The following is a 199,473-nucleotide window of genomic DNA, read 5'->3' on the forward strand; positions in this document are numbered from 1 at the left end:
AGGACCAACTGCTGGATGAGGCAATGAACGTCGCGGCCGGTATCGCAGCGAAGTCGCTGCCGGTAGCCATGATGGTCAAGGAAAGCGTGAACCGCGCCTTTGAAGTCAGCCTGGCCGAAGGGATTCGTTTCGAACGCCGGGTGTTCCATGCGGCGTTTGCCAGCGAGGACCAGAAGGAAGGCATGGCGGCGTTCATCGAGAAGCGCGAGCCGGTGTTCAAGCATCGCTGATTCAGGTCAGGCGCTGGCGCGTCTCAGGGGTGTCTTCTGGCGCCAGCGTGTATAAAATGCGCCGGTCGCCGCGGTTCACCCCCGGCCTGTCATTATCGATCACCCTATTTTCAGCGTTTATCGTCATGGGCCCGGCGTGCAAGACACGTCGGATCCGAGCGATTCATCGCCATCGGAACAAGAGAGCAATCATGGGCGCACAGTGGAAGGTCAAACACAAAGAAGCGGCAGCCAACGCCAAGGGGCGTATTTTCGGCAAGCTGTCCAAGGAAATCATGATTGCCGCGCGCTCCGGCCCTGACCCCGACATGAACGCGCGCCTGCGACTGGTGGTCGAGCAGGCCAAAAAAGCCTCCATGCCCCGCGAGACCCTGGAACGCGCCATCAAGAAAGGCGCCGGTTTGCTCGGCGAGCACGTGCACTTCGAAAAATTGACCTACGAAGGCTTCGCCCCGCACAAAGTCCCGGTCATCGTCGAGTGCCTGACTGACAACATCAACCGTACCGTGTCCGAGATCCGCGTGCTGTTCCGCAAGGGCCAGCTGGGTGCCGAGGGTTCGATCACCTGGGATTTTGACCACCTGGGCATGATTGACGCCGTCGCGGCCAAAGACGATGCAGACGCCGACGAAGCCGCCATCGAAGCCGGTGCTCAAGACGTTGAACAGGGCGACGAAGGCGTTGCAACGTTTTACACCGACACCACCGACCTCGACGCCGTGTGCAAGGCGCTGCCTGAGTTCGGCTTCACCGTCGAGTCCGCCAAGATCGGCTACCGCCCGAAAAACCCGGTTGAAGGCCTGAGCGAAGAGCAGATGGCCGAGGTCGAAGCGTTCCTCGAAGCGATCGACAGCCACGATGACGTGCAGAACGTGTACGTGGGTTTGGCAGGCTAACGCTGGCTGGGCCAACTGACTGAAGCCGGTCCCACTGAATGATCGAGTGCACATAGTGGGACCGGCTTTAGCCGGGAAGGCGTCGGTGGGCATACCGCTAAATCGACGGTGTCCATGCTGGCCTCTTCCCGGCTGAAGCCGGTCCTACTGAATCATCACGAGCACATCGTAGGACCGGCTTTAGCCGGGAAGGCGTCGGATGGCACACTGCAAAGTCAAGGGTGCCCACGCTGGCGTGTTCCCGGCTAAAGCCGGTCCTACAGTTGTGCGGCGTCCTCTGGATTGAGTCCCGCTGACACGCCGCAGGCTTAGTGGGACCGGCTTTAGCCGGGAAGGGGCCAGACGGCTCACCGCAGAACGCCAGCGTTCAACACTGCTGCGCAACCTCGGCAAACCCAGGCCGCTGCATCACATCCGGCTGCACGCAACGCCGTTCCAGCTCTCGCAGCTGGGCAGTCTGCGCATCGCTCTCTGCGCAACCGTCCAGCAACTCCCCCAGCAATACCCCGAACGCCCGGACTTCAATGCGTTCCAGCCTCTGTCCCGTTTCTTCATCCGGATAGAATGCCGCTGCGCCGAAATCCCCCAGCAGGCTGTCACCACCCTCGTTCCAGAGGATATTGTGGCCGTAGAGGTCCCCGTGGTTAATCCCATGGGCGTGCAAATGTGCGCATGCCGCGGCGATCCCGGCAGCCATGCACTTCACGGTCGAAACGCTCAGCCGGGTGCCGCCATGGGTGTCACGGGTGCAGGATTCCAGGGTCGGAGGACGCGCAAGGGTCACGAATGACGGCGAAATCAGCTCCATCACCAGACCGCGAGCGTCCTGCGGGTGATCCTGAATCTGCCCGAGCACGGGAATCAGGTGAGCATGCCGCCCGGCTGCAATGCAGGCCTGCATCTCGTTCAACGGCGAGCCGTCGCTGGTGACATCGCCTTTGTACAGCTTCACGGCAACGTCCAGCGCCGACGCGTCGGCATCCGCGCGCCACTGCGCCTGTTGAATCACTCCGGAGGCGCCTTCGCCCAGCACCTGTTGCAGCGCCAGTTGCGGCCACGGAATCTGCCGAATCGGCTCTTCAGTGTGGATGTCGTTCAGCGGGTTGCCGGCAAACGCCAGCCAGGCCAGCGCGGGCATTTCCAGCAGCCAGCGCGGCAGTTCATGGAAATCGTTGACCGCGATCCGTACCAGTTCCAGGCGCTGACAGCGGGCCAGTGATTCCGGCAATTGCCGCAGCCGGTTACCCGCGAGCATCAGCTTCTGCAGCTGCGCACAGTCGCCGATGGCTTCAGGCAGAGTCTCGATGCGGTTGTCGGTCAGCACCAGCGAGCGCAGCGAGGGCGGCAACGCGACGGCCGGTACATCAGCGATATCGCAAGCCTTGAAACCGACGAAGAACAGCTGCTCGCACTCGCCCAGGCATTCCGGCAGGCGGGTAAACGGGTTGTTGGAGCAGAACAGGATTTTCAGGCGCTTGAGCCGGTGCAGGTCGGCGGGCAATTCGGTCAGCCGGTTGCCGCTGAGGTCCAGCACTTCCAGTGAATCGGCGAGGCTGAAAATCTCCTCAGGGAATTCGCCGAGGTCGGCGCTGAGATTGAGCCGCGTGATGCCTGCCAGTTTGCCGGCACGCAGGTCTGCAAGGGTGTGCATGGGGGGAAGGGCGCCTGTGGTCAATGGGCGCCCATGATACCCAGTCGTCGCGCCCTGTGCTCGCTTGGCCGCAAGCACCATGGGCAGAGGCTCAGCTCAGGCAGCGATCCAGCAATTGGTGCATGCGATCGAGGGACGGCACCGATTCGGCGTACAGAATGCGGTAGACCATGGGCGCGACAACGGCATCCACCAGTTCATCAGCCGAAGGACTCTGTTCGCCGCGGTCCCGGGCGCGGTCGATGATGATCTGCAGCTGATCGCGAACCATGTTCAGGCACTTGCCCGAGCACAGGGTCGCGCTGCTGGAGACCACGTCGCGCATCATCTCGCGGCCGGGCGCCGAGTTGGTCTCTTCGAGGTAGACCTCGACCCAGGTGCGCAGGTCATCGCGCAGGTTGCCGCAATCCACCGGCTCGTCGGGGCGCAGACGCTCGACAGCGGCATCGGCCAGCAGTGAGGTCAAGTCGCCCCAGCGCCGGTAGATGGTGGACGGCGTGACACCGGCACGGGCTGCAATCATGGGCACGCTGAGGGCTGAACGCTCCTGCTCCTGGAGCAGATCGCGAACGGCTGCGTGAATCGATGTCTGCACCCGGGCACTGCGGCCGCCGGTGCGAATGCCTTCTTTGATAGCCATGCTGCGGACCCTAACACAAAGTATTTGCTTTAAGCAGACGCTGCTCGCACACTCCTAACGCTAATTAATAGCTTTTGTGGCGTGCTTTTTCGGGAGAGTGTACTCGTGTCTGATTCTTTGCAGAACCCGCAAGTCGATGGTCGGGGGCGGAGCCACTTGGGTTTTCTGGCTTTCGTGCTGCTGTGTTTCTTCGCCGCGTCCAGCGCGCCCACGCCGCTTTACCACCTCTATCAACAGGCGTGGGGCTTCTCATCGGTATTGTTGACGGTGATTTTTGCCGTTTACGCCATGAGCCTGCTGGCGACGCTGCTGGTGTTCGGCTCGCTGTCGGATTACCTCGGCCGACGCCCGGTGATATTCATCGGGCTGCTGCTGGAGATCGTCGCGATGCTGCTGTTCATCGCCGCCACGGACGTCAGTTGGCTGATCGTTGCGCGGGTGCTGCAGGGCGTGGCGACCGGCATTGCCACCAGCGCGTTGGGCGCCGCGATGCTCGACAGCGATGCGCAGCAGGGGCCGTTGCTCAACAGCATCACACCGATGTTCGGCATGGCACTGGGGGCGCTCGGCACCAGTGCGCTGGTGCAGTACGCGCCGCTGCCCATGGGCCTGGCCTATGGCTTGCTCCTCGCGGCGTTCGCGGGTCAGGCGGTGTATCTGTTGCGGGTCGCTGAAACGGTGACCCCGCAGGCGGGCGTGCTGAAAACCCTGCGGCCGCGGCTCGCCGTACCTGTACAGGCCAGGGGGACATTGCTGCTGGTGCTGCCGGCGGACATCGCCGCCTGGGCGCTGGGAGGTTTCTTCCTGTCCCTCGCACCGTCGCTGCTGACTGCTGCGACCGGCTCGACCTCGGTGCTCAACGGCGGTTTTGCCGTGGCAGCGCTGACCATCAGTGGTGCGATTTCGATTCATAACCTGCGCTTGCGCGCGCCCCGGCTGGCCTTGTTGGTGGGCTGCAGTTTTCTGGCAATCGGGGTTTCAGTGATTCTGGCGGCGGTGAATCTGGGCTGGTTGTGGCTGTTCTTCACCGGCGCGGTGGTGGCGGGGATCGGCTTCGGTGCGAGTTTTCTCGGCGCCCTGCGGCTGTTGCTGCCCCTGGCCCACGCCCACGAGCGGGGCGCATTGATGGCGGCCTTTCTGGCCTTGAGTTATCTGGCGTTCTGCATTCCGGCGCTGCTGGCCGGCGTGTCGATCAAAACGGCGGGCTTGGTGACCACCACCAATGTCTACGGCGGGGTCGTAGTCTTGCTGGCGGTGTCGGCGCTGGCCGGTCTGCTGATTCAGCAGGCCGGCCAGGCCAGGGCCGCCTGAGCCGCGTTACCGGTTATGACGCAAAATCGAAAAATTCAGCGCCGAAGCGACGGTCAGCCAGACCAGGTACGGGAACAGGATCAGCCCGGTGATGAGGTCCAGCTGGATCCCCAGCACGACCATGGCGGCTACCACCAGCCACAGCAGCGAAATGATGATCAGGCCCGCCATGATGCGGTGGGCGCCGAAGAACACCGGCGTCCACAGGGTATTCAAGGCAATCTGAGCGGCCCATAACGCCAGCACGGTTTCGCTGCCGGGGATCAGGGTCAGGCGATAACCGGCCCAGGCCAGCAGCAGATAAATCGTCGTCCAGGCCACCGGAAACAGCCAGTTGGGCGGGGTGAAGCGTGGCTTTTGCAGAGATTCATACCAGCTGCCCGGTTTGAAAATGATGCCGGTGCTGGCCGCCGCGGCGCAAGCGATGAGGAAGATGTAAAACGTCATGGGGGGTCCTTTGCTGAAAGCATTCGAAGTGCGGGCCGTGGGGCCGTCTCGGCATTGGATGCTTATGCGCCGGAAAAATCCGGCGCGCGTGCAGATCAGCCGTGACCCAATTGGCTGAGGCGTTCTTGCACGGCGTCGTCGAAGATCATGTACAGCGTTTCTACATCGGCCGGGCGAAGACGTCGGCTGGTCTCCAGGCTGAGGATGAAACTGATTTCCATGGAGGCCTCGCGTTCGAGGTCTTCCTTGGTGGTGGCGGCATTCAACGCGCGCACCAGATCGTCAATCGCACCCTGGATGGGTTTGGGAAGCCGAAGTGCAGCGATTCGCTCTTGGGGCATTGCTCAGTCCTGGGGTGGCGGGTTGTGCGGCGAACCGAAAGGCATAAAGCCCTGGCGCCTGGGATCGGGGCGTATTGTGGCCGAGTTACGGCGCAGATCCCACCAGCGGAAACAAAATAGTGAAAGGCAGCCCTTGCCGTAATCGCTTTTAACGGACTGCCCCATGTTTGTATCGCTCAAGTTACAAAAGCCCGCGCCGACACCCTGTTCAGGAAGTCTATTACTCACTTGAACAGGGAAGTGCCATGTCAGCGATTGCTTCGGTCACCTCATCCGCCCAGTTGATGCCAGTGGTCAAACCGGCGGCCACCGTCGCGCTGAATGACAACGCCGCTGCTGCCACCACCAGCGCCACGCCGTCGTCCGTCGTCATGCTCGGCCAGGACGACAAGGTCAGCGGCCCGTTGGTCTACAACGTCCGTGGCCTGATGCCTGATGCCAACGTACCGCCCGCCTGGGAGTACACCCGGCAGGACAAGGTCTCGCTGGCGATGATGGGCAATTTCAGCACCTCCGCCACAGCCGGTCGCTTCCAGGGCCTGGGCGCGACGCTGCTCAGTCAATTGGCGCAGACCGGCCAGAACATTTCCCAATCGGTGCTGCGCTCGACGACCGGCAAAGCATTGGAGCCTGCAGAGCTCGCTGCCGCCCAGGACCGCCTGCACAGTCATCCGGCGAACAGCATCAGCCTGACGCTGAAAACCGCCAGCGGTAAAACCATCGAGCTGAGCCTTTCCAGTCAGGACGACGGTCTGGCGGTGCAGGCCCAGGTGAGCGGGGGCGACCTCAGCGACGACGAGCTCAACGCGCTGAATGCCATGGCGGACGGTTTTCAGTCGGCCATCGACGGCCTGACGGCCAAGCCGCCGACCCTGAAACTCGACGCCTTGACCCATTTCGATTCGAAGGCCTTTGCCTCCGTTGATATGAAAACCAGTTTGAAACTCGAAGACGGCAGCGCCCAGACCCTTGAACTGCACGCCGATGCCGACCAGCGTTCGGTGCGCATGAGTGGCGCGCTGGGGAATCTTGAGCTGTCGGTGGACCTGAAAAACGCGGCCATTCGGGGTGACAGTGCTCAGCAGGCGAAAGCGCTGGACGGCTATGTCAGCCAGATCGAGTCGGCGCGCAAACGCGGTGACGGCGACGCGCAGCTGCTGTCGATGTTCGAGGACGCGTTCAAAACGCTGCACTCCAATTACCCTGACACCCGCGCCTCCACGGCGGCGAAGACGGTGAGCTCGATCGAACTGACGGACACCGATCACGGCCTGTTGACCGGCCTCGGCGACTTCAGCGCCTCGGTCAGCGAGAAGAGCGTCGAAGGCAACCCGGCACGCCCCGGCGAACTGGACACCTTCGCCTACACCCTGTCGCAAACCACCCAATCCAAGGGACGCGACCAGTTGAACCGGACCATCGTTCAGGACCAGCAATCTCAGCTCACCGCCAGTTATCACAAGCCCCTGCCAGGCGGGCAGAAGCTGGCGTTGAGCACCGATCCCGCGAGCCAGAACTACCTGTATTACCAGGTCAGCGATCAGGCCAGCAGCAAAGCCAGCATTGGCTATAAAAAAGGCGAACTGGTCGATGCGACGCTGAGCCAGTCCGCCAGCCAGTCGACGCGCATTGCCAAATACGTAATGGGCCGCCTGGAAAAAGACACTCACATGCCGGTCTCCACCTCCAGGACCCAAAGTTTCCTCAGCGTACTGCAGCAGGCATTGCAACAGGACAAAGAGGCGAAGCAGGGCCGTGGCACGTCGACCCTGAAAGACACCCTGGCCGGGATTCATGCCAAGGTCCTGTTGCAGAGTGATCCGTCGAAGCTGAATGGCTGATAGCGGTACACCCTCGGTTTCGCAGCGCGCCATCCGGCGCTTTCCCGGCTAAAGCCAGTCCTACAGTCGAGTTCGCACCCGATCTCACTGGCTGGATGAGCTGCCTTCGTAGGACCGGCTTCAGCCGGGAAGGGGCCAGCATGATCACACTCCGATTTTGGCCGTGCTCCGGCAACCAGGCGCTCAAAGACCTGGGCCTGGCAAAATTCGAGCACCCGGCTATAAACAAAGCGTGCCAAGCATGTTGCTGTCCCCAGAGGCTAGAAGCCCGGAGTGTTATCGATGATTGACCGTGAGCTACCGTATCCCCGTAAACCCCCGCTGAGTAATCCCGAAAAACTGGCGCGTCTGGCCGGCATTGGCCTGATCGTGCTGATCGCCGCCGGCGCGTTTGCCTACGTCAATGGCAGCCTCGACCCACAGCGACTGACACCGGCGCGGGTGGTTGACGTCTTCGAACGCAACAACGGTGTGCATCCCGGTTACCGTCGCAACCACCCGAAAGGCATCTGCGTCGCCGGCGTGTTCGAGAGCAACGGCGCCGCTGCCAGCCTCTCCAAAGCCGAAGTCTTCGCCAGCGGGCGCACCCCGGTGATCGGCCGCCTGGCCGTGCCCACGGGCAATCCGTATTCCCCCGACAGCGCCGCGCCATTGCGCAGTTTCGCCGTGCAGTTCACCCAGCCCAACGGCCAGCAATGGCGCACGGGCATGAACAGCATGCCGGTGTTCCCGGTCGGCACGCCTGAGGCCTTCATCGATCTGCAGATCGCCACCGGACCTGACCCCAAGACCGGCAAGCCCGACCCGGCGAAACCCCCGGCGTTCTTCGCCGCGCACCCGGAAGCCCAGCCGTTTCTGGCGTGGGTCAAGACCGCCAAGCCGTCGGCCAGTTTCGTCACCGAGACCTACAACAGCGTCAACGCCTTCGTGCTGGTGAACGCTGATGGCAAGCGTCAGCCGGTGCGCTGGAGTCTAGTGCCGGAGGCGACCGATGCGGCACCGGCGCCGGATGCCAAGGAGTACCTGAACAAGGATCTCAACGACAGACTGGCCAGCGGCCCACAACGCTGGAAGCTGATTCTGACCCTGGCCAACCCCCAGGACCCGACCAACGACGCATCCAAAGCCTGGTCCGGCGAGCACAAGACCGTGGACGCCGGGACCTTGGTGGTCGATGCCGACAGCTCGCAGTTGAACGGCGACTGCCGCGACATCAATTACGACCCGCTGATTTTGCCCAGTGGCATCGAAGGCTCGGATGACCCGTTGCTCGCCGCGCGATCGGCGGCCTACGCCGCGTCCTACATGCGCCGCACCAGTGAAGTCGATCAGTTGAAAGCCGAACCCGCCCTGGAGAAACAGCCATGAGCACGCCCGTCAAGCATTTCGCCCCACTGGCGCGCCTGCTGCACTGGGTGATGGCGCTGATGGTCATCGCCATGCTGTTCATCGGCGCCGGCATGGTCGCGTCGGTGTCCGAGCGTCATGAATGGCTGCTGAACCTGCACAAGCCTTTGGGCATTGCGATTCTGCTGCTGGTCATCGTCAGGATCATTGTGCGTGTGACCACGGTGACGCCGCCGTTACCGGCTGACTTGCCGGCCGTGCAGGCGCTGGCGGCGAAGCTGTCGCATTACCTGCTGTATGCGCTGATGCTGGCGATGCCGCTGATTGGCTGGGCGATGATTTCCGCCGCCGGGGATCCGGTCATGCTCGGCAGTTCAGTACGGCTGCCGTCCATCGTTGCCGCCAACCCTGACACCTTCGCGGTGCTGCGCAAGGCCCACGCCTACCTGGCGTACCTGTTCTTCCTGACGATTCTCGCGCATCTGGCTGCCGCACTGTTTCACGGCTGGGTGCGGAGGGATGAAGTGCTGGACAGCATGCTGCGGGGGAAATCGCGGGATTGATGCTTGTCGTCACCGCGATTGACGCCATCGCCAGCAGGCGCGAACCCGCTGGCGATGGCGTTTCTGGACCGTAATAAAAGTCAGCTCACGCCTTAGCGCAGCACTGACACCATCTGCGCCAGCGTGGTCAGCACATCGCGGGCGAGCTGTTTCGAGCGCTGGCCCGACCAGCCGGTGATGACATCCGGTGCGTCATCGTTGTCTTTGAACGGCATTTCCAGCGTCAGCGACAGGCACTTGTAACGCTCACCGACGCTGTTGCACGCCAGGTTCATGTTGGCCTGGCCCGGCGCCGATTTCGGATAGCCGTATTTGCTCTGGAAGTCCCGGGTCAAGCCGCCCAACCGCGCGCGGAAAGCCGCTTCCAATCGGGCTTGCTGGTCGGTGTACCCCGGATTGCCTTCGCAGGCGGCGGTGAAGACATAGGGGATTTCTTCATCGCCGTGGACGTCGAGGAACATGTCCACGCCGTATTTTTCCATCTGGGTTTTGACGAAGAACACTTCCGGGCTGAGCTCGGGGGTCGTGTCCTGCCAGGCGCGGTTGAGGTCCTTGCCTTGAGCGTTGGTGCGCAGATGGCCGTGGAACGAGCCGTCCGGGTTCATGTGCGGCACCAGGTACAGGTTCGCCGACGCCAGCAACGCCTGCAGTTCAGGGTCGTTTTCCTGCAGCCGCTCGATGATGCCTTCCATGAACCACTCGGCCATGTGCTCGCCGGGGTGCTGTTGGGCGATGATCCAGATGTTGCGCTTGCCCGCCGCGCCGTCGCCCTTGCGCAGCAGCGGGATGTCCCGGCCTTCGACACTCTTGCCGGTGGCCAGCAGCTCGGTGCCGGCCTTGTTCAGCGCTTCATTCACCAGCCAGTCGTGGCGCTCGCGGCTGTAGGGTTCGAAGTAGGCAAACCACACCTGGGATTCGCTGGGCGTCAGCTCGAAGTTCAGCGCACGGCCGTCGAACTGGCTCGGCACGCGGAACCAGGTTTTCTGATCGTAGGAGGCGACCGCGTTGTAGCCGGTCCAGGCGCCGTTGTAGCTCGACTCGCCAGCATTGGTCAGGCTGAAACCGTGGGGCTCGCCGATCTGCAGGCCGTCGACCTTGAAATGGAACCACTGGAAGTGCGCGCTCTTGGTGTCAGGGCGAATCGCCAGTTGCATCGCTTTCGGGTTGCTGGCGTCGAGCACGACGATGTTGCCGCTGTCGAAATCGGCGGAGATATTAAGGGCGGTTTGAGTCACGGGAGCGTCCTGATTGCATAATCTGCCATTACGAGGCCATCGGGAGGTAATGCAGGCCGCGCCTGATTCCCTCACTGGGCTGTTATGACAATTACTTTACACGCAACCAGCGGGGGCACGGCGACAGAATCGTTCGCCAAAGGGTCGGAGCCTGACTCAGCTGTACGCCTCGGCAGTCACCAGCAGACCGCACAGCAGCACCGTCATCAGCAACCAGCCGACATAGGCGCGGGGTTTGCGCCGATGCCAGCCACTGGCGCCCAGAATCGCAGCGGGTGCATGAAGCGTGCGCCAGAACTGCTCACTGTTTTGAAAGGCCGCCAGGTGTCGGGGATCGGCGTCGAGCCAGTGACGGAACTCGATGCGCTGACTGGCGGTGGCCTGGGGGCTTTGCAGGTGCACGTACCAGCGCAGGGCCTGAAGCAAAATGGCTCGGGCCGGGTCATGTTCGGCGGATTCGCTGACACAACGTTCGAGCGCTGCGGTCATGCAGCGTTCGACGGCGGTGGCGTCGATATCAAGCAGTTGGGCGATGTCGGTGTAGGAAAAGTCGTCGAGGCGGCTCAGCAGAAACACCTGCTGAACCCTGCGCGGCAACCGCTGAAGACGGCGTCGGTACAGGTCGGTTTCAGCGCTCGCGCCCAGGGCAGGCGGCACGGTGGAGGCGGTCATCAACGAATCGAACGGCTGAGTCATGGCGTATTGCTCACTGTTTGAATAGCGGCGGTCGCGGAAAACAACGGGAGTGCGTTCGGATCTTTAACGGGTGTTTTTTACTGAATGTGTCAGTTTTTGACAGCGGCAACGGTGCATTGCTCGCTCCATTTGCTATGATGCGCGCCATCGAAAAGACAGATCACTGTCGAACCCTCTTCATTAGCCTGAAGACGCAACACCCGACCGAACCCAGACCCGAAAAGGGCATAAAAAAAAGACCCGGCTATAAGCCGGGTCAAAAACCGTGATTAGCCTGATGAGGAGATAATCCGGAAGCCGACCTAAGGCTTCTGGGTTACCAGCCAGTCTCACGACTGGTTGCGCTCAATAATAATCATTCCCATTTGAGAGTCAATGCTTTTTTCGCGCCCGTGTGAAAAGAGTTTTCCCATGGGCGCGTTCTGCCTTCAACTCTCCGCCAGCCTGCAGCTCAGCAAATCGGCAGCCTAGTCGATCGGCAATTCTGTCGTACGCTTCACCACACTCATCGCGATGTTCGAATGCGCTTCCTGCACATGGGGGCTTTGCAGCAGGTGGTCGCGCAGAAAACGCTCGTAGCTGGCGATGTCCTGCACCACCACCTTGAGCAGGAAATCCATGTCGCCGGCCATGGTGTAGCACTCCAGCACCTCTCGAAACCCGGTGATCGCCTCCTCGAACTCCGTCAGGTATTTGCGCCCGTGCCCGGACAGCTTGACGTCGACGAACACGGTCATGGTCAGCCCGAGTTTGGCCGGGTTGAGCAGGGCGACTTTACGCTCGATGATGCCTTCTTCTTCCAGACGATTGATGCGCCGCCAGCAGGGTGATTGCGAGAGTTCGACGCGCTCGGCGATCTCGGCGGCGGACAGATTGGCGTCGTGCTGCAACAGACGGAGGATCTTGCGATCGATGGGGCTGAGCTTGACCTGCATGAATTGACCCTTTTTTATTCTTGAACGGGAACGGGCATGCACGATATGAGCAGATTCGCGTCGATTTAGGAAGAAAAAGCCTCTGTCGCGCAGGCAGTATTTTGTCTGTGACCGTCGGGCTGAACCGTCCTGACGGCGAGGCGCTGGCAAGGCTGCACACGCCACTGGCGCCGCATTCAAAACGCACTAATAAAAACAAAGGAGTGCCTGAATGTCCCTGGCTGATATTCGTCTGGACGATAAGTACCGACTCGCAACCGGCAATCTGTACCTGACCGGAACCCAGGCGCTGACCCGCCTGCCGATGCTGCAGAAGCAGCGCGATGAAGCCCGCGGGCTCAACACCGCCGGGTTTATCTCGGGCTATCGCGGCTCGCCGTTGGGCAACCTCGACAAGAGCCTCTGGGACGCCAAGGATTATCTCCAGCAGAACGCCATTCATTTCCAGCCGGGCGTCAACGAAGAGCTCGCCGCGACGGCGGTCTGGGGCAGTCAGCAAGTCAATCTGTTCCCCCACGGCAAGTACGATGGCGTCTTCGCCCTCTGGTACGGCAAGGGCCCGGGCGTTGACCGCTGCGGCGACGTGTTCAAGCACGGCAACTCGGCCGGCGTCGCCGAAAAGGGTGGCGTCCTGATCCTCGCTGGCGACGACCATGGCTGCAAATCGTCGACCATCGCGCACCAGAGCGAACACGCGTTCATCGCCTCGATGATCCCGGTGCTCAACCCCAGCAACGTCCAGGAAATCCTCGACTACGGCATCATCGGCTGGGAGCTGTCGCGCTACAGCGGTTGCTGGGTGGCGATGAAAACCATCGCCGAAAACGTCGATTCGTCGGCCGTGGTCGAAGTCGATCCGCTGCGCATCCAGACCCAGATTCCCGAAGACTTCCAGATTCCCGAAGGCGGCCTGCACATTCGCTGGCCCGACCCGCCGCTGGCTCAAGAGGCGCGGCTCAATACCTACAAAATCTACGCCGCCCGTGCGTTCGCCCGTGCCAACCACCTCAACAAAGTGGTCATTGATTCGCCGCAGCCGCGGCTGGGCATCATCACCACCGGCAAGTCGTACCTCGACGTGCGTCAGGCCCTGGAAGAGCTGGGCATCGACGAAGACCTCTGCGCCTCGGTGGGGATTCGCGTGCTCAAGGTCGGCATGAGCTGGCCGCTGGAGCCGGTGTCAGTGCACGGCTTTGCGGAAGGGCTGGACGAAATCCTGGTGGTCGAGGAAAAACGCAGCGTGATCGAGGATCAGCTCACCGGTCAGCTGTACAACTGGCCGGTGGATCAGCGCCCTCGTGTGGTCGGTGAGTTCGATGAAGAAGGCCGCTCGCTGTTGCCCAACCTGGCTGAACTGACACCGGCAATGATCGCCCGCGTCATCGCCAAACGCCTTGCGCCGATCTACAGCAGCCCGAAAATCGAGGCACGCCTGCAGTTTCTGGCCGACAAGGAAAAAGCCCTCGCCGCGCCGCTGTTCAACACCCAGCGCACCCCGCATTTCTGCTCCGGCTGCCCCCACAACACCTCGACCCGCGTACCCGAGGGCAGTCGCGCCCTGGCCGGTATCGGCTGCCATTACATGACCATCTGGATGGACCGGGAAACCGAGACGTTCACCCAGATGGGCGGTGAGGGCGTGACCTGGATCGGCCAGGCGCCTTTCACTGAAACGCCCCACGTGTTCCAGAACCTTGGCGACGGCACGTACTTCCACTCCGGGCACCTGGCGCTGCGGGCGGCCGTCGCGTCGAAGGTCAATATCACCTACAAGATTCTCTATAACGACGCCGTCGCCATGACCGGTGGCCAGCCCATCGATGGCGTGTTGCGGGTGGATCAGCTCAGCCGGCAGGTGTTCAACGAAGGCGTTCAGCGCATTGCGCTGGTCTCGGATGAGCCGGAGAAATACCCGAGCCGCGAGCAGTTTGCACCGATCACCACCTTCCACCACCGCAGCGACCTGGACGCCGTGCAGCGCGAACTGCGTGAGTTCAAGGGCGTGTCGGTGATCATCTACGACCAGACCTGCGCCACGGAAAAACGCCGTCGCCGCAAACGCGGCACGATGGTCGATCTGGACAAGCGCGCCATCATCAACCCGGCCGTGTGCGAAGGCTGTGGCGATTGCGGCGTCAAATCGGGTTGCCTGTCGGTGCTGCCGAAGGAAACACCGGAAGGGCGCAAGCGCGAAATCGATCAGAGCGCGTGCAACAAGGATTTCAGCTGCGTCGAGGGCTTTTGCCCCAGCTTCGTGACGGTGCACGGCGGCAAACTGCGCAAGCCACAGTTGCCCAAGCAGGCCCAGGCCTTCGCGGAGCTGCCGCAGCCGACGCTGCCGAGCCTCGATCAGCCATACAACATTCTGCTGCCGGGTGTGGGCGGAACGGGCGTGACCACTGTCGGCGCGATGCTGGGTTACGCGGCCAATCTGGAAGGCAAGGGGTGCAGCGTGCTCGACCAGGCCGGTCTGGCACAGAAGTTTGGCCCGGTGGTCAGCCACATTCGTATCGCCGCGCGCCAGGAAGATCTGTTCGCCGTGCGCATCGCGGCCGGTGAGGCGCATCTGCTGCTGGGCTGTGACCTGTTGGTGGCGTCGGGCCCTGATGCCATCGCCAAGCTCAACAGCGCGAAAAGCCATGCGGTAATCAATAGCCAGCAGACGCCAACGGCTGAATTCACCCGCAATCCCGACGCCGAGTTCCCGGCCGAAGCGATGATGCAGACCATCCGCGAAGCCGTCGGCGCTGATAAAACGCATTTCGTGCAAGCGACGGATCTGGCGACCAAACTGATGGGTGACAGCATCGCCAGCAACCTCTTCATGCTGGGCTATGCCTTCCAGCTGGGACTGATTCCGCTGACCTCTGCAGCCATCGAAAAAGCCATCGAGCTCAACGGCGTGGCGGTCAATCTGAACCAGCAAGCGTTCCTGTGGGGGCGTCGTGCCGCGTTTGACCTACCGGCGGTGCAAGCGGCCGCCAATCCGCAGACCCAGCCAACGCCGGACCCTGAGCACCTGACCCTGGAGGAGCGTGTCACGCGCAATGTTCACGGTTTGATCGCCTATCAGAATGGTGCGCTCAGCGAGCGGTACCTGACGCTGGTGAACCGTGTGCGGGAGGCCGAAGCGCGGCTGTTTCCGGGCCAGCCGCCTGCGTTGACCGAGGCGGTGGCGTTTAACTACTTCAAGCTGCTGGCCTACAAGGACGAGTACGAAGTGGCGCGGCTGTACAGTAACGGCGATTTCACCCGTCAGCTGCAAGCGCAGTTCGAAGGCGATTACCGCATTGAGTTTCATCTGGCGCCGTCTTGGTTGGCTAAGCGTGACCCGAACAACGGCGTGCCGCGCAAACGCAGTTTCGGGCCGTGGATGCTGAAGGCGTTCGACGTGCTGGCTCGCTTCAAATTCCTGCGCGGCACGGTGCTCGATCCGTTCGGCCGCAGCATCGAGCGTCGACAGGAGCGCGAGTTGATTGATGCGTATGTGGGCGACATCGAGCTGATCCTTGGCCACCTGAGTGCCGGCAATCGGCACACCGCGCTGAATCTGGCGCGCCTGCCGGAGCGGATTCGCGGTTATGGTCACGTCAAGGAAAGCGCGATGAAAGCGGCGGCACTGCAGGCGGCACGGATGCGCCAGAGCCTGGTCAGTGGTGAGGTGGAAGTGCTGAAGTTGTATGAAGTAGCGGCGTAAAGGCAGGGAGGAGGCCGGTCAGGCCTCCTTCTATCGCACTGGATGCATCGCTTAGTAGGACCGGCTTTAGCCGGGAAGAGGCCAGTTTGTCCACCCTCAATGGCGCGGCGTGACTGCTGGCGCTTTCCCGGCTGCACGCGGTCCTACATAACTGCAGCCGGCCAGCAGCCGATCATTCGGCCTGTACCACAGCTTCCAGTTCCACCAGCACTGCCCCTTCCTTGACCATCTCACCTTCGCTGCAATACAGCGCTGTCACGGTGCCGGCGGTGTTCGCGCGGATGCTGTGTTCCATTTTCATCGCTTCCAGGACCACAAGCGGAGTGCCGACCTGCACCTGTTCGCCCACGCCGACCAACACCCGAACGATGCTGCCGTTCATGGGGGCGGTGAGGCCGCCGTGGTGGCCGTGGTTTGAATCCACGTCGGCAATCGGGTCAACCGCGCGGATCCCATGCACATCGCCCTGCCATTGCAGGTAAAGCGTGTCAGCCCGGCGGATCGCAAGGGTCTGCCGGCGCACGCCATCCCGCTCGATCAGCAGGTGCTCGCCGTTCAGCCGAACGCCCTGCCGGGAGTCACTTCGCAACACCATGCTTCGAGACGCTGCGCCACACGCCAGGTGCAACGTCACTTCGCTTGGGCCGCCCAGGCGCAGCCCGGTGCGGGCCGACCAGGGCGAATGGGCGTCGTCGGCTCTGACCGTCACTGGCGCGGCGCTCAGGTATGCCTGTGCCGCCAGCTGCCAGAATTCCTCTGTCAAACCCTCGGCCGCTGGCAGCAGCTCGTCTTGATAGCGAGGGATAAAACCGGTGTCCAGCTCCGCGTCGGTGAAGGCCGGGTGCGCGACGATGCGGCGCAAAAAACCGAGGTTGGTGCGCAAACCGCCGATGGCGAATTCGTCGAGCATCGCCAGCAATCGCAAGCGCGCTTCTTCGCGGGTCTGGCCCCAGGCAATCAGTTTGCCGAGCATCGGGTCGTAGAACGGCGAGACCTCGTCGCCTTCCGCGACGCCGCTGTCGACGCGACGCCCCGGCCCCGCAGATGATTCGCGATACAGCGTCAGCGTCCCGGTGGCGGGCAAAAAGTCGTTGGCCGGATCTTCCGCATACAGCCGCACTTCAATCGCGTGGCCGTTCAGCGGCACTTCGGCCTGGGTGATCGGCAGCGGCTCGCCCCGGGCCACGCGAATCTGCCAGGCCACCAGGTCCAGCCCGGTAATTGCCTCGGTCACCGGGTGCTCGACCTGCAGGCGCGTGTTCATTTCCATGAAGAAGAAATCGCCCCGGGCGTCCAGCAGAAACTCCACCGTGCCGGCGCCGACGTAGCCGATCGCCTGTGCCGCGCGCACCGCCGCTTCGCCCATGGCCTGACGCATGTGCGGTGTCAGGCCCGGCGCCGGGGCTTCTTCGACGACTTTCTGGTGACGGCGCTGAATCGAGCAGTCGCGCTCGTTGAGGTACAGGCAGTGGCCGTGCTGGTCGGCAAACACCTGAATCTCCACATGGCGCGGCTTGAGCACGTACTTTTCGACGAGCATGCGCGAGTCGCCGAACGACGACTGCGCCTCACGTTGCGCGGACGCCAGCGCTTCGGCCAGATCCTCGTCGCGCTCGACCACCTTCATGCCCTTGCCGCCACCGCCGGCGGTGGCCTTGAGCAGCACCGGGTAGCCGATGCGGGCGGACGCTTCGCGGAAGGTCGCGGCGTCTTGGGCCTCGCCGTGGTAGCCGGGTACCAGTGGCACGCCAGCGGTGTCCATCAGCGACTTGGCCGCTGATTTGCTGCCCATGGCGTCAATGGCCGAGGCGGGCGGGCCAAGGAAAATCAGGCCGGCCTGTTCCACCGCGCGGGCAAAACCTGCGTTTTCCGAGAGAAACCCATAACCGGGGTGAATGGCCTGGGCGCCACTGACTTGGGCGGCTGCAATCAGCCTGTCGATGTGCAGGTAGCTTTCGCTGGGCTTGCTGCCCCCGAGGTTCACCGCGATGTCCGCCTCGCGGACATGCCGCGCGTGGCTGTCGGTGGCGCTGTGCACGGCGACGGTGGTCAGGCCCATGGCCTTGGCCGTGCGCATGACCCGGCAGGCGATTTCGCCACGGTTGGCGATCAGCACCGAATTCAGTGGTTGCATGTGCGGGACGCTCATCAGTGCGACTCTCCTTGTGGGGGCCGCGGGCCTTGCAGCGGTTGGGATAGCGTGCGGGGCTCGCCGCGCCAGGCCGGTTCGCGCTTCTGCAGAAACGCGCGCAGACCTTCCTGGCCTTCGGCGCTGACGCGGATGCGCGCGATGGCGTTCTCGCAATAGCGGCGCAGGGCAGGGGTCAGCTCACCGTCGGCGACTTCGCGCAGCAGGTCTTTGCTGACGCGCATGGCCTGGGGGCTGTTGAGCAGCAGGTTGGCGATCCAGTGTTCCAGGTGCTGTTCCAGCTCGGCAGCGGGGTAACACTCGGCCAACAGGCCGATCTGCCGCGCCCGGGTGCCGTCGAAACGTTCGGCGGTCAGCGCGTAGCGTCGCGCGTGACGTTCGCCAATCGCCTGCACCACGAACGGGCTGATCACCGCCGGGGCCAGGCCGATCTTCACTTCCGAGAGGCAGAACTGCGCGTCATCGGCGCCGATGGCCATGTCGCAGCAGCTGATCAGGCCCAGTGCGCCGCCATAGGCCGCGCCTTGCACCACGGCGAGGGTCGGCGCCTTGAACTTGGCGAGGTTGTACATCAACTCACCCAGCTCGCGGGCATCGCCCAGGTTGGTGTTGTAGTCGAGATTGGCCGACTCCTGCATCCAGGCCAGATCGGCACCGGCGCTGAAGTGCCGGCCGCGTCCGCGCACCAGCAGAAACCGCAGGCTGTCGTCCCGCTGCAACTGGTCAAGGGCGATGATCAGCTCGCGAATCATCTGCGCGTTGAAGGCGTTGTTTTTCTCCGGCCGGTTGAGCCAGAGCGTGGCGAACCCGCGTGGGTCGAGGGCGATGTCGAGGGTGGCGAAATCATTCATGGGGCGATTCTCTCGGGTCACATCCGGAACACGCCGAAGCGGGTCGGTTCGATGGCGGCGTTGAGCGAGGCGCTGATGGCCAGGCCGAGAATGTCGCGGGTCTGGGCGGGGTCAATGACACCGTCGTCCCACAGCCGGGCGCTGGAATACCAGGGATGGCCCTGATGCTCGTACTGATCGAGGATCGGCTGGCGCAACGCCGCTTCCTCCTCGGCGCTGAACGTCTGGCCGCTGCGTTCGGCCTGTTCACGCTTGACCTGCACCAGCACGCCTGCGGCCTGTTCGCCGCCCATGACGCCGATCCGCGCGTTGGGCCACATCCACAGAAAGCGCGGGTCATAAGCGCGGCCGCACATGCCGTAGTTGCCCGCGCCAAAACTGCCGCCGATGATCACCGTAAACTTCGGCACGTTCGCGCACGCCACGGCAGTCACCAACTTGGCGCCGTGCTTGGCGATGCCCCCGGCTTCGTACTTCTGGCCGACCATGAAGCCGGTGATGTTCTGCAGAAACAACAGCGGAATGCCGCGCTGGCAGGCCAGTTCGATGAAGTGCGCGCCTTTCTGCGCGGCTTCAGCGAAGAGAATGCCGTTGTTGGCGAGGATGGCGATCGGGTAGCCGTGCAGATGGGCGAAGCCGCACACCAGCGTGGTGCCGAACAGCGCCTTGAATTCATCGAACACCGAACCGTCCACCAGCCGCGCGATGACTTCGCGCACGTCGAACGGCTGCTTGGCGTCTGCCGGGATCACGCCGTACAGCTCGTCATCCCCATATAACGGCGCCTGAGGCGGGCGGGTCTGCAACTGGCCGAGCTTGCGCCAGTTCAGGTTGGCCACACAGCGCCGTGCCAGCGCCAAGGCGTGGTCATCGCTGTCGGCGTAATGATCGGCCACCCCGGAGACCTTGCAGTGCACGTCGGCCCCGCCGAGGTCTTCGGCGCTGACCACTTCGCCTGTGGCGGCTTTCACCAGCGGCGGCCCGGCGAGAAAGATGGTCGCTTGTTCGCGGACCATGATGGTTTCGTCGGCCATGGCCGGCACATAGGCGCCGCCCGCAGTGCAGGAACCCATGACCACGGCGATCTGGGCGATGCCCTCAGCACTCAGGTTGGCCTGATTGAAGAAGATCCTGCCGAAGTGTTCACGGTCGGGGAACACTTCGTCCTGACGGGGCAGGTTGGCGCCGCCGGAGTCCACCAGGTAAATGCACGGCAAGCGATTCTGTTGGGCGATGGTCTGGGCGCGCAGGTGTTTTTTCACGGTCAGCGGGTAATAGGTGCCGCCTTTCACCGTGGCGTCGTTGGCGATGATCATGCATTCGACGCCTTCGACCCGGCCAATGCCGGCGATCAGCCCCGCAGCCGGGACGTCTTCGCCGTACACGTCATGGGCGGCGAGCTGGCTGAGTTCGAGGAAGGGCGAGCCGAGATCCAGCAGGCGGTTGATCCGCTCCCGGGGCAGCAGTTTGCCCCGGGAGGTGTGGCGTTCCTGCGCCTTGGCACCGCCGCCGCGCTGTACGTGGTCGAGCAGGCCGTGCAGGGCGTCAAGTTGCTTGCGCATGGCCTCGCTGTTGGTGGCGAATTCCGGCGAGCGCGGGTTGATCTGGGTGTGCAGAGTGGTCATGGGGCCTCCGGCGCTGTCAGCGGGTTTCGTTGAACAGCTCACGCCCGATCAGCATGCGGCGGATTTCGCTGGTCCCGGCGCCGATCTCGTAGAGCTTGGCGTCGCGCAGCAGTCGTCCGGCGGGGAATTCGTTGATGTAGCCGTTGCCGCCGAGAATCTGGATGGTGTCCAGGGCAAATTGCGTGGCGCGCTCGGCGGCGTAGAGGATCACCCCGGCGGCGTCCTTGCGCGTGGTCTCGCCGCGCTCGCAGGCCTGGGCCACCGCATACAGGTAGGCGCGGCTGGCGTTGAGCTGGGTGTACATGTCGGCAACCTTGCCCTGGATCAGCTGGAACTCGCCGATGCTCTGGCCGAATTGTTTGCGGTCGTGAATGTACGGCAGCACCACGTCCATGCACGCCTGCATGATCCCGACCGGCCCGCCCGAGAGGACGACGCGTTCGTAATCCAGGCCGCTCATCAGCACCTTCACGCCGCCGTTGAGCGCGCCGAGCAGGTTTTCTTCCGGCACTTCGACGTCATCGAAGAACAGCTCGCAGGTGTTGGAGCCGCGCATGCCGAGCTTGTCGAACTTGTTGCCTCGGGAGAAGCCGTGCCAGTCGCGTTCGACGATGAACGCGCTGATGCCGTGGGCGCCTTTTTCCAGGTCGGTCTTGGCGTAGATCACGTAAGTGTTGGCGTCAGGGCCGTTGGTGATCCAGGTCTTGCTGCCGTTGAGCACGAAGCGGTCGCCCCGACGGTCGGCTCGCAGCTTCATCGAGACCACGTCGGAGCCGGCGTTGGGTTCGCTCATCGCCAGGGCGCCCACGTGCTCGCCGCTGATCAGCTTGGGCAGGTAGCGGGCTTTCTGTTCGGGGGTGCCGTTGCGGTTGATCTGGTTGACGCAGAGATTGGAATGGGCGCCGTAGGACAGTGCCGCTGAGGCAGAACCCCGGCTGATTTCTTCCATGGCGATGACATGGGCCAGGTAGCCCAGGCCTGCGCCGCCGTACTGCTCATCGACGGTGATGCCCAGCAGGCCCATGTCGCCGAACTTGCGCCACATGTCGGCGGGAAAGAGGTTGTCTTTGTCGATCTGTGCGGCACGCGGGGCAAGCTCGGCGGCCACGAAGGCGCGCACCTGGTCGCGCAGCATGTCGAGGGTTTCGCCGAGGCCGAAATTGAGCGTGGGGTAATTCATGGACTGCATCCCGTGTTGTTATTGGAGGGCTGACAGGGGGAAAAGAAACTGCGTCACCTTTACGTTAACGTAAGCCTGCAGTCGTGGTGATGTCAACGACGATGAAGTGCTATCGCTGGTGATAATCGGGAGGGGAGGTTTACGAATGACGAATAGCACGAAGGGGAGCCTGGGCTCCCCTTCAAGTTCGATTGCATGCTCGTTTTTATTAGTAAGTGGCCTGTTGTTGTTTTTGGCAGCCAGCTTCTTTTGCTTTTCTGAGCGACCCCCAAGCGGGGCCAAGAGCAAACGTATTTTTTTGAGCGCTGATCCGCTTCGATCTTTCGATCCGACTCGTCTGGTAGCTGCCTGAACGCAGTTTTATTGTTCTCAGTCCGGTCGTGAGGCCAGAGCCTCAAGTAGAGCGATCCACTCCAAAAAAATCAGTTAGCTGCGTCTCTGTCCGTGTTGTTCTTGTTATGTCAGAGCCGATACGTCTTGTTTTTATTGGGTCATTGCATTTGTTATTTTTGTTGTACGTAAGACATAGCAGAAGCCATGCCAACTTTTCAGAGTTCCCGGTTTGCGGGGCTTTGCGGATTTCACCGGCCTGGATTCACTGCTGAATCTGTCGCCAGGTGTTTCCGTGTTACCCGTTTCCCTGAACACGATGGCGGGCAGGGTAACACTGTGTGACAAGTTGTCGCACATCAGGCCGGCAGACGTGCCTTCGCCACCCGTGACCCATTTGCCCGACCGAGGGTGTCGCTGATGCGCTGACCGGCTGCAATCAGCTTGTCCAGATCGATACCCGTCTCAATGCCGAGGCCGTTCAGCAGGTAAACCACGTCCTCGCTGGCCACGTTGCCGGTCGCGCCTTTGGCGTAGGGGCACCCGCCGAGGCCGGCCACCGAGCTGTCGAACACGTGAATGCCTTCCAGCAGGCTGGCGTAGAGATTGGCCAGCGCCTGGCCGTAGGTGTCGTGGAAATGCCCGGCCAGCTTGCCCCGGGGGATCTGCCCGGCGACCACGTCGAACAGCGTGCGGGTGGCGCCCGGCGTGCCGGTGCCAATGGTGTCGCCCAGGGAGACCTCGTAGCAGCCCATGGAGAACAGCTCGTTGGCGACTGACGCCACTTGCTTCGGTGAAATGTCACCTTCATAGGGGCAACCCAGCACGCACGACACGTAGCCGCGAACGCTGATGCCGTGCAGGCGCGCGGCTTCCATGATCGGCACAAACCGGTCCAGGCTCTCGCTGATCGAGCAGTTGATGTTGCGCTGGGAGAACGATTCCGAGGCGGCGGCGAATACCGCGACCTCTTTCACGCCCGCCGCCAGCGCGTCTTCGAATCCGCGCAAGTTGGGTGCCAGCGCGGCGTAGGTCACGCCTTCCTTCGGCTGGATGCCGGCGAACAGTTCAGCGGAGCCGGCCATCTGCGGCACCCATTTCGGCGACACGAAACTGCCCGCTTCGATATAGCTGACGCCCGCATCGGCGAGGTCGTGCACCAGTTGCAGCTTGTCGCTGACGCTGACCGGGCGGGATTCGTTCTGCAGGCCATCCCGAGGGCCGACTTCAACCAGACGCACACGTTGAGGGAGAGACATAGCGGCATCGTTCCTGAAAGATTTGGCTTTAGGTTTTTGTTCTATGGGACTGAATCAGCTGGATATTTCCAGTGCGGCCTTGCAGCGTTCTTCTGCTGTGTCGAGTTCTAGTTGCATTTGTTGAATGTCCAGAAGCTGCTGATCCAGCTGCGCGCGACGCTCGGCGATTTTTTCCAGCATGGTGCTCAATTGTTTGTGGTTGCCGCCGTCGGGGTCGTACAGACCGATGAGGTCGCGGCATTCGGCGAGGGAGAAGCCGATGCGCTTGCCGCGCAGAATGAGTTTGAGGGTGACCTTGTCACGGGCCGAATACACCCGCTCCATCCCCCGGCGTTCGGGGCTGAGCATGCCTTGTTCTTCGTAGAAGCGGATGGTGCGGGTGGTGATGTCCAGCTCGCGGGCGAGGTCGGAAATGCTGTAGGTGGTGGCGGTCATGGCAGTGCTCGATACGGAAGGCCTGGGCGTAACGTAAGTGGGGCTTTACGTTAACGTCAAGGGCGTTATCAAACACTGGACAGCTTTTGCCAATCGTAGGACGGCGTTTTGAATGTAGGACCGGCTTCAGCCGGGAAAGGGCCAGCAGCGACACCGCAAAATGGATGGTGTCCGCAAGGGCCTCTTCCCGGCTAAAGCCGGTCCTACGTTGACCGCAGGCGCCGCTGAACCTTCACTTCACTGCTTCAAGGGTCTTGCCCAACTTGCGCTCCTGCGCAGTCACCAATTGGCAGAGTTCGATGATCTGCTCACGCATCCAGCGGTTGGCGGGGTCCTGATCGGTGCTTTCGTGCCAGTACAGGTGGGTTTCCACGGTCGGCACGTCGTTGACCGGCAGGTGCACGAAATGCAGGTCATTGCGCCGGGCGAAGCGCTCGGGAACGGTCATCACCATGTCGGTTTGCTGCAACACCTGCGAGGCCATCAGGTAATGCTGCGAACGCAACGCCACCTTACGCTGGATACCCATTTTTCCGAGCGCCAGATCCACATAACCCAAGCCACTGCGCCGGCTGGAAATATGAATGTGCGCGACGCTGAGATAGTCATCCAGGCTGATGGCCTCCTTGTTTGCCAGGGGGTGGCCACGGCGCATGGCGCACACGTAGCGGTCTTCCATCAACTTGACGTGGCGCACCTGGGGGTCGGTATTCAACGGCGCGTCGACGGCGAAATCCAGTCGGCCCGCCGCGAGTTCCTTGGTCGTCTCCCGGCGCTTGGACAGAAAGCTTTCGATGGTTACGGCGGGCGCCAAGCGCCGCAGCCGTTGGAACAGTGCCGGCAGAATCACCGCTTCGGTGAGGTCGGTCATGCTGATGCGGTAATTCTTGTTGGCCTGCAGCGGATTGAAAATCCGGCTCTCCTGCACCGACACCCGCAGCAGCGACAGGGCGTTGCGCACCGGGCCGATGATGTTCTGCGCCATCGGGGTGGGCACCATGCCCTGGGCGGTGCGCACGAACAGTGGATCGTTGAAGGTTTCGCGAAGGCGCGACAGGGCGTTGGACACCGCAGGCTGGGTGATGCCGACGATCTGACCGGCGCGGGTCAGATTGGCTTCGGTGTAGATGGCGTCAAACACAATAAAGAGATTGAGATCGACCTTGCTCAGGTTCATTGCTGTGCGCCTCGTGCAGTTCTTGTTGTTTGGAATGCGCCGAATCATATATCGGTTATGAATGTTTATACACGCCGAGAATAGGTTAGATAAATGGGGGGCGCTGATCTAGCATCGGCTCACGACCTGACAACACCTCATAGAAGGCAGCCGCCCCATGGATTTCGCTTACTCCCCCAAGGTTCAGGCACTGCGCGAGCGCGTGACGGCCTTCATGGACACTCACGTGTACCCGGCCGAGCCCGTGTTCGAGCGCCAAGTGGCCGAAGGCGACCGCTGGCAGCCGACGGCGATCATGGAGGCGCTCAAGGCGAAGGCAAAGGCCGAGGGGCTGTGGAACCTGTTCCTGCCGGAATCCGAACGCGGGGCAGGGCTGTCGAATCTCGAGTACGCGCCGCTGGCGGAGATCATGGGCCGCTCGCTGCTCGGCCCGGAGCCGTTCAACTGTTCGGCGCCGGACACCGGCAACATGGAAGTGCTGGTGCGCTACGCCAGTGAGGCGCAGAAGGAACGCTGGCTGGAACCTTTGCTGCGCGGCGAGATTCGCTCCGCGTTTGCGATGACCGAACCCGACGTGGCGTCCTCGGATGCCACCAACATGGCCGCGACCGCAGTGCGTGATGGCGACGAGTGGGTGATCAACGGCCGCAAATGGTGGACCTCCGGCGCATGCGACCCGCGCTGCAAGATCATGGTGTTCATGGGCCTGAGCAACCCGGACGGCCCGCGTCATCAGCAGCATTCGATGATCCTGGTGCCAACTGACACGCCAGGGGTAAAAATCCTGCGGCCGCTGCCGGTGTTCGGCTACGACGATGCGCCCCACGGTCACGCCGAAGTGCTGTTCGAAAACGTGCGCGTGCCGTACGAAAACGTCCTGCTGGGTGAAGGACGTGGTTTCGAGATCGCCCAGGGTCGCCTTGGCCCAGGCAGGATTCACCACTGCATGCGTTCGGTCGGCATGGCGGAGCGCGCGCTGGAACTGATGTGCAAACGCTCGGTGCAGCGCACTGCGTTTGGCCGGCCGCTGGCGCGACTGGGTGGCAATATCGACAAGATCGCCGACTCGCGCATGGAAATCGACATGGCCCGGCTGCTGACCCTGAAAGCGGCCTACATGATGGACACCGTAGGCAACAAGGTGGCGAAGAGCGAGATCGCGCAGATCAAAGTGGTCGCGCCGAACGTCGCTCTGCGGGTGATCGACCGGGCGATCCAGATGCATGGCGGTGCGGGGGTGTCCGGCGATTTCCCGCTGGCCTACATGTACGCCATGCAGCGCACCCTGCGCCTGGCCGACGGCCCGGACGAAGTCCACCGCGCGGCGATCGGCAAATTCGAGATTGGCAAGTACGTGCCCAAGGAGATGATGCGCAGCGAACATCGGTGACCGACCACGACGTCGCCAGTAAGCCGTACAGTGCTGGCGGGCTTGAACCGCATCACTCCACCCACACCTCCACCCGGCGGTTCTTGATCCGGCCTTCATCGCCGTCATTGGTCGCCACCGGCATTTCGTCGCCGAAGCCGCGCACTTCACGCAGCACGACCTGATGTTTCAGCAACTCCCGGCGCACTGCCATCGCGCGCAGTCTGGACAGCAACTGCGCCCGCGCCGGGTCGCTCTTGGCATCGCCAAATCCCACCAGCGTGACCTTCTGATCCAGCTTGTCATGGGCCTTCAGGTAGTCGACCACGCGCTTGAGGTCGAGCATGGCCTTGGTGTCGAGTGTCGCGCTGCCCTGGGCGAAACGGAAATTCACCGACAGCCGCTCGGCCTCCCGCGCCAGATTTTGGTACGCCAGCGGCATCTGCGTCGTCGCCCGCACTTTTACCGCCTGCACCGTCTGCGACACAAACCCGTTTTGCGCCACGATGGACTGTCCCTGCGGACTCTGGGCGAACCGCACCAGCGCCTTGGCCCAGCGCTGCTTCGCCTCAGGCGGCAGGTAGAAATACAGGCGGCGTGACAGCGGATAGTCTTCGGTGGCGATCAGGCTGACCGTGGGCAGCATCGGTTTGGACTCGCCGTCGATGATCGCCACGGCCTTGGCCTGCCGGACGTTGGGCAGGCCGATGAAACCGATGCCCTGGCGGTCCTGGCTGACCTGATCGGACAATTCCTCGCTGGACTCGAACCGCCGGGCCTCCTTCGACAACGTCTTGCCGGACTTGTCCAGCACCAGCTCGTTGAAGGTGTCGAAGGTGCCCGACTGCTGATCCCGCGCATATAAATGAATGGCCCCGGCAGTGCCGCCCAATTGCTCCCAGTCGCGGACCTCCCCGGCAAAGATTTTCGCCAGTTGCACTGTGCTCAGCTTTCGCAGCGGGTTGCCGGGATGGAGAATCACCGCAACGCCGTCGATGGCGATGACCTGCTCGGCCTGATGGCTGCGCAAGTCGCCCAAGGCTGACAGCTCCATGGCTTCGCTGTTTTTGATGGGGCGGGAGGAGGCTGCTACATCTGCCAAGCCGTCCTTCAGGGCCACGAAACCTGTGCTCGATCCGTGTGCCGCAATGTCGATGCTGACATTCTGGCCGGACGGCAACTGGGCGGTGATACGCCGCTCGTTGGGGTGCGCGCCCGCTTGTTCCTGAATGGACTGTGCGCCTTGCTGCGCCAGCAGGCCTTTGACCAGCGCCGGCCCCAGTTGCGCGCCAATCGTGTTCGAGCCCTGAATGCGCAAGGCCGGCGAGCCGTCACTGGGCGCGAGCAGGGCAGCGGCGTGGGTATCTACCGAAAAAGCGAAGAGTGAAGCGAGGAAAATGAAAACACCGGTGCGCAGCATGTGCGGCATCTTTATAGGAGTGGAGGTGGCCGGAGAATAAGACAGGCCAATGACGCGCAGATGACAGCCCGCGGCTTATAGCGCCTCGGACGATGAAGCCGCGGGCAGGGCGCCGCGCGGCTCACCTGTGATGGTTCGGTTATTCCAGCTCAAGCCAGATCGGCGCGTGGTCGGAAGGCTTGTCCATCGACCGCAAATGGTAGTCCACGCCCGCCGCCTTGATGCGCGGTTGCAGGCCATGGGACGTGAGGATCAGGTCGATGCGCAGGCCACGCTTGGGCTCGTCTTCAAAGCCGCGGCTGCGATAGTCGAACCAGCTGAACTGATCGACCACTTCCGGGTACAAGTGACGGAAGCTGTCCACCAGGCCCCAGTTCTTCAGCTTGCCGAGCCACTCGCGCTCTTCCGGAAGGAAGCTGCACTTGCCGGTTTTCAACCAGCGCTTGGCGTTGTCGGCGCCAATGCCGATGTCGCTGTCCTCCGGGGAGATGTTGACGTCGCCCATCACCACCAGCGGCTGGTCGTTGCTGAATTTCGTTTCCAGCAGGTTCTGCAGATCTGCATAGAAGCGCAGCTTGGCCGGGAACTTGGTCGGGTGATCACGGCTTTCGCCTTGTGGGAAATAGCCGTTCATGACCGTCACCGGATTGCCGTTGCGATCAGCGAATGTACCCCAGATAAAACGGCGCTGGGCCTCTTCGTCGTCATTGTCGAAGCCCTTGTGGATCGACAGCGCCGGCTGACGCGAGAGCAGGGCGACGCCGTAGTGACCTTTCTGACCGTGGAAGTGCACGTGGTAACCCAGCGCTTCGATATCGGCCTGGGGAAACTGCTCGTCGGAGACCTTGGTTTCCTGCAGGCCAATGACGTCGGGCTGATGTTTCTCGATCAACGCCGCCAGTTGATGCGGTCGGGCGCGAAGGCCGTTGATATTAAAAGACACAATTTTCATGGGCGGCGGTCCTAGCAAAAACAAACGGCGATGCTAGCCGACCTGCCCGGCCACGGCCAGCGTCAGAGGCGCTCTGTGCGATGGCGGTTGCGCTGTGCGCATTTCTGATCGGCGGCCACGTCGCGGGAACTGCGCTGGCGGGCGGCGACTCGAAGCCTTGAAGTCAAGCACCCGAGCGGCCGCCCCGGGGCTCATCAAAAGGACGCACACCATGCCTGAACTGCCTAGCGAAACGGCGGAGATCCGTCAGCTCGACAGCGGCTACTCCCGCGAAACCCGCGCGCTGCTGTACCTCGCCTACCGCCAGGAGCCGAGTTTTGCCTACCTCTTCGAATCCGGCCGCTCCGGCTACGACCATCGGGTCAAGGCGACCATTCGGGCGCTGGTCAAACAGCACTATCTGCAGGACCTGCCGGCGTTGGGGCTATTCGTGGCGGACCGCCTGGTCGGCGTTGCCCTGATTGCGCCTCCGCAGCGGCGGCTGGGCATCACCGAAAGCTGGGCCTGGCGCATTCGCATGTTGATGACCACCGGCCTGCGCTGCACCCAGCGCTATCTGGAGTACTACCACGCCGTGCTGGCCTGCGTGCCTTCGGAAGCGGTGCATGTCCTGCCGTTGTTCGGCGTGCATCCCGACTTTCAGGGCCGGCACTATGGCGAGCGGTTGCTGCTGGCGTTGCATGACTGGTGTGCCCAGGACAGAAATTCCCAGGGCATCGTTCTCGACACCGGCAATGGCGATTATCTGGAGTTCTATAACCGACAGGGTTATGAGGAAATTGGTGAGGTGGCAGTAGGACCTGTCCGCGAACACATCTTTTTCCACCCAAATCCGCAGGTTTCATTGGGTTCTGTGGCCTGAGCCGCGCACGCTTCTCCATTTCCGCGGGTTCCAGCAGCCCGCGTCGCTCGTGTAGCATTCGCGCCTATGAAGTTTCCCCATCGATACACCAGTGGCTTTCTCCTGATGTTGTCCAGTTGCGCGGCGTTTGCCGATGCGCAGCTGGAAGTCCGGGTCAAGCCGTCCAATGCCGCGCTCAAGTCCAACATCGAAGGGTATGTGGGCAGCCTCGGCGAGCGCGACGAGCCAGCGCTCGAACGCTTCAGCGTCGGGGCCGTCGAGCAGGCGCAAAAGGCCGCTCAGGCCCTTGGCTATTATCAGGCGCAGATTGACAGCGAAGTCCGCCACGTCGACAACAACCTGCAACTGCTGTTGAAGGTTCAGGCCGGCGAGCCTGTGCACCTGCGCAACGTATCCATCCGCGTGACCGGGCAGGCGACCCAGCTTAAAAGCTTCCGGGTGCCGAAGGGTGGCGCCCTGAAGCCCGGCGCGGTGCTCAACCATGGTGTCTACGAGGACGCCAAGCACCTGATTGAAACCCAGGCGGCGCGCTACGGCTTCTTCAAGGGCCGGTTCGTGACCCAGCGCCTTTCCGTCGACCCGCGCGCCGGTGTCGCCGACATCGAACTGGTCTACGACAGCGGGCCGCGTTTCTCCCTTGGCAAAGTGACCTTCAGCGGCGACGCGCCATTCGATGAAGACTTGCTGCGGCGCATGGTGCCGTTCAAACAAGACACGCCCTACGACTCCGAACTGATCGCCGAACTCAATCAGGCCATGCAGTCGAGCGGCTATTTCGAAGGCGTTCGGGTCAACGCATCGCCCACCGATGCCCAGGCCCAGGTCATTCCGGTCGACGTGCAGTTGCAGACCCGCAAGCCGCGGACCATGGGGCTCGGGGTCGGCTATTCGACCGACGTCGGCCCACGGGTAAAGGCCAACTGGACGCGCCACTGGGTCAATCCCCAGGGCCACAGTTATGGCGCCGAGGCGGAAATCTCCGCCCCTCGGCAGAACGTCGGCCTGTTCTACGACATCCCGCTGGACCCGCCCCTGACCGACAAATTGCGATTTGCCGGTGGCTATCAATATGAAGAAATCGCCGACACCGACAGCCTCAGCAAACTGCTGACCGTTGGGCCCGAATGGCACAGCAAACTGCCCAGCGGCTGGGAGCGCGTGATATCGCTGAAGTGGCAGCGCGAAGAATACCGGCTGGGCAACGACGAAGGCCTCAGCACCTTGCTCATGCCCGGCGTCAGCTATTCGTACCTGCGCAGCGACAACCGCATCGACCCGCACAACGGCTACCGGCTGCGGTTCGACACCCAGGTCGCCAAGGAAGGGCTGGGTTCTGACGCCAACCTGCTGCACGGCACGGTGATGCTCAAAGGGCTGACCACCGTGGCGCAGAACCACCGCTTCCTCGGGCGTGTGCAGGTTGGGGGCAGCGCCAGCAACGGCTACAAGTCGATCCCGCCATCCCTGCGCTTTTTTGCCGGTGGCGACCAGAGCGTGCGCGGCTATGACTACCAATCGCTGTCCCCGGAGAACTCCGACGGTGACAAGATCGGCGGCCGTTACATGATCGCCGGAAGCGCCGAGTACCAATACTCGATCGCCGAAAAATGGCGGGTGGCGGCGTTCGTCGATCAGGGCAACTCGTTCAATTCACTGGACCTGCCGAGCCTGAAAACCGGCGTCGGCATTGGCGTGCGCTGGGTGTCGCCGGTGGGGCCGCTGCGCCTCGACCTCGCCCACGCGCTGGATGAAGACGGCGGTATTCGTCTGCACTTCTCGATGGGACCTGAACTGTGACGAAGCTGGCTTTGTTGAAACGCACCGCGGCAATCACGGCGATTACGCTGCTGTCGCTGATCATTTTGATGGTGCTGACGGCCACCATCCTCCTCGGTACGCAAAGCGGCAGCCGTTGGGCCCTCGGGTGGGTGCCGGGCCTGACGGTCGAAGGGTTTTCCGGTCGTCTGGGCGGCGCGTGGCAGGCGGATCACCTGGTCTGGCAGCAAGGCCAGAGCAAAGTCGAAGTCGACGCACCGGTTTTCGACTGGTCACCCGCGTGCCTCGCGCGCATGACGCTGTGCATCGACAACCTGCAAACGGGCGACATCAGGCTGCAGTTTCCGCCCTCCAGCGACGAGGCAGCCAGCGGCCCGATCACGCTGCCGGACCTCAAGCTGCCGCTGGCCCTGCAACTGGGGCGCGTGCAGATCGGCAGTCTTCATCTGGACGGCACCGAACAGGTTCGCGACGTGCAGCTGGCGGCGCACTGGACCGCTGAAGGGTTGAAGATCGATTGGCTGCACGCCGGGCGTGATGACATCGCCCTTGACCTGTCAGGCCTGCTCAAACCCGAGGGTAACTGGCCGTTGACCGCCGAAGGACAGCTGAAGCTACCCGACGTCAGTGGTCAGCCGTTGTCACTGGCGCTGAACATTCAAGGGGACCTGCTCAAGACTTTGACCCTCAACGCGCAGAGCAAGGGCTACATCGACGCCACGCTCGTCGGGCAGTTGCAACCGCTGGTGGAGAACCTGCCGGCGGACATCGCCATCACCAGCGACAACTTCAAGCCCAGCGCTGATCTGCCGGACACGTTGCAGCTCGATCATCTGATGCTCAACGCCAAGGGCGATCTTGCTCAAGGCTACGCCATCACCGGCAACGCCAGCCTTCCGGCGGAAAAAGGCCCGGTGGCGCTGGCATTACAAGGCCGGGTCGACGCCAAGGGCGCGGACATTACGGCGCTTGATCTGACCGCCAGTGACAACCAGCGCCTCAAGGCGAGCGGCAAGCTGGACTGGCAGCAGGGCCTGCGCGCCGACGCGAAGATCGACTGGCTGGATTTCCCCTGGCATCGCCTGTACCCGTTGATCGACGAGCCCCAGGTCAGCGTGCATACGTTCACCGGGGAAGTGTCCTACACCGACGGCAAATACCTCGGCCATTTCGCCGGCGACTTCAAGGGCCCGGCGGGTCCATTCACGTTGCAGAGCCCCTTCAGCGGCGATTTGCAGGAGATCTTCCTGCCTCAACTTGAGCTGGCAGCCGGGCAGGGCAAGGCCAGCGGTCACCTGAATCTGCAATTTGCCGACGGCATCGCCTGGGACACGGCACTGGACCTCAGCGCCATCGATCCCGCTTACTGGGTCGCGGAATTGCCGGGCTCCCTGGCGGGTCCGCTGCGCAGCAAGGGTTCAATGCGCAACGAGCAACTCACCCTGAACGCCGATCTGGACCTGAAGGGGCGCCTGCGCGGTCAGCCCGCGGTGCTGCAGGCCAAGGCCGATGGCGCCGACAACAAATGGAACCTCAACGCCCTGGACATCCGCCTGGGCGACAACCGGATTCAAGGCACGGGCAGCCTTCAGCAGAAAATCGCCGGCCAGCTGGACATCAACCTGGCGCGACTGGGCCAGCTATGGCCTGGCCTGCAAGGCCAGATGAAAGGGCGCCTCGACGTCGCCGGCACTGTACAGGCGCCCCAAGGGCAGCTGGCCTTGCAAGGCACGCAACTGGCGTTCCAAGCGAACACGCTGCAAAGCTTGACCCTGGTGTCCAGGCTCGACAGCGCCCAGCGCGCCACCCTTGACCTGAAGACCTCCGGCATTCAGGCCGGCGACACGGCGCTCGGCGCGCTGACGGTTAATGGCCAGGGCGACATCAAGCGTCAGCAAGTCAAACTCGATCTCAAAGGGCCGCTGCTAAAACTGGCCCTGGCGCTGGATGGCAATCTGGACAAAGGTAATTGGCGCGGGCGTCTGGCCAGCGGCGACATCCAGAGCGGCGGGCAGGACTGGAAGCTGCAACAGCCGGCCAAGCTGGAGCGCCTGGCCGACGGCAAGGTCAACTTTGGTGCTCATTGCTGGGTGTCGGGGCCTGCGAGCCTGTGCGGCGAAGATCAGCGCCTGATGCCCGAACCGCGCCTGCGCTACCACCTCAAGCGCTTCCCGCTGGAAAGTCTGGCGCAGTGGCTGCCCAAGGATTTCGCCTGGAAGGGCGCGTTGAATGCCGACATCCAGCTGGACGTTCCCGCTGCCGGCCCCAATGGCCAGGTGGTCATCGACGCCAGTGGCGGGACGCTGCGGGTCAAGGACAAGAACCAGTGGCTGGATTTCCCCTACGACACGCTGAAGCTGACCAGCAGCCTGACCCCGAAGAAAGTCGACACCAGCCTCAATTTTCGTGGCGGCAAGCTCGGTGAACTGCTGGCGCGACTGAGCATCGATCCGATCGCGAGGAACAAGCCCGTGACCGGCGACTTCACCCTCAGCGGCCTGGACGTGTCGGTCGCAAGGCCGTTTGTGCCCATGGTGGAAAAGCTCAACGGCAAGCTCAACGGCAGCGGGCGGATCTCGGGCGGCCTGCTGGCGCCTCAGGTCAACGGCAACGTGACGCTCAACGACGCCGAAGTCTCCGGTCCCGAATTGCCGGTGAGTCTTGAAAAGCTCAATGTGCGGGCCCTGATTGCCGGCGAGCGCGTTGATCTGACCGGCAACTGGCGCAGCGGCACGACGGGTCAAGGCAGCATTGGCGGGCATGTGGCCTGGGCCAATGCGCTGGATGTCGACGTTGACCTGAAGGGCACGCACCTGCCGATCACCGTTGAACCGTACGCCAAGCTGGAAGCGGCGCCGGACCTGAAGATTACACTGCAGGGCGACAGGCTCGCGGTATCCGGCAAGGTGCTGATCCCGAAAGGCGAGATCACGGTGCGCCAGCTGCCGCCTTCAACGGTGAAAGTCTCTGATGACACCGTGATCGTGGGCCAGCAGACCGAACAGGGCAAAACCCCCTTGGCCATCGCCATGGATGTGAACGTCGAAGTGGGCCAGGAGACCTTGAGTTTCAGCGGCTTCGGTTTGACTGCGAATCTGGTCGGCCACGTGCACATCGGCGACAACATGGACACCCGCGGCGAGCTGAACCTCAACGACGGCCGCTACCGCGCTTACGGCCAGCGCCTGACCATTCGCAAGGCGCGCCTGCTGTTCGCAGGACCGGTTGACCAGCCGTATCTGGACATTGAAGCCATCCGCCAGACCGACGACGTGATTGCCGGCATTCGCCTGAGCGGCAGCGCCGAGCAGCCGACCACCACGGTGTTCTCCGAACCGGCCATGAGTCAGGAGCAGGCGCTCTCGTATCTGGTGCTGGGCCGTCCGCTGAGCACCAATGGCGAAGACAGCAACATGGTCGCCCAGGCGGCGCTGGCATTGGGTCTGGCCGGCGGTTCGTCGACGGCGGGCAAGCTGGCGTCCGGGCTGGGGATTCAGGATTTTGATCTGGACACCTCGGGCAGCGGCGACAAGACGGCGGTGGTCGCCAGCGGCAAGATCACCGACAAGCTCAGCCTGCGTTACGGCGTAGGGGTGTTCGAGCCGGCCAACACCCTGACCTTGCGCTACCTGCTGAGCAAGAAGGTGTACCTGGAGGTCGCAGGCGGTGTGGCGAGTTCGCTGGACATCTTCTACAAGCGGGACTTCTGACAACCCGTCGAAATGGGGCGGGGCAGGGCCTGCTGGCGGCGGAGTGTCGCCGCTAACAGGCCGGGGTTCATCGAAGACGCAGCGATGATTGGAGAGCGTTACCCGCTTACCCGCTTACCCGTTGACCAGCTTCATCGCCGCATCGGGATAACGGCCGCCTGCGACAGCGTTAACCGGGAACAGGTCTTTCAGCGCCTGCAACTCTGCTGCGCTGAGGGTCACGTCCAGCGCAGCGACGTTCTCTTCCAGGTATTTGCGCTGCTTGGTGCCCGGAATCGGAATCACGTCATTGCCCTGGGCGAGGACCCAGGCCAGCGCCAGTTGGCCAGCGGTGATGCCTTTTTCTGCCGCCAGTTGCTCGACCTTCTTCACCAGCAGCAGGTTTTTGGCGAAGTTCTCGCCCTGGAACCTCGGACTGCTGCGGCGATAGTCATCGGCGGCGAAGTCGTCCGGGCTCTTCAGTGCGCCGGTCAGAAAACCGCGCCCCAACGGGCTGTACGGCACAAACGCAATGCCTAGCCGGCGGCACGTGTCGAGCGCGCCGTTTTCTTCCGGCTCGCGGCTCCACAGTGAATATTCGGTCTGCAGGGCGGCAATGGGATGAACCTTGTGCGCGCGTTCGAGGGTGCTTGCCGACGCCTCGCTCAAGCCGAGAAAGCGCACCTTGCCTGCCTTGACCAGCTCGGCCATGGCGCCAACGGACTCTTCGATCGCCACGCCGGGATCAATGCGGTGCTGGTAATACAGATCCAGGGTGTCGATTTTCAGACGCTGCAACGTGCCATCGATCGCGGCGCGGATGTATTCGGGGCTGCCATTGACCCCGCGCGCGCCGGCGTCGCCTGGCGTACGCACGATGCCGAACTTGCTGGCGATGAACGCCTGATCCCGCTTGCCAGCCAGCGCCTTGCCCAGCAGTTCCTCATTGGTGTGGGGGCCGTACATATCGGCGGTGTCCAGCAGGGTGACGCCCATCTCCAGCGCCCGGTGCAGGGTGGCGATGGCTTCGTCGGCGTTGCCGCCCGTCGTATAGAAGTCGGTCATGCCCATGCAGCCCAGGCCCAGGGCCGAGACATGCGGGCCGTTTTTGCCAAGTTGACGCGTTTGCATGATGGGTGCCTTGTCGATCAAGAGGACCACCATTCTTGCGCCTCGACAGCGTCGGGATAAACCGGCTAAAAGTGCTTTCACTATTGGTGATTTCTAAACAATCTCTCAGCGGAACCGTGACAAGCCATGGATAAATTCAACGCGATGCGGGCCTTCACGCGCATTGTCGAGCTGGGCGGTTTCGCCAGGGCCGCCGACAGCCTGCACATGCCCCGGGCGTCGGTGACCATTCTGATCAAGCAGCTGGAGGCACAGTTGGGCGTGCAGTTGTTGATGCGCACCACGCGGCAGGTGACGCCGACGCCGGACGGTCAGGCCTATTACCACCGCTGCGTCAGCGTGCTGAACGAGCTTGAAGCGGCCGAATCGTTGTTCTCTTCGGTGGCCCGGGACCCGGAAGGCGTGCTGCGAGTCGACATGCCGTCGGGCATCGGCCGATTGATCATCATGCCGCTGCTGCCGGAGTTCACCGAGCGTTATCCCCGGTTGGCAATGGAAGTGGGCATGAACGATCGTCCCGTGGACCTTATCCGGGAGGGCTACGACTGCGTGATTCGCGGCGGACAGCCCCTCGATCACTCCCTGGCGGCCCGACCGCTCGCTCACATGCGCCAGGTGGTGTGTGCCAGTCCCGGGTATCTGCAGCGCAGGGGCACGCCGCTCTCCCTTGCCGATCTGCAGCACCACCAGATCATCGAATACTTCTCTTCCACCACCCACAAACGCTATGGGCTTGAGTTCGTCATTGATGGCCGAGTTCACGCGCCCGACCTGCCCAAGGCTCTGGCGACCAACAGCGCCGATGGCTACCTCGCGGCGTGCAGCGCAGGGTACGGACTGGTGCAGACGCCGTACTACCACGTCGCCGAATCGTTGCGCCGCGGCGAGCTGATCGAGGTGCTGGGCGACATCGAACAACCGCTGCTGCCCCTGACCGCGCTGTACCCGGCACACCGGCAGACGTCGCGGCGGGTGAGGGTATTCGTCGACTGGGTGGTGGACGTCTGCGCCCGCCCGGGGCTGATGGACAAACCGGTAATGCACCCCGTTTCCTGACAACAAAATCGTTTCGGGCGGTAGGTTGCCACGCTTTTTCATGGTTAACTTCCGCCCTTGAATGCCACTCAAACAAGGACTCAGCTCATGCCACAAGTGACTCGTAGAGGCTCTCCGGTACAGATCAGCGGCGAACTGCCGACCGTCGGCAGCAAGGCGCCGGCCTTCAAACTGGTGGCGGCCGATCTGTCCGACGCAACCCTGGAAACCTTCGCCGGCAAGCGCAAGGTGCTGAACATCTTCCCGAGCGTCGACACCCCGACCTGCGCCACCTCCATCCGCAAATTCAATGCTCAGGCCAACGAGCTGAACAACGCCGTTGTGCTGTGCATCTCCGCCGACCTGCCGTTCGCCCAGGCGCGCTTCTGCGGCGCCGAAGGTCTGGAAAACGTGAAGAACCTGTCGACCATGCGCGGCGCGCAGTTCATGCAGGACTATGGCGTTGCCATCGCCGACGGGCCGATGGTGGGTCTGACCACCCGTGCTGTCGTGGTGCTGGACGAAAACGACACGGTGCTGCACAGCGAACTGGTACCGGAGATCGGCCAGGAGCCGAACTACGACGCGGCGCTGGCCGTATTGAAGTAAGCTGGCAAGCGGCGTATTGCCATCAGTCGACAGCATTACCCGGCAACATCCAGGCGGCCTGACACCCTCAGGCCGTTTTTTATGGGTACGTCAGCACCTTATTCCAAGTAAGCACTAGGTAAATTGCCGGTAAAGCCCCTTTGCCTTGCCGGACTCTATGCTTATTGTTCAGCCTCCCGAAGACGCTCACGCGCACACTGGTTGATTTATCCATGCAATTGTCTGGCCCCCGTAATTCCCGTCGCTGGCTGATAAGCCTGTTGGTTCTGTTGATCGTCGCTGGCCTGTGCTGGCGCTTCTGGCCGGGATCCGCGTCGCAACCAAACGCCACGGCGCAGAAAGGCGATCAGGCCCAGGCCAGCGCAAACCGCAGCGGCGGCAACGGCAAGGCGGTGGCCAAGCGTCCCGGGTTCGGTGGCTCCACCGCCCCGGTACCGGTGCGGGTCGCAGTCGCGAACACCGGCGATTTCCCCATCTACTACAAAGCCCTTGGCACCGTGACCGCGCTGAACACGATCAACGTGCGCAGCCGCGTGGCAGGCGAATTGATGAAGATCAATTTCCAGGAAGGCCAACAGGTCAAGGCCGGCGATTTGCTGGCGGTGATCGACCCGCGCAGCTACCAGATCGCGCTGCAACAGGCGGAAGGCACGCTGATGCAGAACCAGGCGCTGCTCAAGAATGCTCAACTCGACGTACAGCGTTATCGGGGCCTGTACAAAGAAGACAGCATCGCCAAGCAAACCCTGGACACCGCCGAATCCCTGGTCGGCCAGTACCAGGGGACGATCAAGACCAATCAGGCAGCCGTGGGCGACGCGAAGCTCAACCTGGAGTTCTCGCAGATCCGGGCGCCGATCTCGGGCCGCATCGGCCTGCGCCAGCTGGACGTCGGCAATCTGGTTGCCGCCAACGACACCACCGCCCTGGCGGTGATCACCCAGACCAAACCGATCACTGTCAACTTCACGCTTCCGGAAAAAGACCTCGCCGAGGTGCTGAGCCGTTACCGCAGCGGCGGCAAGTTGCCGGTCGAGGCGTGGGACCGTGGCGACCTGAAGCTCCAGGCCACCGGCGTGCTCGCCAGCATCGATAACCAGATCGACACCACCACCGGCACGTTGAAGTTCAAGGCGCGGTTTGATAACGACGACGAAGCGCTGTTCCCCAATCAGTTCGTGAACGCACGCCTGCTGGCCAATACCCTGAAAAACGTGGTGCTGGTGCCGTCGGCCGCGGTGCAGTTCGGCGTCAACGGCACCTTCGTGTACGTGATGGACGGCGACAAGACCGTGCGCATTCGCGCCCTCAAGACCGGGCCAAGCGACGAGAACTCCACGGTGATTACCGAAGGTCTGACGGCCGGCGACCGTGTGGTGCTCGAAGGCACCGACCGCCTGAAAGACGGCAGTGCGGTGGACGTGGTCAACGACAGCAAGGACGTGCCGGCCTCGCCGGGTCAGCAGTTGCAGGGCAAGCCCTCGAAGGAGCCCGGTGAGTCAGCGGGCACCGAGACCGCGAAGAAAGGCAACGTATGAACCTGTCACGCCTGTTCATCCTCAGGCCGGTCGCCACCACGCTGAGCATGCTCGCCATCGTGCTGGCCGGTCTGATCGCGTACACGCTGCTGCCGGTGTCGGCGCTGCCGCAGGTGGATTACCCGACCATTCGGGTGATGACGCTGTACCCGGGCGCGAGTCCGCAAGTGATGACCAGTGCCGTGACCGCGCCCCTTGAGCGCCAGTTCGGGCAGATGCCGGGCCTGACCCAGATGGCCTCGACCAGTTCCGGCGGGGCCTCGGTCATCACCCTGCGTTTCAGCCTCGACATCAACATGGACGTCGCCGAGCAGGAGGTGCAGGCGGCCATCAACGGCGCGACCAACCTGCTGCCGAGCGACCTGCCGGCGCCCCCGACGTATAACAAGGTCAACCCGGCCGACACGCCGGTGCTGACCCTGGCCATTACGTCGAAAACCATGCTGCTGCCCAAACTCAATGATCTGGTCGACACGCGCATGGCGCAGAAGATTGCGCAGATCAGCGGGGTGGGCATGGTCACCATCGCCGGCGGCCAGCGTCAGGCGGTGCGGATCAAGGTCAACGCCGACGCACTGGCGGCCAACGGCCTGAACCTCGCGGACGTCCGCACGCTGGTCAGCGCCTCCAACGTCAACACGCCCAAGGGTAATTTCGACGGCCCGACCCGGGTGTCGATGCTCGACGCCAATGACCAGCTGAAGTCCCCCGAGGAGTACGCCAACCTGATTCTGGCTTACAACAACGGCGGCCCGCTGCGGCTCAAGGATGTCGCCGAGATCGTCGACGGCGCCGAAAACGATCGCCTTGCCGCGTGGGCCAATGAGAACCAGGCCGTGCTGCTGAACATCCAGCGTCAGCCAGGCGCCAACGTGATCGACGTGGTCGACCGGATCAAGGCGCTGCTGCCCAGCATCACCGAGAACCTGCCCGCCGGGCTTGACGTCACCGTGCTCACCGACCGCACCCAGACCATCCGCGCGTCGGTCAGCGACGTGCAGCACGAGCTGATGATTTCCATCGTGCTGGTGGTGCTGGTGACCTTCCTGTTTCTGCGGCGCTTCAGCGCGACGATCATTCCCTCGGTGGCCGTGCCGCTGTCGCTGATCGGCACCTTTGGTGTGATGTACCTGGCCGGCTTTTCGGTCAATAACCTGACCTTGATGGCGATGACCATTGCCACCGGTTTCGTGGTCGATGACGCCATCGTCATGCTGGAGAATATTTCCCGGCACCTGGAGGAGGGCGAGACGCCGTTGCAGGCGGCGCTCAAGGGCGCCCGGCAGATTGGTTTCACGCTGATCTCGCTGACCATCTCACTGATTGCCGTGCTTATTCCGCTGCTGTTCATGGCCGACGTGGTCGGGCGGTTGTTCCGCGAGTTCGCCATTACCCTGGCCGTGGCGATCCTGATTTCCCTCGTGGTGTCCCTCACCCTGACGCCAATGATGTGCGCGCGCTTGCTCAAGCGTGAGCCGAAAGAAGAAGAGCAGGGCCGGTTCTACCGGGCCAGCGGCGCGTGGATCGACTGGCTGGTGGCCGCCTACGGGCGCAAGTTGCAGTGGGTGCTCAAGCATCAGCCGCTGACACTGCTGGTCGCCATCGCCACCCTTGGAATCACGGTATTGCTGTATCTGGCCGTGCCCAAGGGCTTCTTTCCGGTGCAGGACACCGGTGTGATTCAGGGCATTTCCGAAGCGCCCCAGTCGGTGTCGTTCGCTTCCATGAGCCAGCGCCAGCAGGCCCTGGCGAAAATCATCCTGAAGGACCCTTCGGTCGCCAGTCTGTCTTCGTACATCGGCGTCGACGGCGACAATGCGACCCTCAACAGCGGTCGCATGCTGATCAACCTCAAACCCCACAGCGAGCGGGATGTGACGGCGTCCGAAGTGATCCAGCGCCTGCAGCCCGAAGTCGATCAGCTGTCAGACATCCGCCTGTTCATGCAGCCGGTGCAGGACCTCACCATCGAGGACCGGGTCAGCCGCACCCAGTACCAGTTCAGCATGTCCTCGCCGGACGCCGACCTGCTCAATCTGTGGAGCGGCAAACTGGTGGAGGCGCTGGCTCAGCGGCCGGAGTTGACCGATGTCGCCAGCGACTTGCAGGACAAGGGTCTGCAGGTGTTTCTCAACATCGACCGCGATGCCGCCAGTCGGCTGGGCGTGACCGTCGCCAACATCACCGACGCGCTCTATGACGCCTTCGGCCAGCGGCAGATTTCCACCATCTACACCCAGGCCAGCCAGTACCGGGTGGTGTTGCAGGCCGACTCGCGCAGTGAGCTGGGGCCCGAGGCGCTGGAACAGATTCACGTCAAGACCACCGACGGCGGGCAGGTCAAGCTGTCGAGCCTGGCCCGGGTCGAACAACGTCAGGCGCAGTTGGCGATTGCCCACATCGGCCAGTTTCCGGCGGTGATGATGTCGTTCAACCTGGCGCCGGGCGTCGCGCTGGGCAAGGCCGTGGAAGTCATCGAGCAGGTGCAGAAAGACATCGGCATGCCGATCGGCGTGCAGACGGAATTCCAGGGCGCAGCCGAAGCCTTCCAGGCCTCGCTGTCCAGCACGCTGCTGCTGGTGCTGGCGGCGGTGATCACCATGTACATCGTGCTGGGCGTGCTCTATGAGAGCTACATCCACCCGATCACCATTCTGTCGACCCTGCCGTCGGCGGCCATCGGTGCGCTGCTGGCGCTGATCCTCAGCGGCAATGACCTGGGCATGATCGCCATCATCGGCATCATCCTGCTGATCGGCATCGTCAAGAAGAACGCGATCATGATGATCGACTTCGCCCTCGACGCCGAACGCAACCGCGGCATCGACCCGGAGACCGCGATCTACGAAGCGGCCCTGCTGCGTTTCCGCCCGATTCTGATGACTACCCTGGCGGCACTGTTCGGCGCGATCCCGCTGATGTTCGCCTCGGGCTCCGGGGCCGAGCTGCGCCAGCCCCTGGGTCTGGTGATGGTCGGCGGCTTGCTGGTTAGCCAGGTCCTGACGCTGTTCACCACGCCGGTCATCTATTTGTACTTTGATCGGTTGGGGCGCCGGTTTGCGCGGCAGCCCAAGACCGAGGCGGCGCTATGACCGGCAGCCACAAGCTTCAAGCGGCAAGCTACAAGAGTGGAGTTCGCCGCAGATTCACTTGCAGCTTGAAGCTCGCCGCTTGGAGCTCCCGCCCATGAATCTGTCCGGGCCCTTCATCAAACGCCCCGTAGCGACCATGCTCTTGAGCCTGGCAATCATGCTGCTGGGCGGGATGAGCTTCGGTCTGCTGCCGGTGTCGCCGCTGCCGAACATGGATTTTCCGGTGATCGTGGTCAGCGCTTCGTTGCCCGGCGCCAGCCCGGAAATCATGGCGTCGAGCGTGGCGACGCCGCTGGAGCGCTCCCTCGGGGTGATCGCCGGGGTCAATACCATGAGCAGCCGATCGAGTCAGGGCTCGACGCGGATCATTCTGCAGTTCGACATGGACCGCGACATCAACGGTGCTGCCCGGGAAGTGCAGGCGGCCATCAATGCGTCGCGCAGCCTGCTGCCCAGCGGGATGCGCAGCATGCCGACCTACAAGAAGGTCAACCCGTCCCAGGCGCCGATCATGGTGCTGTCGCTGACCTCCGACGTGCTGGAGAAGGGCGAGCTGTACGACATGGCGTCGACGATCCTTTCCCAGAGCCTGTCCCAGGTGAACGGCGTCGGCGAAGTGCAGATCGGCGGCAGCTCGCTGCCCGCCGTGCGCGTGGAGCTGGAGCCCAAGCTGCTGTCCCAGTACGGCGTGTCGCTGGACGAAGTGCGCACGACCATTTCCAATTCCAATGTGCGCCGCCCGAAAGGCTCGGTGGAGAACAGCGAGCACAACTGGCAGGTGCAGGCCAACGACCAGCTGGAGAAGGCCAAGGATTACGAATCGCTGATCATCCATTACGCCAACGGCGCGGCGTTGCGGCTCAAAGATGTGGCCAAGGTCAAGGATTCGGTGGAAGACCGCTACAACAGCGGCTTCTTCAATGACAAGGCCGCCGTGCTGCTGGTGATCAACCGCCAGGCCGGCGCCAACATCATCGAAACCGTAGCGGCGATCAAGGCGCAGTTGCCAGCGTTGCAGGCCGTGCTGCCCGCCAGCGTCAAGCTCGACCTGGCCATGGACCGCTCGCCGGTGATCAAGGCCACCCTGCACGAAGCCGAAATGACCCTGCTGATCGCCGTGGTGCTGGTGATTCTGGTGGTGTTCCTGTTTCTCGGGAATTTCCGTGCCTCGCTGATCCCGACCCTGGCCGTGCCGGTGTCGCTGGTGGGCACCTTCGCGATCATGTACCTGTACGGGTTCTCGCTGAACAACCTGTCGCTGATGGCGCTGATTCTCGCCACCGGCCTGGTGGTCGACGATGCCATCGTGGTGCTGGAGAACATTTCCCGGCACATCGACGACGGCGTGCCGCCCATGGAGGCGGCTTATCTCGGCGCAAAGGAAGTCGGCTTTACGCTGCTGTCGATGAACGTGTCGCTGGTCGCGGTGTTCATCTCGATCCTGTTCATGGGCGGGCTGGTGGAGAGTCTGTTCCGCGAGTTTTCCATCACCTTGTCGGTGTCCATCGTCGTTTCCCTGGTGGTTTCGCTGACCCTGACGCCGATGCTGTGCGCGCGCTGGCTCAAGCCCCATGTGCCGGGCTCGGAAAACCGCCTGCAGCGCTGGAGTCAGCGGGTCAATGACCGCATGGTTGCCGGTTATGACCGCAGCCTGCGCTGGGTGCTCCGCCATCGGCGCCTGACCCTGCTGACGCTCCTGCTGACCATCGTCGGCAACATCGCCCTGTACGTCGTGGTGCCCAAGACCTTCCTGCCGCAGCAGGACACCGGCCAATTGATGGGGTTTGTACGGGGCGATGACGGCCTGTCGTTTTCCGTGATGCAGCCGAAGATGGACACGTTTCGCTCGGCAATCCTCAAGGACCCGGCCGTGGAGAGTGTCGCGGGCTTCATTGGCGGCAACGGCGGCACCGGCAACGCGTTCATCATCGTGCGCCTGAAGCCGATCAAGGAACGCAACATCGGCGCCATGGAAGTGGTCGAGCGGCTGCGCAAGGAAATGCCGCTGGTGCCGGGCGGGCGCCTGTTCCTCCAGCCGGATCAGGACCTGCAACTGGGCGGCGGCCGCGAGCAGACCACCTCGCAATACCAGTACATCCTGCAAAGTGGCGACCTGGAAACCCTGCGCCTGTGGTATCCGAAGGTCGTCGCGGCACTGAAGTCGCTCAAGGAGCTGACTGCCATCGACGCTAACGATGGCGGCGGCACCCAGCAGGTGACGCTGATCGTCGACCGCGATGCGGCCAAGCGCCTGGGCATCGACATGAACATGGTCACCACCGTGTTGAACAACGCCTACAGCCAGCGTCAGGTGTCGACCATCTATGACCCGCTGAACCAGTATCAGGTGGTCATGGAGGTCAACCCGAAATACGCCCTCGACCCGACCACCCTGGAGCAGGTCCAGGTGATCACTGCCGACGGCGCGCGGGTGCCGCTGTCGACCATTGCCCGTTACGAGCGCAGCCTGGAAGACGACCGGGTCAGCCACGACGGTCAGTTCGCCTCGGAAAACATCTCCTTCGACCTGTCCGACGGCGTCACCCTCGACCAGGCCAACGCCGCCATTGAACGCGCCGTCGCGGCGGTGGGCCTGCCCGAGGACGTGATCGCCAAGATGGCCGGGACCTCCGACGCTTTCGCCGCCACCCAGAAGAGCCAGCCGTGGATGATCCTTGGCGCGCTGGTGGCGGTGTACCTGGTGCTGGGCATTCTCTACGAAAGCTACATCCACCCACTGACCATTCTGTCGACGCTGCCCTCGGCGGGGGTCGGCGCGCTGTTGAGCATCTACCTCACCGGTGGCCAGTTCAGCCTGATCTCGCTGTTGGGGCTGTTCCTGCTGATCGGCGTGGTGAAAAAGAACGCGATTCTGATGATCGACCTCGCCCTGCAGCTTGAGCGCCAGGGCGGCATGACCCCGGTGGAATCCATTCGCAACGCCTGTCTGCAGCGCCTGCGACCGATCCTGATGACCACGCTGGCGGCGATTCTCGGCGCCGTGCCGTTGCTGCTGAGCAGCGCCGAAGGGGCGGAAATGCGTCGGCCACTGGGCCTGACCATCATCGGCGGCCTGATCCTCAGCCAGATCCTCACGCTGTACACCACGCCCGTGGTTTACCTTTATCTCGACCGTCTGCGCCATCGTTTCAACCAATGGCGCGGTGTGCAGACGGATGCTGCCCTGGACACTCCGCTATGAACGACTCGATGAAAGCGCCTGGCCCACAGCGGACGTTGCCGTTTCACAGGACCTTCGGCGTTGCCTTGTGTGCGCTGCTGCTCAGTGCCTGCGCCGTCGGCCCGGATTACAAGACACCGGAGATGCCGACGCCAGCGCACTTCAAGCAGGCCGAAGGCTGGACCCAGGCCAACCCGAGCGATGCGATGGCACGCGGCGCGTGGTGGGAAATCTACGGCGACGCCCAGCTCAACGCGCTGGTGGAAACACTCAATACGTCCAACCAGACCGTGGCGCAGTACGAGGCGCAGTACCGGCAGGCCGCCGCCCTGGTGCGCAGTGCGCGGGGCGCGTTTTTCCCGACGCTGGACCTGACCACCAGCAAGAACCGCTCGAGCCAGGGCACCGGCAGCAGCAGTTCCAGCCTGAGCAGTTCCAGCAGCGGCATTCGCGACACCTACAACGCGCAACTGGGCGTGAGCTGGGAGGCCGACGTGTGGGGCAAGTTGCGCCGCGGGCTGGAAGCCGACAAGGCCAGCGCCCAGGCCAGCCTCGCCGATCTGGCGTCGATGCGCCTGAGCCTGCAATCGCAGCTGGTGCAGAACTACCTGCAACTGCGGGTGATCGATGAGCAGAAGCGTTTGCTCGAAGCGACCGTCGACGCCTACCAGCGCTCGCTGACCATGACCCAGAACCAATACCGCGCCGGGATTTCCGGCCGCGATGCCACCGCCCAGGCGCAGACGCAACTCAAGAGCACCCAGGCCGACCTGATCGACCTGCAATGGCAGCGCGCCCAGTTCGAAAACGCGATTGCCGTGCTGATGGGGCAGGCGCCGGCGGACTTCAGCCTCGCGGCGACCACCTCGATTCCGGCGGTGCCGCAGATTCCGGCGCAGCTGCCGTCGCAATTGCTCGAACGCCGCCCGGACATCGCCGCAGCCGAGCGATCGGTGATGACCGCCAACGCCAATATCGGCGTGGCCAAGGCCGCGTATTACCCGGACCTGACCCTGAGCATGAGCGGCGGCTACAGCAGCAGCACCGTCAGCAACTGGATTTCCCTGCCCAACCGCTTCTGGTCGGTCGGCCCGCAATTGGCGATGACCCTCTTCGACGGTGGCCAGCGTGCGGCCGAAGTGGACCGCACCGAAGCGGTCTACGACCAGACCGTCGCCCAGTACCGCCAGACCGTGCTCGACGGCTTCAAGGAAGTCGAGGACTACATGGCCCAGTTGCGCGTTTATGAGCAGGAATCCGGGGTGCGCGACGAGGCGCTGCAATCGGCGCGCGACTCCCTGCGCCTGACCAACAACCAGTACAAGGCCGGGCTGATCGGCTACCTGGACGTGGTCAACGTGCAGACCACCGCGCTGAGCAACGAACGCAGTGTGCTGAATGTGCTGGAAAGCCGGTTGGTTGCCAGCGCCCAATTGATCGCGGCATTGGGCGGCGGTTGGGACGCTGCCACCGGGCTGAAAGCGGGCGCCGAAGTCTCCGACCGCTGATGTGAATTAAATAGCGATGTGCCACCTTCGCAACGGAGTGACGGGACTTTCACAGGAATTTCGGTACAATCGCCGCCGAATTGATCAGGGCTGAAAGGCCGCACTCCGTTGAGCCAAGAGCCAGCCATGTTGATCGGCCATTACACCAATTCGCTGGTTCTGATTTCAGTCCTCGTAGCGATTCTCGCGTCTTACACGACCCTTGATCTGGCCGGGCGCATTGCGTCGGCCCGCGGTCGGGCGAGGATGCTGTGGGTGTGCGGCGGCGCGCTCTCCATGGGCATCGGCATCTGGTCGATGCACTTCATCGGCATGCTTGCGTTCACGCTGCCCATCGAGCTGGCGTACGACATACCGCTGACACTGCTCTCGTTGCTGATGACCATTTTCTCCTCGGGTTTTGCCTTGTGGCTGGTCAGTCACGACCGCGTCCCGTTGTCGAATATGCTGTTCGGCGCACTGGTCATGGGCCTGGGCAGCTGCGCCATGCATTACACCGGCATGGCGGCGATGCGCATGCAGCCGGGCATCGACTACGACCCCACCTTGTTCGGGTTGTCGTTGGTCATTGCCGTCACTGCGTCCGCCGTCGCGCTGAGCATCGCCGTGCGGCTGCGCAAGGAAACCCCTTACGTTCGCCTGGCACGCGGGGGCGCGGCGGTGGTCATGGGGTTTGCGATCCTGGGCATGCACTACACCGCCATGACCGCCGCCAACTTTCCACAGGGCAGTTTCTGCGGCGCGCTTTCCAATGGCCTGCGCACCGACGGTCTGGACAAGGTGGTCCTGGTCACCAGTCTGGCGGTGCTGGGCATCACCTTGCTGACGTCGGTGCTGGACGCGCGCATGGCGGCGCGTACCGCCCAACTGTCACTGTCGTTGAAAGAGGCCAACCGCGAGCTCACGCAACTGGCCCTGCACGACAACCTGACCGGGCTCCCCAACCGCATGTTGCTGGCCGATCGTATCGATCAGGCCATGCGCAAGGTCGATGCCCAGGGCGGCATGTTCGCCCTGATGTTTCTGGATCTGGATGGCTTCAAACCGGTGAACGATGCGTTCGGCCATCACGTCGGCGACCAGCTCTTGCGGGCCGTGGCCTTCCGATTGCGCGAGAACTTCCATCGCCATGACACCCTGGCGCGCATCGGCGGCGATGAATTCGTGTTGCTGGTCGAACTCGACGATGGCGAAGAGGCGGTCAGCGTGGCGTCGCGTCAGGTCTCGCTGGTGAACCAGCCGTTCAGCGTGCAGGAACACGATCTGCAGGTGACAGTGAGCATCGGCATCAGCCTGTACCCGGGGAACGGCCGAACCCAGCAGGAATTGCTGATGAACGCCGACGCCGCGATGTATCACGCCAAGAACGCCGGCAAGAACGGCTACAGCTTCTTCGACGCGTCGATGAACACCAATGCGCGCAACAAGCTGCAGTTGCAGCAGGACCTGCGTCTTGCGCTGCGTGACGGGCAATTCTGCCTGCATTATCAGCCCAAGTTCAGCACAAGCTCCCACCGGCCGGTCGGTGCCGAAGCACTGCTGCGCTGGAACCATCCGCAGCTCGGGCTGCTGATGCCGGATACCTTCATGGGGCTGGCGGAAAAAACCGGCTTGATCATTCCGGTCGGCGAATGGGTAATGAGCGAGGCCTGCCGGCAGATGAAGTGCTGGTACGACGCCGGCAACACTGACTGGCGCGTTGCCGTGAACCTGTCGGCATTGCAATTCAGCCATGTCGGGCTGATCGAAGCTGTCGCGGATGCGTTGACGACCCACGGGCTGCCGGCCAACTGCCTGACCCTGGAAATCACCGAAACCACCGCCATGAGCGATGCCGACGCGAGCATGACCGTGCTGCGCAAGCTCTCGGACATGGACGTGGACCTGTCCATCGACGACTTCGGCACCGGCTACTCCAGCCTGATGTACCTCAAACGCCTGCCGGCCAACGAATTGAAAATCGACCGCGGTTTCGTGCGCGACCTGGAGCCCGACAGCGACGATGCGGCCATCGTGTCGGCGATCGTTGCGCTGGGTCAGGCGCTGAACCTGCGCATCGTTGCCGAAGGGGTCGAGACCGCCAGCCAACAGAGTTTCCTGACGCGGCTGGGCTGCGACGCGTTGCAGGGCAACCTGCTGGGTTCTCCATTGCCGGCCGAGGGTTTCATGGCTGACATTGAAGCTGCCCGGCGTCGTGTCCGCGAAATCACCGATTGAGTGTTAACACCCACCCCACCTCCACGCATTGATCGACTGGGAACGTTTATGGATAAAAATCTCCTCATCACCGGCGGCTCCCGGGGTATCGGGGCCGCCACGGCGGTGCTGGCCGCAGCGCAGGGATATCGCGTGTGCATCAACTATCTGTCCGATCACGCTTCGGCCGAGCGGTTGTGCGGGCAGATTCGCGAGGCGGGCGGGCATGCCATTGCGGTACAGGCGGACGTCAGCAACGAGGATGAGATCATTCGTCTTTTTGCCCGGGTCGATGCCGACATGGGCCGAATCACTGCGCTGGTCAACAACGCCGGCACGGTGGGCGAGGCTTCGCGGCTGGACACGATGTCCGAGTTTCGTCTGCTGAAGATCATGATGAGCAACGTAGTCGGGCCCATGCTCTGCAGCAAGCACGCGCTGCTGCGCATGTTGCCCCGTCATGGCGGGCGCGGCGGCAGCATCGTCAATGTCTCGTCCGTGGCGGCACGGCTCGGATCACCCGGTGAATACGTCGACTACGCGGCGTCCAAGGGCGCCCTAGACACCTTCACCGTCGGGCTGGCCAAGGAAGTGGCGGGCGAGGGGGTGCGGGTCAACGCCGTGCGCCCCGGTTACATCTTCACCGAATTCCACGCCCTGAGCGGCGACCCTCACCGCGTCAGCAAGCTGGAACCGACCATCCCCATGGGCCGTGGCGGACTGGCCGATGAAGTGGCGGAAGCGATTCTGTGGCTGCTGTCGGACAAGGCGTCCTATTCGACGGGGTCGTTCATTGATCTGGGCGGCGGTCGGTAGTCACCGCTGAATGTGCCGCCGTCTTCCCGGCTGAAGCCGGTCCTACATCCGCGTTCACAGTCAATTCCGCTGACTGCACGGGGTCCCTTGTAGGACCGGCTGAAGCCGGTCCTACATCCGCGTTCACATTCAATTCCGCTGACTGCACGCGGTCCCTTGTAGGACCGGCTTTAGCCGGGAAGGGGCCAGTCGTGGCACTTAAGATATGCAGCGCTGCCCCTTCGCCCGGCACTTTTTAACCCATCATCGAGCGAATGATCTTCCCCAGTGTCTCCATCGCCCGCTCGGGCGATTCACCCCACGGGCTGCCGTAGTTCAGGCGGATGAAGGGCTGGAAGCGCCGCGTTGGCGAAAACATCGGGCCGGGGGCGATGCTGATGCCCTGAGCGAGGGCGGCCTGGAACACTTTCAGCGAATCGATCTGTTCCGGCAGCTCCACCCACAGGAAATACCCGCCGGTGGGCTGGCTGACGCGGGTCTGCGCGGGGAAATACCGGGCGATGGCGCCGAGCATGGCACGCTGCTGATCTTCCAGGCTGTGGCGCAACTTGCGCAGGTGCCGGTCGTAGCCACCGTGTTGCAGGTAATCGGCGATGGCGGCCTGGGCCGGCATCGAGGCGCACAGCGAGGTCATGATCTTCAGCCGCTCGACCTTCTGCGCATAACGCCCGGCAGCGACCCAGCCCACCCGATACCCGGGCGCCAGGCTCTTGGCGAACGAGCCGCAATGCAGGACCAGGCCTTCGGTGTCGAACGCCTTCGCCGGTTTCGGCGCGTGCTGGCCGTAATACAGCTCGGCGTACACGTCATCCTCGATCAGCGGCACCTCATGCTTGCGCAGCAGCTGCACCAGCTCCCGTTTGCGCGCCTCAGGCACCGTCGCGCCGGTGGGGTTCTGGAAGCTGGTCATGCTCCAGCAGGCCTTGATCGGGTAACGCTCGAGCGCCTGCTCAAGCACCGCCAGGTCAATGCCCTGTTGCGGGTGCACCGGGATTTCCACCGCCTTGAGCTTCAGCCGTTCGAGCACCTGCAGGCAGGCGTAGAACGCCGGTGCCTCGATGGCCACCAGATCACCGGGCTCGGTCACCGCTTGCAGGCACAGGTTCAGGGCTTCAAGGGCGCCGTTGGTGATCAGCAGCTCGTCCATGGGCAGCATCTGCCCGGCGACCATGTAACGCAGGGCGATCTGCCGGCGCAGGGCTGGATTGCCGGGCGAGAGGTCGCTGACGACCATGCGCGGGTCCATGTCGCGGGTGGCACTGGCGAGGGAGCGGGCCAGGCGCTGCAACGGGAACAGCGCGGCGCTGGGGAAGGCGGAGCCGAATGGCACGGTGTTCGGGTCCTTGATCGATTCCAGCACCGAGAACACCAGTTCGCTGACGTCGACTTCGGTGGATTCGCTCAGCTGTGGCGCGGGGCGCGCATCCTGCTCGATGGCGTTGTCACTCAGGCCTTGCAGGCGAATGCTGTCGTTGACGAAGTAGCCGGAGCGCGGCCGCGCCCGGATCAGGCCTCGACGTTCCAGCAAGTAGTAGGCCTGGAAGACCGTCGACGGACTGATGCCGTGGGTCTGGCTGGCGTAGCGCACCGACGGCACACGCTGCCCCGCAGCAAGCACCCCGGTGCGGATCAGCTCGGCAATGTCATCGGCAAACTTTTCATAACGCTTCATGGCGGGGCTCGTGCTGAGGGGCGTCTGGGACGCAGCCGCCAGTGGGTGGCCGGCGGGAAGGGCGGGTGACCCGGTGCAGGCGGAATATGCGCGTCGTCTGCGAATTAGTACAGATGCAGATATGCACCCGAGAACCGGATCAGCGGTGAGGGTCGTCGGGCTCCTCCCGCACTCTCGGCCCCTGCTGCGGTCCATACGGCACTGACGCTGAATGAGGGGAATGCACTGATGAATGCCTGGTGGGAAGAAGTGGTGGAAACACTGCAGGCCGAGTTCTCTGACATCACCGATGCCGGGCAGATCACCCGCGTGACCATACGCCTGGTGATTGCGGCGCTGCTGGGCGGGATTCTGGGCTTCGAGCGGGAACACAAAGGCAAGGCGGCCGGGGTTCGAACTCACATGCTGGTGTGCATGGGCGCTGCGCTGTTTGTGCTGGTGCCGCGTATGGCCGGTGCCGACGACGCTGCACTCAGCCGGGTGGTGCAGGGCATTGTGGCAGGTATCGGCTTTCTCGGCGCCGGGACCATCCTCAAGGGCGATGCGCTCAACGCGACGCAAGTGAAGGGCCTGACTACCGCGGCGGGGTTATGGATGACCGCGGCTATTGGTATCGCGGCGGGAATGGGCAGGGAGATGACGGCGGTGCTGAGTACGGTGCTTGCGTTGGGGATTTTCAGTCTGATGCCGCGAATTGTGAGGCGATTTGAATCCCCGGAGGAACGCGCCAGGGACCCGGCCCGCAGCACAGGTGGCGAAGCGCAGGAGCCGTGAGCCTGGGGTCATTCGGCAACATCGGTGGTGTGGCTGCTGACGCGTTCCCGGCTGAAGCCGGTGCTACGGAAAACATGCGCAGCCGGTCCTGCGGAAAACACGCGCAGGTAGGAGCGGCTTCAGCCGGGAAGAGGCCAGTCCGCGCACCCTCAAAATCGCAGCTGGCCCGCTAGAAGCTTCCCGGCTAAAGCCGGTCCCACAAAACGTGTTGCGTCAGCAGGGACCGGCTTCCCCGGGGAGGGCCTTCAATCATTCGGGAAACTTCTCATCCAGAATCGCCGGCGGCTCGCTGCTCGGCGGGTCACCGGCCGGCGGTTCGATCACCGGGGGCATGAGCGGGGAAGGCGGCTCCTCCGGCTTGGGCACCGGCAGTTCGGGGTCATCGATGTTCGGATCGGGCGTTTCTGCGGGAACGGGAATGCTCATGGTGTTACCTTCCTTTGGTTATCGAGGCAAGCGTGTCGAGCGGCTGTTCATCAACGCCGCAGCACTCCCAGGTTACGACCGCTCCCCATTGCCAATGATTCACTGCAACCGTTGCGCTGCTGCCTTCCCGGTGCTGAGCGAAACCAGTCCGCGTGCCGTGCGCTGAGTTGATCAACCGTCACGCAAGCTCTTTGAACTTTTGCCCGAGGCTGGCGTTCGGAACCTATGCTGCCACGTCCGGATGCGTTGATCCCGTGGCTCTCTCTTATGTTATGGACAAAGACGCTGAAGCAATGGGCGCCCCACAGCGGGCGTCCCTGGGCGTGAGGAGTGATGCTCGATGAATGATACTGCTGATCAGCCGTACGGCCCGGATTCCCTGGCCAACGATGTTCTCCACTCTATCCACCCTATCCCCCTGACCCAAGCCTTGCAGCTTCCGCGGATCGTGATCGAGGACACCCAACCGGTGATCGATAACGGTCAGCTGGCTGCCAAGGCCGTTGTCGGTCAGCCGGTCACGGTCACCAGCAAAATCTACGCGGACGGCCACGACAAGATGGCCGTACGTATCGTCTACCGGGCCGCTGACGATGAACAATGGCAGTCCGTGCCCATGCGCGAGCTGGGCAACGACAGCTGGATTGGCGAATTCACCCCGCCGACCTTCACCCGCTATATCTACCGCCTCGAAGCCTGGATCGATCAGTTCGGCAGCTACCGCTACGAGCTGGAAAAGAAGTACGCCGCCGGCGTGACGATCGACCTGGAGCTGGAAGAAGGGCGCCTGCACCTAGTGCACGCCGCCGAGCGCAGCACCCTGGAATTGCGCGGTCAGCTCGACAGCCTGATCAAGCGCCTGGGCGAGGCCAACGAAAACGAGGCCAAAGTCGCGCTGCTGCTGAACAGCGAAACTGCCGCCGTCATGGCCAAGGCGGACAACCACGCGTTCCTCAGTCGGAGCCTGGAATTCCCGCTGGACGTCGAGCGTGAGCTGGCCCAGTTCGCCAGCTGGTACGAGCTGTTCCCGCGTTCGATCACCGATGACAAAAAGCGCCACGGCACCTTCAAGGACGTTCACACGCGCCTGCCGATGATCCGCGACATGGGCTTCGACGTGCTGTACTTCCCGCCGATCCACCCGATTGGCCGTGCGCACCGCAAAGGCCCGAACAACTCCCTCACCGCAGGCCCGGATGATGTGGGCAGCCCTTACGCCATCGGCAGCGCTGAAGGCGGCCATGACGCCATTCACCCGCAACTGGGCACCCGTGAAGACTTCCGCGAGCTGGTCGCCGCCGCAGCTGAGCATGGCCTGGAAATCGCCCTCGATTTCGCCATCCAGTGCTCCCAGGATCACCTGTGGCTCAAGGAGCACCCGGGCTGGTTCTCGTGGCGTCCGGACGGCACCATCCGCTATGCGGAAAACCCGCCGAAGAAATACCAGGACATCGTCAACGTCGATTTCTACGCGCCGGACGCCATTCCAGGCCTGTGGACCGAGTTGCGTGACGTGATCCTCGGCTGGGTGAAAGAGGGCGTGAAGATCTTCCGCGTCGACAACCCGCACACCAAACCGCTGCCGTTCTGGCAGTGGATGATTGCCGACGTGCGCAGCCAGCACCCGGAAGTCATGTTCCTCGCCGAAGCCTTCACCAAGCCGGCGATGATGGCGCGCCTGGGCAAGGTCGGTTATTCCCAGAGCTACACCTATTTCACCTGGCGCAATAACAAGGCCGAACTGAGCGAGTATTTCACCCAGCTCAACGAGTCGCCGTGGCGTGAATGCTACCGGCCGAACTTCTTCGTCAACACGCCGGACATCAATCCGCCGTTCCTTCACGATTCGGGGCGCCCCGGCTTCCTGATCCGCGCGGCGCTGGCGACCATGGGTTCGGGCCTGTGGGGCATGTATTCGGGCTTCGAGCTGTGTGAGTCGGCGCCGGTACCGGGCAAAGAGGAATACCTGGATTCCGAGAAGTACGAGATCCGTCCCCGGGACTTCACCGCGCCTGGCAACATCATTGCCGAGATCGCCCAGCTCAACCGCATCCGTCGCCAGAACCCGGCGCTGCAGACGCACTTGGGCCTGAAGATCTACACCGCGTACAACGACAACATCCTGTACTTCGGCAAGCGCACGGCGGATGGCAGCAACTTCATTCTGGTGGCCGTGAACCTTGACCCGCGCAACGCGCAGGAAGCGCATTTCGAACTGCCGCTGTGGGAAATGGGCCTGTCGGATGACGCCGCGACGTTGGGGGAAGATTTGATGACCGGGCATTCCTGGACCTGGTACGGCAAGACCCAGTTCATGCGTCTGGACCCGTCTTACCAGCCGTTCGGCATCTGGCGCATCAAAGCCACAAACCAATAATTCAAAGGATGTGGTCATGGCAAAGAAACCCCGCAACGCTGCCTTTATCGAAGACCCGCTCTGGTACAAGGATGCGGTGATTTACCAGGTCCACGTTAAGTCGTTTTTCGATTCCAACGACGATGGCATCGGTGACTTCCCGGGGCTGATTGCCAAGCTCGATTACATTGCCGAGCTGGGCGTCAACACCATCTGGCTGCTGCCGTTCTACCCGTCGCCCCGCCGCGACGATGGCTATGACATCTCCGAATACCGGGGTGTGCACAGCGACTACGGCACCATGGCCGATGCCAAGAAATTCATCGCCGAGGCGCACAACCGCGGCCTGCGGGTGATCACCGAACTGGTCATCAACCACACCTCGGACCAGCACCCGTGGTTCCAGCGCGCGCGGCATGCCAAGAAAGGCTCCAAGGCCCGGGATTTCTACGTCTGGTCCGATGACCCGCAGAAATACGACGGCACCCGGATCATCTTTCTCGATACCGAGAAGTCCAACTGGACCTGGGACCCGGTCGCCGAGCAGTACTTCTGGCACCGTTTCTATTCCCACCAGCCGGACTTGAACTTCGACAATCCGCAGGTGATGAAGGCGGTCATCGAGGTCATGCGCTACTGGCTGGACATGGGCATCGACGGCCTGCGTCTGGACGCAATTCCGTACCTGATCGAGCGCGACGGCACCAACAACGAGAACCTGCCGGAGACCCACCAGGTCCTCAAGCAGATTCGCGCTGAAATCGATGCCAATTACCCCGACCGCATGCTGCTGGCCGAAGCCAACCAGTGGCCCGAAGACACCCAGCTGTACTTCGGTGATCGCAAGGGCAAGGACGGCGACGAATGCCACATGGCGTTTCACTTTCCGCTGATGCCGCGCATGTACATGGCGGTGGCCCAGGAAGACCGTTTTCCGATTACCGACATCCTGCGCCAGACCCCGGAAATCCCGGAAAACTGCCAGTGGGCGATCTTCCTGCGTAACCACGATGAACTGACGCTGGAGATGGTCACCGACCGCGAGCGTGATTACCTGTGGAATTACTACGCTTCGGACCGTCGCGCGCGGATCAACCTGGGCATCCGTCGTCGCCTGGCGCCGTTGCTGGAACGTGACCGCCGCCGCGTTGAACTGCTCAACAGCATGCTGCTGTCCATGCCCGGCACGCCGACCCTGTATTACGGCGACGAAATCGGCATGGGCGACAACATTTACCTCGGCGACCGCGACGGTGTGCGCACGCCGATGCAGTGGTCGATCGACCGCAACGGCGGCTTTTCCCGCGCCAACCCGGCGAGCCTGGTGCTGCCGCCGATCATGGACCCGCTGTACGGTTATCAGTCGGTCAACGTCGAGGCGCAGGACCATGACCCGCACTCGTTGCTGAACTGGACCCGCCGCATGCTTGCCGTGCGTCGGCAGCAGAAAGCCTTCGGCCGCGGCACCCTGAAAATGCTTTCGCCGAGCAACCGCCGCATCCTGGCCTACACCCGCGAGTACACCGGGCCGGACGGCAAGACTGAAATCATCCTGTGTGTCGCCAACGTCTCGGCCGCCTCCCAGGCCGCCGAGCTTGAACTGGCCCCGTACGCCGGGACCGTTCCGGTCGAGATGCTTGGCGGCAGCGCCTTTCCACCTATTGGCCAGCTCAATTACCTGCTGACGTTGCCTCCCTATGGCTTCTACTGGTTCTTGCTGGCCGCGGAGAATCAAATGCCCAGTTGGCACGTTGAACCGGCCCAGAGCATGCCGGACTTCCCGACCCTGGTGCTCAAGCAGCGCCTGGAAGAACTGCTCGAAGAACCCCTGCGCCAGACCATGGAACAGCAGTCACTGTCGGTCTATCTGCCGAAACGCCGCTGGTTCGCTGGCAAAGGTACGGCCATCGACAACATCCACATCGCCTACGCCGTGCGCTTCGGCACCACGGTGCGTCCGGTGTTGCTGAGCGAAATCGAAGTCACTTCCGGCGGCGAAACGGTGCGCTACCAGTTGCCGTTCGGCCTGTTGCCGGAAGACGACATCAGCAGCGCCTTGCCGCAACAGCTGGCCCTGTCCCGCGTACGTCGCGGCCGTCAGGTCGGTTTGATTACCGATGCCTTCACCCTTGAGCCGTTCATTCGCAGCGTCATCCGCGGCATGCAGGAAAACACCGTGCTGGCGACGCCGGATGGCGAGCTGCAATTCCAGAGCACCTCGCAACTGGCACCGCTGGGCCTGAATGAAGACGCAGAAGTGCGTTACCTCTCGGCCGAGCAGTCCAACAGCTCGGTGGTGGTCGGCAAGAAGCTGGTGCTGAAAATGATTCGCCGTGTCGCGGCCGGTACTCACCCGGAACTGGAAATGGGCGCCTACCTCACCGAAGCGGGTTACCCGCACATCTCGCCGCTGTTGGGCGCAGTCGTGCGCGTCGACGGGCAGGGCGAGAAGAACCTGCTGATGATCGCCCAAGGTTACCTGAGCAATCAGGGCGATGCGTGGGAATGGACGCAGAACAACCTCGAACGCGCCGTGCGTGATCACATGGCCCATGGTCAATCGGCGCTGGAGCAGCAAGCCAACGCGCTGATCGAGCTGAAAGACTTCGCCGGCCTGCTGGGTCAGCGTCTGGGCGAGATGCACGTGATCCTCGGCGCGCCGACGGACAACCCGGACTTCAAGACCGAAGTGACCAGCGTCAAGGACAGCGAGGCCTCGGCGAAGAGCGTTTCGGCGCAGATCGAGCGTGCCTTGCAGCTGCTCGAACAGCACCGTGACTCTCTGGAAGCCCAGGATCAGCAGCTCATCACCGAACTGCTGGGCAAGCGCAAAGCGCTGCTGGCTCAGGTCAAAACCCTGGCGAAGCAGTCGGTCGGCGGGTTGAGAATGCGTGTCCATGGCGACCTGCACCTCGGCCAGATGCTGGTGGTGAAGGGCGATGCTTACCTGATCGACTTCGAAGGCGAGCCGGCGCGTCCCCTGCAGGAGCGTCGGGCCAAGTACAGCCCGTTCAAAGATGTCAGCGGCGTGCTGCGTTCGTTCGACTACGCTGCGGCGATGGCGATGCGCAACGCGCAGAGTGCCGACACCTCGGTGCAGGCCGACACCGCCCGCCAGCAAGTGGCCGAGACGTATTTGCTGCAGGCGCGGGAGGCCTTCCTGGAGGGCTACCGCAAGGCCACCGTCGAGGTGGGTCACGACTGGAAAGATGCCAAAGGTGAGGCGGCCGCGCTGGCGCTGTTCACCCTGGAAAAAGCCGCTTATGAAGTGGCCTACGAGGCCGAGAATCGGCCGACTTGGTTGTCGGTTCCGCTTCAAGGCTTGCGCGGGCTTCTAGACCTGTCTGATGGAGAATGAAAATGAGTGCCTCTGACCAATTCGGTAATGGCAACCACGCAGCATTGCCAAGCGCCGTTGACATGGACGCGTTGATCCGTGCGGAGCACCGCGACCCGTTCTCGATGCTGGGCCCCCACAGCGATGGCGCTGAAGGCCAGGTGATCCGCGCCTATCTGCCCAATGCGCTGGCGGTGCGCGTGCTCGCTCGCGATGGCGAACGTGATCTTGGCGAACTGAGCATGACCGACAAGCCGGGCTTCTTTGCCGGGCACTTTGCGGTGCGTGAACCCTATCTGCTGAAAATTTCCTGGGCCACCGGTGAGCAAATCACCGAAGACCCGTATAGCTTCGGCGAGCAGCTGGGCGAGATGGATTTGTACCTGTTCGCCGAGGGTAACCACCGTGACCTGAGCAGCGCGCTGGGCGCACAGGTGAAGAACGTCGACGGTGTCGATGGCGTGCGTTTCTCGGTGTGGGCACCGAACGCCCGCCGCGTCTCGGTGGTGGGTGACTTCAATAGCTGGGATGGCCGTCGTCATCCGATGCGCCTGCGTCACCCGACCGGGGTGTGGGAAATCTTCATCCCGCGCATTGGCCCGGGCGAGGCCTATAAGTACGAGATCCTCGGCCAGCACGGCGTCTTGCCGCTGAAAGCCGACCCGATGGCCCTGGCGACCCAGCTGCCGCCGGCCACGGCGTCGAAAGTCGCTGCGCCGCTCGCCTTCGAATGGCAGGACAGCGACTGGATGCAGTCGCGGGGCGAGAAGCATGACATCCACCAGCCACTGTCGATCTACGAGCTGCACGCAGGGTCGTGGAAGTGGCACCACGGTGGCGATGATGAGCCCGATCGCCCTTACAACTGGCGCGAGCTGGCCGAGCATCTGATTCCTTACATCAAGGAAACGGGCTTCACACACATCGAACTGATGCCGATCATGGAACACCCCTTCGGCGGGTCGTGGGGTTATCAAGTGTTGTCGCAATTCGCCCCAAGTGCGCGTTACGGCAAACCTGAGGATTTCGCCGCATTCGTTGACGCGTGCCACCGCAACGACATCGGCGTGATTCTTGACTGGGTGCCTGCGCACTTCCCGACCGATGCACACGGTCTGGCCCAATTCGACGGCACTGCGCTGTACGAATACGCCAACCCCCATGAGGGCTTCCATCAGGACTGGAACACGCTGATCTACAACCTAGGTCGCACCGAAGTCCACGGTTTCATGATCGCGTCCGGGCTGCACTGGCTGAAGAACTTCCACGTCGATGCGTTGCGCGTGGATGCGGTGGCGTCGATGCTGTATCGCGACTATTCCCGCAACGCCGGGGAGTGGGTGCCGAACCGTTACGGGGGCCGCGAGAACCTGGAGGCCATCGACTTCCTGCGTCACCTCAATGACGTGGTCGCGATCGAAGCGCCCGGGGCGCTGGTCATCGCCGAGGAATCCACCTCGTGGCCTGGCGTTTCCCAGCCGACCCAACAGGGCGGGCTGGGCTTCTCCTACAAGTGGAACATGGGCTGGATGCACGACACGCTCAAGTACGTCGAGCAGGACCCGATCAATCGCCAGCATCACCATGATCGTCTCAGTTTCGGTCTGGTGTATGCCTGGTCCGAGCGTTTCGTGCTGCCGATTTCCCACGACGAAGTGGTCCACGGCAAGCATTCGCTGATCGACAAGATGCCCGGCGACCGCTGGCAGAAATTCGCCAACCTGCGCGCGTACCTGTCGTTCATGTGGACCCACCCGGGCAAGAAGCTGCTGTTCATGGGCTGCGAGTTCGGCCAGTGGCGTGAGTGGAACCACGACACCGAGCTGGACTGGCATTTTCTGCAGTACGCCGAGCACAAGGGTGTGCACACGCTGGTCAGCGACCTCAACCGTTTGTATCGGACCGAAAAGGCACTGTACGAGCAAGACTGCCAGCCCCAGGGTTTCCAGTGGGTCATCGGTGACGATGCCGGCAACAGCGTCTATGCCTACCTGCGCTGGAGCAAGGAGGGCGAGCCGTTGCTGGTGGTGGCCAACCTGACGCCTGTGCCGCGTGAGGCCTATCGCGTCGGTGTTCCGTTCAGCGGCAAGTGGGCCGAGCTGTTCAACAGCGACGCGGGGATCTATGCCGGTTCCAACTTCGGCAACGGCGGCGGCGTGCGCACCGACGAGATCAATAGTCACGGCCAGGCGTTCTCGCTGTCCCTGAACCTGCCGCCGTTGGGTGTGGTGATCCTCAAGCCGACCGTGGAGCAGCTGCACCACGAGGTCTGACACCTCCTGCTCTGGCGTTGTGCGCGTGGAGCAGCTGTGCACTCGCCGAGTAGTCTCTCAGCGGAAAAGCTGTGGGAGCGAGCTTGCTCGCGAATAGCTTTCCATCAGTCGACATCATCGCCTGATGAAGCATTCGCCAGCGGACCCGCTCCCACAGTTGTATCAGTCACTTCGACAAGCGTTGTGGGACCTTTCCCGGACGAATGTCATCCCTCCCCAGTGAACCTGACCTCTTTTCAACGGTCTGTTGACCACTGCGCGCGCAGTACGCCCGGGTCACGGCCTTCGGCGTCCGGCTGAATTTCGCCCGCGCCAGATGCCTTTTCCAGCCGTTGCAGCGCGTTGTTCGTCGCTGTCCGATCAGGCGTGATTCCCTTGCATGCGGCCCGCCCATCGGCCTTCTTTTCAATTTGTCGAAGATTATCCATGCCTATTTCTGCCTCCGATGCCTCCCTTCGCTTTACCCCCGTGTCGGGCGTTCGACGCCGTTTGCTCAACGCCGGCCTGCTGACTACCGTCTTAACCGCGAGCTGTGCCAGCCCCTTCGCACTGGCCGAAACCACGAGCAAGGATCGCTGGGTCAGCGATACCCTCAGCACCTACGTGCGCAGCGGCCCCACCGATGGCTACCGCATCGTCGGCACGCTGAAATCCGGCCAGAAGGTCGAGCTGATCAACACCCAGGGCGATTACAGCCAAGTGCGTGGCAGCGCCGGCGACAACGTGTGGATTCCCACCGCTGACCTGCAGGAAGTACCCGGTCAGGCCGAGCGCTTGCCGCAATTGACCCAGAAGGCCGCTGACCTCAGCGCGCAACTCAAGACCATCGACGATGACTGGAAGACCAAGGTTCAGGGCATGCAGGAAACCCTGGAATCGCGCAAGAAGCTGGTCGACGAGCTCGAAGCCCGGACCAAGGACCTGAACGCGCAGTTGGCCAGCGCCCAGTCGGATTTGCGCACCACCCAGGCAAAGCTGGGTGACGAGAACAATCAGGTGCTGATGCGCTACATGGTGTACGGCGGCAGCATTGCCGGCGCCGGCTTGCTGCTGGGCCTGATCCTGCCGTCCCTGACCAAGGGCCGCAAGCGCAACGATCGCTGGTTCTGAGTCCGCTTCGTCCTACCTTCTGCACGCGCACTGAACCCGGCATTCCCCATGCCGGGTCTTATCCCGGGTGTTGAGCCAAAACCTGGCCCGCGTCCTTGGCAATAACTGGCAACTTTTCCCCCATGCGCTAGTTTAGTGCGGGGCACCCTCTGCCCACCGCTGTCTCCCACCACAAGAAAAAAGAGAAACTGCCCATGAAGTACCAACCCTTCGCCCAGTCGCTCATTGCGACGGTGCTTGCCCTTGGTCTGTCCTGCGCCCACGCCGCTTCCGTGGCCCCGGCCGCTGCTGAAAACGGCATGGTCGTCACCGCTCAGCATCTGGCCACCCATGTGGGTGTCGACGTGCTCAAATCCGGCGGCAACGCGGTGGATGCAGCCGTTGCCGTGGGTTACGCCCTGGCGGTGGTCTATCCGGCTGCTGGCAACCTGGGCGGAGGCGGTTTCATGACCATCCAGCTGGCAGACGGGCGCAAGACCTTCCTCGACTTCCGCGAAAAAGCGCCCCTGGCGGCCACCGCCAACATGTACCTGGACAAGGACGGCAACGTCGTGCCGGACCTGAGTGCCAAGGGGCACCTGGCCGTCGGTGTGCCCGGCACGGTGTCCGGGATGGAAATGGCGCTCAGCAAATACGGCACCCAAAAACGCGCCGAAGTCATTGCGCCGGCGATCAAACTCGCTGAAAGCGGTTTCGTCCTGGAGCAAGGCGATGTCGACCTGCTCGGCACCGCCACCGACGAGTTCAAGGCAGATGCGAAGGACCTGGGCACGATCTTTCTGAACAAGGGCCAGCCGCTGCAAGTGGGTGACACCTTGGTGCAGAAAGACCTGGCCAAAACCCTCAAGGAAATCTCCGCCAAAGGCCGCGACGGCTTCTACAAAGGCTGGGTGGCCAAGGCGATCGTCGATTCGAGCCAGGCAGGGAAGGGCATCATCACCCAGGCGGATCTCGACAAATACGCAACCCGAGAGCTGGCGCCGATCGAGTGCGATTACCGCGGCTACCACGTGGTCTCGGCGCCGCCGCCGAGCTCCGGCGGGGTAGTGATTTGCGAGATCATGAACATCCTCGAAGGCTACCCGATGCAGGAATTGGGCTATCACTCCGCCCAGGGGCTGCATTACCAGATCGAGGCCATGCGTCACGCCTACGTCGACCGCAACAGCTACCTGGGCGATCCGGATTTCGTCAAAAACCCGATCAGCCATCTGCTCGACCGCGACTACGCGGCCAAGCTGCGCGCCGCCATCGAACCGCAGAAAGCCGGGATCTCCCAGAACATCAAACCCGGCGTCGCGCCCCACGAGGGCAACAACACCACGCACTATTCCATCGTCAACAAATGGGGCAACGCCGTATCCGTCACTTACACCCTCAACGACTGGTTCGGCGCAGGCGTGATGGCGAGCAGCACCGGCGTGATCCTCAACGACGAGATGGACGACTTCACCTCCAAGGTCGGCGTGCCGAACATGTACGGCCTGATTCAGGGCGAAGCCAACGCCATCGCACCGGGCAAGTCGCCGTTGTCATCGATGAGTCCGACCATCGTCACCAAGGACGGCAAGACGGTAATGGTGGTCGGAACGCCGGGCGGTAGCCGCATCATCACCGCGACCTTGCTGACCATGCTCAACGTCATCGACTACGGCATGAATATTCAGGAAGCGGTCGATGCGCCACGCTTCCACCAGCAGTGGATGCCGGAAACCACTAACCTGGAAGCCTTCGCCGTCAGCCCTGACACCCGGAAGATCCTGGAAAGCTGGGGTCACACGTTTGCCGGTCCCCAGGACGCCAACCACCTGGCCGCGATCCTCGTTGGCGCACCTTCGCTGGGCGGCAAGCCGGTGGGCAATAACCGGTTTTACGGGGCCAACGATCCGCGTCGTAGCACGGGGTTGTCCTTGGGCTATTGAGTCACCTAGGAGCTGACTTCATCGGACGGGGCAGGGTGCTCCTGTCCGGTGACGGGAGAGTTTAGCGCTTCCCAAGCCAGACCCTGCGCGTGATTCAGGTTGCGCACAGGGCGCTCCGAAGTGTTATGTTATAACCCGGTTTTCAGGTCGATCACGGGCCTGTCGGTTATCGCGCTTTGAGAGTCCACCGCGTATGCAAACCCTGTCTGTCCCTCTGCAATCTCCCGCCACGTCCATCGCCCATCCTGGCCGCCTGCAATCGATCGATGCCCTGCGTGGGCTGATCATCATCTTCATGCTGCTGGATCACGTGCGCGAGACCTTCTTTCTGCACCATCAGGTCAGCGACCCGATGGACATCGCTCACACCAGCGTTGACCTGTTTATCAGCCGCACCCTCGCGCATTTCTGCGCGCCGCTGTTCGTGTTTCTGACGGGGCTTTCCGCCTGGCTGTACGGCGAACGGCATGCGGGCAAGGGCGCGGTGGCGGGCTTTCTGTTCAAGCGCGGGCTGGTGCTGATCGCGCTGGAACTGACGCTGGTGAATTTCGCCTGGACGTTCCAGTTTCCGCCGACGGTGATCTATTTACAGGTCATCTGGGCGATTGGCCTGAGCATGATCGCGCTGTCAGCGATGGTCGCATTGCCGCGCGGCGTATTGGCGGCGCTGGGGCTGGCAATCATCGCCGGGCACAACCTGCTGGACAACGTGCATTTTGCCACGGGCTCGGCTTTGCACATCCCGTGGGCGATTCTCCATGACCGCGGCTGGATCGAGGTCGGCGACAGTTTGCGCCTGCGCACCTCGTACCCGCTGCTGCCGTGGATCGGCGTGATCGCCGTGGGTTACGCCGCCGGGCCGTGGTTTGGGCGAGGCGCGAATGGAGAAAAGCGCGAGATCAACCTGATTGCCTGGGGTTTTGGCGCGTTGACGCTGTTTCTCGCGTTGCGCGGCATCAATGGCTATGGCGAGAAGCCGTGGGTGGAGGGTGACACCACCGCGCAGACGCTGATGAGCGTCCTCAACGTCACTAAGTACCCGCCGTCGTTGCTGTTTATCAGTCTGACCCTGGGGGTTGGCTTGCTGGTGCTGGCCTGGCTTGAGCGTCAACAGGGGCGGGCATGGCTGCGACCGCCGGTGACCTTTGGCGCGGCGCCGATGTTTTTCTACCTGCTCCACTTGTACGTGCTGAAGCTGCTGTATGTCGGCGCGGTGGCGATCTGGGGCACCACCCAAGGCCAGTACTTCGGTTTCACCTCGGTACTGGGCCTGTGGGGTTGCGCTGCGGTGCTGACCGTTGTGCTGTTGCCGGCGGTGAGCTGGTTTGCCGCGCTCAAGGCGCGACGTCGGGACATCGCCTGGCTGAAGTATTTCTGAGCAAGGCCATGTAGGACCGGCTTTAGCCGGGAAGGTGTCAGATGTCGCGCAGGCTGCGTTCCATACGCGCCAGGCCTTCTTTCAGCATCGGCCGTGGGCAGCCGAAGTTCAGGCGCACGAACTGGCCGCAGTCATCGCCGAATTCCAGCCCGTCGCTGAGCGCGACTTTGGCGTGTTCGAGGAAGAACTGCTGTGGATTTTTTAGTCCCAGGCCCGAGCAATCCAGCCACGCCAGATACGTGCTCTGGGGCAAATGCATCGTGATCCCCGGAAAACGGGTGTTGATCGCCTCGGCGAGGTAATCACGGTTGTCCTGCAGATACGCCACTACCTGTGCCAGCCACGGGCCGCCCTCGCGATAGGCCACTTCAGTCGCCTCCAGGCCCAGGGCGTTCACGCTGTCGACCAGACCCAGCCGCCCGGCATTGAAACGCTGGCGAAGTTCGGCGTTCTGCACCACGGCGAACGCGGTTTTCAGACCGGCAATGTTCCACGCTTTGCTCGCCGACATCAGCGTCACGCTGCGTGCTGCGATCTCCGGGCTCAGGGAAGCGATCGGCGTGTGCTGACGGCCGTCGAACAGCAGGTCGGCGTGGATTTCATCGGAAATGATCAGCGCATCCCGTCGTACGCAGGCTTCGCCGATGGCGAGCAGTTCGTCGCGTTCGAAGACCTTGCCCAGCGGGTTGTGCGGATTGCTCAGCAGCAGTGCGCCATAGTCAGGCAGGGCGCGTTCCAGCGTCGCAATGTCGGTGGGGTATTCGCCCTGGGCGTTGGCATGGAAGGGCAGATCGATGCGCGGCAGCTTCCAGTTGGCCGGCGCGTGCAGAAGCGGCGAGTAGTTGGGCGTCTGCACCAGCACCGCGCTGGACGGCGAGACCAGTGCGTGGAGCGCCATGTTCACGCCGGGCTCGACCCCGGGCAGAAACACTAGGTCCTGCGCCTCGATCTGCCAGCCGTAACGCTCGGCGAGATGCTTGACCAGGGTTTCACGCAGCGCCTGCTGGGGCACGGAATAGCCCAGCAGCGGATGCTCCAGACGGTTCTTCAGCGCCTGCACAATGGGCGCGGCCACCGGGAAATCCATGTCCGCCACCCACATTGGCAGCACGTCCTCGGGGTACTGGCTCCACTTTTTGCTGCCGGTGTTCAAGCGCTGAAAAACGTTATTCAGATCCATGTGCTGGCCTGTCCTGCTCGAAAAAAAGAGGGGATTGTGCCAGAGATTGGCGGGCGGGTTTGCTGTCGATTTACGGATTGTAGGATTAGTCCGTAAATGCCGCTGGAACCGTCTCCTTCGTGTCTCGCCCTCTGGAGTCACACTTTGAAATGCCTCATCTTCGCCGGCCTCAGCCCTCTCTCATGGACGAGTTGATCAGATCTTTACGCGCTGCTCAGGGGGGATTTTTCCTGCCAGGGACGCTCATTCATGCTCACCGTGTTGCCGCCTTTCTTCGACCACAGTCGCCATAAGCTTGTTGTTCATCGTCTGCCCATTGAACTCGATGTTCTGGCCTTCGAGGGCGAGGAACAGCTGAGTCAGCCGTTTCGTTACCGGGTGGAATTCACTTCCGCTGAGCCGGACATCGGCGCTGAGCGGATGCTGGGGCAGGATGCGCAGTTCAGTCTGCATGCTGCGGCGCATACGTTGCCGGTGGCGATTCGTGGTTTGCCGGTGCCTCCGGTTAAACCGTTGCGAACTTTGCATGGGGTTGTGACGGGGTTTAAACGGCTCTCTGGTTCGGCCGATGAAGCGCGTTATGAAGTGACGCTTGAACCGCGCCTGGCGTTGCTGGCCCGTGGGCGGCAGTTTCGGATTTATCAGCATCAGTCGGTGCCGCAGATTGTCGAGAGCGTTCTGCGTACTCGGCATGACTTTGAGGGGCAGGACTTTTTGTTCTCGCTGGTAAGGGAGTATCCGAAGCGCGAGCAGGTGATGCAGTACGGCGAGAGCGATCTGGCATTTATTTCCCGGCTGTTGGCCGAGGTGGGGATCTGGTTCCGCTTCACTAACGATGAGCGATTGGGGGTTGCTGTCGTTGAGTTTCATGATGACCAGCGGCATTACATTCGGCCGCGTGTGAGCTTGCCGTTTCGGCCGCGGTCGGGGTTGGGCAGCAGTGGTCAGGACGGGGTTTGGGGGCTGAAAGTCAGTCATGAGGTGGTGGAGAAGAACGTACACTTTCGGGCTTATTACAATCGGGATGCGCACGCATGGCTCGATGGGCATGTTGATCAGACGCGTGGGGGTTCCACCACTTACGGCGAGGCGTATCACTATGCCGAGCCGTACAAGGTGCTCGGCGACAAGCTGGATCAGGATGAAGATTTAGAGGGTGAAAGCGGGTTTTTCTACGCCCGGTTGCGGCATGAGCGGTATCTGAATAATCAGACTCGCTTAAGTGGCGTGAGCAGCAGCGCTACGTTGGGATTGGCGGAGGTGCTGGCGATTTCCGGTGGTGCGCCGCAGGCATTTGAGCCGGGTGCGGTCATCACAGGATTGAAACTGCGCGCTGCGCGGGATCGCAGTTTTGAACTGAGTTTTGAGGCGATTCCGTATTCCGAAAGCGTGTGTTTTCGGCCGCCGTTGCTGGCGAAACCTGAGATAGCCGGGACTGTTCAGGCCCGTGTGACCAGCTCGCTGGCCAACGATCCCTATAGCCACATTGATAGCGAAGGCCGCTACAAGGTCAGTTTTCTGTTCGACCGCGACAGCTGGAAATTGGGTGAAGAAAGTCTGTGGCTCAGATTGGCCCGACCCTATGCGGGCGATACCCACGGCCTGCACCTGCCGCTGATCTGTGGCACCGAAGTAGCCATCGCGTTTGAGCAAGGCGACCCGGACCGGCCCTACATCGCCCATGCCCTTCACGACAGCCGACACCCCGACCATGTGACGCTGCTGCGCAGCGATTACAAACGCAACGTCCTGCGCACGCCTGCCAACAACAAGCTGCGCATGGAAGATGATCGCGGCAAGGAACACATCAACCTCAGCACCGAGCACAGCGGCAAGAGCCAGCTAAACCTTGGGCATCTGGTCGACAACGAGAAGGATAAGCGCGGCGAAGGGTTTGAGTTGCGCACGGATGGGTGGGGTGCGATTCGGGCGGGGCGCGGGCTGTTTATCAGTGCGGATGAACAGACCCAGGCGCACGGTCAGCAGCTCGACATGGACGCGGCGATCGACCAGCTTGAAACCGCGCTTTCCTTGGCCCGCACCATGGCCCAGGCCGCGCGAAGTGCGGGTGCTATCGCCGCAGACACCCGGAGCCACTCGCAACTAAACGACGCGCTGACTCACCTCAGCGAGCCCGGGCTTCTGCTGCACGCACCGGCCGGCATCGGCATGGTCAGCCCCGAAGCGATCTGCGTTTCCTCCGGTCGCGAAAGCGTCGCCATCACCTCATCACGCTCAACCGACCTCAGCGCCGGACGCAACATCACCGGCACCGCCGAAGGTGCGATCAGCCTGTGTGCCGTCACCAAGGGTCTGAAAGTAAAAGCGGTTCAGGGCGACGTCAAGCTTCACGCCCAAAGTGCCGCACTGCACGCGCTCGCCCAAGACGACATCAAGATTGAAAGCCTGGCCGGCCGGATCGAAATCAGCGCGCCGGAGGAGCTCCTCCTGAATTGCGGTGGCGCATTCATTCGTATCAAGGATGGCGAAATCGAGCTGGGCGCGCCAGGGAATATCTATCACCGGGCCGCTTACGTGCTGAAGGCCGCTGCCACCACGCTTACGACTCCGGTGACGCCAATACCTTATGGCTACGGGGCGGGGTACACCCTGGTCGATGCGCAAAAGGCCGCTGCGCGCTTCGTCCGGTACCGGATCACCACGCAGGACGGCGAAGTATTCAACGGCGTGACCGACAAGGACGGCAAGACCATGCCCGTCCACACAATGCTGCCCGGACACGTGGCGATCGACTTTCCGCAGCCCGAAGAATGGCTGACGCCGCGTCCCGCACCTGAACTTGAAGAAGAAGAAGAGGAAGAAGAAATCACCGAAGGCATCACCCTGCGCATCGGGCTGTTCTTTGATGGGACGGGAAATAACCAGAGCAATGCGGCGGCGACCGCACAGTGCCGACAATCGGATTTGGACAGTTTCAGTCGTGAAGAGCTTGAAAGCATTGCGGCGACGTGCAAGCAGTACGGGTTTGGAGAGTTTGACGGTAGTGCGTTTAACAGCGCGCCTAATAACAGTTACGGGAATGCACCGAGCAATGTGGCGTATTTGTATGACTTGTATCCGGATAACACCGCAACACCAGTCGGTAAGGATTCAGAGATTGGTTATATCAGGGCGTACATCGAAGGCATCGGCACCCGTAGCGGCGGCGAGGATGACGTGCTGATCGGGCAAGCTCTCGGGCAAGGTGAAACGGGCGTGGTGGCGCGGGTCAAAGAGGCGCCTACGTTGATCGAAAGACAGTTAGAGCAGTTCCTCCAAATCAATCCCGGCACAGCTATTCGCACCGTTGAATTCGACGTCTTCGGTTTCAGCCGCGGAGCCGCGGCTGCACGGCATTGCGCTAACGAAGTCCTTAAGCCTCATCGTGGGGTATTCAGCGAGCTGCTTGTCGGGGGGCGCGCTGGTCTATTAAGAAGTTTCGACTCGGCCGCTGATGTATGCATCAATTTGGTCGGCCTGTTCGATTCCGTTGCAGCCATCTCAGACCCACTACATGGCGACTTCAGCCCAGGCAATGACATTAATCGTGGCGTCAATCTCTACCTGCCACCTGACTGCGCTCGGCAGGTTATCCACCTTCAAGCGCTCGACGAATATCGCGCCGACTTTTCTCTCAATAATGTTCACCACACGCACCTTCAGATAGGTCTGCCGGGCGCTCACTCCGATGTCGGCGGGGGCTATCTCCCACGAGCACGAGAAAAGTTGTGGATGACGCAGCCCTGCAAGGCCAGCGTTCCGACCGGTCAAAAGGTTGAATTCCATGCCGCGTGGACCCGTGCAGAGGCGGACGCCAACGTATTGCGCGAATCAGGCGTGGCTCGCGATGGCTACGTTGCCGTGAAGGCCTGGCCTGCAGCAACTAACCCTCGCGGCAAAGCTGCGTCGGCCATGGAGCACTACTGGATAACCGTGCTGCTCGAACGCCCCGTGCATGGCGAACTGAGCCTGATTGCATTGCGTGTCATGCGTGAGCTGGGGATACGTCACGGCGTTCCATTCAAGGGTCTGGAGGAGCGGCCTGAACTCGCAATGCCGGATGAGCTCATGCCTATCGCGAATCGAATCTTGCAGCAGATAATGACGGACCGGCTCGTACGCCTTGAGCCGGCTCAAGAGGCGTTGCTGCGAGCGCGTTACATCCACATGTCCGCGCACTGGACGCCACGAGGCCCCTTTTTGCTTAGCAAGCCGGCACCGTTGAATCGTAGGAATGTGCATCTCAACCGCCCGCAAACAGGCTATCCAGAGTGAAGCGCCTGATCTTCGCTGTAGGGCTGCTTATTAGTCTGGGTGCCTGCGCTGGCGCGCCAAGATTCCCGCCTGCTCCGAAGTTGCCGTATCCGGCCTGGTACATAGGTTTCGCTGCACCCAAGCACATGGAAGTCTGGGTCGAAACCGTAGATGTGCTGGACAAGCGTGGACTCGCGTTTTTCCGGGTACACGGTGGCGTCGCAAGTTATACCGGGAACGTCGAGGGCTGGCACCGAGGGGGCTCGGGAGGGAAACCTATAAATAACGTCGATCTGCCCGACCAGATCTTCCTGCGCTGGCAGTCACTGGTGGAGTCACAGGCTTACAAGGTCAGAATAAAAATACCGCAGTGGGTGCGAAACGAGATGATTCGTCCAGAACGAGCGTTTTGCTTGGTCCCAAATGATTGGAAGGATGACTACCGGAATGTGATTTCCTTAGGCATGGCCCCCGGAGGGGTCGTGAAAGTCTGGGTCGGTGGTCCATGCGTGGGTTTCAAAGAAGTCGGCCGCTACCAAGCTAAAGTCGAACCGCTCGGCCCCTATCGTGGCGCAAGCAAGGGCAAGTACATCCCACTCGAACCGGAGAACAAAGCCTACGTCGACCAGCACGGAATTCCCTATGGCAGTTGGTAACGCTGCTGCGGCCTCGCACCCATCGCGCCACCGCACAGATGAACGTCTCAGAACCCACTGCGGCGGGTATTCCGATGTCGGCGGGGGCTATCTCTCACGAGCACGAGAAAAGTTGTGGATGACGCAGCCCTGCAAGGCCAGCGTTCCGACCGGTCAAAGGGTTGAATCCCACGCTGCATGGGCCCGTGCAGAGGCGGACGCCAAGGTACTGCGCGAATCAGGCGTGGCGCGAGATGGATACGTTGCCGTGAAAGCCTGGCCTGCAGCAACTAACCCTCGCGGCAAAGCCGCGTCGGTCATGGAGGACTACTGGATAACCGTGCTGCTCGAACGCCCTGTGCATGGCGAACTGAGCCTGATTGCATTGCGCGTAATGCGTGAACTATCGGTGCGTCACGGCGTTCCATTCAAGGGGCTGGAGGGGCGGCCTGAGCTCGCGATGCCGGACGAGCTCATGCCTATCGCCAAGCGAATCTTGCAGCAGGTAATGACGGATAGGCTCGTAAGACTTGAACCTGCGCAAGAGTCATTGCTGCGAGTTCGTTACATCCACCTGTCCGCGCACTGGACCCCTGAGGGTCCCTTTCTATTCAGCAAGCCGGCGCCGCTGAATCGCAGGAACGTGCACCTCAATAGTCCGCAAGAAGGTTATCCGGAATGAGGTGCCTGGGTTTTGCAGTCGGATTCCTACTCAGCTTGAGTGCCTGTGCCACGGGTGGCTCAGTACCCCCACCTGTCAAGCTGCCATATCCGGCGTGGTATATCGGCTTCGCCGCGCCCAAACACATGGAAGTGTGGGTTGAAAGCGTCGATGTGCTCGATCAGCGGGGATACGTTTTTTTAACGTACACGCCGGAGTCGCCGGTTACACGCGAAAGCCCGAGGGCTGGCACAAGGGCACATCTGGCGGAAAACCCATCAACAACGTTGACTTACCAGACCAACTTCTTCTGCGCTGGCAGTCACTAGTGGAGCCTCAGGCTTACAAAATCAGCATCCGGATACCGCAGTGGGTACGCGATGAGATGGTGACGCCACAGCGCGTGTATTGCCGCAGTTCAAAAGAATGGATGAACGACTACCGTTTCGCGATTACGTTGGGAATGGCTCCGGGAGGTATCGTCAAAGTGTGGGTCGGTGGGCCATGCCTGAGCTTCAAAGAAGTTGGCCGCTACCAAGCCAAAGTCGAGCCCCTCGGACCCTACCGTGGCGAAAGCAAGGGCAAGTACATCCCACTCGAACCGGAGAACAAAGCCTACGTCGACCAGCACGGAATTCCCTATGGCAGTTGGTAACTCGGCCATGAGTGCTCACAAGGGGCATCACGGCACGCGACGGCTAGCGCACTTGCTGCTTTGTTCAAGGCTTACATTTGCAGACTGGGTTTCCCGAATGAGGCGTCTGGTCTTTGCGGTCGGATTGCTGATCAGCCTGAGTGCCTGCGCAACGGGTAGCTCAGTACCCCCACCTGTCAAGCTGCCATATCCAGCATGGTATGTCGGTCTGGCGGCTCCCCAACATATGGAGGTGTGGGTGGAGACGGTTGATGTGATCGATCAGCGGGGTCTGGTTTTTTTTCGTGTGCATGGTGGGGTCGCGAGTTACACCGGTCAGCCGGAGGGCTGGGGAAATGGCGCGGGCAAGTCGAACCCCATCAACAACGGCGATCTTCCTGAGCGAATCTTTCTGCGTTGGCAATCCCTGGTCGAGCCGCAAGCCTACAAGATCAGTATTCAGATACCGCAGTGGGTGCGCGATCAGATGATCAAGCCAGAGCAAGCCTTTTGCTTATGGGCAGGCAAATGGGAGGAGGACTATCGCGACGCGATCACCCTTGGAATGGCGCCGGGGGGAATTGTTAAAGTCTGGGTGGGTGGATCTTGCTTGGGATACAAAGAAGTCGGCCGTTACCAGGCCGAAGTCGAGCCGCTCGGCCCGTACCGTGGCGCAAGCAAGGGCAAGTACATCTATCTCGAACCTGAGAACAAAGCCTACGTCGACCAGCACGGCATTCCGTATGGCAGTTGGTAATTTCAACTGCCAAAGTTCGATGTCCGCCGATTTCCAGTTGAGTCGTGCGGGCCGTCAAATGGCACAACAATTCTGTTGCCTGATACAGCGCCTTCGCCAGCAAACAAGCTCCTACACCCGAATGCACTTCCAAAGAGTGAGCAGTTCCCAGCCGCTTACAAGCAATCACCGTAAACAGATAGTGACTGAATTAAACTAACCGAGAGACTTCACAACTATGAAAGACATCATCCGCCTAGGCGACCTCACCACCCACGGCGGCGTCGTGCTTGAAGCCTTCCCGCAGACTAACCTCAACGGCAAGCCCATCGCCGGGGTAGGGCACAACGTCAGCTGCCCGTTATGCAAAGGTATTTTCCCCATCGCCGAAGGCAGCAGCACGTACGCCGTGGATGGAGTCCCGGTTGCACTGGACGGAATGAAGACAGCGTGTGGCGCGGCCCTGATCGCCAGTGGACCGAAAGCCGCCGTCATCAGCTGATGATCCACCTGCGCGACCCGCTCCATGTCCCCACGAAAAATCTTCATGGTCATCGACGGTGCAATGCCGTCGATCCAACTCCTGACAACTCTCCATTCAGATCGCTTAGGGTCGCGAAATTCAATTCGTTCGGCTGTCGTTTAAATAACAGACCACCTGTCGGGACACGCCCACCGTTATTAAACTTTAAGCGCCACACCATTGGTCGGGCCTATTTTCGCTTTCCTGAATTACACCACCCCCGATCTCTCTTTATATCTGTGCGTTCTGCTTAGTTGACCGATCGCCGTACTAAAAAAGCTGAACTTGTCGTTAAACATCCTGATATCAAAATAGCCTGAGAAGGGAGTAACACTATGTTCCTGCACAATAAACGTCTCCAATACACGGTTCGCGTCGCCGAGCCTAATCCGGGTCTGGCCAATCTGCTTCTGGAGCAGTTCGGTGGCGCCCAGGGCGAGCTGGCCGCGGCCACTCGTTACTTCACTCAAGCGTTGGCCGAAGAAGATCCAGGTCGCAAGGACCTGTTGCTGGACATCGCCACCGAGGAATTGAGCCACCTTGAGATCATTGGCTCGATCATCGTGATGCTCAACAAAGGCGCCAAAGGCAAACTGGCCGAAGGCGTGCAAGCCGAAGGCGAGCTGTACCGTGACATCAACGGTGCCGGCAATGATTCGCACATCACCAGCCTGCTGTACGGCGGTGGCGCTCCGCTGGTCAACTCCGCGGGCGTGCCATGGAGGGGAGCCGAGAGAATTCGGAAAAAATCGTACGCTAAGGCTTTCCGAGCTGTCGTAACGGCCTGAATTTCCCTTCCTCCAGCTTGCGGCTCTGCCGCCAGACGTAATCGCCGGTCAGGTTAATGTGCTCCCAGCCCAGCGGCGACAGATATTGATACATATCGGTATTCACCGGCTTTCCGGCGTCAGTCAGCCCTTGGGTTGCCCGCTCCAGGTAGACGGTGTTCCACAGCACGATAGCGGCGGTCACCAAGTTCAGTCCGCTGGCCCTATAGCGCTGCTGTTCGAAGCTGCGATCCCTGATTTCACCAAGGCGGTTGAAGAACACCGCCCTGGCCAGGGCATTGCGCGCCTCGCCCTTGTTCAATCCAGCGTGCACGCGACGACGCAACTCGACACTTTGCAGCCAGTCGAGGATAAACAGCGTGCGCTCGATCCGGCCCAGCTCCCGCAGGGCCACGGCCAGGCCGTTCTGACGTGGATAGCTGCCCAGCTTGCGCAGCATCAACGAGGCAGTGACGGTGCCCTGTTTGATCGACGCGGCCAGACGCAGAATCTCGTCCCAGTGAGCGCGGACGTGCTTAATGTTCAGCGTGCCGCCGATCATTGGGCGCAGCGTCGGGTAGTCCTGTACGCTCTGCGGGACATACAGTTTGGTTTCGCCCAGGTCGCGGATGCGCGGGGCAAAACGAAAGCCCAGCAGATGCATCAGGGCGAAGACATGATCGGTGAAGCCAGCCGTGTCGGTGTAGTGCTCCTCGATCCGCAGATCCGACTCGTGATACAGCAGACCATCGAGCACATAGGTCGAATCCCGCACTCCGACATTCACCACTCGGGTACTGAACGGCGCGTACTGATCGGAGATATGGGTATAGAACAGCCGCCCTGGTTCGTTGCCGTATTTCGGGTTGACGTGCCCGGTGCTTTCGCCTCGACCGCCTGCACGGAAGCGCTGGCCATCGGAGGATGAGGTGGTGCCGTCTCCCCAGTTGGCCGCAAAGGTGTGGTTGAACTGATTGTTGACCAATTCAGCCAGAGCCGCCGAGTAGGTTTCGTCACGGATGTGCCAGGCTTGCAGCCAAGACAGCTTGGCGTAGGTCATACCCGGACTCGACTCGGCCATTTTCGTCAGCCCAATGTTGATGGCGTCACCAAGGATTGCTGACAGTAACAGCGTTCGATCCTTGGCCTGAGCACCATCCTTCAGGTGGGTAAAGTGACGGGTGAATCCTGTCCACTCATCCACGTCCATCAGCAGCTCGGTAATCTTGATGCGCGGTAGTAGCTGACTGGTCTTGTCGATCAGCGCCTGGGCGGTGACCGGTACTGCCGCATCCAGCGGCGTGATCTTCAGTCCGGACTCTGTGAGGATCGCGTCGGGGAGTTCATTGTCCTTGGCCAGCTTGGCGACGGTCGCCAGTTGCTGCTCTAGCAGCTGCAAGCGCTCCTCTAGGTACTGGTCGCTGTTGGGATTGGTCGCCAATGGCAGCGCCTGTTCCTTCTTGAGCGCGGCAAACTTCGCGGGCGGCAGCAGGTAATCTTCAAAGTCACGAAACTGCCGTGAGCCCTTGACCCAAATGTCGCCGGAACGCAGCGCGTTTTTCAGTTCAGACAAGGCGCAGATTTCGTAAAAACGCCGGTCAATGCCTTCCGGCGTGATCACCAGCGGTTTCCAGCGCGGCTTGATGAACGCAGTTGGTGCGTCCGATGGCACCTTGCGCAGGTTGTCTGCGTTCATCTCGCGCAGCTGCTGGATGGCATCCAGCACACGTTGAGCTGCCGGTGCGGCCCGGAGTTGAAGCACCTCCAGAAAGGCTGGAGTGTAGCGGCGCAGAGTATTGAAGTTTTCGCTGACCAGGTGCAAATGGTCGAAGGTTTCGGGACGGGCCAGTAGCTCGGCGTCGGTCACACTCTGGGCGAATTCGTCCCAGGGGATGACCGCCTCGATGGCGGCGAACGGATCGCCACCGGTAGTTTTGGCCTCCAGCAAGGCCTGACCTATCTTCGAGTACAAGCGAACCTTGTCGTTGATCGCCTTGCCCTGTTTCTGAAATTGCTGCTGATGCTTGTTCTTGGCGCTGCTGAACAGCTTGACTAGGATGCGGTCGTGTAGATCCACCAGTTCATCGGTCACTGTCGCGGTGCTTTCCAGCACCACGGCAACCAAGGTGGCGTAGCGCCGTTCGTTCTCGAACTTGCCAAGATCCTGCGGCGTCATCTGCCCACCTTCGCGGGCAAGCTTGAGCAAGCGGTTCTGGTGGATATGCCGGTCGAGCCCTTCGGGCAGGGCCACCAGTTGAAAAATCTTCAGCCGCTCGATGTGCTCCATCATGTGCCGCGAATTCGGTTTCAACGGTGACTGCCGTAGCCAGGTCAACCAGGTACTATTGCTGCCTGTCTTGATGGTCAGCAGTTCGTCGAGTTTGTTGCGATGCTGCTGGCTTAGCGGCTCGATCAAAGCACGGTAGATCCTCCGGTTCGCTCGCGCCACTGCTTCGGAGCAGGCCCGGTCGATCACCGTCAGGGTCGGCAAAATCCGCCGTTGCTGACGCAGACTCTCCAGAGCCTGCCCAGCCAGTAACAAACCTTTGTCGGTCTGCTGGGCCAGGTTGGTCAGCTCACGTACCAGGGCGCGAAAGTCTGACAGCCCGAACGGCAACAAGCCCAGGTAGGTTCGCAACTCCTGGGCATGTTCACGGCGGGTGACATCGCGCTCACCGTACTTCGCCCAGCTTTCGGGCGCAGCCTGAACCTGTCGTGCCACCCACTCAATGACCGGATCTGGCAGCACGCTGTCGCTGGACAGCGCGTAACCGGGGTAGCGCAGCAGGCAGAGTTGCACGGCAAAGCCGAGACGATTGGCATCACCCCGTCGCTGACGGATCAGCGACAGGTCGGACTCGTTGAAGGTGTAATAGCGGATCAGATCGTCCTGGCTTTCCGGCAGCGCAAGCAAAGTCTCGCGCTCAGAAGCCGAGAGTATCGAGCGACGGGGCATGTATCAGTCATCCGTGCGTAGGTACTGGTAAAGGGTTTCCCTACTTATACCGAACTCACGGGCTAGCTGGGCCTTTGGTTCACCGACAGCGGCCCGTTGCCGGACTGCGACAGTCTGTTCGTCGGACAGGGCTTTTTTACGAGCCCGGTAACCGCCGCGTTGCTTGGCCTGGGCGATTCGCTCGCGAATGAGCGCTCGCTCGAACTCGGCGAAGGCTCCCATGACCGACAGCATCAGGTTGGCCATCGGCGAATCACCTCCCGTGAATACCAGCCCTTCCTTATAAAACTCGATACGCACGCCGAGCTTGGTCATTTTTTTGCACCAGGCGGCGCAGGTCATCCAGGTTGCGGGCCAAGTGATCCATGCTGTGTACCACGACCGTATCACCTTCACGGACGAAGCCAAGCATGGCCTCCGGTTACGGACGCTGGGTATCCTTGGCAGAGGCCTTGTCGGTGAACAGTTTGTTCACCTCGTTTTGTTTCAGCTGACATTTCGGGTTCTGTTCGTAGCTGTTGACCCGGACATAGCCGATACGTTGCCCCTGCAAGGGGCCTCCCTAGGCTATGTAGATGAACTTACAGCAGCACCTACCACGCTGCTGACCAATCCGCGCATTGGCGAACGACTAGAAGAGTTCGAACCAAGGGATGTACGCCGAATTCAGATCGGCCAATACGAGATGCGTTACGAGATAGTGGATTCCACTATCTACCTGCTGCGCCTGTGGCACACCCGCGAAGACCGATAGGTTTTGGCTGGGCCAGGAACGGAACACATCAAACTGGCGAGCCTATGACTGATCGGAAAACCTTAGCGTACGATTTTTTCCGAATTCTGTAGGCTCCCCTCGTTAGTTTTCTAAGAGGTTGTCATGGGCACGACCAAACCGTTTGAGGTCCGCGATAGCTGGGTCCTAGTCGACACCATGGTGGACACCTATTGTGAAATCGCGGAGGAGGCGTTTGGCTCCTTATTGTTCGAGCAGGCCAATCCGGTCCCGAGGCATGAATGGCCCGTCGACTCGACAGCCTACGCCGAGCAGAAAACTAGAAAAAATGTAGCAGCCATAAAAACCGTCGTCTTCTGCGCGATGGCCTTGGAAGCTGCGGCGTTTGAATTCGCCACCCTCCAGCTGGGAGAGCCCCTAGCCAAAAATTATCTAGATAAGCTGGATGTGGTGGGTAAATGGCTAGTCGTCCCACGCTTGGTTTGTGGTCGATCGCTGAATGAGGACGGCCCTGCTATCAATGGCCTGAAGAGCCTGGTCAAAGAACGTAACGCTCTGGTGCATCACAAATCCAAAGAATGGAACGGCAAGCACGTACACCTGGACGAAGTGGATGCCCAAAGAAAACAGCTCGAACAACTCCAAGCTTCTAATGCATTCAAAACGCTGGTCCTGCTTTCGTTGGAGCTGAATGCGGTGCTGCAAGCCGTGGGTCCGCTGCCACCTTTTGAGGATAGTTGGATACACGCTACCCCATGCAATCCGCTCGTAGCGCAAGTGATCCACCGCTGCCGCGAGGTTCATCGCAATAACTGGCAAGGGGTATGACGTGACTGGAATTGTTACCCAGCAAGAACGCAGGCTAACCGCTGCGGAATTCCAGCACTTGGCCACCGTGCCGGCGGCCGTCGAGTGGTTCGCCAATATCGACAACCTGCGCACCCGGCGTGCGTACCAGGGCGATCTTGAGGACTTCTGCCGTTTCGTGGGCTTGGCGACTGCAGACGAATTTCGCTCGGTAACCCGGGCGCACGTACTGGCCTGGCGCGCAGATCTGGAGCGCCGGGGCCTAGCCGGCGCAACCATCCGCCGCAAACTGGCGGCGCTGGCCAGCCTCTATGACCACCTGCTCAACAGTAATGCGGTCACCGGCGGCAATCCGGTGCATGGCGTCAAACGATCCCGTATCGAAACCAATGAAGGAAAAACGCCGGCGCTCGGTGATCACCAGGCCAAGGCCCTGCTCGATGCGCCAGATCCGGACACGCTCAAAGGTAAGCGCGATCGGGCGCTTCTGGCGGTGCTGCTGTACCACGGGCTGCGCCGCGAAGAGGCCGCGCAGCTGATGCTCGCCGACCTGCAGGAGCGTCGAGGCATCAAGCACATGCGCATCCACGGCAAGGGCGGCAAACTGCGCTTTCTGCCGTTGCATCCGGTGGCCACTGAACGCATCTACATCTACCTGGAAGCGTCCGACCATGATCACCAGGACGGCAAGGCTCCCCTCTTCCACCCGCTGCGCGGCCGCACAACGGGCGCAGGGATCAGCGCCGATGGCATCTACGCAGTGGTAGGGCATTACGCCAAGGCTGCGGGGATAGAGGTTGCGGGGCTGGGGGTGCACGGGTTGCGCGCTACAGCGGCAACGAATGCCCTGGAGCACGAAGCGGATATCGCGAAGGTGCAGGCCTGGCTGGGCCACCCCAATATCAGCACGACGCGGATCTACGATCGCCGGCAGAACCGGCCTGAGGACTCACCCACGTTCAGGGTGAAGTATTGAGGTGTGTGTGCAGCGCGGAAAAAGTGAAAGGTTTAGGTAACGTTACCATTAATAGGCAGGCAGCAAAGCAAAGCGGGCGCCGGCTGAAATCAACCCGGGACCCTGCTCACGCCGTCAGGATCTGGCCGGTTTTGTGGTCCAGTACACGATAGGGCGCATCGTCCTTTCCCTCTGTAAACAGCTTGAGGTCTGCCAGAGCCGCGGACCTCGTCTTGTAAGTGTACTCTGGTCCCATAGCACCCATTCCAGACCACTTTCCATCCGAATAATTTCGGGTCTGAAATTCATAACGGGCGTTGGCCGGGCCCTTTTTTGAGCCAGTCTGAACAGACGCTAAACGCCGTTCGAGCTCTCGGACACGCGCTCGAGCTTTTTCCCCCAGCTCGAATTCTACCCGGGCTTTCATCTGCGCATCTTCCAGCTCGTTCATCAGCTGGAGCACCTGTGCGCGCAAGGTCATGTTCTCGTCCAGAGCCTCAACGGTATTTTTAGTAACGTTACTATTAATGCGCTGACGGTACTGACGTTGAATGGTCGCCCGGGACAGCGCCTTACCGGTCGATGGCCGGCCAGGCTTACGTTTTTCCTGGCCAGCTTGAGTCGATTCTACTGGGGATGCCTCGGGGATATCAGCCATGACTTGGGTTCTTCATCAATTAAGGTAACGTTACTATAAAAAATTTCCGTAACGTTACCATTTCTCATACCGATGCGTTTCTTATGACGGGAAGCCTGGAGGTAGTGGACAGGGGTTCGCCCTGCAAGGCAGCAGCCAGCAAACCCTGGGACACATTTAGAAGACTGAGAGGTTGCTTTTAATCCTCATTTCCTTATTCACCGCGACGGCGGAGATACTCAGCGAAAAGAGGAACCGAGAAATCCAGGTAGCCATGATCTGTGCTGTAGATCATTCCCTTTGCGATGATGTTGGCCCGAGCTGGCCCCAGTGAGGACTGATCGCGCCCCATCCCCTTAGCAATACCTGCCATGGGATAAGGACCATCACCAAGAACGGCCATCGCATTCACAAACTGGATCTCGGCCTTGGTAAGCCGGTCGTACCGAACCTTGAAAAATCCTTCATCAAGACGGGCAAGGGTTTCAGGGTAAGCGCGATCTACATCAGCGAGTGTGATTCCAGGACCAGGTGCTACATCCCATGAGGTAGAACCCCATTCTTGCAAAAAGAATGGATAACCTTTCGTTCGTGCAAAAATTGAATCGAGAGCAGCATCCTCTATCTGTTCCCCCTCCTCTTCAATAGGTTTGCGTACTGCCAGTTTCGCGGATTTTTCATCGAGCGGGCCGACAGCTGGATAATGGAACAGTCGCTCTGCGTACGACTTAGCCTCACCAGCCAACTTAGCAACCTGCGGAAGCCCAGCCCCAACCAAAACCACAGGCAAACCGCGTTGAGCCATCCGATGCATCGACACTATCAGCGCAGATAGATCATCTTCAGAGAGGTATTGAACCTCATCGATGAGAAGAACCCATCCCTTACCAGCAGCTTTGACGCCTTCACCAATTACATTGAATAGGTCTGGTAGGTCGTGCTGAAGGTCGCCGCTATCAGCCAGCCCGGGCTCTGCAGCTTCAACACCAACCTCAACTCCGCCTATGTCGATTTTGAACATCGAGGCAAAATTGCGCAGGGCTCCCATACCTTGACTTGCAATCTGCTTTGCTGCTTCGAAACCGGATAGGGAACGCATCACCCGTCGAAGCTCAGGATAAAGGAGAGTAGAGAGCGTGTTTTTCTCGGGCGCCTCAAGCTGGGATACGAGCATTCCATGCTCCCTCGCAATATTCCCGATTTCGTTGAGCAGAACCGTCTTGCCAACTCCACGTAGGCCCAAGAGCATCAACGACCGAGCCGGCTTTCCTCTCACTGCACGGCCACAAGAAATACGAGCCATATCCAAAATAGGGTCCCGGCCAGCTAGCTCGGGTGGAGGAAAACCTGCGCCAGGGGCAAAGGGATTACTGTACGGATTCATGACAACCTCATCTATAAATAACAAGACCTAACTAAATATAGCATAAATCGCTATCTTTAAATAGATTTCACTATAGCTTTGGACGAAGCCTATAACGCATCTAGAGAGGCTCAGCGATTCGCCGCTTGGTCGACAGCCAAGTAAGGCCTGCCCTGACCGCCCTACTGGTTTAGCTCGCGGGTCAGCTGTTCTTCAACTGCCCAGGCATACGCCGAATCGACCGACTCCAGCAGCTCGCGCAAATCCTCGTCGGTAATGACGCCCTGGGCGCACGCCTGTTTTGCCTGTTCGGTCAACGCCGTGGTATGCGCCTCTGGATCCCGCAAAAGGGCCTTACGGTCCTCGACTGATGTGTGCCAGGCCGTGATGAACCCGGCCCATTGATCCTGTTTATCTTCGGTGGCCATGGTGCGCTCCGCTTGAACACGTTAGGACTTCGATTTTCCTTGTTTTGAATAACCAAGCCGGTACAAAAGCTCGCTCCAACTTTCACCCGGGTGAGCCTGCTTTGCTAGCTCAGCTCGTTCCGAGGGTGGAATCGCTTTAAGCTTGGGGTGCCGCTCTTCAAATGCAGCCCATCTTTGATGTGCTCCTATAGTCGGTCGATCTACGCTTGCTATGGGCCAAAGGGGGTCGATTGAGGCCATCCAAGCCTCATCCGCAGCAGGCACGGCTTCACCGGTCACTGCCCCCAGCATTTGCAACAACGAAGTGAGTCGACGCTCCTGCTCGATCCTCTTCACTTCCTGTTGATATGCTTCAGCTTCAGCGTTGAACTCACGGTATGGATCATCTGGATCGTCCAAAGATCTCCCTCCCCTGGCTTACCAATATCAGCCGATAACCTAACGTCATAAGTCAAATTACTAATTAGCAAATATTAATTAGTAATTACCAACCTCCAGCATGGCTACTCACTTCGCTTTAAATCCCTGGGCTTCTAAAGCGCTTCTGATGAGGGCGCTAACCGTTCTGTTAGGCATGCCTCCACGCTTGTTTGCGAGCACAACGTCCTCAATCTGTTCAATCATGCTGGGAGGCAAACTAACCGAAATGGGAACGGCTTTCCTTTTGTCTGGAGCCCGCACTTGAGGCTGAGAGCCGTAAGGTTTATCGGCCAGCTCACTCGCCAAACGCTCCGATTCTTCCTGGCTAACATTCGCTTTCTTAGTAGCCGTTTCGCTCGATTTCTTAACGGCCATGGAACACCTCGCTCAGAAGCTCTTTGATTTCGTTAGCGGCTTCACGGTTTTTCCCTTCCAACACCGACGTCCCAAATGGAATCGAATCCTTATAGGCTTTTCGGTAAAACCCAACTGAGTTCAGGGGTTGAATTTCAGGAAACTCAGACAGAAATTCCAGAAACTCCTTCCGTTCCGTTTTCCGAACTGACGGGTTGGGCGACGCCATGGATTGGTAGGCGAACGTCTTAAGGCTTGGGTTCAGATCTCGGCACCGCAGCACCTGTTCCTGCAGTTCACCAAGCGTGTCCAGGTCCAGCTGGCTGCACTGGTTAGGAGCAATGATGACGTCCGCGACAACGGCGCCCGTAATGAGCTCACGCGAGTTTCTTCCAGCTACGTCCACAATGACGTAATCGAACTTTTCACTCAGCGTTCTCAAAGTGACCGTGATGTTATCTCGCTTTTCCAGCAGGGTAATTTTAGGCGTGATGTTTGACGCCTCGCGTTCGGCGTACCACTTCGACGCGCTTCGTTGTGGATCTGCATCGACCAGGCACACGTCTTTACCTTCCATTGCCAATCCGACTGACAAATTGACCGCGGTTGTGGTCTTGCCAACGCCGCCCTTGTTTCCACCAACGATCACGATATCGCCCATACAAACCTCGAAATACGAATTCACAATTGTGAATTACTAACTATTAATTAATATTAGCAAATGCCCGGCTTTTGTCCAACATCGACATCAAAGCTTCCGCGACGCAGGCAGGGGCAATCTCACCGGCATATTGCTTGAGCCAGTAACGGTATTTTGGGTTGGTGAGTTCGCGCAGCAGTAGAGGGCGCGCTGTGATACATTTCGCATCGGGCATGATTTTTCCACCAGGTTAATTGTGTTCACGCTGGGGGTGGTTGCAGCCATTCCCCGGCACATTTCTCGATCTTTCTCATCCCATGAAGGCAATGACCTTCACTATTTCCTGTGGCACCCGGCCAGTCAAAATTAGGAAATTTCGCCAGATCTCATACGGTATGTCCTGGCTACCCTCCTTGAATTTTCGAATTCTCCGATCAGACGCAATCTTGAGTAAGCTGGCCAATTTCTTGTCCGTGTCGTAGGCCTCGAAGTGCGACTGAAAATGGCGAAAATATGCCCGCACGACCTCAGGATGCGGGGGTTCCCACCCCTCGTGCTTGCGCAGTAGATGTGCCCGCGAATACAACGACTCGTCTATCTCGTCCTGGCTGGGCAGCTGCGGAGCTTTCAGATTAGCCTCAAGCTGCTTCACGGCCTCTTGAGTGGCCATCTCGAAGATCAACCGTTGTTGCCTTGGTATATCCGGCAAGTCAATTTTCATGTCCTCCTCCATCAATTCTAAATTACCAATTACCAATTACCAATTAGCACGGCTCCTTTTTCGCCTCATCACAGAATGGGGCCGTGAGGCCCCTCCCCTTACCGTGGCGACAGCTCGATCCGCTGAACGTCTGAAACACGGATGTTGACCAAACTCAGCGTCCCTGTTGCTAACCTTTTCCAGTAACCAGATTGATGTACATGCACCAAGGAGTAGAAAAGGAAGTCAGGGAGAAGGATGTCTATACGGTTCACCAGTATGCCAATGTGTTCAGGATTGAACTCTCGTACTGGCGCTCCACATCGATCCGCTGAAGCCCGGCGGGTTATCCAAAAATGAGATTCTGGAAAATCCGTCCGAATGGTCGCTACATCTGAAAGTCTCATCTCGTTCCTCGCGGTGGCAACGGCTAGCCTCCTCAGGTTCGAGTGGCTCTCTGCGTGCCACCAACAAGCACATAATAGGCCCATATGGGCCTACATGCAAGCGAAGAATAAGCCCAAATGGGCTTATTTAATGGCAATTGGCAAATATGAATTATTAATTAGTAAATCCCATGGCTTGAACAAGCGCAGGGAAGGGGCGGATCCGTTTCGACCTGCTTAATGGTCGTTATGATTGGACACGGACATACGATCAGCAGGGTACTGACGCATGAACTCCATGCTTTCGCCAGGTGCGGCTTTCAGCCAGTCGCGATACGCACCTTTGGGCAAGATCACCACCATTCTTTTCTCGTGGTCGACCTGGTGATAGTCGCGCATGAAAGTATGGTCATCCGCATTGATGGTCAGCATGGTGTAGCTGAATACGATTTCCCCATCTGCGTTTTTCCAGCGCTCCCATAGCCCCGCGATCCCCATAATCTCCCCATCAGTGCGCTCAATCCGAGTGGGCACAGCCTTGCGACTACGCCAGTCGGCGTTCATAGACGGCTGCAGCAGGAATAATGCAGTGTTGACCATGACGCCAGGCGTTACGGAAAGATGGTTTGTTGGCCACCGTCTCCGATCGGGCGTTGTAGGTTCGTCGGGCAATCTTGTCGTCCTTACTCCATCCTGGGATCAAGCCAAAGGAGCCGGATTCGACCTCGAAACCACTCGTCATACCTTTTGGCTCCTCATCGTCAGGGGCGGCGCGCAGGAAGGGACCAAAATAGCCGGGCCACAAATTGAGCTTGAGTTGCTCGTAAGGCTCAACGCCAAAGGCTTCAGCGAGCGCTGCAGGGGAGGGGGCTTCGTAATGGCTGCACATTGATCAACCCTCAAAGGTTGGCAGGCTTCAAGATCCAGAAATGCCCGAGTTGATCGGGTGAAGTTTCGACTGACCCTTACCAGGATCGTTGCAGGGCCAGGCCAGACGGCTATTGATCAATTGGCCTTTGCAATCCACAACTGATCGAGGCGAGTGGTGAAACTCTGGCTCATCAGTTCTCGTCGCATCGCCCAGTCTGGATCCGCCGGCACACTTGCAGCGCGCAGCGTGCCACGGCCCCAACGCTCGTTGATTTCATCGAGCACCCCCATGATGCGATCGGCCGTCACCGGCTGGACCTGGGCAAACAAATCGTCAGTGAATTCACCGGGCTGACGCAGATCCATCAGCAGCACCTCGGCCTTGCTGTAGCGATAACCTGGACGAAACAAACGATCTACCGCCTGAATCGCGGCCTTGGTCATCAACCGCACGTCGTTGGTAGGGTAGGGCAGTTCCACCAGGGCGCCATTGGCGTACTTGGCTTCATCGGGATTGAACATGCCGGTGCGGATGCTGACGCGGACCTTCTTGCACAGCGAGTGCTGGGCGCGCAGCTTCTCCGCTGCGCGCTGCATGTAGGTGGCCACTGCCTCGCGAATGGGCTCAATCTCACTCAACCGCTTGCCGAACATCCGACTGCAGCAGATTTCCTGCTTTGGCGGTTCAGCGTCAGACAGCTCCAGGCACGACACGCCGGCCAGCTCACGGGCGGTCTTCTCGATCACCACGCTGAACTTACGGCCGAGCAGGGTTGGGTCCGCCTGGGCCAGGTCCATGGCTTTCTTGATGCCCATGGCCTCCAGATGCGCTTTCATGCGCTTACCGACTCCCCAGACATCCCCCACATCGCAGCGCTTTAGCACCCAGTCGCGTTTGGCCGGGTCGCAGATATCTACGACGCCACCGGTTTGGTTTTGCAGCTTCTTGGCGGTGTGGTTGGCCAGCTTTGCCAGGGTTTTGGTATGCGCGATGCCCACTCCCACTGGAATACCAGTGTGCATCAGCACCTTGCTGCGGATCTGCCGCCCGAACTGGGTCAGGTCGCCCGGAATGCCCGTCAGGTCGGCAAATTTTTCGTCGATGCTGTAGGTCTCGGATTCCGGCACCATCGACTCGATGACGCTCATCACGCGCTCGGAGATATCGCCGTACAACGCGTAGTTGCTGCTGAACGCGACGATGCCGTGCCGGCGCAGCAGATCCTTGATTTGAAAATAGGGCGCGCCCATCTTTACAAAGGGTTTGGCGTCGTAGCTGCGGGCAATCACGCAGCCATCGTTGTTGCTCAGGACGACAATAGGGACCTTGGCCAGGTCCGGACGAAACACACGCTCGCAGCTCGCATAAAAGCTGTTGCAGTCGATCAGCGCGAAGACCGGCTCAAGTTTTTTCATGATCGCGAACGCTGTAGCGAACCACACCCCATATGGCCAGCTCATCACATTCCATGACATGGCGAGCCGGGTACCGGGAATTTTCCGACAGCAGCATTACATGGTCGTCGCGCATATAGAGCCGTTTGCACACGGGCTCATCGTTCAAGGCTGCAATGACGATATCGCCATGCTCGGCATTTCGGCTGCGATCGACGATTACCAGATCGCCAGTGAAGATCCCGGCGCCTTCCATGCTGTCTCCTTCGATCTTCACCAGGTAAACGTGAGGCGCCCGAATCTCGAACAGCTCATCGAGCGACAGATGCTTCTCGATGTGATCGGCAGCCGGGGAGGGGAAACCGGCAGGCACCTGGAAAGAGTAGAGCGGCATCTGCTAGCTCCTTCCTGCAGCTGTCCCAAAATCGAAAATGCCATGCCATGACCCTGTGCGAGGTGGAAAAAAAAACCGCACAGAGCGGGCTGAAACAGAGTTTGCGTCAGTCGTCTTTAACAACCGTCCAGAACACCTGGACACTGCCATCATCCCGGTGGGCCACCGTCACGTTATCGGCATCATCCAGCTCTTCGAGGATCTGCGACCAATCGTCCGCGCGATCTTCAGGCAAACGTTCCAAAATCGCGTATTTGCGCTTCTGCGACATCGGGTTGTTGATTGCCTTCTGCAGCCTGATCGTCAGCAGCTCGTAGGATGTCGGGGGTCGCGGTGCGGAAGCCTTTGCCATGAAACGAAACTCATTTAACTGTATGTACGTACAGTATCGCAATGGTTCGAACAGCTGCAAGTACCATCCGACAGCCGCAGCATCGACCGGCGCGGCACTACGCAACCGGCAGATTGCTCGAAGTACGATTTGCGCATCCTCCGGCAGAGATCCTGACCGTTCAGCGTTAACCAGGGAATTTCGGATTACCGACTCCACCAAAGGCAGTATTCCATTCCCTAAATCGAGGCCATCATGAGCGCCGCTGACGATCTGATCATCTGGACACATCGCTGGAAGCTGGACGCGCATACCATTCAATGCCGTTGCTGCCACGGCCGGCAGCCTGAACAGCTCAAGGTAGAAGACTTTCCGCACCTCCCGGGTTGCGGCTATGAATCGACGGCTTCTACCCCTTGGGCCAGCCTGGATACCATCTGCAGTCGCCTGCAAAAGTCCTGAGCCGTCGTCGGAGGCCCAACGTAGTGGCAGGCCGGTCCGAGATTTCAAAAAGCATGCCTTCACCGAAGGCACATTTCGGGGTTTGAGGTTAATGCATCTATCTTAAGCCAGCGCGCACACGCGCCCGGTTGAGCACTCGGCCGGTTTGCCGGTCGGGGGCGATTTATCCGGGTCTTAGCGCCCGCAGGGTGGCCGCAGGCCAGGGCAGGGCAGCTTCATCGCCCTGGGCCGCTTAGACGGGCTTTCTTTGAATCTTGAGACAGCGTTACCGCGCCGTGCCGAAGGCACGAAGTGCGCGGTGCATTACTGCTGTTCGAGGTGTTTCACCTCGGAAAGCTCTTTTTTATCCCGAAGGGGTTAACTGGAGGGGGAATAAAATTTCATCTAATCCACATCATCCACAGGCGGTGCCTGCTACTGCGAGGCCACCTCTCTAAAAGGGCCGCCTGGGGCGCAAATCGACGCTCTGCGCAGCGCTTTTCCCGTCCACTGAGCACAGCTCGATCACTGCCATGCTCTGACCCGAATTACAAGCGAGCGCAAGCCTCCGCGTGAGCAGATACGAAAAAAGGGGGCAGGTGTCTACAGTCCTCCCGCTCGGTTAACGAGTGGACGTGGCTCTGCCAATCAGATCACCAGCGAATCAGCTGCCGGCGGGTTTCCGGGTGAGCATGGCGCCAATGGCTTTCAGCGCTTGGTGACCGGTCATACGTTCGGGAAGAATGTCGGGCTCAAGCTGTTTTGCAGTAGTTGCCATCTGTTGAGGCAAGGCCAGCTGCCCTTGCGCTGGATCACGTGCGTCGCGGGCTTCCTTGGCCTGCCAGCGCTTGCGAGAGATTGTGCGGCGCTGCAGATCCAGGGAATGACGTTCGATTTCAGCCATGCGGCGCTGGCCAATCTCACGCAACTGCACATCGCGGCGCTTCTTGGCGGCGTTCTGCACGCGCTCATACACATAACGCAGGCCCAGATCGGCCCAGAACTGCTTGGTGAAGCGGATCAGCACGCGGGTACGCACCAGGTGCAGGCCGTACTCATCCTTTTCGTCCAGGCGTATGCGCTCGATTCGACGATAGACATAGCCGGCGGCTTCCAGCGTCTTGAAAAGACGGCACAGCGCCGGCGCTGAGATAGTCCCGGCGTCCTCGGCGATGTTGCGCTGGGTGTTAAGAACGTAGCGGCCGTTTTCGGGATCGATATAGCCCAGCACACTGTTGGCCAAGTCCAAACGTACCAGCAACTGCTCGGCGACACGCTCGATCGCCTGGAAGACTTCGACGCGGGTACGCCGATCGCCATGCACCGAGTCCAAGCCACGCAGGTACTGTCCACGGTACGCCACTATGTTGCTCAAGCGTTCATGGGCGGAACGAATCAGAGGATTGCGCAGCTGCTTCTCGCTGAGGTGACGAACAGTGGCATAGCGTGCCGGCATTTGCCGGGCGGATCTGCGCAGGGCGGAATGAGGGTCAGCGGGGTTGAGTTTGACGACTGTGAGGTTGCGTTTCATGCAGCACCGCCATAAACCAGGTGGTCAAGGGACGGGCAGGAAACGCAGGGGGAGGGGGGCAATTCAGGGGTACTGCGCTCGGTGCTTTTTGGATCCATGGCACCGTCATTGTTCAGAATCATGTCCGTATATCCGCATGTCAGCGGTGAACCGATCTTGGATTCAATCTGAGGTTGCAGGAAGCCCCAGTGAAGGCCATAATCGGTTCACGTTATGTGTGTTGAACAGGTGTTCCCATCTCTAAGGGCCTGTTCAAGATTTTCCAAAAAGCCCCGGCGCCAACCGGGGCTTTTTGGTTTCCGCTTTTTGTTCATCTCACCGAAATTTCTACCCTTCCTGCAAACTGTTCAGTACTGCCGATTTGCCGTTCATGACTGGCAGACAGCCAAGTTGCGGGCACACTATCACCGCGAACACCTCTCCGCAACGAAAAGCATAGCCCTTTAACCTGTTTATTTTTGAAGGAGAGATGCTCGACAGTCTTGCTGAATGGTGCGCCGCGTAAGGGCTGCAAGAAAAAACAGCGAATAACTTATGTAAGTTACATCAGTTACCTAATAGAAAGCCAAAGCTCTGACGGTGCACTGTTACATCGAATTAAGTGACAAAAGCTAAGCCTGCCGCGGTATGAACAGACAGCAAACCTGTAACGCGCAATGATCCCGTGAACAGCCAGGGGCATGAGGAGGAGCGTCGAAGGTTGGCGCCTTCTTACGCTCGTAGTGTCGAGCTCATACCCTGAACAGAAGGCGTTTCAGCCCGAAGCCCACATGCCACAGCTCTTTGTGACCATGTGCGTGCACAAGAACTTGGCTCGACACCGGGCAGGTTCTAGCGATATGCCCTAATGGTGGGGATTCAGAGTATTCGCCATCTGCGCTACCTTGGCGGTTTGGCAGTGGTGAGGGCCTAGGTTTTGGTTCGACCCAGGCTTAAAGAGTCCAGGGCCCAAACTCCAAAGCATCTATAAGTGACCTTACTCTTCTCTGTCATCTTCCTTAGTGACATCGAGCGGCTCGGCTTTGGAAGCGGTCTCGAGTAATGCCAGCAGGTCGGCCTTATCGAGTTGTTGCAACGCAATGACGCCAGCTCGAATTACATCCGAGCGAGAAGCTCGAAAAGATCGGGGCAGCAGCGAAATTTTGTCGATCTGTCTGTTCAACTCCTTAGACAGGGAGAAGGTGGTGCGCACGAAAGTCGGTGCCTTTTTACGTTTGCGCTTGGGCTTGTGTGTCGCGCTAACGGGTGCGGCAGCTATGAAGGCCAATGCTGCTTCATCATTCTCCTCGCGGGTTCGCGTCACCTGCTCAGGCTTACGAATCAAATCCTTCAAGCCCATGTTCTGTCCCCCCACAACTCATCAGCCAGCAACTCAATTTCTTCCTTTGCGCGAGGATCTGTATTGCTTTCCAACACGGAGCAACCGTCCTCATCTGCATCGTCATATACGTTCCGAGCCGTAGTGATTGCAGTGAGGGGCTCGATACCAAAGGACTTACACGCTTCTTTGGCATCTAGAATTCGTTGAATCTGACTAGGGAGCGCAGGGCATTGAGTGATAACGGCTCGAACGGTGAGCGAAGGATTTACCGCCGTCGCCAAGCGCGCTAGGTTGTCGACCTTCGGCAGCGTTTTCAAGTCACGCCTTTTGGGCCTAAAGGGGATAAGCATATGAGTTGCGACAGTCATCGCTGAACGTAAGGCTTCAGAGTCAGATCCGCCGGCATCGACCACGATCTGCCGATATCGGTTACGCAAATCTGACAACGTTTGCCGGATATTCCCGTGGGCTTGCACAACAGGAATGCTTGGCAAATCACCTTGAGCGGACCGCTCTGCGGCCCAATCCGCTGTAGTGCCCTGCGGGTCAGCGTCGAGCAGCAGAACGTCCCCGCCGCGTGCTTGCAGCCAGACTGCCAAATTTTGAGCGAGGCAGCTTTTACCGCTTCCTCCCTTCTCCCCACCTAACAGTAAAATCATAGGATAAAATTCCTGCCCATTTGAATAATGATGTAACTTACATAACTTATTTATGCGACGCTACCAATTGATCAGCTTTATTGGTTCGTCCCATTCGCAGCTGATGCCACGCCCTTGCTTTAATGACTGAGTAGGCATGGCCAAGCGTGGTTTTAGGATGCGAATTGGCCGCTAAACCAGCCACCAGCTAAAACGGTAGGGGTCCATGAATGGGATGTCATCGTCTGGAAAATCCTCAGGACTCGACTGCGGCATTGGCTGCGGAGCTGGTCGGGACTCGCGCTGTGGCTGCGATCGAGGCGCCGAGTTCTGATAATGGGGTCAACTGCCCATCAAATGACTTGTCCGTGGTCTGCTGCTGAACGTTCTGCACGCCGGCGAGCACGGTCGTTTCACCGCTAACCACGCTGGCATAGAACTGGTACTGGTTCGCTGTCGACTGCGGGTACTGCAGCGTGACGCCGTTGCTGACAAAGGTGTTAGTCGCACCACGCATCGAGGCGTCCATCGAAAACTGCACGATGACTGATCCATTGGGCTGGATCGAAGGACGCATGTTCAAGAACGTGCCCGTGGTCAGCTGACCAGGCTCAACACCCGGGACAACCGTCGTACTGTTGTTGTTACCGTTAGATGAGGCTGATGTGGAACGGGCTGGATAAATGAAGTTTTCCGTGTTTGCCACCGAGAGGGGCCTGTTGTTCATCATCGAGTACGTCTCATCCTTGCGGATGTTGACCTTGCCTACGGTGGCCAACGCCTGCAGGAAAGTGGACGTCGTTGAATTGTCCCCGTTACGAATGACACCGAACTGCCCAAACCCTGTAGACCCTCCGGGTAGCCCCGCCGGTGAGAAGAAGTTCACATTCCATTTCGAAGCCGCGTTGTTAATCAGCCACGACCAGTTCACGGCGGCGTCGTTATCGGACGTCGAGGTCAAGTCAACGATTTGCATGCGCATGCGCACCTGGCGTCCGACCGACTTGTTCTCGGCGCTCATCAGCTCCTCGACCTGTTCCTGGACTTCACGGGTGTCTGTGACGGTCACGACGCCTGAGTCGGAGATAGACATCTTGCCGATGCCATTGGGGGTCAACGCGCCGGCAATAGCGATCTTGAGGTTTTTAACCACATCGACATTTGCCGTCATTTTGGCCGACACATCCGACGATGACGAAAGCTGACCTGCCTGACTCGTTCCGCCGCTGCCGCTGCTTCCACTGTTGTCATTGGCACCGGTGGAGGCGGTTTTGGCGATCGTGCTGCTGACATCGTTGATGTCCGTGATCGTTGCGATCTGGTAAGTCCGGGTCACCAGTCGCGAGATCTGGATGATCCCGTCCTTGAAGTCCCAGCCGACACCGTACTCAGCTGTTCTCTGATCGAGGAGTTCGCTCAGGGTGGACCCTGCCGAGCTGGCTTGATCGAGAAAGAATGAACGCGGTGCTGGGTTGCCTTGCGCTACGGCCATATAGCCGTTACCGCTCATTCCCGGCATGGATGCGAGGCTTGGTACCGACTGCCCAAGCGAACCGCTCAGGGGAACACTCATGGCCATCGGCGAAGGGGCCTGCAGTGCCGGTGCACCGCCCGAGGCGCCCATGCGTTGGGCTGTGAAGACTTGTATTGGCACCAGGGCATCGGGGCTGACACGCACCGAAAGGTTAGTGATCTTGCTGATCCGATCGGCAAAGACGTTGAGTGTCGGTTTGTCTGGGAAGGAAAAGCGGATCGGCTGACTGAACACAGCCGGCAGCTCAGCATCGCGTGAGACTTTTACCGTTTTACCGCCCAGCCAAACGCCATCGAACTCGCGCACCGCAGCGCCGCGCAGCTGATCTTCCTGGCGCAGCCGGGTCAGGCTGTCTTGCACCTTCTGGTTGCCTTCCGCCGAGGCGCCGCGAATACCGTCACGCTCGGTCAGCGCGCCGCACCCGGACAGTGCCAATGCAACAGCCACGGCAAGGCTTCGTTTCATGTACGAAGTCATAGGGAATAACTCCAGGATTTATTGAGCGCGGCGACCGGACTCGGTGACGCGAAGGACTCGGTTACCGGCATAGAGCATGCCGGTCAGATTTACATCAGCAGCGGAAAGGGACTGGAATAGGCGTTTAACGGCAGTACGAAAGTCGCCTTCGAATGTCGCGGTGACATTGATCGGCACGTCTACTGATGCCTCCCAAACCAACTGCCAGCCAGCCCTAGCAGCCCACTTCCCCAGCGCACGGCGCAACGTGACGTCGGAGGTCGTCATCGTCCACTGCTCAGCTACGGGCTTTGGCGGTGTGGCTTTGGCGAGCACAACTGGTGGTACCGGCGCAGAAGCAATGCTTTTAACCGCCAAAGTGGTGGAGACCGGCTTTGCAAGAGGCACGGCGGAGGTGCTGCCCGCCTTGCTCAAAGATGACGGCTTCAGTGCGTCAGCAACAACCTGAGCAGCCGGGCTCGGGCCATTGTGGGCTTGAACTACTTCCACAATTTTGGGTGCTGGAGCCGGTGCCGGCATGACCACTACAGGTGCAGCAGGCTTGACGGCCGCTGCAGCTGTAACAGTGGATACTGCAACAGCAGGGGGAGCGCTTGCTGCAGGTGCTGCGGTTTGATGCAAGCGCAGCTGAGCCTGACTTAACGTCGACGCGCTTACAGCGATCTGCTCGTCAATCAACTGATCTGCTGAGACGGTGCTGGAGGGTGGAGCCGTTGTGCAACCTGTTATCAATGAAATGGCTGCAGCTAGCAGCAGGGGTTTTCTCATAGGTGCCTCTCAGCCGCGCCGGTTTAGAAACGCATAGGCGAGTGAAGGGGGTTAATAGGAGTTGAAACGTATAGCGCGGGGCATTGCATTACATCGGGATGCTGAATCGCTTCTTCAGTAGAAGATCAAATCCAGAGCTCGTACAACGGCCTTCGGACCAAAAGGGGTGTTGAGCAGGATGAGAGGGATGCGGGTGCGAGAGAAATACGATGTAACAATCGAGGGGGGGACTGTAGCAGGTGTTTAGATCAGCAATTTTGGATGCTGGTCTCGGCTTGTTCTTGAGCGCCGGGTTGGTTTTTGACAGCTGCAGCGGCAAGTGTCTGCATCCAGTTTGCAAGAGCCAGCTCACTGTAGTGATCAACCAAATGCTGAGCGAATTGCGTCGTAGTGATCTGAACGCGCGTATTGTTACTCAGCTCAATCGCGTGCCCCATCAACTTAGTGAAGCGCTCCTCTCCAACGTAGACAACCTTTTTAGCCTTCAGCTCTAAGCCTAAGGGATTCATGTTTGCTGCCAAATTACACCTCCAAACAGATTTGAGTGACTAATTGATTCTTTCATCAAGAACTGGATGCTCTAGGACAGAGACAACTAGCTGATTAACGTTTTCGAAGCTGTTTTTGCCGATATGGTTTTGTAGCACCTCGAACAAAGCAGACTGTCGCGCAAGCTTGCACTTGAGGGACGTCACATATTCAAGGTCTGAAAGCAAAGCGGGCGATACATTCCTGTACTCGATCTGAGTGACATTTTTATTAGGCCGCAGCATCAACCCTTGTCGCCAGGCTTCAATCAATGAGCCTGAAATAGTGCAGATTTCACCACCGAACCTGACGAACTCTTTAACCCCTGGTATATCCGCCACGGTAGACGGATGCACTACTTCAGGATCCAGGCGCACGAACAGGTAGCCGGGGAACAGGATGGTTTGGGTGGTGCGGACACCTTCACAATCAGACCGGCGGGTGACCTTCGTCTTAGTAGGCGCAAAGTACTCGACCTCCATGATCGCCATTCTGGCTGTAACTACCTGTAAAGCATGGAGATTATGGGTGATGAGATACCACTTCATCATAGTCTTGCTCCTTCCATTGGGCACGCGCCGCCACTAATTCGCCGTGGCGCCTTAACTGAAATCGTATGCGGAACCGAACGGATCCAAACGAGGGGTACTGATTATATGTACAGGTGACAATAAATCAATGGCTTTGTGCCACTGGTGCATTTTATGACATAAACACTTTCCACACAATGCAGTTTTGCACAATGTGCATTTATGACGTTTTATTTTCGTCCAAAGCACTGAAAATGAAGGTTTTTCTAAGGCAATGAATGTCGAGCTCAATCCGCAAGCTGATCGGCTCACGCATCCGAACGTTCAGAAAACAGAAGAATGTGACCCAGGCAGCCCTAGCTGAGGCTATCGGCTGCGAGGTGACTACGCTGGGACGGTACGAGAGAGGCGAGTACGCACCGGACGGTGAGCAAATTGTAAAAATGGCCGTGTTTTTCTCAATCACGCCAATGGATCTTTTACCAGGGAAAGTAGATATGGAACGTCAGTTGATCATCGACCTAAGGTCAGACCTCGTTGATGCAATTTTTGCTATAGACGACCCCCGAGAGCTAGAAAAGCTCTGCAAGATGGCCCGAGAGGCCGTTTTTCGCCCTCAAAAAAGCCGATAGCACAAGCAGTTTAGGCTCTAATCTGTTAGAAACACCCCCCTTGACCGACCTAGACCAAGGCTGCTGCTTCATGGACAAAAAAGAGATAGAAAAGCTCATTCGTAATCTTGGTTACCATTACCCTGCAATGGTAACTAACCAAATCATCAGTGAGTCGCAGCCAGTACATCACTATGACGACGAAGATACGGCTGAGATCCTATTGGATAACGGAATAGAACTCGTGTTCTGGAGCGAGACGATGCGATTCGAAAGTATCGTGTTGTCGATGCAAAGCACCCGGGCGAGAAGTAGTGGACTAAAAGACGTTCTGCCTGACCCTTTAAACTTAGTGCATAGCCGCGAAGACGCTCTGAAACATCTGGGCACTCCGATACTCTCTAAGTCACCTCTTGAGCTGGTCGCTTTGGAAATGTTTGCGTGGGACCTATACCAACTCAAGGATAGTTTGCACCCAGAGGCAACGCTTGAGATTCAATATGACAAGGCCATGACTGCACAAACAATTATTATTTCCCTGATGGACAAAAACTCTTAATAGGCGTCTATTGCTGTCTAGGTATTAATTTAAAAACCGTAGTCCTTTAAATCTAAACCTGATTTACCAGGCCGCTCCAACTAAGTACAACTCCTGTTTGTTCGGCTGCGCAAAAGAATAAAGTGATCACCATTGGTTGATAGCGGAGCGCCGTGAAAAATGAACGAAACAATCGATGGATCTGGCACCCCTAACGACAGGGATAAGCTAGAACAGCTCATTGAACAGGCTAAGGCTTGGAGTGATGGTGATCATCTGAGTCACCTGATCGAACAAGCGAAAGCTTGGAGCAACAGAGACCATGTGAGCCAGCTGGCTGAGCAGGCCAGGGCCTGGAGCAACAAAGACCATGTGCACCAGTTGGCTGAGCAGGCCAGGGCCTGGAGCAACAAAGACCATGTGCACCAGTTGGCTGAGCAGGCCAGGGCCTGGAGTAACAAGGACCATGTGAGCCAACTGGCTGAGCAGGCCAGGGCCTGGAGTAACAAGGACCAAGTGAGCCAACTGGCTGAGCAGGCCAGGACTTGGCGCACGGATATGTTGGGACTGCTAGAGGGCCAAGCCACAGCTATTGGTAAAAGTGCTTACCTCAGTCGGCTTGCCCAACGGACGCTTCCTGCGGGCCTGACTTTAGATGATCTGCTGAGCGAGCTGGCCACGCGCCCTCACGAGCCACCAGAAGTGGCCATGGCCGCAGCCGATCTGGAGGACGTCTCTGTTGACCAGGACAACCAGGTCTCGATCGGGGACTTTTACGATGTAGAAATAAAGCCTACGCCCGGTGCAAAGCCGAGACTCTCAAGCGTCCCTACGTGGTTGCTGGTTCTGTGGGCATTTTTCATCCTGCCAGCACTGGCGATAGTAAAGGACTGGGAAGACGTGCGAGCTGGGTTGGTGGATATTAATGAGCGCATTCCAGAGACATATTCGTTTTCGAGCCTTAAGCGCTTCATCCGCTCCAATCTAGCAGGCAAGGCAGGTGATATTCGTCTCGTAACTGGCTCAGACGTCCGCCTGAGGGTAGAGCCTGGAATGAAGTCTGCTGTGCTACTGACCCTACCAAAATATGCCCCAGTGGTGGTTCTAGACAAGGAAGACCGCACCTGGCTCTACGTTTCATATGAGCACGAAGGCTTCTTAATCGATGGGTACGTATCCACCAAATTCTTGAGAAAAGTTAGGAGGTAGAGCACGCGACTGGATGAAGCCGTATGCGACATCGCATCAGCCAAAAACGCATGGCTCACGGTCGTGGGATAGGCCCCATCTCAGGCCTGGTAGCAAGAGAATTATCAGCGGATGCGTCTCGCGTTGGCTGCACCTCATGTCTCTCGTTGTCCTGTAGGTATTCGAGATAAAGGCGCTGATCTTCGCGGGTCGGCTCAAACCGGGACATCCCATACTCACGATTGAAGTCATGGAGCGCATGGAGCGCATCTTTCATGAATGAGACGTCGCCCTGGACAACAACATTCTCACCGCTCTTATGGCTAGTGATCGCCATCGCGAGGGCGAAATTGCTCGTATCTTCACCACCATAGATCGACTCCCGAACAAGCACGCGATCGCCTTCGTCACGCACACCGACAACCCCATCACGCATGTACTCGACGGTGCCATCGCGACGTAATTGCGTCGCGTGGGTCTTCCAATCGTGTACAGGCGCATCATCCGCAGCGCTGCAGAGGATCACGCGATCAGCCTCGCGCTGCAGGCGCGTTGACTGACGTTTCTCTCGATAGGCGAATCCGCGCAGCTGACTGACGGCAGCCACGTCACCAGTCAAAGCTTCTTGCTCAACCCAAGCACGGTAAGCCATTGGCCGGGCCATCCCCTTGTCTGCGAGATCCTGCCGTTCATGACGCAACTGAATACGTAGCTCAGCCATTGCCTTCATGCGTTCAAATTCAGCTACGCGATACATCAACTTCCGCATCACAGGGTCACGATGTTTATCTCTTACCGTGGCCTTCATAGCCCGGAAGTGATCAGCAATTTCTCTCTGACGGCGTAGCACATTCAGCTCAGGCTTTTTGAAGCCAGCACGGTAGCGCTGGTAACGCTTCTTAAGGTCTAGCCGAGCATCTGCCCTCTCCTGCCGGCGCTCAAACCGGGCATCCTTATCTCTCAGCTCAAACTGCGGTTGGTAAGTAGAACGCACCTGATGAGCTTGGGTGCTGCCATCCGACTTCACGGTTGCAATATGCGGCCGAGCCTCATACTTGCCTAAGTGCGGCTCAAGCTTCGATTTAGTCAAGGCCACATGCACAGATGAGGCTTTAACGACCGGACTGCTATCGGGGCGCAGAGCGTCGAAGATCACTAAACCATCACCCTGTTCGCGCAAGCCAAGTCCACTTTCGTGAAGAGTTTGATGCGCTTTTTCCCAGGTTAGGGTATTTGATTCGAGCAAGCCGGAGATGTCACTCCTCACCTCGTCCACAGCGTAGTGGTAAAGACTTTCGGTGTTCGAATAGACCTGCAGTGGCACAGCATCACGAGGTGCGCTGGGGAAGTGAAAAGGCGCTCGTACCAACTGATCGTTCGAACCCCACTCCCAGCTTCCATTGTCCTGGACAAACCCATATTTACGCTCCAGAACCCGACAGCTTTTCTGAAGAGAATCAGCATCGTTCCAGAGGTTGGCAGCTTTGTAAGTGACCGGATTAACGCGGTTAACAGCAACGTGGCAGTGAGTATTGTCGGTGTCCTGGTGAATGGCGGTCACGTACTGGTGACCCTCCATCCCAACCTGACGGATGCAATGCTCAGCGCATTCAAAGATCTGCGCATCGGTGGGCAGTTCGTTCTCACGCCAGGACAAAATGAAGTGGTAAACCGGGTCGATACATTTCGTGTTTTGAGCGGCGACCATGTTCATTTCAGCAGCCGCAGTTTCCCATGAAAAGCAATTGGTCTCGCAGGAAATACCGCCGCTGACCAACCGCTGACGGCCGTCGGGAAAAGACTCGGTGATGACCACCGCGCGGTCATCACCCTCATTACGGTCTACGTAATCAACCAGTCGATCAAACATCGCATCCTTGGTACGCGATTGGCTTGAACGAGCAGTATTGGTTACCTCGTCATCATCCTTAGGCTTGTCCGCACGATCGCTGATGTAGCTCACCAACCGGTTAAAGCTGGAGCCTTTATCGCCACGTTTCGGAGGAATGATAACGTTCATGACCGGTGACTCATTTTACGTGAGATTGAGAAAGGTCGATGGCAATGACGGCCTTTTTAATGGCCACAAGGACATCGGAGAATTGCTTGCTCAGATCAGTAGTCATGCCTGTTTGCATCTGGTTAAAGAGATGCTTTTGCAAACCGCCCAACTGCAGAAGCTCGCCCATGAGCTTCTTGTCTGTCGGTGTCTTGATCTTGCGATTTAGGGCAGCCCGACGCATCAGATCAGAAAGAGATACTTCAGCCGCTTTGGCTTTTTCTACTAGCAGCGCTTTTTCTTCCAGGGTGCAACGCACCTTGATCCATTGATCCTTCTGCCGCGACTCGCTTTTGGACATGGCTCAACTCTAACTGACGATGCTGGGGTGTCGGGGCGTAGCCCTGATCCGGGTTTTGTGGACATCGACCGCGTGCGGGCGGTGGCCACAAAACATTTCCGGTCATATCTTTTGAGCTCAACTCAGCCTCTAGACTAGCATTTAGGCTCAAGGGCGCCTAGGGCCAAAGCATAGAAGCGGCTGCGGAGGTGGCTGGTTGGGCTTCTGTATAGGCCTAGAGGCTTCTGGGACGCTTTTGAGAGGTCATGCTTCGACCTTCGAAAAGCGATCCGTTGAGGTCTTGCACGCCTGATTGGCCCATCACGGCCTGCTTGGCTTGCAAAACCCGCTGTTGTCGGTGAGCCGCTTCCTGATATTCTCGGAAACTAACGGGCGCCCCGCCCTTTTTTCGGGCGCCGTGATCGATCAACATCATTCGGAATCGCGAAATGGCGAAGCAAAAGACGTTCACCCAAAAAGAGTTGGAAGCGGCCCGCCAGAAACTGGCGGAGCTTCCAGATCTGAGCCAGGACAAGCTGAGCCAGGCGGAAGTGCTGCAAACACTGAAAGCGGAAATCGTTGCGCTGTGTACGACGAAGGGGTACACAGTCAGCGAGGTTAAGCAAGCACTCGCGGATGTAGGCTTGAACGTGAGCGCTAAAGAAATCACTGAACTCACAACCTCACGTAAACGCGCTGCCCCTCGCGCTAAAGCACAAACGGCTTAACGTTCGTCCGCGTTGAACATGAGCAAAAAAAAGCCCCACATCGTGGGGCTTTTAGGTTTTTCACTTTACGTGGCTAGTGCACTGCAAGATCGATCTGTCTCGACTCACCTTTGCTATTCGTTACCACAAACGTGCAGGCCGTATCGGGCTCACCTGCTGCAATTCGCTCTTGAAAATATCGCTCCGCTACTTCCTGGGCGGCGGCTTTGTGGTCGCCTGGATTTTCGCTATACATGGTCCAGGTAACGATATAGGGGCCCATGGTGTTCTCCTCCGTTAGGGTGTGGTGTGCCCGGACAGATCATGTCCGGGCTTGAGATTAGGCGGCGAGCTGTCGGCTTTGCAGAGCCTGTGCCAGCACCCACAGTGCGCGATTCAATTTCACATCCTGATCAATGCCGTTAACTGCCCGCGTTGTTGTGCGTCGGCCTTGTTTGTTGCGCCCGGTCAAACCGCCTTTGATGGTGTTTTCCTGGACTCGGTTGAAGGTGGTCCAAAGGTCACTGCTACGGTCCTCCCGACGGCGTGGCATGAGCAACTGTGACGGGGTAACCGGCGCGGGGCCTTCGGCCGGATCGTAGCGATAAGCCAGGGCAGCCATTGCAAAGGCTTCTTGCTCGTCCTGGTGCAATTGTTGATGCTTCATGTCATCGGTTATGTGATCGATCTGTTCGAAATGCTTTAATACTTCGAACGCGCCTTCAATCACGTCATGTACCACATCACCACGGCCGCTATGGCGCACTTTCTGATCAGCAGCGACGTCCCCCAGTACAAGCCCGTTTGCACACACGAAACGGAATTTGCCGCCGATCATCTGATAGCTGCTGCTGCCGTCGTGGCTGTTTAGCAGAATAATTTCATTGGCTTCCTGATCCAAAATTTGGCTCGCATGACGTAGGCGCAGCATGTGCTTGGTGTGCTCACGCTTGCCCTGGTCGCGTACACGCGTTTGGCAGGCCATGAATGGCTCGAAGCCTTCTGCACGCAGCGCATCGAGCACCTGAACAGTGGGAATGTACAGGTAACGCTCCGACCGGCTGTCGTGCGCTTCTTCGGCGAAGATGGAAGGCACGTAGTGAGCGATCTGATCGTTGCTCAGTGCAACATCACTGCGAATCATGCACGGGTTACGGAAGTTGCTAGACATGCGCATAAATTTCTCCTGGTGTAGCGCCCGATCTGTCGGGCGCAAGCGGGGTTAAGCGGCGACGCGGGTAGTGAATTTGTGTGCCTGGCGACTCAGTTTCAGCAGCTTTTTGCAGACCTCGACCTGACCGCTTGTGAAGCGCTTCATCAGCTGTTGCTTTGCTTGTCTGTTCATTTCGTCTCACCTCTGTGCTGGCTTTGCTGAGTGCCTTTCGCCGATGCGCTTAGGTCGATCGGGCGCATAGGTGCGTGACAAGGGCGCGATGCGAGGCCGCAGCTAAGGGAGCGAAGCGAGTCTGAACGGGGGAGTGTCGCGGGCGCAGCCGAACCCTTGTCAGGTGCCGCGCTCGATCTACCGTCAAGCGCACGGCGAAAGGTGCGCAGCAAAGCCTGCAGGTGATACGGGAGGTATAGGCAGCGACGGCAAGCGGAGCGCGCAGGCCGAGAGGCCGGAGGCGTTAGAGCCGGCTTGCCGGCGAGGATTGAAGCCCGAAGGGGCGAGACGGGCCGGCTTCATGGCCTGGCTCGATGCGCAGCACGAAAGCCCGGCCCTGAGCGCAGCGAAGGGAACGCACGTCAGAGGTTGTCAGCGGTCGAGCCGCACCGAGGCTGAAACAGCCAGGGCACTCCTCTCCTATTGCGATCGAGCAGATCTGAGTGATTGAGCCAAAGCCAGAACGTCACCAGCTGCTGCAGGAGGAAGCCAGGCTTCAACCTTGACCCAATCAGGCGGCAGGTCCGTCAGGCGCGCCCGGATGCGTGCCATGAGCCTGTGAACCACCTGCCGCGTCAATCCAGTCTCCAAGGCAGCTTCAGACACACTGGCACCCATGACCAGGACAAGCCTGGCAGCACTTATTGAACGATCTGAGAACGATCGACGTCGAGTCTGGCCCGCAAGCACGGCCATGACTCGCTCAAATTCGTCCGCGGTCATCAGGGCGCAGGGTGAAATAGGACTGATCATCCTGATCAACTGCGCGATCTGGGCGTTGTTGTAGTTCTGGATGATGTGTGTTGCAAGACCAGGCAGGTCAGGATCGACAGGCATAAAGCAGACCCAGGCTAAAAGAAGTCGAAACTACAGGAATCGCAACCACATGTAACCTGAATCAAGCTGCAGTTTTGACATTGACCTCACCGTGCATGCCGCCCTGGGCGAGCGCGTTGATCAATCGATCCACGCTGAACAGGTCGACAGTCAAAGCCTTCTCATACACGGCCAGAAAGATGAGTCACCGGCGAGCGAGGAAGGCGCTCAAAGGGTTCAAGCGAGGGATGCCTCAGTGCGCTGACAGCTCACGGAAAAATTCAGGATTTGCCTTCACCGTAGCAAGCACCTTGGCGGCAAGGCCCGTAGGATTACGCCGTCCATTTTCCCAGCTTTTCACCGTATCAATACTAGTGCCCAACACCTTTGCCATCTCACCCTGGGTAACATTCAACTGGGCTCGAATAGCTTTCACATCGGCCAGCTCGCATCGAGTTCGCCGAGCAGCCGGCTTAACACCGTTCTGGATATCCACGGCTTCTTCAAGAGAGGCCTTTAACTCATTAAAAAAACTCATATCACACCTCTTTTTTCAGCTTTTGAGTGAGCAGCTTCAGCTCTGCTTTTTCGGCGTCAGTCAGACTGTCTTTGGTGCTTTTCGGGTATGCCATCACCAGGTAGATCACCTCAGGTGTAGCCAAAAAGTAGATCACTCTCGCACTGCCGCTCTTGCCCTGGTTACCCGTCGCCATGCGTACTTTGCGGAGCCCACCTGTGTTCGTGATCAGATCACCTTTATCCGGCGACTCGATTAATATCGCCTGCAGGCTTCGCAGTTCATCATCTGTTGCGAGAGCCTTGATCTGGCGTGTAAACATCGAGGTTTCGATGAATTCAATTGCGTTGCTCACAGATGCTATCCTTGTCTATAGGAGTACATAGTACACCATAAGCAAGGGCCAGCATAGGTCAGCAGAGTCACCGGACCAAGCACAAACCAAGCGCCGGCCTGACACCGCAGTCAAATGGGAAGATCGCAGCATTGGCTCTCGGTAGGAAGCGGCAGCTAGGCTGCAGGGCGCTATGTAACAGCCACCGTTAGAGTACGCTGGACCCTGAGGTAAGGCTTGTGCGCCGAGAGCTTCCATCTACTTCACAACGGACCGGACTCTATGTCGAGCAAAGACCTAGAAGCAAAAAAAAGACACCATTACGTCTGGGCGAATTATCTAGCGCGCTGGGGCAGCGGTACGAAAAACGTTTTCTATTCTACGAAAACGGGAAAAATTGCTCACGACAGCATGCGTGGAATAGTTGTTGATGACTATTTCTATAAGGTCACTACGCTTACGAGCAAGCATGTCGAGTTGATTAAAAGCTATTCACGTCAGAGCCCTGATCATCTCCAACACCACCACATGTCTTACCTAACCGACTTCCTGAAGATGCAGGAAGCCGAGGCCATTTACCGTAAGTCTGGCATTCAGAATGATGAGGCAGAGCTTCACCTTCATGCGCTGAAATGCAACCTACTGGAAAACCTCCACGCATCTCACGAGAAAATGGCAATCCCCCTGCTGGCCGCGCTTGCTGATGAGCAACTCGACGTACTACAGGATCAGCAGCGCATGATCGAATTCATGGCGTTCTTCGGTCACCAGATCTCCCGCACGAAGCCTTTCCGCGATGGCGCGCTGCAGGCTCAGCCTCGCAGGAATTCTCAAGAGATTGAAGTTGCCGAAATGATGGCTCATGCCTGGTGGTTCCTAAGCTACATGTTTGGCATGAGCATTGGGCTAAGCCTGTTTACAAATCGACACAACGCCAAGCACGCATTGTTGATAAATGATACAGGGGTACCGTTCATCACGTCCGACCACCCTGTCGTAAACGTCCATTCCTGTGTTTCAACTACCAAATTCGAAGCGCCCGAACATGCGGACCTCTATTACCCCCTGTCGCCCCGAATTGCCTACATCATCTGCGATTCTGAGCGATTTGCACGAGGCAAAAATGACGTTGATGAGGCCACTGTTGTGGAGTTCAACGTCAAAGTCGCGAGCCAAGCCATGGTGCATATCATCGGCAACACCGAGGCAGCTATCCGTCCATTCCAAAAACACATCGCTAGTCGATACAGGCGTTCCTATGATCGCCGTGGTACAACGTAACTGATGACATCTAACCTCAATACTGGAGCTATTTGGGTAGGTGGGTATCTGTAAATAATCTCTTGAAATCGCCTTCGACAAAGTGGTTCGGCTTCCATCCACCAACTATTTTATCGAGCAGGAACGTATCGGCAGCCCCTAATGCCAATCCTGCTGCGGTCCCAAGCCCTCCAGCTCCGAGTAAATCAATGCCCATACCAGCGGCGGTAAAGCAGGCCCATCTAGATGTCTTAAGTGGCAACTTTTCAAACTTTGAACCCTTAACAACCTCTTGGTAATATGCTCTTTTGAGGTCTTTGTCATCTGGAACACCTGCCACCCACTGCCTAAACTTATCTGCCACCTCTAGCAAGCTTAATACATCGTAGAACGAAACCCGGCCTGTATTTACAGCTTCTCGAATTGCATATGTGTTTTCGAGCGTCAGCTCTAAAAAATCGCCTACATGCTTCTGCCCACCAGCACTTCTACTTAATACCCCATCTAGTGCGTGTAGCCCAAGAGCTGCTTCCAGAGCGCTGGTGGATACTTCCGAGTCGAACGCGGCGCCATAGAATGCAGATGTATAAGCACTCTGCAGCTTACCGACGATGTATGCCGAAGTTAATACTGAATCGTTTGATGCTGTTCTCAAATTGTACGAGATATTAGCTTTTACGAAGTCAATGTTAGTGTCGACAGTGAAGGTTTTCGAATTCTGTAGACTGATTTTGAACCGAAAATCTCCGATGTGCTCGTACTCCGGAGCAAGGTAGCGAATCATGGTTGCGACTGCAGACTCCGTGCTGCCGTTTGCCGCAAGGGCCTGAATCAACGATTCTTGGCCGAAACTATCGTGTTCGAATTTTCTAATTAATCTGCCGAATTTATACCCTGCGATCCGCGTTTGCGGGGAGCTTGCGGCTTCTCTAAAAATCTGTACTGCTTTATCTTGGTACGAGATACCGGCTAGACTGAACCTAACTAGGTCATGAACCTCCCCTCGATAGGTACTCTCAGTTCTAACACCGAGATTCTCATGAGTGTAGTAAAATTCAATACGCCCTGACTCTATTAATTCTAAAAGAATTAACGGGGGTATTTTCCTAACAAGATACCTAACGACTCCGGCGTCACCTAAAATCCTTACTTTCCCGTAGAAGACTAGGCTTTCAGCAAGTGCTCCGATGTCGACAACTTGATCTATTCTGCCCGAATTTTTGAATAAGATACTATCTAGCATGAAGCACCTCTTTGGTGACATTAAGCTGTGTCATGCTATCTGTTTATCCTGAAAAATACTCTTTGTCAGCGCTCGTACCTTCATATGCAAATCAAAACGTCACCACATGTATCCTCTATATGGTGTAAATTTTGGAAATACGAGCGATTGCACGGCATGCGAACAGCTCGACTACTACGGCGATGAAGATCCCCCATGAGCCGGGCCTGCGTAACAGACCACCAAAAAACCGCCCTTACCCGGCGTTTTTTTTCGTCCGCGGGTGTCCCTAGCCATAGCAATAGAGGACTTAGTACACGCAGGTACACCGCCGGCCATTGGCAGGTGCCGCCGGCCGGGGCGAACTCCATATGCAGGCATTCAAAGGGCTACATGTCACCACTATCCTCGAAAAAGATTTTCGATCCATGTGATAAGCGTTAGCTAATGATAAAATAGGTTATTTTTTAAAAGAGCTTGATAGCCTCGTTACGTATCAACTCTTAGTCTTGCCAGCTTGCGTTAGATTCTCCCTTCTTATCACCAATCCACGGTGGGATGGCGGCATAAGAAACATACTCATCACCTGCCAGCGGTATCGACCACGATGCTGGCCTGATGGAGCTGGAACGCTCGCTCACCTGTACGGGGTGTTTGCGCGCTAGAACGCAACCTTACAGAAATGTAATAAAAATAAAGAAACCGCCTCTTGGATGAGCAGGTCGAGATGATTTGACGGGGTTTTCCTCCGTCAAGTCGCAATCGACCTGTCCACTAGGAGATGCCTGATGAATCAGTCCTTCGATAGCTGCATCGCAGCTTGTCTATCCTGCGCCGCTGCTTGCGATACCTGCGCTTCCGCCTGCTTGGGCGAAGATAACGTTAAAATGATGGCGCAATGCATCAAGCTTGACCTTGATTGTGCAGACCTTTGTCGCCTGGCAGCTGTTTTCATGGCACGAAATAGTCCGTTCGCAGCTCAGCTTTGTAAGCTATGTGCCCAAGCGTGCCGAGACTGCGCTGCTGAATGTTCCAGACATTCTCACGACCACTGCCAAGCGTGTGCCAGCGCTTGCAATCAGTGTGCTCATGAGTGCGAAGGAATGGCCGCTTAACGTGAAGCGAACCAATCTTCTTCCCATATTAGCTCGGCCCGAAACGAAAAAGAGCATTCGGCGGACCAGAGCCGCCGATGCGCTCCGCCGTTGGGGGAGCTTTGGTTTTCAACGTGAGCGTGGACCTTCCTGACTTCGAAGCCGCTCCAGTTAAGGCCAGAGCCACCACCACCCGACAGGGTTGTCCTGCCACCGTGCGTTCCAAATTCCTAGAAGGCTGGATAACGGTTACGCACGCAGGGCCGGCAGTTCAATCCGAAACGTCGTCTCTCCCTGTTCCGACACGCATTTAATATTTCCGCCGTGAGCCTCAACCAGAGAGCGGACAATTGCCAAGCCAAGGCCTGCATTGTTGGCACCACCTTCTCGTCGGGCCGGGTCCACACGGTAAAATCGGTCAAAGATACGGCTCCGATGCTGCTCCGGTATCTCCTCGCCTGGGTTTGTCACCTCTAGAGCAATAAAGCTGCCGTCAGGTTTAATCTGAACAACGATAGTGCTACCGATAGGTGTATAGCGCAGCGCATTTGATAAGAGGTTAGAGATGATCCTGTCCAACATCACTGGATCGCCTGAAATCAAGCCGCTTCCTGATACCTGGAGCTGTATCTGCTTTTCATCGGCAAGCAACTGGTAGTATTCAAAAAGCTTCTCAACCACGTCTCTTAGGTCGACTTTCTCCTGAGCGGGCAGAAGCAACCCGTTGTCCGACTTGGCCAAAAAAAGCATGCCGTCGATGATGTTGGAGAGCCGGTTGAGGTCCTCAAGATTTGAATACAGGTTTTCCTCATAGGCCTCTGGCGCCCGCTTTTTGGCAAGGATGACTTCCGTATGGGTCCGCAGATTGCTGATTGGGGTTCGCAGTTCGTGCGCAATGTCGGCAGAGAAATTAGAGAGCCGGACGAAGGACTCGTCCAACCGGGCCAGCATGGCATTGAACGAGGAGACCAGCTGCAACAGCTCTTTGGGCACTGGCTCAAGGGGGATGCGCTCCTTCAGCGACCGAGCCGACATTGCGGCAGCCGCGCGTGTTACTTGTTCAACCGGGCGTAGCCCATTGCGCGCTACCAGCCATCCCAACGCTGCGCTTACGATAGTGCTGACTACCAAACCGAGTACAAACCACCACTGCAGGGTTTCGAAAAAATGCATATGGCTGGTGACATCAAGGATCAGCCAGACGGTCACCGCTTGAGCCTGATGTACCGTTCGAACCGTAGCTGTCATGCCACGATACATGCGGCCAGCTTCCGACCATTCCGAGATGTTGTGCTCGGGGTCAGGCTCTATCCCCGGTGGCCTAATTGCATTAGGAGCCGAGAACAACACCACACCATCCTTGCCCATGATAATGGCGGACAGCTCCGGATGTGCACCAAGTAGTGCGCGTAGCTGAAGCTCAACGTCAGCTCCATCTAGTGATCCTGACTTGCCGTCAAGGATTTGTGTCGTTGCTTCAAGCTTTTCCATTAGCGTTTGGCGATCCAGCTCCTTGAAATGATGCCGAGTGAGCTCGTTGACGCTAACCCCAGCGACGACCAGAACCGCGACCACGGCGCACACAAACATCAGACTAAGGCGCAGCGTTAGCGAGGCGCGCTTCATTCTGTATCCGGAGCATCAAGCATGTAGCCCATGCCGCGAGAGGTATGAATAAGCTTTGGGTCGAAACCATCATCGACTTTTGCTCGTAGCCTGCGAATGGCCACTTCAATCACGTTGGTATCGCTGTCAAAATTCATGTCCCAAACTTGGGACGCGATCAATGATTTAGGCAATACCTCACCCTGCCGCCGCATCAGAAGCTCCAGAAGAGAAAACTCTTTCGCGGTTAAATCGATGCGTTTACCTGAGCGTGTCGCCCGACGTTTGAGAAGATCTATCTCAAGGTCACTGATTTTTATGGTGTTTTGCTGAGGAGAGCTGTTTCCACGACGAAGCAAGCTTCTGACCCTGGCCAATAGTTCTGAAAATGCAAAGGGTTTCACTAGGTAATCGTCAGCCCCCAGCTCTAGTCCCTTCACCCGATCGTCAACACCATCACGGGCTGTTAGAAAAAGGACAGGAACTGCCTTGCCCGCGGCCCTGACCATCCTGATGACTTCCCAGCCGTCTAAGCCCGGCATCATGACGTCTAGAATCAGCAAATCGTAGTTGTCACCGAAAGCTTGGTGCAGGGCATCTGTACCCGTGACTACGCGGTCGACGCTGAAGCCTGCTTCCACGAGTCCTTGCTGGAGGTAGGTTCCAGTTTTTGGTTCATCTTCCGCTACCAAAATTCTCATGCTAGGTCCTCCTTGTAGGTCTACAGCTTCAGTGTGATCCAAAAGACCCAGAGATGGCGCAAGCTTACAGAAATGTAATGCAGCGAACAGGCTTCAGAAAGGAAGATGCGTCTATAGTATTTACAGCTTTAGCCTTCGCCCGGATCGTTTGGCGTAAAGGGAGTCGGCTAGTGCTAATCGTGACCTCCACTCTAGGGCCCTTGCTCCTTGGTCTGTCGGCGCCGTTATGGCGCCGTTCTTTAATGCGCTCCCTAGATACGACCTGTCTCCCTCGCGGTCTCTGGCATAGGCCACCAGCCAATATCTGGAATGGTGAGTTCATCTGTGCGCCTGGCCAGCGTTTCAGGCAACGGGGCAAAAAAGCGAAGGCCCGAGCTAGCGATACGGCATCCCCGTTCTGATCCGTGTTGTCTGCTTGTGATTGCCTATCCGGAATAGCGCGCTAGCATCGGAACGCTGACTGCACCGACAGGTCAGTTCTATCAAGGACTGCTGTTAGCCGACTCCGGTAACTATAGAATCCAGGAAAATCTGCAGGCGCTACTACAAAGCACCAGGTGCATGTCTCCTGTACGAGCGCCGCGAAAAAAGGATAGCTAATGGACACTGCTCCCCGCCACAACCCTGAGCCTGAGCACGACCATACAGCTCCGCTCCCTGAGGCCGGCCGACGTGATCCAGTCTGCGGTATGTCGGTTACGCCCTCGAGTGCATTCGTCGAGCATTACCACGGTCACCGCTATTTTTTTTGCAGTGACAACTGCCGGGAAAAGTTCCAAGCAGACCCTGAACGATACGGCCGCGATCATCGGGGCGCAGAGCCCACCAGTCCTTCAGGGCCTCCCGTAACGGCGGGCAGTGACTTCACTTGTCCCATGCATCCAGAGGTAAGGCAATCAGGACCCGGCAATTGTCCTAAATGTGGCATGACACTAGAGCCGGTGATGCCTACGCTCGGTGAGGACGAAAATCTTGAGTTCCGGGATTTTAATCGCCGATTTTGGTGGTCGCTTCCCTTGACCCTCATAGTCACGCTGCTCGCGATGACAGGGCACTCGTTACAGCTCTTTCATGGCTCAGTCCAAAACTGGGTCGAGTTAGGCCTTGCGTCGCCCGTAACCTTATGGGCCGGTTGGCCTTTTTTTATCAGAGCCATGACGTCTGTTTCAAATCGCAGTCCGAACATGTGGACTCTGATCGGGTTAGGCACCGCCGCAGCCTACCTCTATAGCGTCGCGGCAACGCTGTTCCCGCAAGTTTTTCCCAGCAATTTTATGCAAGATGGACGAATCGGCGTCTACTTCGAAGCAGCAGCCGTGATCATATCCCTCACCTTGCTTGGGCAGGTTCTTGAGCTTAAGGCGCGGTCGCAAACGTCCGCCGCCATCAAATCCTTGCTTGGTCTATCCCCCAAGACCGCTCGCAGGATCAATGCTGGTGGGCTAGAGGAAGATGTTCCGCTTGCCCACGTTCATTTGGGAGACCGTTTGAGGGTCAGGCCAGGTGAGAAGGTGCCGGCCGATGGCTCCGTATTAGAAGGAGAAAGTGCGGTAGACGAGTCCATGCTTACAGGCGAACCAGTCCCCGTAATGAAACGTGCTGGAGATAGCTTGATAGGCGCCACGCTAAACACACATGGAAGTATGGTCATGCAGGCCCAAAAGGTCGGGGCCGAAACCATGTTGTCTCAGATCGTGCAAATGGTCGCTCGGGCACAGCGCTCTAAAGCACCGATGCAGCGGATGGCTGATTCCATTGCCGGTTACTTTGTAATGGGCGTTATCTCTATCGCCGTCATGACGTTCATAGGCTGGGGTATCTTCGGCCCAGAGCCTAGCTGGGTTTTTGGTCTGATCAACGCTGTGGCTGTACTGATTATCGCGTGTCCCTGTGCGCTGGGACTTGCAACACCAATGTCCATCATGGTTTCGACTGGAAAGGCCGCCAGCCTAGGGGTGTTATTCAGGGATGCCAGCGCCATCGAGAACCTTTGTAAGATCGATACGCTGATCGTTGATAAAACGGGAACACTAACGGAGGGGCGCCCAGTCTTTCACAGTGTCGAGGCCACACCTGACTTCGCCCCCCACGATGTTCTTCAATGGGCAGCTAGCCTTGATCAAGGCAGTGAGCATCCTTTGGCTCGTGCCATTGTCGATCACGCCCGAGCTGAAGCCATTCCGCTCACCAAGCCTGAATCTTTCGACTCGGGCTCTGGCGTTGGAGTGAGTGGCTTTGTAAATGGCAAGAGAATCCAATTGGGTAACAGTGCATTGATGAAATCAGCTGGCATTGACATCAAGGTGTTCCAAGAGCATTCGGAGTCATTGCGCACTCAAGGCATCAGCATCATGTATCTCGCGGTTAATGAGCTATTAGCAGGGCTATTAGCCGTATCAGACCCTCTTAAATCTACGTCCAAAGAAGCGGTCATCAAGCTCACCGCCGATAACGTAAAGATCATAATGGCTACTGGAGACGGACTTACCACCGCGCGAGCGGTTGCGAAGGAGCTCGGTATCGAAGAGGTTCATGGTGAAGTAAAACCTCAGGACAAAGAGCGCCTGGTTGCCGAACTTCAAAAAGATGGCCGAAAGGTTGCCATGGCTGGCGACGGAATTAACGACGCACCGGCTCTCGCTCGAGCGAATGTGGGAATCGCGATGGGAACAGGGACTGACGTCGCAATGAATAGCGCACAGCTAACGCTGGTGAAAGGTGACCTGATGGGGATTGTACGGGCTCGGGCTCTTTCGGTCGCGACGGTAAGAAACATGCGGCAGAATCTTGGCTTCGCTCTGCTTTACAATTCATTGGGTATTCCCCTCGCTGCAGGTCTGCTCTATCCGCTGACAGGGCACCTTCTGTCGCCGATGATCGCTGCGCTAGCAATGAGCGTCAGCTCTGCATCTGTAGTTTTTAATGCGTTAAGGCTCAGAAGTGTCCGGGTTAGCTAGCGTCAATGCCGGGGCTGCCGGGGCTATAGCAGCGATAAGCAGCGCCTTAGATATGTCTCTCATTGTTTTGGCGGCCGTTGCCTACGGCAGATTATAGCGGTCAAACACTGAAATGGATGTTAGGCTTTGATGGCTCGCGCCTGTCAAGATGACGGGACTGCAGAGCTGCTGCCGAAGCAGTCTCCGCTACAGAGGCCGAGTAAGGAGTTAGTCCCCTCGCAGCACTTTGAGTAGACCTTTGAACGCTCCATTCAGCCTTGTGAAGGCGGCATCGAAATGAATTTGGTTTTCCGTGTATTTTGCAATCTCAATCTGCTGGTCAACTGTATTTTGATCAAGGGAAGGTTGGGTTGGGGTGCTGTACAATAAGTCATCACCATACGATTCACTCGTCGATGTGTTTGTTGAGATATGCTTTTGGCTGGTCGTGCGCAAAGACAGTGGATTGCCAAGACCTTGTTTTGTCTGGCTGGCGAGCACAGCAGAAAAGTCCAAGTCTCGGGCCTTGAAATTTGGGGTATCGGCATTAACAATATTATTACTTAGCACTTCAGCTCTTCGACTGCGATAAGTTAAAGCTCTCTCCGCAGAGCCCAACGACTTTTCAAAACTAATACTCATATTTAATATCCTTCAGTTACGCTACGATTTAACGCAACAAGCCCCAGGGAAAACCCCAGAGCTCAGAAAATTAATTCGATCATGTGCCACTGCACTGCCTAGACGATACGCACCATTGCATCGGCTTCCAAGAGAAATATCGCAACCTTACATAATGGTAATGTTGAACGGCGCTTGCTGCTGAGGATGAGTCCTGTTCTTGTTTTCGTGGCCAGCTCCCCTCGAGTAGGCTCGCCTTGATTCTGTCTGAAAGCGGGCCGCGTTAGCCCAGCGAAACCTGCGCGTCGGTTCTGGCGGTTCTCACTATTCGCCAAGTGATTCATACGGCTGGCCAAGCAGAACCTCCGTTGCCTAAGCTTGACAATCGTATGTCCAAACGGCCGGGCGTTTCGCTCAGCCGTCAGCTTGGACCTCGCAAAGGCGCCGGTTTTGGTCGTTCGCTTCGGCACTGGTATCAGAAGAGCTCTATTGTTGGGATCATTGGGTACTGCCTGGGTGGCAGCTTGCTGGGCTTCATCAGTTAGGAAGCATCTCGGAGCGCCAAGCTGACCTCGGCGCAATCTGGACTAACGACGTGACGGGTTTCGCTTCATCAGCCAGTAGGCTGCGGGTAAAACCAGCATCGATAGCAGGGGCGCCGTTATCATGCCGCCGACCATCGGCGTCGCAATGCGCTTCATCACCTCCGAGCCGGTCCCGCTCGCCCAGAGAATGGGCACTAAGCCCGCGATGATGACAGCAACGGTCATTGCTTTGGGTCTTACTCGCAACACTGCACCCTCGCGAATAGATTCGAGCAAGGCCGTGCTGTCGTCACGACCCGCATGGAGTCGAACCTGCCAGGCATTTTTCAAGTAGATCATCATGATCACGCCAAACTCGGCCGAGACCCCAGCCAAGGCAATGAAGCCTACCCCTGTAGCGACGGATAGGTTGAAGCCAAACCAATACAACAACCAGACCCCGCCCGAGAGCGCGAAAGGTAAAGTCATCATGATCAGCAGCGCCTCGCTGATCCGATTAAACGTGAGGTACAGCAGGACGAAAATAATCAGCATGGTTGCCGGAACGACCCATGTCAGTCGCTCATTGGCTCGTTCCAGAAATTCGAACTGGCCTGAATAAGAGATGGTCATCCCCTCGGTTGGCTTTACAGCCTGGGTAACGCGCTGCTGGAGCTCTCTGACCGTGGAAGCCAGATCCCTGCCTCGTACGTCGACATACACCCAACCGGACAATCGACCATTTTCACTGCGCAACATCGGTGGCCCGTCGCTCAGGCTGATATCCGCGACCATGCCCAACGTGATTTGCTGCCCCGCCGAAGTCAGGACGGGCAATTCGCGCAGAGCGCTCGGTGTGTCACGCCATTCTCGGCCATAGCGCAAATTGATGGGATAACGTGCCAGACCCTCCACGGTCTCGCCGATGTTGCTGCCACCGATAGCCCCGGACACAACGTCCTGAACGTCCTCTATGTTCATTCCATAGCGGGCAGCGGCCAGTCGATTTATCTTGATATCCACGTAGCGTCCGCCGGTAAGGCGCTCTGCCAATGCAGAGCTGACGCCAGATACCCCTTTAGCGACGTCTTCGATTTGCCGAGCCACGCGATCGATTTCGGCCAGCGACGTGCCGGCGACTTTTACGCCAATCGGGCTTTTGATTCCGGTCGCTAGCATATCGATCCGATTGCGAATGGGTGGAACCCAGATATTCGAAAGCCCGGGGATTTTGACGGCGCTGTCCAATTCTTCGATCAGCTTGTCCATCGTCATACCTGGCCGCCATTGCTCCTTCGGTTTGAATTGGACCGTCGTCTCGAACATCTCTAACGGCGCAGGGTCGGTGGCCGTTTCGGCCCGCCCCGCCTTGCCAAAGACACGTGAGACTTCCGGAACCGTGCGTATCAGGCGGTCGGTCTGCTGGAGAAGTTGCGTAGCTTTGCTTGCCGAAAGGCCGGGCAACGCGGACGGCATGTACAAGACATCGCCTTCATCCATTTGGGGCAAGAACTCACCGCCCAATTGGCTTAGCGGCCAGAGGCTGGACAGAAAGACGAGCAGCGCGAGCGATAACGTCAGTTTAGGCCAGGCCAATACAGCGTTGAGGACAGGGCGGTACGCCGCTATCAGCCATCTATTCAAAGGGTTCTGCTGTTCTGTGGGAATCCGACCGCGGATCCAGTAGCCCATCAGCACCGGAACCAGAGTTATCGAGAGGCCTGCTGCAGCAGCCATTGCATAGGTTTTGGTGAACGCAAGCGGGCCAAAAAGGCGTCCTTCCTGAGCCTGTAATGTGAAGACTGGCAAGAACGACAACGTGATGATCAACAGGCTAAAGAACAAGGCGGGCCCAATTTCAGCCGCAGCGCCGGCTATGACAGCCCAATGCGCCTCTCCTTGAAGTTTCTCGTCAGGGTGGTTGTGCCTCCAGAGCTCGATATGCTTGTGCGCGTTCTCGATCATGACCACTGCCGCGTCAACCATTGCCCCAATCGCAATGGCAATCCCACCCAAGGACATGATGTTCGCGTTGATGCCCTGATATCGCATCACAATAAACGCAACCAGGATGCCCATCGGTAACGTGATGATGGCGACCAGAGAGGAGCGCAGGTGCCAGAGGAAGAGCAAGCAGACCAGTGCGACAACGCCAAATTCTTCCAGCAGTTTGTAGCTCAGGTTGTTAATAGCGCGATCGATCAGCTGCGAGCGGTCATAGGTCGTGACCAACTCCACGCCAGGCGGCAGGCTCGCCTTGAGGGTTTCGAGCTTATTCTTCACCGCTTGCAGAGCTTCGCGCGCATTTTTGCCGGAGCGCAGGATAACTACACCTCCGACAACTTCCCCTTCACCGTCCAGCTCAGCGACGCCGCGGCGCATTTCAGGACCTAGCTGAACGGTTGCCACCTGCCCAAGTAAAACCGGAACACCTGCGGCCGACGTTCGCAGAGGTACGCTTTTGAAGTCATCGAGGCTTTGAAGATAACCCGACGCTCTAACCATGTACTCGCGCTCGCCCATTTCCAGCACTGCACCGCCGGTCTCCTGGTTGGCCCTGCGAAGGGCCTGGGCGACGTCTTGTTGAGTGACGCGGTAAGCGACCAGCTTCTGAGGGTCCATCACAACCTGGTATTGCTTGACCATGCCGCCCAGCGTTGCGACTTCGGCTACATTGGGTAGCGTCTTGAGCTCGTACTTTAAAAACCAGTCCTGAATGGAGCGCAGTTGGGAAAGATCATGCGTGCCGGTACGGTCAACCAATGCGTATTGATAGATCCACCCTACGCCGGTTGCATCGGGGCCTAGCGTGCTTACGACGCCTTTTGGCATACGGTCCTGGGCTTGATTAAGGTATTCCAGCACGCGTGATCGCGCCCAGTAGGGGTCAGTGCCGTCTTCGAAGAGCACATAGACGAAGGAGTCGCCAAAGAACGAATAGCCCCGAACGGTCTTGGCGCCCGGAACCGAAAGCATGGTCGTCGTTAAAGGATAAGTGACCTGATTTTCAATAATCTGGGGAGCTTGCCCTGGATAACTCGTACGGATGATGACTTGGGTATCTGAAAGGTCCGGCAAGGCGTCCATCGGCGTACTGTGCAGGGACCAAATTCCCCCGACCCCAAGGAACAAGGTGACCAATAGCACCAGAACGCGATTACCGATGGACCAGCGAATGAGGCGCTCAATCATCTCGGTGCTCCTTGCGGGTCAACCGTTCAACCAACAGTCCCACGTCGGTTTTCGAGACAGCGATATCGACGTGGTCGCCAACCCGCAAACCGTCCAGTAGCTCCGGCTTGGCTAAAGGAAAGGGCATCGTCATGCCCGGCATCCCCAAGGTAGGGAATGGCCGGTGCTTCAGGGTTACGCTGTCCTTATCGAGATTGATGATCTCTCCTTCGGACATATGTAGTTCGGGTCCTTCGCCCGGCTCGGACTCGCCTGGTTCGGCGCGAGCCAGTAGCCCCTGCAAGCTGGCCTCGGAGTCAAGCAGGAACTGGCCAGAGCTTACAACCGCTTGCCCTTCGGACAAGCCTGACAATACTTGCGTCTTACCGTCGGCCTCCCGGCCGATGCCAATCTCTTGTGGTCTGTAACGCCCCTCTGATTCCGCGAGCATGACCAGCGTCCGTTTGCCGGTGCGGATGACGGACTCGGATGGAATCAGCAAAGCTTGTTCCTGACCAGACGCCCCCACTCGGACGGAGGCGAACATCCCGGGTCGAAGTCGGCCATCGGCATTGGCCAGCTCACTGCGTACGGTCACGGTCCTGGTGATGTTGTCTGCGGAAGGCAGAATGCCAATGACCTTGCCCGTTAGGGTCTGTCCTGGGAATGCTGCGAGCGCCGCAATCACGCTGGATCCCAGCTGAACATTACCGAGGGCCGCCTCGGGGATCGCAGCGTCGAGCCAGACGGTGGAGAGCCCATTTATCTTCGCAAGGTCCTGCCCTTTGGAAACAGACATGCCGACCTGCAACCCCAATGACTGAAGCTCGCCACCCATTGGGGTGACGATTGTCTGTACCGCGACAGGCTTTCCTGAGCGTTGCACCTGATTGATCACTGAATGAGGCATGCCCAGAAGACGTAAGCGCTCGCGAGAGGCTTCAATCAACTCATGATCGCCGGTCTGTTTCACCGCAATGAATTCAAGCTGGGCGGCGGACCATTCCGGGATGAGGAGGTCAGCCAAAGGAGCGCCTGCTGGAAGAACATCCCCGGCGGCGCGGCCGTAAACCTTTTCCACGTAGCCACTCGCGCGAGCCTGGAGTGTTGCTATCTCCCGCTGGTTATAAGCCACGGAGGCTACTGCGTCCGTGGCTGAATCGATGATCCCAAGCGTTGCCTTCGCTGTGCGAATACCTAAGTTCTGTATGGCTTGCGAGGGGACCGCGAGTGTTCGGCTATCTTCAACACCGCCGGCATATTTCGGGACAAGCTCCATATCCATGAAAGGTGAACGGCCAGGCTTATCAAAATGCTGGTCAGGTTTCATTGGGTCATACCAGTAGATGACCTTCGCAGTGTCTGGCATTGACACTGAAGGCGTGCTGCCTGGTGCCGGATCGCCGGGCTTGCCCATCAGATAGCCAGCGAAGACTCCTGCCATCAGCAGCCCGGCTCCGACGAGGGGTAACAGGATGCGGGACGGCCTCATTTCAACCCCTCCACGTACGCAAAGTAGAGGTTGGAACTCAGCTCATGCAGCTTCCTTTGCTGCTCGACCCGCCGCAGCCGTGCCTCGATCAATGCCCTGCGAGCTTCAATAACCGCACTCAGCTGACCGGTGCCGGCTTTATAGCTCGCCGTCTCTAGCGCAACCCGCTTACTGGCCAGAGGTATATTGGTGGCCTCGTTTCGCTCCAGCGCTTTATGGACCTGACTAACCTCGGCTAATCCGCTTTCAAGCTCGGCTTCATGGTTGCGCAGGATTACTTCCTGTTGTGCCTCCATCTGAGCAACACTTTGCTGCTTGGCCTGGATACGAGGCCCTTGTCGAGAACCAACGAAGATTGGAAGGTCGAAGGTGAACTGCAGGCTTACCATGTCGCCGAAGCGGTTATCGCGATTGCCATAGACAAACTCGACTCCCCAGTCTGGCTTCTTTGCAGCAATGGCCTCGTCGAGCTCAGCGTTCGCTTCAGTGACCCGAGCGCTAGCAGCTTGCAGATCTGGATGAGCCGACAGGCTGTGGTGAGCAGGATGAGTATTCAGATCAAAAGCCGGCGCAGTTCCTGAGAGTTGAAGATCAGCGTCGGGACCTATATACCGCCTTAGCTTGGCGCGCGCTATGGCAACATCACGGGCCAGTTCGTCCCGGCGGTCCTCCAGCGCAAGCATTTCTTGGCGAACTTGTATGAGGTCCGCTGCCCTTGAGCTACCCCCCACCACCTGAGCGGGCAGGGTTGAAAGCTGAACGCCAATCTGCTTCTGCATCTCATCAAACAGATCAACCGTCTGTTGGGCATAGAAAACCTCAAGCCAGCCCAAGGCCGCCTGGCGCTTGGTCTCAAGCACCGTCGCACGCTGCTCCGCTTGTGTACGCCCTACGGCTGCCTGGGCGAAGCGGCGTCGGGCATCTCGCTTGTCGCTGTTGGGAAATTCCTGCATTAGCCCAACACGGCGCATCGTCATGGAGTCACGGTCAAGCGAGTATCGGTCCTGGCCCTCGATAGGCAGATTATCGACGCCCAGGATTAGCTTGGGGTCAGGTAACGCTCCAGCAGGCACGACTGATTCCCGTGCTGACTGCACCTGAGCCAGCCCCGCGAGGTTTTCTGGAGCGGTCAACTCAGCCAGCTGTTGCGCGCGTTCAAACGTCAGGTCCGCGGCAGGGGTGCGCAGCGAATATAGGCAAAGCAGAAGCATCGCCAGCATGCTTGCGTGCCATCGGTGTGCAGGTAGAAGAGCAGGCATGGACAGCCTCCAATGCAAAGGTCAGCGCCGCCGCTGAAAGATAGCGGCAACGATTACGTACCCTCGAGAGGATACGATTCGGACATAGGCATCAGGCTAAACGGGGCGGGCGCCAGAAATCAGCGAGGACCCGCTGTATGGTGAGAGCGAAGTAGGTCAACTGCGGAAGGGGGCGTATCGGTGCAAGATTTTGGGCAGGATTGATCTGCACCATAGCGCTGCTTTTACAGTCCTGTCCGAGTTTGCAAACGGACTTATGATCAGTGGACGCCAAATCACCCATGTCTGCGCAGGGTTCGTCCGCCAGGGCGTGCTGTGCACCATCCATCATTGTCTGCATCGGGCACGGCTCGGCAGGCATGACTGTGCCCACGCTTGCGAATGGCGGAAGAATGAGGCTAAAAATCATGAACACAGCCAGTGCGAAGCGGGACATGGAAGGCAATCGGATCTCGGTGAATTACATCATCGGCGTCAGCGAGCACTATCGAAACACAACGTGACGCAATATCCCAGTTTGATCGCACAAGCTTACAAAATTGTAATCGAGTGCGACCAGGCATAACGCTTAATCTATTGACCTACTAACGGGGCTTGACCTTGCCACGTAGTCAAGGTTGAAGATGGGTCGACCGTCAGGATTTCTGGCCACGACTGAGGATTTCGTCATGAGTACAACCGAATTAACGGTACAAGGCATGAGCTGCGGCGCATGCGTTAAGCATGTCAAAGCTGCGCTGGTGGCTTTGCCTGGAGTCGTAGATGTAACAGTCGAGCTGAAAACCGGGCAGGTATCGGTCAGCGGATCTCCTGACGAACAAAGCCTGGTAAATGCCCTGAATGAAGCTGGATACCCCGCTGAGTTGGCTGTCGCGGCCCGTGATTCCACCCCCAGCGCTCAGACAGGCCGCGGCTGCTGCTGTCGTTAAGATTATCGAAAACTGAGCCGCAGACGCCGGCTCCATATAAGGAATGTCATGGCCAACTTACGGCTAACGCTTGTTGCAGCACTTTTCTTTGCAGGCGCGGCAAATGCGGCGGATACGTTGACACTCGACGTGCACCGCGATGCCAATTGCAGCTGCTGCAAGGCTTGGATCAAGCATCTTGAAGCCAATGGCTTCAATATCAACGATCACGTTGAAAGCAACATGAGCGCCGTCAAGCAGAGCCTCGGTGTGCCGCAAGGACTGGCCTCCTGCCACACCGCGGTGATTGATGGAAAGTTCATCGAAGGCCATGTGCCTGCTGCACAGATCAAGGACTTGCGCAATCGTCAGGACCTGGTGGGCATTGCAGTCCCTGGAATGCCTCAGGGCTCGCCAGGAATGGAAAATGGCCAAACGTCACAGGCTTACGACGTTGTCGGTCTGAGCAAGGCAGGAGCACAGGTGGTCGTGGCGAGCTATCCAGCGAACAAGTGAGCAGCAGTCGAATTGATGTATCTCCAACTGCATGGGGCCAGTCGGGCTGTATTCGGACCGCCAATCAATGAGCCAGTAGACCACGACCAGACATTGTTCGCTTCGAGCAATGAAGGCGAGAATGCCCGCACATTTTGGGGGTGCATGGGCCCTGAGATGATATGGCACTGTGCTCGGGCGGACTTGACCACTTCTTCAATTCGGCTTGGTATGGCATTTGCGCTGACTTGACCAGACGCATCGTACCCTTGACGGGCCGAAAGCAGCCTGTTGCAAAGTGGTGCAGCAGACCTATACGGCTGGTGCAGCATCTCCCATGCTCGAGTCATTCAGCGTTCACTTGCAAACTAAAAACCGAAGCTTGGGTCGGTCAACGGTGCAGCGCTCGCCGGAGAGTCGGGACTACAAATTCTCAGGCAAGCGACCGAAAGTCTTGGAACGCGCGTCCGGACGGGGTCACCAAAAGGATCATATCGCAATGCTGATTGCCCCTTACCCGGTTAACGAGGAAGCGCGGCTGGAGTTTCTCCGCAGCCTGGATGTTCTGGATACTGCTAGCGAGGAGACATTCGACCGGTTCACCCGAGTCCTGGCCGAGTTGTTGCAGGTGCCCACCGCGTTGATATCGCTGGTTGAGGCCGACAAGCAATGGTTCAAGTCCAAGGTGGGACTGGATACTTGCGAAACCTCGCGGGATATTGCGTTCTGTGCCCATGCCCTGCATGCAGAGGGCTCTCTGGTCGTCGAGGACGCGGCCATAGATGTCAGGTTTCACGACAACCCTCTTGTTGTCGGAGCGCCCTTTATTCGATTTTACGCCGGCATCCCTCTTCGCTCCAGCGAAGGCTATGTAGTAGGCACCCTGTGCGCGATTGACCATCGCCCAAGGGTAATTACTCAAAGCACCCTCACAGCTATGAAAGATCTGGCCCGGGCGGTCGAGCGAGAATTGTTTCATCGCAGCATGTCCGGCCAGGCCCGGACAATCTATGAAGATGAGCGTCGCGCTCGGTCACTGAGTGAAACAAGGTTCGCTACAGTTTTTCAAGAAACTCCGACAGGGAAGGCCATCGTCGATCTGGACGGGCGATTTTCAGTCGTTAATCCTAAATTTTGCGAGATAACGGGTTATTCGTCAGACGAGCTTCTGAGCAAGACGTTCCAGGAAATCACTCACGCGGACGATATCCAGCAGGATCTGGCCTTGGTTGCGGATCTCATCACCGGCTGTCGCAAGAACTGCTCGTTGGAAAAGCGTTATGTGCGCAAGGATGGATCACTTGTTTGGGTCGACTTGAGCGTCGCGATCCTGCGAGAGGCCGCGGGTGCGCCCCTGCATCTTATCGCGGTGATCCTGGATATCACCACGCGTAAGCACAGCGAGGAGTTGATACTGAATCATCAGCACGAACTAGAGCAGCGCGTAGTTGAGCGAACCGTTGACCTTGTGAGAAGTCAGGAAACCCTTCGATCCATCGCTGACAACGTGCCGATGTTGATCGCGCAGGTGGATTCGGAGTTGCGCTATGTTTTTAATAACGCCAGATACAAGGAGATTTTCAATGTCGATCCGTTGTCGCTGCGAGGAAAGTCTGTCCAGACTGTCCTGACGCCTGCGGTTTACGAGGAACTTTTGCCGTATTTCGACCGTGCCCTAGCGGGCGATCGCAGCACTCGGGACGACATTCGCTACGACGATCTTGACGGCCGGATTTGGCGCGCCACCTACATACCCGACGTGCGTGACGGAGCCATCGTTGGATTCTTCGTCATGTCTCTGGACGTCACTGAACAAAAGCGGAAAGAGAAATCGCTCACAGACAGGGCCTTGCTCGATCACTTGACCGGTTTGCCTAACCGCGCGGCCCTGATGGAAAAACTCAGCGAGGCCGTCGACTCAGCAGAGCGAGGCCTGGCTGATTTTTCGGTTTTTTACCTCGATCTCGATGGCTTCAAAAGGGTCAACGATGAGTATGGTCACGACCTTGGCGATGAACTCTTATGCCAGGTATCCGAACGGCTTCGTCAAAAAGTGCGTCAGCGCGATACTGTGTGCCGCTTGGCGGGCGATGAGTTTGTCGTGATTGCGTCAGGCGCCAAGGCTCAGGACACTTGCGAACGAATCGCTGCTGCTATGTGCGCAACCCTCGCGCAGCCTTTTCACCTGCGTGGGCACACGGTAAAGATCGGCACGAGCGTGGGGGTCACGGTCTGCCCGGCCTACGCGTTGACCACACCGGAGCAATTGTTAGCAAGTGCTGACGCGGCCATGTACGTCGCCAAGCGCGCGGGACGCAACTGTTATCGCTTCGCCCCCGCGGTATGGAGCAGGAGGGGTCATGCTTAAAAGCGTCAACAGAAGTGCACTGTGAGGACCCCGGCTGATGACCATGTCCAGTGACAATGCCATCGGCCGTGCCCGTCTGATGTTCGCGCTGATCAGAACGAGCGGCACCGAGGCTGCGGCCGAACCAAACACGCCCCCGCTCAAGCTTTATCGTCTCGCTGCACAACTGCAGCCTGATCAATCGTGCGCAGCTTGAAGACTCACGGTCGAGGCCAAGCTGGCGTTGAGCGGTCGGACGTCATTCAAAGGCAACTGAGCAGGCTTCAGGTAACTGGTGCTATATCGCACTTGATAAGGGCGCGAGGTTTCTTAGAAGAGTTGGCAACCAACTATCACTATAGTGGCAGCCGGTTAGCGTAAGGTAGTTTTTGCATACGAGAACCGGCCGCGCGAAGATGACGAGGTCATCATCCCTTCCGTGGCGAAGGCCACCTTGTACAAGAAAGGCTGGGCCAGCGCGCTGGGCGATTCCCCAAGACGATCGCGTGGGTTGCGTGCTCTGAGGCAACGCCCAGTGTGCAAGCGACGGCCGGAACCGTTCGCGCACATAAGGGCGGCAAGAATCATGGCAACTTTGCCCAGCATCCTTGGATCAACTCCTGATTCAGCTGCGCCGGTTGCCCAACGGGCCGGAGTACATGGCGGATCTGATCTATAACGTTCTAGCCGACGTGACGCTTACTTGGGCGATTCACTGAGCGCTTGTCAGGTTCACGCACCGCTTGTCATGCCGTTACCTTTAAAATTCTGAAAGAGTTCTAAGGAATGTAACCGTATCAGTGCGAGTTTGGTTTCCAACGTCGTTAGCAGCGCAATTAATAGAACGTTAAGCTCAACTACCGAACCCGACGGCTAAACATCAGTGTGAATTAGTGCAGTTGTTGGGCAACATAACGTATTCAAGAATTTTGATATTGCCATTACTATCCTCGTAATTCATTTGTGCCGGCATTACGCCGCAGTTGCCAAAAGCGAGACGGCTTCCCTTCGCTGAAGTCGTACCTAATACTTTAGCAATATCTGCCTTGAAGCCATATTGATAATGAATCACCTCAGGTTGACCCTTTCCTTTAGATTGGGCGTATTTTTCCATAGACTTTTCGTTGGCTCTGATCATTTCGCCATAGACTGGGTCGTTTCGACCATCAGCGGATGCAAAAGAAGTCACGAAGGCAAAGCACAACGCAAGTGAAAGGGAGGCAAGTTTGTTCATTTTACAAATCTCCAGATGCATATGTTTGTATGGAGACTATAACGACAGAAAGCTGTCGTTAATGTGAGCTCAAAGTTACATTTCAGTAAGTCTGATGACAGCGAACTATGCCTAAAATGCGAAAGGCCCTTTTCGGGAAGAAAAGGGCCTATAGGATGACCAGGGCCGGTAGCTATCAGGCAGCCATGTCCATCGCTGGACTTAATGTACCTAACCAAGCTACCAGCAAAAGAATTGCCACCGAAGCGGAGAACTCCAGGACCATGCTGCGCCTCAGAGCATTTACCGCTGTTGTGTAGTCGCCCGCCTGTAATGATTGCTCCAGTAATGGGCTGAGGTGGAACCGGTTGAGTGCTGCGAGTACCACCATTCCACCGAACAGCGAGAGTTTTGCGAAAAGCAAAATACCGTAGGTACTGTCGGTGACGCCATCCAGGCTGGGCCCTACAATGAACAGGTAATTTACCACGCCCGTTGCGACAATGACCCCAACGATAAGAGCGCCTACCGACTCAAAACCCGTTAACGCACGTGAAAGGACCTCGATCAGGTGCTTCGCCTCAAGTTTTTTAAGCCTCAACAACAGTCCGAACGCAGCCAGGGCCCCGATCCAGCCTCCCGCCGCTAGCAGGTGCAGGATGTCAGCGGCAAAGTGCCAGAACCTGCGGGTTCCCTCGTCCATTGCCCCATGGCCATTCCAGGCAAGCGAAGCAAGCGCAAGCCCCGCACCTGTTGCAGCAATCCAGAGGCTTGACGACGGCCAGCGCTTGTTCTGGGTCGCCGCAAGCAGCGCCAGAGCCAGAGCGAACATTCGGATGATCCAGGTAAAACCAACTTCGGTTTCAGTCAGCATCATCCCAATGTGGGGTTGGAGCTCCGCCCAGTCAGCAGCGCCGCTCATGTTTTGCGCAAGAACAATCATCCCGACGACGGAAAGCACCATTCCCATTGCAGCGGTCGCAACCAGCAGCGACTCAAAATTCAACACTGCCCCCGATATCCGCTCTCGTCCGCGTAGGCTGTAGAGCCCAAATACCGCCAAGCCAAACAGCAACATCAGGTCCGTATAAAGGGCAAAACGCAGTACAACGTTGACAGAGTCGCTCATGGCTTACTTCACTTTGAACGTAACATTTCCGGTTATTGGATGCGTGTCAGATGACACAGCGCGCCACTCCACCTTGTATGAGCCTGCGGTCAAAGGTGAAGCTGGTGTGACGACCATGGTTTTAGGGTCGCTACCGCCAGCGACATTGGCCTTTACAGCCATGGGGGAGTTTGGCATGCCAGGCATGTCAGTCATGATCAGCTTGGCGCCAGAGAACTGAGTCACGAGGTTCTCGGAGAAATGCAGTTCGATCTTACTTGGAGCCGCACCCGCTTCACCTTCGGCGGGCGTGGACGACACGAGCTTAGGGTGAGCTTGGGCCAAGGCGCTCATCAGCAGGCCGCCAGACAGCGCAACAGCAACAGCAGTAGTTTTGAAAATAGACATGCAAGGCTCCTCACAGCGCAAAGCTGTAGGTTTGAGGTTTGGTTTGTTGTGTCACTTTTAAGATGCGTTTAGAACCACATACGGACACCAAGAACTAGGCGTGCTTCGCTGCGGTCCTCGCCTTCTTCTCGGGCGTAATCGGCAGAGTTTCCATATGATCGGTTCCATGTCACCCCGATGTAGGGTGCGAATTCTCGCCGTATTTCATAACGTAATCTAAGGCCTAATTCGGTTTCGGATAGGCCAGATCCAATGCCGCGCTGAGGATCATTCTTTCCGTAAAAATTGATCTCGGCGGTGGGCTGAAGAATGAGCTTATTCGTCAGCAGAATATCGTAATCACCTTCTAGTCTCGCAGCGGTTTGGCCGCCCTCGCCAAGGAAAACCGTGGCTTCTGTTTCGAAGTTATAGAGCGCCAAGCCCTGAAGGCCAAACGCAGCCCACGTTTGCGGATCACCAGGTTTGAAATCCTGACGCACCCCACCCACCACGTCCCACCAGGGGCTGATAGCGTGACCCCATAATGCTTGCGCCTCTGCCTGTTCGGTTTTGCCATTGGTCCGTTCACCCTCTGTGCGCAACCACAGACGGTCCACATCGCCGCCGATCCAACCTTTGGCGTCCCAGTTAAGGACGCTGCCTTCATCTGCGTTCTGCCATTCCAGCTGGTCAATGAGCATGAACGAGTTGTAGCCACTGTCATGTACTTCATGGCCGCCGGGAGCGTTATAGACAGCGGCTCTATCAGCATCCGTCAGAACAGGAATTGGCGTGCGGCTCTGAGTCGGCGCCTGCTGGGTCTTGGGGGCCATCCCGGTCATTTGGCTGTGGTCCATGCCCTGCATCTGGCTGTGATCCATGCCTTGCATCTGGTTATGGTCCATGCTCTGCATTTGGCTCTGATCCATACCCTGCATCTGCCCGTGGTCCGAGGCTTTGGCGCTGTCGGCTGCCGCTACCCATTGACTTGGGCCCAAGGTTAGCCCGGCAGCTACGACCGCTACGTGTACGTAGGTGATGCGCAAATTGGTTCTCATGGTCATTTCTTACTCCTCCACACGTACTTCACGGAACATCCCCATTTCCATGTGGAAAAGTAGATGGCAGTGGTAAGCCCAACGCCCAAGCGCATCGGCGGTCACTCGATAACTACGCTTGGAGCCTGGGGGCATGTCGATCGTGTGCTTACGGACCATGAAATTGCCGTTCTCGTCCTCAAGGTCGCTCCACATACCATGCAGGTGAATCGGGTGAGTCATCATCGTATCGTTGACCAATACAACACGGACCCTTTCGCCGTATTTCAAACGTATCGGCTCTGCGTCGGAAAACTTCACGCCATTGAACGACCAAGCGAACTTATCCATATGACCTGTCAGATGGAGCTCAATCGTGCGACCGGGATCGCGGCCGTCGGGATCTTCAAAAGTACTTCTTAGATCCGAGTAAGTTAAAACCTTGCGCCCGTTGTCGCGAAGGCCCATGCCGGGGTCGTCGAGCTTCGGCGAGGTCGACATCGCCTGCATATCGACCAGCGGATTGTCTTTTTCGGTTTCTGGATGGGACTGCATAGCGCCCATCCCCGCCATCCCAGACATGCCGCCCATGGACATCTGGCTATGGTCCATGCCAGCCATGTCCATGCCTTTCATGTCCCCACCGTCCATACCAGACATACCTTGCATGCCGCCTTGGTCCATGCCCTGCATCTTGCTGTGGTCCATGCCAGCCATGCTGTCCATGCCTTTCATGTCACCACCATCCATACCAGACATGCCTTTCATACCGCCCTGGTCCATGCCCTGCATCTTGCTGTGATCCATGCCAGCCATGTCCCCCATGCCGGCCATCCCACCATGATCCATCCCCGCCATGCCCATGTCGGCCATGGTCACAAGGGGACGCGGATCTAACGGCGGTACTGGGGCAGTCAAACCGGCACGGGCAGCCAGCGTTCCACATGCATACCCTGTTCGGTCCATTGACTGGGCGAAAAGCGTGTACGCCTCTTGGGTGGGCTCGACGATCACATCATAAGTTTCGGCTGTTGCGATCCTGAATTCATCCACGCTGACAGGCTTGACGTATTGTCCATCAGACGCCACTACCGTCATCTTCAACCCTGGGATGCGGACGTCAAAGTACGTCATCGCCGAACCGTTGATGAAGCGAAGGCGGATCTTCTCGCCTGGCCGGAAGATGCCCGTCCAGTTCATGTTTGGCGCTTGGCCATTCATCAAGTACGTGTAGGTCGCTCCACTCACATCTGCGATGTCAGTGGGGTTCATCTTCATTTCGGCCCACATCTTTCGATCAGCGACGGTCGACGACCACCCTTTTTCGCTGACGTCGTGAATGAAATCTGCAACCGTCCGTTTGTGATAATTGTAGTAATCGGACTGCTTCTTGAGCTTGCTCATCAAGGCGCCAGGGTCTTCGTCGGTCCAGTCGGTCAGCATCACCACATAGTCGCGGTCGTACTTGAAAGGCTCCGGCTCCTTGGCATCGATAACCAACGGCCCATATACGCCGACCTGCTCTTGAAACCCGGAGTGGCTGTGATACCAGTAGGTGCCGTTCTGCTTGACCTTGAACTTGTAGACGTACATCCCGTCAGCTTCGATGCCGTGGAAGCTGAGCCCCGGCACGCCATCCATGTTTGCTGGAAGAATTATTCCGTGCCAGTGAATGGACGTCGTTTCCTTTAACCGGTTCTTAACACGCAACGTGACTGTGTCGCCTTCCCGCCAGCGCAACAGCGGCCCAGGAATCCCACCATTGATAGCCATAGCCGTACGGGCTTTACCTGTGATGTTCACCGGGGTTTCGCCTATAAATAGATCGAACTCAGTACCCGACAGAGCGCTGGGCTGGCCTGGGCTGGTAACCGCCCATACAGGGGTGCGCCATAGCCCGAGGCCGCCGAGGATACCGCCAGCTGCGAGACCTTTTACGAAGGTGCGCCGAGAAGTCTTGGATTGCATACCGATTTGTTCCCATCAGTCGGATGTATAGCTAGCACGTGAGATGCGCATATCAAGATTCAGATTAGCAGCCACGAGCGTGTTGGATGAAAGATGCCACAAGCCAGCCAACAGCATGATTACAATTCGGTAAGGTTGGGATATCAGCCGTGCGGCTTCGAGGCCTTAGACTCTTGCTGCGCCACATCGCGGTTTGGAGCCGCTGCCGCCGACTCGTTATAAGCCTGGACCGCGACCTCACGCGCTTTCATCATCCGGTCAAACGTGCGGTCGCCGCCGCTTTCTGCAAGCGCGAAAGAAGAGATTGCCAAGCTGCAGGTCAGAACGAGAATTTTGGAGATCTTCATGCTTTTTTCCTTGTGATACCTCTGCCTGATTGGCAGGAGGTGAAGCGTTGTGCTTGATGAGAATATTAAGTGAGTCAGGCTTTCAGCAGCCTTAGCCGAAAATTACAAATCTGAAAGCTAAGCCGTCTGGCTCATCCTGCATTTTGGTGATATGCGGGGGGATAAAGGGATCTGGAAATTACCCCAGGCAAACGTCCGTCTTCGCTCTGTCAACGATTTGCTGTAAGACCTACGCTAAGCAAGACGGAAACGGCGACTAGTCGGCAAACATCCGGTCGGGACAGCAACGGTTCCTGGCCACTGGTGCGCTTCTAATCTCAGCGCATTCATCAGCCCCATGAGAAGTGCTCACCATTGACGCGAGTGGAATTGCCTACGGTTAGCCTGAACTATTTTTTAAGTTAGTTGAGGCCTGCAAGCGGTGCGGCGGGCGGAAAACTGCAAACCTAGGTTTTTGTCGTTTACGCCGAATCTGGCAGACAAAAAAAAGCGCCTTAACAGGCGCTTAAAGATTCACCTTGACCAAAGGAGCATGGGAGCTTCTAAAGGTGAATGTCGTACCGACAGGATATACCTTTCGGCCTAAGTACATGATATGCACAACCTGTTAAACCATGCAGGCCTATCCAAGGCTATTTATCTGCATCATTAAATAATGCACAATCCTAACCGTGTGAGCCTAACAACTGGCGCGATTTTGCCATTTCAGCTGCTAAACGTAGAGGTAGCCTCTGTTTGTCAAAGCACACTGAGAGGGTACTCTACAATCAGTCTGATTTCGTCCAGGTCGGACTCAAATGCTGTGGCTCTAGTTGTAGCCTGCCGAACCCGGAATGACATGTCCTTCAAGCTACCGGCTTGAACGACGTATTTGGCTTCGATGTCTCGCTCCCAGCGTTTCTGATCTTTTAGCGGATTTCCATCGGAATCTCGACGCATGTAGGTGCTGTTGGCACTAGAGTAATCAGCGTCCGTTCCCTTGCCATAGCGAGTCATGAACGAAAGGCCTGGCACGCCGAAGTTGCTCATGTCCAAGCTGTATGTCGCCATCCATGAACGCTCTTTAGGCGAATTGAAATCGCTGTATTGAATGGAGTTGGCAACGTAAATCGAGTCGGATTGTCTGAGATAGTCAAAATCGTCATCCCCTTGGTTTCTCTGATGCGAAATTGACAAGGTATGAGAACCGTATTTCAGGCCCACCTTAATGCTCCAGATATCATTATCGAACTTGCCAAGAAGTTTCTTCCCATCATCCGTTGCGTTGTAATAGTTCACACTGCCCGTTAAGGCCATCTGGTCAGAAAGTGGGTACACGTATAAAGCAGAGGCGTATTTCTGGTCCCAGGCATCTTTCAACTTGCTTCCGTAAAGGCTGAGCGTTAAACGGTCAGTTGCATCGTAGTCGCCGCCAAAATATGCAACCCAGGGCGAATTGACTGGACCAGCATAGAAGGTCTCGAAATTATCGCGCATGGACGTGGACTGGGGCTGGCTCATGGAGTGGAGCCTACCGCCCTGAAGGGTCAAGCCGGAAATGCTTTTGTTGATGGCAGTCACGCCGCGGAAGCTCTCGGGCAGCACGCGGGAGTCACCATACGAAACCACAGGCGTAACAGGGAATACGTCACCAACGTTAACAACGGTATCAAATGCTCGTGCTTTAAGTGAGCCACCCACCTTGGTGTACTCGTCGTCTGCCTTACCGTCGTTGTACACAGGCAGAACGTTGAAGGAGCTCTGCAAACCGTTTCTTCCTCTCCCGGTGTCGAGCTTCAAACCCATAAGGGCAAACGCGTCGACCCCGACACCGAATGTACCCTGGGTGAAGCCTGATTCAAATTTGCCAATGAACCCCTGCGCAGAAGCCTCGGAGTAACCGTTCCCAGTAGGGCTAGACTGCCCTTTGCGGCTGTCTCGATTCATATAGAAAGTTCGGCTCAACACATTTAGAGTGCTGCCCTCGACGAACCCCTCCTTCTGCTCCTCCGCGGAGCCAACAATAGGCGCAACACCAGCGAGGGTCGAAAGGATGGCGAGAGATATTTTTTTGAGGTGAGTCATATGCGCTCCGTACGAATCGGCAGATTGCTTTAAAAGACATATCGACCTGTTTTATTATTGTTTAAGAGCCACCGGCAAGCGCAGATGTTGATGACTGGAAGCTTACGAACAGATGACGCCAAAATTACATTTATGAAAGCTTCAACAGGCTCCTTGGAACGCATTAACGCCACAGCGTTGGAGACATTTGACCGCTGGTGCCGGCGACCAAGTCTTTCGAGATTATAAAGCCATCGCTTCCGACCTGTGATACCGAAGCTGCACAATGGGTAGTTACTCGTGATGTGAGCCGACTTACGCAGTGCTTGGTGCGCAAGCATTGGGCGGCCACGTTAAAAAAACCCGCCTCGAATGGCACCTGCTCTGATTTTCTTTGACTAAGGTAAGTGAACAGGTCTTTAGTCACGGTCCTGTACTGACAGCCAAAAAGCTCTGAGGTAGACCAATGATCAAGAAATTTCTCGCTTGCACTTCGCTTGGAACCGTTCTTTTTGCGGGCCTTGTGCCGTTGTCATTCGCAGCTAACAACGACGCTCACTCGGCTTACACTGAGAAAAATAGCCAGAACAAGGCCGCTTCGTCCGCCATGAGCGGAGCAGCATCGGACGAATATGAAAAGGCAATGCAAAAGATGAACCAAGGGATGATGAAAGGCATGACTTCTGACCCATCGGAAAGCTGGGCCAGGATGATGGTCGAGCATCATCAAGGCGCTATCGATATGTCCCAAATCGTGTTAAAGAATACAGACGATCCAACGATCAAACAGATGGCAGAGAAAACCATCAAAGACCAAACCGCAGACGTCGCGAAACTGAAAGCCTGGCTCAGCAAACACTAGTCTTGGCCGGCAAGGTCAACATACTGGTACGCTATAGCGGCGCCAGACGGCGCCGCTCCTCAAAATACGTTGCTTAGCTGTGGGTCTCGACTTAGAAACTTCCTAATTCATTGTCCGGCAGTCACGATAAGCGAAGTGCGGCTACAGACCTCAAGGGGATGAGAGTACGCGGCCCGTTCCGGATATAGCGCATGCCGCTGGACATGGCACGAGAGGCGCTCATTGGTCCGTGGAAGGAACTATATGGCGGAGCAGCACTTTAGCAAAAAGCTTCCCACAAGCCAGCGCGAAGGCGGCCTTGATTTGGTCAAATGGCTTGCATTGGTTACCATGGTGATCGATCACTTACGTATGGTCCTGCCAAATCTCACCGACCTTTTCATCCCTGGGCGCCTTTCGTTTCCGCTCTTCTGTCTCGTTATTGGTGCAAACGTCGCCCGCTCTACGAAGGGCGAATTCGCGACAAAGGCTAATGGGCGTTATTTAGGACTCATGCTGGCCTTTTCCGCTATCTCGGAGGTGCCCTACCGCTATTTCGAAATCGCTCAGACTTTCAACGTAATGCCTACCCTCACGTTGGGATTGGTAATAGCTTGGGGGGTTCATCACCGATGCCTATCCAGCGGTTTCTTGGCTATCGTAGGCTTGGCTGCAGCCATTCTGCTACATACGCCCTTGATGTATGGATTCTGGGGATGCCTTATCCCTGCAGCTACACTAATCGCGATTCAGAAGAAGGCCGGCTTGTTTTGGCTCTTACCGGCCGTTTTATGCGTGGTCGTCAATACGCGAGGGACTGCTTGGACTCGCGCCATGAATATGGAAGTTTCTTCAATCATGGCTTTACTCGTAGCTTTAGCTGCGCCGCTGATCGGACTTTGGCTTCTCCGTCGGAAAATAAACACCAAATTATGGCCGGTTACGGCTTGGAGTTATTGGTTTTATCCGCTGCACATTGTAGCGCTTCAAGGGCTAGGCCACCTCTATCCAAACGCCTGAGGCTTTTGCAGCGATTATGGCAGTCGCCGACCATACCTTAATTCAGAAAATCAGTTGAGTACTGGCATGCCAAGGGCGCCCATGGGTTGTCACTCCTACTGTCGTGATGATGGTCGCTGAAACAGGCGCTGGCTACGTTACCGGATCGATGGCCCTACTGGCTGATGGGTTCCATATGGCAACGCACGCTGGTGATTGGGGATTGCAGCGACTGCCTACGCCTATGCAAAGCGTCATGCCACCGCGCTCGTTAAAAAATAGCGGCCCCGCTATCGAAGAGATTTGAAGCGCAAGACCGCGCTTGCCAGGAAGGTCAGATCAGCCTGACCAGTACGTAATTTAAAACCCGGTTTTTGCACTGTTCTTGACAGCCTCGGACACATTGTCAGTTTGCACCCATACGGCTCAGCCTCCACCTCTTCGTGCGTCCGTAAGACTGCGTCGCGAGTTTGACCTGAGTCCTTGACTTTCCCACGATGAAAAGGTTTACGGTGCCAGTATGTTGAAGGCAATGTAAATGACCAAACATGAGCATTTCAAACAAAGCAATGTCTGGTACCAGCGCAGCACCCATCAGTCTGCCGATCGAAGGAATGACCTGTGTTTCCTGTGTCGGACGCGTAGAGGCGGCGCTTGGAAAAGTCCAAGGTGTCGGCAGCGTCGTGGTTAACCTCGCGACGGAACGGGCGGAAGTACGGGCGAGCGGAAACGGCCCGGTCGACCGTGCTGCCTTGGTCCAGGCAATCGAGAAAGCAGGATACGTTGTTCCTGCGCAGACAATCGAACTGTCTGTCGAAGGCATGACCTGCGCATCGTGCGTCGGGCGAGTCGAGCGTGCGCTTCAGGCCGTGCCGGGCGTGAGCCAGGCTACGGTGAACCTGGCGACCGAGCGTGCGACGATACGCGGCGTGGCGGCGCTTGATGCGCTGCTGGCGGCAATCGAGAAGGCCGGCTATGAAGCCCGCAGCCTTGACGCCAATGTTCGCTCCGGCGATGACGAGGCCGAAGCTAGGAAAGATGCAGAACGATCGGCGCTCAAGCGCGACCTGCTGCTCGCCACGGCGCTCGCGCTGCCGGTCTTCATTCTCGAGATGGGCTCGCACCTGATCCCTCCCATGCACCATTGGATCATGGAGAACATCGGTCAAGGGCCGAGCTGGTATCTGCAGTTCGTGCTGACAACCTTGGTATTGCTCGTCCCAGGACGCCGTTTCTATACCAAAGGGTTTCCCGCACTGCTGCGGCTTGCGCCGGACATGAATTCGCTCGTGGCTGTCGGTACGTTAGCCGCGTATGCGTATTCGTTGGTCGCCACCTTCATGCCCGGCCTGCTGCCGGCCGGCACCGTGAACGTCTACTACGAAGCGGCGGCCGTGATCGTGGCACTGATCCTGCTGGGACGGTTTCTGGAGGCCCAGGCAAAGGGGCGCACATCGCAGGCCATCCAACGACTGGTCGGCCTGCAGGCAAAAATGGCCCACGTGGAACGCGGCGGCCGTGCAACCGACATTCCGATTGGCGACGTCGTCGCCGGCGATGTGGTTGAGGTACGTCCGGGCGAGCTTATTCCGGTCGACGGCGAGGTGATGGAGGGCGACAGTTACGTCGACGAATCCATGATTACCGGCGAACCTGTCCCGGTAAAAAAATCAAATGGAAGTGCCGTGGTAGGTGGCACCGTCAACCAGAAGGGCGCCTTTACCCTGCGGGCCACAGCCGTGGGTGGGCAAACGGTGCTCGCCCAGATCATTCGCCTGGTGGAACAGGCACAGGGCTCCAAGTTGCCGATCCAGGCGGTGGTCGACAAGGTAACGATGTGGTTCGTGCCGGCAGTCATGGGGGTGGCCCTGGCCACCTTCCTGATCTGGCTCGCTTTCGGTCCGTCACCGGCGCTGAGCTTCGCCTTGGTGAACGCCGTGGCGGTACTCATTATCGCCTGCCCGTGCGCGATGGGGCTTGCGACGCCAACCTCGATCATGGTCGGTACTGGACGCGGGGCGGAGCTAGGCGTGCTTTTTCGTAAGGGCGAAGCATTGCAACTCCTGAAGGACGCGAAAGTGGTGGCGCTGGATAAAACCGGCACGCTGACTGAAGGACGGCCGGCCCTGACTGACTTGGAAGTTGACCCCACTTTCGAGCGTGCTCAGGTACTGGCAAGCATTGCAGCGGTAGAGTCGCGCTCCGAACATCCGATCGCGCATGCAATCGTCGAGGCTGCTGAGAAAGAGGGCCTAATCCTCCCGGCGTTTACTGAGTTCGAATCCGTTACCGGAATGGGCGTGCGCGCCTTAGTGAAGGACGTGCGCGTGGAAGTGGGGGCTGATCGGTACATGCGCTCGCTTGGCCTGAATGTAGCAGGCTTCGCGCAGACGGCGCAGAAGCTTGGCGAGGAAGGAAAATCTCCGCTGTATGCTGCAATCGATGGGCGCCTAGCCGCCGTTATTGCCGTGGCCGACCCTATCAAGGTGCACACGCCCGCTGCCATCGCTGCCTTGCACCGCCTGGGTTTGAAAGTTGCGATGATTACCGGCGATAACGAACGTACCGCCAAGGCGATCGCGTCACGTCTCGGAATTGACGAGGTTGTTGCTGAAGTCCTACCCGCGGGTAAAGTGGAGGCGATCCAGCGGCTTAGAGCCGAACACGGTTGCGTCGCGTTTGTAGGCGACGGTATCAACGACGCACCTGCGCTGGCCGAGGCTGACGTCGGCCTGGCGATCGGCACGGGTACCGATGTCGCGGTGGAAGCAGCGGACGTGGTGCTTATGTCAGGCAGTCTTCAGGGCGTCCCCAATGCTATCGCCCTGTCGAAAGCGACCATCGGCAACATCCGCCAAAATCTGTTCTGGGCCTTTGCCTATAACACGGCCCTGATCCCGATGGCGGCAGGCATGCTGTATCCCGCGTATGGCGTGTTGCTGTCACCGGTATTCGCCGCCGGCGCGATGGCATTGTCCAGCGTTTTCGTGCTTGCCAACGCGTTGCGACTGCGCGGCTTTCAACCGCCATTGAAAGACGAATGAGATGAAGGAGTTGACATGAATATTGGTGAAGCATTGAAAGCGTCTGGTGTACCGACAAAATGATTTGCTACTACGAAGATAGAGTTGATTGCGCGTGCGGCGCGCAGAGAGTCTGGCTACCGGGCATACGCCTTGAGCGACGTACATCGTCTGCGCTTCATCCGGCGTGCACGAGACCTCTGCTTCTCGATAATGGAGATTGGTGAACTGCTCAGCCTGTGGAATGAACGGTCGCGGCAAAGTTCCGATGTCAAACGCCTTGCGCAAGCGCATATTGCTGACCTGAAAGAGCGGATCAGGAATCCGCGCCGGATGGCAAAGATGTTGCAAGAGCTGATCGCTTGATGCGCAGAAGCCCTCTACCACGGGCAGGTAAGAGAACAACTGGTCAGTTAATTCTTGCACAGTCAGGCGATGGCGAATTGCCAGCTCTGCCGTTTGAATTAACTTGTCAGCTTCCGGAGCCATAGCTTGTACGCCGATCAGTTGCCCGGCGGTGGAGTCAACCACGAGCTTAATAAAGCCGCGTGTGTCGAAGTTCACGAGCGCGCGCGGCACATTATCTAGGCTGAGCATGTGACTGTCCGTCTCGATACCAGCTTGGTGCGCTTGCCCCTCGCTCTAGCCGACTGCCGCGACCTGCCGGTCAGTGAAGAGCACTCCTGGCATAGCGTTAAGGTCGAGCGCCGCTTTACCGCCCGTCATATTGATTGTCGCCCGGGTCCCAGCTGCGCCGCAACTAGCCAATTGTGGCTGGTCGGTGCACTCGCCAGCAGCGTAAATGTTATGCAAGGTCGCCCGCAGATATGTGAGCCGGATAGCTCCGCCATTCGCAGTTGATCTCAACTGGAATCGCGCTGATTGCGAACACGGCTGTTTTCGATTGCAAGCCGTTACATCTAGCACTTCAAGAAATTTTATTGAATTGTACTGCTAAGTTATGCGTGCAGATTGACTGGTTATCCAACGACGACTCGTTTTTTGTAGACCGCGTGACGGGAAACCGTGGTGCGAACGAACTCCAAGCCAAACTCCGCGGCTTCGCGTTTGACCTGCTTACCAAAGGTCACCCGGCTGGAGCGATCCAGGGTCTGCCAGACTTCTGGGCCGATGAGCTGCGGGATCTCGAACTCCATGTTCTCCGGCACTTTCAAGACGTTCTCCTTAAGCACCGCGGCGGCTCGATCTGTTGGAGTGTCGGTGCTGGCCACGTGAGCCTGCAGCAGCGCCAGAATCGTCGCCGCCGCATCGGTCTGTTTCTGCGCCCATACTTCGAGCTCAGGGGGGAGCGTTAGGGAAATGATCATAGCGATTCCTTGTGTTGAAATTCATACGCATTGAGATTATGCAACTACATCGAGTAAAACAATTGCATTTTATAATGCAATTTGCAACAGCAGACTGAAATCTAACACCAAAATGCGAGAGAGCTAAAATTGGTGATAAAATAGATTATCACCAATTATTGCCGCTTATCGGTTTCGGAAGCAGCTGGAGCATTGAGCGTTTCTTTCGTGACTGAAAACTTGTGCATGTTCGTAAACAAGCCAATCATGAGAACAATATGCAGGAACTGACGAAAATCCATCAGAGCGACCAGCGTCGGCTTACGTCGGTCGAATTTCAGAAACTGGCCCAGGTACCGGCCGCGGTCGAGTGGTATGCCAACCTCGACAACCCTCGTACACGACGCGCCTACCAAAATGACCTGGAGGACTTCTGTGGTTTTGTCGGATTGGCTTCAGCGGATGAGTTTCGCGTGGTGACCCGATCGCATGTTTTGGCCTGGCGCGCCCAGCTCGAGCATCGCGGTTTGGCCGGAGCGACGATCCGACGCAAGTTGGCGGCGCTGGCCAGCCTCTTTGATCACCTTCTGGAGAGCAATGCGATTTCCGGCGGCAATCCCGTGCATGGGGTAAAACGCCCGAAGATTGAAAGCAACGAAGGCAAGACGCCGGCGTTGGGTGATCACCAGGCGAAGGCGCTGCTCGAGGCGCCGGATGAAACCACCCTTAAAGGACTGCGTGACCGGGCGTTGTTGGCCGTGCTTCTTTATCACGGGCTGCGCCGTGAAGAAGCGGCGCTGCTGCAGGTGAGCGACATTCAGGAGCGCCGCGGGATCCAGCATCTGAAAGTGCACGGCAAGGGCGGCAAGGTGCGGTACCTGCCACTGCACCCGGTGGCGGCTGGACGCATTCACCAGTACCTGGAAAGCTCAGGGCATCATTTGGCGGACAGGAAGGTGCCGCTGTTCATCCCATTGCGCGGCAAGCTTACCGGCGCCGGCATCACGGCCAATGGCATTTATACGATGGTCGCAACCTGTGCAAAAAAAGCCGGGATCGCGGTTGACGGGTTGGGCGTCCATGGACTCAGGGCAACTGCAGCCACCAATGCCCTGGAGCATGAGGCCGACATCGCCAAGGTCCAGGCCTGGCTGGGTCATGCCAATATCAGCACAACCAAAATCTACGATCGGAGGGAGAACCGTCCGGAGGATTCACCGACGTACAAAGTGAAATACTAATCTCTATCAAGCGCTAACCGACTGCTATCGGGCCGAAAGCAGTCGGTCGCAGGCAGCCCTTATGCTAGTCAACATTCTGTTGATCTACTAGGCTTCCACGATTAGGATAGTCAACAATGTGTTGAAGTAGATAGTCAGAATGTTGAAGTCATTTATAGAGCCCGCGTTTCAGGCACAGCTGATAGATCTGTTAGCCGGCACTGTGCGAGCCATTGGAAGCGTAGTGCCGCGCAATGCTGAAGTCGTTCTTCATGACCTGCGAACGCCTGACTATTCCATCGCTGAGATCGCCAATGCTCACGTCACGGGACGCCGTAAAGGCGATTCGATCCTGGCAGGATTACGCGCTGACCTTGCATTCAATGATGCGCTTGAGGAGAAGCTGGAGCCGATTTCGCTCTTGCTGGACTATCTGACACTCTCCAAAGATGGCCAGCCCCTACGTAGCAGCACAGCGCTTTATCGTGACCAAAACGGCAAAGCGTTTGCCGCCCTGTGCATCAACGTGGACCAGGCGTGCGTCCTTGATGCTCTCCAGGTGCTTCAAGCGTTGGCTGGTGGCTCAGAGGGTAGCGCTCGTGTTGTAAACCCCATCACTGCGTCTGATAACGCTGAACCGATCAATCACACGATTGACGAGTTGATGCGCGAGATCATTCGTGACGCTACGGAGCTAAGCCCAGGTACAGGTCGCACCGATATCAAACGTGCCAACCTGTTGGCCGTATCGGAAATGCAAGACAAAGGCATCTTTCTGATCAAGGGTGGCGTGGAAAAAGCCGCCGCGGCATTGGGCGTGACGCGCTATTCGATTTACAACTACCTGGCAGAACTGAAAGGTACGGATGGCTAGGTTCGTCTCTTAGAGCCATGAAAGAACCCGCGTTGATACCTGCCGTCTGGATATCAGGCGCAAAGCCTCAACAGAACTGTAAGCCTTGGCCTGAACTTGGCCCAGTGGAGAGCAACAGCATGTCCTTGAGCATCAAAACACCCCTACTCGAATCCCTGCCATTGAGTCAGATCAGTGGCACGAAGGTCTGGATGAAAATGGAGGCCATGCAGCCTTCAGGCTCTTTCAAGATCCGGGGTATCGGACATGCCTGCGCACGGCATCACGCACGCGGTGCCAAACGTTTCCTCTCCTCGTCCGGCGGCAACGCGGGGTTAGCGGTGGCCTACGCTGGCCGCCGTCTTGGCCTCCCAGTGATCGTGGTGGTGCCCGAAACAACGTCAGAGCGTGCAAGACACCTCCTGGCGCTGGAAAATGCCGAGGTTATCGTCCACGGCAAATCCTGGTTCGAGGCCAATGAGCTCGCTCGATCACTGCTTACCCCAGAGGACGCATTCCTGCATCCTTTCGACGATCCTCTGCTATGGGAAGGTCATGCATCGATGATCGATGAAATCATGGCCGATGGCGTCGTACCGGATGCAGTAATTCTCTCGGTAGGAGGCGGAGGACTTATCGCAGGTGTTGATGAAGGACTGCGCCGAAACGGGCTCGCCCAGGTACCGATCTTTGCGGTCGAAACTGAAGGCATGGCGTCGTACAGCGCCTCGTTAAATGCAGGCCACCTTGTCGAACTGCCTGCTCTGTCCGGGGTTGCAACGTCGCTGGGCGCACGCCAGGTCTGCCCCCGGGCCTTCGAACTATCCAAGGAGCGCCCGGTTTATCCGGTATTGGTCACTGACCGACAAGCAGTCGACGCATGCCTGACTTTTCTGGATGACCACCGCACTCTGGTCGAACCCGCATGCGGGGCCTCGCTCGCGGTGGTTTATGGGAATGCGATTGACCTGAAAGGCTTCCAAAACGTGCTGATAATCGTCTGTGGCGGCTCGACAGCGACAGTTGGCTCTTTGAAAGGCTTCGGCAATCAAAACTGACCCGCCTAGGTCAGCAAACCCGCCAATGCTGTAACTAAGGCTGCAGCTTCCTCTTTTTCCTAAATCGTGCGCGTGCCAAGCGTCTGCGGGAGAGTGTGTGTCACATAAAGAGAAAACGTTTGTGCCGTTGGCATTTCTGATGCTGCTGCTTCCCCCGCTCTTTTGGGCAGGAAATTTCATTATTGGGCGAGCTCTTAGAGACGCCATCCCGCCGATGACCTTGTCCCTGTGGCGTTGGGTCATCGCCATGGTGTTCATACTCCCGTCCGCCTGGAAATACATCAAACGGGACCATCAACAGTACCTTGAACATCGCTGGCTTCTGGTCAGGCTATCAGTGACCGGTGTGGTTGCGTTCAATTCGCTGGTTTACCTGGGATTGAGAGACACCACCGCAGGCAATGCTTTGCTGCTCAACTCCTGCATCCCTGTGTTAATAGCCTTTTTCGCAGCGGTCTTTTACAGGCAGCGTTTGCGCGTCATGCAGTATCTCGGGCTGCTGCTGTCATGCGCTGGAGTGGGGATCATCATCGCTCACGGGGATCTACAAACGTTTTTGGCCATGAAATTTTCCCACGGAGACCTTTTGGTCTTTTGCGCGATGGTGTCGTTTGCGCTCTACACCTTGTGGCTACGCAATGTACCGCAGCAGATTGACCGACTAGGGTTGATGGCGGTTCAGATCGCAGTCGCGTTCGTATTCCTTATTCCGCTTTGGGGGATCGAGGCGTTCCATGGCATCAGTGCCCAATGGAGCCCGCAAGCCATCGGCGCATTACTGTATCTGGGCGCCTTCCCTTCGGTACTGGCCTATGTGCTCTTCAACATGGCCGTGAGCCGGTTCGGGGCAGCCCAGGCGGGGTTGTGCATCCACTTGATACCGGTATTTGGAGCCGTTCTGGCGGTTCTCTTTCTCCATGAAAGCTTTCATCTTTACCACGCTGCAGGTATGGCGGCCATCCTTACGGGGATTCGGCTGGCATTGAAACCCAGCCCAGTCATCAGCCAGATCAGCAGCACGACTGCTCAAGGCAAACTCAATGAATGAACGAATCTATTTTGATAGCGATGCGCTCGAATTAACCACCAGTGTCTTAAGCTGCTCGGCGCGGGAGGATGGCAGGTACCAGGTGGTTCTCGCTGCGACTCTATTTCATCCCCAAGGCGGGGGGCAGCCTTCTGATAGCGGAACCATTGACAGCGTTAACATGCTGCAAGCCCTGCAGAGCGATGACGGCATCATTCACATCACCAGCGGTCCCTTGGACCTAGGGACCGTTACACTGAAGGTCGACGGTGCCGCTCGTGAATTGCATGCCCGTTACCATTCAGCAGGGCACCTCATAGCGTGCGCTGGAGAAAAATATGGCTGGCTTGGTCTCAAAGGCAATCATCGACCCGGTGAAAGCCGCGTGGTCTTTGATCCCACTGATCATGCCCGACCAGTGACCGAGGAGATGTTGCAAGCCGATGTTGCAGCGCTTGTTGCGCAAAATCTGCCTCGCAACGTCGATGTCTCTCAAGGGAGACGTGTTGTCACTTGGGGTCAGTTGCCACCTACCGCCTGTGGCGGGACGCACGTCAGATCTACAGGTGAGGTCGGAGAAATTCACATCGTGCGGGTTAAACAAAAGAAAGGGCAGCTATCTGTCCAGTACGAACTGGACGCTGATGAGGCCTTAGAGCCCGCTGGCCTGGAAACCTGTTAAGAAATTTTTCCGTGCAGCGAATGCTGCTCCTGTTGGCCCTCCTGCAAGGAAACAACTCATGACTGAGATCTGTTTTAAACAAGTTGATGTGTTCACCGCAGAACGTTTCATGGGTAATCCTGTTGCTGTTGTCCTGGAGGCGGAAGGCCTTTCTGACGATCAGATGCAACAAATTGCCAACTGGACAAATCTTTCTGAAACCACTTTCGTCTTGCCCAAAAAGGAGGCTGTCGCTGACTATCGGGTACGCATTTTCACGCCAGGTTCAGAACTGCCCTTCGCAGGGCATCCAACGATCGGTACAGCTCATGCTCTGCTGGAAGCAGGTGTCATCCACGCTAGCGCTGGCGTCGTCATCCAGGAATGCGGGGTAGGCCTTGTTCGCCTTCACGTCTCGGTAGATAAACTAGCAAACCAGGTAATCGCGTTTGAACTGCCTGAAGCTACCATTACGACCCTGCAAGACGCGGAGGTTAGGCAGCTTGAAGCAATTTTGGGAATGCCGGTGCATGGGCCGCGCCCAGCGCTGGTCGATGTCGGGGCTCGCTGGATCGTTGCACAGCTTCCTGACGCTCGGCAGGTATTGGAAAACCAGCCTGACCTTGAGCAAATGAAGATTCATAATTTGAAAGCGAGGGCCACAGGGGTCGTGATTTTTGGCAAGCACCAGGACGGCAGTGATGCAGGTGTGGAGGTGCGTGCTTATGCACCTGCGTGTGGGGTCAACGAAGATCCGGTGTGTGGTAGCGGCAACGGTGCCATGGCAGCGTTCATTCGAGATACCGGCCAAGCGAGTGATTTCGGAACGTCATTACTGGCAAGCCAGGGCGTGAAGGTGAACCGTAGAGGCTTCATACAACTCAGTATCACGGGTGACGTGATAACTGTTGGTGGAAATGCCGTCACTTGTATCAGCGGAACAATGTCTATCTGACGCATGCTGTCCGAGCGTCAAGCTATTGCTGACCTGACGCGCTTCTCGACAAACCCCTTAGCCGGTACAACAAAGCTGACTGCACGAGTCTTCGGTTATCAGTGTGAGAAATACGTTATCGTTGGGGAGCCGAGAGAATTCGGAAAAAATCGTACGCTAAGGCTTTCCGAGCTGTCGTAACGGCCTGAATTTCCCTTCCTCCAGCTTGCGGCTCTGCCGCCAGACGTAATCGCCGGTCAGGTTAATGTGCTCCCAGCCCAGCGGCGACAGATATTGATACATATCGGTATTCACCGGCTTTCCGGCGTCAGTCAGCCCTTGGGTTGCCCGCTCCAGGTAGACGGTGTTCCACAGCACGATAGCGGCGGTCACCAAGTTCAGTCCGCTGGCCCTATAGCGCTGCTGTTCGAAGCTGCGATCCCTGATTTCACCAAGGCGGTTGAAGAACACCGCCCTGGCCAGGGCATTGCGCGCCTCGCCCTTGTTCAATCCAGCGTGCACGCGACGACGCAACTCGACACTTTGCAGCCAGTCGAGGATAAACAGCGTGCGCTCGATCCGGCCCAGCTCCCGCAGGGCCACGGCCAGGCCGTTCTGACGTGGATAGCTGCCCAGCTTGCGCAGCATCAACGAGGCAGTGACGGTGCCCTGTTTGATCGACGCGGCCAGACGCAGAATCTCGTCCCAGTGAGCGCGGACGTGCTTAATGTTCAGCGTGCCGCCGATCATTGGGCGCAGCGTCGGGTAGTCCTGTACGCTCTGCGGGACATACAGTTTGGTTTCGCCCAGGTCGCGGATGCGCGGGGCAAAACGAAAGCCCAGCAGATGCATCAGGGCGAAGACATGATCGGTGAAGCCAGCCGTGTCGGTGTAGTGCTCCTCGATCCGCAGATCCGACTCGTGATACAGCAGACCATCGAGCACATAGGTCGAATCCCGCACTCCGACATTCACCACTCGGGTACTGAACGGCGCGTACTGATCGGAGATATGGGTATAGAACAGCCGCCCTGGTTCGTTGCCGTATTTCGGGTTGACGTGCCCGGTGCTTTCGCCTCGACCGCCTGCACGGAAGCGCTGGCCATCGGAGGATGAGGTGGTGCCGTCTCCCCAGTTGGCCGCAAAGGTGTGGTTGAACTGATTGTTGACCAATTCAGCCAGAGCCGCCGAGTAGGTTTCGTCACGGATGTGCCAGGCTTGCAGCCAAGACAGCTTGGCGTAGGTCATACCCGGACTCGACTCGGCCATTTTCGTCAGCCCAATGTTGATGGCGTCACCAAGGATTGCTGACAGTAACAGCGTTCGATCCTTGGCCTGAGCACCATCCTTCAGGTGGGTAAAGTGACGGGTGAATCCTGTCCACTCATCCACGTCCATCAGCAGCTCGGTAATCTTGATGCGCGGTAGTAGCTGACTGGTCTTGTCGATCAGCGCCTGGGCGGTGACCGGTACTGCCGCATCCAGCGGCGTGATCTTCAGTCCGGACTCTGTGAGGATCGCGTCGGGGAGTTCATTGTCCTTGGCCAGCTTGGCGACGGTCGCCAGTTGCTGCTCTAGCAGCTGCAAGCGCTCCTCTAGGTACTGGTCGCTGTTGGGATTGGTCGCCAATGGCAGCGCCTGTTCCTTCTTGAGCGCGGCAAACTTCGCGGGCGGCAGCAGGTAATCTTCAAAGTCACGAAACTGCCGTGAGCCCTTGACCCAAATGTCGCCGGAACGCAGCGCGTTTTTCAGTTCAGACAAGGCGCAGATTTCGTAAAAACGCCGGTCAATGCCTTCCGGCGTGATCACCAGCGGTTTCCAGCGCGGCTTGATGAACGCAGTTGGTGCGTCCGATGGCACCTTGCGCAGGTTGTCTGCGTTCATCTCGCGCAGCTGCTGGATGGCATCCAGCACACGTTGAGCTGCCGGTGCGGCCCGGAGTTGAAGCACCTCCAGAAAGGCTGGAGTGTAGCGGCGCAGAGTATTGAAGTTTTCGCTGACCAGGTGCAAATGGTCGAAGGTTTCGGGACGGGCCAGTAGCTCGGCGTCGGTCACACTCTGGGCGAATTCGTCCCAGGGGATGACCGCCTCGATGGCGGCGAACGGATCGCCACCGGTAGTTTTGGCCTCCAGCAAGGCCTGACCTATCTTCGAGTACAAGCGAACCTTGTCGTTGATCGCCTTGCCCTGTTTCTGAAATTGCTGCTGATGCTTGTTCTTGGCGCTGCTGAACAGCTTGACTAGGATGCGGTCGTGTAGATCCACCAGTTCATCGGTCACTGTCGCGGTGCTTTCCAGCACCACGGCAACCAAGGTGGCGTAGCGCCGTTCGTTCTCGAACTTGCCAAGATCCTGCGGCGTCATCTGCCCACCTTCGCGGGCAAGCTTGAGCAAGCGGTTCTGGTGGATATGCCGGTCGAGCCCTTCGGGCAGGGCCACCAGTTGAAAAATCTTCAGCCGCTCGATGTGCTCCATCATGTGCCGCGAATTCGGTTTCAACGGTGACTGCCGTAGCCAGGTCAACCAGGTACTATTGCTGCCTGTCTTGATGGTCAGCAGTTCGTCGAGTTTGTTGCGATGCTGCTGGCTTAGCGGCTCGATCAAAGCACGGTAGATCCTCCGGTTCGCTCGCGCCACTGCTTCGGAGCAGGCCCGGTCGATCACCGTCAGGGTCGGCAAAATCCGCCGTTGCTGACGCAGACTCTCCAGAGCCTGCCCAGCCAGTAACAAACCTTTGTCGGTCTGCTGGGCCAGGTTGGTCAGCTCACGTACCAGGGCGCGAAAGTCTGACAGCCCGAACGGCAACAAGCCCAGGTAGGTTCGCAACTCCTGGGCATGTTCACGGCGGGTGACATCGCGCTCACCGTACTTCGCCCAGCTTTCGGGCGCAGCCTGAACCTGTCGTGCCACCCACTCAATGACCGGATCTGGCAGCACGCTGTCGCTGGACAGCGCGTAACCGGGGTAGCGCAGCAGGCAGAGTTGCACGGCAAAGCCGAGACGATTGGCATCACCCCGTCGCTGACGGATCAGCGACAGGTCGGACTCGTTGAAGGTGTAATAGCGGATCAGATCGTCCTGGCTTTCCGGCAGCGCAAGCAAAGTCTCGCGCTCAGAAGCCGAGAGTATCGAGCGACGGGGCATGTATCAGTCATCCGTGCGTAGGTACTGGTAAAGGGTTTCCCTACTTATACCGAACTCACGGGCTAGCTGGGCCTTTGGTTCACCGACAGCGGCCCGTTGCCGGACTGCGACAGTCTGTTCGTCGGACAGGGCTTTTTTACGAGCCCGGTAACCGCCGCGTTGCTTGGCCTGGGCGATTCGCTCGCGAATGAGCGCTCGCTCGAACTCGGCGAAGGCTCCCATGACCGACAGCATCAGGTTGGCCATCGGCGAATCCCCTCCCGTGAATACCAGCCCTTCCTTCTAAAACTCGATACGCACGCCGCGCTTGGTCATTTTTTTGCACCAGGCGGCGCAGGTCATCCAGGTTGCGGGCCAAGTGATCCATGCTGTGTACCACGACCGTATCACCTTCACGGACGAAGCCAAGCATGGCCTCCGGTTACGGACGCTGGGTATCCTTGGCAGAGGCCTTGTCGGTGAACAGTTTGTTCACCTCGTTTTGTTTCAGCTGACATTTCGGGTTCTGTTCGTAGCTGTTGACCCGGACATAGCCGATACGTTGCCCCTGCAAGGGGCCTCCCTAGGCTATGTAGATGAACTTACAGCAGCACCTACCACGCTGCTGACCAATCCGCGCATTGGCGAACGACTAGAAGAGTTCGAACCAAGGGATGTACGCCGAATTCAGATCGGCCAATACGAGATGCGTTACGAGATAGTGGATTCCACTATCTACCTGCTGCGCCTGTGGCACACCCGCGAAGACCGATAGGTTTTGGCTGGGCCAGGAACGGAACACATCAAACTGGCGAGCCTATGACTGATCGGAAAACCTTAGCGTACGATTTTTTCCGAATTCTGTAGGCTCCCCATGGACAGCCGCCTACATCGATACCATCGGTGAACCGACGGCGGACTTCCGTTCGAACATCGCCGCCGAAGCACGGGCGAAGATCGTCTACGAACGCCTGATGAACGTGACCACCGATCCAGGCATCAAGGACGCCCTGGGCTTCCTGATGACCCGTGAAATCGCGCATCAGATTTCCTTCGAGAAAGCGTTGCATTCGATTCAGCCGAACTTCCCCCAAGGCAAGCTGCCAGGCATGCCAGAGTTCTCCCGGACTTACTTCAGCATGTCCAACGGCGAGCCGAACGTGCGTGGGCCGTGGAACAGCGACGCTGATTTCGAATACGTCGAGAATCCAAAGCCGGCAGTCGATGGGGGCGACGGTACCGCTTCTGTCACGTTGAGCGAGGACGATTCGGTGACGCTGACCATGATGAAAGAGCGGCTGAAGTCCGATCTGGAAGCCGACCCTATGACCGGTGCTGACCTCGGGTCGGGCCTGGCTCAGGGCAAAGCCGAGTAAACCGAGACGGGCTGGGCCGGTACGTAGCGGCCCCGCCAGACAGTGTCATCAATGCCAGGTACAGCATGGAGGTCTCTGATGAACAAGCCATTGGAAGATTCAACCCTCAACGAAGTCAGCGAGTTGTTCAGCGACAACGCCAAGCTCGACTTCACGTCATGTGTAACCCGTTTTGAAGCAGAAGCGGCAACGCTGGGGCGCGGGTTCAGAACGGCGTTGTTTGTTCAGCAATTCAAGGCGGGACTGCTGCCCAAATCCGTCAAAGGGGTTGAGAGACTCCATTAACGCTCGGGGTTTCTGTGGGTGGTTTCGCAGAACCATCCGCTGGCTGGACGGCTTCATCCCGCTATAACTCCATCGATTTTGCCCGCGAAAGCGGGCTTTTTTTGTCGCTGCCGAGGGGACCGAATGGGATACCTGCTCAGCAACTGCACGCCGTGCAATCCGCAACGTTGCGACGGGCTGGACTGATCCGCGATTACCCGCCACTGTATTGGCCTTCGCGCGTGAGCAATGCGTATTTTCAGGCCTGATGCACATCAGGAGAGGGAGCAGATTTGAATCAGCTAAAACGCCTTGAAAGCGGGATCAAGGGCTTCGACGCAGTGCTCAAAGGAGGCCTTGTTGCGGGCGCGTCATACATCATTCAAGGACGGCCGGGGTCGGGCAAGACGATTCTCGCCAACCAGGTGGGGTTCAACCACGTCCGCCAAAACGGCCGCGTGCTGTTCGCAACGTTGCTCGCCGAACCCCACGACCGGCTGTTTCATTTCCTCTCGACCCTGAGCTTCTTTGATCGCGGCGCGGTAGGCCAGAGTATCCAGTTCGTCAGCGCGTTCGACACCCTCGAGAACGACGGGCTGCACGAAGTGGTCAAGTTGCTGCGCCGCGAGATCAGCCGCCAGCATTCCAGCCTACTGATACTGGACGGGCTGCTCAACGCGCGCTCCAGGGCAGAAACGCCGCTGGACACCAAGCAGTTCATCTCCGAGCTGCAGGGGCATGCCGCATTCGCCGGTTGCACGGTGCTGTTCCTCACCAGTTCGCAACTCGACGATGGCAGTCCCGAGCACACCATGGTCGACGGCGTGATCGAGATGGGCGAAGACATGGTCGGCTCGCGCACGGTGCGGCGCATCAAGATGCGCAAGACCCGAGGCAGTGGCGCGATCCCTGGCGCCCATGAATTCGAGATCAACGAGCAGGGCATTTCCATCTACCCGCGCCTGGAATGCATGCTCACCCGCACCGGCGCCATGCCCGAACATCCCCATTCCCTACTGAGCAGCGGCATCGACGGGCTGGACGCCCACATCGGTGGCGGTCTGGTTCGCTCTTCGGTGACCCTGATCATGGGCCCTTCTGGCGCGGGAAAGACGTCCTTGGGCATTCAGTTTCTGGGCGGCTGCTCGGCACAGGAGCCCGGGCTGTACTTCGGCTTTCACGAGTCGCCGCAGCGGGCCATGAGCAAAGCGCGTTCTCTCGGAAAGGACTTCGCCGCGCTGGAAGCGTCGGGGGCGCTGCACATCGTCTGGACGCCGGCCTCGGCGGGTCTGATTGATCGGGTCTGTTACGACTTGCTCGACCGGGTAGAGCGGCTGCAGATCAAGCGTGTGTTCATCGACAGCCTGAATGCCCTGAGCCGCACGGCCGCCGATCAGAGTCGGGTGCTGGACGTTCTGGACACCTTGCTCAGCGAACTTCGCGGCCGGGGCGTTACGGTGATGGCGGCATGGGAAGCCCATCGGTTGTTCGACGAGCGTGCAAACCTCCCGACACCGGATGTCTCCGGCGTGGTGGATAACCTGCTGCTCGTCCAATTCGTGCAGCATCGGACTGAACTTCAGCGGCAGATTTCTATTCTGAAGATCAGAGACAATGCCTACGATCCCTCGCCACTTGAAGTCGTGATGAGCAACGCTGGAATCACCATGAAGAAGGTCTGAGATATGCGATTCGCAACGTGGGGGTGGCCAGAGCCGTTGAGTTGCCTGACCAGGCGCCAGACCCTCGCGACGTCGTGGGAAGTGACCCTCTGATGCCGACCATTCTGATCATCGACGACGAATACCTGATTGCCGACATCCTCAGCTTTGCGCTGGAGGACGAAGGCTTTCATACGGTCGTCGCCGGCAGCGGAAGCAAAGCGCTGGCCATTCTTGACCGCGAGCGCCCCGACCTGATCATCACCGATTTCATGATGCCGGGCATGACCGGTCTGGAACTTGCCCAGACGATCAAGTCCCGTCAGGTGCATATGGCGACGCCGATCATGCTCATGAGTGGCGCGCAGGCCTATATGGGGACCGAGCGGCCGGATTTGTTTGATGAGGTGATTGAAAAGCCCTTCGACATCGATCAGGTCATCGGCAAGATCCACGCTCTGTTTCAAGCCCGCCTGTAAGCCCGTTCATAAGTTGGCCTCGCTCGATCGTTATTACCGTTGAACGAATCGGATCAGGGCAGGGTCGATACTGATAACGCTTACAAGATGGGCAGCGCAATGAATACCTGGTACAGCAAATCGTTGGGTGAAGGCACCGTTGTCTACCGCCGCCTGCGCGTGTTAAACGAACTTCGCCATCAGATTTGTCCCGATGCGTCGTGCCCTTATTCGCTTTACATGGACGCCCTGACCGCGGAAACCATCGTTTTGTTTGAGCACGACCAGATGGTGCTGGCCACTGCCTTTGGTGCACTTCCTTCTGGGCAGCCTCACATCAACGGGGTCCGCCTGATCAACCTTGAATACAGCCCGCTGCCTGTCACGCTCCAAAGTGCACAAATCTTCAGCACCCCACGTTCCCACACACAACCCTCGGTTCTACGCTGATTATCGTGCGTAATGACCATGCCCTTGAATGTTCAAACTGATCATCAATGTGAGCAGGTTCCAGTCTGAACAGCTCGGTTGATTGTCGGTGTTGCCCGCAGGAGAATCATAATGGCCGTGGCCGTCGTCAGACTGGAAGGTGAAGACATCCCACTTGAACACCGGCAGTCCGGTGCAACTGCGGTCTTCCGCGTCAAGGATGAGGAGGGCGCCGAACTGTACTTTGAAGATGAAGTTGAAGCGGCCAAGTCGGCCGTCGAGCTCAGCAATGCCGAGCAGTCCTGAGTCGTTAGTGGCTCTGGTTATGTGCACTCAATGATCGTCCAGCAGGCTCAGTATTGCATCGGTAAACTCTGCCGGTGCTTCTTGCGGCACATTGTGGCCCACGCCCTCTATCACCTGCCGCCGCACTTGCCCTGCAAATCCCCGCACCGCCGCAACGCCCTCACGTTTGGAAGACACGCCATCGTCTGCCCCAGCCAGGATCACCGCCGGAACGCTGATCGGTGGCGTTTGCGCGAGCTTCTCCTGAATAAAGGCATAGGCGGGATCGCCCGGAACCAATCCGTAACGATGACGGTAGGAATGCGCCACGACCTCGACAAAGTCCGGGTTTTCAAACGAATGAGCGGTGTCAGTGAACGTGGATTCGGAGAATCCCCATGTCGGTGACCAGAGCTTCCACAGCAAACGGCAGAACTCTGATCGATTGGCCGCGAGGCCTGCCCGTCCGCGCTCGCCGTGAAGGTAATACTGGTACCACAGGCGCCGTTCCGTTTCGGGAGAGGCGGGCGTGTTGGCAGTGGCGATGTCCTGAATGTTGTAGCCGGGGTCGCAACTGACCAGTCCCGTTACCCGTTCCGGCCACAGCGCAGCGACCACGCATGCGGCGCGTCCGCCCCAGTCGTAACCGGCGAGAATGGCGTGAGGAATGTTCAGCGCGTCCATAAGTGCGAGGAGGTCGGCGCCCAGTGCCGCCTGCTCGCCCGAGCGGGGTGTGGCAGCATCGACAAATCGGGTGGGACCGTATCCCCTCAGATAAGGCACGATGCAGCGGCAGCCAGCCTGAACCAGTCGCGCCGACACCTCGTCATAGGCGTGGATGTCATAGGGGAATCCGTGGAGCACTATCACGACAGGCCCGTCGCTGGGGCCCACGTCGCGGTATGAAACATTCAGCACCCCGGCAACGATGTTCTTCACGGGATGGCTCCGACAGACAGGTAGTAGCGAAGCCCTGAGGACATGCCGGGCTGAAATAAGGGAGGATCTATCTGATGAGCGTGTGCGACGGCGAAGCGTAAATCAATACGGGAGCAGCGTTTGAATCACCGATGCAGCGCCGTGGGCGCATGCATCGGGAGATCGGCAATGGGGCAGTGGTCAGTGAGCCAGCTCCCTAGACAGGCCGATCAGGAAACCCAGGATTCGACCGTGTCGGAACCGTGTTCGGCTTTCCATTCTTTCAAGGTTTTGTGGTTGCCACCTTTGGTTTCAACGACTTCACCGGTGTGCGGGTTTTTATACACTTTAACGGCGCGGGCTTTGCGAGTGGTTTTCTCGGGGGCGCTGGCGTTCTTGCCCTGCTTGGATCCGGTCGGGTGATCCAGAATCGAAATAATATCTTTAAGGCTCTTATTGTATTCGCCGAGCAGCGTACGCAATTTGCCTTCGAATTCGATTTCCTGTTCCAGGCCTTTATCGCCTTTCATGGCCTCAAGGGCAGCGAGCTGATCGGCAAGGTGACGTTCGAGTTGGCGGTATTCAGCAAGTTTAGACATTGGAACTCCATGTTTCGGTTTGTTGATACTGACGTGCGGCGTTAGCACTGGCGAACATTGGAGCGCACGGTGATTACTGGTGTAACCGTGGACACTGTAGTGCGAGTGGGTGCATGGATGCCAGTACTAACAGCAAACTTTTCTGCCTTGACTGCAAGGTTTCCAGTTCACGCGCTGTGGTGAGGTTTAAAACATGCACGCCTGTCAGCTGTTGCCGAGCGCTGCAGGCTGCAACGCTGTGTTCAAAGCGGGTTTCAATGCCAGGCCGCCAAACGAGGTGGTCGGGTCTACATAACGCAGCGCTGATTTAATGTCTTTCCAGCCGACGTAATTCATCAGGCTTTTAATATCCCAGCCGTTGCCTGACGCCCACGTTGCAAATCCCCGGCGCATCGAGTGACTGCTGTAGAGGTCGTCGGGCAGCCCGGCGTCTTTAAAGATGCGCCGCAACATCGGCACCAGGCTGTGGGCGTTGATGGCGTCCATGGACAGGTTGCCCCAGCGGTCGATCCGGCGGAACACCGGCCCCTGGGTCAGCCCGGCCACGGTGATCCAGTTGATGTACGCATTGACCGGGCAGAGGGTCTTCAGCGCCGGGGTGCGAAAGGTGGTGCCCTCATACTGGCGGTCGCCTTTGGTGTACGGCAGATAAAAGCTGATGCCTTCGCCGGCCTGGGCCTGGGTGTTGCCGATGTCCAGCCGGGTCAGTTCGTCGCCGCGAAACCCTCGCCAGAAGCCGATCAGCACCAGCGCGATGGAGCGACGATGACGCATCAGTGTCTTGTGGTCGCCCCGTGCCCAGGCGGCGTTCGCCTCATTCTCCAGCCATGCCACCGCTTGCTCGAGGTGACGCAACAGCAACGGCGCCGCCTGTTTGGCCTGCGCCGGGTGGACGACGCGAATGCCCTTGAGCAGTTGCCGCACGGTGGGTGTTTTGGTCGGGTCCGGAAACCCCTGGGTGACGTGCCACTGGGCCAGCGCCGCCAGCCGCTGCTTCAGCGTACTGATGGCGTGCTTGTCAGCGTACTCGGCGAGGTAGCGGACGATGCCGTCGCCTGTGGTGGGCAAGTAACCGCCCCAGACCACTTCGAAATGCTCGATCGCGGCGCGATAGCTCCGCCGCGTATTGGCGCGGGTGCCTGCTGACAGGTATCGATCTGCCTTTTCCATACATCCCTCGGTGGCGTGACACGGGCGCTTTGCTGGTTGTGATCGCCTTTCACCCGTCTGAAAAGCGATAAAGCACTATTATCAACTGCTGGCAGCAACATTTCCACACAAGGTTTTAGCTGCTAATGTAGCCTGTAATAACGTGTTACGTAACACGGTACGAAATAGTAGGAGCGGACATGGCACGCGGAGGCATTAACAAGGCGGTGGTAGAGCGCGCACGACAGGCGTTGCTGAGCAAGGGCGCCTACCCAAGCATCGACGCGGTACGGGTGGAACTGGGTAACACCGGGTCGAAAACCACCATTGCGCGGTACTTGAAGGAACTGGACGCCCAGGCGCCGGCCGAGGTGTCGTCGCGGGAGCGTATGAGTGAGGAGCTGAAGGCGCTGGTTGAAAGCCTGCTTGATCGGCTGACGGAGGAGGGTGCGCAGGTCGTTGCCCAGGCGCAGGCGGCGTTCGATCAACAACGATCAGCATGGGAAACCCGGCTGGAAGCCCTTGAGCTGGAGCTGAATTCAGCCCGGCACCAGTGCGAATCGCAGCACGCCGCGCTGACCGAACAGGGCGCCCAGTTGCACACCACCCATTCCTCCTGGCAGTCGGAACTGACGCGCAACGCCGCTCTGAGCCAGCAGTGCCAGGACCTTGAAAGGCGCGTGCAGGACAAGGACGTGCAAATTCAGTCCCTCGAAGAAAAGCACGTGCACGCCCGCGCCGCGCTGGAGCATTACCGCGAGGCCATCAAGGAGCAGCGCGAGCAGGATCAGCGTCGCCACGAAGCCCAGCTTCAGCAGATCCAGCTGGAGCAGCGAAAGCTCCAGGAGACGCTGGTGGTCAAGCAGGATGAATCCACGCGCCTGAACCGCGACAACGAGCGTTTGCTCGGCGAGATGCGTCAACAGGCCCGGGCGTTGTCCGATCAGCAAGACCAGGCGCAGCGCCTCACCACAGAACTTCGCAGCGCGCAGATGGCCACCGCCAAAGCCGACGGCGCCCGTGAGCAGCTTCAAGAGCAACTGATGGCTATAAAAGCGGACAGTAAATCCCTGGCGAAAGCGGTGTCACAGGCCAACGAGCAACTGGCACAGGCCAATCAGCGTGTGGCTGTGTTGAGCGAAGACAACGACAGCCTGCGCGCTGAGGTGCAGCTCATTATTGCCACGGCGCCGCCGATACAGACCTAAGCGACCCACCGGTCTTCAGCTTGCGGAAAGCCATGTCAAACCAGCCCATCCCCAATGTCATCAAACCCGCCAGCCCCTCGACCGTCGCCCTGGCGCGGGGTTCGTTGTTCAAGTTCGTGTTCCTGCTGGCAGGCGTCTTTCTGCTGGCCGCCTATCTGCTGGCCTTCCTCGCCCATGACCTCGATCACAACGAGGAGATCGAAAGCGCGTTCTACACCGAGAAGGCAATGCGCTCTCTTCAAAAATCGCTGTCCGTCACGGTCAGGGACTACGCCTACTGGGGCGATGCCTACCGCTACCTGCATTTGCAGGTGGACACGGAGTGGGCGTTCGTCCGCCAGAACATCGGACCTACTCTGTACAGCGATTTCGGGTTTAAGGGTTTGTTCGTCATCAATGACGCCGGTCGTACGGTGTATGCGGTGATCGCAGGACAGCTGCAAAAGGTCGATGCCGATCCGTGGCTGGGACAGGCCAAGGACCGGCTGCTGGCCAAGGCCAGGGAAGGGGCCGAGACAGGCACGCCGGTCACCGCCTTCGTCGACCTGAACGGCACACCCGCGCTGGTTGCCGCAGCCGCTATCACCCCTGGCACCGACCCGGGTGTGACCGCCGATGGCCGGGCGCCTTCGGTGCTGATCTTCGTCGACGTGCTGGACGACGCCAAGCTGGCCGTTCTGGGCAAGGAATACGGCGTAGACGGCCTGCACATTGCAACGCCCGACGAGCTCAACCAAGTCTCGATCTTTCCACTGGGCGAAGGCGGTACTGCCGGCGCCCTGCACTGGACGCCCCCCAAGCCAGGCCTGCGCCTGCTGACCCTCGGCCTGCCGCTGATCGGTCTGGCTGCCGCGCTGGTGTGCCTGATGACCTGGGCTATCCTGCGTCGCGCGACCGCCGCCGCGCGCTCCCTGGATGACAGCTACGCGTCCCTGCAAAAAAGTGAAAGCGCATTGGCCACCAGTGAAGCGCGCTTTCGCGATGTGGTGGAAGCCAGCTCGGACTGGGTCTGGGAAATCGACAGCGCAGGGCGGTTCACTTACCTTTCGGACCGCTTTGAAATCGTGACCGGACTGAACCGCGCCCAGTGGGTCGGCGCCTTGATGGACGATCTGCTGCAAACCGAGCTCGGCCAGGTGTCGCAGTGGCTGGCGATCCCCAACCGTCGCCCCGACATCACCATTCAGTGCCGCTACCTGGAGACCTGCGGGCGCGAGCGCATCAGTCGCCTGTCAGCGCGGTCGATGGCGGTCGGTGGATTCCGCGGTACGGCCACCGATGTCACCGAAGAAGTGGAAGCCCGTCGGCGCATTGAGTTTCTCTCCCAGCATGACGCCCTGACCGGGCTGCCCAATCGGGTCCGCTTGCAGGAGTTTCTGGACGGCAAGCTGAAGGCGTTGCCGACCCTCGATCAGCCACTGGTGATGCTGAGCATTGACCTGGACCGCTTCAAACCGGTCAATGACCTGCTCGGCCACGCCGCCGGCGACCGCGTGCTCAACGACGTGTCCAGTCGGCTGTCCGATTGCGTGCGCCACGGCGATCTGGTCGCGCGGGTGGGCGGCGACGAATTCGTGCTGATCCTGAGCGACCCCCAGACCCAGGACGAAGTCGAGGCGTTGTGCCGACGGCTGATCGAGTCGATCGAACGCCCGGTGGAGATCGACGACCAGGAAATATTCGTCAGCGCCAGCATCGGCGTCGCCATGGCGCCCACCGATGCGCGCGAGGCCGCCGAGCTGCTGCGGTACGCCGACATCGCACTGTACGAGGCCAAGGCCAGCGGTCGCGGCACCTGGCGGTTTTACGCAGGCGACATGAACGCGAAGATCATCGAGCGCCGTCGGCTGGAGAGTGACCTGCGCTATGCCATCAAACACGATGAACTGCGCCTGCATTTCCAGCCGCGCTTCCGTATTTCCGACGGCGAAATGGTCGGCGCCGAAGCGCTGGTGCGTTGGCAGCATCCCCAGCGCGGCCTGATTCCCCCGGACACCTTCATCCCCATCGCCGAGGAAAGCGGGCTGATCATCCCCCTCGGCGACTGGGTCATGGCCCAGGCCTGCAGTGAAGCCGCGGGCTGGCCGAAGCACCTGTTCATTTCCATCAACCTGTCGCCGGCCGAATTCAAGCGCGGCAACCTGCCGGCGCGCATTCAGGCCGCCCTCAAGGCCACCGGGATCGAGCCGTCGCGGGTCGAACTGGAGATCACCGAAGGGGTCATGATCGATGACGCCGTCGGGGCGCTCGATGTCATGCAGACGCTCAAGCAGCTGGGGGTGCGCATCGCCATGGACGACTTCGGCACCGGGTATTCGTCGTTGAGTTACTTGCGCACCTTCCCCTTCGACGGGCTGAAGATCGACCGCAGCTTTCTGACCCGCCTCAGCGAAAGCGAGGGCGATCGCTCCATCGTGCAGGCCATCGTCGGGTTGGGCCGGGCGCTGTCACTCACGGTTACGGCCGAGGGCATCGAAACCGCCGAGGACCTGCAATTGCTCAAGTCAGTGCAGTGCGAGGAGGGGCAGGGCTATTTCCTCAGTTTCCCGCTGACCACCTCGGACTTTCACGCGCTGCTGGCGGCGAGAAATACGGCGGCGCTGGGCACAAACGTATAAAGTGCGCGCGCTGTCCCGGCAGCGCCTTCCATCCATCACACCCGCTGCCGCATCTGGCCACTGTTTAGTTCTGGAGTGTTCATGACTCACCCGCGCGCTGTTTTCACCGAAGGCTCGGTGGCCCGGCACGTGTTGGTGATGTCGAGCACCAGCGCCTTGAGCCTGCTCGCGGTGTTCCTGGTGGACATCTTCACGCTGCTCTACGTCTCGATGCTTCACTCCCCGTTGCTGCTCGCCGCGACGGGGGTGGCGAAGGTGTTGATCTTCCTCAACAGTGCCGTGTCCAGCGGGCTGATCATTGCCGCCGCAACGGTGCTGTCGGAGCGGATCGGCCATCGCGCCGCGAAGGCGTCATCGCGTCTGGTCACCCACTTGATGGTGATGGTGGTGATCGCGTCGGGCGCAGCGGCGGCGTTGCAACTGGCGCTGCTAGTACCGCTCACCCATTGGCTCGGCGCGGACGCCAGCACCTACGAAGCCGCGCGAATTTTCATCTGGCTGACCCTGCCGTTCAGCGTGTTGCAGTCGGCCATGCAGATGTCGGCGCAAATCCTGCGAACCGCCGGCGACAGCCGCCGCGCCCTGTGGGTCGTATTGTCAGGTGCGGCGACCCTGGCGCTGGCTGACCCCTTGTTCATTTTCGGCTTTGGCCTCGGGCTCGAAGGCGCGGGGATTTCCTATGCGCTGTCGGCGCTGGTGTCCCTGGGCCTGGGCATTTACTGGCTGCGGGCGCGGCTGGGGATGCCGTTTACCCTCCGCTGGCGCCTGCTGCGCCTGCACACGCGCAAGGTCATGCAGGTCGGCTTGCCCGCCATGGTCGGCAACCTGGCGACGCCCGTGGGCCTCACCTATCTGGTCTCGTCGATCGGCGCCTATGGCACGTCGGCGCTGGCGGCCATGGCGGTGATGGACCGCGTGATGCAGTTTGCCTACTGCGTGTTCTTCTCCCTGCCCAGCGCGCTGGCGCCGGTGCTGGGGCAGAACATCGGCGCCCATCGCGATGCTCGCGTCGCCTCGGCCATCGTGTTCAGCCGCAGGCTGGTGATCGTCTATGGCCTGCTGGTCTGGGCCGTGCTGCTGCTGGTGGCCACTCCGCTGGCTGACACCTACGAACTGGAAGGCGCCGGGCGGGCGATCTTTTTAGCGTTCTGCCACATCGGCGGCGGGCTGTGGGCGCTGATCGGGCTGGATTTCGTCGCCATCGCGATGTTTGTGACCCTGGGCCGGCCGTGGCTGGTGGCGCTGTTCGCCTGGCTGCGGGCAACACTGGGGACCGTGCCGTTCGTGCTGGGCGGGATTCACCTGTTCGGTGCGGCCGGTGCGTTCCCGGCCATGCTCACCGGTAACGCATTGATTGCCGTAACTTCGATTACAATCGCGTCCCTGACGGCCAGGCGGTTTTTTCAGCGCCGGGGCGCCGCGCAGGCCGTGGCGTGAGCAGGCAGTTGCCGTGCTCGGTCGGGCTTTATTTGAATCTGCGAGACAAGGGCTTATGACAGACGACGAATCAGGGAATGACTCGCCCGAGATGGCCTCGCCGAAGCGGCGGCGTGCACCCAAGGGTGAAATGCGTCGTGCCGCCTTGCTCGACGCGGCGACGCTGATCTTCGCCCGCAATGGTTATTCCAGTGCGTCGATGAAAGATGTCGCGCAGCTCGCCGGCATCACCACCGTCGGCCTGCTGCATCATTTTCCGAACAAGGAGGCGCTGCTCAATGCGCTGCTGGAGCGGCGAGATCAGCGAGTGGTGTCGCGGTTCAGTGAACTGACCATGGAGATGACGCTGGAGGGGTTCATCAAATTCGTGCGGATGAGCATGAGTTTCAGCGTCCAGGACGCTGCCGAGTGTCAGGCGGCGATGGTGCTCAATACGGAAAGCCTGTCAGAAGCGCATCCGGCCTTCGACTGGTACAAGACGCGCTTTCACATCACCCACGAGCATGCGCGCGGGCATCTACAGGCGTTGATCGAGGCGGGGGAGGTGCGGCCGGACATCGACGTGAAGGCACTCGCTCAGGAGATCTTCTCGGTCATGGACGGTGTGCAGATCCAGTGGCTCAGGGCCCCGGAAGATGTCGACGTGATGGCGGTGTTCGAGGGCTACCTGCGCCGTTTGAAAGCCGACCTTCAAGCTCGTCCCTGAGCTTGAAGTGGCCGTTTTAGCCAAGATTTAAGACGCGATCAGAAATCCGACCGGCTTACCCACTTAGTAGGTTTGCGAAGCGCTGACCTGCACTGCCTTGCGCAGCGGCAGCGGCAGCGGGTTGCTGTCGCGGGTGGTCAGGTGTTCCGGGAACAGCGTGATCAAGGTGCGATCCAGCGGCAGGTCTTCGGAATCAGGCCCTACGAGGATCTTGAACTTGCCGGCGTCCACATCCCAGCTGTCGGTCTTCTCGACGTAGTACGCCAGGGAGCGCGAATCGATCGGGATGCTCACGGTCTTGCTTTCACCCGGTTGCAGGTAAACCTTGGTGAAGCCCTTCAGCTCCTTCTCGGGACGGTCGACCGCCGGGTTGTTCGGGTGAACGTACAGCTGCGCCACTTCGAAGCCCGCTTTGTCACCGGTGTTGGTCACTTTGAAGGTGACATCGACCGTGCTGCCCGGCGCCATGACGTTGGTCGACAGCTTCAGGTCGCTGTAACCAAACGTGGTGTAGGACAGGCCGTAACCGAACGGATACAGCGGCTTGGCGTGCTTCTTGTCATAACCGCGATAACCCATGTACAGGCCTTCGCTGTAGGTCATTTCGGTCAGCGCGTTGTCGCCACGGTAGGCAGCCGGATCCGGGTACGACGCGTAGCTCGGGTTGTCCTCGATCTTCTTGTCGATGGTGATCGGCAGCTTGCCCGACGGGTTGACCTTGCCGAACAGAATCTCGGCCAGGGCCTGGCCGCCTTGCTGACCCGGGAACCAGGCTTGCAGCGATGCGCCGACCTTGCTCGCCCACGGCTGCATGTCCGCCGAACCGCCGCCGTGCATGACCACGATGGTGTTGGGGTTGGCCTTGGTGACGAAGCTGATCAACTCTGCTTGCTGATCAGGCAGTTCGAAACCGTGGTCGGAGCCTTCGCCTTCGTGCTCGTAGTTGGAGCCTGTCGCGATTACGACCGCGTCGTACTTGGACAGGTCCTTCGGCGGACGCAGCGCGGCCCAGCTCATCTGCACGCCGGTCACGCCACCCAGCGCAGGGATGAAGTTGCCCTGAATGCGTTGGTACTCAAGCTTCACCGAGTACGACTTGCCGGCCACCAGCGCGGCGGTTTTGCCTGACGTTGTCAGCGCGTTGACCACGTCGCCGGAGTACGGCGCGCCGTCGCTCTGCAGGACCAGCTCGTCGTTGACCCACAATTTGTACGGGCCGTCCGCACGCACCTTGAACACCTGGGCGCCGGAAACGCTCGGCTTGATGGTGGCGGTGTAGCGTGCCGAGAATGCGCCTGGGGTCGGGCTGAAACCGGACACCGCGGTGGTGCCGGCGTTGGTTTCGTTGGTGCCGGTGGTCCAGTTGAGGTTCACGCCAGGTTCGACGCGGGTCACGGCCGGGCTGCCGGAGAAGCTGGTGTTGGCGAAGTATTCCGCCTTCACGCCGGCATTGTTGACGTTATTGCTGCCCACCGCGGGCTGAAACCAGGCCGAGGCTTTGGGGTTCAGGCTCAGCTCGGGCAGGTAGGTGACGTTGGCGCTGCTGGACGCCAGTTGCTGCAGGCCGCTCAGCTCGGTGACGTAGCTGTTGGGCGGCGAGTTCGCGGTGCCGAACGGCGAGGCCGGCGCCTGATAGGCCCAGTCACCGATGACCGCGATCTTCGCGTCTCGGGCCAGCGGCAGCAGCGGTTTGCCCGCTGCGGTGTTCTCGTTGCGCAGGAGCACGATCGACTCACGCGCCGTGTTCAGCGAAGCGCGCTGGCCGTACTCGGGGTGGTCCAGGGTCTTGGCGGTGTTGAGGTTTTCCTGGAAGTCATAGCTGACGATGGCGCGCAGGTTGCGTTTGACCTTGTCGTCGATGACGTTCTGGCTCAGCTGGCCGCTCCAGACATAGGGCATCAGGTTGGCTTCAGTGAATTGCAGGCCCGACGGCATGTCGATGTCGGTGCCGGCCCACGCGCCTTTGAACGCGTCATGGATCGCGTTGAAGTCACTGATCACGGTGCCCTGATAGCCCCATTCACCCTTGAGCACTTCAGTAATCAGGTGATGGTTTTCGCAGGCGTAATCGCCATTGATCTTGTTGAAGCCGCACATGATCGAGGCGACGTTGGCGTTCTTCACCATCGACTCAAAGCCCGGCAGATACAGCTCACGCAGGGTGCGCTCGTCCACCACGACATTCAGCGCCTGACGGTTGGCTTCCTGTTCGTTGGCCAGGTAGTGCTTGCCGCTCGCCTGAATGCCCTGTGCCTGAATGCCGTTGACCACGGCCGGCGCCAGTACGGCGCCGATGAACGGGTCTTCGCCGCTGGCGTATTCCGCCGAGCGCCCGTTGTACGGCGTGCGGTACAGGTTAACGCCCGGGGAGAGCATTTGCTGACCACCGGAGATCCGCGTCTCGTAGGCGATTGCCAGGCCGAATTCCTTGGCGCGGTTGATGCTCCAGGTCGCCGCGAGAGCGGACTGTGACGGGTACTGCGCGCCGAATGTGGCGTTGTTGACGTGCACGCCCATGGAGGAGTCGTAGGCCACGGTGCCCTTGATGCCCCATTTGAGCAAAGACGGGATCATGTGGCCGTCGTTGACGCGGGTGAAGTTGATCTTCTCGGACTGGCTCATGTTGTCGAGGATCGAACTGACTCGGGCTTCGACGGCGTTGCCGGTGGCCGGCGTGACCTCCGCCAGGGCCAGGTTGGCTTGCAGTACGCCAAGGGACAACAGGCTCAAAGCCAAGGTGTGTTTGAAAGCTGACATCGGGAATGCGCTCACGGGTTGCTGACGGTGGCCGGACGGCGGGGTGCGTGGTTCGGTCATGGCTTCTGCACCAGTACCGGCGCGTCACCGGTATCGACCGGCGCATCGAGCACGGCGGACGAAGTCTGGGTAGCTGGCACGGCAACCTTGTCAACGCCGGAAAGCTGGTCGCGCTGTTTCTCAACTTGGGCGCGAATTGTTTCTGCAGAAGTTGCGTTTTGAGTGGACGTGGAGTCCGCCGCAACAGCAGCAAAACTGCAGGCGCCGAAAAGCACGACGCTGCACACAGACAGCATGGTTCTATTCATCGATTGTTTCTCGATTGATGGGGTGTGGAAATTAAATGAACGCGCAAACCCGCCCTGTGAGAACAGGACGAACGTTAAGTCTGCGGAATCTACTGATAAGTTCAGCGTTTGCAAGATTAATTTTTAATTAGACGAGCGGTGATCGAAAAGGCCCGTTCAGGAAGGTTTCCGAAGAGTGTGCAGTGCTGAGCTGAAGACCGATAATCTTGATTCACCGCAACAAAACGCCCCTTTAAACGAATTAAAGAGATGATTATTGCCAATAACAGAGCAAAACCATAGCTTGACTTGCCGTATCGAAAACCTAATTGCTATTAGGTTTAGGTTGCTGGTAAGCTCTCTCCGCGCTGAGGAATCCTCGACCATTCAGACGACTGCATAGCCGCCTTAGTTGCGGATACATATTCGTCATCTTTGGCGGTTAATAGCACTTCTGTGTCGCTCATTATGTGAGTGACTGCGCCCAAAGTTTAATGTGAACTGATCAGGAGTCTCTGGAGAAATACTGGCGACCGCTGAACCGTGGGCGCTGTAAAAGTGCGCCTCTCTCATGAGTTAATAAGCACGCCAGTGCCGTCGTCCCTTTACACCCGCAACCACCCCTAACGCTAAAAGCCCTGCGTCAGACATTCGGAAAGGGGCACAAAGGTTTTTGTGGCGCAGGGTGTGGGCGCTAGTATGGTCGGGAACGCTTGCGAACGGGCGGCTCGGACCTCCCGCTTTCGCCCACTTCCCACTCGGGAGCCATCACCGGCCCCAACACGGAAAACCAACAATGATCTTGAGAGTGACTGGGGCGGTGATGGCGATTTTCGCCATTGCCCTGTTGTACATGGGTGCGCAACTGGTGGCCGCCGGCGGCTCGGCGGCGTACTCGATGATCGCCCTCGCGGTATTGGCCTCGGCGGTGCTGCTGATCCTGAAAAAGCAGTCGGCGCTGACGGTGTATGCGCTGCTGATGTGGGCGATTCTGATCTGGATCGTCTACGAGGTCGGCTTCGACAAATGGCAGTGGATTCCGCGCGGCGACCTGTTCGCACTGCTGGGTCTGTGGCTGGCGCTGCCGTGGGTGGTGCGCCCGCTGTACAAGGCGCAGAACCCGGGCGACAGCCGCCGCTTCCATCCGTTTCTGGGCGGCACCGTCGGCGTGATGATGCTGATCGTGCTGGCGGTGATGTTCTACGACCCTTACCCGGTGGCCGGCAGGATCGACACCCCGCTGGCGACCCGCAGCACGGGTGAAGCCGGTAATGACTGGGTGGCCTATGGCGGCACCAACAGCGGTCAGCGTTTCTCCAGCCTTGACCAGATCAATGCCGGCAACGTGAAGAAACTGACCGTGGCGTGGGAATACCACACCGGCGATCTGCGCGATGCCGCCAAAGACGCCGGCGAGTACACCTTCGAAGCCACGCCGTTGAAGGTCAACAACCGGGTGTACGTCTGCACGGCGCACAACGAAGTGCACGCGCTGAACCCCGAAACCGGCAAGCCGGACTGGAAGTGGGCGCCGGAGAAAAACCGTTCGTACCTGCAGCAGCATCAGACCTGCCGTGGCGTCAGTTACTACGCGCCGGCCGCAACCGCTGTAGCCACCCCATCGAGCCAGTGCGCCAAGCGCATCATCACGGCCACTGCGGACGCAAAACTGGTGGCCCTGGACGCTGACACCGGCACGCTGTGCAGCGATTTCGGCGACAACGGGGTGATCGATCTCAGCACCAACATGGGCGAGATCCGTCCCCATGCGCTGATGCAGACCGCTGCGCCGCTGATCGCCGGTGATCTGGTCATCGTCGGTGGTTCGGTGATGGACAACGGCTACAACGATGGCAACCCGTCGGGTGTGATCCGCGCCTACAACGCTGTGACCGGCACGCTGGTGTGGAACTTCGACCCGGCCAACCCGGACTTGACCCAGCCCATTGCCGCCGAACAGACCTACCCGCAGGACACACCCGTGGCGTGGGGCACGTTGAGCGCCGACATGAAAAACGGCTTGGTGTTCGTGCCGTTCGGCAATGCCTCGCCAGACGAGCTGGGCATTAACCGCGACCCGAACAGCAACACGGAAAAATTCCGAGACACGCTGGTGGCGCTGGACCTGAACACCGGTGCGTTCAAGTGGAAATTCCAGTCCTCGAACAACGACCTGTGGGACCGCGATAACCCGTCGCAGCCGACCCTGATGGACGTGGGCAAAGAGGGCAGCCAGCAACCGGCGCTGTTGTTGCCAACCAAAGTGGGCAATATTTTCGTGCTCAACCGCCTGACCGGGGAACCGATTGTCCCGGTCGATCAGGTCAATGTGTCGACCCAGGGTGGCGTGCCGGGCGAGCATTTCGCGCCGACCCAGCCGGTGTCGAACATCAACTTCATCCCGGAACCCCTGAGCGAGAAATCGATGTGGGGCCTGACGCCCTTCGATCAGATGGCCTGCCGCACGACCTACAACACGCTGCGCTACGACGGCAACCCGTGGACGCCGAGCACCGAGCAGGGTTCGTTGATCTTCCCCGGCAACATCGGGGCGTTCAACTGGGGCTCGGTGGCGGTGGATCCGGATCGCCAGATTCTGATCGCCGCACCAGTACGCCTGGCCTACACCTATCACCTGATCAAGCGCACCCCGGAAACCGCCGAGAAGCGGCTGTTCACCCAGGACGGTACGCCGTACTGGAACGAGAACTTCAACGGCGACTACGCGATTCGGATCAAGCAGTTCGCTTCGGCGCTGGGGGTGCCGTGCATTGCGCCGCCGTGGGGCCGCATGGTCGGGGTGGACCTGACCACCGGCAAAACCGCGTGGATGCGCCGCACCGGCACCACCCAGAACCTCAAAACCAGCTTCCTGCCGGGCCGCTTCCCGATCGGCTTCCCGATGGGCATGGTCGCCCACGGCGGTCCGCTGGTGACGGCGGGGGGCGTGGTGTTCCATGGCGCCACGGCGGACAACTTCATCCGCGCGTACGACATCAACACCGGTGACGTGCTCTGGGAGAAGGAGCTGCCGGCGGGCGGTCAGGCGACGCCTTCGACCTACCTGGGCAGCGACGGCAAGCAGTACGTCGTCATCTCCGCCGGCGGGCACGGCTCGCTCGGCACCACGTTGGGCGACAGCGTGATCGCGTTCCGTCTGAATTGATTGATTGACGTGTGGAAAAGGCCGTGACGCCGATGTGCGTCACGGCCTTTTTTTATGCCGGGCATTGAACGCTACTCCCGCCGTCCTCCAATGAATCTCTGGAACCCTAAGCACGCGGCCCACGCAGGTTCTGTAGGAGCGTGGCTTGTCCCGCGATCGGCCGGGGACCGGTCGTGAAACCTTTGGACCCGCTTCGCCTGACGGAATGCGGCGCCTGGAATGCTGCCGCTGCGCGCCAGATCGCGGGACAAGCCACGCTCCTACAGTCGATCGGTGTCTGAAGGGGGGCGCTGCCGCGGCGTGCTCCTAAAAAACGATGTCCCGGTAGAACGCTTTCAGCGTGTCAACGAACTCTTCGGACAATTTCGTCCGCACTTGGGCCGGTGCCCACATGACGTAGGTGGGGAAGAGGATCTGCGGCACAAACGGGCGGATGACGATATCGCGGTGGCGATAATCCCGGGCCACCAGCGGGTGGGCGAGGGTGATGCCCATGCCCAGCGCCACCATCTCGCAATTGATGGCGCTGTACTGCGCCTCCACGGTCATAACCCGCTCCACGCCGGCCTGCTCGAACAGACCGTCCACCAGCGCCCGGGTGCCGTCGCCGTGGCACAGCGACACAAAGGTCTCTCCCTCCAGATCGGTGAAGGTGATCTGCGTTCGGCTTGCCAAGGGATGGGACGCCGGCAACACGCACACCGCAGCCACTTCGCTGAGCAGCTCGATCTGCTGACTGTCGACATCGCCGGGGTGCACCACAATCCCCACATCGCAGAACTGCGACTTTACCCACTGCTCGACGGTGGGCGAGGAGTTCACGTGCAGAGACACCGTCAGCTCCGGTCGCGTCTCGGTAAACGCCTTGAGCACCCGGGGCATCATGCTCATGCCGGTGGAAGGTACTGCCGCCACCCGCAAGCGGCCCGTGCCCAGATTGCGGATGTTCTTCGCCGACAGCTTGAGGCTGTCCAGCCCGACGTAGGCGCGCTCGACTTCCTGAAAGAAGGCCTGACCCTCCTGAGTCGGCATCAGCCTGACGCCGGCGCGCTTGAACAGGGTCAACCCGGTGCTGAGTTCCAGTTGGGCAATCAGCCGGCTGATGTTGGGCTGCGAGGTAAACAGCACCTCGGCGGCAGCGGTCATGGAACCCAGGCGCATGACGCTGCGGAAGGCTTCGATCTGTCTCAGGTTCATGTCGCGCTCCATATCAAATATGAATAACTAAGGCCTATATCCGTATTTGACCATATGGACGCCCCGTCGCAATACTCGAACCAGCCACCCATAGCGCACATGAAGATGCGCCACCCCGCGATGGATTCGCCGGGAGCATGCACGCTGCATGCATGGCTTCGGTTCACACCGAAGCGACTGACGCATTGTTCGATCTGCCCCCATGCACTTCGGAGATAGTCTGTGAATAGCCTCGACCTTTCCTCAGCAGCACGACCGTTTCGTCCCTTCCACCGCAGTGCCATGGCCGTTGCCCTGACGCTTGCCGCCGTTGGCAGCGCACCCGTCTTCGCCGAGACCACGCTGTACGTGGCCGGCGTCGGCGGCTCCACCGAGCAGATGTACAAGAACCGCGTCATTCCCGCCTTCGAAAAACAACACAACGTCAAAGTCGTCTACGTCGCCGGCAACTCCACGGAAACCCTGGCCAAGCTCCAGGCGCAGAAAGGCCGTCAGCAGATCAACGTCGCGATGATGGACGACGGCCCGATGTACCAGGCGTTGCAGATGGGCCTGTGCGAAAAGCTCAGCGATGCGCCGATCTACAAGGACCTCTATCCGCTGGCACGGCTGAGCCCTGAAGCCACGGGGATCGGCGTGGTGGCCACCGGCATCGGCTACAACGAAGAGGCGTTCAAGAAGCGCGGCTGGGCGGCACCGGATTCCTGGGAAAACCTCACTGACCCACGCTTCAAACAATTGCTCGGCATGCCGCCGGTGACCAACACTTATGGCCTGCACACGCTGGTGGAAATGGCCCGGCTGAGGGGCGGCGGCGAGAAAAACATCGACCCCGGCTTCAAGGCGCTGAAGGACGAAATCGGTCCTAACGTGCTCGCGTGGGTGTCGGCGCCGGGCGAGATGGACGGGATGATGCAGAACGGCGACATCGTCATGGCGGTGTACGGCAGCGGTCGGGCCGTGGCGTTGCAGGGCACCGGCTTTCCGCTCAAATTCATCTACCCGAAGGAAGGCGGCATCGCCTTGCAGGTCGCCGCGTGCAGCGTGACCCCCAACGCGCAATCCGAACTGGCCCAGGCGTTCATTCAGTACGTGCTGTCCCCTGAAGTGCAGGAAATCCAGGCGCGGGAGAACGGCTTCGCGCCGGTGAACCAGACCGTCAAGCTGCCGGATGATGTCGCCGCGCGCATGCCGTACGGGCCGGAGAAGGTCAACGCGCTGATCAAGGTCGATTGGGAAACCATCAACCAGCAGCGCAGCGAGTGGACCACGCGCTGGAACCGCACCGTCGAGCGCTAGCGTCACCGATTGCTCTCGCTGATCGACAGTCGCTGATCGACGTACACGCCGATCTTCCCCAGCACCCTTCTGGAGACGCAGGTCCGCCTGCGTGGCACGCCCATGGCATTTCTCACCCTCGAAGGCATCGTCAAGACCTACGGCACGTTCAGGGCCATTGACGGTTTGAACCTGGAAGTCCGGCACGGCGAGTTCATCGCCTTGCTCGGCCCGTCCGGGTGCGGCAAGACCACCACCCTGCAATCCATCGCCGGATTCGTACAGCCCACGGAAGGTCGTATCGTTCTCGACGGCCGTGACATCACCCACGTCCGGCCTGAACAGCGCGGGCTGGGCATCGTGTTCCAGAGCTATGCGTTGTTTCCGCACATGACCGTGGCGCAGAACATCAGCTTCGGCCTGGAGATGCGCGGCGTGCCCACGGCCGAGCGCGGCAAGCGCGTCGATGAAGCGCTGGATCTGGTACGCCTCGCCGGCCTCGGTGAGCGTTATCCGAAAGCCCTGTCAGGCGGGCAGCGCCAGCGGGTGGCGATCGCCCGCGCATTGGCGATCCGCCCGAACCTGCTGTTGCTCGACGAGCCGATGTCCAACCTTGACGCCAAGCTGCGCGAAGAGATGCACATCGAACTGCGGGCGATTCAGCGCGAGCTGGGCATCACCACCATTCTGGTCACCCACGATCAGGTCGAAGCCATGACCATGAGCGACCGCATCGCGGTGATGCAGAAGGGCCGCATCGTGCAGATCGACACGCCGTTCGAAGCCTACGAGCGGCCGCATTCGCCCTTCGCTTCGGCGTTCCTCGGCAAGACCAACGCCTTCGCTGGCGCGGTGCAATTGCGTAACGACCGCTGCTGCCACGTGCAGGTCCACGACACGCTGATGCACGTGCCCCACGAAGACCGCACGCTGGGCAATGACGTCAACGTCTACATCCGTCCGGAAAAAATCCGTTTGGTGGCGCTGGGCAGCGGACGGTTTTCCGGACGCGTCAGGCTGCGGGTGTTTCTCGGCAACCTGTGGTTGATGGCGGTGGAAAGTCGCCTGGGGCTGGTGCATATGACCCTGCCCAACCTCGGCACACCGCCGCCGGAGGAGGGCAGCGAGGTCGGGCTGGACTGGTCCGACGACGACCTGCGCCTGCTGGACCGGGAGGTCGCCCATGGCCAGGTATGACGCCGAACGGGTAGGCGTGGCGCCGTGGCTGCTGAGCGGCCCGGCATTGCTGGTGTTCATCGCGCTGTTGCTGGCGCCCTTGTTGCTGACCGCCGTGCTGTCGTTGAACCTGTTCAGCGACACTGACGGCGTGGTGCCGAGCTACAGCCTTGGCAATTACCTGGAGGTGTTCAAGGACGACTACTTCCACGAGATATTCCTGCGCACCGGTGGCATGGCCCTCGCAGTCACGGTGTTGTGTGTGCTGCTGGGTATTCCGGAAACCATCATCATTGCGCGCATGGCGCCGCGCTGGCGTTCGCTGTTCCTGCTGGTGGTGCTGGGTCCGCTGCTGATTTCCGTGGTGGTGCGGACCCTGGGCTGGGCGATTCTGCTAGGCAACAACGGCCTGATCAACGATGCCCTGCAAGCCCTGGGCATCACCGACCAACCGGTGAAAATGCTGTTTACCCAGGTGGGCGTGGTCATCGCCCTGACCCACGTGCTGGTGCCGTTCATGGTCATTGCCGTCTGGGCGACACTGCAACGGCTGGACCTTCAAGTGGAGTGGGCGGGCCTTTCCCTTGGCGCGTCGCGGTTGACGGTGTTCCGCCGGATCATCCTGCCGCAGATCATGCCCGGCGTGCTGTCCGGCTCGATCATCGTCTTTGCCCTGGCTGCCTCGGCCTTCGCCACCCCGGCGATCATCGGCGGGCGGCGCCTGAAAGTGGTGGCGACGGCGGCGTACGACGAGTTCCTCGGCACCCTCAACTGGCCCCTCGGCGCGGCCATCGCGATGCTTCTGCTGCTGGCGAATCTGATCATCATTCTGGGTTGCAGCAAATTGGCCGAGCGCCGGTTCAAGCAAGTCTTCGAGTAGCCGACCATGCACAAGAACGGATTTTTCTCGCTGCTGTTCCATGCCCTGTTCGTCACGTTCATCGTCGCGCCGCTGGTGGTGGTGATGGCCATGGCGTTTACCAGCAAGGGCTACCTGTCGCTGCCCACCGAAGGCCTTTCGCTGCGCTGGTTCCGGGCGCTGGCGGACAATCAGGAAATGCTTGATGCCTTTGCCTTGTCGATCAAACTCGGCCTGGCGTCGGCGACCATTGCCGCGCTGCTGGCGATTCCGGCGGCACTGGCCATCAGCCGTTATGACTTTCCTGGCCGGGGCGCGGTCACCGGCTTTTTGCTGTCGCCGCTGATGATTCCGTCAGTGGTCCTCGGCATCGCGTTCCTGCGCTTCTTTTCCCTGGCGCAGATCGGCGGCTCGTTCTGGGCGCTGACCCTGACCCACGTGATTGTCGTGCTGCCCTATGCGTTGCGCCTGACGCTGGCCTCGACCATCGGCCTTGAGCGGGACATCGAGCACGCCGCGCTGTCACTCGGTGCCAGTCGCTGGACGGCGTTCTACCGGGTGGTGCTGCCGCGGATTCGCACCGGGGTGGTCGGCGGCTGGATGCTCGCGTTCATCCAGAGCTTCGACGAACTGACCATGACCGTGTTCGTCGCCACCCCCGGCACCACCACGCTGCCGGTGGCGATGTACAACCAGATTTCCCAGACCATCGACCCGCTGATCACGGCGGTTTCAACGGTGCTGATCGTCGGCACGTTGCTGCTGATGCTGATATTGGACCGAATGGTCGGATTGGACCGGGTGTTGATTGGAGAAGGCAAATGAGCCAGGGCACACAGAGGGACATTCAGTCGGACGTGATCGTCATCGGTGGCGGGTTGGTGGGGACGGCAGTCGCTTACGGCCTGGCCCGCAGCGGCGCCGACACCGTGGTGCTGGACCAGGGCGACGATGCGTTTCGCGCCTCGCGGGGCAATTTCGGGCTGGTCTGGGTCCAGGGCAAGGGCCACGACCTGCCGGACTATTCGCGCTGGACGCAGTCGTCAGCGACCCGCTGGCCGGACTTCGCTCGGGCGCTGATGGCCGACAGCGGCGTGGACGTGCAGCTCCACCAGCCCGGTGGCTTCCATATGTGCTTCAGCGACGAGGAGCTGATCGAGAGACAGTCACGCCTGCAAACCCTGCAGGACGCCCTCGGCGATTACCCGTTCCAGATGCTCGACGCCGCTGAACTCAAAGCGCGCCTGCCGTTAATCGGCCCCTCCGTGGTGGGCGCCAGCTACACGCCCCAGGACGGTCACGTTAATCCGCTGAAACTGCTGCGCGCGCTGCACACCTCGGCCCAGGCCAAAGGCGCGCGGTTTCACGGCGGCATTCAGGTGGATCGCATCGACGGCGCGACAGGTGAGTTTTGCGTCACCGCCGGCACTCAACGCTTCATCGCGCCACGGGTGGTACTCGCTGCCGGCCTGGGCAATCCGCGGCTGGCCCGGCAGGTGGGCCTGCATGCGCCGGTGGCGCCGAATCGCGGCCAAGTGCTGGTCAGCGAGCGGGTGCGGCCGTTTCTCGATCACCCGACGGTCCATGTTCGGCAGACCGACGAAGGCACCGTTCAGCTGGGCGATTCGATGGAGGAGGTGGGGTACGACGACAGCACCTCCACCCAGGTGCTGGAAGCCATTGCCCGGCGCGGCGTGGCGACCTTTCCGCTACTGCGGGAGGTGCGGCTGATTCGTGCCTGGGCGGCGCTGCGGGTTCTGAGCCCCGACGGCTTCCCCATCTATCAGCAATCGGCCAGCCACCCGGGCGCCTTCGTGGTGACTTGCCACAGCGGCGTGACCCTGGCCGCCGCCCATGCCCTGCGCATCGCGCCCTGGGTGATGGGCGGTGCGATGCCCGACGAGCTCGGCGTATTTGCCGGCGAGCGTTTCCTGACTGACAAGGTGTTTTCCCATGCGCACTGATTCGCTGTTTCAACCGGTCACGAGTGAAGTCAGGTCAACGCGGACTGTCAGCCTCAGCTTCAACGACCAATCCCTTGAGGTGCCGGCGGGCATCAGCGTGGCCGCGGCGCTGCTGATGTCGGGCATCAACCGCTTTCGCGCGACGCCGGTGAGCGAATCGCCCCGGGCGCCGTATTGCATGATGGGCGTGTGCTTCGAGTGTCTGGTGGACATCGACGGCGTACCCAATCGCCAGAGCTGCCTGATCGACGTGGCGGACGGCATGCGCATCCGTTCCCAGGAAGGCGCTCGCGACCTGATTTTCCAACCCGGCGATGTGCAGACCGCCAGTGTGCAGACCGTCGAGGTGCAGTCATGAATGATCATTTTGGCGGTGTCGTGGAAGCGGTGGACGTGGTCGTCGTGGGCGCAGGTGCCGCCGGCATGGCAGGCGCGGTGGCCTTGGCCGGGTTCGGCCTGCAGGTGGTGCTGCTGGACGAGCAGGGCAGCCCGGGCGGGCAGATTTATCGCGGCATCACCCTCGCGCCCCTGTCGCGGCGGGACCTTCTTGGCGCGGACTACGCCCATGGCAACGTCCTGGCCCAGGCCCTGGCGTCTTCGTCGGTGCGCTATGAACACGGCGCGGCGGTCTGGCAGGTGACCCGGGATCATCAGGTCAGCTACCTGCGCGACGGGCGTTTGCGCACCCTGCAGGCCAAGGCCGTGTTGCTCGCCACTGGCGCCATGGAACGGCCGTTTCCGATCCCGGGCTGGACCTTGCCCGGCGTCATGAGCGCAGGTGCTGCGCAGATTCTGCTGAAAAGTGCGGGCCTGGCCCCGACCGAGCCGGTGGTCCTGGCCGGCTGCGGCCCGCTGCTGTATCTGCTGGGCTGGCAATACCTGCGCGCCGGCGTGCCGATCAAGGCCTTGGTCGACACCACGCGCCCCGAAGATTACTGGCGGGCCCGGCGTCATCTGTTCGCGGCGTTGCGCGCCTGGCCGTACTTGCGCAAGGGCCTGGAGTTGATGCGCAGCCTGCGCAGCGCCCGCATCGCGCACCACACCGGCGCCGAGCACCTGGCGATAGGAGGGGACCAAGCCGTCACCGCGTTGACCTTCACCGTCGGCGGCAAGGCTCAGCGTATTGCGGCGCGCTGCGTGCTGCTGCATCAGGGCGTGGTGCCCAACATTCAATTCAGTCAGTCGTTGCGCGCACGCCATCACTGGGACGTCGACCAGCTGTGCTTCAGCCCGGTGATCGACCCGTGGGGTGAGCTGGACGTGCCGGGGATGTTCGTTGCCGGTGACGGTGCCGGCATTGGCGGTGCCCAGGCTGCGGCGCTGCAGGGGGAGTTGGCGGCGCTGGGCATCGGGCAACGGCTGGGGACGTTCGATGCCGTTCAGCGTGATCAACGCGCTGCGCCCCTGCGTGAAAAGCTGGCGTTGAACCTGCGCATTCGGCCGTTTCTCGATGCGCTCTATCAGCCGAAGGAAGCGAACCGCATTCCCGCCGATGAAGTCATCGTGTGCCGCTGCGAGGAAGTCACCGCGGGGGACCTGCGCAAGTTCGTCGCCCTGGGCTGCGCCGGGCCCAATCAGGCCAAATCCTTCGGCCGCTGCGGCATGGGCCCTTGTCAGGGGCGGATGTGCGGCCTGACGGTGACCGAAGTGATCGCCAAGGCCCGCGGCGTGTCGGCGGCGGAAGTCGGCTACTACCGCATTCGCCCGCCGATCAAGCCCATCACCCTGGGGGAACTGGCCGGTGAGTGAGGCGCGGGCAAGGCACAGCGACGTGCTGGTGATAGGCGGCGGCATTCATGGACTGAGCACCGCACTGCATCTGGCCCAGCGCGGCGTTGAGGTCACGGTGCTGGAGGCTGATTACTGCGGCCGTCATGCCTCCGGGGTCAACGCAGGCGGGGTTCGAACCCTGGGCCGTCACGAGGCGGAAATCCCGCTGGCGCTGTCGTCCCGCGAACTCTGGCACGACCTTGTCCAGACGCTGGGCGATGACGGCGGTTTCGTCCCCAGCGGCCAACTCAAACTCGCGGAAACCGCTGCAGAACTCCACGAATGCCGACAGCGCGTCGAACATCTGCAGCGCCTCGGCTTCACCCACGAAGTGCTGATCGACGCTCAACAGGTGTTCGAGATCATTCCGACTGTCGCCCGGCATGTGGTCGGCGGCATCTGGGTCAAGGACGACGGCTACGCCATTCCCTACAAGACGGTGACGAGCTTTCGGCTGGCGGCCGAAAAGCTCGGCGTGAAAGTGCTTGAAACGACGCCGGCGCAGCGCATCGAGCAGCGGGGCAGTGGATGGCAGGTCACCACGCCCGCCGGGGTGTTCAGCGCCGGGCATCTGGTCATCACCGCCGGTGCCTGGGCGCGGGAGCTGGCAGAACAGGTGGGCGAATCGGTGCCGGCTCATCCCGAGGGCCTGATGCTGATGGTGACCCACCGCGTCGCGCCGTTTTGCGCGCCGGTGCTGGGCGCAACGGGTCGCTCGCTGTCGTTCAAGCAATTCGCCAACGGCACCGTGGTGATTGGCGGCAAGCTGATTGGCAGCGTGGATTTCCCGGCGCGCCACGGCGAAGTGGATCTGGCGCGCCTGGGCATCAGCGCGAGGACCGTCACCGACCTGTTTCCCCACCTCAAGCACTTGGGCGTCAATCGGGTCTGGGCCGGCGTCGAAGCGTTTACCGCTGATGACCTGCCGGTGATAGGGGCCAGCCGCAAGGCCAGTCACCTCAGCTATTCGTTCGGATTCTGCGGCAGCGGTTTCCAGATGGGCCCCGGCACCGGCAAGCGCCTGGCCCAGCAGATCCTTGGCGAGCATTCGGACATTTCGCTGGAGGCATTCGACATAGGACGCTTTGATAGCGCCCGCTTTGATAAGACACGCCTCAACAACGCCCACATCCCGGTCAACGTACCGTCAGTGGCCCGTTGACTCCGTACACCCACCGACCCATCAGGAGTTCACATGCTGGAAATCAACCGTATCGAAACCAACCAACGCATGAGCCGTGTCGTGCAGTGCAATGGCTTTACCTTCCTTGGCGGCCAGACCGCGACGGATCGTACCCTCGACATCAAGGGACAGACCGCGCAAGTGCTGGAGAAGATCGACAACTATCTGGCCAAGGCCGGCCTGGACAAGACGCGGATTCTCACCGCACAGGTCTGGCTCTCGGACATCGCGGCGAATTTCGCCGGCATGAATGAAGTCTGGGACGCCTGGGCACCGGAAGGGCACGCACCCGCGCGGGCCACCGTGGAATCACGTCTGGCCGCGCCGGATTTGCTGGTGGAAATCACCGTGGTGGCCGCCGGCTGAATCAGCTGCTGCAGGAATGAACTGCGCCGGGCCGGTTTTATCCCGACCCGGCGTTGCCGCTCAAGGGCGGACAGACGCTTCGGCGGAGTTGGTCACGAGGTGGTTTTTGGTGGTGCGACGCTGCTGCGTGATCAGCACCTGAGGCACCGAAGAACAGTGGTATTTGATGCCTTTCCTCGTCGGCATCAGCGCGACGCTCTCCATGCATTCTGCGCGGGTCGAATACGCCGTCGGCTGGTTCTCGTCCACACATCCTTCCGCACCGGAACACATACTCATCACAACCACAAAGATGCTCTTCATTGCTCTCATTCCTTTTTGGCAAATCACGGCGCGGGACAGCGGGTGTGTGGCGATTCTGAGGGGAGGTGATGGCAGAAGGCAATGCGGTGAAAGTGCGTTTCGTCGGGAATATGACGGTTTTGGGTTTTCGGGGGATTAGAGCGTAAATCTGCAGTCGGTAAATTGACGTCACGTTTTTTAAAACGGGCCGGTTTACTTAAGTCTGGCGTCACTTAAGCGCGCTGGCGCGGGGTTCTTGAAACCTTCCTGGAGACCGCAATCGGGCTCGCGCTCAACAACGCGCAACCAGTCCCAGCGTGCCTGATAGCTCTGCGCCTTTTTGCGAAACAACTCCAGCAGCGGGAATATTCAAAGGGTCTGATTTATTTGATCTTGAACACCACCGGCGGCGTTGGCATCCCTCACAGGAGTAAATTAGCCTGCTTGAACAGCACATCCTATGGGGGCCTCAAATGCTCATCGTCTTCAGTGGTCTGCCCGGTACCGGTAAGACGACCATCGCCAAGGGTCTGGCCGCAACGCTGGGTGCTGTTTATGTGCGTATCGATACGATTGAACAAGCCCTTCGTGATTCGCCGGATTTTGCGCGGGATGTGGGCCGCACGGGTTATCTGATTGCCTACGGGTTGGCGGCCAGCAACCTTGATTTGGGCGGCACGGTGGTTGTCGATTGTGTGAATCCCGTGCTTGAAAGCCGAAGAGAATGGAGCGCCATATCCTCTCGATTCGGTGCTCCATTGGTGAATCTTCAGGTCATCTGTTCCGACAGGACGGAGCATCGACGCAGGGTGGAGACCAGGCAGGTCGATATCCCGGGGCTGACGCCTCCTACCTGGCAATCCGTGCTGAATCATGAGTATGAATCTCGGGACACAGACCCCTTCACCGTAGATACCGCGCTCAATTCCCCGGCGCAGGCATTGGCGGCGATTGCCGATTACTTGAAACGGTCTTATTTATTCACCCCTGAGCAGGGCTAACGGCGCCGTCGTGGCGTTGAACACCTTTGCAGTGTTGTGCATTTCGGGAGAGGGGTGATCAGCCTGAATTCATGAGCATCGCTCACTGCTGTTTGTCACAGGGCCCTGTAGTACATCGCTGCAGCGTGAATTAGGTTGATGAGGACATCTCATTCACCCAGGAGCTCGCCCATGCACACAGTCGCAGCAATCACCACGCTGGGGATGATGCTGATGCTCGCCAAGGTTCAGGCGGACGACAGCACTCCCGCCATGACGCTCGGCCAGAACGGCTCGCAATCCTCGATTCTCGGGAGCCCGGCGATGTTCGTCGGCACGGTGCGCATCGATCCCTTGGTATCCGCCCATGAGCCGTCCCGGGTCACGGCGGCCTATGTCACGTTCGAGCCGGGGGCGCGTTCCGCCTGGCACACGCATCCGTTGGGGCAAACGCTGGTGGTGACCGCAGGCTCGGGCTGGGTGCAGCAACAAGGCGGGGAGAAACAGGTGATTCGTCCGGGAGACGTGATCTGGACGCCGCCCGGCGTCAAGCATTGGCACGGGGCCACGGCCCGCACGGGCATGACCCACATGGCGATCCAGGAATCCCTCAATGGCCAGAATGTGGAGTGGATGGAGCCCGTTCCGCTGCCCGGTACGAGGCCTCCCGATGATCCTTGCCCGACACGCGTTGACTGCTGAGTGACCCTCAGCGCAGTAATGAGCCAAGCTCGTCTAAAGCGGCCGGTCAACCCGGATATACTCCGCGCAACGCACGCATTCGGGTTGATCGACCCGTTCATTGCCGGTCCGATTCACACCTTGCGTAGGTAGATGATGCAGCTCACCCGTGCCAACCTCGCCGATTTCATGTACTTCCTGGCCGTCGCCCGGCATTTGAGTTTCAGCCGTGCGGGATTGGAAGTCGGCATCAGCCCGTCGGCCCTCAGCCATGCCATCAAGGCGCTGGAAGCCAGGCTTGGCGTGCGCTTGCTGAACCGGACCACCCGCAATGTCACGTTGACCGCTGCCGGTCAGGAGTTGCTGGCGTCGATTCGTGAGCCCATCGACCGCATCGACCAAGCGATGGAGGTGCTCAACCGTTACCGGGACGAGCCCACGGGGAGGATCAGGCTGAATGTGTTCAGCGACGCCGCCCTGTTGCTGCTGGCGCCCGTACTGCCGCTGTTCGGTGAGCGTTACCCGGACATCGAAGTGGATATTTCGATCTCCAACAGCATGGTCGATGTCGTAGAGGGGGGGTTCGACGCCGGCATGCGCTTTGGCGCGACCGTGCCGGAAGGGATGATTGCCCATCGGCTGTCGCCGGATGTGCGCTGGCTGGTCGCCGGCACGCCCGACTATCTGCGCAAGTGGGGCACTCCCGTTCACCCTGAAGACCTGAAGCAGCATCGCTGCCTCAAGTTCAAGGTCGGCACCGGCAAACTTTACGACTGGGAATTCGAGAAAGAAGGCGTGCAGCTGGCGGTCCCGGTGTTCGGTGGCGTGATTCTCGACGAGACCCGAATCGCGATTGCATTGGCCTGTGAAGGGAGCGGACTGATTTACGCCGCTGAACCGATCCTCGCACCTTATGTGAAGAGCGGTTCCCTTAAGCTCGTCCTTGAGGATTGGGCGTGCGTGAGCCCGGGGTTCCACATCTACTACTCCAGCTATCGCCAGCAACCGCTGGGGCTGCGTCTGCTGATCGACATGATCCGGGATATCGCGCCGCTGGGCTGATCCGCAACGGCTCAAACCGGGACGCCTGACGCTTTCCCGGCTAAAGCCGGTCCCACAGAGTGCTCCGCTTCCTGTCATTAGTGAGCATTGCTCATCACCGCATCACACGTACCCCCGATAGGCGAGGGCGGAGCGCGCCTGTACCGTGACGCCACTCAATCCATCAAAACCGGCGTCTGTTGCACATCACCCTGGCGTGAGGCGACTGCACGGGCCGGACACGTGTCGAGGGTATGAATGCGTACTGCTGAGCTACAAAGAGCCGAGCCTGAAATTGCCAGGCCAGATCGAGGTGTGTGGAGCGCCGTAGGGGCGATGGCCATGTGTGTGGCCATGCTCATCTCATCCGAATTCATGCCGGTCAGCCTGCTGACACCGATTGCCTCGGACCTCGGCGCGACCCAAGGGATGGCCGGCCAGGCGATCTCCATTTCGGGACTGTTTGCCGTCTTCACCAGCCTGTTCATGTCGGTCATCGCCGGGCGCATTGATCGTCGGTACGTGTTGATCGGCTTGACCAGCCTGATGCTGGCCTCGCTGATCCTGATTGCCGAGGCGCCGAGCTTCCTGATCCTGATGATTGCGCGCGCCGTGCTGGGGATTGCCATCGGCGGGTTCTGGGCACTGTCCACGGCGACCGTCATGCGGCTCGTGCCATCCGACACCGTGCCCAAAGCCCTCGGCATCATTTTCACCGGCAATGCCATCGCCACGGCATTTGCGGCACCCATCGGCAGCTACCTGGGCGGCATCATCGGGTGGAGAGGCGTGTTCTGGGGACTGGTTCCGCTGGTGCTGATCAACCTGCTGTGGCAGTGGATCAGCCTTCCGTCCATGCCGCCCAAGTCGGCGGGCTCGGTCCGTCAATTGTTCGCGCTGCTGCGTCGTCGCCACGTGGCGTTCGGCATGATGGCGGTGATGTTGACCTTCGCCGGTGCGTTCTCGGCCTTCACCTACTTTCGGCCGTTCCTTGAAACCTACACGCACGCGACCACCCCGCAGCTGTCGCTCTTCTTGCTGGGGCTCGGTGTAGCGGGTTTTGCCGGCACCTATGCGGGGACGGCGCTGGTGAGTGACCGGATGTATGCGCTGTTGCGCTGGCTGCCATGGCTGCTGGCGACGGTGACGCTGTTGATGCTGCTGTTCGGCCACCTGAAGCCTGGCGTCGCCGTGGCGATGATCTGCTGGGGCGGGCTGAACGCCGCCATTCCGGTGGCGTGGTCAACCTGGCTCAGCAAAAGCGTCAGTGATGACCCGGAGAGCGGAGGCGGCTTGCTGGTTGCGGCGATCCAGCTGTCGATCATGGTCGGTGGCGCCCTGGGTGGCCTGCTGCTGGATCACCTCTCTATTGCCGCGACGTTCATGGGCGCCGCCGCATTGCTGGTGCTCGGTGCGTTGATCGTCGGGAACGGCAGTCGCTTGCGCGGCTGAATCCGGCTTCGAAGCCCAGCCCTGACCGCAGCACAACACACCTTCACAGACAGGCACATCATGCGCATGGAAAACAGAACAGCCCGGCTCTTCAGACGGGGCGTTGGCGGGGTATTGGCCATTTTGGGTGTCGCCATGACGCTAGGCGGTGCGGTATTGCTCAGTGACGGCGGATCTGCCTGGTACGGGGTGGCCGGCATCGTCTGGGTCATCTGCGCCGTCGGCGTGTTCCGGCGCGACCCTCGCGTTATCCCGCTTTACGGAATGATGTTAGCCGCGACGGTGGCATGGAGTGTCTGGGAGGTCGGGTTCGAGGGCTGGCAGTTACTGCCACGGCTCGGACTGCCTGTGCTGCTGGCCGTTCTGCTGGTGGCCAGCACCGCGGGGCTTCGAGCTCCGCGCCGATCGGCATGGCTCGGCTCGCTGGCGGTGTTGACGGTGAGCGTTGGGGTGGGCGCGGTGCTGCATGGCCAGTCGGGCGAGGGCTCTGATCCGCTGCTGCGCGCAGGCGTATCGAACAGTTATCCCCCGGCAAACGGCATGACCGAAGCGGCCGCTCGACAGGATTGGCCCGCTTTCGGCAATGATCAGGGCGGCACACGTTTCAGCCCGCTGACGCAGATCACGCCCGACAACGTCCAGCAATTGCAAGTCGCCTGGGAAGCTGAGACAGGGCCTATGGGGCCGGGACCGGAGGGTGGCCTTGAAGTCGTGCCGATCATGGTCGGCGACACGCTTTATGCCTGTAACGATCAGAATCGCGTCACCGCCCTCGATGCGGAAACCGGCAAAGAGCGCTGGCATCAGGACATTTCAGGCGGCACGGCGGCATCCGGCAAACCCTGCCGAGGCGTCGCCTTCTACCAGGTCCCCAATGCCGAGGGGCCCTGCGCCCAACGGATCATCGCGCCCAATCAGATGCCCGGGCTGGTGGCCCTTGATGCCCGCACAGGCGAGTTCTGCGAGCAATTCGGCGACAAGGGCTTCGTCGACCTGCGAGAGGGCATCAAGGCCTATCCGCACGGTCTGTATTACGTCAGCTCGGCGCCGCAGATCATTCGCGGCAAGGTGGTCGTCGGTGGCGGCATTCCGGACGGCCAGTACTGGGGCGGCCCGTCCGGGGTCATCCGCGCCTTCGACGCCGCGACCGGCCAACTGGCCTGGGCCTATGACTCCGAGCAGCCTGATCGTGCCGGTGCTCCGCCCAGTGGCGAGGTTTACTCACCTTCCTCACCCAACAGCTGGGCACCGATCAGCGCCGATGAAACCCTCGGCCTGGTCTATCTGCCCATGGGCAATGCAACCCCTGACAACTTCGGCGGTTTGCGCCGGCCGGGGGACGACGAGGTCTCAAGCTCCGTCATTGCGCTGGACGCTGAAACCGGTCGGTTGCGCTGGCATTTCCAGACCACCCATCACGACATCTGGGATTACGACGTGCCGGCTCAGCCGACGCTGGTGGATCTGCCCGTCGACGGCGTCATCCGCCATGCGCTGATTCAGGCGACCAAGCGCGGCGAGGTCTTCGTCCTGGATCGGGAGACGGGCAAACCGATTGCGCCCGTTCAAGAGCAGGCAGTGCCTCAGGGCGGAATCGCGGAGGGCGAGCGGCTGTCGGCGACTCAGCCTGCGTCGATCGGCTTGCCCGCGTTTCGCCAGCCGACGCTGCAGGAACGTGACATGTGGGGCATCACCCCATTGGACCAGATGCTGTGCCGCATTCAGTTTCGCCAGTCACGCTACGAGGGGCACCTGACGCCGATTACCTTGGGCAAGCCCGTGCTGATCGCGCCGGGTTCGGCCGGAGGGATCAATTGGGGCGGTGTGTCGGTGGACCTCGACCATGGCGTGATGGTCGTCAACTGGCTGCGGATGGTAGACCGCGTCGAACTGGTCAGCCGGGAGGAGGCGGTTGAACGCAAGTTCAGGCTGTCGGACGGTCAGAGCCCGGGGGGTGATGCGCAGCGGCCCATGCTCAACACGCCTTATGGCGCTTACGGCACAACCTTCTTATCGGTGCTTGGCACGCCCTGCAACGCGCCGCCATGGGGCCTGATTTCGGCGGTGGATCTGGCCAGCGGTAAGCTGCTCTGGTCCAGACCACTGGGGACGGCAAGAGACACCGGCCCGCTGGGCATCCCGTCGATGTTGCCCGTGACGGTGGGGACGCCAATGGCCGGCGGCTCGGTCAGCACCCGCAGTGGTCTGATCTTCATTGCGGCGACCGCCGAGCGCACGATTCGGGCACTGGATGTGCACAGCGGTGAAGAACTCTGGTCGGCGCGTTTGCCAGGGGGCGGCAATGCCAGCCCCGTGACCTATATCGGTCCCCACAGCGGCAGGCAGTTCGTGGTCATTGCGGCAGGGGGCAAGAAGGCGCTCAAAACGCGCTTGAACAACAAGATCGTGGCGTTCGCGTTGCCGGCGCCCAAACCCTGAAACGCCAGCGTGGCATCCACACATTTGCTGGATGCCACGCTCGTTTCAGTTCCCAATGTCTGCCGGCCCAATGGGCTCATCAAAGGCAAGGCACCTTGCCGGCTTCAGCCAGCGCAACGCCTCGACTGTCCAGCAGCGACACCTTGACCTCTGCATCCGCTCGGCTCTGTACCAGCGTATAGCGTTCATCGGCTGCAAACCCGTCGTAATCAAGTGTCGCCGTGCAACGACGATGACTGTTCTGATACCCGATCATCACAATCCCCAGTTCCATCGAATGCCTGCCCGGCGAAACAATGAAGCGATTCAAACTGTTGGCCTGATTTCCGTCGAGACGTCTCGCGATCATGTCGTCTCCTGCGTGGGCCTCTATATTGATGACGGACTCTCCAGGTTCAGGGCGTGTTGTTCCAGTGGCACAACCGGCCAGCACTGAAACAGTCATTAAGGCGGCGACAAGTGTATGCAGTTTCATGGGATACCTGATAACTAAGGGGTTTAAGTAGTTAAAGCGAACCCCTGTTCGTCAGCGACGGCTGAACATGACGACAGGCGCCGTCATAGTTCAAATCACAACGTGGGTACGCTCGTCATATAAGCGTTATTCGCACGTCGGCCGTCGTGACGCGCAGGCGTTTGGAATACGTGATCGGAGTTTATTGTTTTGAGAAACTGATCCTTACAGCATCGCTGCCAACCAGGCGCGCCAGTGCGGCAGGGTCACTCACGCGGCCCAGACGGGTGTAGGAGTAGGACGAAGGGAAGGTGACGTAAAAAGCGACCAGGGTTTGCGACCCGTACAACATCAGGTCACCGCTGTGGATCGTGCCGGGCCGGATTGCATTGGTAGTGAGCGCTTTGGGGAGCTCGGCGTGTTTCTCGTTGTGGTTGAGGTCGGGCATGTCCAGGGAGAGTGGCAGCAGGGCGACAAAGTCACGGGCTGCCTGGGTATTGGCGAGGGTAATCTCAAAGCGTGTGTCGCGAACGGTCATCCAGATGCGCGACTCGGTTTGCTGCGCCGTGGCTGACATGGCCTCTGGAGCAGGGCGCGCGCTGCTCAGCGGCGAAGCATTGGATTCGCTGAAGGCGGCCAGGCCGAACAGAAGTCCGAAGGCCCGGGTCAGCCCTCTTGTGGCCCCGGCATGAGCGTGAGTGAAGGGGCCGAATCGGTGGTCGCGCATGCTGTGGTGCACCTTATGCAGTGGAATGATTCACGGGCAAGTGAATCGGGGATTAGTGAATCAAGCGGTCGGCGATTTCAACTTTTCGACTTTAACAACTTCCGTTGGACGCCTGGTGTCACGGCAATCTACGCCCCGCTTAACGGCCGAACTAGGCCAGTCTCCAACATGCTTTTGTGAACAAACTTCACCAAACCCGGAAAGTTGCAGGGCAGAGCGTTTCAGTTGTCCAAGGACGATCATTTCTATCGTCAGATCGTTCTATAAGTGTCGAGCGGGATATTGAACGGGGTCGCGCTCTGACGGGCACAGTTGACTATTGCTCAGTATTGCTTTGAACAAAGCACTGCAATCGGCAGACCGGTAATGGCTTAGGCTAAATGTATCGGGCTAAAGCCTTGGGTTTACAACAGGAATAGGCCGCCGTCGGTATTCCGGGCGCGTTGTGCTGCAGAGAGGAGCCTCACCGTGGAGTTAAAAATCAATGGGTCAACGCACCAGGTTGACGCCGCTCCGGAAACGCCGCTGCTGTGGCTGATTCGTGAAGACCTGGGTCTGACCGGCACCAAATTCGGTTGCGGGCTTGCCCAGTGCGGCGCCTGCACGGTCATGGTAGACGGCATGGCCGTCCGCTCCTGTGTCACCCCCGTTGAAGGCGTGGTTGGCCGCGAGATTCGCACCATCGAGTCCATCGAAAGCGATGCCCTTGGCCAACGTGTGGTTGCCGCCTGGGTCAAGCATCAGGTGGCGCAATGTGGTTACTGCCAATCAGGACAGGTCATGGCGGCCACGGCGCTGCTTCAACGCACGCCTCGTCCCACTGACGCCGAGATCGCAGCGGCGATGACCAACCTGTGCCGCTGCGGCACCTACAACGCGATCAAAACCGCGATTCACGAACTGGCAGCCGGGTAGTTCTGACCAGAGACGCGTTTCTGCATGTGATCAGGCCGGCCCTGATTGCCCGAGACACAGATGCGATAACACAAGGCAGCAGATGATGGATTCAGAGCACGCTTCAGTACGCGACAACCTGTTCCCCGACAATAAACCCGTGAACATCTCCCGACGTAAGTTCTTGCTGGCCTCGGCCGGTATTATGGCTGGCGCATTGGTGATCAGTTTCGGCATCCCGATCCAGCCGGCCCGTGCGGCGCAGATGCCCAAACCCTTTGTGCCCGGAACCCGTGTACCGGCGTTTCTGGAGATCAGACCGGACAACACGGCGCGGTTGCTGAGCCCTTTCATCGAAGGCGGACAGGGCATCTTTACCGCCCTGGCGCAGATCATCGGCGAGGAACTTGACCTTGATCCCGCGCAGTTCGTGGTGGAAAACGCACCGCCCGGGGATGACTACAAAGTGATGGAGAAGGGCGGGCGGTTCACCGGCGGCAGCAATTCGGTTCGTTCGAGCTACACGACAATGCGCAAGCTGGGTGCGGCGGGGCGCCTGATGCTGATGCAGGCGGCCGCCAATGAATGGAAGGTTCCGGTCCAGCAGTTGACGACAGAGCCAGGCAAAGTCATCCATCAGCCGTCGGGACGCAGCGCGACCTATGGAGAGCTTGCCACGGCAGCGGTCGCTTTACCGGTGCCGGACACCGATGCTGTTGCGCTACGCGACCCCGCGCAGTTCCGCTGGATCGGCAAACCGGTTCAACGCATTGATGTGCGTGACAAGTCCACGGGCAAGGCGATGTACACCATCGATGCCCGGGTCGAGAACATGCTCTACGCGGCGGTGCAGCACGCGCCTAGACTGGGGCTCGAAGTCGGCAGCCTGCGCAACGAGGCTCACGTTCGGCAGATCAAGGGCGTGCACGCAGTGGAGTGGCTGTCCGGAGCGGTGGCGGTGGTTGCCGATCGCTGGTGGATTGCCAAGCGCGCCGTTGAGGCGCTGCAGGTCGATTGGCTCGAGCCAGGTCCTCAGTCCACTGCGCGTTACATGTCCGCCGAGTTCTCGACCGAAGCCTTCGTCAAACACTTGGGCGAGCTGCCCGGGGAGGGCGAAACAGCCGAGACAAAAGGCGATGTCGGCAGTGCCATCAGCGGTGCCGGCAAAACCGTCAGCGCGGTCTATCACACGCAAAACCTGAATCACGCTCAGCTGGAGCCCCCGTCAGCATTGGCGCGCTTCGATGACGCCGGAAATCTGGAGGTATGGCTGCCCAACCAGGCCCCTGATCTGTTTCTGGCGGACATTGCCAGGCAGACCGGCCTCGACCCTTCGCGCATCAAGCTGCATTCGCCGCTGCTGGGTGGCTTTTTCGGCAGGCATTTTCTTTACCCGAATGCCTCTCCCTACCCTCAGGCCATTCAGTTGGCCAAGGCAGTGGGCCGACCGGTGAAAGTCATCTGGAGTCGCGAGGAGGAATTCCTGCGTGACGTCCTGCGGCCACTGGCGGTGGTCCGTTTTCGCGGCGCGCTCGACGCCCAGGGCACACCCGTCGCGATTGAAGCCATCAGCGTCACCGAAGGACCCACCGAGGGCATTGCCAACAAGCACGGCGCCCAACTTGACCCCACGGCCCTTGAGGGGTTGACCGGCAAGCGCTACGACATCCCTCACAAACGCATTGCCCAACTGTATCAACAGACCCACGTTGCGTTGGGCTATTGGCGGTCAGTGGGCAACTCGATCAACGACTTTCTCTATGAAGCGTTTCTCGACGAGCTGGCGGATACGGGGCAAGTGGACCCGTACGAGATGCGCCTGAAGCTGCTCCGGGGCAACGACCGGCTGACTCATCTTCTGCAAGAGGTTGCAGCATTGTCCGGCGGCTGGAAGCGCGGGCCATTTACCGCTGAAGATGGCTCAAGGCGTGCCCGTGGCGTGGCGATGGCGTCGCCTTTCGGCACAGAGACGGCGGTCATCGCCGAGGTGTCGATTGAACACGGCAAGGTCAGGGTCCACGACATCTGGCAAGCCATCGATCCCGGCAGCATCGTCAACCCGGCCATCGTTGACGCACAGGTGAATTCTGCGGTTGCCCTGGGCCTGTCCCAGACACTCGTGGAACAAGCCGTCTACAAAAACGGCATGCCCGTGGCACGCAATTACGATCTCTACCGAATCCTGCCGCCGGATCTGATGGCCAAGGTACACGTCAAGGTGATTGAAAGCGGCGCCAAGATGGGCGGGATCGGTGAGCCTCCACTGCCTGCCGTCGCACCTGCCGTCGCCAATGCCGTGTCGCACCTCACCGGACAGCGGATTCGCAGCATGCCGCTTTCGACCTACACATTCGATACCTGATTTAAGGAAACGGGCCGTTGAAAAAAGCCATGACATGCCTTGCCCTGGGCGGCGTTGTGCTGGTGGCGGGTGGGGCCTGGTTCGTCAACCGGGTTGTCTATTCCCCGCTGGCAGATGCGCCACTGGCGCTATCACCCGCGTTGATCGAGAAAGGCGAATACGTCGCCAGACTCGGCGACTGTGTCGCCTGCCACAGCGTCGCCGGGAACCCGCCGTTTTCCGGAGGGCTGGAGATGGCGACGCCGATGGGATCGATCTTTGCCACCAATATCACGCCCGATAAACGCAGCGGGATCGGCAACTACAGCCTCGATGATTTTGATCGCGCGGTACGCCAGGGCGTTGCGGCTGACGGCCATCGTCTTTACCCGGCCATGCCTTATCCCTCGTTTTCCAAGTTTAGCGACGACGACGTGAAAGCCCTTTACGCATTTTTCATGAAGGGTGTCACACCCGCCGACGTCCCGAACAAGCAGAGCGAAATTCCCTGGCCGTTTAACATGCGCTGGCCGTTGGCGCTGTGGAACGCGGCGTTCGCCGATTCCGATCCGTACCAGGCCAAGCCCGGCCAGGATGAGCAGTGGAACCGAGGCGCGTACATCGTTCAGGGGCCTGGGCATTGCGGCAGTTGCCACACGCCACGCAGCATCACGATGAACGAAAAGGCGCTGGACGAGCGCAATGCCAACTACCTCAGTGGCGCGTTGATCGACGGCTGGTACGCGCCCAGCCTGCGCCAGGACCCCAATACCGGGCTTGGACGCTGGAGCGAACCGGAGATCGTGCAATACCTCAAAACCGGACGAAATGTACACAGCGTCGTCACCGGCTCCATGACCGAGGCGTTCAACAACTCTACTCAGTACATGTCCGACGACGATCTCGGAGCGATCGCGCACTACCTGGCATCGCTGCCCGGAAACGGCAAAGATGGCCCGCCCTGGACGCCGAGTCCCGCCCCTGTGGCGTGGTCGAGCCCGGGGGCCAAAACGTATCTCGCCAAATGCAGCAGCTGTCACGGCCAGGACGGTCGCGGGCAGGGCCAGTGGATCCCGCCGCTGGCTGGCGCATCGTCCTCGATGGTCAGCGAGAGCTCCACGGGGATCAACGCGACGCTCAACGGCTCCGACCGCGTGATTGCCAGTGGCTTGCCGGACGCGTACCGGATGCCGCCGTATCGCAATCAGCTGACGGATCAGGAGATAGCCGATGCTCTGACGTTTGTGCGCTCAAGCTGGGGCAATCAGGGCAACGCCGTGGAGGCGAATGAGGTCCGCACACTTCGCGACAAAACCGATCCGGCGAGCCCTGATCCCATCATCCTGCACATGCGCTAGCAGGAGGGTTCAGGCACGTTCCGCATCGCATCGCACCGCACCGCACCGCACCAAAAAAGTCCCCGGTTTTGCAGTCCGGCATCACCGGGAATCGCCTGGTCGTGGCCGGCGGCAAGAGGAGCGCAGGCCTCTTCAGCGTCACGCGACAGTCATAAACCAGACGGAAGGCAGAGGGGGATGACTCAAGTTGTGACGCACTGGGCAGATAACCGTGATGTCAGTTACATACGCAAGTTTGTTCAAGGATCGAACCCATGACCCAGCGTCAATCCATCCGCATTCCCCGTTCCGCTCAGCCGCGTTTTCTCTGGTTCGCTTTCATTCCGGTCGTGCCTGCCGTTGCATGGGTACTCAGTCAGTCAACCTCTCTCCCTAACCTGATCGCGTGCGCGGCGCTGGTTCTCGTCGGCCTTGGCGCGGGGGCCTGGAGTGCTGCTTCCCGGCGTGACGTGGTGCTGCGCGCCACTGCCCGGGCTCAAGCGGATCAGTCAGCGGCAGACGCCGCGAGCCACAGCATTAACTCGCGGGTACAACTCGATGAGGTGCTGCTGGGCGCCATGCCGATCTGGGCCCGGCAGGTGGAGAGTTCACGGCATCAGACCGAAGAAGCGATTGTGAATCTGACCAATCGATTCATCGGGATTGCCGCGCGATTGCAGGAAACAGTTCAGGCGTCCCAGCGCGCTGCCGGCGAACTCGACGGGCAAACGGCGGACGGGGCGCTTGAAGTGCTGTCCCTCAGCGAAAGCGATTTGAGCCAGGTGATCAACTCGCTCAAGGCCGCTCAAACCAGCCGTGACCAGACCCTGGCCCAGGTGCGCGGCCTCACGGCCTACACCGGCGAACTGCGCACCATGGCCGCGGACGTAGCGGCGATCGCCGCGCAAACAAACCTCCTGGCCCTCAACGCGGCCATTGAAGCGGCCCGTGCAGGTGAAGCCGGTCGCGGCTTTGCCGTGGTGGCCGACGCGGTGCGCAGCCTGTCGAGCAAATCCAGTGAAACCGGCCAGCAAATGTCGGCCAAGGTCGACATCATCAATAACGGCATCACCCAATTGGTGCACGCCGCCTCCAGCAGCGCCGATCAGGACAGCCAATCGGTGGCCGCGTCAGAAAACAGCATTCAAGTCGTGCTCGAACGCTTCCATAACATCACTGGCCGCCTGGCCGAATCCGCGGACCTGCTCAAGCAGGAAAGCCGCGGCATTGGTGATGAGATGACGGAGGTGCTGGTCGACCTGCAATTCCAGGACCGTGTGAGCCAGATCCTCAGCCATGTGCGAGACAACATGGAAGACCTGCATGGTCACCTGCGGCAGGCAAACGAGGCCCCGGACCAGGCAACGTCCATCGACGCCCGCCAGTGGCTGGCGCGAATGGACGCTACCTACGCCACCGACGAGCAGCGGCGCACCCATCGTGGCGAGACGCCTGTGCAGCAGAACTCTCAAGACATCACCTTCTTTTAGGAGCTCATCATGGCGAAGAATGTATTAGTGGTCGACGACTCCAGCAGCGTGCGGCAAGTGGTAGGCATTGCCTTGAAAAGCGCCGGTTACGACGTGATCGAAGCGTGCGACGGCAAGGATGCGCTGGGCAAGCTCACCGGACAGAAAGTGCACTTGATCATCAGCGACGTGAACATGCCCAACATGGACGGCATCACCTTCGTCAAGGAGGTCAAGAAACTGGCCAGCTACAAGTTCACCCCGATCATCATGCTGACCACCGAGTCCCAGGAGTCGAAGAAGGCCGAGGGGCAGGCGGCGGGTGCCAAGGCGTGGGTGGTCAAGCCGTTCCAGCCCGCACAGATGCTGGCAGCGGTGTCAAAACTGATCCTGCCCTGAATCCTTGCGCGAGGGAGGCTGCGATGCCGATCACCATCGAAACACTCGACGACAGCACCTGCGTCAGCATTGACGGCGAGCTGACGATCTACACCGTTGCCGAGCTGGCGGGCGAGCTGTTGCCCCGGATGAGCGGCGCGCCACGCCTGATGCTGGACCTCTCGCAGGTCACCGAAATGGATGGCGCGGGGCTGCAGTTGCTCGCGGTCATCCAGCGTGAAGCCGACAGCGCTGGCACAGCGTTGAGCGTCACCGGCCAGAGCGTGGCGGTCACGCAGGCCCTTGAGCTGTGTCGCAAAGCGGCCTCATAACCGTACCCGCCACGCCAGTCCCAGCCACGTTCATTGCACGTTCATTGATAGACAAGGAAGGTCCAGGTGAGCATCAATCTCGACCAGGCATTGCAGACATTCATCGTCGAGGCCCACGAACTGTTGCAGGTCATGGAGCAATCCCTCCTGCAACTGGAAACCGAGCCCGCCGACCAGGATGCCATCGGCGCGATTTTTCGTGCCGCCCACACCATCAAGGGGTCCGCCGGCCTGTTCGGCCTGAACCCGGTCGTCAGCTTCACGCACATTGTCGAGGACGTACTCGACCGACTGCGCGACGGCAGTGTGGCAGTCGACTCCCGGCTGATCGCGGTGCTGCTCAAGTGCGGCGACCATATGCTGGAGTTGATCAACGTTGTCGCCAGTCGTGGCGAGCCGCTCCAGCCGGCAGCCCTGGAGCGTGAAGCGGCGTTGCGCGAGGCGTTGAGCACCTATCAGGCGCCGCACCATACCCCCGACACCGGCGCGCAACACACAGAAGCCGGCGCTGCTGACCGTGCAAACGCGCCGGCCGAGGTGCTCTGGCATATCTCCCTGCGCTTCGGTGTGGACGTATTTCGCAATGGCATGGACCCGCTCTCGTTCTTGCGCTACCTGGAAACCCTGGGTCAGATAACCCAGGTCACGACCCTCACTGACAGCATTCCGGCACTGGACAGCTGGGACCCGGAAAGCTGCTACCTGGGTTTCGAGATCGAGCTGCGCTCGACGGCCAGCCACGCCACCCTCAATGAAGTCTTCGACTTCGTGCGCGACGACTGTGACGTGCACATCGATGCCATCGACGAAGCGTCCGACAGTGCTGTGTCCATTGGCAGCGAGCTGGTGGCCCAGGCAGAGCAGGGGCCATTGACGGCGTCGGTGCAGCGGCTGCCGGCGGCCAGTGAGCCGAAAACCCGTGACGGCAATTACGTGCGCGTCAACGCGGACAAGCTTGACGAACTGATCAACCTGGTTGGCGAACTGGTGATAGCGAGCGCCGGCGCCAGCTTGTTGGCCCGTTCCTGCAACAACGACCCGCTGCAGGAAGCGACGTCGACGGTGTCGGGACTGGTGGAGGAGATCCTCGACGGCGCACTGCACCTGCGCATGATTCCCATCGGCGACACGTTTAACCGCTTCCGCCGCGTGGTGCGGGACATCAGCCAGGAGCTGGGCAAGGACATCGAGCTGACCATCAGCGGTGCAGAAACCGAACTGGACAAGACCGTCGTTGAGAAGATCGGCGACCCGTTGATGCACCTGCTGCGCAACGCCATGGACCACGGCATCGAAAGCGCGGATGCCCGGCGTGCTGCCGGCAAGGCGGGGAAGGGCCATCTGAGCCTCAACGCCTACCACGACTCGGGCAGCATCGTCATCGAAATCGCCGACGACGGCAACGGACTCAACCGCGAACGGATCCTGGAGAAGGCTCAAGAGCGCGGCCTGGTGGCGAGCGGTGCGGTGCTCTCCGATCAGGAGATCTACAACCTGATCTTCGAACCGGGTTTCTCTACCGCTGAGGCGGTGACCAACCTGTCGGGCCGTGGCGTCGGCATGGACGTGGTCAAGCGCAACATCACGCTGCTGCGCGGCACCGTTGATCTGGACAGTCGCCCGGGGCAGGGCACCGTGGTGCGCATTCGTTTGCCGCTGACCCTGGCGATCATCAACGGGTTTCTGGTCGGCATCGATACATCCACCTACGTGATTCCGCTGGACATGGTTCAGGAATGCATCGAACTGGACGAACACCAGCGACAGTCGAGCCGCGAAAAGGGCTACCTGGACCTGCGTGGCGAGGTGTTGCCGCTGGTGGACCTGCGCGAGCACTTCAGCCACGAAGGCAGCGCCGGCCGACGCCAGAATGTGGTGGTGGTGCGCTACGCCGAGCACAAGGCCGGGCTGGTCGTCGATGACCTGCTGGGTGAGTTCCAGACCGTGATCAAACCGTTGGGCAAGTTGTTTGGCGCACTGCGCGGCATCAGCGGCTCCACCATATTGGGCAGTGGCGCGGTGGCCCTGATCCTCGACGTACCGGCATTGCTCAATCAAATCGTACAACTGGAAGCCCGCACGCCCCAGGCGCCTTATTCGCCAACCGTCGTCGCCCGCTGACGTATTTGCAACACCCTGGAGGTTCCACGATGAAATGGTTCTACGATCTTAAAATTTCCACCAAGCTGATCAGCTCATTCCTGGTGGTTCTGGCCCTCACTGCGGCGATGGGCGTCTTCGCCATCCACCAGCTAGGAGCCGTGAACCAGGCTGCTCAGGACATCCGTGGCAACTGGATGCCCTCCATGCGCGCAGCGGCCGGCATGCGTTTTTTTGCCGCCAACTATCGCTTGAAAGAAAACCGCCACATCAGCACCGATGTCGCTGAAGAGAAGGCCCAGGCCGAGCGGGAAGCCACCGAGGCCCGCCAGCAGTTCGAAACCCGCATGGGCACCTATGAGAACTTGCTGTCGAACGACGAAGATCGTCAGCTTCTGGCAGCGGCGAAAAGCGCATGGGCTTCCTACCTGACCAGCAGCAATCAGGTGCTCGATCTCTCCCGGCAGAACCAGGAGGACCAGGCCCGCAGCCTGCTCAGGGGTGAGTCGAAGGTGCGTTTCGAAGACTTGACCAACCGCTTGCAGAAAATGGTCGAGCTCAACGACGCTGGCGCAACGGCGGCCGGTGACAAGGGTTCGGCGCTGTACGAAAGTGCCCGACTGGCGATCATCGCGGCGCTGGTCGCTGCCCTGTTGATCGGCCTGGGCCTGGCCGTGTTCATCGCGCGGATCATTTCGCGTCCGCTGAGACAAGCCGCCAGCGCCTCCGAGCAGGTCAGCGCCACCGCGCAATCGATGAGCCAGGCCACCAGTGAACAGGCGGCCAGCGTCGAGGAAACCAGTGCCTCGATCGAGCAGATGAGCGCCAGCATCAACCAGAACACCGAGAACGCCAAAGTCACCGATGGCATGGCCAGCAAAGCCGCCAAGGAAGCCACCGAGGGCGGCGACTCGGTCCAGCAAACCGTCGTGGCGATGAAGAAAATCGCCCAGCGCATCAGCATCATTGATGACATCGCTTACCAGACCAACCTGCTGGCCCTCAACGCCGCCATCGAGGCCGCTCGGGCCGGGGAGCATGGCAAGGGGTTCGCGGTGGTCGCAGCCGAAGTGCGCAAGCTGGCCGAACGCAGCCAGGTCGCCGCCCAGGAAATCGGCGAGCTGTCTTCCAGCAGCGTGGACATGGCGGAGAAGGCCGGCAAGTTGCTCGGCGAAATGGTGCCGTCCATCAACAAGACCAGCGATCTGGTGCAGGAAATCAGCGCGGCATCCGAAGAGCAGGCCGCAGGCGTCGCGCAGATCAACACGGCGATGACCCAGCTCAACCAGGTGACCCAGCAGAATGCGTCGAGCAGCGAGGAGCTGGCCGCCACCGCCGAAGAAATGAGCAGCCAGGCCGAACAGCTGCAACAGGCCATGAGCTTCTTCGTGCTGGATTCAACCCCGCGGCCCGCCACTCAAGGCAGCAGCGTGGACAACCCCGGCAGCAAGCCAGGCCATCAGCCGCCACGGGTGAAACCGCAGCCGCCGCGCAAAGCGTTCGCGTACAGCATGGCCAGTGCCCCGGACGAATCGGAATTCACCCGCTTCTGATCACAAGCATCGATGCGGGACTACAGGGAGAACGACATGGGCGCAGTGACGACCACTCGGCAGACCGCAGTTGCGGTGGATGAGGACGCGCAATACCTGACCTTCATGCTCGGCGGCGAGATGTTTGCCATCGGCATTCTGGGGATCAAGGAAATTATCGAATACGGCAGCCTGACCGTGGTGCCCATGATGCCCGCGTTTGTGCGCGGGGTGATCAATCTGCGCGGCGCGGTGGTGCCGGTGGTCGACCTCTCGGCGCGTTTTGGGCGGGCCAACTCGGCGATCACCCGGCGCTCCTGCGTCATCATCATTGAGGCGAGCACCGAGGAGGGGCAGGCGCAGGACATCGGTTTGCTGGTCGACACCGTGTCTGCGGTGCAAGAGATTCCGTCCTCACAGATCGAGCCGCCGCCCAGCTTCGGCGCGCGGATTCGGTCCGATTTCATCAGCGGCATGGCCAAGGTCGATGGCAAGTTCGTGATCGTGCTGGACGTGGACAACGTGCTGTCCATCGACGAGATGTCCAGCCTTGCCGAAGCCGGTCAGGCGCCGGCCCTTGATCTCGACCCGCGTTGAGGCCCGAACATGGCAGACACCGCTACCATCGATGATCGTGAGTTCGGTCAGTTCCAGAGCTGGCTGTACCGCGCGGCCGGCATCAACCTGTCACCCGCCAAGAAAGCGCTGGTGGCCGGGCGCCTGTTCAAGCGCCTCAAGCATTACGAGCTGCAGAGCTATGGCGAGTACTTCAAGCTGATCATGAAGGACGAGCGCAAGGGCGAGCTGCAGGTCGCCCTGGATTTGCTGACCACCAACGAGACCTATTTCTTTCGCGAGCCCAAGCACTTCGACTTCCTGCGTCAGCAGGTGCTGCCCAAGGCTGCGCCGGGCAAGGTGTTTCGGGTATGGAGCGCGGCCAGTTCCTCGGGCGAAGAACCCTACAGCCTGGCGATGACCCTGGCCGAGGGACTTGGAACCACGCCCTGGGAAGTCGTCGGCTCGGACATCAGTACCCAAGTGCTCGCCAAAGCGCGCAGCGGCCATTACGCCATGGGTCGCGCCGAGACGTTGCCCCAGCCGCTGCTGGTCAAGTACTGCCTGAAGGGCATCGGGCGCCAGGAGGGCACCTTTCTGATCGACAAGGCGTTGCGCAACCGCGTCAACTTTGTCCAGGTCAACCTCAACGAAACGCTGCCCGCCCTGGGTGAGTTCGAGGTGATCTTCCTGCGCAACGTGATGATTTATTTCGACCAGCCGACCAAGACCCAGGTCGTCGCACGCATGCTGCCGCTCCTTAAGCCAGGCGGCTACTTGATCATCAGTCACTCGGAAAGCCTCAACGGTGTAAACGACACCTTGAAGCTGGTGGCGCCGTCGATTTATCGCAAGCCATGAAAATGCCCGTCGGCGCGGCCGAAGTGGTGTTGGCCCCGGGACAGGTCAGTTTCGCGACGCGTCCGACGCGCTTGCGCACACTGCTCGGTTCCTGCGTGGCGATCACGTTCTGGCACCCGCAACGGCTGATCGGCGGCATGTGTCACTTCATGCTGCCAGGACGCCTGCGTCACGATCAGCCGCTGGACGGCCGATATGGCGATGAGGCAATGGAATTGCTGCTTCGACACGTCCTTATCAACGGCACTCAGGTGCAGGATTACCAGGTCAAGCTGTTCGGCGGCGGCAGGATGTTTCCCGACCACCCGCGCGACCTGCGCACGGAGGACGTGGCCAGCCTGAATATTCGCGCGGCGCTGGCCCTGGCCGAGCGCTACCACCTGCACCTGACAGCTCAGGACATGGGCAGCACCGGTCACCGCACGATCATGTTCGACGTGTGGAACGGCAACGTCTGGGTTCGGCACCAACCAATGGGAACACTTCAACACGATGCCTACCAAAAAAATCAGCGTACTGCTGGTCGATGACTCGGCCGTGGTGCGCCAGGTGCTGATGGCCATTCTCAGCGACACACCCGATATCCACGTCATGGGCGCGGCGTCTGACCCGATTTTCGCCATGGACAAGCTCGCCCGGGAATGGCCCGACGTGATCGTGCTGGACGTGGAAATGCCACGGATGGACGGGATCACCTTTCTCAAGAAAATCATGAGCGAGCGACCTACGCCGGTGGTGATCTGTTCCTCGCTGACCCAGAAAGGCGCCGAAACCTCCTTGCAGGCCCTGTCGGCAGGCGCTGTGGAAATTATCACCAAGCCCACGACCGGATTGAAGAATTTCCTGCTCGAATCGGCGGCCGAGCTGGTGGCCGCGATACGCGCTGCCGCCAACTCCAACGTCAGGAACCTGGGAAAGCGCACCGCCAGCCCGGTTCCGGTAGCGCCGGCCGGCAAGCTCACTGCCGACGCCATCCTCCCGGCCGCCAGTGGCCACGCCATGGCACAGACCACCGAACGCATCGTCGCGATCGGCACTTCCACGGGCGGAACCCAGGCGCTGGAAGCAGTGCTCAAGGCATTGCCGAGGGTGTGCCCGGGCATTGTGATCGTGCAGCACATGCCAGAGAAGTTCACCGCTTCCTTTGCTGAACGCCTCAACAGCATCTGTGCGATCGAAGTGCGCGAGGCACGCAACAACGACCGTATCCTCCCAGGTCTGGCGCTGATCGCCCCCGGCGGCAAGCATCTGATAGTCACGCGCAGTGGCGCCTATTATCACGCCCAGGTGATCGACGGGCCCCAGGTCAACCGGCATCGGCCTTCAGTGGATGTGCTGTTTCGTTCGGTGGCCAAGTTCGCCGGCAAGAACGCCACCGGCATTATCATGACCGGGATGGGCGACGACGGCGCGCGCGGCCTCAAGGAGATGCTCGACGCCGGCGCCGCCACGGTTGCCCAGGATGAGGCGAGCTGCGTGGTCTTCGGCATGCCCAAAGAGGCCATCAAGCTCAACGCTGCCCAGCGGATCATGCCGCTGGAGCATATTCATCAGGCGATCCTCAACGGTTAGCCTGGCCGCCGAGTTTCAGAATCTGAACGGGCAATGACCGATCACGATCGCTCTTTCATGGGCAAACGCTTGACCGAGTAAGCCCGTTTCTCATCCTCGGAGTTGTAGTAGACGTTCTGTGTCGTGCTGAGGCTGTTGTGGCGCAGATCGACCTGCAGATCCTTCATGTCGCGGTGCGGCGCATCGAAGGTCGCCGAGGTGTGGCGCAGCCAGTGCAAGGACGCCGCGCGCAGGCGGCCGACGTCTTCATCCGGCCAGTGCTCGGCCTGCATGCGCTGCAGCGCGCGATCAAACACTTCCTGCAGCAGCACGCGGATATGCCGGTCCGACAAACCAGCGCGCCCGCGTTGGGTGGCAATCAGCGGCGTGCTTTCACGGAAGCCGGGCAGGGGGGACAGACCCTGATGCAGGCGCCAGCGCTTGAGGTAGTTCTCGACGTAGTCGTCCCGCACGCTGATCTTGCCGGCTTTATTGCCTTTGCCCACCACGTGGTACCACCAGTTGCTGGCGCTGTCCTTGCGCAGATCGCCCATGGTCGGTTTCCAGTTATCACGGCCCACCAGATCGGACACCCGCAGGTACATGGCAAAAATCGTCGCCACGATAAACAGCGTGCGCTCGTACTTGGTGTCTTCGGCTGCCAGCAGCTCAGCGGTCTCCAGCACGAAATCCCACTGCAGCGAGGTCAGGATGCGCGTGTCCTGGTTATCGGTGTTGCGCTCTTTGTATTTGCTCTTTTGTTTTACCGCGCGAAACGGGTTCTGCTCGCAAAAACCTTCATCGATCGCGTGCTGAAAAAAGCTGCCGCACACCGCGAAGATCTGCGCGATAGAACCTTGGGCCAGCCGGTACGTGTCCTGAAGGGCGGGACGGTTTTCTTCTTCAGCGCGCTTGCGTTCTTCCTTGGCGACGGTCTGGCTGAATGGCCGCCAATCGGGGTTGAGCACGTAGGTGTCCGTCGCGGTTTTCTTGCGCGCACCCAGGCGAGTGAAGCGGGATTTCACCACCGGACCGACCCAGGCGGGGTCAGGCGCCAGGCAGAACTCCATGAAGCTTTCGGCCTGGGTGCGGCGCATGGCGAGGAGGGGCGTTCTGGATTTGAGCATCGTCCAGAGCAGCAGTCGTTCGACGTGGGTCCGGTAGGAATTGAACGTGGATTCGTTGCCGGCGTAAGACTTGAGAAAGCTGCGCACGGCGCGGTAGCCTTCGATGGCCTGGGTTTCTGCGGGGAACTGCTCGAGATAATCCCGGATCGCCGGAAGCTCTTCCTTTAAGGAGCTGAAATTAAGCTCGCCGAACTTCGCGTAGGTTTCGAACAGCGGATGAGGTGACGAGGGCGCGGGCATTTGAATTCGCTGACTAGAAATGCGGAAGATGGCGGCATCATCCAGCAGGATGGGTGCAGATGCAATATCCGGGTCTGACAGTTATCGGATATTGCATTTGTGGGTTGGGGTGTGTTAGCGGGGTTGCCTGGAGCGACTTGGCTTATTGGGGCTGATTTACGCCTTCTTAGCGCAATCTGGTGGTGTATTCGTGCGTTGGCAGGTGGTTTTGCGCTTTTTGGGTGAGTTTTGGGCTCCAAGAGTGGTGATTTCGCGGGCTGATCAGGCGCTACTGCGGGCGCATTGCTGCTCTGAAGGCCTTGTTTTATGGGCTTTCGAGGCAGGTCAGGCGTTCGCGGACCTTGATAATCCCCGTTGGTGAGCTGGCCGAGACGCAGTTTGGCTGACTGTCGGTAAGTCTTGCACGGGTATCGGATCGGCACGGGTTAATCTGGGGTCGAGTTCGAAGCTTGGCATTAAGCAGTCGCTGTTCACACTGCGGGTGGTCAGGCAGATGTCGGTGGACGGCGGTAAGCGTCCGGCGAAGTCACCTACCCGATCCCCGCAATAAGGGCGATGTTCTCCACTTAAAAATACGTGGACACCA

168 protein-coding genes and 9 pseudogenes (1 of these 177 only partly in view) are annotated in these 199,473 nt (G+C 59.5%); 99 read left to right on the plus strand and 78 right to left on the minus strand.

Annotated features, from left to right (window positions below):
• Both BBI10_RS17550 and BBI10_RS17555 read left to right on the plus strand, forming a co-directional pair.
• Positions 1-230, plus strand: partial view of an enoyl-CoA hydratase gene (locus BBI10_RS17550; protein WP_065990565.1) — the 3' portion only. It extends 544 nt beyond the left edge of the window; the window shows 230 of its 774 coding nt (coding positions 545-774); its start codon lies beyond the left edge, outside the window; the stop codon is at positions 228-230.
• Positions 231-421: 191 nt separating this feature from the next.
• Positions 422-1,126 carry a YebC/PmpR family DNA-binding transcriptional regulator gene (locus tag BBI10_RS17555; protein ID WP_065990568.1) on the plus strand — a complete coding sequence of 235 codons (705 nt, stop codon included), beginning with the start codon at positions 422-424 and terminating at the stop codon, positions 1,124-1,126.
• A gap of 367 nt (positions 1,127-1,493) precedes the next feature.
• Here BBI10_RS17555 and BBI10_RS17560 read toward each other — a convergent pair whose 3' ends face one another.
• Positions 1,494-2,777 carry a leucine-rich repeat-containing protein kinase family protein gene (locus BBI10_RS17560; RefSeq protein ID WP_065990569.1) on the minus strand — a complete coding sequence of 428 codons (1,284 nt, stop codon included), beginning with the start codon at positions 2,775-2,777 and terminating at the stop codon, positions 1,494-1,496.
• A 91-nt stretch (positions 2,778-2,868) separates the two neighbouring features.
• Positions 2,869-3,417: a TetR/AcrR family transcriptional regulator gene (locus BBI10_RS17565; protein ID WP_065990570.1), complete on the minus strand. Its 549-nt coding sequence runs from the start codon at positions 3,415-3,417 to the stop codon at positions 2,869-2,871.
• A 105-nt stretch (positions 3,418-3,522) separates the two neighbouring features.
• Between BBI10_RS17565 and BBI10_RS17570 the strand changes: the two genes are divergently transcribed.
• A complete protein-coding gene (locus tag BBI10_RS17570) occupies positions 3,523-4,728 on the plus strand; it encodes an MFS transporter (protein ID WP_065990571.1) in 1,206 nt (401 codons plus the stop codon).
• 6 nt (positions 4,729-4,734) lie between these two features.
• Here BBI10_RS17570 and tspO read toward each other — a convergent pair whose 3' ends face one another.
• A complete protein-coding gene (tspO, locus tag BBI10_RS17575) occupies positions 4,735-5,175 on the minus strand; it encodes a tryptophan-rich sensory protein TspO (protein WP_065990573.1) in 441 nt (146 codons plus the stop codon).
• A gap of 95 nt (positions 5,176-5,270) precedes the next feature.
• The gene (locus tag BBI10_RS17580) at positions 5,271-5,516 is read right to left on the minus strand and encodes a hypothetical protein (protein WP_065990575.1); all 246 of its coding nucleotides are present in this window, start codon (positions 5,514-5,516) and stop codon (positions 5,271-5,273) included.
• A gap of 245 nt (positions 5,517-5,761) precedes the next feature.
• On the opposite strand from BBI10_RS17580, the gene BBI10_RS17585 reads away from it, so the two are divergent.
• The 3 genes from BBI10_RS17585 to BBI10_RS17595 all read left to right on the plus strand — a co-directional run bounded on the left by BBI10_RS17585 (position 5,762) and on the right by BBI10_RS17595 (position 9,267).
• Positions 5,762-7,357, plus strand: a complete 1,596-nt coding sequence (locus tag BBI10_RS17585) for a hypothetical protein (RefSeq protein WP_083233156.1) — start codon at positions 5,762-5,764, stop codon at positions 7,355-7,357.
• A 282-nt stretch (positions 7,358-7,639) separates the two neighbouring features.
• Positions 7,640-8,725: a catalase family peroxidase gene (locus BBI10_RS17590; protein ID WP_065990577.1), complete on the plus strand. Its 1,086-nt coding sequence runs from the start codon at positions 7,640-7,642 to the stop codon at positions 8,723-8,725.
• Complete coding sequence (locus BBI10_RS17595) at positions 8,722-9,267, plus strand: cytochrome b (RefSeq protein ID WP_065990580.1); 546 nt, start codon at positions 8,722-8,724, stop codon at positions 9,265-9,267. Before BBI10_RS17590 ends, BBI10_RS17595 begins: the two co-directional genes overlap by 4 nt.
• Positions 9,268-9,359: 92 nt before the next feature.
• Here BBI10_RS17595 and BBI10_RS17600 read toward each other — a convergent pair whose 3' ends face one another.
• From BBI10_RS17600 to BBI10_RS17610, 3 genes are all read right to left on the minus strand, one after another.
• Positions 9,360-10,502: a M14 family metallopeptidase gene (locus BBI10_RS17600; protein WP_065990582.1), complete on the minus strand. Its 1,143-nt coding sequence runs from the start codon at positions 10,500-10,502 to the stop codon at positions 9,360-9,362.
• 156 nt (positions 10,503-10,658) lie between these two features.
• Positions 10,659-11,198: a DUF4880 domain-containing protein gene (locus BBI10_RS17605; protein ID WP_083233157.1), complete on the minus strand. Its 540-nt coding sequence runs from the start codon at positions 11,196-11,198 to the stop codon at positions 10,659-10,661.
• Positions 11,199-11,665: 467 nt separating this feature from the next.
• A complete protein-coding gene (locus BBI10_RS17610; protein ID WP_065990584.1) occupies positions 11,666-12,133 on the minus strand; it encodes an Lrp/AsnC family transcriptional regulator in 468 nt (155 codons plus the stop codon).
• 211 nt (positions 12,134-12,344) lie between these two features.
• Between BBI10_RS17610 and BBI10_RS17615 the strand changes: the two genes are divergently transcribed.
• Complete coding sequence (locus tag BBI10_RS17615) at positions 12,345-15,830, plus strand: indolepyruvate ferredoxin oxidoreductase family protein (protein WP_065990586.1); 3,486 nt, start codon at positions 12,345-12,347, stop codon at positions 15,828-15,830.
• Between the two features lie 172 nt (positions 15,831-16,002).
• Here the strand turns inward: BBI10_RS17615 and BBI10_RS17620 are convergent, their stop codons facing one another.
• The 7 genes from BBI10_RS17620 to BBI10_RS17650 form a co-directional block, all read right to left on the minus strand.
• Positions 16,003-17,979: an acetyl/propionyl/methylcrotonyl-CoA carboxylase subunit alpha gene (locus tag BBI10_RS17620; protein WP_065990588.1), complete on the minus strand. Its 1,977-nt coding sequence runs from the start codon at positions 17,977-17,979 to the stop codon at positions 16,003-16,005.
• Complete coding sequence (locus BBI10_RS17625) at positions 17,979-18,830, minus strand: gamma-carboxygeranoyl-CoA hydratase (protein WP_065990589.1); 852 nt, start codon at positions 18,828-18,830, stop codon at positions 17,979-17,981. Before BBI10_RS17625 ends, BBI10_RS17620 begins: the two co-directional genes overlap by 1 nt.
• A 17-nt stretch (positions 18,831-18,847) precedes the next feature.
• On the minus strand, positions 18,848-20,455 hold the full coding sequence (locus tag BBI10_RS17630; RefSeq protein ID WP_065990590.1) for a carboxyl transferase domain-containing protein: 1,608 nt from the start codon (positions 20,453-20,455) through the stop codon (positions 18,848-18,850).
• Positions 20,456-20,471: 16 nt separating this feature from the next.
• Positions 20,472-21,635, minus strand: coding sequence for an isovaleryl-CoA dehydrogenase (locus BBI10_RS17635; RefSeq protein WP_065990591.1), 1,164 nt, complete (start codon positions 21,633-21,635; stop codon positions 20,472-20,474).
• Between the two features lie 689 nt (positions 21,636-22,324).
• Positions 22,325-23,224, minus strand: a complete 900-nt coding sequence (locus tag BBI10_RS17640; RefSeq protein WP_065990592.1) for a hydroxymethylglutaryl-CoA lyase — start codon at positions 23,222-23,224, stop codon at positions 22,325-22,327.
• 54 nt (positions 23,225-23,278) lie between these two features.
• Positions 23,279-23,659 (minus strand): MerR family transcriptional regulator, encoded by a 381-nt coding sequence (locus BBI10_RS17645; RefSeq protein WP_065990595.1) that lies wholly within the window; start codon positions 23,657-23,659, stop codon positions 23,279-23,281.
• Between the two features lie 232 nt (positions 23,660-23,891).
• Positions 23,892-24,836 (minus strand): LysR family transcriptional regulator, encoded by a 945-nt coding sequence (locus tag BBI10_RS17650; protein WP_065990597.1) that lies wholly within the window; start codon positions 24,834-24,836, stop codon positions 23,892-23,894.
• 157 nt (positions 24,837-24,993) lie between these two features.
• Between BBI10_RS17650 and BBI10_RS17655 the strand changes: the two genes are divergently transcribed.
• Positions 24,994-26,226: an acyl-CoA dehydrogenase gene (locus BBI10_RS17655; protein ID WP_065990598.1), complete on the plus strand. Its 1,233-nt coding sequence runs from the start codon at positions 24,994-24,996 to the stop codon at positions 26,224-26,226.
• A gap of 52 nt (positions 26,227-26,278) precedes the next feature.
• Here the strand turns inward: BBI10_RS17655 and BBI10_RS17660 are convergent, their stop codons facing one another.
• Complete coding sequence (locus BBI10_RS17660; protein ID WP_083233158.1) at positions 26,279-27,634, minus strand: substrate-binding domain-containing protein; 1,356 nt, start codon at positions 27,632-27,634, stop codon at positions 26,279-26,281.
• Between the two features lie 130 nt (positions 27,635-27,764).
• Entirely contained in the window at positions 27,765-28,577 is an 813-nt protein-coding gene (gene xthA / locus BBI10_RS17665) for an exodeoxyribonuclease III (protein WP_065990599.1), read from the minus strand.
• 211 nt (positions 28,578-28,788) lie between these two features.
• Between xthA and BBI10_RS17670 the strand changes: the two genes are divergently transcribed.
• From BBI10_RS17670 to BBI10_RS17680, 3 genes are all read left to right on the plus strand, one after another.
• Positions 28,789-29,439 carry a GNAT family N-acetyltransferase gene (locus BBI10_RS17670; protein ID WP_065990601.1) on the plus strand — a complete coding sequence of 217 codons (651 nt, stop codon included), beginning with the start codon at positions 28,789-28,791 and terminating at the stop codon, positions 29,437-29,439.
• Positions 29,440-29,505: 66 nt separating this feature from the next.
• Positions 29,506-31,236, plus strand: a complete 1,731-nt coding sequence (locus tag BBI10_RS17675; protein ID WP_065990603.1) for an autotransporter assembly complex protein TamA — start codon at positions 29,506-29,508, stop codon at positions 31,234-31,236.
• 68 nt (positions 31,237-31,304) lie between these two features.
• Positions 31,305-34,925: a translocation/assembly module TamB domain-containing protein gene (locus tag BBI10_RS17680; RefSeq protein WP_065990875.1), complete on the plus strand. Its 3,621-nt coding sequence runs from the start codon at positions 31,305-31,307 to the stop codon at positions 34,923-34,925.
• 114 nt (positions 34,926-35,039) lie between these two features.
• Here BBI10_RS17680 and BBI10_RS17685 read toward each other — a convergent pair whose 3' ends face one another.
• Positions 35,040-36,035 (minus strand): aldo/keto reductase, encoded by a 996-nt coding sequence (locus BBI10_RS17685; protein ID WP_065990877.1) that lies wholly within the window; start codon positions 36,033-36,035, stop codon positions 35,040-35,042.
• A 126-nt stretch (positions 36,036-36,161) separates the two neighbouring features.
• Here BBI10_RS17685 and BBI10_RS17690 point away from each other — a divergent pair, with 126 nt between their 5' ends.
• The 8 genes from BBI10_RS17690 (at position 36,162) to BBI10_RS17725 (ending at position 50,010) form a co-directional block, all read left to right on the plus strand.
• Entirely contained in the window at positions 36,162-37,091 is a 930-nt protein-coding gene (locus BBI10_RS17690) for a LysR family transcriptional regulator (RefSeq protein ID WP_065990605.1), read from the plus strand.
• An 87-nt stretch (positions 37,092-37,178) separates the two neighbouring features.
• Positions 37,179-37,679: a thiol peroxidase gene (gene tpx / locus BBI10_RS17695; RefSeq protein ID WP_065990607.1), complete on the plus strand. Its 501-nt coding sequence runs from the start codon at positions 37,179-37,181 to the stop codon at positions 37,677-37,679.
• A 197-nt stretch (positions 37,680-37,876) separates the two neighbouring features.
• Positions 37,877-39,217 carry an MdtA/MuxA family multidrug efflux RND transporter periplasmic adaptor subunit gene (locus BBI10_RS17700; protein WP_065990878.1) on the plus strand — a complete coding sequence of 447 codons (1,341 nt, stop codon included), beginning with the start codon at positions 37,877-37,879 and terminating at the stop codon, positions 39,215-39,217.
• On the plus strand, positions 39,214-42,309 hold the full coding sequence (locus tag BBI10_RS17705) for an MdtB/MuxB family multidrug efflux RND transporter permease subunit (protein ID WP_065990609.1): 3,096 nt from the start codon (positions 39,214-39,216) through the stop codon (positions 42,307-42,309). The genes BBI10_RS17700 and BBI10_RS17705 overlap by 4 nt, the downstream gene beginning before the upstream one ends.
• Before the next feature lie 94 nt (positions 42,310-42,403).
• Positions 42,404-45,511 carry an efflux RND transporter permease subunit gene (locus BBI10_RS17710; protein ID WP_065990611.1) on the plus strand — a complete coding sequence of 1,036 codons (3,108 nt, stop codon included), beginning with the start codon at positions 42,404-42,406 and terminating at the stop codon, positions 45,509-45,511.
• 8 nt (positions 45,512-45,519) lie between these two features.
• The gene (locus tag BBI10_RS17715; RefSeq protein ID WP_065990879.1) at positions 45,520-46,998 is read left to right on the plus strand and encodes an efflux transporter outer membrane subunit; all 1,479 of its coding nucleotides are present in this window, start codon (positions 45,520-45,522) and stop codon (positions 46,996-46,998) included.
• 126 nt (positions 46,999-47,124) lie between these two features.
• Positions 47,125-49,215, plus strand: coding sequence for a putative bifunctional diguanylate cyclase/phosphodiesterase (locus BBI10_RS17720; RefSeq protein ID WP_065990612.1), 2,091 nt, complete (start codon positions 47,125-47,127; stop codon positions 49,213-49,215).
• 48 nt (positions 49,216-49,263) lie between these two features.
• Positions 49,264-50,010, plus strand: a complete 747-nt coding sequence (locus tag BBI10_RS17725) for an SDR family oxidoreductase (protein ID WP_065990613.1) — start codon at positions 49,264-49,266, stop codon at positions 50,008-50,010.
• A gap of 235 nt (positions 50,011-50,245) precedes the next feature.
• Here BBI10_RS17725 and mapR read toward each other — a convergent pair whose 3' ends face one another.
• Complete coding sequence (gene mapR / locus BBI10_RS17730) at positions 50,246-51,682, minus strand: GntR family transcriptional regulator MpaR (RefSeq protein ID WP_065990615.1); 1,437 nt, start codon at positions 51,680-51,682, stop codon at positions 50,246-50,248.
• 228 nt (positions 51,683-51,910) lie between these two features.
• On the opposite strand from mapR, the gene BBI10_RS17735 reads away from it, so the two are divergent.
• Complete coding sequence (locus tag BBI10_RS17735; RefSeq protein ID WP_065990617.1) at positions 51,911-52,456, plus strand: MgtC/SapB family protein; 546 nt, start codon at positions 51,911-51,913, stop codon at positions 52,454-52,456.
• Positions 52,457-52,705: 249 nt separating this feature from the next.
• Here the strand turns inward: BBI10_RS17735 and BBI10_RS27605 are convergent, their stop codons facing one another.
• Positions 52,706-52,882 (minus strand): hypothetical protein, encoded by a 177-nt coding sequence (locus BBI10_RS27605; protein WP_167355807.1) that lies wholly within the window; start codon positions 52,880-52,882, stop codon positions 52,706-52,708.
• Between BBI10_RS27605 and BBI10_RS27610 the strand changes: the two genes are divergently transcribed.
• From BBI10_RS27610 to glgB, 4 genes are all read left to right on the plus strand, one after another.
• Positions 52,881-53,048, plus strand: coding sequence for a hypothetical protein (locus BBI10_RS27610; RefSeq protein ID WP_167355808.1), 168 nt, complete (start codon positions 52,881-52,883; stop codon positions 53,046-53,048). The two genes, BBI10_RS27605 and BBI10_RS27610, sit on opposite strands and share 2 nt — an antisense overlap.
• A 174-nt stretch (positions 53,049-53,222) precedes the next feature.
• The gene (locus BBI10_RS17740) at positions 53,223-55,259 is read left to right on the plus strand and encodes an alpha-1,4-glucan--maltose-1-phosphate maltosyltransferase (RefSeq protein WP_065990619.1); all 2,037 of its coding nucleotides are present in this window, start codon (positions 53,223-53,225) and stop codon (positions 55,257-55,259) included.
• Between the two features lie 16 nt (positions 55,260-55,275).
• The gene (gene treS, locus BBI10_RS17745) at positions 55,276-58,596 is read left to right on the plus strand and encodes a maltose alpha-D-glucosyltransferase (protein ID WP_065990621.1); all 3,321 of its coding nucleotides are present in this window, start codon (positions 55,276-55,278) and stop codon (positions 58,594-58,596) included.
• Between the two features lie 2 nt (positions 58,597-58,598).
• Positions 58,599-60,848 (plus strand): 1,4-alpha-glucan branching protein GlgB, encoded by a 2,250-nt coding sequence (gene glgB, locus BBI10_RS17750; RefSeq protein WP_083233159.1) that lies wholly within the window; start codon positions 58,599-58,601, stop codon positions 60,846-60,848.
• A 236-nt stretch (positions 60,849-61,084) separates the two neighbouring features.
• Here glgB and BBI10_RS17755 read toward each other — a convergent pair whose 3' ends face one another.
• Entirely contained in the window at positions 61,085-61,276 is a 192-nt protein-coding gene (locus BBI10_RS17755; RefSeq protein WP_065990625.1) for a hypothetical protein, read from the minus strand.
• Here BBI10_RS17755 and BBI10_RS17760 point away from each other — a divergent pair.
• From BBI10_RS17760 to BBI10_RS17770, 3 genes are all read left to right on the plus strand, one after another.
• Positions 61,275-61,958: a TIGR04211 family SH3 domain-containing protein gene (locus BBI10_RS17760; RefSeq protein WP_065990627.1), complete on the plus strand. Its 684-nt coding sequence runs from the start codon at positions 61,275-61,277 to the stop codon at positions 61,956-61,958. The two genes, BBI10_RS17755 and BBI10_RS17760, sit on opposite strands and share 2 nt — an antisense overlap.
• A 194-nt stretch (positions 61,959-62,152) precedes the next feature.
• Positions 62,153-63,880: a gamma-glutamyltransferase gene (gene ggt / locus BBI10_RS17765; RefSeq protein WP_065990629.1), complete on the plus strand. Its 1,728-nt coding sequence runs from the start codon at positions 62,153-62,155 to the stop codon at positions 63,878-63,880.
• 193 nt (positions 63,881-64,073) lie between these two features.
• Entirely contained in the window at positions 64,074-65,258 is a 1,185-nt protein-coding gene (locus BBI10_RS17770) for a DUF1624 domain-containing protein (protein ID WP_065990631.1), read from the plus strand.
• Between the two features lie 37 nt (positions 65,259-65,295).
• Here BBI10_RS17770 and BBI10_RS17775 read toward each other — a convergent pair whose 3' ends face one another.
• Complete coding sequence (locus tag BBI10_RS17775; protein WP_065990634.1) at positions 65,296-66,438, minus strand: MalY/PatB family protein; 1,143 nt, start codon at positions 66,436-66,438, stop codon at positions 65,296-65,298.
• 249 nt (positions 66,439-66,687) lie between these two features.
• Between BBI10_RS17775 and BBI10_RS28045 the strand changes: the two are divergent.
• The 9 genes and pseudogenes from BBI10_RS28045 to BBI10_RS17810 form a co-directional block, all read left to right on the plus strand.
• Positions 66,688-68,973 (plus strand): annotated as a pseudogene (locus tag BBI10_RS28045) (type VI secretion system Vgr family protein); the annotation flags it as partial.
• A gap of 915 nt (positions 68,974-69,888) precedes the next feature.
• Positions 69,889-70,713, plus strand: a pseudogene (locus BBI10_RS28670) (phospholipase effector Tle1 domain-containing protein); the annotation flags it as partial.
• Positions 70,710-71,348, plus strand: coding sequence for a DUF2931 family protein (locus tag BBI10_RS17785; protein ID WP_065990638.1), 639 nt, complete (start codon positions 70,710-70,712; stop codon positions 71,346-71,348). The pseudogene BBI10_RS28670 and the gene BBI10_RS17785, both read left to right, overlap by 4 nt.
• A gap of 247 nt (positions 71,349-71,595) precedes the next feature.
• Positions 71,596-72,009, plus strand: coding sequence for a hypothetical protein (locus tag BBI10_RS17790; RefSeq protein WP_141695211.1), 414 nt, complete (start codon positions 71,596-71,598; stop codon positions 72,007-72,009).
• Positions 72,006-72,317: a DUF2931 family protein gene (locus BBI10_RS28675; RefSeq protein WP_279615257.1), complete on the plus strand. Its 312-nt coding sequence runs from the start codon at positions 72,006-72,008 to the stop codon at positions 72,315-72,317. The genes BBI10_RS17790 and BBI10_RS28675 overlap by 4 nt, the downstream gene beginning before the upstream one ends.
• Positions 72,266-72,643 carry a DUF2931 family protein gene (locus BBI10_RS17795; protein ID WP_279615260.1) on the plus strand — a complete coding sequence of 126 codons (378 nt, stop codon included), beginning with the start codon at positions 72,266-72,268 and terminating at the stop codon, positions 72,641-72,643. Before BBI10_RS28675 ends, BBI10_RS17795 begins: the two co-directional genes overlap by 52 nt.
• Before the next feature lie 97 nt (positions 72,644-72,740).
• Positions 72,741-73,379 (plus strand): DUF2931 family protein, encoded by a 639-nt coding sequence (locus BBI10_RS17800; protein ID WP_065990642.1) that lies wholly within the window; start codon positions 72,741-72,743, stop codon positions 73,377-73,379.
• Between the two features lie 217 nt (positions 73,380-73,596).
• A complete protein-coding gene (locus BBI10_RS17805; RefSeq protein ID WP_065990645.1) occupies positions 73,597-73,860 on the plus strand; it encodes a PAAR domain-containing protein in 264 nt (87 codons plus the stop codon).
• A gap of 356 nt (positions 73,861-74,216) precedes the next feature.
• Positions 74,217-74,612: pseudogene (locus BBI10_RS17810) on the plus strand (manganese catalase family protein); the annotation flags it as partial.
• Between the two features lie 25 nt (positions 74,613-74,637).
• Here the strand turns inward: BBI10_RS17810 and BBI10_RS17815 are convergent.
• Positions 74,638-77,604 (minus strand): Tn3 family transposase, encoded by a 2,967-nt coding sequence (locus BBI10_RS17815; protein WP_065990646.1) that lies wholly within the window; start codon positions 77,602-77,604, stop codon positions 74,638-74,640.
• 3 nt (positions 77,605-77,607) lie between these two features.
• Positions 77,608-78,157: pseudogene (locus BBI10_RS17820) on the minus strand (recombinase family protein).
• Here BBI10_RS17820 and BBI10_RS17825 point away from each other — a divergent pair.
• The 3 genes from BBI10_RS17825 (at position 78,134) to BBI10_RS17835 (ending at position 80,120) form a co-directional block, all read left to right on the plus strand.
• Positions 78,134-78,358 carry a type II toxin-antitoxin system RelE/ParE family toxin gene (locus BBI10_RS17825; protein ID WP_228022317.1) on the plus strand — a complete coding sequence of 75 codons (225 nt, stop codon included), beginning with the start codon at positions 78,134-78,136 and terminating at the stop codon, positions 78,356-78,358. The pseudogene BBI10_RS17820 and the gene BBI10_RS17825 sit on opposite strands and share 24 nt — an antisense overlap.
• Positions 78,359-78,481: 123 nt before the next feature.
• Positions 78,482-79,165 carry a hypothetical protein gene (locus tag BBI10_RS17830; protein ID WP_065990647.1) on the plus strand — a complete coding sequence of 228 codons (684 nt, stop codon included), beginning with the start codon at positions 78,482-78,484 and terminating at the stop codon, positions 79,163-79,165.
• Between the two features lies 1 nt (position 79,166).
• Complete coding sequence (locus BBI10_RS17835; protein WP_083233160.1) at positions 79,167-80,120, plus strand: tyrosine-type recombinase/integrase; 954 nt, start codon at positions 79,167-79,169, stop codon at positions 80,118-80,120.
• Positions 80,121-80,226: 106 nt separating this feature from the next.
• On the opposite strand, the gene BBI10_RS17840 is transcribed toward BBI10_RS17835, so the two are convergent.
• The 12 genes and pseudogenes from BBI10_RS17840 to BBI10_RS17890 form a co-directional block, all read right to left on the minus strand.
• Positions 80,227-80,757: a hypothetical protein gene (locus BBI10_RS17840; RefSeq protein ID WP_065990650.1), complete on the minus strand. Its 531-nt coding sequence runs from the start codon at positions 80,755-80,757 to the stop codon at positions 80,227-80,229.
• Positions 80,758-80,950: 193 nt separating this feature from the next.
• Positions 80,951-82,120, minus strand: a complete 1,170-nt coding sequence (locus BBI10_RS17845) for an ATP-binding protein (protein ID WP_065990652.1) — start codon at positions 82,118-82,120, stop codon at positions 80,951-80,953.
• A gap of 161 nt (positions 82,121-82,281) precedes the next feature.
• On the minus strand, positions 82,282-82,527 hold the full coding sequence (locus tag BBI10_RS17850) for a hypothetical protein (RefSeq protein ID WP_065990654.1): 246 nt from the start codon (positions 82,525-82,527) through the stop codon (positions 82,282-82,284).
• 21 nt (positions 82,528-82,548) lie between these two features.
• Positions 82,549-82,926: a hypothetical protein gene (locus BBI10_RS27310; RefSeq protein ID WP_141695212.1), complete on the minus strand. Its 378-nt coding sequence runs from the start codon at positions 82,924-82,926 to the stop codon at positions 82,549-82,551.
• A gap of 108 nt (positions 82,927-83,034) precedes the next feature.
• A complete protein-coding gene (locus tag BBI10_RS17855; protein WP_065990656.1) occupies positions 83,035-83,322 on the minus strand; it encodes a ribbon-helix-helix domain-containing protein in 288 nt (95 codons plus the stop codon).
• The gene (locus BBI10_RS17860) at positions 83,312-83,962 is read right to left on the minus strand and encodes an AAA family ATPase (protein ID WP_065990657.1); all 651 of its coding nucleotides are present in this window, start codon (positions 83,960-83,962) and stop codon (positions 83,312-83,314) included. The genes BBI10_RS17855 and BBI10_RS17860 overlap by 11 nt, the downstream gene beginning before the upstream one ends.
• A gap of 43 nt (positions 83,963-84,005) precedes the next feature.
• Positions 84,006-84,176, minus strand: a complete 171-nt coding sequence (locus BBI10_RS27620) for a hypothetical protein (RefSeq protein ID WP_167355809.1) — start codon at positions 84,174-84,176, stop codon at positions 84,006-84,008.
• A gap of 75 nt (positions 84,177-84,251) precedes the next feature.
• Positions 84,252-84,662 carry a hypothetical protein gene (locus BBI10_RS17865; RefSeq protein WP_065990883.1) on the minus strand — a complete coding sequence of 137 codons (411 nt, stop codon included), beginning with the start codon at positions 84,660-84,662 and terminating at the stop codon, positions 84,252-84,254.
• 602 nt (positions 84,663-85,264) lie between these two features.
• Positions 85,265-85,916: pseudogene (locus BBI10_RS17875) on the minus strand (SOS response-associated peptidase).
• 116 nt (positions 85,917-86,032) lie between these two features.
• Positions 86,033-87,313, minus strand: coding sequence for a translesion error-prone DNA polymerase V subunit UmuC (umuC, locus tag BBI10_RS17880; protein WP_065990661.1), 1,281 nt, complete (start codon positions 87,311-87,313; stop codon positions 86,033-86,035).
• On the minus strand, positions 87,300-87,686 hold the full coding sequence (locus BBI10_RS17885) for a LexA family protein (protein WP_065990662.1): 387 nt from the start codon (positions 87,684-87,686) through the stop codon (positions 87,300-87,302). Before BBI10_RS17885 ends, umuC begins: the two co-directional genes overlap by 14 nt.
• 106 nt (positions 87,687-87,792) lie before the next feature.
• Positions 87,793-88,038 (minus strand): DUF1654 domain-containing protein, encoded by a 246-nt coding sequence (locus BBI10_RS17890; RefSeq protein ID WP_065990663.1) that lies wholly within the window; start codon positions 88,036-88,038, stop codon positions 87,793-87,795.
• 234 nt (positions 88,039-88,272) lie between these two features.
• On the opposite strand from BBI10_RS17890, the gene BBI10_RS27625 reads away from it, so the two are divergent.
• Entirely contained in the window at positions 88,273-88,479 is a 207-nt protein-coding gene (locus tag BBI10_RS27625) for a hypothetical protein (protein WP_065990668.1), read from the plus strand.
• Between the two features lie 643 nt (positions 88,480-89,122).
• Here BBI10_RS27625 and BBI10_RS17900 read toward each other — a convergent pair.
• The 7 genes from BBI10_RS17900 to BBI10_RS17930 all read right to left on the minus strand — a co-directional run bounded on the left by BBI10_RS17900 (position 89,123) and on the right by BBI10_RS17930 (position 95,806).
• Positions 89,123-89,914, minus strand: coding sequence for a hypothetical protein (locus BBI10_RS17900; RefSeq protein ID WP_244160394.1), 792 nt, complete (start codon positions 89,912-89,914; stop codon positions 89,123-89,125).
• Positions 89,915-90,965: 1,051 nt separating this feature from the next.
• Complete coding sequence (locus BBI10_RS17905; RefSeq protein ID WP_065990670.1) at positions 90,966-91,328, minus strand: hypothetical protein; 363 nt, start codon at positions 91,326-91,328, stop codon at positions 90,966-90,968.
• Positions 91,319-91,969: an AAA family ATPase gene (locus BBI10_RS17910; protein ID WP_065990672.1), complete on the minus strand. Its 651-nt coding sequence runs from the start codon at positions 91,967-91,969 to the stop codon at positions 91,319-91,321. Before BBI10_RS17910 ends, BBI10_RS17905 begins: the two co-directional genes overlap by 10 nt.
• 235 nt (positions 91,970-92,204) lie before the next feature.
• The gene (locus BBI10_RS17915; protein ID WP_065990674.1) at positions 92,205-93,959 is read right to left on the minus strand and encodes a hypothetical protein; all 1,755 of its coding nucleotides are present in this window, start codon (positions 93,957-93,959) and stop codon (positions 92,205-92,207) included.
• A gap of 18 nt (positions 93,960-93,977) precedes the next feature.
• Positions 93,978-94,727, minus strand: a complete 750-nt coding sequence (locus BBI10_RS26715; protein WP_083233163.1) for a toxin co-regulated pilus biosynthesis Q family protein — start codon at positions 94,725-94,727, stop codon at positions 93,978-93,980.
• 248 nt (positions 94,728-94,975) lie between these two features.
• Positions 94,976-95,248 carry a hypothetical protein gene (locus BBI10_RS17925; protein ID WP_141695213.1) on the minus strand — a complete coding sequence of 91 codons (273 nt, stop codon included), beginning with the start codon at positions 95,246-95,248 and terminating at the stop codon, positions 94,976-94,978.
• Positions 95,249-95,275: 27 nt separating this feature from the next.
• A complete protein-coding gene (locus tag BBI10_RS17930; protein WP_065990680.1) occupies positions 95,276-95,806 on the minus strand; it encodes a transcription termination/antitermination NusG family protein in 531 nt (176 codons plus the stop codon).
• Positions 95,807-96,063: 257 nt separating this feature from the next.
• On the opposite strand from BBI10_RS17930, the gene BBI10_RS17935 reads away from it, so the two are divergent.
• The 3 genes from BBI10_RS17935 to BBI10_RS17945 all read left to right on the plus strand — a co-directional run bounded on the left by BBI10_RS17935 (position 96,064) and on the right by BBI10_RS17945 (position 98,143).
• The gene (locus tag BBI10_RS17935) at positions 96,064-96,417 is read left to right on the plus strand and encodes a helix-turn-helix domain-containing protein (protein WP_065990682.1); all 354 of its coding nucleotides are present in this window, start codon (positions 96,064-96,066) and stop codon (positions 96,415-96,417) included.
• A gap of 70 nt (positions 96,418-96,487) precedes the next feature.
• Positions 96,488-96,955 (plus strand): DUF6392 family protein, encoded by a 468-nt coding sequence (locus BBI10_RS17940; protein WP_065990684.1) that lies wholly within the window; start codon positions 96,488-96,490, stop codon positions 96,953-96,955.
• Between the two features lie 159 nt (positions 96,956-97,114).
• Entirely contained in the window at positions 97,115-98,143 is a 1,029-nt protein-coding gene (locus BBI10_RS17945; protein ID WP_065990686.1) for an SH3 domain-containing protein, read from the plus strand.
• A gap of 55 nt (positions 98,144-98,198) precedes the next feature.
• Here the strand turns inward: BBI10_RS17945 and traI are convergent, their stop codons facing one another.
• Positions 98,199-100,142, minus strand: a complete 1,944-nt coding sequence (gene traI, locus BBI10_RS17950) for a TraI/MobA(P) family conjugative relaxase (RefSeq protein WP_065990688.1) — start codon at positions 100,140-100,142, stop codon at positions 98,199-98,201.
• A gap of 10 nt (positions 100,143-100,152) precedes the next feature.
• Positions 100,153-100,482, minus strand: coding sequence for a plasmid mobilization protein MobA (gene mobA, locus BBI10_RS17955; protein ID WP_065990690.1), 330 nt, complete (start codon positions 100,480-100,482; stop codon positions 100,153-100,155).
• Between the two features lie 428 nt (positions 100,483-100,910).
• On the opposite strand from mobA, the gene BBI10_RS17960 reads away from it, so the two are divergent.
• A complete protein-coding gene (locus BBI10_RS17960; RefSeq protein WP_065990692.1) occupies positions 100,911-101,189 on the plus strand; it encodes a mobilization protein in 279 nt (92 codons plus the stop codon).
• Between the two features lie 73 nt (positions 101,190-101,262).
• Here the strand turns inward: BBI10_RS17960 and BBI10_RS17965 are convergent, their stop codons facing one another.
• The 6 genes from BBI10_RS17965 to BBI10_RS17985 form a co-directional block, all read right to left on the minus strand.
• Complete coding sequence (locus BBI10_RS17965) at positions 101,263-101,451, minus strand: hypothetical protein (protein WP_065990696.1); 189 nt, start codon at positions 101,449-101,451, stop codon at positions 101,263-101,265.
• 57 nt (positions 101,452-101,508) lie between these two features.
• Entirely contained in the window at positions 101,509-102,345 is an 837-nt protein-coding gene (locus BBI10_RS17970) for a DUF932 domain-containing protein (protein ID WP_065990702.1), read from the minus strand.
• Between the two features lie 45 nt (positions 102,346-102,390).
• On the minus strand, positions 102,391-102,513 hold the full coding sequence (locus BBI10_RS28255) for a hypothetical protein (protein WP_279615261.1): 123 nt from the start codon (positions 102,511-102,513) through the stop codon (positions 102,391-102,393).
• 459 nt (positions 102,514-102,972) lie between these two features.
• Positions 102,973-103,389 carry a TrfB-related DNA-binding protein gene (locus BBI10_RS17975; protein ID WP_065990704.1) on the minus strand — a complete coding sequence of 139 codons (417 nt, stop codon included), beginning with the start codon at positions 103,387-103,389 and terminating at the stop codon, positions 102,973-102,975.
• 232 nt (positions 103,390-103,621) lie between these two features.
• Positions 103,622-103,906: a NadS family protein gene (nadS, locus tag BBI10_RS17980; protein ID WP_065990706.1), complete on the minus strand. Its 285-nt coding sequence runs from the start codon at positions 103,904-103,906 to the stop codon at positions 103,622-103,624.
• Position 103,907: 1 nt separating this feature from the next.
• Entirely contained in the window at positions 103,908-104,240 is a 333-nt protein-coding gene (locus BBI10_RS17985; RefSeq protein WP_065990708.1) for a type II toxin-antitoxin system RelE/ParE family toxin, read from the minus strand.
• 261 nt (positions 104,241-104,501) lie between these two features.
• On the opposite strand from BBI10_RS17985, the gene BBI10_RS17990 reads away from it, so the two are divergent.
• A complete protein-coding gene (locus tag BBI10_RS17990) occupies positions 104,502-105,500 on the plus strand; it encodes a DUF4238 domain-containing protein (protein WP_065990709.1) in 999 nt (332 codons plus the stop codon).
• 28 nt (positions 105,501-105,528) lie between these two features.
• On the opposite strand, the gene BBI10_RS17995 is transcribed toward BBI10_RS17990, so the two are convergent.
• Positions 105,529-106,722 carry a hypothetical protein gene (locus tag BBI10_RS17995; RefSeq protein ID WP_065990710.1) on the minus strand — a complete coding sequence of 398 codons (1,194 nt, stop codon included), beginning with the start codon at positions 106,720-106,722 and terminating at the stop codon, positions 105,529-105,531.
• A gap of 767 nt (positions 106,723-107,489) precedes the next feature.
• Here BBI10_RS17995 and BBI10_RS26725 point away from each other — a divergent pair.
• Positions 107,490-107,816 (plus strand): four-helix bundle copper-binding protein, encoded by a 327-nt coding sequence (locus BBI10_RS26725; RefSeq protein ID WP_371136442.1) that lies wholly within the window; start codon positions 107,490-107,492, stop codon positions 107,814-107,816.
• A gap of 228 nt (positions 107,817-108,044) precedes the next feature.
• Here BBI10_RS26725 and BBI10_RS18000 read toward each other — a convergent pair whose 3' ends face one another.
• Both BBI10_RS18000 and BBI10_RS18005 read right to left on the minus strand, forming a co-directional pair.
• Positions 108,045-109,421, minus strand: a complete 1,377-nt coding sequence (locus BBI10_RS18000; protein WP_065990711.1) for a heavy metal sensor histidine kinase — start codon at positions 109,419-109,421, stop codon at positions 108,045-108,047.
• Complete coding sequence (locus BBI10_RS18005) at positions 109,418-110,101, minus strand: heavy metal response regulator transcription factor (RefSeq protein WP_065990713.1); 684 nt, start codon at positions 110,099-110,101, stop codon at positions 109,418-109,420. The genes BBI10_RS18000 and BBI10_RS18005 overlap by 4 nt, the downstream gene beginning before the upstream one ends.
• A 599-nt stretch (positions 110,102-110,700) precedes the next feature.
• Here BBI10_RS18005 and BBI10_RS18015 point away from each other — a divergent pair.
• A complete protein-coding gene (locus BBI10_RS18015) occupies positions 110,701-113,058 on the plus strand; it encodes a heavy metal translocating P-type ATPase (RefSeq protein ID WP_083233165.1) in 2,358 nt (785 codons plus the stop codon).
• 207 nt (positions 113,059-113,265) lie between these two features.
• Here the strand turns inward: BBI10_RS18015 and flgB are convergent, their stop codons facing one another.
• From flgB to BBI10_RS18035, 4 genes are all read right to left on the minus strand, one after another.
• Positions 113,266-113,679: a flagellar basal body rod protein FlgB gene (flgB, locus tag BBI10_RS18020; protein WP_065990716.1), complete on the minus strand. Its 414-nt coding sequence runs from the start codon at positions 113,677-113,679 to the stop codon at positions 113,266-113,268.
• A gap of 566 nt (positions 113,680-114,245) precedes the next feature.
• Positions 114,246-117,374: an efflux RND transporter permease subunit gene (locus tag BBI10_RS18025; protein ID WP_065990718.1), complete on the minus strand. Its 3,129-nt coding sequence runs from the start codon at positions 117,372-117,374 to the stop codon at positions 114,246-114,248.
• Positions 117,367-118,845, minus strand: coding sequence for an efflux RND transporter periplasmic adaptor subunit (locus tag BBI10_RS18030; RefSeq protein ID WP_065990720.1), 1,479 nt, complete (start codon positions 118,843-118,845; stop codon positions 117,367-117,369). The genes BBI10_RS18025 and BBI10_RS18030 overlap by 8 nt, the downstream gene beginning before the upstream one ends.
• Entirely contained in the window at positions 118,842-120,065 is a 1,224-nt protein-coding gene (locus BBI10_RS18035) for a TolC family protein (protein WP_244160385.1), read from the minus strand. The genes BBI10_RS18030 and BBI10_RS18035 overlap by 4 nt, the downstream gene beginning before the upstream one ends.
• 707 nt (positions 120,066-120,772) lie before the next feature.
• On the opposite strand from BBI10_RS18035, the gene BBI10_RS26730 reads away from it, so the two are divergent.
• The 4 genes from BBI10_RS26730 to BBI10_RS27630 all read left to right on the plus strand — a co-directional run bounded on the left by BBI10_RS26730 (position 120,773) and on the right by BBI10_RS27630 (position 124,071).
• A complete protein-coding gene (locus BBI10_RS26730; RefSeq protein ID WP_083233166.1) occupies positions 120,773-121,033 on the plus strand; it encodes a heavy-metal-associated domain-containing protein in 261 nt (86 codons plus the stop codon).
• A 48-nt stretch (positions 121,034-121,081) separates the two neighbouring features.
• Positions 121,082-121,528 carry a DUF411 domain-containing protein gene (locus tag BBI10_RS18050; RefSeq protein ID WP_065990728.1) on the plus strand — a complete coding sequence of 149 codons (447 nt, stop codon included), beginning with the start codon at positions 121,082-121,084 and terminating at the stop codon, positions 121,526-121,528.
• A 478-nt stretch (positions 121,529-122,006) separates the two neighbouring features.
• Positions 122,007-123,875 carry a sensor domain-containing diguanylate cyclase gene (locus BBI10_RS18055; protein ID WP_065990730.1) on the plus strand — a complete coding sequence of 623 codons (1,869 nt, stop codon included), beginning with the start codon at positions 122,007-122,009 and terminating at the stop codon, positions 123,873-123,875.
• Positions 123,876-123,912: 37 nt separating this feature from the next.
• Positions 123,913-124,071: a hypothetical protein gene (locus tag BBI10_RS27630; RefSeq protein WP_167355810.1), complete on the plus strand. Its 159-nt coding sequence runs from the start codon at positions 123,913-123,915 to the stop codon at positions 124,069-124,071.
• A 663-nt stretch (positions 124,072-124,734) separates the two neighbouring features.
• Here the strand turns inward: BBI10_RS27630 and BBI10_RS18065 are convergent.
• The 7 genes from BBI10_RS18065 to BBI10_RS18095 form a co-directional block, all read right to left on the minus strand.
• Positions 124,735-125,088 (minus strand): DUF2790 domain-containing protein, encoded by a 354-nt coding sequence (locus BBI10_RS18065; protein WP_065990735.1) that lies wholly within the window; start codon positions 125,086-125,088, stop codon positions 124,735-124,737.
• 175 nt (positions 125,089-125,263) lie between these two features.
• Positions 125,264-126,196 (minus strand): copper homeostasis membrane protein CopD, encoded by a 933-nt coding sequence (gene copD / locus BBI10_RS18070; RefSeq protein WP_065990736.1) that lies wholly within the window; start codon positions 126,194-126,196, stop codon positions 125,264-125,266.
• 3 nt (positions 126,197-126,199) lie between these two features.
• Positions 126,200-126,583, minus strand: a complete 384-nt coding sequence (gene copC, locus BBI10_RS18075) for a copper homeostasis periplasmic binding protein CopC (protein WP_065990737.1) — start codon at positions 126,581-126,583, stop codon at positions 126,200-126,202.
• 68 nt (positions 126,584-126,651) lie between these two features.
• Positions 126,652-127,620, minus strand: coding sequence for a copper resistance protein B (locus tag BBI10_RS18080; protein WP_371136447.1), 969 nt, complete (start codon positions 127,618-127,620; stop codon positions 126,652-126,654).
• Between the two features lie 9 nt (positions 127,621-127,629).
• A complete protein-coding gene (locus BBI10_RS18085) occupies positions 127,630-129,567 on the minus strand; it encodes a copper resistance system multicopper oxidase (RefSeq protein WP_065990740.1) in 1,938 nt (645 codons plus the stop codon).
• Positions 129,568-129,710: 143 nt separating this feature from the next.
• Positions 129,711-129,914, minus strand: coding sequence for a co-regulatory protein PtrA N-terminal domain-containing protein (locus BBI10_RS18090; protein ID WP_065990741.1), 204 nt, complete (start codon positions 129,912-129,914; stop codon positions 129,711-129,713).
• 738 nt (positions 129,915-130,652) lie between these two features.
• The gene (locus tag BBI10_RS18095) at positions 130,653-131,978 is read right to left on the minus strand and encodes an OprD family porin (RefSeq protein WP_065990744.1); all 1,326 of its coding nucleotides are present in this window, start codon (positions 131,976-131,978) and stop codon (positions 130,653-130,655) included.
• 445 nt (positions 131,979-132,423) lie between these two features.
• Here BBI10_RS18095 and BBI10_RS18100 point away from each other — a divergent pair, with 445 nt between their 5' ends.
• The 4 genes and pseudogenes from BBI10_RS18100 (at position 132,424) to BBI10_RS18110 (ending at position 136,841) form a co-directional block, all read left to right on the plus strand.
• Positions 132,424-132,819: a DUF305 domain-containing protein gene (locus BBI10_RS18100; protein ID WP_065990746.1), complete on the plus strand. Its 396-nt coding sequence runs from the start codon at positions 132,424-132,426 to the stop codon at positions 132,817-132,819.
• A 243-nt stretch (positions 132,820-133,062) separates the two neighbouring features.
• Positions 133,063-133,818, plus strand: coding sequence for a TraX family protein (locus BBI10_RS18105; RefSeq protein ID WP_065990748.1), 756 nt, complete (start codon positions 133,063-133,065; stop codon positions 133,816-133,818).
• Positions 133,819-133,900: 82 nt separating this feature from the next.
• A pseudogene (locus BBI10_RS26735) lies at positions 133,901-134,061 on the plus strand (cation transporter); the annotation flags it as partial.
• Positions 134,062-134,345: 284 nt separating this feature from the next.
• Entirely contained in the window at positions 134,346-136,841 is a 2,496-nt protein-coding gene (locus tag BBI10_RS18110) for a heavy metal translocating P-type ATPase (RefSeq protein WP_065990750.1), read from the plus strand.
• A 354-nt stretch (positions 136,842-137,195) separates the two neighbouring features.
• Here BBI10_RS18110 and BBI10_RS27325 read toward each other — a convergent pair.
• Both BBI10_RS27325 and BBI10_RS18115 read right to left on the minus strand, forming a co-directional pair.
• Positions 137,196-137,633, minus strand: a pseudogene (locus tag BBI10_RS27325) (mercury(II) reductase); the annotation flags it as partial.
• Positions 137,634-137,800: 167 nt separating this feature from the next.
• On the minus strand, positions 137,801-138,148 hold the full coding sequence (locus BBI10_RS18115; protein WP_065990755.1) for a hypothetical protein: 348 nt from the start codon (positions 138,146-138,148) through the stop codon (positions 137,801-137,803).
• Positions 138,149-138,405: 257 nt separating this feature from the next.
• Here BBI10_RS18115 and BBI10_RS18120 point away from each other — a divergent pair, with 257 nt between their 5' ends.
• The 6 genes from BBI10_RS18120 to BBI10_RS18145 all read left to right on the plus strand — a co-directional run bounded on the left by BBI10_RS18120 (position 138,406) and on the right by BBI10_RS18145 (position 143,901).
• Entirely contained in the window at positions 138,406-139,368 is a 963-nt protein-coding gene (locus BBI10_RS18120) for a tyrosine-type recombinase/integrase (protein WP_065990761.1), read from the plus strand.
• A gap of 139 nt (positions 139,369-139,507) precedes the next feature.
• Positions 139,508-140,221 (plus strand): helix-turn-helix transcriptional regulator, encoded by a 714-nt coding sequence (locus BBI10_RS18125; protein WP_065990763.1) that lies wholly within the window; start codon positions 139,508-139,510, stop codon positions 140,219-140,221.
• A gap of 119 nt (positions 140,222-140,340) precedes the next feature.
• Positions 140,341-141,258 carry a pyridoxal-phosphate dependent enzyme gene (locus tag BBI10_RS18130; RefSeq protein WP_065990764.1) on the plus strand — a complete coding sequence of 306 codons (918 nt, stop codon included), beginning with the start codon at positions 140,341-140,343 and terminating at the stop codon, positions 141,256-141,258.
• A 97-nt stretch (positions 141,259-141,355) separates the two neighbouring features.
• Complete coding sequence (locus BBI10_RS18135) at positions 141,356-142,306, plus strand: DMT family transporter (protein WP_208600757.1); 951 nt, start codon at positions 141,356-141,358, stop codon at positions 142,304-142,306.
• The gene (locus BBI10_RS18140) at positions 142,299-142,967 is read left to right on the plus strand and encodes a hypothetical protein (RefSeq protein WP_065990766.1); all 669 of its coding nucleotides are present in this window, start codon (positions 142,299-142,301) and stop codon (positions 142,965-142,967) included. Before BBI10_RS18135 ends, BBI10_RS18140 begins: the two co-directional genes overlap by 8 nt.
• Before the next feature lie 58 nt (positions 142,968-143,025).
• Positions 143,026-143,901 carry a PhzF family phenazine biosynthesis protein gene (locus BBI10_RS18145; RefSeq protein WP_065990768.1) on the plus strand — a complete coding sequence of 292 codons (876 nt, stop codon included), beginning with the start codon at positions 143,026-143,028 and terminating at the stop codon, positions 143,899-143,901.
• Between the two features lie 156 nt (positions 143,902-144,057).
• Here the strand turns inward: BBI10_RS18145 and BBI10_RS18150 are convergent, their stop codons facing one another.
• Positions 144,058-147,024, minus strand: a complete 2,967-nt coding sequence (locus BBI10_RS18150; RefSeq protein ID WP_065990646.1) for a Tn3 family transposase — start codon at positions 147,022-147,024, stop codon at positions 144,058-144,060.
• A 3-nt stretch (positions 147,025-147,027) separates the two neighbouring features.
• Positions 147,028-147,577, minus strand: a pseudogene (locus BBI10_RS28260) (recombinase family protein).
• Between BBI10_RS28260 and BBI10_RS18160 the strand changes: the two are divergent.
• The 7 genes and pseudogenes from BBI10_RS18160 to BBI10_RS27635 all read left to right on the plus strand — a co-directional run bounded on the left by BBI10_RS18160 (position 147,554) and on the right by BBI10_RS27635 (position 151,497).
• Entirely contained in the window at positions 147,554-147,778 is a 225-nt protein-coding gene (locus tag BBI10_RS18160; protein WP_228022317.1) for a type II toxin-antitoxin system RelE/ParE family toxin, read from the plus strand. The pseudogene BBI10_RS28260 and the gene BBI10_RS18160 overlap by 24 nt on opposite strands.
• A gap of 82 nt (positions 147,779-147,860) precedes the next feature.
• A pseudogene (locus tag BBI10_RS18165) lies at positions 147,861-148,379 on the plus strand (manganese catalase family protein); the annotation flags it as partial.
• A 78-nt stretch (positions 148,380-148,457) separates the two neighbouring features.
• Positions 148,458-148,664, plus strand: coding sequence for a hypothetical protein (locus BBI10_RS18170; protein WP_065990770.1), 207 nt, complete (start codon positions 148,458-148,460; stop codon positions 148,662-148,664).
• A gap of 272 nt (positions 148,665-148,936) precedes the next feature.
• Positions 148,937-150,325, plus strand: a complete 1,389-nt coding sequence (locus BBI10_RS18175; RefSeq protein WP_065990772.1) for an ATPase domain-containing protein — start codon at positions 148,937-148,939, stop codon at positions 150,323-150,325.
• A gap of 92 nt (positions 150,326-150,417) precedes the next feature.
• Entirely contained in the window at positions 150,418-150,783 is a 366-nt protein-coding gene (locus BBI10_RS18180; RefSeq protein WP_065990774.1) for a response regulator transcription factor, read from the plus strand.
• Between the two features lie 99 nt (positions 150,784-150,882).
• The gene (locus BBI10_RS18185) at positions 150,883-151,212 is read left to right on the plus strand and encodes a hypothetical protein (RefSeq protein WP_065990776.1); all 330 of its coding nucleotides are present in this window, start codon (positions 150,883-150,885) and stop codon (positions 151,210-151,212) included.
• A 111-nt stretch (positions 151,213-151,323) separates the two neighbouring features.
• Positions 151,324-151,497: a hypothetical protein gene (locus tag BBI10_RS27635; RefSeq protein ID WP_167355811.1), complete on the plus strand. Its 174-nt coding sequence runs from the start codon at positions 151,324-151,326 to the stop codon at positions 151,495-151,497.
• Positions 151,498-151,524: 27 nt separating this feature from the next.
• On the opposite strand, the gene BBI10_RS18190 is transcribed toward BBI10_RS27635, so the two are convergent.
• From BBI10_RS18190 to BBI10_RS18200, 3 genes are all read right to left on the minus strand, one after another.
• Positions 151,525-152,415 (minus strand): alpha/beta fold hydrolase, encoded by an 891-nt coding sequence (locus BBI10_RS18190; RefSeq protein ID WP_065990778.1) that lies wholly within the window; start codon positions 152,413-152,415, stop codon positions 151,525-151,527.
• A 209-nt stretch (positions 152,416-152,624) separates the two neighbouring features.
• Complete coding sequence (locus BBI10_RS18195) at positions 152,625-152,993, minus strand: histone-like nucleoid-structuring protein, MvaT/MvaU family (protein WP_065990779.1); 369 nt, start codon at positions 152,991-152,993, stop codon at positions 152,625-152,627.
• A 204-nt stretch (positions 152,994-153,197) separates the two neighbouring features.
• Entirely contained in the window at positions 153,198-154,163 is a 966-nt protein-coding gene (locus BBI10_RS18200) for a tyrosine-type recombinase/integrase (protein ID WP_065990780.1), read from the minus strand.
• Positions 154,164-154,342: 179 nt separating this feature from the next.
• Between BBI10_RS18200 and BBI10_RS18205 the strand changes: the two genes are divergently transcribed.
• The 4 genes from BBI10_RS18205 (at position 154,343) to BBI10_RS18220 (ending at position 160,111) form a co-directional block, all read left to right on the plus strand.
• Complete coding sequence (locus tag BBI10_RS18205; RefSeq protein ID WP_065990781.1) at positions 154,343-155,350, plus strand: DNA-binding protein; 1,008 nt, start codon at positions 154,343-154,345, stop codon at positions 155,348-155,350.
• Positions 155,351-155,382: 32 nt separating this feature from the next.
• On the plus strand, positions 155,383-157,968 hold the full coding sequence (locus BBI10_RS18210; protein ID WP_065990782.1) for a bifunctional diguanylate cyclase/phosphodiesterase: 2,586 nt from the start codon (positions 155,383-155,385) through the stop codon (positions 157,966-157,968).
• Positions 157,969-158,049: 81 nt separating this feature from the next.
• A complete protein-coding gene (locus tag BBI10_RS18215) occupies positions 158,050-159,405 on the plus strand; it encodes an MATE family efflux transporter (RefSeq protein ID WP_065990787.1) in 1,356 nt (451 codons plus the stop codon).
• Positions 159,406-159,460: 55 nt separating this feature from the next.
• Positions 159,461-160,111, plus strand: a complete 651-nt coding sequence (locus tag BBI10_RS18220; protein ID WP_065990789.1) for a TetR/AcrR family transcriptional regulator — start codon at positions 159,461-159,463, stop codon at positions 160,109-160,111.
• 63 nt (positions 160,112-160,174) lie between these two features.
• On the opposite strand, the gene BBI10_RS18225 is transcribed toward BBI10_RS18220, so the two are convergent.
• Positions 160,175-162,868 carry a beta-glucosidase gene (locus BBI10_RS18225; protein ID WP_065990888.1) on the minus strand — a complete coding sequence of 898 codons (2,694 nt, stop codon included), beginning with the start codon at positions 162,866-162,868 and terminating at the stop codon, positions 160,175-160,177.
• A gap of 56 nt (positions 162,869-162,924) precedes the next feature.
• Positions 162,925-163,290, minus strand: coding sequence for a hypothetical protein (locus BBI10_RS18230; RefSeq protein WP_432213755.1), 366 nt, complete (start codon positions 163,288-163,290; stop codon positions 162,925-162,927).
• Positions 163,291-163,951: 661 nt separating this feature from the next.
• Between BBI10_RS18230 and BBI10_RS18235 the strand changes: the two genes are divergently transcribed.
• Positions 163,952-166,321, plus strand: coding sequence for a membrane-bound PQQ-dependent dehydrogenase, glucose/quinate/shikimate family (locus BBI10_RS18235; protein ID WP_065990793.1), 2,370 nt, complete (start codon positions 163,952-163,954; stop codon positions 166,319-166,321).
• 306 nt (positions 166,322-166,627) lie between these two features.
• Here the strand turns inward: BBI10_RS18235 and BBI10_RS18240 are convergent, their stop codons facing one another.
• Positions 166,628-167,518 carry a LysR substrate-binding domain-containing protein gene (locus BBI10_RS18240; RefSeq protein WP_065990796.1) on the minus strand — a complete coding sequence of 297 codons (891 nt, stop codon included), beginning with the start codon at positions 167,516-167,518 and terminating at the stop codon, positions 166,628-166,630.
• Positions 167,519-167,740: 222 nt separating this feature from the next.
• On the opposite strand from BBI10_RS18240, the gene BBI10_RS18245 reads away from it, so the two are divergent.
• From BBI10_RS18245 to BBI10_RS18285, 9 genes are all read left to right on the plus strand, one after another.
• Positions 167,741-168,817: an ABC transporter substrate-binding protein gene (locus tag BBI10_RS18245; RefSeq protein WP_244160386.1), complete on the plus strand. Its 1,077-nt coding sequence runs from the start codon at positions 167,741-167,743 to the stop codon at positions 168,815-168,817.
• Between the two features lie 102 nt (positions 168,818-168,919).
• Positions 168,920-169,993 (plus strand): ABC transporter ATP-binding protein, encoded by a 1,074-nt coding sequence (locus tag BBI10_RS18250; RefSeq protein ID WP_065990800.1) that lies wholly within the window; start codon positions 168,920-168,922, stop codon positions 169,991-169,993.
• Positions 169,980-170,852, plus strand: a complete 873-nt coding sequence (locus BBI10_RS18255) for an ABC transporter permease (protein ID WP_065990802.1) — start codon at positions 169,980-169,982, stop codon at positions 170,850-170,852. Before BBI10_RS18250 ends, BBI10_RS18255 begins: the two co-directional genes overlap by 14 nt.
• Positions 170,853-170,858: 6 nt before the next feature.
• On the plus strand, positions 170,859-171,656 hold the full coding sequence (locus BBI10_RS18260; protein ID WP_065990804.1) for an ABC transporter permease: 798 nt from the start codon (positions 170,859-170,861) through the stop codon (positions 171,654-171,656).
• Entirely contained in the window at positions 171,653-172,795 is a 1,143-nt protein-coding gene (locus tag BBI10_RS18265; RefSeq protein ID WP_065990805.1) for an NAD(P)/FAD-dependent oxidoreductase, read from the plus strand. Before BBI10_RS18260 ends, BBI10_RS18265 begins: the two co-directional genes overlap by 4 nt.
• Entirely contained in the window at positions 172,785-173,153 is a 369-nt protein-coding gene (locus BBI10_RS18270; RefSeq protein ID WP_065990806.1) for a (2Fe-2S)-binding protein, read from the plus strand. Before BBI10_RS18265 ends, BBI10_RS18270 begins: the two co-directional genes overlap by 11 nt.
• The gene (locus BBI10_RS18275; RefSeq protein WP_065990808.1) at positions 173,150-174,544 is read left to right on the plus strand and encodes an NAD(P)/FAD-dependent oxidoreductase; all 1,395 of its coding nucleotides are present in this window, start codon (positions 173,150-173,152) and stop codon (positions 174,542-174,544) included. The genes BBI10_RS18270 and BBI10_RS18275 overlap by 4 nt, the downstream gene beginning before the upstream one ends.
• A 22-nt stretch (positions 174,545-174,566) precedes the next feature.
• Positions 174,567-175,727, plus strand: coding sequence for an NAD(P)/FAD-dependent oxidoreductase (locus tag BBI10_RS18280; protein ID WP_244160387.1), 1,161 nt, complete (start codon positions 174,567-174,569; stop codon positions 175,725-175,727).
• Positions 175,728-175,763: 36 nt separating this feature from the next.
• Positions 175,764-176,114 (plus strand): RidA family protein, encoded by a 351-nt coding sequence (locus BBI10_RS18285; protein ID WP_407073248.1) that lies wholly within the window; start codon positions 175,764-175,766, stop codon positions 176,112-176,114.
• Positions 176,115-176,174: 60 nt separating this feature from the next.
• Here BBI10_RS18285 and BBI10_RS18290 read toward each other — a convergent pair whose 3' ends face one another.
• On the minus strand, positions 176,175-176,417 hold the full coding sequence (locus BBI10_RS18290) for a hypothetical protein (RefSeq protein WP_065990812.1): 243 nt from the start codon (positions 176,415-176,417) through the stop codon (positions 176,175-176,177).
• 452 nt (positions 176,418-176,869) lie between these two features.
• On the opposite strand from BBI10_RS18290, the gene BBI10_RS18295 reads away from it, so the two are divergent.
• From BBI10_RS18295 to BBI10_RS18315, 5 genes are all read left to right on the plus strand, one after another.
• Positions 176,870-177,397, plus strand: a complete 528-nt coding sequence (locus tag BBI10_RS18295; protein WP_065990814.1) for an AAA family ATPase — start codon at positions 176,870-176,872, stop codon at positions 177,395-177,397.
• A 252-nt stretch (positions 177,398-177,649) separates the two neighbouring features.
• Complete coding sequence (locus tag BBI10_RS18300) at positions 177,650-178,078, plus strand: (R)-mandelonitrile lyase (protein ID WP_141695220.1); 429 nt, start codon at positions 177,650-177,652, stop codon at positions 178,076-178,078.
• Between the two features lie 135 nt (positions 178,079-178,213).
• The gene (locus BBI10_RS18305; protein ID WP_065990892.1) at positions 178,214-179,119 is read left to right on the plus strand and encodes a LysR family transcriptional regulator; all 906 of its coding nucleotides are present in this window, start codon (positions 178,214-178,216) and stop codon (positions 179,117-179,119) included.
• Between the two features lie 321 nt (positions 179,120-179,440).
• On the plus strand, positions 179,441-180,550 hold the full coding sequence (locus BBI10_RS18310; protein ID WP_279615258.1) for an MFS transporter: 1,110 nt from the start codon (positions 179,441-179,443) through the stop codon (positions 180,548-180,550).
• Between the two features lie 66 nt (positions 180,551-180,616).
• Positions 180,617-182,989: a pyrroloquinoline quinone-dependent dehydrogenase gene (locus BBI10_RS18315; protein ID WP_065990818.1), complete on the plus strand. Its 2,373-nt coding sequence runs from the start codon at positions 180,617-180,619 to the stop codon at positions 182,987-182,989.
• A 79-nt stretch (positions 182,990-183,068) separates the two neighbouring features.
• On the opposite strand, the gene BBI10_RS18320 is transcribed toward BBI10_RS18315, so the two are convergent.
• Complete coding sequence (locus BBI10_RS18320) at positions 183,069-183,464, minus strand: hypothetical protein (protein ID WP_244160389.1); 396 nt, start codon at positions 183,462-183,464, stop codon at positions 183,069-183,071.
• A gap of 181 nt (positions 183,465-183,645) precedes the next feature.
• Complete coding sequence (locus tag BBI10_RS18325) at positions 183,646-184,170, minus strand: cyclophilin-like fold protein (protein ID WP_244160390.1); 525 nt, start codon at positions 184,168-184,170, stop codon at positions 183,646-183,648.
• 468 nt (positions 184,171-184,638) lie between these two features.
• Here BBI10_RS18325 and BBI10_RS18330 point away from each other — a divergent pair, with 468 nt between their 5' ends.
• The 12 genes from BBI10_RS18330 (at position 184,639) to BBI10_RS18385 (ending at position 197,541) form a co-directional block, all read left to right on the plus strand.
• On the plus strand, positions 184,639-185,085 hold the full coding sequence (locus BBI10_RS18330; protein WP_065990822.1) for a (2Fe-2S)-binding protein: 447 nt from the start codon (positions 184,639-184,641) through the stop codon (positions 185,083-185,085).
• A gap of 85 nt (positions 185,086-185,170) precedes the next feature.
• On the plus strand, positions 185,171-187,426 hold the full coding sequence (locus tag BBI10_RS18335; RefSeq protein WP_065990826.1) for a xanthine dehydrogenase family protein molybdopterin-binding subunit: 2,256 nt from the start codon (positions 185,171-185,173) through the stop codon (positions 187,424-187,426).
• A 29-nt stretch (positions 187,427-187,455) separates the two neighbouring features.
• On the plus strand, positions 187,456-188,763 hold the full coding sequence (locus tag BBI10_RS18340) for a c-type cytochrome (RefSeq protein WP_065990896.1): 1,308 nt from the start codon (positions 187,456-187,458) through the stop codon (positions 188,761-188,763).
• 557 nt (positions 188,764-189,320) lie between these two features.
• Entirely contained in the window at positions 189,321-190,232 is a 912-nt protein-coding gene (locus tag BBI10_RS18345; protein WP_432213760.1) for a methyl-accepting chemotaxis protein, read from the plus strand.
• Positions 190,233-190,241: 9 nt separating this feature from the next.
• Complete coding sequence (locus BBI10_RS18350) at positions 190,242-190,610, plus strand: response regulator (protein WP_065990830.1); 369 nt, start codon at positions 190,242-190,244, stop codon at positions 190,608-190,610.
• A gap of 23 nt (positions 190,611-190,633) precedes the next feature.
• The gene (locus tag BBI10_RS18355) at positions 190,634-190,921 is read left to right on the plus strand and encodes an STAS domain-containing protein (RefSeq protein ID WP_065990831.1); all 288 of its coding nucleotides are present in this window, start codon (positions 190,634-190,636) and stop codon (positions 190,919-190,921) included.
• 66 nt (positions 190,922-190,987) lie between these two features.
• Positions 190,988-193,042 carry a chemotaxis protein CheA gene (locus BBI10_RS18360; protein ID WP_065990833.1) on the plus strand — a complete coding sequence of 685 codons (2,055 nt, stop codon included), beginning with the start codon at positions 190,988-190,990 and terminating at the stop codon, positions 193,040-193,042.
• Between the two features lie 29 nt (positions 193,043-193,071).
• Positions 193,072-194,574, plus strand: coding sequence for a HAMP domain-containing methyl-accepting chemotaxis protein (locus BBI10_RS28365; protein ID WP_065990842.1), 1,503 nt, complete (start codon positions 193,072-193,074; stop codon positions 194,572-194,574).
• Positions 194,575-194,610: 36 nt separating this feature from the next.
• Positions 194,611-195,150: a chemotaxis protein CheW gene (locus tag BBI10_RS18370; RefSeq protein ID WP_065990844.1), complete on the plus strand. Its 540-nt coding sequence runs from the start codon at positions 194,611-194,613 to the stop codon at positions 195,148-195,150.
• A 9-nt stretch (positions 195,151-195,159) separates the two neighbouring features.
• A complete protein-coding gene (locus BBI10_RS18375) occupies positions 195,160-195,969 on the plus strand; it encodes a CheR family methyltransferase (RefSeq protein WP_065990846.1) in 810 nt (269 codons plus the stop codon).
• Positions 195,966-196,499, plus strand: coding sequence for a chemoreceptor glutamine deamidase CheD (gene cheD, locus BBI10_RS18380; protein ID WP_065990848.1), 534 nt, complete (start codon positions 195,966-195,968; stop codon positions 196,497-196,499). Before BBI10_RS18375 ends, cheD begins: the two co-directional genes overlap by 4 nt.
• Entirely contained in the window at positions 196,462-197,541 is a 1,080-nt protein-coding gene (locus BBI10_RS18385) for a protein-glutamate methylesterase/protein-glutamine glutaminase (RefSeq protein ID WP_065990850.1), read from the plus strand. The genes cheD and BBI10_RS18385 overlap by 38 nt, the downstream gene beginning before the upstream one ends.
• A gap of 41 nt (positions 197,542-197,582) precedes the next feature.
• Here BBI10_RS18385 and BBI10_RS18390 read toward each other — a convergent pair whose 3' ends face one another.
• Positions 197,583-198,887 (minus strand): tyrosine-type recombinase/integrase, encoded by a 1,305-nt coding sequence (locus BBI10_RS18390; RefSeq protein WP_141695214.1) that lies wholly within the window; start codon positions 198,885-198,887, stop codon positions 197,583-197,585.
• Positions 198,888-199,473 lie beyond the last annotated feature (586 nt).

Source organism: Pseudomonas graminis, from assembly GCF_001705435.1.
GTDB classification, from domain to species: domain Bacteria; phylum Pseudomonadota; class Gammaproteobacteria; order Pseudomonadales; family Pseudomonadaceae; genus Aquipseudomonas; species Aquipseudomonas graminis_B.

Bases quoted from the DNA above. Each gene is read 5' to 3' on its own strand.
- BBI10_RS17555 (WP_065990568.1), top strand. From the start codon at position 422: ATGGGCGCACAGTGGAAGGTCAAACACAAAGAAGCGGCAGCCAACGCC.
- BBI10_RS17560 (WP_065990569.1), bottom strand. From the start codon at position 2,777: ATGCACACCCTTGCAGACCTGCGTGCCGGCAAACTGGCAGGCATCACG.
- BBI10_RS17565 (WP_065990570.1), bottom strand. From the start codon at position 3,417: ATGGCTATCAAAGAAGGCATTCGCACCGGCGGCCGCAGTGCCCGGGTG.
- tspO (WP_065990573.1), bottom strand. From the start codon at position 5,175: ATGACGTTTTACATCTTCCTCATCGCTTGCGCCGCGGCGGCCAGCACC.
- BBI10_RS17580 (WP_065990575.1), bottom strand. From the start codon at position 5,516: ATGCCCCAAGAGCGAATCGCTGCACTTCGGCTTCCCAAACCCATCCAG.
- BBI10_RS17585 (WP_083233156.1), top strand. From the start codon at position 5,762: ATGTCAGCGATTGCTTCGGTCACCTCATCCGCCCAGTTGATGCCAGTG.
- BBI10_RS17590 (WP_065990577.1), top strand. From the start codon at position 7,640: ATGATTGACCGTGAGCTACCGTATCCCCGTAAACCCCCGCTGAGTAAT.
- BBI10_RS17595 (WP_065990580.1), top strand. From the start codon at position 8,722: ATGAGCACGCCCGTCAAGCATTTCGCCCCACTGGCGCGCCTGCTGCAC.
- BBI10_RS17605 (WP_083233157.1), bottom strand. From the start codon at position 11,198: ATGACTCAGCCGTTCGATTCGTTGATGACCGCCTCCACCGTGCCGCCT.
- BBI10_RS17610 (WP_065990584.1), bottom strand. From the start codon at position 12,133: ATGCAGGTCAAGCTCAGCCCCATCGATCGCAAGATCCTCCGTCTGTTG.
- BBI10_RS17615 (WP_065990586.1), top strand. From the start codon at position 12,345: ATGTCCCTGGCTGATATTCGTCTGGACGATAAGTACCGACTCGCAACC.
- BBI10_RS17620 (WP_065990588.1), bottom strand. From the start codon at position 17,979: ATGAGCGTCCCGCACATGCAACCACTGAATTCGGTGCTGATCGCCAAC.
- BBI10_RS17625 (WP_065990589.1), bottom strand. From the start codon at position 18,830: ATGAATGATTTCGCCACCCTCGACATCGCCCTCGACCCACGCGGGTTC.
- BBI10_RS17630 (WP_065990590.1), bottom strand. From the start codon at position 20,455: ATGACCACTCTGCACACCCAGATCAACCCGCGCTCGCCGGAATTCGCC.
- BBI10_RS17635 (WP_065990591.1), bottom strand. From the start codon at position 21,635: ATGAATTACCCCACGCTCAATTTCGGCCTCGGCGAAACCCTCGACATG.
- BBI10_RS17640 (WP_065990592.1), bottom strand. From the start codon at position 23,224: ATGTCTCTCCCTCAACGTGTGCGTCTGGTTGAAGTCGGCCCTCGGGAT.
- BBI10_RS17645 (WP_065990595.1), bottom strand. From the start codon at position 23,659: ATGACCGCCACCACCTACAGCATTTCCGACCTCGCCCGCGAGCTGGAC.
- BBI10_RS17650 (WP_065990597.1), bottom strand. From the start codon at position 24,836: ATGAACCTGAGCAAGGTCGATCTCAATCTCTTTATTGTGTTTGACGCC.
- BBI10_RS17655 (WP_065990598.1), top strand. From the start codon at position 24,994: ATGGATTTCGCTTACTCCCCCAAGGTTCAGGCACTGCGCGAGCGCGTG.
- BBI10_RS17660 (WP_083233158.1), bottom strand. From the start codon at position 27,634: ATGCCGCACATGCTGCGCACCGGTGTTTTCATTTTCCTCGCTTCACTC.
- xthA (WP_065990599.1), bottom strand. From the start codon at position 28,577: ATGAAAATTGTGTCTTTTAATATCAACGGCCTTCGCGCCCGACCGCAT.
- BBI10_RS17670 (WP_065990601.1), top strand. From the start codon at position 28,789: ATGCCTGAACTGCCTAGCGAAACGGCGGAGATCCGTCAGCTCGACAGC.
- BBI10_RS17675 (WP_065990603.1), top strand. From the start codon at position 29,506: ATGAAGTTTCCCCATCGATACACCAGTGGCTTTCTCCTGATGTTGTCC.
- BBI10_RS17680 (WP_065990875.1), top strand. From the start codon at position 31,305: ATGGTGCTGACGGCCACCATCCTCCTCGGTACGCAAAGCGGCAGCCGT.
- BBI10_RS17685 (WP_065990877.1), bottom strand. From the start codon at position 36,035: ATGCAAACGCGTCAACTTGGCAAAAACGGCCCGCATGTCTCGGCCCTG.
- BBI10_RS17690 (WP_065990605.1), top strand. From the start codon at position 36,162: ATGGATAAATTCAACGCGATGCGGGCCTTCACGCGCATTGTCGAGCTG.
- tpx (WP_065990607.1), top strand. From the start codon at position 37,179: ATGCCACAAGTGACTCGTAGAGGCTCTCCGGTACAGATCAGCGGCGAA.
- BBI10_RS17705 (WP_065990609.1), top strand. From the start codon at position 39,214: ATGAACCTGTCACGCCTGTTCATCCTCAGGCCGGTCGCCACCACGCTG.
- BBI10_RS17710 (WP_065990611.1), top strand. From the start codon at position 42,404: ATGAATCTGTCCGGGCCCTTCATCAAACGCCCCGTAGCGACCATGCTC.
- BBI10_RS17715 (WP_065990879.1), top strand. From the start codon at position 45,520: ATGAAAGCGCCTGGCCCACAGCGGACGTTGCCGTTTCACAGGACCTTC.
- BBI10_RS17720 (WP_065990612.1), top strand. From the start codon at position 47,125: ATGTTGATCGGCCATTACACCAATTCGCTGGTTCTGATTTCAGTCCTC.
- BBI10_RS17725 (WP_065990613.1), top strand. From the start codon at position 49,264: ATGGATAAAAATCTCCTCATCACCGGCGGCTCCCGGGGTATCGGGGCC.
- mapR (WP_065990615.1), bottom strand. From the start codon at position 51,682: ATGAAGCGTTATGAAAAGTTTGCCGATGACATTGCCGAGCTGATCCGC.
- BBI10_RS17735 (WP_065990617.1), top strand. From the start codon at position 51,911: ATGAATGCCTGGTGGGAAGAAGTGGTGGAAACACTGCAGGCCGAGTTC.
- BBI10_RS27610 (WP_167355808.1), top strand. From the start codon at position 52,881: ATGGTGTTACCTTCCTTTGGTTATCGAGGCAAGCGTGTCGAGCGGCTG.
- BBI10_RS27605 (WP_167355807.1), bottom strand. From the start codon at position 52,882: ATGAGCATTCCCGTTCCCGCAGAAACGCCCGATCCGAACATCGATGAC.
- BBI10_RS17740 (WP_065990619.1), top strand. From the start codon at position 53,223: ATGAATGATACTGCTGATCAGCCGTACGGCCCGGATTCCCTGGCCAAC.
- treS (WP_065990621.1), top strand. From the start codon at position 55,276: ATGGCAAAGAAACCCCGCAACGCTGCCTTTATCGAAGACCCGCTCTGG.
- glgB (WP_083233159.1), top strand. From the start codon at position 58,599: ATGAGTGCCTCTGACCAATTCGGTAATGGCAACCACGCAGCATTGCCA.
- BBI10_RS17760 (WP_065990627.1), top strand. From the start codon at position 61,275: ATGCCTATTTCTGCCTCCGATGCCTCCCTTCGCTTTACCCCCGTGTCG.
- BBI10_RS17755 (WP_065990625.1), bottom strand. From the start codon at position 61,276: ATGGATAATCTTCGACAAATTGAAAAGAAGGCCGATGGGCGGGCCGCA.
- ggt (WP_065990629.1), top strand. From the start codon at position 62,153: ATGAAGTACCAACCCTTCGCCCAGTCGCTCATTGCGACGGTGCTTGCC.
- BBI10_RS17770 (WP_065990631.1), top strand. From the start codon at position 64,074: ATGCAAACCCTGTCTGTCCCTCTGCAATCTCCCGCCACGTCCATCGCC.
- BBI10_RS17775 (WP_065990634.1), bottom strand. From the start codon at position 66,438: ATGGATCTGAATAACGTTTTTCAGCGCTTGAACACCGGCAGCAAAAAG.
- BBI10_RS28675 (WP_279615257.1), top strand. From the start codon at position 72,006: ATGAGGTGCCTGGGTTTTGCAGTCGGATTCCTACTCAGCTTGAGTGCC.
- BBI10_RS17800 (WP_065990642.1), top strand. From the start codon at position 72,741: ATGAGGCGTCTGGTCTTTGCGGTCGGATTGCTGATCAGCCTGAGTGCC.
- BBI10_RS17805 (WP_065990645.1), top strand. From the start codon at position 73,597: ATGAAAGACATCATCCGCCTAGGCGACCTCACCACCCACGGCGGCGTC.
- BBI10_RS17815 (WP_065990646.1), bottom strand. From the start codon at position 77,604: ATGCCCCGTCGCTCGATACTCTCGGCTTCTGAGCGCGAGACTTTGCTT.
- BBI10_RS17830 (WP_065990647.1), top strand. From the start codon at position 78,482: ATGGGCACGACCAAACCGTTTGAGGTCCGCGATAGCTGGGTCCTAGTC.
- BBI10_RS17840 (WP_065990650.1), bottom strand. From the start codon at position 80,757: ATGGCTGATATCCCCGAGGCATCCCCAGTAGAATCGACTCAAGCTGGC.
- BBI10_RS17845 (WP_065990652.1), bottom strand. From the start codon at position 82,120: ATGAATCCGTACAGTAATCCCTTTGCCCCTGGCGCAGGTTTTCCTCCA.
- BBI10_RS17850 (WP_065990654.1), bottom strand. From the start codon at position 82,527: ATGGCCACCGAAGATAAACAGGATCAATGGGCCGGGTTCATCACGGCC.
- BBI10_RS17855 (WP_065990656.1), bottom strand. From the start codon at position 83,322: ATGGCCGTTAAGAAATCGAGCGAAACGGCTACTAAGAAAGCGAATGTT.
- BBI10_RS17860 (WP_065990657.1), bottom strand. From the start codon at position 83,962: ATGGGCGATATCGTGATCGTTGGTGGAAACAAGGGCGGCGTTGGCAAG.
- BBI10_RS27620 (WP_167355809.1), bottom strand. From the start codon at position 84,176: ATGCCCGATGCGAAATGTATCACAGCGCGCCCTCTACTGCTGCGCGAA.
- BBI10_RS17865 (WP_065990883.1), bottom strand. From the start codon at position 84,662: ATGAAAATTGACTTGCCGGATATACCAAGGCAACAACGGTTGATCTTC.
- umuC (WP_065990661.1), bottom strand. From the start codon at position 87,313: ATGAAAAAACTTGAGCCGGTCTTCGCGCTGATCGACTGCAACAGCTTT.
- BBI10_RS17885 (WP_065990662.1), bottom strand. From the start codon at position 87,686: ATGCCGCTCTACTCTTTCCAGGTGCCTGCCGGTTTCCCCTCCCCGGCT.
- BBI10_RS17890 (WP_065990663.1), bottom strand. From the start codon at position 88,038: ATGGCAAAGGCTTCCGCACCGCGACCCCCGACATCCTACGAGCTGCTG.
- BBI10_RS27625 (WP_065990668.1), top strand. From the start codon at position 88,273: ATGAGCGCCGCTGACGATCTGATCATCTGGACACATCGCTGGAAGCTG.
- BBI10_RS17900 (WP_244160394.1), bottom strand. From the start codon at position 89,914: ATGCCGGCACGCTATGCCACTGTTCGTCACCTCAGCGAGAAGCAGCTG.
- BBI10_RS17905 (WP_065990670.1), bottom strand. From the start codon at position 91,328: ATGGGCTTGAAGGATTTGATTCGTAAGCCTGAGCAGGTGACGCGAACC.
- BBI10_RS17910 (WP_065990672.1), bottom strand. From the start codon at position 91,969: ATGATTTTACTGTTAGGTGGGGAGAAGGGAGGAAGCGGTAAAAGCTGC.
- BBI10_RS17915 (WP_065990674.1), bottom strand. From the start codon at position 93,959: ATGACTTCGTACATGAAACGAAGCCTTGCCGTGGCTGTTGCATTGGCA.
- BBI10_RS26715 (WP_083233163.1), bottom strand. From the start codon at position 94,727: ATGAGAAAACCCCTGCTGCTAGCTGCAGCCATTTCATTGATAACAGGT.
- BBI10_RS17930 (WP_065990680.1), bottom strand. From the start codon at position 95,806: ATGATGAAGTGGTATCTCATCACCCATAATCTCCATGCTTTACAGGTA.
- BBI10_RS17935 (WP_065990682.1), top strand. From the start codon at position 96,064: ATGTCGAGCTCAATCCGCAAGCTGATCGGCTCACGCATCCGAACGTTC.
- BBI10_RS17940 (WP_065990684.1), top strand. From the start codon at position 96,488: ATGGACAAAAAAGAGATAGAAAAGCTCATTCGTAATCTTGGTTACCAT.
- BBI10_RS17945 (WP_065990686.1), top strand. From the start codon at position 97,115: ATGAACGAAACAATCGATGGATCTGGCACCCCTAACGACAGGGATAAG.
- traI (WP_065990688.1), bottom strand. From the start codon at position 100,142: ATGAACGTTATCATTCCTCCGAAACGTGGCGATAAAGGCTCCAGCTTT.
- mobA (WP_065990690.1), bottom strand. From the start codon at position 100,482: ATGTCCAAAAGCGAGTCGCGGCAGAAGGATCAATGGATCAAGGTGCGT.
- BBI10_RS17960 (WP_065990692.1), top strand. From the start codon at position 100,911: ATGGCGAAGCAAAAGACGTTCACCCAAAAAGAGTTGGAAGCGGCCCGC.
- BBI10_RS17965 (WP_065990696.1), bottom strand. From the start codon at position 101,451: ATGGGCCCCTATATCGTTACCTGGACCATGTATAGCGAAAATCCAGGC.
- BBI10_RS17970 (WP_065990702.1), bottom strand. From the start codon at position 102,345: ATGCGCATGTCTAGCAACTTCCGTAACCCGTGCATGATTCGCAGTGAT.
- BBI10_RS28255 (WP_279615261.1), bottom strand. From the start codon at position 102,513: ATGAACAGACAAGCAAAGCAACAGCTGATGAAGCGCTTCACAAGCGGT.
- BBI10_RS17975 (WP_065990704.1), bottom strand. From the start codon at position 103,389: ATGCCTGTCGATCCTGACCTGCCTGGTCTTGCAACACACATCATCCAG.
- nadS (WP_065990706.1), bottom strand. From the start codon at position 103,906: ATGAGTTTTTTTAATGAGTTAAAGGCCTCTCTTGAAGAAGCCGTGGAT.
- BBI10_RS17990 (WP_065990709.1), top strand. From the start codon at position 104,502: ATGTCGAGCAAAGACCTAGAAGCAAAAAAAAGACACCATTACGTCTGG.
- BBI10_RS17995 (WP_065990710.1), bottom strand. From the start codon at position 106,722: ATGCTAGATAGTATCTTATTCAAAAATTCGGGCAGAATAGATCAAGTT.
- BBI10_RS26725 (WP_371136442.1), top strand. From the start codon at position 107,490: ATGAATCAGTCCTTCGATAGCTGCATCGCAGCTTGTCTATCCTGCGCC.
- BBI10_RS18000 (WP_065990711.1), bottom strand. From the start codon at position 109,421: ATGAAGCGCGCCTCGCTAACGCTGCGCCTTAGTCTGATGTTTGTGTGC.
- BBI10_RS18005 (WP_065990713.1), bottom strand. From the start codon at position 110,101: ATGAGAATTTTGGTAGCGGAAGATGAACCAAAAACTGGAACCTACCTC.
- BBI10_RS18015 (WP_083233165.1), top strand. From the start codon at position 110,701: ATGGACACTGCTCCCCGCCACAACCCTGAGCCTGAGCACGACCATACA.
- flgB (WP_065990716.1), bottom strand. From the start codon at position 113,679: ATGAGTATTAGTTTTGAAAAGTCGTTGGGCTCTGCGGAGAGAGCTTTA.
- BBI10_RS18025 (WP_065990718.1), bottom strand. From the start codon at position 117,374: ATGATTGAGCGCCTCATTCGCTGGTCCATCGGTAATCGCGTTCTGGTG.
- BBI10_RS18030 (WP_065990720.1), bottom strand. From the start codon at position 118,845: ATGAGGCCGTCCCGCATCCTGTTACCCCTCGTCGGAGCCGGGCTGCTG.
- BBI10_RS18035 (WP_244160385.1), bottom strand. From the start codon at position 120,065: ATGCTGGCGATGCTTCTGCTTTGCCTATATTCGCTGCGCACCCCTGCC.
- BBI10_RS26730 (WP_083233166.1), top strand. From the start codon at position 120,773: ATGAGTACAACCGAATTAACGGTACAAGGCATGAGCTGCGGCGCATGC.
- BBI10_RS18050 (WP_065990728.1), top strand. From the start codon at position 121,082: ATGGCCAACTTACGGCTAACGCTTGTTGCAGCACTTTTCTTTGCAGGC.
- BBI10_RS18055 (WP_065990730.1), top strand. From the start codon at position 122,007: ATGCTGATTGCCCCTTACCCGGTTAACGAGGAAGCGCGGCTGGAGTTT.
- BBI10_RS27630 (WP_167355810.1), top strand. From the start codon at position 123,913: ATGACCATGTCCAGTGACAATGCCATCGGCCGTGCCCGTCTGATGTTC.
- BBI10_RS18065 (WP_065990735.1), bottom strand. From the start codon at position 125,088: ATGAACAAACTTGCCTCCCTTTCACTTGCGTTGTGCTTTGCCTTCGTG.
- copD (WP_065990736.1), bottom strand. From the start codon at position 126,196: ATGAGCGACTCTGTCAACGTTGTACTGCGTTTTGCCCTTTATACGGAC.
- copC (WP_065990737.1), bottom strand. From the start codon at position 126,583: ATGTCTATTTTCAAAACTACTGCTGTTGCTGTTGCGCTGTCTGGCGGC.
- BBI10_RS18080 (WP_371136447.1), bottom strand. From the start codon at position 127,620: ATGAGAACCAATTTGCGCATCACCTACGTACACGTAGCGGTCGTAGCT.
- BBI10_RS18085 (WP_065990740.1), bottom strand. From the start codon at position 129,567: ATGCAATCCAAGACTTCTCGGCGCACCTTCGTAAAAGGTCTCGCAGCT.
- BBI10_RS18090 (WP_065990741.1), bottom strand. From the start codon at position 129,914: ATGAAGATCTCCAAAATTCTCGTTCTGACCTGCAGCTTGGCAATCTCT.
- BBI10_RS18095 (WP_065990744.1), bottom strand. From the start codon at position 131,978: ATGACTCACCTCAAAAAAATATCTCTCGCCATCCTTTCGACCCTCGCT.
- BBI10_RS18100 (WP_065990746.1), top strand. From the start codon at position 132,424: ATGATCAAGAAATTTCTCGCTTGCACTTCGCTTGGAACCGTTCTTTTT.
- BBI10_RS18105 (WP_065990748.1), top strand. From the start codon at position 133,063: ATGGCGGAGCAGCACTTTAGCAAAAAGCTTCCCACAAGCCAGCGCGAA.
- BBI10_RS18110 (WP_065990750.1), top strand. From the start codon at position 134,346: ATGAGCATTTCAAACAAAGCAATGTCTGGTACCAGCGCAGCACCCATC.
- BBI10_RS18115 (WP_065990755.1), bottom strand. From the start codon at position 138,148: ATGATCATTTCCCTAACGCTCCCCCCTGAGCTCGAAGTATGGGCGCAG.
- BBI10_RS18120 (WP_065990761.1), top strand. From the start codon at position 138,406: ATGCAGGAACTGACGAAAATCCATCAGAGCGACCAGCGTCGGCTTACG.
- BBI10_RS18125 (WP_065990763.1), top strand. From the start codon at position 139,508: ATGTTGAAGTCATTTATAGAGCCCGCGTTTCAGGCACAGCTGATAGAT.
- BBI10_RS18130 (WP_065990764.1), top strand. From the start codon at position 140,341: ATGTCCTTGAGCATCAAAACACCCCTACTCGAATCCCTGCCATTGAGT.
- BBI10_RS18140 (WP_065990766.1), top strand. From the start codon at position 142,299: ATGAATGAACGAATCTATTTTGATAGCGATGCGCTCGAATTAACCACC.
- BBI10_RS18145 (WP_065990768.1), top strand. From the start codon at position 143,026: ATGACTGAGATCTGTTTTAAACAAGTTGATGTGTTCACCGCAGAACGT.
- BBI10_RS18150 (WP_065990646.1), bottom strand. From the start codon at position 147,024: ATGCCCCGTCGCTCGATACTCTCGGCTTCTGAGCGCGAGACTTTGCTT.
- BBI10_RS18170 (WP_065990770.1), top strand. From the start codon at position 148,458: ATGAACAAGCCATTGGAAGATTCAACCCTCAACGAAGTCAGCGAGTTG.
- BBI10_RS18180 (WP_065990774.1), top strand. From the start codon at position 150,418: ATGCCGACCATTCTGATCATCGACGACGAATACCTGATTGCCGACATC.
- BBI10_RS18185 (WP_065990776.1), top strand. From the start codon at position 150,883: ATGAATACCTGGTACAGCAAATCGTTGGGTGAAGGCACCGTTGTCTAC.
- BBI10_RS27635 (WP_167355811.1), top strand. From the start codon at position 151,324: ATGGCCGTGGCCGTCGTCAGACTGGAAGGTGAAGACATCCCACTTGAA.
- BBI10_RS18195 (WP_065990779.1), bottom strand. From the start codon at position 152,993: ATGTCTAAACTTGCTGAATACCGCCAACTCGAACGTCACCTTGCCGAT.
- BBI10_RS18200 (WP_065990780.1), bottom strand. From the start codon at position 154,163: ATGGAAAAGGCAGATCGATACCTGTCAGCAGGCACCCGCGCCAATACG.
- BBI10_RS18205 (WP_065990781.1), top strand. From the start codon at position 154,343: ATGGCACGCGGAGGCATTAACAAGGCGGTGGTAGAGCGCGCACGACAG.
- BBI10_RS18210 (WP_065990782.1), top strand. From the start codon at position 155,383: ATGTCAAACCAGCCCATCCCCAATGTCATCAAACCCGCCAGCCCCTCG.
- BBI10_RS18215 (WP_065990787.1), top strand. From the start codon at position 158,050: ATGACTCACCCGCGCGCTGTTTTCACCGAAGGCTCGGTGGCCCGGCAC.
- BBI10_RS18220 (WP_065990789.1), top strand. From the start codon at position 159,461: ATGACAGACGACGAATCAGGGAATGACTCGCCCGAGATGGCCTCGCCG.
- BBI10_RS18225 (WP_065990888.1), bottom strand. From the start codon at position 162,868: ATGTCAGCTTTCAAACACACCTTGGCTTTGAGCCTGTTGTCCCTTGGC.
- BBI10_RS18235 (WP_065990793.1), top strand. From the start codon at position 163,952: ATGATCTTGAGAGTGACTGGGGCGGTGATGGCGATTTTCGCCATTGCC.
- BBI10_RS18240 (WP_065990796.1), bottom strand. From the start codon at position 167,518: ATGAACCTGAGACAGATCGAAGCCTTCCGCAGCGTCATGCGCCTGGGT.
- BBI10_RS18250 (WP_065990800.1), top strand. From the start codon at position 168,920: ATGGCATTTCTCACCCTCGAAGGCATCGTCAAGACCTACGGCACGTTC.
- BBI10_RS18255 (WP_065990802.1), top strand. From the start codon at position 169,980: ATGGCCAGGTATGACGCCGAACGGGTAGGCGTGGCGCCGTGGCTGCTG.
- BBI10_RS18260 (WP_065990804.1), top strand. From the start codon at position 170,859: ATGCACAAGAACGGATTTTTCTCGCTGCTGTTCCATGCCCTGTTCGTC.
- BBI10_RS18265 (WP_065990805.1), top strand. From the start codon at position 171,653: ATGAGCCAGGGCACACAGAGGGACATTCAGTCGGACGTGATCGTCATC.
- BBI10_RS18270 (WP_065990806.1), top strand. From the start codon at position 172,785: ATGCGCACTGATTCGCTGTTTCAACCGGTCACGAGTGAAGTCAGGTCA.
- BBI10_RS18275 (WP_065990808.1), top strand. From the start codon at position 173,150: ATGAATGATCATTTTGGCGGTGTCGTGGAAGCGGTGGACGTGGTCGTC.
- BBI10_RS18290 (WP_065990812.1), bottom strand. From the start codon at position 176,417: ATGAAGAGCATCTTTGTGGTTGTGATGAGTATGTGTTCCGGTGCGGAA.
- BBI10_RS18295 (WP_065990814.1), top strand. From the start codon at position 176,870: ATGCTCATCGTCTTCAGTGGTCTGCCCGGTACCGGTAAGACGACCATC.
- BBI10_RS18300 (WP_141695220.1), top strand. From the start codon at position 177,650: ATGACGCTCGGCCAGAACGGCTCGCAATCCTCGATTCTCGGGAGCCCG.
- BBI10_RS18305 (WP_065990892.1), top strand. From the start codon at position 178,214: ATGCAGCTCACCCGTGCCAACCTCGCCGATTTCATGTACTTCCTGGCC.
- BBI10_RS18310 (WP_279615258.1), top strand. From the start codon at position 179,441: ATGTGTGTGGCCATGCTCATCTCATCCGAATTCATGCCGGTCAGCCTG.
- BBI10_RS18315 (WP_065990818.1), top strand. From the start codon at position 180,617: ATGGAAAACAGAACAGCCCGGCTCTTCAGACGGGGCGTTGGCGGGGTA.
- BBI10_RS18320 (WP_244160389.1), bottom strand. From the start codon at position 183,464: ATGAAACTGCATACACTTGTCGCCGCCTTAATGACTGTTTCAGTGCTG.
- BBI10_RS18325 (WP_244160390.1), bottom strand. From the start codon at position 184,170: ATGCGCGACCACCGATTCGGCCCCTTCACTCACGCTCATGCCGGGGCC.
- BBI10_RS18335 (WP_065990826.1), top strand. From the start codon at position 185,171: ATGGATTCAGAGCACGCTTCAGTACGCGACAACCTGTTCCCCGACAAT.
- BBI10_RS18340 (WP_065990896.1), top strand. From the start codon at position 187,456: ATGACATGCCTTGCCCTGGGCGGCGTTGTGCTGGTGGCGGGTGGGGCC.
- BBI10_RS18345 (WP_432213760.1), top strand. From the start codon at position 189,321: ATGCCGATCTGGGCCCGGCAGGTGGAGAGTTCACGGCATCAGACCGAA.
- BBI10_RS18350 (WP_065990830.1), top strand. From the start codon at position 190,242: ATGGCGAAGAATGTATTAGTGGTCGACGACTCCAGCAGCGTGCGGCAA.
- BBI10_RS18355 (WP_065990831.1), top strand. From the start codon at position 190,634: ATGCCGATCACCATCGAAACACTCGACGACAGCACCTGCGTCAGCATT.
- BBI10_RS28365 (WP_065990842.1), top strand. From the start codon at position 193,072: ATGAAATGGTTCTACGATCTTAAAATTTCCACCAAGCTGATCAGCTCA.
- BBI10_RS18370 (WP_065990844.1), top strand. From the start codon at position 194,611: ATGGGCGCAGTGACGACCACTCGGCAGACCGCAGTTGCGGTGGATGAG.
- BBI10_RS18375 (WP_065990846.1), top strand. From the start codon at position 195,160: ATGGCAGACACCGCTACCATCGATGATCGTGAGTTCGGTCAGTTCCAG.
- cheD (WP_065990848.1), top strand. From the start codon at position 195,966: ATGAAAATGCCCGTCGGCGCGGCCGAAGTGGTGTTGGCCCCGGGACAG.
- BBI10_RS18385 (WP_065990850.1), top strand. From the start codon at position 196,462: ATGCCTACCAAAAAAATCAGCGTACTGCTGGTCGATGACTCGGCCGTG.
- BBI10_RS18390 (WP_141695214.1), bottom strand. From the start codon at position 198,887: ATGCCCGCGCCCTCGTCACCTCATCCGCTGTTCGAAACCTACGCGAAG.